Origin of the sequence: Allobosea sp. CRIB-10, assembly GCF_900112185.1 — a bacterium.
GTDB lineage: Bacteria > Pseudomonadota > Alphaproteobacteria > Rhizobiales > Beijerinckiaceae > Allobosea.
In genome coordinates, this window is sequence record NZ_FOKP01000003.1 from 221595 (window position 1) to 405005 (window position 183411).

The window sequence follows — 183411 nt, forward strand, 5'->3', positions numbered from 1 at the left end:
CGCTCATCCCGGCCTTCTTCAGCACGAGCTCGGTGACGTCGACCGGGCCGGTCAGCATCAGGGCGAGGTCGGAGCCGGTCGTGGCGAAAGCCTTGATGCGGGCGCGGGGCTTGAGGCCGGCCGCCTTGCCGGCCTTTTTCGAGCCGACCAGCACGGCGGCAGCACCGTCGACGATGCCCGAGGAGTTGCCGGCATGGTGGACGTGGTTGACGAACTCGACATCCGGATGCGCCGCGGTCGCGACCGCATCGAAGCCGCCCATCTCCCCCATCTGGACGAAGGAGGCCTTGAGCGCGGCCAGTGCCTGCATGTCGGTCGCCGGGCGGATGGTCTCGTCGCGGTCGAGGATGATCAAGCCGTTGACGTCGGTGACCGGGATCACCGAGTTCTTGAAGCGGCCCTCTTCCCAGGCCTTGGCGGCGCGCTTGTGCGAGCGCACGGCATAGGCGTCGACATCATCGCGCGAGAAACCATATTTCGTCGCGATCAGGTCGGCCGAGACGCCCTGCGGCATGAAATAGGTGTCGATCGCGACGCTAGGGTCGACCGCGATGCCGAAGCCCGAGGCGCCCATGCCGATGCGGGACATGCTCTCGACGCCGCCGCCGATCGTCATCTCCTTCTGGCCGGACATCACCTGCGCCGCGGCGAGGTTCACCGCGTCCAAGCCCGAGGCGCAGAAGCGGTTGATCTGCACGCCCGGCACTTCCTTGCCGTAGCCGGCTTTCAGAGCGACGGTGCGGGCGATGTCGGCGCCGGCCTCGCCGACCGGATCGACGCAGCCATAGACCACGTCCTCGACCAGCTTGGGATCGAGATTGTTCCGCTCCTTGATGGCGCGCAGGGTCTGCGTACCCAGTTCGATCGCGGTGACTTCGTGGAGCGAACCGTCCGCCTTGCCCTTGCCGCGCGGCGTCCGGACGTGATCGTAGATGAAGGCGTCTGCCATGGGTGAAGGCCTCCGGGCTGGCCGCGAATGCGGCTCGTTTTCCTGCCGGACGTCATGGTCGGGCTTCACCCGACCATCTCGTTATCCAGCGAACTCATCAAGAGATGCTCGGGTCAAGCCCGAGCATGACGTGTGTGCTATGCGCGTTCAGAACTGCTCGGCGCTCAGCGCCATGGTGGCATCCGAGCCGGAGGTGATCCGCGCCAGATGCGCAGCGGTCTCGGGCAGCGAGCGCTCCATGAAGAAGCGTGCGGTGACGAGCTTGGCGTTCATGCGCTCGGCCTGGCCATTGGCGCCGGCCTTGAGCTTCTCCTGCGCGACCTTGGCCATCTTCGCCCACATATAGCCGAGCGAGACCAAGCCGAGCAGGTGCATGTAGTCATGCGCGCCGGCGCCGGCATTATCCGGCTTGGCGAGCGCGTTCTGCATGAACCACATCGTCGCCTGCTGGAGATGGCCGAGCGAGGCGGCGAGCGAGACCAGGAGCGGCTTCAGCGCCTCGTCGCCCTCGTTCTCCTTCACGAAGGCGCCGATCTCGTTGAAGAAGGCCATGATGGCGCGGCCCCCATCGCGTCCGAGCTTGCGGCCGACAAGGTCCATCGCCTGCACGCCGTTGGCGCCCTCGTAGATCATGGCGATGCGGGCATCGCGGACGAACTGCTCCATGCCCCATTCGGCAATGTAACCATGGCCGCCATACATCTGCTGGGCCTTCACCGCATTGTCGAAGCCGACATCGGTGAGCACGCCCTTCAGGACCGGCGTCATCAGGCCGAGCTGGTCATCGGCGGCCTGGCGCTCGGCATCATCGCCCGAGCGATGGGCAACGTCAGACTTGATCGCGTTCCAGATCACGAAGGCGCGCGCCGCCTCGTTGAAGGCCTTGATCGACATCAGCGTGCGGCGCACGTCCGGGTGGACGATGATCGGGTCGGCGGCCTTGTCCGGGTTCTTGGCGCCGGTCAGCGCCCGGCCCTGCAGGCGGTCCTTGGCGTATGCCACGGCGTTCTGATAGGCGACCTCGGACTGGGCAAGACCCTGGATCGCGACGCCGAGGCGGGCCTCGTTCATCATCACGAACATGGCGTTGAGGCCCTTGTTCTCGGCCCCGACCAGCCAGCCCTTCGCCCCGTCATAGTTCATGACGCAGGTCGAGTTGCCGTGGATGCCCATCTTGTGCTCGATCGAGCCGCAGGACACCTTGTTGTTGGCGCCGACCGAGCCGTCAGCGCCAACCTCGTTGCGCGGCACGACGAAGAGCGAGATGCCCTTGACACCCTGCGGCGCGCCCTCGATGCGGGCGAGCACGAGGTGGACGATGTTCTCTGTGATGTCCTGCTCGCCGGCCGAGATGAAGATCTTGGTTCCGGTGATCGCGTAGGAGCCGTCGCCGTTCGGCACGGCCTTGGTCTTGATCAGGCCGAGATCGGTGCCGCAATGCGGCTCGGTCAGGTTCATCGTGCCCGACCAGGTGCCCTCGGCCATCTTCGGCAGATAGGTGCGCTTTTGTTCATCCGTACCATGGACATAGAGCGCCGCCATCGCGCCCATGGTCAGGCCGGGATACATCGAGAAGGCCATGTTCGCCGAGGAGGAGAACTCGTTCATGATGGCGCCGAGCGTATAGGGCAGGCCCTGGCCCCCATATTCGGGATCCATGGCGAGACCGATCCAGCCGCCCGCGGCATAAGCCTCATAGGCCTGCTTGAAACCCTTCGGCGTCGTCACCGAGCCATCGGCATTGCGCTTGCAGCCTTCCTGGTCACCGGAATGGTTGATCGGCTGGAGAACTTCCTCGCAGAGCTTGGCGCCCTCGCCGAGCACGGCCTCGACCAGATCCGGCGTCGCCTCGGCGAAGCCCGGGAGGTTGTTGTAGCGCTCGAACTGGAAGACGTCGTTGAGCAGGAACAGCGTGTCCTCGACAGGCGCCTTGTAGACCGGCATCGCATCCTCCCTGGCGTTTCGTGCAGCCTTGATGACGAAGCTTGCCGGCTCGATATGACAGCGGCGCTTCGAGATAGTTCACATATAAACTATCTAGTCGCGCCTTGCCAAGGGGCCGCATCAACTTTTTCGTTCGGACAGCACTTTCCGCAAGATTGGCGCGAGCGGCGCTGCGCTTGCAAACGAAAAATGCCCCGAACCGGTTCCGGCTCGGGGCATCGCGATCGTATCGGGCGGCGGCCTATGCGGCCGGGTGTCAAGCGTCGAGACGCGCGAGGGTCGCCTCGAGCTCGGCGATGGCGGCCTCGATCTCGGCGCGCTGGCTGCGCAGCAGTTCGAGCTGCTCGGCGATCTGGCCGCGGCTGAGCTGCAGGCCGCCGACCGAGGCGGACGGCTCCTTGCCCTTGAGCTCCTTGCCTTCCTCATTGGCGAGCATGGCGCGGATCTCGACCAGGGTGAAGCCGAGCTGCTTGCCCTTGAGGATCAGAGCGAGGCGGGCGCGGTCGCGGCCGGAATAGATCCGGGTCAGGCCGGAGCGGGCGGGAGCGAGCAGGCCGCGCGATTCGTAGAAGCGGAGCGTGCGCAGGGTCACCCCGAATTCGCGGGCGAGATCGCTGATGGTGAAGCCACCGGCTTCGGTTTCATTCGTCGTCTGCGGAGAGGCGGAGCGGCCGTCGTGACTCGGTGTGGCCGCCAGAGCTGAGCCTTGGCGCGGCATATCTGATCCTTGCGGTTGCGGAGCGGGGCGCCAATCCATCGGCAGGCGCCCCTGCGTTGCCGGCAATGTACGCACGACGTCGCCCTTACGTCACGTCATTCAGCGCCGGACAGGGGTAAGTTACCGTTATACCCGGCTCGGGCAAGCCTCGATGCTCAGGTTTCCAGAAAATTAACGTCCGGCCGCAGGATCTTAACGCTCTGTTTACCGTGACGGCGAAAAGTCGGTTCCGCGATCTCCGGCATCGTTCGCATCAACCCGATGTTCATGAATGCCGAGATTGCAAGGGCGCCGCCGCGTAAGGGGGCAGCGAGCGCTCCTTGATCGAGATTGCCCCTCGAGGCGAGCGTGACATGGCGACCAGCCTGCCCTGGAGCGTCAAGGGCGTCGATCCGCGCACGCGCGATGCGGCAAAGGCCGCCGCGCGTCGCGCCGGGATGACGCTCGGCGAATGGCTCGACAGCAAGATTCGCGAAGAGGCTGGGGAACCCGAAGCCGTCGCGCGCGACGCCGAGCAGGACATCGTCGCGCTCTCGGATCGCCTCGCCCGCCTGTCCCAGGGCGGAATGCAGACCTCCCCACCGCCGCAGGCTGCGCCGGCCAAACCCGAGCTCACGCGCGAACGCATGGACGCGTTCATCACCCAGGCCGCCATGGCCGAGCGCCTAACGCGCGACAGCAATGCGCGGACCGCAAGCGCGCTCGATTCGATCGCGCAATGGATGGAGCGCACCGAGAGCCGCCTGTCGCAGGGCGAGCGCAGCACGGTCGAGCGCCAGGAGCGCGCCACCGCCGTGATCGCCGACGCGATCAAGGCGATGGGCACGCGACTCAGCGACATCGAGCGCCGCTCCGAGGAAGCGAGCCGCCGGCCGGCTGCGCCGCCGCCGCCCCCGCCGCAGACCACGCGCCCTGTCGTGCTCAGCCGCGACGGCCTTGCTGCCGCGGTGTCCGACATCCGCTCGCGCCAGCGCACCCTCGATGGCGATACGCGCGCCCCGGCTTTCGAGCGCCCCGTTGCCGCACCGACGCTCGCCGCCTTGCGCGACGATCTGCGTCAGCTGAGCGACCGTATCGCCCCGGTCCAGCCGGCGCTGCGCGCCGAGGAGCAGCGCTCCGCCTTCAAGCCGCTCGAGCGCGCGATCGGCGAGCTCGGGGCCAGGCTCGACCGCCTCGACGGGCGCGAACGGCTCGATCCCGTCCTGAAGCCGCTGGCGCGGATCGAAGCCGAGATCGGCCGTCTGTCGGAGGCGCGCTCGCAGGAAAGCTACAACCGCTTCGAGCTGGAGGTCGCCCATCTCGCCGCCAAGATCGATGCGCTCGTCGCGCGCGGCGGCGACCGTCAGGCCATCGCCCCGATCCTGAACGAGCTGGCCGAGCTGCGCGAGATCGTCTCGGCCACGGACGGCCGGCGATTCGACGACCTCTCGCTGCAGCTCAGCGCCCTGACCTCCGATGTCGGACGCCTGCACGACGACAGGCGCGACCTGCGCAGCCTGGCGCTGGCGCTCGAGGACGTGCGCGAGAGCCTGCTCGCCGACCGCTCGCGCGAGCGCCACGACGAGAGCGGCCCACTGCAGGCCCTGTCGCGCCAGGTCGAATCGCTGGCTCACAAGATCGACTCGCTGCCGGCGATGAATGCGTCCGTCATCAACGGGCAGGTCGACCAGTTGGTCGCCCGCCTCGGCGAGCTCGACGCCAGCGGCCGCCCGGCCTCCAACGAGCTCGCCGGGCGCATCGAAGCGCTGGTGAACAAGCTCGAACACCTGGCCGACCGGCCGCCGAGCCGGCTCGAAGACCGGATCGAGGCGCTGACCGATCGCGTCGAGCAGCTCGCTGCCTCCAGCACGCTCGCCCAGATGGTCGACGAAGGCGGAGCGCCGCTCGCCCGGGTCGACATGCGCCCGGTCGAGGACATGCTGCGCGGCCTCGCCGCCAAGATCGACGAGGCCGGACGGCCCGGAGCTGGCTCCGAATCCTTCGACGCGCTCGAACGCCAGATCGCCGGCCTGACGCAACGGCTCGACCAACAGGCGGCGACGCGCTCGGCCGAGAACGGCCTCGAGCGGACGCTGGAGGATCTCGTCGTCCACCTCCAGGGCATGCGCGAGGACACCACCGCCGCAGCAGAACGCGCGGCGCGCGCCGCCATGGCCGAAATGCCCGCGTCGCGCGGTGCGAGCCTGTCCGAGCTCAGCGACCTGATGAGCGGCCTGCGCGAGAGCCATGTCTCGACCGGGCGCGAGACCCAGGATGCGATCGGCGCCGTCCATCGGACGCTGGAGACCATCATCGGCCGCCTCGGCGATCTCGAAGCCGAGATCGGGGGCGAGCGGCGCAGCAATGCGCCAACCCCACGCGTCCGCGCGCCGGTCGACGAGATCAAGGCGAGCGCTTCCGCCGTCCCGATGGCCGAGCGCTTCGCCGCCGACCAGCGCCTGCCGCGCGCCGGCGGGCTCGACCTGCCGCTGGAGCCGGGCTCCGGCCGGCCGCGCCCCGATGCGCCAGCCCCGCAGGGCAACGACCCCCAGGCTGTCCGTCAGAGCCTGATCGCAGCGGCGCGCCGCTCGGCCAAGGCCGCCAGCGAGGCCGCCGCCGCCAATCCGGCCGCTGCGGACGCGGCGAAAGCGGGCAAGGCCGCCAAGCCCGCCTCAGGCGGACGCCTCAAGGAAATCCTGGAGAAGCGTCGCCGGCCATTGCTGCTCGGCCTCGCGGCGCTGGTGCTGGCGATCGGCGCGGCGCAGGTCTTCTCCGGCGGCCAGCAGGGCGCCAAGAAGCCGGCGGTGAACGAGAGCAGCAGCCGGACCGAGCCCGCCAATCCCGCTGCCACGGCCGCTCCCGAAGCCAAGCCGTCGCCGCAGGCCAGCCCCGCCGAGCCGGCGTCGCCGCCGGCGAAGGACCAGAGCTCGGCACTCCAGCCGCTGCCGCTCGGCACGACACCGGCGCAGGCGGCCGTGCCCGCGCCGGCCCAGGCCGCGAACGCCGAGCCGATGCCGGCGCCTGCCGCGGTACCCTCCATGGTCGCAGCGCTGCCGCTGCAGAGCCCGGCCGAAGCGACCGAGACCGTCACCGGGATCGGCGACCTGCCGGGCACCGTTGGCACCGCCGGCCTGCGCAAGGCGGCGCTCGCGGGCGATGCCCGCGCTGTCTACCAGCTCGCCGCCCAGGCGGCCGACGGACCGGGCAACCGCGATCCGAAGCTGGCGCTGCGCCTGTTCGAGCGCGCCGCCGTCGCGGGTCTCGGGCCGGCGCAGTTCCGGCTCGGCAACATGTTCGAGAAGGGCATCGGCACCAATCGCGACCCGGCGCTGGCCAAGGTCTGGTACGGGCGCGCCGCCGAGCGCGGCAACGCCAAGGCGATGCACAATCTCGCAGTGCTCTACGCCGAAGGTGCCGGCGGCAAGCCGGACTATGCGACCGCGACGGACTGGTTCCGCCGCGCCGCCGAGCACGGCGTGCGCGACAGCCAGTACAACCTCGCCATCCTGCTCGGCCGCGGCCTCGGCGCGCCGGCCGATCTCGGCCAGTCCTATCGCTGGTTCGCGATCGCCGCCGCACAGGGCGACGAGGATGCCGGCCGCAAGCGCGACGAGGTCGCGAGCCGGCTGTCGGGGAGCGATCTCGCCGCGGCCAAGGCCGCCGCCGAGACATGGAAGCCAAAGCCCCTCGAAGCCAGCGCCAACGAAGTCACGCCGCCGGCCAAGGGTTGGGACGAGGCGCCGGTCGCCGCCAAGAAGCCGGCCAAGCCTGGCCGCGGCTGAGGCCGACGCGGGCGCAGGCGACAGCCTGCACCCGAGACCCGTTCAAAGCTGCACAAATTGAAAAGGTTTCCGCTGTAGCCTTTCCGCTACGGCGCGCTTTCCGTTCGGCCGGCTCCGGCGGAACAGAGAGAATTCGTGCCAGCTCAGCAGGTTGGGCATGTTCTCGTCGCAAAAGTGATATCCACTTTGGCGGATCATGCCCGACATGGGAAGGCATCGACGGCCGGCGAGGTTTTGGAAGCGTGCAGATCTATCTCCCGATCGCGGAACTGCCGATCAGCATTTTCCTGGTGCTCGGGCTGAGCGGCGCGGTCGGCTTCATCTCCGGCCTGTTCGGGGTCGGCGGCGGCTTCCTGCTGACGCCGTTGCTGATCTTTCTCGACATTCCCCCCGCCGTCGCGGTCGCGACTGTCGCCGCGCAGGTCGCCGGCTCGTCGATGACCGGCGTGCTCACCTATTGGCGACGCAACGCGCTCGACTTCAAGCTCGGCGGCATCCTGGTCACCGGCGGCATCGTCGGGACCATCCTGGGTGTGCTGTTCTTCAACTCGATGCGCCGCCTCGGCCAGCTCGAGCTGGTCATCACCATCGCCTATGTCACGCTCTTCACCTGCATCGGCGGATTGATGCTGTTCGACGCGGTGCGGGCCGCACTACGTGACCGCAGGGGCAAGCCGGCTCGCCGCCTGCGCGAAGCCGGCTCGCATCCGCCCTGGATGGGCCTGCCGCTGCGCATGCGCTTCCCGCGCTCGCAGCTCTATGCCAGCGTGATCCCGATCGCGACGCTCGCCGTGATCATCGGCTTCATCGGCGCCGTGCTCGGCGTCGGCGGCGGCTTCATGCTCGTGCCGGCGCTGATCTACTTCTTCCGGATCCCGCCGGCGGTGGTGGTCGGCACCTCGCTGTTCCAGATCCTCGTCACCATGTCCGGCGCGACCGTGCTGCACGCCGTCACCAACCAGTCGGTCGACATCATCCTCGCCATGCTGCTGCTGGTCGGCGGCGTCATCGGCGCACAATTCGGCGGGCGGGCGGCCCGCAACCTCAACGTCTCGTCGTTCCGGTTGCTACTGGCGCTGCTGATCCTCTCCGTCGGCCTGCGCTTCGCGGTCGAGCTCTTCCTGCCGCCGAGCGAGCCCTATTCGGTGGTCGTGCCGGAAGGAGCGCAGCGATGAGACGCGCGGCATTCATCCTCGCTGCGGGCTGCCTGGCGGCTCTCGCCGGCGTTCCGGCCAGGGCCGAGACGCTGATCGCGGCGCTATCGACCCATCGGATCGCGATCGCCTCCAATTTCACTGGCGACCAGCTCGCGGTGTTCGGCCTGGTCGAGCGCGACGGCCGCTCCGTCGCCCGCGCCGACCCCTACGACATCGTCGTCACCGTGCGCGGACCGCAGCGCATGCTGATCGTGCGCGAGAAGGAGCGCGTCGGCCCGCTCTGGATCAACCGCAACCAGCGCCGCTTCCCGGACCGCTCGATCTATCTGTCGGTCGCGACCAATCGCCCGATCAAGGAAATCCTGTCGGAGGAGGCGGCGCGGCGCGACCGCATCGGCCTCGCCAATGCGCAGCGTACGCAGGCAGGTTTCGACTTCGAGCTGGACATCGGCCGGTTCCGCGATGCGCTGATCCGCACGCTCGAAGGCAAGCAGCTCTACACGCTCGACGAGCGCGGCGTCACCTTCCTGTCGCCGGCCCTGTTCAGCTCCCAGATCAAGATTCCGGCGATAGCCCCGACCGGCCCATACGAGGTCGAGGTGCTGCTCTATGCCGGCGGCTCGGTGCTGGCGCGCCAGACCACCAATTTCGAGGTGGTCAAGACCGGCGCCGAGCAAAGCATGGCCTCGGCCGCGCACGACCGGCCGTTCCTCTACGGCCTGGCGACGGCGGCCGTGGCGCTGCTGTTCGGCTGGCTGGCGACGGTGATCTTCCGGCGCGACTGAGAATCAGCCCGTCAGCATCTCATAGGCGAAGAAGGGCGCGATCGTGCCCTCGGCGATGCTGGTCAGCTCATCGGCGAGCTCGACCAGCCCGTCGGTCTCGGCCAGCGAGATCAGCGCGCCTGCGCCCTCGCGCGGGTGCTTTCGCGCCGTAGCGATGCCGTCCGGGCCGGGCTCGAGCGAGACACGGACGTATTCGCGCCGCCCGGCCCGCTTCTTGTAGGAAAAGCCGAGCCGGACCGGCAGCCCGTATGGCCGCGCCGGCCTGGCGCCCGACAGCAGCGCGATCACGGTGCGGGCGACGAAGGCGAAGGTGACGAAGACCGCGACGGGATTGCCGGGCAGGCCGATGAACGGCGTGCCGGCGACGCGTCCCATCGCCACCGGGCGGCCGGGCTTGATCGCCACGCGCCAGAAGGCGAGCTCGCCGACCTGCTCGACCGCCGCCTTGACGTGATCCTCCTCGCCCCCCGAGACGCCGCCCGAGGTCAGGATCAGGTCGCAATCCGCCGCCTCGCGCAGCCGCGTGGCCAGACTCTCCGGCTCGTCAGCGAGAATGCCGAGGTCGACGACCTCCGCCCCCGCCCGACTCGCCAGCGCCCGCAACAGGTTGCGATTGGCGTCATAGATGCCGGCCGGCGGCAGGGCGGTGCCGGGCTCGTTGAGCTCATCGCCGGTCGAGAAGATCGCGACGCGGACGCGGCGGCGCACCGTCACCTCGCTCAGGCCGAGCGCGGCCAGCAACGCCAGGTGCTGCGGCTGCAGGCGCTGGCCGGCGGTGAGCGCCAGGCCGCCGCGCGGCAGATCCTCGCCGGCCAGCCGCACATTGGCGCCGCGCGTCAAGCCGGCGGGCAGGATGACGGCGTCGCCCTGAAGCGCGACATCCTCCTGCATGAAGACGGTGTCGGCGCCGGCCGGCATCGGCGCGCCGGTGAAGACGCGCACAGCCCTCCCCGCAGCCGCGACGCCGGCCGCATCGGCACCGGCCGCGACCCGGCCCGAGAGCGGCAACCGGCTCTGCCCGGTAGCCGCCAGATCGGCGAAACGGACCGCATAGCCATCGACAGCGGCGTTGGCGAAAGGCGGCAGGGCGACCGGCGCGACGACATCCTGCGCCAGCACGCGCCCGTCCGCGGCGGCGAGCGGGATGGTCTGCGTGCCGGCGACCGCCGTGACCTGCTCCGCGGCGTGCACGGCCGCCTGCTCGATCGTCAGGACGGTTCCATCGGCATCCGCGCTGAGCTGCGCCATCGTCAGAGCCTCCCTTTCGCCTGCGACAGCACGGCATCGAGAGGCTGCGCGTTGGCGAAGAGACAATCGGCGATGGTGGGGATGTCCTCGAGCCCGATCACCGGCCGGCCAGCCTGCAAGAAAGCGGTGTCGCTGGCGATCGCGACGATGCTGGGGTCATCCGGGTGCAGCGGCGGCTTGGCGTTGGCGGCGCGGTAGACCTCGAGCTTGGCATGCGGATCGCGCTTGAAACCCTCGACGATGACAAGATCGACCGGCGACAGCCGCGCCAGCAGCTCCGGCAGTGTCGCCTCGGCCTCGCCGCGCAGCTCGTGCAGCAGCGCCCAGCGCTGGGCGGAGGAGATCAGCACCTCGGAGGCGCCGGCCTGCCGATGCGCCCAGGAATCCTTGCCGGGCGTGTCGAGATCGAAGGCGTGATGGGCGTGCTTGATCGTCGAGACCCTGACACCGCGGCGGCTGAACTCCGGGATCAGCTTGGTCAGGAGAGACGTCTTGCCGGCCCCGCTCCAGCCCGCCAGTCCGATCACGCGCATCGACAATGACATCCTGCGAAAGACAAACCGGGCGCGACATGCGCCCGGTTGTCATCCTGCAAATCGGCTCGGGCGGTCAAGCCGGCCGGGCACGCCGCGTCATGCGCGGCGGGGATCGCGCTCTGCGGGGGAGCGGGCTGTTGCCGGGCGGCGAAATGCCATCATATGACACGCGACATGACTTCGATCCCGCTCGACCTGCGCGGCCTCAAATGCCCGCATCCGGCCCTGCGCGTGCGCAAGGCGCTGCTCGGCGCGGCGCCGGGCACGCTCCTCGTCGTCGCGTGCACCGATCCGATGGCCGCCATCGACATTCCCAATCTCGTCCGGGAAAGCAGCGCTTCGCTCGAGCACAGCGGCACCGAGGGCCGGCTTCTGACATTCCATATCCGCAAGTCCGCGGCCTAACGCCGCGCGCTCATACAGGAACCCGCGATCGTGCCCCTCTCGCAAAACGACATCCTGCGCGCCCTTGAATTGGTGAAGCTGCCGGCGAGCGGGCAATCGCTGGCGGCGTCGGGCCGCATCGGCGATATCCTGATCGACGGCGGCAAGGTGATCTTCGCGATCGGCATCGACGCGACCGAAGCCAGTGCGATGGAGCCGGTGCGCAAGGCGGCGGAAAGCGCGGTCAGCGGCATTCCCGGCGTGACGCAGGTGCTGGTCGGCCTCACCGCCGACAAGGCGCCCGGGCGCGCGCCCTCGCAAGCGGCCGAGGCGCGCCGGCAGGCGCATGGCCAGCCCGGCCCCGGCGGGCCGGTGCCGAAGGCGGCCGGCATTCCCGGTGTCAAGCAGATCATCGCGGTCGCGAGCGGCAAGGGCGGCGTCGGCAAGTCGACCACCACCGCCAATCTTGCCGTCGGCCTCGCCACCCTCGGCCTCAAGGTCGGTGTGCTCGATGCCGACATCTACGGCCCGTCCGTGCCGAAAATCTTCGGCATCACCGGCAAACCGCGGCTGATCTCGGGCCGGACGCTCGCGCCGATGGAGGCCTACGGCCTCAAGATCATGTCGATCGGCTTCCTGATCGACGAGGAGACGCCGATGATCTGGCGTGGACCCATGGTGATCTCGGCGATCACCCAGATGCTGCGCGAGGTCGCCTGGGGCGAGCTCGACGTGCTCGTCGTCGACATGCCGCCCGGCACCGGCGACGCCCAGCTCACCATGGCGCAGCAGACCCCGCTCGCCGGAGCGGTGATCGTCTCGACGCCACAGGACCTTGCTCTGCTCGATGCCCGCCGCGGCGTCGCCATGTTCAAGAAGGTCGAGGTGCCGATCCTCGGCATCGTCGAGAACATGAGCTATTTCATCTGCCCTGAATGCGGTCACCGCTCGGACATCTTCGCCCATGGCGGCGCAAGGCACGAGGCAGAGCGTCTCCATGTGCCATTCCTTGGCGAGATCCCGCTCGCCATGCCGATCCGCGAGACCTCCGATGGCGGACGCCCGATCGTCGCGAGCGACCCCGATAGCGCCCATGCCAAGGCCTATGTTGCCCTGGCGCGGCAAGTGAAGGCCGGCCTTGCCGGACCCGCCCGCGCAGCGCCGCGGATCGTGATCGAATAAGGCCAGTCGGCTAGGCCCGGAGCGCCGGAGCACTGGGCCTGTGCGCAGCCAGCTGGTCGGGCGGCACTTTGTCCGTGTCCACCTCCCGCTCGGTCAGCATCCAGATGTGGCCGAACGGATCGAACAGCGAGGCGACCCGCCGCCCTTCGGTATCGGTCTTGACGCGGTCGCGCAGCGCGGCGCCCGCCACGATCGCCTGCGCGAAACAGACCTCGATATCGGGGACTGTCAGCAGGATCGTCATGCTCACCGCTCCGGCCGCCTTGGGGAAGAACGGGCCGCCATAGGGCGGCTCTTCCTCCCGGAGCGGATTTGCACCGGCGACGGAAACACGGGTTCCGCCGATGAGCATCTCGACCCCGGCGAGTTCACCGTCGATCCTATGTGTATTGAGCTGCCGTGCCTCGAAGGCCTCGCTGTAGAAATCCGCGGCCTCCTGCTCACGCCCTTGCTGCACGAAAATCGCCAGGCCCAGGCCGATGCTCTGCTCCATCTCAAATCTCCTGATCCGTCGCCGCTGGAATAGAGGGCTGGCGAAGCCGACGGATTCTTGATCGATCCGCGGCGAGCTCGCACACGGCCCATCACCGATGCGCGATGACAGATGAATTTGTTCATGTTATGTTCTTGTTCCCACAATCAAGGAGAGGCGATCATGCCCGTCCTGCCGACGCGCCATATCAGCATCGCGATCGACCGGCCGATCGAGGATGTCTACGGCTTCCTCGCCGACCCCATGAACTTCCCGAAATGGGCGGAGGGCCTCGGCGACGAGTTCGGCCATGTCGAGGGTATGACCTATCGCGCCAGGACGCCGATGGGGCCAATGCGGGTGCTGTTCAGCGAGCCCAATCGCTACGGCGTGCTCGATCACGCCGTGATCCCCGACAGCGGCGCGCCGATGCACAATCCGATGCGCGCCCTCCCCAATGGCAGCGGTAGCGAGGTGGTGTTCACACTGTTCCGGCGGCCGGAGATGAGCGATGACGACTTCGCCCGCGATGCCGAATGGGTGGCGGCCGATCTCGCCCGCCTGAAAGCCCTGCTGGAGGCTTGAGGCGCAGGATCACCGGCCCGCCCGGCCTCCATCAGGACCGAGCAGGGCGTGGAGCCGCTCCGCCTCGGCGAGATCGCCCAGCTGGTTGGCATTGAAGAAGGGATCGACCGGCGCCGCCGGCCATTCGACCGCGACGACGCCATGGCGAGCGGCCCAGCGGCCGACCTTGCGCTCATCCTCGACCGTGAGCGCATGGCGCAGATCATCGCGCAGCGAGGTCGGCCAGAGCCCGATCACGGGATGGGTCCGGCCATCCGAGGCGGCGCAGGCAAGCGCGACATTCGCCGCCGCGCGCTCCGCATGCAGCCGGACCACCAGATCGCGCGGGATGAAGGGCGTGTCGGCCGCGACGCTGACCAGCCAGTCCGCGCCCGGGCGGTTCGCGGCGAGCCAGTCGAGTCCGGCGAGGATGCCGGCGAGCGGCCCGGCGAAATCCGGAACGCTGTCGGCGACAACCGGCAGGCCGTACCCGGCAAAGCGTGAGGGATCGCCATTGGCGTTGAGCAGCAGCCCGTCGCATTGCGGCGCCAGCCGTTCGATCACATGGGCGAGGATGCTGCGTCCGGCGATGGTGCGCAGCGGCTTGTCGCCGCCGCCCATGCGGCGCGCCTGCCCGCCGGCGAGCAGGAGGCCGAAGGTTTCGGGCGCGGCCGGCATCACCGCCGCGCAGGCGCGCGAGCATGCCGGCCACCGAGGAGCGGCATCTCGAGCATCAGGCCGGCAGGCGCAACGCCGCCATCGCCCAATCGGTGACGGCGACGGCTTCGGGTGGCAGGCGCTGCCAGTCTTCGCCGGCGAAGTCCGACCAGGCGACGAGCATGTCGTCGCGCACGGCGGTCAGCAGCGGCAGGCCGGCGACGACACCTGCGGCGATCTCGGCGCGCAGGCCCTGGCCGAGCACTTCCTGCTTGCCGAACTTGTTGACGATCACGAGATCGATGGACCCGGTCAGCGCCTGTGCGACGGCGGCGCCGGCTGCGGCAAGTCCGGCCGGATCGAGCCGGCAGCCGGCCGAGCCCGCGCCACGATCCTCGCTGATCGGGAAGAGGCGGCCGGAGGCGAGGTCCTCGAGCGCCATGCTGGCGCAACCGTCCGGACAGTCGCCCCTGTTGTGCTGGACGACGCCGCCGAGCCGGACGGCCTCACGCTTCAGGGAGTCGGCAACCTCCGCCATCAGCGCATCGATGGGGAAGCCCGAGGAATAGACGATCGCGGCGAGCGGAGCAGTCATCGTCCCCCTCATCCCACGGAACGCCTGGCGCAGCCAGTGAACTTTCGGTGTTCAGCCTAGGCGATAATGCCGGCACAGTGTTGCAGCGCACCTACAGTCGAACGCCGCAGCCGGCGCTACTGTGAAATGGGCTGTTCCCGGCACCCCGGCCGGGCGCTGCCTGCCGAGTGCCCGCTTGCCCATGATCCGCCCGAACGCCCAGACGCCCCTCGATCCCGCGACCGACGCCGCGCTGCTCCTGCGCCGCCTCGGCTTCGCGACGCTGGCGCTCGCCTTACCTCTGGCCTCGCTGGTCTCGCGCCGCGCCGCCGTCGTGCTGGTGCCGATCGGGGTGATCCTTTTGTCGATCGCTGCGCTGATCGAGGCGCCACGCTGGTTCGCCGGCAATATCCGGGCTTCAATCTTCAGCCGTGCCGGCTTGACGCTGTGGGCGCTGGTCGGCTGGGCCGTGCTCTCGCTGATCTGGAGCCCCTATACCGGCTCGGCCACCGAGAAGGCGGCCAATCTCTTCCTCGCCGTAGCGCTCGGCTTTGCCGGCGCGGCGGCGCTGCCGGAGCGCATGCGCGCCTCGAACCTCAACCTCGCCGCGTTGGGTGCCGGCACCGCGGCGATCTTCGCACTCGGCCTGCTCCTGACCGAGGCGCTCGGCCCGGTCGACTCGCGCACGGCCGACGCTGCCGGCAGCGTCGAGCGCGGGATCAGCGTCGTGCTGATCATGTCATGGCCGGCGCTCGCCTGGCTCCTGTCGCGCGAACGCGGACTGACGGCGCTGGGGCTGGCGCTCGTCGTCGGCCTGCTCGCATTGTCGCGCATCGAGGACGGCGAGGCGATGGCGATGCTATGCGGCGCGATCGCCTTCGGCGCGGTCAGCGCCAACCGCATCGTCGGCGCCCGGCTGATGGGCGGGATCATGGCCGGGCTGATGCTGCTGGCCCCGCTCCTGCCCTTCCTGCTGCTGCCGTTCTTCCGGCTCTCGCCGGCGGTGTTCAGCACGGTCGGCACCGGGCTCGACATCTGGGCCGACATCATCTCGATCCGCCCGTTGCAACTCGTCACCGGCCACGGGCTCGACACGGTGCTGCGCGGGCGCACCACCGGGGCGCTACCGCTGGAGGTGCCCACCACCATCCTGTTCGAGACATGGTACGAGCTCGGCCTGGTCGGCGCGACGACGGCGGCGCTCTGCCTCTATTTCGCGGTCAGCGCCGCCGGCCGCATGCCGGGTGCCCTCGCGGCCGGGGGCGTCGCAGCCTATGTCACCGCCTTCGCGCTGGCGGCGCTCGGCTTCGCCTCGTTCCAGACCTGGTGGCTGATGACACTGACGGCCGTTGCCCTGCTCTTCACCGCCATCGCCCGCGGGCAGTACCGCACCGAGCGGCCGGTGGCGCCGCTGGGCCGGCGGCCGAAGGCGCCGAGCTTGCCGACAGGAGAGTGATCAGACACCGGTTTTCCCGCCGGCTGCGGAGCGCTATCATCGCGTCCCGTCCCGATCGGAAGGCTGGGCCACGATGCTTGCCGCAGACGATCCCCTCATCCTCGATCTCGTCGAATGGACCGCGCGCGAGGAGCGCAGCCATGCCGAGCTGATGGAGAGCTGGCGCACCTCCTGCCCGCGCCTGACGGTCTGGGAGGATGCCGTCGAGCACGGCTATCTCGCGCGCCAGGGCGGGCTGGTCACGGTGACGCGCAAGGGCTGGGACTTGCTCAGGGCGAGCGGCCGACGCGCCGCCTGAGCAACAAGGCCTACGCCGCTTCTCTCCCCGCATTCACCGCATGGCAGGCGACACCGTCGATCGCCGGCGGGTTCTCGACCCGGCAGCGGTCGAAGACCAGCGGGCAGCGCGGATGGAAGGTGCAGCCCGAGGGCGGGTTGATCGGGTTCGGAATCTCGCCCTTCACGCCCTCGCGCGGCTTGCCGATCATGGCGAGGTCCGGCACCGCGTCGAGCAGCATCCGCGTATAGGGATGGCGCGGGGCGGCGAAGAGCTGCTTGCCGTCGGAAACCTCGACCAGGCGGCCGAGATACATCACGCCGATGCGGGTCGCCATATGCCGGACGACCGCGAGGTTGTGGCTGATGAAGAGATAGGTCAGCCCGAACTTCTCCTGCAGATCGCGCATCAGGTTGAGGATCTGGGCCTGGACGGAGACGTCGAGCGCCGAGGTCGGCTCGTCGCAGACGATGAATTCGGCATTGGAGGCGAGCGCGCGAGCAATCGCGATGCGCTGGCGCTGGCCGCCGGAGAATTCGTGCGGGAACTTCTTGCCGTCGTCGGGATGCAGGCCGACCAGCGAGAGCAGTTCGCCGACGCGCTCAGTGACCGCAGCTTCGCCCCGGATGATGCCGAAGGCATGGATCGGTTCCGCGATGATCCGCCCGACGCGCCAGCGCGGATTGAGCGAGGCGTAGGGGTCCTGGAAGATCATCTGCATGCGCTTGCGCAGGCGCTGACGCTCCTGCGCCGCCTTGGCGTCGAACATCGAGACGCCGTCGATCGAGACCGTGCCGCCGGACGGGTTCAGCAGGCCGACGACCATGCGCGCCACGGTCGATTTGCCCGAGCCGGACTCGCCGACGAGCGCAAAGGTCTCGCCCTTGCGGATGTCGAAGGAGACGCCGTCGACGGCCTTGAGATACTGCTTGTCCTGGCGCTCCAGAACCCGGTTGAGCCAGGGCTTGGAGACGTCGAAGACGCGCTTGAGGTCACGGACCTGGACGAAGGCTTTGTCGCTCACGCGGCGATCTCCGTCTTGCCGGCCGGCGCCTTGGCCTTGTCGTAGAGGTGGCAGGCGACCTGGTGGCCGCCGACATCGATGAGCTCCGGCCGATCGACGCGGCAACGATCGAACACTTTCGAGCAGCGCGGATTGAAGGCGCAGCCCTGGGGGATGCTGGAAAGCCTGGGCATCGAGCCCGGGATCTGCACGAGCCGCTCGGCATCGCCAGTGATCGAGGGGATCGCGCCCATCAACCCTTGCGTATAGGGGTGGAGCGGCTGCTTGATCACCTCCCGCACCGGGCCGATCTCGGCGACGCGGCCGGCATACATCACCGCGACGCGGTCGGCCGTCTCTGCGATGACGCCCATGTCGTGGGTGACCAGCATCACCGAGGTCCCGCGTTCCTGGCAGAGCCGCTTGATCAGGGCGATGATCTGCGCCTGCACGGAGACGTCGAGCGCCGTCGTCGGCTCGTCGGCGATGATGAATTCCGGCTCGGCGCAGAGCGCGAGCGCGATGACGACGCGCTGGCGCATGCCGCCGGAGAATTCGTGCGGATAGCCGTCGATGCGCCGCTCCGGCGCGGGGATGCCGACCTCGTCGAGCAGAGCGATGGCGCGCTTGCGGGCATCGGCCACGTTGAGATCGGTATGGGTCTGGATCGTTTCGATCAATTGCTCGCCGACCCGGTAGAGCGGGTTCAGGCTGGTCAGCGGGTCCTGGAAGATCATGCCGATGCGCTTGCCGCGGACGCGGCGCATCTGCTCGGGCGGGAGATGGTCGACGCGCTCGCCGGAGAGCACGACCTTGCCGTCGGCGATGCGGCCGGGCGGGTCGATCAGGCCGATGATGGCCGAGCCGGTGACCGATTTGCCAGCACCGGATTCGCCGACGACGCCGAGCACCTCGCCCCGGGCGATGTCGAAGGAGATCTTGTCGAGGGCGCGCAGCGTGCCGCGGCGGGTGACGAACTCGACGGTGAGATCCTGGACGGAGAGGACGGTCTCGCTCATCGGCTCACCTCAACCGCGGGTTCAGGGCGTCGCGCAGCCAGTCGCCGAGCAGGTTCACCGCCAGCACGAGGATCGCCAGCGTCACGCCCGGGAAGGTGACGATCCACCAATCGCCGGAGAACAGATAGCGGTTGCCGATCGAGATCAGCGTCCCGAGCGAAGGCTGCGTCGGCGGCAGGCCGACGCCGAGGAAGGAGAGCGTCGCCTCGGTGATGACGGCGAGCGCGAGATTGATGGTCAGGATGACCAGCACCGGGCCAATCACGTTCGGCAGGACATGGCGCAGCATGATGAGGGGCGCTGGCAGGCCGACGAGGCGCGCCGCCTGGACATAGTCCTTGTTGCGCTCGACCAGGGTCGAGCCGCGGATGGTGCGGGCGTACTGCACCCAGAAGGAGAGCCCGATCGAGATCACCAGTACATAGAGCGCGGTGTCCTCGCGGTTGGCGTGCTTGAAGATGCCGCGCACGACGCCGTCGATCAGCAGGGCGATCAGGATCGCCGGGAAGGTCAGCTGCACGTCGGCGATGCGCATGATCAGCGAATCGACGCGGCCGCCGAGATAGCCGGCGAGCAGGCCGAGCGTGATGCCGATCGTCGCCGCCAGCGCGACGCCGAGCAGGCCGACGATCAGCGAGACGCGCAGGCCATAGAGGATCGCCGAATAGAGATCCCGGCCCTGGTCGTCCGTGCCGAGGATGAACTTCGGGTCGCCGCCATCCTGCCAGGCCGGCGGGATGTTGGCGTCGGCGAGGAAGACCGTCGCCGGGTCGAAGGGGTTGGTCGGCGCGATCCAGGGCGAGAAAAAGGCGCCGACGAACAGCACCAGCACGATCACGGCGGCGACCATCGTCACCTTGGAGCGCAGGAAGCTCGCGAGAATGTCGCTGTCGAGGATGCGGAACCAGAGCGAGGGCGGATGCTTCGCAGGGGATGTGGGTTGCGCGCTCATGACCGGCCTCAATGCGCCCCGACCGTCGCGCGCAGGCGCGGATCGACCAGCGCGTAGAGCAGGTCGACGATCAGGTTGATGCTGACGAACAGGAAGGAGATCAACATGAGATAGGCGGCCATGATCGGGATATCGACCTGCTGCACCGCCTTGAGGAAGAGCAGGCCCATGCCCGGCCACTGGAACACAGTCTCGGTGATGATGGCGAAGGCGATGATCGAGCCGAGCTGCAGGCCGGCAATGGTGATGACCGGCACCAGCGTGTTCTTCAGCGCATGGCCGAAATGGATGGCGCGCGTCTTGAGGCCGCGGGCGCGGGCGAACTTGATGTAGTCGGTCCGCAGCACCTCCAGCATCTCGGCCCGGACGAGGCGCATGATCAGCGTCATCTGGAACAGGCCGAGCGTGATCGAAGGCAGGATCAGTGCCTTCCAGCCGGAGGCGGTCAAAAGCCCGGTCGTCCACCAGTTGCCGAGCTTGACCACCTCGCCGCGCCCGAAGGAGGGCAGCCAGCCGAGCGTGACCGAGAACAGGTAGATCAGCAGGATGCCGATCAGGAAGGTCGGCAGGCTGATGCCGACCAGCGAGACCGTCTGGAAGATCTTCGCCAGCCAGCTGTCGCGGCGCAGCGCCGTGTACACGCCCATGGGGATGCCGACCAGAAGCGAGAACAGCGCCGACATGAAGGCGAGCTCCAGCGTCGCCGGGGCGCGCTCGCCGAGCAGCGAGATCACCGGCAGGCGGAACTGGTAGGAGACGCCAAACTCGAGCCGCGCGGCATTGTAGATGTAGCGCGCGAACTGGACGATGACCGGCTCGTCGAGACCGAGCGTCTGGCGCAATTGCGCGACCTGCTCCTGCGGCGTGTCGACGCCGACCATCTGGTTCACGGGGTCGCCGACGAAGCGGAACATGGCGAAGGCGATGAGCGCGACCGCGAGCATCACGATCAGCGACTGGAACAGCCGGCGCAGGACAAATGCGAGCATGGTCGCCCTTACAAGGAATCGGAAGCCGGCCCGTACGGGACGGCGTCAAAGCTGCAGATGGAGAAAGGGCGCGTCGGCTCCTCGCCTCCGCGCCCTTCAAACCCTCACTGCTCCTTGGTGGCGTAGTAGAGCAGCACCGAATTGTCGGCGCGCTGGGCGAGCTTCACCTTCTTCGACACACCCCAGGCCAGGGCCTGCTGGTGCAGCGGGATGTAGGAGAACTCGTCGACGGTCATCTTGTAGGCTTCGCCGATCATGGCGTTGCGCTTGGCGGTGTCGGACTCGACCAGGATCTTGTCGGTCAGTTCGTCGACCTTCTTGTTGCAGTAATTGCCGAGGTTCGACTCGCCGCGCGAGGAACCGGCGACATCGCGGCAGCCGAGGATGTCGTAGAGGACATTGTGGCTGTCGAAGGTGCCGGGGGTCCAGCCGAGCAGGTAGAACGAGGTCTTGTAGCCGCCGGGCTTCAGCACCTTGGCGAAATACTGCGCCTTGGGCTGGGCGTTGAGGTTCACCTTGATGCCGATGCGGGCGAGCATGCCGACGACGGCTTGGCAGATCTGGCCGTCGTTGACGTAGCGGTCGTTCGGGCAATCCATGCCGAGCTCGAAGCCCTGCGGGTAGCCGGCCTCGGCGAGCAGCTTCTTGGCGGCTTCGGTGTCGAACTTGGCGCGGGTGAAGCCGGCATGCGGATAGAGCTCCGGCGCGATCATCAGCGGCGACGGGGTCGAGAGCCCGCGCATGACGCGGCTCTTGATCGTCTCGATGTCAATCGCCTGGTAGAAGGCCTGACGGACCTTCGGGTCCTTGAACGGGTTCTTGCCCTTGACGCTCGATTCGAGCAGCTCGTCGCGGGTCTGGTCGAAGCCGAGGAAGATGGTGCGCAGCTCGGGGCCGGTCAGGACCTGGGCGTTGCCCGAAGCGTTGACGCGCTGGATGTCCTGGATCGGAACCGGCTCGATCACGTCGACCTCGCCGGAGAGAAGCGCGGCGACGCGCGTGGCGTCCGAGGAGATCGGCGTGAAGATGATCTCCTTGATGTTGCCTTCGATCTTCTTCCAATAGTTCTCGTTGAGCTTGAAGACGGTCTTCACGCCCGGCTGGTGGCTCTCGATCCTGTAGGGGCCCGTGCCGTTGGCGTTGAGCGAGGCGTGGCTCGGGGTGGTGGCGGCCGCCGGGGTCGGGGCGACGGCGTTGTTCGCCTCCGCCCACTTCTTCGACATGATGTACCAGGTGTCCCACTGCGCGTTCAGGATCGGGTTCGGCGCGGTCAGGATCACATCGACCGTGTGGTCGTCGACCTTGACGAACTTGGCGCTGGTCGGGATGCGGGTGGTGAAGTTCGAGCCCTGGGCGCGGACGCGGTCGGCCGAGAAGATCACGTCATCGGCGGTGAAATCCGAGCCGTCATGGAACTTGACGCCCTTGCGCAGGAAGAAGCGCCATTTCAGGCCGTCCGCCGAAATCTCCCACTTCTCGGCGAGGGCCGGCTCGATCTTGAGGTCCTTGCCGCGCGCGGTCAGGCCCTCATAGGGATGGCCGAGATGGGCGTTGGTGGTGGTTTCGTTGACGGTATAGGGGTCGAGCGACTTGAGCTCGCCCTGGTTGGCGTATCGCAAGGTCTGGGCTTGCGCAGCCCCGCACATCAAGGCCAGGGCGGCTACGGCTGCCAGGCAATGGGTCTTGAACGACATGTGAGACTGCTCCCGTTTGGTTAGAAACCACTCCTCCCCAGGAGCGGTGCCGGCCACCTGCTTATTTTGGCGGCAGGCCGACGAAGGCGGCAGATTAATGACGGTTCGAAGCCCGCGTCCAGTGCGGCCGATCGACTTCGTTCCAGATCGAACTTTGTTGCGAATACAACTAATGTGACGCACGAAGCTGCGAAGGACGGGGTGAACACCCGCAAGGAAGCACCCCGCCCCTTTCGCCTCAGCGGGCCAGCTCCGCGATCAGCGCGCGGACGAAGGCTGTGCCGGCGTCGAGCTGGGCCACGGTGAGGAACTCGTCCGGCTGATGCGCCTGGGCGATGTCGCCGGGGCCGCAGACCACGGTCGACCAGCCTGCCGCCTGGAACAGGCCGCCCTCGGTGCCGTAGGCAACGACATGGCTGGCATTGTCGCCAGTGATGCGGCGCGACAGCGTCTCGGCGGCGCCTTCCTTCTCCGGCGCCAGCGGCGGGGTCTGGGAGGTGATCTCCATGGTGATGCCGGTTTCGGGCGCGATCGCCTTCATCGGCCCCTCCAGCTCGGCGATCTTCGCCCGGTAGCGCGCGACATAGTCCGTATCGTCGCCGGGCATGACCCGGACCTCGTGGCTGAAGCTGGCATGCTCGGCGGTGATGTTGACCGCGGTGCCGCCGGCGACGACGCCGACATGCAGCGTCGAATAGGGCGGCTCGAACGGGATGCCAGGCTGCGCATTCGCCTTGTTCTGCGCCATCACCTCGTCGTGCCAGGCGATCAGCTTGCCGGCGACCATCACCGCGGGCACGCCGATGTCGACGCGGCTCGAATGCACGGCATGTCCGCGCACCGTCGTCTTCATGCGGGTACCGCCCTTGTGGCCGGTGACGACCTGCATCATCGAGGGCTCGCCGACGATCACCGCCGAGGGCTTCAGGCCCGCCTCCACCATGGCCTCGATCATGATCGCGGCGCCGATGCAGCCGACCTCCTCGTCATAGGAGAGAGCGATGTGGAAGGGCCGCTTCAAGCCCGCTTCGAGCATCTCCGGTACCAGCGCCAGCGCGATCGCGTCGAAGCCCTTCATGTCGCAGGAGCCGCGGCCATAGAGCTTGCCGTCGCGCTCGGTCAGCGTCCACGGATCGGAGCTCCAGTCCTGGCCCTCGACCGGGACGACGTCGGTATGACCGGAGAGGACGATGCCGCCTTCGATCTTGGGGCCGACGGTCGCATAGAGATTGGCCTTCTGCCCGTCCGGGCTCGGCACGATCGTGCTCTCGACGCCGTGCGCGGCGAGATAGTCGCGGCAGAAATGGATCAGATCGAGATTGCTGCGCCAGGACTCGGTGTTGAACGACACCAGCTTGGCCAGCATCTCCTTGGGGGAATAACGCACGGGTGAAAATCTCCAGAAAACGGCCTAGAGGCAGGAACCGTGCCGGCAGGCTACGCTGGCATTGCCTGTCGTCAATCGCTTCTGCGCGCTTGACCGGGCTGCGCCGGGCGCGCTGATGTGCCGGCCAAGCAAAGCTACCGCGTGAGTCCGCCATGTCCTTCGACGTCTCCCTCGCCGACATCCAGGCCGCCGCCAACCGCATCGCCGGCAAGGTCCGGCGCACGCCGACCTTCATGAGCGCCGGCCTCTCGGCAAGGCTCGGCGTCGAGACCGTGGTCAAGGTCGAGAGCCTGCAGCTCGCCGGCTCGTTCAAGGTGCGCGGCTGCTACAACAAGCTGCTGGGCCTGTCCGAGGCCGAGCGGGCGCGCGGCGTCGTCACCGTCTCCGGCGGCAACCACGCCATCGCCGTCTCGCTGGTCGCCAGCATGCTCGGCATCAGGGCGCTGGTGCTGATGCCGAAGAACGTCGCTCCGCTCAACATCCGCCTGACGCAGGAGGCCGGCGGCGAAGTCGAGCTCTGCGAGGACGCGCTCGCTGCCTTCTCCAAGGCGGAGGAGTATGAAGGCAAGGGCATGACCCATGTCCACTCCTATGACGACCCGGCGATCATCGCCGGCCATGGCACGGTCGGCCTCGAGCTTGCGGCCGATGCCGGCGGGCGGATCGACCATGTCTTCATCTCGATCGGCGGCGGCGGCTTCTCGGCCGGCGTCGGCGCGGCGCTGAAGGGGCTCGACCCGGCCGTCCGCATCCATGGCGTCGAGACCGAGGGCGCCACCACGATGACCCAGGCGCTCGAAGCCGGAAAGCCGGTGCCGATCCGCCCGACCTCGATCGCGCGCACGCTCGGCGCACCCTTCGCGACCGAGCGGACGATGGCGGCGGCGCGCCAGTTCCTCGAGGAGATCGTCGTCGTGCCCGATGCCGAGGCGGTGCGCGAGCTGGTCTGGGTGCTGCAGAACGGCCGGGTCCTGCTCGAACCGGCAGCGTCCTGCACGGTCGCCGCGGCGATGGCGCGCAAGGACCAGTTCGAGCCGGGCGAGCGGGTCGCACTGGTGCTGTGCGGCTCGAACGTCTCGCTCGACGACATCGAGCGCTGGCGCCAGGAATTCGGGGTCTGAGATGGCCTGACGGCGCGCCACAGACGCGCCTTCAAGCGATCTGGCGTCCCTAGGGAACGACGCTGCCGCGAGCCCGCCCGCCGGCGACGCGGCAGGAGCAGCCGGCCCCGAGATCGGATGGATTGATCAACTGGCAGGTCCGCACGGGCGTCTGGCAGTAATTGCCGATGCCCGATGACACAGGAGCGGCGTAGTAAGGTCCGGCGTAGTACGGCCGGCGATAATAATAGGACGAGTCGTAATAGCCGGAGTCGCCATAGTAATAGGGGTAAGCAGCAGCGGCGCCCAGAACGGTACCCGCCGCCAAGGCTCCAGCACCCCAGCCCCAGCCGCCGCCGTAATAGCCACGCCGCCAATAGCCCGGGCGACCGTAATAGCCGCCACCGCCATACCAGCGACCCGGCCGGTAGCCCCAGCCGGCGCCGCGGTAGAAGCCGCCGCGATAGCCATAGCCGCCCGCGCGAAAGCCGCCGAAGTTCCGTCCCGCCAGGCCGAAACGCTGTCCACCACCGAACGCACCGCCGCCGAAGCCACCGGCGCGGATACCCCCGCCGTGGAAGCCTCTGCCACCCCACCCTTGCGCCGAAGCGTCATGGGCGGTGAAGACGAAGATGGGAACGAGCGAAGCGGCGAGAACGATCAGGCGGCGCATGGCAGCCTCCGTTGGCGGCAAGGGCAGTCGACTACCATTAACGCGCGAGCACTGCGGCGGTTCCGTGGCGACGGCTCCGGCAGTCGGAACCCGCCTCAGACATAGCGCGCCAGATTCCGCCTGATCCGCTCCAGCGGCGGCACATCGGGTGCCGGCGGCTCGAACGCCTTGCCGGTGATCGTCTCGAAGGCCTTGATATAGACCTGCGAGGTCTGCTCGATCAATTCGTCCGGGATCGCGGGGATCGGCTCGTTATAGGGGTCGCAGCGCGCCGCCACCCAGTTGCGTACGAAATCCTTGTCGAAGCTTTCGGGCTTCTCTCCTCTGGCGAAGCGCTCGGGATAGCTGCCGGCGAACCAATAGCGGCTCGAATCAGGCGTGTGGATCTCATCGGCCAGGATGATCCGGCCCTCGGCGTCGGTGCCGAATTCGTATTTGGTGTCGGCGAGGATGAGGCCGCGCTCGGCGGCGAGCGTCTGGCCGCGGGCGAAGAGCTTCAGCGCATAGTCGGAGAGCGTCTCCCATTGCGCCTGGGTCAGCAGCCCTTGCTCCAGTATCTGCGCCGGCGAGAGCGGCTCGTCATGGCCACCATCGAAGGCCTTGCTGGTCGGGGTGATGATCGCCTGCGGCAGCGCCTCGTTGTCCCTGAGACCGTCGGGGAAGCGGGCGCCGTACATCTCGCGCTGCCCTTGCTTGTACATGGTCAGGATCGAGGTGCCGGTGGTGCCGGCGAGATAGCCGCGCACCACGATCTCCACCGGGAGAATGTCGAGCCTCTTGCCGACCACGACGTTCGGGTCGGGATAGTCGAGGACGTGGTTGGGGCAGATATCGACGGTCTGCTCGAACCAGAAGCGCGCGGTCTGCGTCAGCACCTGCCCCTTGAACGGGATGCAGGCGATGGCGCGATCGAAAGCGCTGAGCCGGTCGGTGGCGATGATGATGCGGCGCCCGTCCGGCAGGTCGTAATTCTCGCGGACCTTGCCGCGATAATGGTTCGGCAGCTCCGGGATGGTGACATCGCGAATGGTGTTCGCCTCGGACATGGGGATGCTCGTGAGCTCGGGATCGCCCGGAGCGACACTCTCCGGCTGCGTGGCTCTTAACGGTTTCGTGGCGATGTGGACAGCGCGCACCACGCATTCGCCAGTCTCCCACCCCTCATGCCGCAATCGGCTTGGACAGGACGCATGGCTCCGGGCTAGCGTGCGCGCCTGGCAACCCGTTTTCTGCCAAGCTGCAGACCAGCCGAGGACATCATGCCCAAATCCGATCTCATCGCCGCGATCGAACCCGAGATCAGCGCGATCCGCCGCGACTTCCATCGCCATCCCGAGCTGCTCTTCGACGTGCAGCGCACCGCCGGCATCGTCGCCGACAAGCTGAAGGAATGGGGCGTCGACGAGATCGTCACCGGGATCGGGCGCACCGGCGTCGTTGGCGTGATCAAGGGCAAGGGCCAGGAGTCCGGCAAGGTCATCGGCCTGCGCGCCGACATGGACGCTCTGCCGATCCATGAGGAGACCAATCTCGAGCACCGCTCGACCGTGCCCGGCAAGATGCACGCCTGCGGCCATGACGGCCACACCGCCATGCTGCTGGGCGCCGCCAAGTATCTGGCGCAGACCCGCGATTTCGACGGCACCGCGATCGTGATCTTTCAGCCGGCCGAGGAAGGCGGTGGTGGCGGCCGCGAGATGTGCAAGGACGGGCTGATGGAGCGCTTCGGCGTGCAGGAGGTCTATGGCCTGCACAACATGCCCGGCCTGCCGATCGGCCAGTTCGCCATCCGCAAGGGCCCGATGATGGCGGCGGCCGACCGCTTCCTGATCAAGCTGGAAGGCCGCGGCGGCCACGCCGCCAAGCCGAACGAGACGATCGACCCGCTGGTTTCCGCCTGCCAGATCGTCACCTCGCTGCAGACGATCGCCTCACGCAATGCCGACCCGCTCGATTCCGTCGTGGTCTCGGTCACCGCGCTGCAGGCTGGCGAAGCCTTCAACGTCATCCCGCAGCATGCGGTGATCAAGGGCACGGTCCGCTCGCTCTCGCCGGAGATGCGCGACCTCGCCGAGAAGCGCTTCCGCGAGATCGTCACCGGCACCTGCCAGGCCTTCGGCCTGACCTTCGAGATCGAATACGAGCGCGGCTATCCCGTCACCTTCAACCATGCCGGCCAGACCGACTTCGTCACCAGCGCGACGAAGAGCGCCTTCGGCAAGGAGGCGATCGACACCACGGTGCCGCCGACCATGGGCTCGGAGGATTTCTCCTTCATGCTGGAGGAGCGGCCGGGCGCCTACATCTTCATGGGCAATGGCGAGTCCGCCGGGCTGCACCACCCGGCCTATGAGTTCAACGACAAGGCGATTCCGGTGGGCATGACCTACTGGGCGAGCCTCGTCGAGATGGCGATGCCGCAGCGCGCGGCATGAGCGACATCGATTGCCTGGTGATCGGGGCCGGCGTCGTCGGCCTCGCGACGGCGCGCGCGCTTGCGCTCGCCGGCCGCGAGGTCGTGATCGCCGAGGCCGCGGACGGCATCGGCACGCAGACCTCGGCGCGCAACAGCGAGGTCATCCATGCCGGCATCTACTACCCGCCGGGCTCGCTGAAGGCGCGGGTCTGCGTCGAGGGGCGCAAGCTCCTCTACGCCTATCTCAGCGAGCGCGGCCTGCCGCACAAAGCCTGCGGCAAGCTGATCGTCGGCACTCATGCCGGCCAACGCCCGGCGCTGGAGACGATCGCAGCGCGCGCCGAAGCCTCCGGCGTCACCTCGCTGCGCTGGCTCGATGGCACGCAGGCGAAGGCGCTGGAGCCGGAGGTAACCTGCGAGGTCGCCCTGCTCTCGCCCGAGACCGGCGTTATCGACAGCCATGCCCTGATGCTGTCGCTGCTCGGTGAATGCGAGGCGGCCGGCGGCTCGCTCGCCCTGAACACGCCGATCCTGGCCTGGCGGCGCGAGGCCTATGGCTTCAGCGTCGATTTCGGCGGCGCGGACCCGGCGACCTATACCGTAAACACTGTGGTGAACGCGGCCGGCCATGGCGCGCCACGCCTGCTCGGCAAGCTCGACGGCGTCCCGGCCGCGCATGTGCCGAAGCAATCCTTCGCCAAGGGGAACTACTTCTCGCTGCTCGGCAAGCAGCCCTTCAGCCACCTCGTCTATCCCGTACCGGAAGCGGCGGGCCTCGGCATCCACGCCACCATCGACATGGCCGGGCGCGTCAAGTTCGGGCCTGACGTCGAATGGGTCGAGGACGACCAGGACCTCGTCGTCGATCCCGCCCGCGCCGAGAAGTTCTACGCGGCGATCCGGACCTATTGGCCTGGCCTGCCGGACAATGCGCTCGTCGCCGACTATGCCGGCATCCGGCCGAAGCTGCACGGACCGACGGAGCCGATGCCGGACTTCCGCATCGACGGTCCGGCGGTCCATAGCGTGCCCGGGCTGGTCAACCTGCTCGGCATCGAGAGCCCCGGGTTGACGAGCTCGCTCGCGATCGCGGATCTGGTGGTCGAGCGGCTGGCGGGCTGATGCCCTCTTCCGTCATGGTCGGGCTTGTCCCGACCATCCACGTCTTCCTTCACCAAGTCCGGTGTTCAAGACGTGGATGCTCGCCACAAGGGCGAGCATGACGGTGCGGTTCGGCTTACACCGCTTCCGCCCCCAGCTCCACGCACCAATGCGCCAGCCGCGCCTTCATGACGCGCTCGCGGCCGGCCTCCAGCGCCTTCTCATCGAGCCGCTCGACCTCCTCGAAGGCGAAGGCGTCCTCGCCATGAGCGTTCCAGGCGACCTGCAAGCTCTGTCCGCGGTGGCCGCCATGGCGCAGCGTGAACCAGACGCGATTCTGAATCGTCGAAAGGTCCGGCGCCTGCCCTACCCAGCACTCGCCGCTCACAAGGCAACGCAGCAGATAGATGCCGGCCACGATCTTGCGTTCCTTGTAGGCCGCTACGGCGAGCTTCCTGTCTTCGTGACGCATCGCGCCCTCCTTTCGATGAGGTCGCGGCCAATATCACCCGGGCAATATTGACTCAAGTATTTTTATCCGGGTATTTAATGGCATCACTCAGGAACCGATCATGTCCGACGCCGACCGCCTTTCGACAGCCTTCGACGGCAATAGCATCTTGGCCCGCGGCCGCCTGGCCGAGGTCGCTCTTGCCGTCCAGCAACGCCTGCACGCGCGCCCGGAAGCGGCGCTGCTGACTTTCGACGATACGACCGGGCGGGTGATCGATCTTGATCTGCGCGGTACGCCGGCCGAGATCGTGGCGAGGCTAGGTGACGAGCCGCGCGGACGCGGCCGGCCGAAGCTCGGCGTGGTCGCGCGCGAGGTGACCTTGCTGCCGCGGCATTGGGAATGGCTCTCGGCGCAGCCCGGCGGGGCCTCGCAGGCGCTGCGTCGCCTGATCGACGAAGCCAGGCGCGGCGATCGGGGCGAGACGCATGGGCGCATCGCCCGCGAAGCGGCTTACCGTTTCATGAACGCGCTCGCTGGCAATCTGCCAGGCTTCGAGGAGGCGACGCGCGCTCTCTTCGCCAATGACGAGATCGGCTTCTTCCGGCAGGCGGCGGGCTGGCCGGCCGACATCCGCACCTATGCGCAGGAGCTCGCCTGGAGCGCGGTGCGGAGCGAAGACTAGCCGCGCAGCTCGGCGACCTTCTCGCGCGCCTCCCGCGACAGCTTCGTGACCTGTGCCCAGTCGCGATTCTTCACCGCATCGGCCGGGACGAGCCAGGAGCCGCCGACGCAGATCACCTGCGGCAACGCGAGGTAATTGCCGAGATTGGCGAGCGAGACGCCGCCGGTCGGGCAGAACTGCATCTGCGGGAACGGGCCGGAGAGCGCCTTGAGGCCGGCGACGCCGCCGGCCTGCTCGGCCGGGAAGAACTTGCAGGTGAGGCGGCCGGCCGAGACGGCGCGCATGCAGTCTGACGCCGTCGCGACGCCCGGCAGCCAGGGCAGCCCGGTCTTGCGCATGGCCTCATCGACGCTCTCGGTGAAGCCGGGGCTGACCACGGCGAGCGCACCGGCATTCTGGACCTCGGCGGCCTGGGCCGGCGTCACCACCGTGCCGGCGACGGGCAGGATGCCCGGCACCTTCTTGGCCACGACCTCGAGCGCCGCCATCGCGGCCGGACGGCGCAAGGTGATCTCGATCACGTCGATGCCGCCGGCGAGCAGGGCCTCCGCCAGCGGCACGGCGATCTCGGCCTCGTCGATGACGACGACGGGGACGACCGCGCAGGCCTTGAGGCGGGCGATTTCGGGAGCGATCGACATCGGCAGAATTCCTTTCGCGCCTCGCTTACGCCTTGGCCCAGTAGACGTCGAGCCCTTGCGGGCGCGAGAGCAGTAGGCCGACCGGGAAAGCGCCGGGCAATTCGACCGCCGAGGCCAGCACCCGGTCCTTCTCCTGTCCGGAGATCAGCAGGGCGACATGGCCGGCGCCCTGCAGCCGGGCCGGCGACAGCGAGAGCCGGGGCGGCAGGTCGGGCGGCGTGGCGGCAACGGCATGGACCGAGGCTGGCGCGGAGAGCGCCGCCGTCTGCCCGGGAAAAAGCGAGGCGATGTGTCCATCCGCCCCCATGCCGCTGACGACGATGTCGAGCGGCGGCAAGGTCTTCAGCACCCGGTCAAGGCTGGCTGCGGCCGCGGCGAGATCGTCGCCGGCATTGTGAAAGGAGACGAAGGGGGTTCGTCCATTGCGCAGCGGCGGGAAAGCGGCCCGGATCATGCGCTCGTTCGAAGCCTGATCGTCGGGAGCGACGAAGCGCTCGTCGGTCGGCATCAGCGTGATGCTCTCCCAGGGCAGCTCATGCGCGCCGAGCGCGGCGAGGAAGCGCGCCGGCGTGGTGCCGCCCGGCACGGCGATCAGCGCCCTGCCCTGCGCCACGACGAGCGCCCGCAGCCGAATCGCGACCGCCTCGGCCAGCGCCTCGGAGGCGTCGGCCAGCGTCTCGAAGCGATGGCGGATCAGCGGGCCGGCCGCGCTCACTCGCCGAACTCCGGATCGGCCCAGGAGCGGCCCTCGCGCTCGATCAGCCCGATCGCCTGCGACGGCCCCCAGGAGCCGGCCGCATAGCGATGCGGCTGGGGATAGTACTCCTGCCAGCCGGCGAGGATCGGGTCGATCCAGGTCCAGGCCTGCTCGACCTCATCGCGGCGCATGAACAGGGTCTGGTCACCGCGGATCACGTCGGTGAGCAGGCGCTCATAGGCGTCGGGCGTGCGTACGTCGAAGGCGGTCTCGTAGCGCAGATCGAGCTGGCGCGGCACGACCTTGAGCTTGCCGGAGCCCGGCACCTTCATCATCAGCTGGAGCTGGACGCCGTCATTGGGCTGAAGCCGGATGATCAGGCGATTGGCGTAGAGCTCCTCGCAGCCCGGCGCGCGACCGAAGATCGAATGCGGCACCGGCTTGAAGGTGACGGCGATCTCGGAATAGCGCTGCGCCATGCGCTTGCCGGTGCGCAGATAGATCGGGACGCCGGCCCAGCGCCAAGTGTCGAGCTCACAGCGGATCGCGACGAAGGTCTCGGTGCCGCTGACATGGCCGAGCTCCTCGGCATAGCCCTTGACCCGCTGGCCGTCGATCGCGCCCGGCCCGTACTGGCCGCGCACGGTATGGCGTTGCACATCCGGCCCGACGATCGGGCGCAGCGCCTTCAGCACCCTGACCTTCTCGTCGCGGACCGCATCGGCCTCGAGCTGGTTCGGCGGCTCGATCGCGAACAGGCAGAGCAATTGCAGCACATGGTTCTGCACCATGTCGCGCAGATGCCCGGCCTTGTCGTAATAGCCGGCGCGGGATTCCAAGCCCACCGTCTCGGCCACGGTGATCTGGACATTGTCGATGTCGCGGCTCGACCAGGAGCGCTCGAACAGCGTGTTGGCGAAGCGCAGGACGAGCAGGTTCTGCACCGTCTCCTTGCCGAGATAATGGTCGATCCGGTAGGTCCGGCTTTCCGGCAGGATGCGGGCGACGGCGTCGTTGATCTCGCGGGCCGAGGCAAGATCGCGGCCGAGCGGCTTTTCGAGGATGACGCGCGATGTCGGCGTCAGGATGCCGGAGCTCGCCAGGTTCTCGCAGATCGGGATGAACAGGTCCGGCGGCGTCGAGAGATAGAAGGAGCGCACGCGCTGGGAATCGCCGAGCGCTTCCTTCAGCGCGCCATAGGTCTCGGGCTTCACCGCATCGAGCAGCACCATGGTCAGGCGGCGGCGGAAGGCGGCGATGCGATCCTGCGACAGGCCGGCGGCGGCGAGCTTGTCGGCGATCTGGTTGGGGATGCCTTCGACATCCTCCTGCTTGCGGACGATGCCGATGATCCGGCTCTCCTCCGGCAGCACGCCCTCCTCGTTGCGCTGAGCCAGCGCCGGGAAGAGCTTGCGCAAGGCGAGGTCGCCACCGGCGCCGAAGATCACCAGGTCGAAAGGCGGGACCGGCGTGCGCTCCGGCGCAGCCTCCGGCTTCAGCAGGCGTTCGGCGATGGCGTCCATGGCGGCATACTCCTGATCGGTCCAGTCGAACCGAATCCTGCGACGACAATGCGACCAAGCAGGCAGCTTGCCAAACGGTTTGGGCGCAGGGATGGCGCGCGGTGCGCCCCTACCCTGCCCGCCGGAAGCCCTCGCTCGCCGTCAGCAATTGCTGGGCATAGGCCGTCTGCGGGGCGCGGGCCGCGAGCGTCGTCGCCGTCATCTCCTCGACACCGCGGCCGAACTGCATGACGAGCAGCCGCTCGCACATGTGGCCGACCACGGCGAGGTCGTGACTGACCAAGATATAGGTGAGCTTGCGCTCATGGCGCAGCGCCTGCAGCAGGTTCAGCACCTCCGCCTGGATCGAGACGTCGAGGGCCGAGGTCGGCTCGTCGAGCAAGAGGATCGTCGGCTCAAGCACGAGGGCGCGAGCGATGGCGACGCGCTGGCGCTGGCCGCCGGAAAGCTGGTGCGGATAGCGGAAGCGGAAGGAGGTCGGCAGGCCGACATCCTGCATGGCGCGGCTGATCTTGGCCTCGGCATCGCGGATGCCGTGGATGGCGAGCGGCTCGGCCAGGGTGTCGTCGACGGTCTTCTTCGGGTGCAGCGAGCCGTAAGGGTCCTGGAAGACCATCTGGACGGCGCGATAGAAGGCCTTGTCGCGGATCTTGGGCTGACGCTTGCCGAGAATGTCGACCTCGCCGCTCCAGTCGCGATTGAGGCCTGCTAGGACGCGCAGCACGGTCGACTTGCCCGAGCCGGATTCGCCGACGACGCCATAGCTCTCGCCCGGCTCGACCGCGAAGGAGAGGTCCTTCACGACATGCGAGTCGCCGAAGGAGACGTTGAGCTTGTCGACGTTGATCGCGGAGTTCGTGCTCATGCCAGCCATGCCGGGTCGCGGTTGAGGGTAGCGAGCTTCTCGCGCGGATGGTCGAGATCGGGCAGGCAGCCGAGCAGGCCACGCGTGTAGGGATGCTGTGCTTTGTCGAGCTCGCTCGCCGGCAGCGTCTCCATCGCCTTGCCGCCATACATGACGATGACGCGGTCGCAGAACGACTTAACCAGATGCAGATCGTGGCTGATGAAGATCAGCCCCATGCCGCGGCTGGTGACGAGATCGTCGAGGATCTTCAGCACCTGCAATTGCACGGTGACGTCGAGCGCCGAGGTCGGCTCGTCGGCGATCAGGATCTCCGGCTCGGCGATCAGCATCATCGCGATCATCACGCGCTGGCCCATACCGCCGGAGACCTCGTGCGGGTAGAGGTCGTAGACACGGGCCGGCTCGCGGATCTGCACGGCCTCCAGCATTGAGAGGCTGCGTTCCTTGGCCTCGCGGGCGCTCGCCCTGTGGTGGACGCGATAGGCCTCGGCGATCTGGTCGCCGACAGTCTGGACCGGGTTCAGCGAGAATTTCGGATCCTGCATCACCATCGAGATGTGGCGGCCGCGCAGTTTGCGGCGGGCGCGCTTGTCCATCGTCGTCAGGTTCTGGCCACGGAATCCCATGCGCTTGGCCGTTACTACACCGGGATGCGGGATCAGGTCGAGGATGGCGCGACCGGTCATCGACTTGCCGGAACCGGATTCGCCGACGATGCCGAGCCGTTCACGGCCAAGCGTGAAGGAGAGCCCGCGCACCGCATTGACGATGCCGGTCGGGGTGTGGAAGTCGACGCGCAGGTCGTCGAGCGTCAGCAGAGCTTGATCAGACATGCTGCTCACCTCGCATCCAGCACGTCGCGCAAGCCGTCGCCGAGCAGGTTGAAGCCGAGCGCGACGACGCAGATGGCGATGCCTGGGAAGGTCGCGACCCACCACTGGTCGAAGATCTGCTCGCGGCCGGTCGAAATCATAGCGCCCCATTCCGGGATCGGCGGCTGGGCGCCGAGGCCAAGGAAGCCGAGGCCGGCGGCCGTGATGATGATGCCGGCCATGTCGAAGGTGGTGCGCACGATCAGCGAGGGCATGCACATCGGCACGACATGCTTCAGCACGATCCGCATCTGGCTCGCGCCCTGCAGGCGCATCGCCGAGATGTAATCGGCATTGCGGATGATCATCGTCTCGGCGCGGGCGACGCGGGCATAAGGCGGCCAGGCCGTGACGGCGATGGCGATGACCGCGTTCTCCAGGCCCGGCCCCAGCGCCGCGACGAAGGCGAGCGCCAGCACGAGGCGCGGGAAGGCGAGGAAGACGTCGGTGATGCGCATCAGCACGGTGTCGACCCAGCCGCCGAAATAGCCGGCGGCGCAGCCGATCAGCAGTCCGACCGGCCCGACCGTGATGACGACGAGCATGACGATCACCAGCGTGACGCGGGCGCCGTAGACGACGCGGCTGAAGATGTCGCGGCCGAGCGCGTCGGTGCCGAACCAGTGCTTGGCCGAGGGCGCCAGAAGGCGCTGGTCGAGCGCCTGCGCGAGCGGGTCATGCTGCGCGATCAGCGGCGCGAAGGCCGCGATCAGCAGCAGCGACACGACGATCGCGAGCCCGACCACGGCAGCCGGATTCTTCCTGAAGGCGAGCCATTGCCGGTAGAGCTGGCCGAGCTTGGCCTGCCGGCGCGATTCCGGCGAAGTCGTGGTCAGCCAGGCGTGCCAGGTGGCGGAGGTGGCGGTTTGATCGGTCATGGCCAGCCTCCTCAGCGCGCCCGCGGGTCGGCCAGCCGGCCGAGGATGTCGGAGAACAGGTTGACCGCGATGAAGACGGCGCCGACCACCAGCGTGCCGCCGAGCACCGCGTTCATGTCGGCGTTGAGCAGCGCATTGGTGATGTAGCGGCCGAGGCCCGGCCAGGCGAAGATCGTCTCGGTCAGCACCGAGCCTTCGAGCAGATGCATGTAGGAGAGCGCGATCACGGTGACCAAGGGCACGAAGGCGTTGCCGAGCGCATGGCCGCAGACGACACGCCATTCCGAGAGGCCCTTCACCCTGGCGGCAACGACATATTGCTGCTGCAGCTCGGTGATCATGAAGCTGCGGGTCATCCGGCTGATATAGGCGACCGAGAGCAGGCCGAGCACGGAGGCCGGCAGGATCAGGTGCGAGAAGGCATCCACAACCGCCTCCCATTCGCCCTGCATGGCGGCATCGAGCATGACGAGGCCGGTCACCGGCGTGACGAAATCCTGATAGGCGACCGAGAGGCGACCGGGCCCTGCGACCCAGCCGAGCTTGGCGTAGAACAGCAGGAGCCCCATCAGGCCGAGCCAGAACACCGGGATGGAATAGCCGATCAGGCCGATCACGCGGGCGATCTGGTCGATCCAGCGACCCTGGTTGACGGCGGCGAGGATGCCGAGCGGGACGCCAAGCGCCACGCCGATCAGCGTACCGAGCGTCGCCAGCTCCAGCGTTGCCGGGAAGACCGTCTTGATGTCGTCGGTGACCTTCTGGGCGGTCAGCACGGAAGTGCCGAGATCGCCGGTGAAGACCTTGCCGATATAGGTGGCGAATTGCTGCCAGTACGGCTTGTCGAGGCCAAGCGCGAGGCGCGCCTTGTCGTAGACATCGGCCGGAGCGCGGTCGCCGACCACGGCGAGCACCGGGTCGATCGGCATGACCCGAGCGATCAGGAAGGTGACCAGCAGCAGGCCGAAAATAGTGATCGCGACCGTGGTCAGCTCGCGGCCGAGGATCTTGGCCCAGCGGGCGGCGCGGCCCTTGGCGGGCGGCGGGGCGGGAGGGGTCGGTGCGCTGATGGCGACCATCGCAGGCTCCGTCCTTTCTTGTTCTTGGAGGCCTCGCCCGCCCGCAGGGGGCGGCAAAGCAAGAACCCGCCGCAGCCTTGCGAGCGGCTACGGCGGGTCCGGCCGGCGGGTGCCTCAGTTCTTGGTGATCGGAGCGTAGAAATTGGTGTCGGAACTCGGTCCGATCACCCAATTGTCGACGTTCTTGCGCTGCGCCGAGACTTCGATCTGCTGGAACATGATGACGAAGGGCGAGACCTTCTGGTGGTCGCGCTGCAAGGTGCCGTAGACGGCGGCGCGCTTGCTCGCGTCGCTCTCCAGCACGTTGGCCTGAGTGATCTTGGTCATCTCCGGGATGTCCCAGGCATTGCGCCAGGCCAGCGTCTTCGACTTGGCGTCCTCGCCATTGTCCTCGTTGATGGCGAAGGTCTCGGCATTGGTGTGCGGGTCGAGATAGTCCGGACCCCACTGGCCGATATAGATGTCGTGGGTGCGGGCGCGGTACTTGGTCAGGGTCTGCTTGCCGTCGCCCGGCAGGATCTCGAGCTTGATCCCAGCCTGGGCCCAGGTCGACTGGATCGCCTGGGCGATGTCGGTGATCGGGTTGACCGAGCGGGTGTCCATGGTGACGGTGAAGCCGTTCGGCAGGCCGGCCTTGGCGAGGAGCTCCTTGGCCTTGGCGACGTCGAGCTTGTAGGGCCTGTCGTCGATGGCGCCGAGGAAGCCCTTGGGCAGGAAGGACTCGTGGCCCTTATAGGTGCCCTCGACGATGTTCTTCTCGATCGCGTCGTAGTCGACCAGCCATTTCAGGGCCTCGCGGACCTCGGGCTTGGCGAGGTTCGGGTTCTTCTGGTTCAGGCCGAGATAGAGGATATAGCCCTTGTCGCCCTGGACGATCTCGACATTGGCGTTGCTCTTGACCGCGGCGAGCTGGTCCTTGGAGAGGTTGCGGGCGATGTCGATGTCGCCCTTCTCCAGCAACAGGCGCTGCGAGGCCGGCTCGGCGACATGGCGCACGATGATGCGCTTGGTCTTCGGCGCGCCCTTGTACCACCCCTCATTGGCGTCGAGCGCATATTGCTCGTTCGGGCGATAGGCGCGGACCTTGTAGGCGCCGGAGCCGGCCGAAGCGAGCTTGAGCCAGCCATTGCCCCAGTCGCCATCCTTCTCATTGGCCTTGACCAGCTTGGAGTCGACGATCGAGGCGACGCCCGAGGTCAGGCAGTTCAGGAAGAAGCTTGGCGCGAACGGCTTGGAGACGGTGATGACCACGGTGTTGTCGTCGGCCGCCTTGACCTTCTCCAGCACGGTATCCTTGTTCAGGCCGAACTGGGTTAGGATGAAGCCCGGCGACTTGTTCAGCGTGACCGCGCGCTGGAAGGAATAGACCACGTCGGCGGCGGTGAGCGGGTTGCCGGAGTGGAACTTGACGCCAGGGCGAAGCTTGAAGGTGTAGGTCAGCTGATCGGGGCTGACGGTCCAGCTCTGGGCGAGCTCGCCGACCAGAGCGTTGTTGTTCTTGAGATCGACGCCGATCAGCTTGTCATAGAGATTGGTGACCGCCTCGACGCCGGAGAACTCGAAGGCCTCGGCCGGATCGAGCGTGATGATGTCGTCGATCTGCTTGGCCATGACGATGGTGTCTTTGGGCGTCTGGGCCAAAGCGGCGCTCGCCAGCAGGGCGGCGAAGGTGGAAGCCGCCATCAGTTTCGCAACATGACGCATGGAAAATCCCCATTGTGCTGTCTGCGAGCGCTCCGGGGCGCCCGTTGGCGCGCACTCTGTGGCCAGATCGTGGCCGATGTCCAGCCGGGGCGAAGCAGAGTGCGAGGGATTGCGCCCAGCATGCACGCTTGTTGCGCAACAGCCTGAATTGCCGGCGCATTCCTGCGCAGGAACGGGCTTGCCCCGCTTCTCCTTGCCGCTATCGTGATGCAAGCGGCCAGTCCGGCCGATCCATGGCACAGCAGGGTCTCCGCTCTTGGCCATCATCGCCGCACTGCATCATCTGACCCATTATCGCTATGACCGCCCGGTCACGCTCGGCCCGCAGATCATCCGCCTGAGGCCTGCGCCCCATTGTCGCTCGGCGGTGAAGAGCTATTCGCTCAAGGTCACGCCGGCAGAGCATTTCGTGAACTGGCAGCAGGACCCGAACGGCAACTGGCTGGCGCGCTATGTCTTCCCCGAGCCGGTGACCGAATTCCGCATCGAGGTCGACCTCGTCACCGAGCTTTCGATCATCAACCCGTTCGACTTCTTCGTCGCCAGCGAGGCCGAGGAGTTCCCCTTCGCCTATCCGGAGGAGCTGAGCGACGAACTCGCGCCCTATCTGGTCAAGGAGGAAGCCGGCCCGCTGCTCGCCGCATTCCTGGCGACGATCCCGCGCGACAAGACGAACACCGTCAACTTCATCGTCGACCTCAACGCGCGGCTCCAGCAGATGATCGCCTATGGCATCCGGATGGAGCCCGGCGTGCAGGAGCCCGAGCAGACGCTGCAGCTCAAATCCGGTTCCTGCCGCGACACCTCCTGGCTGCTCGTCCAGATCCTCAGGCATCTCGGCCTCGCCGCCCGGTTCGTCTCCGGCTACCTGATCCAGATGAAGGCGGACATCGATCCGCTGGAAGGGCCGCGCGGCACCGACAAGGACTTCACCGACCTGCACGCCTGGGCCGAGGTCTATCTTCCCGGCGCCGGCTGGATCGGGATGGACCCGACCTCCGGCCTGCTCACCGGCGAGGGCCATCTGCCGCTGGCAGCGACGCCGCATTACCGCTCGGCCGCCCCCGTCAGCGGCGTCGCGAGCTATGCAGAGACGCAGTTCGCATTCGACATGAACGTCACGCGCGTGCATGAGGTGCCGCGCATCACCCTGCCGTTCTCGGACGCATCCTGGACCGAGCTCGACGCGCTCGGCGAGCAGGTCGAGATGGACCTCCAGACGCAGGATGTCCGCCTCACCATGGGCGGTGAGCCGACCTTCGTCTCGATCGACGACCAGACCGGCGAGGAATGGAACACCGCCGCGGTCGGGCCGACCAAGCGCGAGCGCGCCGACGTCCTGATCCGGCGCCTGCGCGAGCGCTTCGCGCCGGGCGGCATGCTGCATTACGGCCAGGGCAAATGGTATCCGGGCGAGAGCCTGCCGCGCTGGGCCTTCGCGCTCTACTGGCGCGAGGATGGCGAGCCGATCTGGCGCAATGCGGCACTGATCGCGCGCGAGCCCGGCGCCAGGACCGGCGGCGACCGCGAGCATGAGGCGGTGCCGACCTCGGCCGCGGTCGAGACGCTCGCTGCCGGCCTGTCCGAGCGGCTCGGCCTCGGCGCCGACTATGTGCTGCCGGCCTATGAGGACACCGGGCATTGGCTGGTGAAGGAAGGCCAGTTGCCGGAGAATGTCGACCCGCTCGATCCGAAGCTGTCGGATCCGGAAGAGCGTGCCCGTATGGTCCGCGTCTTCGAGCGCGGGCTCGGCAAGCCGAGCGGCTATGTCATCCCGGTGCAGCGCTGGCAGGCGGCGGCGGAGGACCGGCGCTGGCGCTCGGAGAAATGGAAGCTCCGGCGCGGCAAGCTCTTCCTGGTGCCGGGCGATTCACCCGTCGGTTTCCGGCTGCCGCTCGGCTCGCTGCCGCATGTCCCGGCGAAGGCCTATCCGCATGTCCATCCGCAGGACCCGCTGGAGCCGCGCGGGCCGCTGCCGCCCACCACGGCCGGCTCGCCGGGCGCGCCGCGCGCCGCCGATCCGCCGCCCGTCTTCGAGGGTCCCGTCCAGCCGACGCGCCCGGCCGGCAGCAGCGAGCCGCAGACCCCGCGCCAGGACATCGTCGAGCAGGAGCTCGGCGCCGAATCGGTGCGCACCGCGCTCAGCATCGAGGTCCGCGACGGCGTGCTCTGCGTCTTCCTGCCGCCCGTCGAGCGGCTGGAGGACTATCTCGACCTGATCGCCAGCATCGAGGCGACAGCGGAAGAGAAGGGCCAGCCGGTCCATATCGAAGGCTATGCCCCGCCGCACGACCCGCGCCTCAACGTCATCAAGGTCACGCCCGATCCCGGCGTGATCGAGGTCAACATCCATCCGGCGAAGACCTGGGCCGAAGCCGTCGCGATCACCCGCGGCGTCTACGAGGAAGCCCGCCAGTCGCGGCTCTGCGCCGAAAAATTCATGGTCGACGGCCGTCACACCGGCACCGGTGGCGGCAACCATGTCGTGCTCGGCGGCGTGACGCCGGCCGACAGCCCGTTCCTGCGCCGGCCGGACCTGCTCAAGAGCATCGTGCTCTACTGGCAGCGCCATCCGTCGCTGTCCTATCTGTTCTCGGGCCTGTTCATCGGCCCGACCAGCCAGGCACCGCGCGTCGACGAGGCCCGGCACGACCAGCTTTACGAGCTCGAGATCGCGCTGGCGCAGACGCCCGGCCCACAGGATCCGGCGATCCCGCTCTGGCTGGTCGATCGGCTCTACCGCAACCTCCTGATCGACGTCTCCGGCAACACCCACCGCACCGAGATCTGCATCGACAAGCTCTATTCGCCTGATGGCCCGACCGGCCGGCTCGGGCTGATCGAGTTCCGCTCCTTCGAGATGCCGCCGGATGCGCGGATGTCGCTGGCGCAGCAGCTGCTGATCCGGGCGCTGATCGCCTGGTTCTGGCGCGAGCCGCAGGCCGGCAAGCTCGTGCGCTGGGGCACCAGCCTGCACGACCGTTTCATGCTGCCGGAGATCGTCTGGCAGGATTTCCGCGATGTTCTCGCCGATCTGGAGCGGGCCGGCTACCACTTCGATCCGGCTTGGTTCGCGGCGCAGCATGAGTTCCGTTTCCCCTTCTTCGGGAAGGTCAACCAGGGCGGCGTCGAGCTGGAATTGCGCCAGGCGCTCGAGCCCTGGCACGTCATGGGCGAGGAAGGCGCGATCGGTGGCACCGTGCGCTATGTCGATAGCTCGGTCGAGCGCCTCCAGGTCAAGGCGAGCGGACTGACGCCCGGCCGGCATGTCATCACCTGCAATGGCCGGGCGCTGCCGCTGACCGAGATCGCGGCGGGCATCAGCGTCGCGGGCCTGCGCTTCAAGGCCTGGCAGCCGGCCTCCGGCCTGCATCCGACGATTCCGGTGCATGCGCCGCTGACCTTCGACATCGTCGACACATGGGCCGGGCGCTCGCTCGGCGGTTGCGTCTACCATGTCGCCCATCCCGGCGGTCGCAATTACGAAACACCGCCTGTGAATTCCTACGAAGCGGAGGCGAGGAGACTCGCCCGCTTCGAGGCGATCGGCCATAGTCCGGGGCCGCTGGCGATTCCCGTGGAAGAGCGCAATCCGGAGTTCCCGATGACCCTCGACCTGCGTCGCCCCCCCGGGGTTTGAGGTCAAGCATGGCTCTGCAGCGCCGATCGAGTTCGACGCGGGCGCGCAACGAGCGCCGCAACGCCCTGCTCGCAGGCTATCGGCCGCTGCCCGGCGCCTATGACGAGCTGATGGCACCGGACGGCTCGATCCGGCTGCATTGGGAGCCGTTCCTGGCAGAATGGTCGGCGCTTTCGAGCGATGAATTGCAGCGCCGCTTCGGTCTCGCCGACCGGCATGTGCGCGACACCGGCGTCTCCTATCGCGTCCATGGCGATCTCGACGAGAGCGACCCGCTCGCCGGCGAGCGCTCCTGGCCGCTCAATCACGCACCGCTCGTCCTCACCGGGCAGGAGTGGAAGACGATCGCTGCCGGCGTCGCCCAGCGCGCACAGCTGCTCGATACCTTGCTCGGCGACATCTACGGGCCCGGCCAGTTGATCGCCAAGGGAGCGCTGCCGGCCGCCGCCATCACCGGCAGCCCCGACTATCTCAGGCCGGTGCAGGGCACGGCGGGCGCGGGACAACTGCAGATCTACGCCGCCGATCTTGGCCGCGGGCCGGACGGACGCTGGTGGGTACTGAACGACCGCACCCAGGCGCCCTCAGGCGCAGGCTATGCGCTGGAGAACCGGCTCGCCCTCGGCCGTGCCTTCCCGGACCTGTTCCGGACCATGAATGTCGAGCGGCTTGCCGGCTTCTTCCAGGGCTTCCGTGCCGGACTGGTCTCCCGCGCCCGGCGGGTCGAGCCGCGCATCTGCCTGCTGACGCCCGGCCAGATGCACGAGAGCTATTTCGAGCAGGCCTACCTCGCCCGCTATCTCGGCTTCCTGCTGGTTGAAGGCGGCGACCTCGTCATGCGGGACGGGCTGGTACATGTGCGCACCATCGCCGGCTTCAAGCGCGCGGACATCATCTGGCGGCGCATCGACGGCGATTTCGCCGACCCGCTGGAGCTGAACGCCGCCTCGGCGCTGGGCGTGCCCGGGCTGGTCGAGGCGGTACGGGCTGAGAACGTCGTCGTCGCCAACGGGCTCGGCTCCGGCGTGGTCGAGGCGCGGGCGCTGATGGGCTTCATGCCCCGGCTGGCACGGGAGGTCTTGCGCGAGGAGCTGATCCTGCCGAACATCGCGACCTGGTGGTGCGGCCAGCCACGCGAGCGCGGGATCGTGCTCGACAGGCTGGACCAGATGAGCGTCGCACCCGCCTTCCGCGCGCCCGGCGACGGGCTCGACGGCGGCACCATGCTGGTCGCCGATCTCGACAGGAGCGAGCGCGAGGCGTTGCGCGCCCGGATCGCCGAGCGCGGGCTCGACTATGTCGGGCAGGAGGTGGTCAGCCTCTCGACCATGCCGGTGATGCAAGGCAGCCGGCTGGAACCCCGGCCGATGACGCTGCGCGTCTTCGCCGCCGCGACGCCCGATGGCTGGCAGGTGATGCCAGGCGGCTTTTGCCGCGTCTCCGAGGAGTGCGATGCACGCGCGGTGACGATGCGCTCGGGCGTGCGCTCCAGCGATGTCTGGGTGACGTCCGATCAGCCGGTCGAGCAGGTGACATTGCTGCCCAGCCCGGACCGGATTCCGATCCGCCGCATCGTCGGCATCCTGCCGAGCCGCGCTGCCGACAACCTGTTCTGGCTCGGGCGCTATCTCGAACGCAGCGAGGCGACGCTGCGGCTGGTGCGTGCTTTGCTCGGGCGCCTGATCAATGCCGACGACCAGGCGCCGGGCCATGCCGAGACGATCAAGCGGCTCGCCAACCTGCTCGTCGCCTGGGGCGCGGCGCCGACGGCGGCCAAGATCCGCTCCGTCGCGGCCCAGGCGCGCTCGGCCCTGCACGATCTCGACCAGTATGGCTCGGCCGCCGCCTCGGTCCGGGAAGCACGGCGCACCGCCTCCGTGATCCGCGAACGGCTTTCGGTCGACGCCTGGCGATTGTTCGGCGACCTGCAGCGCCAGCTCGCCGAACCGGGCAAGCTGGAGAGCGAGGGCGAGGCTTTCGAGATCGCCGACAGCGCGCTGAAATCGCTCGCCGCCTTCTCGGGCCTGTCGCAGGAGAACATGGTGCGTGGCGCCGGCTGGCGCTTCCTCGACATTGGCCGGCGGATCGAGCGCGGCGTCACCACCTGCCGCTTCGCCCGCCATTTCGTCGAGAACGACGCGCCGGGCAACAGCCTCGATGCGCTGCTCGACCTGACGGACTCGCAGATCACCTATCGCTCGCGCTACATGCTCGGCGCCTCGCTGCAGCCCGTTCTCGATCTCGTCATGCTCGACCCCTATAACCCACGCTCCGTGGCTTTCCAGATCGAGCGGCTCGATGCCGAAATCGCAGCCCTGCCCAGCCTCAACGACGACGGCATGCTGGAGGAGCCGCGTCGGCTCGCGCTCAAGCTCGCCGCCGAATGCCGCACCGCGGAAGCCAGCCGGCTCGACCGCACCGGCATCCTCTATTTCGAGCAATTGCTGATGGGTCTCTCCAACGCGGTGGCCGAACGCTATTTCCTGCAGAATTCAAGGCCGGAGCGGTCGCGGATGACGCGATTGGCGTGATGGGCGCAGCGTGATCTACGACATTCGTCATCTCACGGCTTACAGCTACAGCCGGCCCGTCCCGTTCGCCCGCTGCATCCTGCGCGTGCTGCCGCGCGACGGCGTCGGCCAGCGCGTGCTGACCAGCCAGCTTGCGGTGACGCCGCGCGGCGCCGAGCGGCGAGACGGGGTCTGCTTCTTCGGCAACCGCACGACGACGCTGACCATCGCCAAGCCGCACCGCGAACTCAAGATCGAGATGACCTCGCGGGTCGAGGTGACGCGGGCGGCAGCGCCCTTCCCGGCCCTGACGCGGAACTGGGAGGAGGTCGCCGAGCTCGCGCTGCAGGCGCAGAGCCTGGCGGCGGATTCCCCGGCCCAGTATCTCTACCCCAGCCGCCTCGCACCGACCGTGTCTGCGATCACTGGCTACGCCCGCAGGAGCTTTGCGGCGAAGCGGCCGGTCTTCGAGGCGGCGAGCGAGCTGATGGCCCGCATCCGCAAGGAGTTCGTCTACGACCCCGAGGCGACCGAGGTCTCGACACCGATCCGCGAGGCCTTCGCCAACCGCCACGGTGTCTGCCAGGACTTCGCCCACATCATGATTGCGGGCTTGAGGGGCCTCGGCCTGCCGGCCGCCTATGTCAGCGGCTATCTGCGCACCATCCCGCCGGAGGGCCAGCCGCGGCTCGAAGGGGCCGACGCCACCCATGCCTGGGTGATGCTCTGGTGCGGGCCGGAGACCGGCTGGATCGGCCTCGACCCGACCAACGACCTCGTCGTCGCCGACGACCACATCGTCACCGCGACGGGACGCGACTACGCCGACGTCTCGCCGCTCGACGGCGTGCTGGTCGGCCCCGGCAGCCAGAAGCTCGACGTCAAGGTCGACGTCATTCCGGTCACGTCATGACAAGGCCGGTCATAAGCGGCATCCTGTTCGACAAGGACGGCACGCTGATCGACTATCACGCGAGCTGGGCACCGACCAATCTCGGCGCAGGCCGGCTCGCCGCCCAGGGCGATGCCCAATTGGCAGCGCGGCTGCTGACGATCGCCGGCGTCGACCCCGCGACCGGCTACGCCACCTCCGACGGGCTGCTCGCCTCCGGCAATACCGAGGACGTGGCGCAGGCCTGGGCGGAAGCGGGTGCGCCGTTCGGCGTGGAAGATCTGACCGAGCAGCTCGATACGCTGTTCCGGTCCGCTGTCGTCGCCGCCGTGCCCGTCTGCGATCTTGCTGCCCTGTTCGCGGCTCTCACCGGCCGCGGGCTCGTCCTCGGCATCGCCTCCAGCGACAGCGAAGCGGCGGTGCTGGCGACGGCCGAGCGCTTCGGCCTCGAACCGCATCTGGCTTTCCAATGCGGCTATGATTCCGGCCATGGTGCGAAGCCCGGACGCGGCATGGTCGATGGCTTCTGCAGCGCGACGGGTCTGCCGGCGGAGGCCGTCGCCGTCGTCGGCGATTCCAGCCATGACATGCACATGGCGGCTGCGGCAGGAGCAGGCTATCGCATCGCCGTGCTGACCGGAGCCGGCAGCGCCGAGATCTTACGCCCGCTCAGCCATCTGCTGCTGCCGAGCATCGCCGGGTTGGAGCAGGTGCTGTTCGATTGAGCGCGTGGTTCGAGGCTCGTGGAAACTCACAGCCCTCATCCTGAGGAGCGAGCACAGCTCGCGTCTCGAAGGATGTTCCAGTGGTCTCGCGAGCATCCTGGAGCATCCTTCGAGACGCCGCTTCGCGGCTCCTCAGGATGAGGGCTGAGAAGAACAAACCGAAGAGCAATACGAAAAGGGCCGCGCTTGCGGCGCGGCCCCGATAGTCCTGGATGACGCCCGGCTCAGGCGAGCGTGTAGGAGGTCTTCACCGTGGTGTAGAACTCGCGGGCATAGGCGCCCTGCTCGCGCGGGCCGTAGCTTGAGCCCTTCCGGCCGCCGAACGGCACATGGTAGTCGACGCCGGCGGTGGCGAGGTTGACCATCACCATGCCGGCCTCGGCATTGCGCTTGAAATGCGTCGCATGCTTCAGCGAGGTCGTGCAGATACCCGAGGACAGGCCGAACTCGGTGTCGTTGGCGATCGCGAGCGCCTCCTCGTAATCCTTGACCCGGATGACGTTGGCGACCGGGCCGAAGACCTCCTCGCGCGAGATGCGCATGGCGTTGGTCGTCTCGGTGAACAGCGCCGGCTGCAGGTAGAAGCCGGGGGTCTCGCGGTTGAGCAGTTCGCCGCCCCAGGCGAGCTTGCCGCCCTCGTCGCGGGCGATCTGGATATATTTCAGGTCCTGATCGAGCTGGCTCTGGTCGACGACCGGGCCGATCGTGGTGCCGGCCTTAAGCGCGTCGTCGACGGTGACGCCCTTGAGGCGCTCGATCGCCGCCTCGACGAAGCGGTCATGGATGCCGGCCTGGACGATCAGGCGCGAGGAGGCCGTGCAGCGCTGGCCGGTCGAGAAGAAGGCGCCCTGGACGGCGCATTCGACGGCGACCTTGAGGTCGGCGTCGTCGAGCACGACGAGCGGGTTCTTGCCGCCCATTTCGAGCTGGACCTTCTTCATCGGGTTGCCGGCGATGCAGGCGGCGGCGACCTTGCGGCCGGTCGAGACCGAGCCGGTGAAGCTGATCGCGTGCACGTCCTTGTGCTCGAGCAGCGCCTGGCCGACCACCGAGCCGCGGCCCATCACCAGGTTGAGCACGCCCTTGGGCAGGCCGGCGCGCTGGATGATGTCGACCAGCGCCCAGGCCGAGCCGGGGACGAGGTCGGCAGGCTTGATCACGACGCAGTTGCCGTAGGCCAGCGCCGGGGCGATCTTCCAGGCCGGGATGGCGATCGGGAAATTCCAGGGCGTGATCATGCCGACGATGCCGACCGGCTCGCGGGTGACCTCGACGCCGACGCCCGGGCGCACGGAGGGGATGCTCTCGCCGTTCAGGCGCAGGCACTCACCGGCGAAGAAAGCGAAGATCTGGCCGGCGCGGGTGGCCTCGCCGATGCCTTCCGGCAGGGTCTTGCCCTCTTCACGCGACAGCAGGCGGCCGAGCTCGTCCTTGCGGGCGAGGATCTCGTCCGAGGCCTTCTTCAGGACCTCGTAGCGCTCCTGCGGCGTGGTGCGGCTCCAGGCCGGGAAGGCGGCCTTGGCGGCGGCGACGGCATTGTTCAGGTCCTCGACCGAGCCCTGCGCATACTCACCGACGACGTCGTTGGTGTTGGAGGGGTTGATGTTGCGCGAAGCGTTCTGCGAGCCGGCCCATTCGCCGGCGATCAGGTTCTTGAAGGGAGCATTCATCGCAAAACCTCTTGCTTGACCGAACTTGCCTAACCGAAGGAGGAGCCGGTCTTAACCGGTTTAGGTCGGCAAGGCCATGCGGGTTGGCCGATGAATGGCGATGAACGCCCCGCCGTGAGCGCATGCGATGCGCTGGACGGCGAGTGGGTTTTGAACCGAGCGCTTTGCCGAATTGTAAGCTTTGCGGTGTGAGATGCCCGCGTGCAGACACCGCCGCCTTATCGCTCTCCGGGCTTCGATACGATTCGCGAGCAGGCGCGTCTCGATGCGCTCGCACGCTATGACGTGCTCGACACGCCGCCCGAGCAAACCTTCGACCGCCTGACCCGGCTGGCCAGGCGGATCTTCGGCGTGTCGATGTCGACCATCAGCTTCATCGACGGTCACCGCCAATGGTTCAAATCACAGCAGGGCATGGCGACCTGCGAAACCGACCGGGGACCGGCCTTCTGCAATATCGCAATCCAGCAGCCGACCTCGCTGATCGTGACCGATGCCGTCGCCGACGAGCGCTTCCGAGACAACCCGTTCGTGACCGGCGAGCCGCATGTCCGCTTCTACGCCGGCATCCCGCTCCGCTGCCCCGAAGGACATGCGATCGGGACCTTGTGCGCCATCGATCCGCGGCCTCGGAGCTTCAGCCCGCGAGACCAGGAGATCCTGGCCGATCTCGGCGCTCTGGCGATGGAGGTCCTGGAACTCAGGCGCCTGTCGCTGGCCACGAAGATAGGATCCGCAGCGGGCGAAGCCGGCCGACCGGCATTGGCCAAGGAGTTCGCCCAAGGCCGGAGCGTCCTCAAGGCCGGGCGTATCGTCTTCAACAACAGCCGTATAGCCGTCAGATGCACAGTGCGGCAACTCTCGGCGGACACGGCGGTGGTCCATGTCATCAGCACCGCGAAGATCCCGGACAGGATCGCGCTGATGATCGATGCGGACGCGACCTCCAGGCTCTGCTCGGTGAGCTCCCGGGCAGAGCAGCATCTCGCGCTCGCCTTCGAGAGCTGACGCTCAGCCTACGGCCAGGCACACCGCGCGGCAGCAAGCCGGTGGCGGGCCCGGGAGAGGTGGTTCGGCGCAGTTTTGCGCCGGCCATTTCAGCTTGCTTTCACCTTTGTCTGGTTTGCTCCACGGCAATGAAGCTTGCCCGCATCGTCTTCTCCGAACAGGACCGCAACCAGGAGCAGGCTTCATCGCCGATGCCGCCCTGGCGTGCAGCGGCGCTGGTCGCGGGCATCGTCTTCACTGCAGCGCTGTTCGGCCATCTCACCCGACCGCTCGGCTTCCTCTCCACCTTCTGGCCGGCCAACGCCCTGCTGATGGGCGTGATGGTGCGCAATCCCGGCTGGGCCGGGCCGCTCGGCTGGATTGGCGCCACGGTGGGCTATCTCGCCGCCGATTTCGCCATGGGCGGCGGCATCGGCGTCACCCTCTGGCTGACCGCCGGCAACCTGACCGATGCCTTTGTCGGATATCGGCTGTTCCAGCGGATCAGTGAGTGCGACCGCAGGCTCGAGCAGCCGCCATCGCTGCTGTTCCTGCTGCTGATCTCCTTCGCCACGGCCGTTGTGGCCGCCTGCGTCAGCTGCGGCAGCCTCGTCCTCTATTTCGGCTATGCCCCGCTGCAGGCTTTCGAATTCGTCCTAACCAGCGAGTTCGCCAGCAATCTCGTCGTCCTGCCCGTGGTCTTGACCGCGCCACCGTTCGCGCCGATTGCCAAGCGCCTGGCGGCGAGCCCGGTATTGCGCTCCGGCTGGAGCCGTAGACTCCAGCCGGTCGCGGCGCTGCTGGCCTCGATTCTCGCCGGCACCATGATCGGCGGATCGGCCGCGATCGCGATTCCGGTTCCGGCGATCCTCTGGTGCGCGCTGAGCTATGGCGTGTTCCCGACGGCCCTGCTCACCTTCGGGCTCGGCCTGTGGCAATGCACGGTGCTGCTCGCACAGCTCACGCCGGGCACTGCCGACTATGCAGCCGCCTTGACCTCGCACCGCTTCGGCGTCGCCCTGTTCTCGCTCGGGCCGATCATGGTGGCAGTGATCAACGCCGCCCGCGCCGGCCTGCTGGCCGAGCTCGACCAGGCCGCCAACCAAGATTCACTCACCAAGGCCCTGTCGCGCCGTGCCTTCCTGGCGCGCAGCGAAGCCGCTCTGGGACAGAACCTCACGGCCCGCCGCCCCATTGCGCTGCTGATGCTGGATGTCGACCGGTTCAAGCTGATCAACGACGAGTACGGCCACGCGGTCGGGGACGAGGTGCTGGTCAGTCTGGCGGAGCATATCTCGGCCCGGTTGCGGCCGGACGATCTGTTCGGGCGGATCGGCGGCGAGGAGTTCGCGATCATGGCCCCGGGCCTGACGCAGGCGGCTGGACTGGCGCTGGCCGAGCGGCTGCGCGACGGCTGCGCCCGCCTCCGAGTTCCCGTCAAAGGCCGCGAGCCGCTGAGGACAACCGTCAGCATCGGCCTGGTCTGGGGATCGGCGGGCCCCGACTGCTCCCTGCGGCATTTGCTGAAGCGGGCTGACGACGCGCTCTACCGGGCCAAGCGTGCCGGCCGAGACCGCGTCGTCGATGACACCCTTCAAGCAGCCTGAACCGAACATCCGCTCCGGAGCGGCGCCGGCCGGCCCGCTCATTTCTCCTTGATCGACAGGCCGTTCTTGCCGACCGAGATCTCGACGCCCTCCGGCTGCTTCTTCTCCTGATAGAGCGCGTAGCTGACGGCCCCGAGGCCGAGAACGAGCAGAGCGACCAGAAGAACAAGCGTATTGCGGGACAGCGTCATCAGGAACTCCGTTGCAGGCGCGCCGGCACGGCGCTCCCATCAACGCCGACGCCAGCGCCCGGTTCCGGCTCCCTCAGGCAACAGGCTCGCTCCGTGCGGCGACAGCCTGCGCGAGATTGGCCTCCGTCCGGGCTGCAACACGGCCGATCAGGTAAGTGGCGAGGCTCGACCAGGCGACACCCAGGCACCAGCCGCCGAGTACGTCACTCGGCCAGTGCACGCCGAGATAGACCCGGCTTAGGCCGATCGCGATCATCAGGGTCCAGGCGACCCACAGGCAAAGCCGGGCGATATCGGCGCGACGCGAGGCGATGCCGACGAAACCGGCGATGCTGAGCAGCACCACCGCCGCCAGGAAGGCATGGCCGCTCGGGAAGCTCGCGGTGAAGGTCAGCGCGGCATGCTCGACGATATCAGGGCGCTCGCGCCCAAAGGCGAGCTTCAGCACGGTGCTCGCCGCCGTCGCCAGCACGACGCTGGCCAGAAGGCCGATAGCCAGTGGGCGGTGACCGCAGAGCCGCAAGGTCAAGACCGCGATCACGGTGGCGATGCCGAGCCCGATGAAGCTGCCGAGCGCGGTCAGGTCGCGCATCATCTCCCGGAACCAGGCAGGGCCGATCGGTATGGAGGGGTTGGCCGGGTCGCGGAACAGCATCACCAGCGCGCTGTCGAGCGCGGAACTGCCGTCGGAGACGACATAAAAGGCCAGGCCGATGAAACCGAAAATCGCCGCGACGGGCAGAAGGAAGCGCGGCTGGAGGAGGAACATCGAAGGCCTCATGAGGGGAACTGGTACTCGGCTGGATAGGGCAGAGGCTCGGGCTCGGTCGGCCGGGCGGCGATCACCTGCAACGCGCCCGGCAGCAGGCGATAGGCGAACGGACTGGCGCCGCGCTCGACCTCGCCGTCGAAGGTGACATGGCCCCGGCGCTTGTCACGGCGGATGATCGTCACCGCCGTGCCGGTCAGCGAGACGAGGTTGTGGGAGCTTCGCCAGCTGCCGGTCAGCATCGAGAACGCCGCCTTGGCCCGCGAGAGCAGCCCCCCGGTGTCGAGGATGTGCACCTCGAACTCGCCGCCATCGAGACGGCTACGGCGCCATTCGGCACCGTCGAACTGGTTGACGGTGACGAGGACCGCATCGGCCTGGACCTGGCGGCGCTCGCCGGCGATCTCCATCTCGATCCGGATCGCATGGGTGAACAGGATCGAGCGCGTCGCGGCGAAGAGGAAGGCGACGAGGCGGCTGAACGGGAAGCGGCGGCGGGCATATTCTCGCTGGCGCGCCATCAGGCTGAAGAAGCCCATGCCGGAAATCGAATGGAACAGCCGGCCGTTGACACTGCCAAGATCCATCGCGACCGGCTCGCCCTGGCAGACCGCGGTGATCTGCTCCTCCAGCGTACCGACGAGGCCGAGGTCGCGGCCGAGCACGTTGACCGTGCCGAGCGGCAGCACGCCAACGGGCCTGTTGCAGCCGATCAGCACCGGCAGGGCGCCGTTGATGGTGCCGTCGCCGCCGGCGATGACGGTGGTCACGGCTTCGTCGGCGACCGCGGCCCGCAAGCGCTCCTGCAACTGGCGTGGCGACACCACTTCGACCGCAGCCCGGCAACCGGCGACCTCGAACGCCGCAGCGATGCGCTGCGCAAAGACGTCGGCGCCCGCCTCCAGCACCGCGCCGGCGCGCGCATTGGCGATGACACGGAAGCAGCGCTGCTGCGCCTGCGTTTCGAGCACGGGCAACGGGTCCGATACATTCGCCATCAGGCGGCGATATGGGCGTCCCTCTTGGCGGGAACAAGGCGGGACATCGCCGACACGGCCTGCACCGGCTCGTCCTCGACCTCTTCGGTGACAACCTCGAAGCGCTGCAGCCAGTGCGGGCCGAACGAGGTCAGCATCGGAACGTCGGTGGCGTCGCGGCCGCGCGCGATGACGATGCGGCCGATGCGGCGGCGGTTGTGCCGGGCGTCGAAGGTGTGCCAGCGCCCGCCGAGCCAGACCTCGAACCAGGCGTTGAAGTCCATCGGCGCCGGGTCGGGCGGCACGCCGATATCGCCGAGATAGCCGTTGCAATACCGCGCCGGAATGTTGAGGCAGCGGCACAGGGTGATCGCGAGATGGGCGAAGTCCCGGCAGACGCCGATACGCTCGTTGAAGGTCTCGGCGGCGGTGCGGGTGTTGCGCGCGAAGGCATAGCCGAAGCTGACATGGTTGTGGACGAACTGGGTCACGGCCTGCACGCGGGCCCAGCCCGGCTCGACCTGGCCGAACAGACTCCAGGCCGTATCCGCCAACCGGTCGGTCTCACAATAGCGGCTGCCGAGCAGATAGGGCAGGACCGCGTCGGGCAGCTCCGCTGGAGCGACTTCACTGGCTGAAAGATCGACATTGTCCGGTGCACCATGGTCATGGACGAGGCCCTCGCAGGCGATCCTCACGCCCCCCGCCGGCGCGACGAGGCGGCGGCAGATGTTGCCGAACGGGTCGAGATGCTGGCTGAGCGCGATCGGCCGGCCCGGGCCGCGCAGCGGGGTCACACGCATCTCGTCGGGCCGGATCAGATCATGGCGGCGCGAGGGGTGGACGTCGAGCAATGTGAGCAAGGCGGTTGGCTGCTCGCAAACGAGCTCGATGCGATAGCCGTAACGGATGTGCATGATGACCTCGACGCTGCGCGATGGGAGCCGCCCCGCCGCGGCGGGGAACTCCCCGGCCGGCACTCAATGACGCGCGGCGTCACCCGAGGTTCCCCGCCCATGGGGAGCAGGCGCGCATAAAAAAGGTGCGGACCTTTCGGCCCGCACCACGCAATCACGACGATCCGGCTGGGGGGATAGCGACCGCCGCGAGTTGCGCCTTTGTGTGGAACGCCGGCCCTGAGGCGCGCTCTCACATCATCCAGTAGGGCATCGTGCCGTAGTAATCGTGCACGCGCTTGCCGTACTCCTTGTCGTGCCAGTCCGGCTCGCCATCGGCCCCGTACATCGGAGCTGCCTCGAGCTTCTCGCGGGTCAGCGGCACGACATAGCCGCCCTTCTCGACATCGTAATCGAGCATGCTCCACGGGATCGGGTGATACTTCTCGCCGAGGCCGAGGAAGCCGCCGAAGGACATGATCGCATAGGCGACCTTACCCGTCGCCTTGTCGAGCATGACATCATAGATCGAGCCGAGATGCTCGCCGGCGGTATTGTAGACCTCGGTACCGGCGACGCGCGCTCCAGCGATCAGCGGGTTTGCGGCGTGAGAGGCTGCGGTCATCGTAGCACTCATCGGTCCCTCCATGAATAGCCTGCGAGGCCAACCTTCGAGCGGCCTCGTCCCATCAACCCGACGGACGCGACCGGGTTCCCTCCGCCACCGACAAAAATCGCATGGTCTCGAGAGGGTTTTCCGCGGCTGCCCCGCGCCGTTGAGGCAGCCTTTGCAGCGGGGCCGATGGCGGGCCCGTGGAACAAAAGCCGGCTCGTCCGGTTGGAGGATCGATCGAGCGTGCGGCGCCGGCCGGCACGATTCAGGCGGCGAACGAGCGCCAACTGGCGCTGCCGAGCAATCTATCCGCGGCACACCACGACAGCGATCTTGATGTCTCGTAGCGAAGCCGTCGGCTTTCAAGGGAAGGAAACAGCGATGATCAGGAAACTTCTTCTGGTGACCGCCGCGGTAGCTGCGCTCGGCGCCTGTACCCCGCGCGAAGAGCGAACCGCGACAGGCGCCCTGATCGGCGCCGGCGCTGGCGCGCTGATCGGCGGCGCCGCGACCGGCCGGGCCGGCGGGGCGTTGGCGGGTGCGGCGATCGGCGGCGTCGGCGGCGCCATCATTGGCGACGCGACCTCGCCCAGGCGTGTCTGCGTCGGCCGCGACGAATGGGGCCGACGCGTCCGCTACGAATGTTGATCGCAACACTATCGCGAGCGGCGGGCCATCCCCGCCGCTCGCCTCAAACGCTGCCGTAAGGTCCGAAGCGGCCGACGAAGCGGTGGCGGCCGCCGGGATAGAGCAGTCGCACCGCCGTGATCGGTTCGGCCTGGTTCCAGGTCCGGCGCTCGACCAGCAGACAAGGCTCGCCGGCATCGATCTTCAAAAGCTCCGCCTCCTGCGGGTCGGCCGCGATGGCGCTGATCGCGTGCTCGGCCTGCGTCCACAGGCTGTTTTGCAGCAGCCAGTCGCCAGGCGGAGTTTCGGCGAAGCTCTCGTCGGTGACCTGCGGGATGGTCTCGCTATGTATCACCCGGTCTTCCAGCACATGCGGCGCGCCACCGGCGAAATGCAGCAAGGTCAGATGCGCGACATTGGCGGAGCGCCCGAGCTCGAAGCGGGTGGCGAGATCGCGCGACGCCTTACCGTTGCTCCTCTGCAGGATTCGGTAGCTATAGATTTGGCCGAGCTCGCGAACCTCCTGCGGGATCGAGAGGATGTCGAGCATGGCGTGGCTCGCCGGCGGGCTCGCGACGATCGTGCCCGAGCGGCGACGGCGGGTAATCAAGCCCTCGCGAGCGAGCTGCGCCAGCGCACGGTGCACGGTCATGCGCGAGGCGCCGAGCTTCTCCATCAGCGCATGCTCGGCCGGCACCGCTGTTCCCGGCGGCCAGGTGCCGGCCAGGATCAGATCGCGGATGGCGCGGCGAATCTGGTCGTAGAGCGGCCCGGCTCCGTCCAGCGTCACGGCGTCGATCTGAGGTGCGCTCATGGCTCCCTGTCGTTCAGGCGAGGAGGTTGCGGATCACCTGGCCATAGCGGGCAGCGATGCGGGCGCGGTCAATGTGCCGGCCGCCGCTGACCACAGGCTTTCCACCAACGATCACCTCCGCGACCGGCAAGGCAGGCGCGGCGAAGATCGCGCTGTCGAGCGCGAGATCGCCGGCCTTGCCGACGATCGCGGGATGCTCGCCATCGAGGGTGACGAGATCGGCGCGACGGCCGACGGCGATCGCGCCGATCCTGCGCCCGCAAGCCTGGGCGCCGCCGGCGCAGGCATCCGTCCAGAGCCGCAGGCCGGCCGAGACGCCAGCTTCAGCCCAGAGCGCGCGACGCCGGTCGCGCAGGCGCTGCGAATATTCGAGCACGCGCAATTCCCCGCCGGCGCCGATCTCGACATTGGAATCGCTGCCGACGCCGATGCGCCCGCCCTTCGCCCGGTAGCGCACACCGTCGAAGATGCCGTCGCCGAGATTGGCCTCAGTGATCGGGCATAGGCCCGCGACCGCGCCGGAGAGGGCCATGGCGTCGCGCTCGGCATCGCTGAGATGCGTCGCATGGATCAGGCACCAGCGCTCGTTCACTGCGGTATTCTGCATGAGCAGTTCGACCGGCCGCCGGCCGGTGATGGCGAGACTGTCCTCGACCTCCCGGGTCTGCTCGGCGACATGGATGTGCAGCGGCACGTGCTGACGGAGCTCAGCGATCCAGTTGAGGTCCTCGAGCGCCACCGCGCGCAGCGAATGCGGCGCCATGCCGACGCGGGCATCGGGAAGAGCGGCGACCGCCTTCTCGCTGCCCTCGATCAGCCGGGCATAGGCGTCGCGGTCGTTGAGGAAGCGGCGCTGTCCCGCCGCGGCCGGCGCCTTGCCGAAATTGCCGTAGCGATAGAGCACCGGCAGCAAGGTCAGGCCGATGCCGGCTTCTTCGGCCGCCGCAGCGATCGCCCCGCCCATGGTGGCGATGTCGGCATAGGCGGCGCCGTCCTTGTCGTGATGGAGGTAGTGGAACTCGGCGAGCGCAGTGAAGCCACCCTCCAGCATCTCCACCATGGCCTGCGCCGCGATCGCCTGGACATCGTCGGGGCTCAGCCGGTCGAGGAAGCGGTACATCACCTCGCGCCAGGTCCAGAACGAATCCTCTGAGGCGCCGCGGCGCTCGGCCAGGCCCGCCATGCCGCGCTGGAAGGTGTGACTGTGCAGATTGGGCAGGCCGGGCAAGGCCAGGCCTGACAGCTTCGTTGCGCCCGCAGGAGCCGCCTGCCCTGCCGCGACCGACATGATCACTCCTTGATCGAGCGTCAGCGAGACGTTCTCGGCGAAGCCCTCCGGCAGCAGCGCCTGGGCGAGGTGCAGGGTCGTGTGTCCGGTCACGCGGCTTTCCTTTTTATTTGCATATGCAAATCGAGCTTGCTATTTGCATATGCAATTGTCTAGCATAATCTCAAAGCAGACGAAGTCGAGAGGAGGCGACGTGGCGGCGACCCCTTCCCCCAGCCACCGAGTGTGGACGAATGCGCGGCTCGCGACCATGGTAGCCGATACCGGCACGCCCTATGGCGCGATAGAGAATGGCGTCGTCGTCGCTCAGGAAGGCTGCATCGTCTTCGTCGGCCCGCGCAGCAACGCGCCCGGCTTCGGCAACGCCGAGGTGACCGACTGCGAAGGCCGCTGGATCACGCCCGGCCTGATCGACTGCCACACCCATCTCGTCTATGGCGGCGACCGCGCCCACGAGTTCGAATTGCGTCTGAAGGGCGCGAGCTATGAGGAGATCGCGCGCGCCGGTGGCGGCATCGTCTCATCAGTCAAGGCGACCCGCGCGGCGAGCGAGGACGAGCTCTTCGCCAGCGCCGACAAGCGCCTCTCGGCGCTGATCGCCGAGGGCGTCACCACGGTCGAGATCAAGTCGGGCTACGGGCTCGACATCGACAGCGAGGTCAAGGTCCTCGCCGTCGCCCGCCGGCTCGGCCGCGAGCGCCCGGTCGGCGTCCAGACCAGCTTCCTCGGCGCCCATGCCGTGCCGGCCGAGTTCAAGGGCCGGCAGGGCGACTATGTCGATCTCGTCTGCGGCCCGATGCTCGACGCCATAGCCGAGCAGAAGCTCGCCGACGCCGTTGATGTCTTCTGCGAGGGCATCGCCTTCTCGCCGGAGGAGACGGCCCTCGTCTTCACCGCGGCCAAGGCCAAGGGGCTGCCGGTCAAGATCCATGCCGAGCAGCTCTCCAATCTCGGCGGCGCGGCACTGGCCGCCGGCTTCGGCGCGCTCTCGGCCGACCATCTCGAACATCTCGACGAAGCTGGCGTCATCGCCATGGCCAGGGCCGGCACCGTCGCCGTCGTCCTGCCCGGCGCGTTCTATTTCCTGCGCGAGACGGTGAAGCCGCCGATCGAGCTGCTGCGCCAGCATGGTGTGCCGATCGCGCTCGCCACCGACGCCAATCCCGGCACCTCGCCGCTGACCTCGCCGCTCATGACCATTAACATGGGCTGCACCCTGTTCCGCCTGACGCCTGAGGAGGCGCTGGCGGGCATGACCCGCAATGCGGCGCTCGCCCTCGGCCTTCAGGACCAGATCGGCACGCTGGAAGCCGGCAAGGCCTGCGATCTTGCCATCTGGGAGATCGAGCGCCCGGCCGAGCTCGCCTACCGCATCGGCTTCAACCCGCTTCACACCCGCATCCGGAACGGACAATGACCACGCTCTCGCTCACCCCCGGCAAGGCCCGCCTCGCCGACTGGCGCCATGTCATCGACGGCGCCACCGTCGCTCTTTCCGACACCGGCGCGATCGCCGCCGCGCAGGCGATCGTCGACGACATCGTCGCCGCCGGCACCGTGACCTATGGCGTCAATACCGGCTTCGGCAAGCTCGCCAGCGTCCGCATCGCCGACAACGATCTCGCCACCCTGCAGCGCAATCTCATCCTGTCGCATGCGGTCGGCACCGGCCCTGCCTTGCCGGACGAGGTCGTCGCGCTGATCCTCGCGATGAAGGCGGCCAGCCTGGCGCGCGGCGCCTCGGGCGTCCGCCCCGTCGTGGTCGAGGCGCTGGTCGGCGCGCTCAAGGCCGGCGCCCTGCCGGTGGTGCCGGCCAAGGGCTCGGTCGGCGCTTCCGGCGATCTCGCCCCGCTCGCCCATCTCACCGCGGCGTTGATGGGCGTTGGCGAAATCCGCCTCAAGGGCGAAGTCCTGCCGGCCGCCGAGGCGCTGAAGCGTATCGGCCAGGCGCCGCTCGCGCTCGGCGCCAAGGAAGGTCTCGCGCTGATCAACGGTACGCAGGTCTCGGCCTCGCTGGCGCTGGCCGGCCTCGCCAGCGTCGCCCGCGTCTTCGATGCGGCGCTGATCGCCGGCGCGCTCTCGGTCGATGCACTGAAGGGCTCCGACACGCCATTCGACCCGCGCATCCAGCAGCTGCGCGGCCAGCCCGGCCAGATCAAGGTCGCGGCCTTGCTGCTGGAGCTGATCGCCGAGAGTGAGATCCGTGAGAGCCACCGCTTCGGCGACAGCAAGGTGCAGGACCCCTATTCGCTGCGCTGCCAGCCGCAGGTGATGGGCGCGGTACGCGACCTCCTCGGCAATGCCGCTGCGACACTCGCGATCGAGGCCAATGCCGTCACCGACAATCCGCTGGTGCTCGGCCCCGGCGAGATCGTCTCGGGTGGCAATTTCCACGCCGAGCCGGTCGCCTTCGCTGCCGACATGCTGGCGATGGCAACTTGCGAGATCGGCAATCTCGCCGAGCGCCGGATCGCGCTCCTGGTCGATCCCGTCATGAGCGGCCTGCCGCCCTTCCTCGCCCGCGATGCCGGCCTCAACTCCGGCTTCATGATCGCGCAGGTGACCGCGGCTGCTCTCGCCTCGGAGAACAAGCAGCGGGCCTATCCGGCTTCGGTCGACACCATCCCGACCTCGGCCAATCAGGAAGACCATGTCTCGATGGCGACGCATGGTGCCTTCCGCCTGATCGAGATGGCGAAGAATGCTGCCAGCATCATCGCGGTCGAACTGATGGCCGCCGCCGAGGCGATCGAGCACCACCGCCCGATGAAGACCTCGCCGCGTCTGGAGCCGGTACTGGCGCTGATCCGCGAAAAAATCGCGCCGCTGACCGAAGACCGGTATCTCGCGCCCGACCTCGCAGCGGCGACGGAGCTCGTGCTCTCGGGCGCACTCGGCAAGGCCGCCGGCGTCGACAGCTATGGGGAATTCGGAGCGTGAGGAACTCACCTTTCCCGTCATGGTCGGGCTTGTCCCGACCATCCACGCCTTCATCGATCGGGGGTGGTGATCAAGACGTGGATGCTCGGCACAAGGCCGAGCATGACGTTGGAGGCCGGGCATGACTGATATCGTCTCCGTCACGCGCGGCTCTTCGCCGCTGGTCCTGTCGATGCCGCATCCGGGCACCGGCCTGCCGGCCGAGGTCGCGGCGCAGCTCAATGCGCGCGGAAAACTGGTCGAGGACACCGACTGGCATATGCGCCAGCTCTATGGCTTCGCCGAGCGCTTCCAGCCGACCATCGTCGAGGCGCAGCTCTCGCGCTTCGTCATCGACCTCAACCGCGACCCGGCCGGCGTCTCGCTGTATCCCGGCCAGGCGACGACCGAGCTGGTGCCGACCACGACCTTCGACGGCGCGCCGATCTGGCAGGCCGCGCCCGACGAAGCCGAGATCGCCCGCCGGCGCGAGGCCTATTTCCGGCCCTATCACGACGCCCTCGCCGCCGAGATTGCGCACGCCAAGGCGCAGCACGGCTTCTGCCTGCTCTGGGACTGCCACTCGATCAAGTCGATGATCCCGCGCCTGTTTCCGGGCACGCTGCCGACGCTGAATCTCGGCACGAATTCCGGCGCCAGCGCCGCGCCCGCCGTCGAAGCTGCAGCCACCGCTGCGATGGCCGGCGGCCCGTTCACCCAGGTCGTCAACGGCCGCTTCAAGGGCGGCTGGATCACCCGGCATTACGGCCAGCCGGCCGAGCACGTGCACGCGCTCCAGATGGAGATCGCGCTCTCCGCCTATCTCGACGACGAGGCCGCGCCCTGGGCCTTCGACCCGGGCAAGGCCGCCAGCCTGCAAGCCACCCTCTCCGCCATGATCGAGGCCGCGCTCGCGGCCGCCACCCAGCTCGAACGGACGAAGCCATGACCCGCCTGGACAATACCCGCGTCATCCGCCCCGCCACCGGCACCGAGCTCAGCGCCAAGAGCTGGCTGACCGAGGCGCCGCTGCGGATGCTGATGAACAACCTGCATCCTGATGTCGCCGAGAACCCGCAGGAGCTCGTGGTCTATGGCGGCATCGGCCGCGCCGCCCGCTCCTGGGAGGATTTCGACCGCATCGTCGCGGCGCTCCGGCAGCTCGAGGCCGACGAGACCTTGCTCGTCCAGTCCGGCAAGCCGGTCGGCGTGTTCCGCACGCACAAGGATGCGCCGCGCGTCCTGATCGCCAATTCGAACCTCGTGCCGCATTGGGCGAACTGGGACCATTTCAACGAGCTCGATAAGAAGGGGCTCGCGATGTACGGCCAGATGACGGCCGGCTCCTGGATCTATATCGGCACCCAGGGCATCGTGCAGGGCACCTACGAGACCTTCGTCGAGGCCGGGCGCCAGCACTATGGCGGCAATCTCAAGGGCAAATGGGTCCTGACCGGCGGCCTTGGCGGCATGGGCGGCGCCCAGCCGCTCGCCGCGGTGATGGCCGGCGCCTCCTGCCTTGCCGTCGAGTGCAACCCCGACTCGATCGATTTCCGCCTGCGCACCCGCTATCTCGACGAGAAGGCCTCGAGCCTCGACGAGGCGCTGGCGATGATCGAGCACTGGACCAAGAACGGCGAGGCGAAGTCGGTCGGCCTGCTCGGCAACTGCGCCGAGATCCTGCCCGAGATGGTCCGCCGCGGCATCCGGCCGGACATGGTCACCGACCAGACCTCGGCGCATGACCCGGTCAACGGCTACCTGCCGAAGGGCTGGACCATGGGCCAGTGGCGGCAGGCGCGCGAGGGCAATCCAAAGTCCGTCGAGAAGGCGGCACGCGCCTCGATGCGCGAGCATGTCGAGGCAATGATCGCCTTCCAGGACATGGGCATCCCGACCTTCGACTATGGCAACAATATCCGCCAGGTCGCCAAGGACGAGGGGCTGGAGAACGCCTTCGCCTTCCCGGGCTTCGTGCCGGCCTATATCCGCCCGCTGTTCTGCCGCGGCATCGGACCGTTCCGCTGGGCCGCGCTCTCCGGCGACCCGGAAGACATCTACAAGACCGACGCCAAGGTGAAGGAGCTGCTGCCCGACAACAAGCACCTGCACAACTGGCTCGACATGGCGCGCGAGCGCATCTCGTTCCAGGGCGTGCCGGCGCGCATCTGCTGGGTCGGCCTCGGCGACCGCCATCGGCTCGGCCTCGCCTTCAACGAGATGGTCCGGACCGGCGAGCTCAAGGCGCCGGTGGTAATCGGCCGCGACCATCTCGATTCCGGCTCTGTCGCCTCGCCGAACCGCGAGACGGAAGCGATGAAGGACGGCTCGGACGCGGTCTCCGACTGGCCGCTGCTCAACGCCCTGCTCAACACGGCGTCAGGCGCGACCTGGGTCTCGCTGCATCATGGCGGCGGCGTCGGCATGGGCTTCTCGCAGCATTCGGGCGTGGTGATCTGCGCCGACGGCACGGATGACGCAGCCGCCCGCCTGTCGCGCGTGCTCTGGAACGACCCGGCCACCGGCGTGATGCGCCATGCCGATGCCGGCTACGACATCGCGCTCGACTGCGCCCGGGAGAAGGGGCTGAACCTGCCCGGCATCCTGGGCTGAGGAACCCCATTGTCATTTCGGGGCGCCCGAAGGGCGAACCCGGAAGCCACGACTGGGTGTGACGCCTTGACCGGGCCGGCCTCGCCCGGTCGTGGGTTCCGGGTTCTCCGCTACGCGGAGCCCCGGAAAGACAAGGGTGGCTGCTTGAATTCGAAGGATCGTTCCATGCGCATCATCCGCGCCGCCGACTGCCTGGTCATGCCGTGGAAGAACGGCGGCGGGACGACCACCGAGATCGCGGTGGCGCCGGAGGGCGCCTCGCTCGACGATTTCGACTGGCGGATCAGCATGGCCCATGTCGGGCAGGACGGACCGTTTTCGTCCTTCCCGGGGATCGACCGGACATTGTCGGTGCTTACCGGGGCCGGCATCACGCTGGCCTTCGGCGATGGCGAGCAGGTCAGGCTCGATCGTAGCAGCGCGCCCTACCCTTTCGCCGCCGACCGGGCGGTCGATGGGCAATTGGTCGATGGGCCGATCGACGATCTCAATGTGATGAGCCGGCGTGGCCGCTGGCGGCACCGGGTCGAGCGCTTGTCTGGCGCCGGTTCGCTCACCGCGAACGAAGGCCTGCTGGTGCTGGTCGCCCGCAAGGGCGATTGGCAGGTGAACGGCGCGGTGCTCACCGCCGGCGACAGCGCGGTACTGGATGCGCCGGGGCGCGTTGAGCTTTCCGTGAGCAGCGATGTTGCGGAACTCTACGCGGTTTGGCTGACGATGGAGCCGCGGGGAACCCTCTCCTGAAAGGAGAGGGCAGGGTGAGGTGTTCGGAAGGGATATCGCGAGCCTCAACCCATCCGCGCAGTCAGCATTCGCGGCGCTGGTCCCAGGGCCTACACCTCACCCCTACCCCTCTCCTTACAGGAGAGGGGATCCCGCGCGTGTCCTTCAGGCCGCCTGCCGCGGCTGCGGGCCGACATAGACCGATTGCGGCCGGATCAGGCGGCCTGTCTCGATCTGCTCGCGGGCATGGGCGAGCCAGCCGGTGGTGCGGCCGAGCGCGAAGACGCAGGTGAAGGCCTCAGGCGGGAAGCCGAGCGCCTCCAGCAGGAATGCCGTGTAGAACTCGACATTGGTTTCGAGTGAGCGGCCGGGCTTGCGCTCGCGCAGGATGGCGAGCGCCGCCTGCTCGACCGCCTCGGCATGGCGCAGACGTCCCGCATCGGCGCCGAGCTTGGCGATCGCCTGCTTCAGCGCATCGGCGCGCGGATCGCGGACGCGATAGATGCGGTGGCCGAAGCCCATCAGGCGCTCGCCTCTGTCGAGCGCATCTTCCAGCCAGGCGCGGGCATTGGCCGGCTCGCCGATCGCATCGAGCATCTCGATCACCGGTCCCGGCGCGCCACCATGCAGCGGGCCCTTCAACGCACTGATGCCGGCGAGCACGGCCGAGACCAGCCCGGCCCGGGTCGAGGCGACGACGCGCGCGGCGAAGGTCGAGGCGTTGAGGCCGTGATCGGCGACGGTGACGAGATAGGTGTCGAGCGCCGCGGCCTGCGCCGGCGTCGGCACCTCGCCACGCAGCATGCGCAGCGTGTCGGCCGCCTGCGAGAGCGCGGGATCGGGAGCGATCGGGGCAAGACCGCGCTGCTTGCGGACCGCGGCAGCGGTGAAGACAGCCGGCGCGGCGAGCAGCTTCAACGCGGTGTCGGCGCCCTCGCCATCGGCGATCTGCGCGGTCCAACCGCGAACCGCCTCGACCGGCCCGAGATCGGCCGAGAGCGCGGTGCGTTCGACGATGCCGAAGAGATCGGCGCGGGCCTTACCCAGCGCGGCCGGCAACTCGTTGTCGCGCGGCAGGCCTGGCAGCAAGCCGTCGAACATCAGCGCCGCCATCTCCTCGAAGCTGGTGCGGCCGGCAAGCTCGGCAAGGCTGTGGCCGCGGATGACCAGGCGAGCGGCAGCCCCGTCGACCTCCGAGAGCACGGTATGGGCGGCGACGACGTCATCGAGACCATCGGACATGTCAGGAACTCCTCAAAAGCGTTCGTCTCGAAAATCGGCTTCCGCATTGCAACAATCAATCTTGAACAATATAATCAATATATCTGGTGGAGGGGCTATGCAGGACTGGTTGACCGCACAGGAGGCGATGGCGCGGCTCGGCCTGAAGCCGCAGACGCTCTACGCCTATGTCAGCCGCGGGCTGATCGAAGCGCGCGGCGACGGCGAGGATTCGCGCCGCAGCCTCTACCGGGCCGAGGACGTCGCCCGGCTGGAGCATCGCAAGGCGCGCGGCCGGCGCCCGGCCGCGATCGCCGAGGATGCGATCGCCTATGGCGAGCCGGTGCTCTCCTCCAGCATCACCACGATCGAGCGCGGCGGTCTCTGGTATCGCGGCCAGGATGCGGCGCGCCTCGCCGAGAGCGCCAAGCTGGAGGACATTGCGCGCCTGCTCTGGGATTGCGGCACGCAACGCTTCCCACCTCTGGCAACGATCGTGCCGCCGGGCGAGCCGCTGGCGCGTGTCTTCGCGGTGATCGCAGCCCGCACCGCGACCGACCGGCCGATGGTCGGGCGCACCAAGAAGGCGCTCTATCTCGAAGCCGCCGCCGTGCTCGACACGCTGGTCGACGCCATCGCCGGCGGGCCGGGCGAAGGGCCGATCCATGCCCGGCTGGCGCGTGCCTGGGGCTGCGAGGCTGATGGCTCCGAGCCCGTTCGGCGGGCGCTCGTCCTGCTCGCCGACCATGAGCTCAACGCCTCGACCTTCGCGGCGCGCGTCACCGCCTCGACCGGCGCCTCGCTGGCCGCCTGCGCGCTGGCGGGGCTCGCGGCGTTGTCAGGCCCCTCGCATGGTGGTGTCGCGCCGCGCGTGCTGGCGCTGATGCGGGAGATCGAGCGCGACGGGCTGGAGACCGCGATCACCGCGAGATTGGAGGCCGGCGCCAAGCTGCCCGGCTTTGGCCATCCGCTCTATCCCGATGGCGATCCCCGGGCGCGCGCGCTGTTCGCGGCGTTCGAGCCGCCGATGGCTTATGCTCAAGCGCAGACCGCCATCGCGACACTGACCGGCGAAGAGCCGAACATCGATTTCGCCCTGTCGGCGCTGGCTGCCAAGCTCTCCCTGCCGGAGACGGCGCCGTTCCAGATCTTCGCCGCGGCACGCTGCACCGGCTGGCTCGCCCATGCGCTGGAGCAGAACGAGACCGGCCGGTTGATCCGCCCGCGCGCCCGCTATATTGGGCCGGCGCCGGGCTAGAGACGATCGGCAAGGTCCAAAAAGGACAAGGGGCAGATGGTTGACGATAGACCGGAGCAGGGCCATCTTTCTGACTAGTCAGACTGGTCAGGAGATATTCATGGCCTGGGCCCTGCAGGATGCGAAAGCGAAGTTCAGCGAAGTGATCAGGCGGGCGCAGACCGAAGGGCCGCAACGCGTGACGGTGCGCGGCGAACCGTCGGTCGTTGTGATCGCCGAGGCCGAATTCGAACGACTTCGGAACGCGCAACCGACCCGACCGAAGAAGAACTTTATCGAACACCTGCTCGAGGAACCACCGTGGCCTGACGACTTCGTCGAAGACATTCTCAACCGTCCGAAGGACTTTGGGCGCGACATCGAGCTTTGATGTACTTGCTCGATACTAACACCGTGTCGGAGCTGCGTCGGATGCGTCCGCCGGTGCGCCAGTGGCTCGAAGCCCAGGCATCGGAAGAGCTTTTCATCAGTGTGATCTCGTTGGGTGAGATCGAAAAGGGCATCAGACGGGCGGCATCGAGAGACGACATCTTCTCGGCTCGGCTGCAGCACTGGCTCGGCGAGACCCGCGACCTCTTCGCTGCGAACACGCTACCCATCACCACAGAAATCGCCCTCGCCTGGGGCCGGATCGCCGCCGGGCGGACACGCGACACCGCCGATGCGCTGATCGCGGCGACGGCCCTGGTTCACGGCCTCACATTGGTGACCCGAAACACCCGCGACTTCGCCGATCTGCCGCTCAGGCTGCTCGACCCCTGGGCCTCCTGAGCGGCTTTGCTCAGCGAAGGAGCGCTGCCTTCGGCCGCTCCATGGGCAGCGAGACCGGCTCCTCGGCCGCCCTGCCGTTCTCGCTCATATAATCGCGCGTCATCGGCAGCGTGCCGAGGCGCTTGGCGAGCTGGAGCTGGAAGACGACGAGGCCGTCATGGCGGAAGCTCGCCTCGGATGCGGCGAGATAGAACTCCCACATCCGTGCAAAGCGCTCGTCATACATCGCCACCGCCTCCTGGCGATGGGCGAGGAAGCGCTCGCGCCAGGCCTTCAGCGTCTCGGCATAATGCAGGCGCAGCACCTCGACATCGGTGACGATCAGCCCCTCCTTCTCCACCGCCGCCGTGACTTCCGACAAAGCGGGGATATAGCCGCCGGGGAAGATGTATTTGGCGATGAAGGGATTGGTCGCTCCCGGCGGGGTGCTGCGGCCGATCGTGTGGATCAGCGCGACGCCGTCATCCTCGAGCAGGTCGCGGACCTTGCGGAAGTAGTCGCGGTAGTAGCCGACGCCGACATGCTCGAACATGCCGACCGAGACGATGCGGTCGAAACGCTCGGTCACGGCGCGATAATCCTGCAGGCGGAACTCGACCGGCAGCCCCGATTCCTCCGCCCGCTTGCTGGAAGCCGTCAGCTGCTCCTCCGAGAGGGTGATGCCGGTAACCTTCGCCCCGGTCTCCTTCGCGATCGAGAGACCAAGCCCGCCCCAGCCGGAGCCGATGTCGAGCACGCGCTGGCCCGGCTTCAGCGCCAGTTTCGCCGCGATGCGGCGCTTCTTAGCGGCCTGGGCTTCTTCGAGCGTCGCACCCGGATGCTCGAAGAAGGCGCAGGAATATTGCTGGTCGGCATCGAGGAAGAGCCGGAAGAACTCGCTCTTCAGGTCATAGTGATGACTGACGTTGCGCTTGGCCCAGCCCGGAGTGTTGTGCTGCTTCAGCCGCCTGATCGCGGTGCGCAGCCGGCTCAGCCCACTCGCCCAGGCCGAAGGCGGCTGTCGCGACAGGCCCCGGACCAGGGTTTCCAACAATTGGTAGATGGTGCCGCGCTCGACGATGACGCGGCCATCCATCACCGCCTCGCCCAGAGCGAGCTCCGGATCGAGCGCCAATCTGAACTCGGTTTCACGGTCGGCGATACGCAAGGTGATCGCGGGCGCCGACCCTCGCCCGGCCGAATGGAGCGTTCCATCGGCGAACACGACATCAACCCGCGGCTCGCAAATGAGCCGGGACAACATATTCATCAGCAAACTGCGCATGGCGCCACCTCACGGCAGTGCCCCTTCGCCATCAAAGATGGCGATCGCCCGCGGCAGCGTAACAGTGGGTTCGGTGCAAGGCCGATCCCCATCAGCCGCATGCAGCTGTCAGCCTCCTGACAGAAAAATGGGGACGGTGGGCCGTTCTCGCCAGTCCACCGTCGTTTCCCTTACCGGATCATGCCCATGGTGCGCGGCAGCCAGAGCGTCAGCTCGGGAATGAAGGTGATCGCCAGCAACGCGGCGAAGAGCGGTGCCAGCCAGGGCAGGATCGCCATGGTGGTGCGCTCGACCGAGAGCTTGGCGACGCGCGACAGCACGAACAGCACCATGCCGAGCGGCGGATGCAGCAATCCGATCATCAGGTTGAGCGTCAGGATCAGGCCGAAGTGGATCGGGTCGACGCCGAGCTTGAGGGCGATCGGCAGAAGGATCGGCACGACGATGGTGATCGCCGCGATGGTGTCGAGGAAGCAGCCGATGAACAGCAGCAGCAGGTTGACCAGGATCAGGAACACCCATTTGTTCTGGGTGAAGCCGAGGATCAGGTCGGACAGAAGTTGCGCCGTCTGGGAGACCGTCAGCAGCCAGGCGAAGATCGAGGCGGCGGTGACGATGAACAGCACCGAGGCGGTGGTCTCGATCGTGTCGAAGGTCGCCTTGGTCAGGCTGCGCATGGTCATCGAGCGGTAGCGCACCAGCCCAAGGAACAGCGACCAGATCACGGCTGCGGCGGCCGCCTCGGTCGGGGTGAACCAGCCCATGGTCATGCCGCCGATCAGGATGACCGGCGTCATCAACGCCATCACCGCCGAGAAATTGAAGCAGTAGTCCAGGGCCAGCAGCAGGGCGAGCGCGATGCCGATGGCGAGGTTGGGGTCGAGCCCGGCGAAGACGAGGCCATAGGCCACCACCGGGAAGCCCATCACGACCAGCACCTCGATTCCGGCCGAGCCGAGCTGGCGCAGCGAGAACGGCGTGTCCGAGCCCCATTTGTAGATGCGGGCGAAGATCGCGACCGTCACCATCATGAACAGGGTCATCATAACCCCGGGGATGACACCGCCGAGGAAAAGCGCGCCGATCGAGGTGTTCGCCATCATGCCGTAGATGACGAAGGGCAAGGACGGCGGGATGATCGGCCCGAGCGTCGCCGAGGCGGCGGTGACGCCGACCGCGACCTCGGTCGAATAGCCATGGTCCTTCATCGCCTTGATCTCGATCGTGCCGATGCCGGCGGCGTCGGCGATCGCGGTGCCGGACATGCCGGAGAAGATCACCGAGCCGATGATGTTGACCTGGGCGAGGCCGCCGCGCATCCAGCCGACGAGGGCGACGGCGAAGGAATAGATGCGGCCGGTGACGCCGGCGATGTTCATCAGGTTGCCGGCGAGGATGAAGAAGGGCACCGCCAGCAGCGGGAAGCTCTCGACACCGGCGATCATGCGCTGGGCCAGGATCACGTCCGGCACGGTACCGGAGACGAGGATGAAGGCGAGCGAGGCGACGGCCATCGAGATGGCGACGGGCACGCCGAGCACCATCAGGCCGAGGAAGGTTCCGAGCAGGATCAGCATGGATCAGGCCTCCGAGCCGTCGAAGGCCGAGGGACGCTCCAACACGGAGTAGCCGCGGCGCCAGTTCTGCCAGGCGACCTGGATCGCGCGCAGCGTCATCAGCGCGAAGGCGACGACGACGGCATAGAACACCGGGGATTTCGGGAACTGGATCGTCGTCATCATCTCGTCGGGAATGAGCTGAGCATAGCGATGGGTCAGCACCGTGCCATAGGCGAAGAAGCCGATGCGGATGATATCGACGGCGGTGGAGAGCGCCCGGCCGGCGCCATGCGAGAGGTAGCGGTAGAGGAAGTCGACCTGGATGTGGCGCGAAGCGCGCACGCAAAGCGAGGAGCCGAGGAAGACGACGACGATCAGCGCGTAGATCGCGATCTCCTCGGTCCAGGCGAAGCTGTCGTTGAGGACGTAGCGGGTGAAGAACTGCGCCACGACGCAGGCGACCATCAGCCAGAAGGCGGCGAGCGTCACCCAGTCCTCGAGGCCATAGCCGGAGAGATCGGCCGGCGGCGGCGCCTCGTCGAAGACGTGGGCGATCTCCTCGCTGGTGACTTGGGTATGGATTTCCGGCGTCGTCGTCATCGCTCACTCTTCGCTTCGACAGTCCTCAGCCGTCATGCTCGCCCTTGTGGCGAGCATCCACGTCTTGAACACCGCATGCGATCAGCGATGCGAGGACGTGGATGGTCGGGACAAGTCCGACCATGACGGAGAGGGCGACGTTCATCAGTTCTGAAACCGACCTGCCGCCGGTTTCAGAATGACGGGATCAGCTCACTTGATCGCCTGGATCCGCTCCCAGTCGGCCTTGCGATAGCCGTACTGCTCGAAGGTCACGTTCTTCTGCACGGCAGCGAGGAAGTCGGCCTTGTCGATCTCGGTGACGGAGAGGCCCTTGTCCTTGAAGACCTGGACCAGCTTGGTTTCGTCGGCCTGGATCTTCTTGGTCGCGCGCTCGGCCGCCTCCTGGGCGACGTCGGTGAAGATCTTCCTGTCCTCGGGCGAGAGCTTGGCCCAGAGCTGCTTCGAGACCACGGTGTTGAGGTGGTCGACGATGTGGCCGGTCAGGATGATGTGCTTCTGGACCTCGTAGAACTTCTTGGCGTCGATGGTGTTGAGCGGGTTCTCCTGCGCCTCGACCGTGCCGTTCTGGAGCGCCAGATAGACCTCGGCGAAGGCGATCGGCGTGGTGTTGGCGCCGCAGGCGCGCGGCATGGCGAGATAGGCCGGCACGTCGGGCACGCGGATCTTCAGGCCCTTCATGTCGGCGCAGGTCTTGATCGGCTTGTTCGAGGTGGTGTGGCGGGTGCCGTAATAGGTCACGGCCAGGATCTGGTGGCCGCTCTTCTCCTCATAGCCCTTGGCCATCTCCTTGAAGACGTCGCTCTTCACATAGGCGAGGAGATGGTCCGGGCCGCGGAAGATGAAGGGGTAGTAGGTCACGCCGATCGGCGGATAGGCGCGGGCGGCGAAGCTCGAGCCCGAGATGATCATGTCGACCGTGCCGAGCGTCAGGCCCTGGTTGATGTCGGTCTCCTTGCCGAGCTGCGAAGCCGGATAGACCGTGATCTCGTATTTGCCGTTGCTGCGCTTCTTGATCTCCTCGGCGGCCCAGACCGACTCGGTGTGGAACGGCTCGGAGGTCTCGTAGACATGGGCCCATTTCAGCTTGGTCTGGGCCTGCGCCGGCGCGCCGGCGAAGAGGGCGCCGGCGGCGAGCGCGGCAAGGGCGTAATGGAACTTCATGGTCAGTCCTCCCTGGAACTTTCGGATGCGATCGAAGCCTGCGTCATTTGATCGGGCCGGGCCGGCGCTGACGCTCGCCTGCCCGCTTGAGGTCGGTGTCGCCGAAGCTCTGCGAAAAGCGCTCCTGCGAAGCCTGGAGATGGGCGCACATCGCCGCACGCGCCGCCTCGCGATCACCGCGCGCGAGTGCGGCGTGAATGGCGCGATGCTCGCGCGCCGCCGAGCGCCACGAGTCCTCGTTCTCGAAATACTGCGCAAGCTGGCGGAAATACGGACTCATGCGCTGGTCGAAGAGCTCGCCGACGCAGCGCACCAGCACGGTGTTCCCCAGCATCGCCGCGATCTCGACATGGAAGGCACGGTCGAGCGCGATCAATTGCTCCGCCGGTAATCCGGGCTGTTCCATCTGGTCGAGAATGCCGGCGAGCCCGGCCAGCTGCGCCGGAGTCGCCTGCCCTGCGGCATCGGCCGCGACCGCGCCCTCGACCAGCCGGCGCGCCGCGAGCACCTCGAACGGCCCCTCGACAGGAAAGCCTGTACCGGCAAGCTGCGCGGCGGCCTGGGCCGGGTCGACGACATAGACGCCCGAGCCCATGCGGATGCGCACGCGTCCCTCGACCTCGAGCGCGATCAGGGCCTCGCGCACCGAGGGACGGGAGACGCCGAGCTTTTCCGCGAGCTCGCGCTCGGGCGGCAGACGGCTGCCGACCGGAAATTCATGCTGGTCGATGAGATGGCGCAACTGATCGGCGATCTGCCGATACAGGCGCGGCGACTCGACGACTGCGAGCGGCATCAGCTCCCCGGACCCTTCCCTGCGCCGCCCGTCCTGAGCGGCATCGATTTGGCCATGTGGTCAGGCCAATTTCGGCAGGGAAGGAACCACCATACCGGTGTGGTGTCAATGCTCATTGAGGCGAGTCAGCGAACTGAAGCGCAGCGCAGGAGTGGCGCGAGCGTGCGGCATTGCCACCCGCCATGCGCGCAAGCTACAATTTTGCCGAGGCTCGACGAAAACCGACCGGGACCGCATGAGCATCGAACCGGACAGCCTGATCCTACAGATGCTGCGCGAAATGCGCGCCGACATGGCCACGAAGGACGATGTCGCGGCCGTGAAAGGCGACATCGCGACCATGCGATCCGAATTCAGCGACCTTAAGGCCGATTTCACCTCGCTCAGGGCCGATGTCGCGTCGGACATGATGGCCCTGCGCAAGGATGTGGGTGACCGGATCGTCGGCCTGCGCCGCGCCGTGGTCGAGTACCACACCTCGGTCATCGGCCATGGCGTGCTGATCAGCGAGCTCGAAGCGCGCTTGCGCCGGGTCGAGCAGCATCTCGACTTGCCGGAAGCGCAGTGAGCTTCGCGGTTCAGTGCCCCTCGGCCGCCAGCACGGCCTCGACCCGGATCTCCTCGACCAGCCGCTCCTTCAGCGCGACGAACTCCGGCGTGGTCTTGATCGTGTAGGGCCTGGGATGCGGCAGCTCGACCGGGATGTCGGCCTTGATCCGGCCGGGCCGCGCGCTCATCACCACCACGCGCGAGCCGACGAAGATCGCCTCTTCGATGTCGTGGGTGACGAAGAGCACGGTCTTCTGCTCACGCTCCCAGATGCCGAGCAGCATTTCCTGCATCAGCGCCCGGGTCTGGTTGTCGAGCGCGCCGAAGGGCTCGTCGAGCAACAGGATTTTTGGATCATTGGCCAGCGCGCGGGCGATCGCGGTCCGCTGCTGCATGCCGCCGGAGAGCTGCTTGGGGAAATGGTCGACGAAGCCGGAAAGCCCGACACGCTCGGCCCATTTGCGGGCGATATCGAGCCGCTCACGCTCGGGCACGCCCTTCTCGCGCAGGCCGAAGGCGATGTTCTGCACCACGCTGAGCCAGGGGAAGAGCGTGTAGCTCTGGAAGACGAAGCCGCGATCGGCGCCCGGCCCGGTGACGGGAGCGCCGTCGAGCAGGATCTTGCCCTCGCTCGCGGTCTCCAGCCCGCCGATGATGCGCAGCAGCGTCGACTTCCCGCAGCCGGAGGGGCCGAGGATGGTGATGAAGTCGTTGTCGGCGACATCAAGCGAGGTCGGCATCAGCGCGCGCGTCGCCTGGCCCTTGCCGCGGGCCGGGAAGACCTTGCCGACCTGGTCGATCAGAAGCTTGCTCATGCCTGCGCCCACGGAAACAGGCGCTGGTTGACCGCCTTGAAGAGGAAATCGGAGATCAGCCCGATCAGGCCGATGACGATGATGCCGAAGATGATCTGCCCGGTGTTGAGCAGCGCTTGGCTGTCGGTGATCATGTGGCCGATGCCGGAGGAGGATCCGATCAGCTCGGCGACGATGACATAGGTCCAGGCCCAGCCGAGCACGAGGCGGAAGATCTCGGCGATCTCCGGCGCGGCGTTGGGCAGGAGCACCCGGCGCACCACGGAGGAATCGCTGGCGCCGAGCGTGTAGGCGGCGTCGACCAGGTCGCGCCTTATGCCGCCGACCGCGACCGCGATCATCAGCACGAGCTGGAAAAACGAGCCGATGAAGATGACGAGCAGCTTCTGCGTCTCGCCGATGCCGGCCCAGAGGATCAAGAGCGGGATGAAGGCCGAGGCCGGCAGGTAGCGCGCGAAGGAGACGAACGGCTCGAGGAAGGCCTCGACCGGCTTGTAGGCGCCCATCAGGATGCCGAGCGGCAGCGCGAAGACGACGGCGAGGATGAAGCCGCCGACGACGCGCCAGATCGTCATGCCGATATCGACGATGAAGCCGTGGTTGACGAGGAGGTTCCAGCCTTCGCCGACCATGGTCAGCGGATCGGCGAGGAACAGCTTTTGGACATAGCCGCCGAAGGTCGCGACCGACCAGACGACGACGAAGAGCGCGAAGAAGGCGATGCCGTAGCCGACACGGGCGGCAGCGGAGACCGGCTGAAGTGGTTTCATCGTCTAGAACTTGTTTCCTTCACGAGGGCGGCGAGTTCACGCCAGGGCTCGATGGACCAGTAGCCGGATGCCGTCCCGGAGGTGGAGGGCAGGATGAAGACGCGGCTTCCTACGAGCGGGGACGGCTGGAGACCATAGGCGAGCTTGAGTCCCTTCTCCTCACCCAGCGCCGCCTGGGCGGCACGCTTGCCGTTGAAAGCGACGATCGCGGGAGCATGCTCACGAAGCTTGGCCAGGAAGCCGGCGCTATCGACATGGTGCCGCATCAGCGCCGTGTCGGGGCCGGAGGTTCCCTTGGCGACATCGGTGAAGCCGATGCCGTATCGCGGCAGCTCCCGGAAATCCGAGGGGCCGAGCGGCTCAGGGATAAGCCCGGTCTCGAACAGGGTCTTCCAGAACTTGTTGCCGGGGCCGGCATAATAGGCGCCCCGCCGGGCAGAGGCCGCTCCGGCCTGCGTGCCGCAGAAGACGACACGCAGGCCGGAGGTCAGAACGTCCGGCAGGACGTCGCCGCTCACTTGCCGGCGACGTACTTCGTGTCGACCAGCGTGTTGATGTCCGGCTTGGCCTTGATCAGGCCGATCTCGAGCAGCAGCTCGGCCGCCTTGGTGGTGAAGGCCTGCCATTCGCCCTCGAAGAACTTCTTGTTCCCCTCGGCATCCGACCAGCGCAGATAACCGGCCGACTTGCCGAACTGCTCGCCGGTCTGCTTCACATCGGCGCCCATGATGCCATAGGCCTTGGTCTGATCGGCCTTGATCATCGCCAGCGCGTCGAAATAGCTCTTGGTCAGAGCCTTGGCGGCCGCATCGTTCTCGGCGAGGAATTTCGGCGTGCAGCCGAAGGTGTCCATCACCATCGGATAGTCCAGCGTGGTCGCGATGATCTTGCCAGCCTCCGGCTTCTCGCGCACGGCCGAGAGATAAGGCTCATAGGTCATCGCCGCGTCGTTCTGGCCGGCGATGAAGGCCTGCGCGGCCGGGCCGGGCTCCATGTTGACGACGTTGACGTCCTTCACCGACATGCCGTTCTCCTTGAGGATCCAGGCGAGGGCGAAATAGGGCGAGGTGCCGGGTGCGGAGGCCGCGACCGTCTTGCCCTTGAGGTCCTTGATCGAGGCGGTCGAGCCGCGCACGGCCATGCCGTCGGCGCCATAGCTCTTGTCGAGCTGGAAGATCTGCTTGGTCTTGATGCCGGCTGCGTCCCAGACGATCCAGGTCTCGACCGTGGTCGCGGCGCACTGGATGTCGCCCGAGGCGATGGCGAGGTGGCGATCCTTCTGCGGGATCTTCTTGATCGAGACGTCGAGGCCGTTCTTGGCGAAGATGCCGGCCTCCTTGGCAAGGGTCAGGGGCGCGAAGCCGGTCCAGCCGGAGATGCCGATGTTGACCTTGGTCTGCGCCTGCGCGCCGTCCGCGGCGATGAGAGCTCCAAGACCGATCCCGGCCAGCGCCCCGATACGCTTCACACCTGTCATGACGAACCTCTTCCCCTCTTGTTCCCGCTTGCTGCGGACACCCCGGCCAACGCAGCCCGATCGTGTTCGACAAAGCAAGCTTCGTTCCAATTCACGTTAAATGCATATGCAATTCCGTCAAGGCGGCATCACCCGGACTTGGGGAAGCAATGACATTCTCTTGTTTGACACTCTCGTAGTGATCCCTTCCCCTCGCAGCATTCGGCGCGACGCGCCTTTGGCTATTAAAGAGGTTCTTCCGGATGAATGGCGCCGACCGCCTGTGCGACACGCTGCTGGTCAACGATGTCGATGTCTGCTTCGCCAATCCCGGCACCTCCGAAATGCATTTCGTCGCGGCGCTCGACCGCAAGCCGCAGATGCGCTGCGTGCTCGGCCTGTTCGAGGGCGTGGTCACCGGCGCGGCCGACGGCTATGCCCGCATGGCCGACAAGCCGGCGGCGACCCTGCTCCATTGCGGGCCCGGCATGGCAAACGCACTCGCCAACATGCACAATGCGAAGCGCGCCAATACGCCGATGATCAACGTGGTCGGCGACCACGCGACCTACCATCTCCAGCACGACGCGCCGCTGACCAGCGACATCGAGAGCCTGGCCTGGCCAATGTCGCAATTCGTCCGCCGCATCGCGAGCCCTGAAGATGTCGGCCCGGCGATCGGCGAAGCCTATGCCGCATCGCTGTCGCTGCCCGGCGTCACCACCGTGATCCTGCCGGCCGATTGCGCCTGGGGCAGCGTCGAGCCGGCGGAACTTAAGCGCACGGCGGTGCCGGCGCCGAAGCAGGTCGATGGGGCACCAATCCGCGAGGTCGCCAATTTACTGCGCAAGCACGGTTCGCGCGCCGCGATCATGCTGACCGGCTCGGCGCTGCGCGAGGGTCCGATGGCGATGGCCGCGCGGGTCTGCGCTGCGACCGGTGCGCAGATCTTCGCGCAGATGTCGAACGGGAGGATCGAGCGCGGCGCCGGCCGCGTCGCCATCCCGAAGGTGTTCTATCCGATCGACATGGCGCTGCAGCAGCTCAAGGACATCGACCTGCTCGTGCTGATCGGAGCCCAGGTGCCGGTCGGCTTCTTCGCCTATCCGGGCAAGCCCGGCCGGCTGGTCCACGAGACCTGCCAGGTCGAGCAGCTCGCCGTGCAAGGCGACGACCTGCCCGGCGCGATCGAGGCGCTGGCCGACGAGCTCTCGGCCCGGGCGACGCCGCCCGCCTTCATCGCCGCGCCGCAGAAGGCGGACAACGCGCTGCCGACAGGCGCTCTCGACGCCGACAAGGTCTGCACCATCGTCGCGCGGCTGCTGCCGGAGAACGCGATCATCTGCGACGAGTCGGTCTCGTCGGGCCGCAGCTTCTATTTCGACTGCCATGGCGCGCCGCAGCACGACTACATCCAGCTCACCGGCGGCGCGATCGGCGAAGGCATTCCGCTCTGCGTCGGCGCGGCGGTCGCCTGCCCCGACCGCAAGGTCATCGGCATGCAGGCCGACGGCTCCGGCATGTACACGGTCCAGGGGCTGTGGACGCAGGCGCGCGAGAATCTCGACGTTGTGACCGTGGTCTTCGCCAACCGGACCTATGCGATCCTGCACGGCGAGATGCGCAATGTCGGCGTCAATGATTTCGGCCGCAACGCCAAGCTGATGCTCAACCTCGACGAGCCGGCGCTGGACTGGGTGTCGATGGCGAACGGCATGGGCGTCGAGGCCGCGCGCGCCACGACGGCCGAGGAATTCACCAGGCTGTTCCGGGGGGCGCTCGGCCGCAAGGGGCCGTTCCTGATCGAGGCGGTGATCTGAGGATCTGTAACCGGATGCCCCGACATGGCGAATTCAGCTGCCGATGCTTATGTGGGCAGCAGCAAGGAGGTTTGACATGACGGAACGTGCTGTACTCGCAGGCGGTTGCTTCTGGGGCATGCAGGACCTGATCCGCAAGCTCCCCGGCGTCGAGACGACCCGGGTCGGCTACACCGGCGGCGACGTGAAAAACGCGACCTATCGCAATCACGGGACCCATGCCGAGGGCATCGAGATCATCTTCGACCCCGCCAGGATCGGCTACCGGCAGCTGGTGGAATTCTTCTTCCAGATCCACGACCCGACCACGCTGAACCGCCAGGGCAACGATCTCGGCACCAGCTACCGCTCCGGCATCTACTATGTCGACGACACCCAGAAGAAGATTGCCGATGAGGTGATCGCCGAGGTGAACGCCTCGGGCCGCTGGCCGGGCAAGGTGGTCACCGAGGTGAAGCCCGCGGGCGATTTCTGGGAGGCCGAGCCGGAGCACCAGGATTATCTCGAGCGCTACCCGGCCGGCTACACCTGCCACTGGGTCCGCCCGGACTGGGTGCTGCCGCGTCGCGAGGCGGCGGAGTAGCGGAGCCTTCTCCCCTCGGGGGCGAAGGTGGCAGCGCGAAGCGCTGACGCATGATGGAAGGGTCGCGCAAGCGGCCCTTTTTTCGTCTCACCCGGTCAAAGCGCCCGCATCCCCCTGCCGGGACCTTCTCCCCCGAGGGGAGAAGGAAGGCCTACTTGAACCCGCCCAGGAACGCGTCGAGGCAATCGCCGATCGCCTCGATCGCGTAGCCACCTTCCTGCACCACCAGTGTCGGCAGGCCGAGCGCCCTCACCCGCTCGCCGATCGTGCCGAAATCGGCGGCCTCCAGCTTGAGCACGCCGATCGGATCGTCCTTATGGGCGTCGTAGCCGAGCGCGATCACCAGCGCCTCGGCGCCGAACTCGCGGATGGCGCGGCCGGCGCGGTCGACCGCCGCTTCCATCTCGGCGCCGCCGGCGCCAGGGGCGAGCGGCAAATTGAAGTTGAGACCTTCCCCTGGCCCGTAGCCGCGCTCATCCTCATAACCGGTGAAGAAGGGGTAGTAGTTCACCGGATCGGCATGGACCGAGATGGTGAGCACGTCGTTCCGGCGATAGAAGATCTGCTGGGTGCCGTCGCCGTGATGGGCATCGACGTCGAGGATCGCGACCTTGCCGAATTTGCTGCGCAGTCGCTGGGCCGCGATCGCAGTGTTGTTGAGATAGCAGAAGCCGGAAGCGCGGTCGGCGCGGGCATGGTGGCCCGAGGGTCGGCAGAGCGAATAGACTGCGCGCTCGCCGGCAAGGATCGCCTCGGCGCCGGAGACCGCCGTCTCGGCCGAACGCAGGGTGGAGAGCCAGCAATGCTCGCCGACCGGCACCGACATGTCGCCGAGATACCAGCCCATCTGGCCGACAATGCCGGTCGGGCGGCAGGGCGGACGGACATCTTCGTCGGTGCGGCCGCTCCAATAGGGGAAGGTGTTGGGCCAGGCCTCGGGTCCGCGCTCGGGCAGAGCGAGCCAGCGCTGCCACAACCCTTCGAGGAAGCGGACGAAGCCTTCATCGTGGACGGCGAGGATCGGGCCGGTGCCATGCTCGGCCGGGCGCTCCGGCGCGATGCCGTGCTTGGCCAGCGCGCCGAGCAACCTCTCCGTCCGTTCCGGCAGGTCCTTCGGCGCGACGATCTGGCCGAAGCGCATATATTGCTGCGGATCGTGCTTGGACTGGTCGGGGTGATAGAAGGCGCGCATGCGAGGCTCTCGACATCAAAACAGAGAGCAGCATAGCGCCACGAAAACCACACCGCGACCAGTGCGCCTGATCAGGCGGCGGCACTATCTCCGTGCATGGCGTCGCCCTTGGGCAGCAGGTTGGGCAGCTGCAGCAGCCAGGGCACGCGGCCGGCCGGGGCAGGCTTGGCGTAGCGATAGCCCTGGGCGAAGCGGCAGCCCTGCTCCTTCAGGAAAGCTTCCTGCTCGGCGGTCTCCACGCCCTCGGCGATGACGTCGAGCCGCAGATCGGCCGCGAGCCGGATCAGCGCCCGCACGATCGCCGCATCGCCGCCATTCTCGGTGACATGGCTGACGAAGCCACGGTCGATCTTGAGCGCGTCGACCGGAAAGCGCTTGAGATGGGTGAGCGAGGCGTAGCCGGTGCCGAAATCATCGAGCGCGACGCGCAGACCCGCACCACGCAGCGTCTTCAGCGTTCGCTCGGCCTCGTCGGCATTGCGGGTCAGCAGTACCGTCTCGGTGACCTCGACACCGAAATGACTGGCCGGCACGCCGGCAGCCGCGAGCTGACCGAGCAGACGCTCCGGCAACGCCGGATCACGGAAGACGCTGGCAGCGAGGTTGACGCAGACATGGCCGACATCGAGCCCGGCATCGAGCCAGCTGCGCAGGTCGCCGATGGCGGCCGCGATGATCGCGTCGCTGATCCCGTTGGCGATCTCGGCGTCCTGGAAACCTTCCTGGAAGGCGGCGGCCGGAATGATGCCGCGCTCGGAATGGCGCCAGCGCGCCAGCGCCTCGAAGCCGACGATCCGGCCGGTGTCGACCGCGACCTGCGGTTGATAATAGGGGAGGATGCGTTCCTGCTTCAGCGCACCGGCGAGCCCTTGACACACCGCGACGCGGCGCGCCATCGCGGCGCGCATCGCCGGCTCGTAGACGATCGCCATGTTGCGGCCGTTCGCCTTGGCCCGGTAGAGCGCGAGATCGGCGTCCTTCATCAGTTCGACGCCGTCGCGATCATGCTCGGGCGCCAGCGCGATGCCGAGGCTCGCCCGCGTCGCGATCATCTGCCCGGCATGCTCGCAGGGCCGGCGCAGCACCTCGATCAGGGCCTCGCCTTTCACTAGCGCCTCGAACCCCGTCAACCGCTGCGTCGAGAGCACGACGAATTCGTCGCCGCCGAGCCGAGCGACCAGCTCGTCAGGGCCGATCGCGGCGGCGAGCCGCCTCGCCGCCTCGATCAGCAATGCGTCTCCAGCGTCATGGCCGAGCGTGTCGTTGATCGACTTGAAGTCGTCGAGATCGATCAGGAAGAGGCAGACCGCCCCACCCTTGCTTGCCATTTTCGCCAGCGCCTGCTGCATCCGTTCGCCGAACAGCAGACGATTGGGCAGGCCGGTCAGCGCGTCATGCGTCGCCTGGCGGCGGGTGCGGGCCTCGGCCGCCTTGCGGTCGGTGATGTCGACGATGCCGGCGACGACCGCCGGCATTTCGCCGTCCGGCAGCGTGGTCGCGGTGATCAGCACGTCGCGGACGGCGCCGCTGCCGTCGCGGACCTGGGCCTCATGGCCCTCGATCTGGTCATGAGCGTTGAGCAAGCGAGCGATGACGCGGCGATTGCCGCCATCGAGCAGGATGTCCTGGACCTGCGCCTGCGTGACCTCGTCGCCGAAATAGCGCTTGGCCGCGTCGTTGCCGCGCAGAAAACGGCCGTCGCCGCGCGAGGTCACGACGAGCGGGATCGGCACCGCCATGAAGATGCGCTCGATCATCGCCTGGCTGGCGCCGAGCTCGTTCTTGGCCTGGCGCTCGGCCTGGGTCGCCGCCCATTCGAGCCGGCGCAGGCGGTTGCCGTGGACGACGACCAGCCCGAGCGCGAAGTTGAGCATGACGAGGACGAGGATCAGGCCGGGCAGGGTCGACGGCATCGGCCCGTTGCCGAGATAGCCGGCGAGCATCAATGCGCTGCAGCCCAGTCCCAAGACAAGCGTCCAGCGGAAAGCGGTCGGCGCCACCAGATAGAAGATCGAAGGCAACATCAGCACGACGAAGAGGGCTAGATCGCTGCGCGACGAGACCAGCAGCGCGACCATCAGGCCGGTCGAGACCTCCCAGAGGATCAGCACGGCCTGCGCCTGCGAGAACCGCGTCGCCTTGCGCACCAATGCAAAGCAAAGGAGCGAGACGAAGACGACCATCAGCCGCGCCGGGACGGCGACGAAGAAATGCGGGGTGCCGTGGAAACGCCAGTCGCTGGCGAGGAAGAGCGTGTTGAGAACCGCCGAGATCAGGAAGATCAACCGGCACTGACGCAGTGTCTCGCCAAAGCGCGCATCGCGGAACGCGCTCTCACGGGCGAAATCCCGGAATTCCCCACCAAATCGAAACAGGCCATTGCGCGTCATGCCGCAACTTCGTCCGGCAGCGGTCAAGGGCAGGTTAAGGCACAGCGGTCAGCTGGTCCGGATCATGTCCTTCGTCGCGACCAGGGTCGCGAGTTCGCCGGCAAGTTGCGCGATGTCGAAGCGCCCCTCGCGGTACCAGTCGACCGAGCCGTTCATGGCGCCGAGCAGGAAGAGCCGCAGATGCTCGGGCGCGATGCCGGGGGTGAGCACGCCCGCGCTGGCAAGCTCGTCGATCAGCGCCCGCCAGAGATCGTCATAGGCGCGGCGGATACTGCGCACGCTCTCCGGCGTCGGGTTCTCGCCGAAACTGAAGACCTTGATGCTGGCGCAGGTGTAGTCGGAATGGCCGTGCAGGGCGGCGAGGTGCGCCGCGATCGCCGCCTTGAGCCGCTCGCGCGCCGTCGCCTTGCCCGCGGCGCCCAGCGCGGCCAGGACAGCGTCATGCACGAGACGGACGCCGTCATTGACGACCGCCTCGACGATCTCCTCCTTCGAGCGGAAGTGATAATAGAGGCTGGCCTTGCGGATGCCGACCGCCTCGGCGATCTCGCGCAGGCTGGTCTGATGATAGCCGTTGCTGCGCAACAGGCGCGCTGCATGGTCGAGGATCAGGCGGCGGGCGCCGCCTTCGAGCTCCGCCCGCTCGGCGCGTCCGGTCACGACCGTCACAGCCGCTTCGCCACCTCTTCGAGCATGACCTCGGTCGCGCCGCCGCCGATCGCCTGGACGCGGGCGTCACGCGCCATGCGCTCGATCGCGCTCTCGCGCATGAAGCCCATGCCGCCATGGAACTGGACGCAGGCGTACATGACTTCGTTGACCAGCTCGCCGCAATAGGCCTTGACCATCGAGACCTCGCGCGTCGCATCGAAACCCCTGGTATCGAGCCAGGCGGCATGGTGGACGAGCTGGCGCCCGGCCTCGACCTTGCCCGCGAGCATGGCGAGCTTCTGGCGGATCGCCTGCTTGTCCCAGAGCGGGGCGCCGAAGGCGGTGCGGGTGCGGACATAGTCGACCGTCAACTCGATCGCTGCCTGCGCCTCGCCCATCGCCATGGCGCCGATCACGGTGCGCTCGTTCTGGAAGTTGCTCATGATCGCGTAGAAGCCGCGGCCCTCGCCGCCGAGCAGGTTCTCGGCCGGGATCCGGCAGTCCTCGAAGACCAGCTCGGCCGTGTCGGAGGAGCGCCAGCCATGCTTGTCGAGGGCGCGGCTGACACGGAAGCCCGGCGTGCCTCTCTCGACCAGGAACATCGAGACCGATTGCGAGGGCTTGCCGGACGGATCGGTCTTGGCGGCGACACAGTAGAGATCGGCATGGACGCCATTGGTGATGAACATCTTGGCGCCGTTCAGCACGTAGCTGTCGCCCTCGCGCCGGGCGGTGGTACGGATGCCTTTCACGTCGGAGCCGGCGTCGGGCTCGGTGACGGCGATGGCGCAGATCACCTTGCCGGCGACGATATCGGGCATCCAGCGGTCGCGCTGCGCCTTGCTGCCGGCATTGAAGACATGGACCGAGGCCATGTCGGTGTGGACCAAGGCCGTGATGGCGAAACCCGAGAAGGTCGAGCGGCCGAGCTCCTCGGCCAGCACCACCGTCGCGAGCGTGTCGAGCTCCGAGCCGCCATACTCGGCGGGGTAGCGGATGCCGAGGAAGCCGAGCTCGCCCATGCGGGCCAGCACCTGGCGAGGCACCATGCCCGCCTCTTCCCAGGCGAGACCGTGCGGCTTGACTTCGTTCGCGACGAAACGGCGCAGCTGGTCGCGGAGCGCCTCGTGCTCCTCGCCGAAATAGGGCGAGCGCAACGTCCCGCCGCCGACCGCATCGAAACTGTCCATCGCCGCCATCATGCTCCGCTGTCTCCGCATGAAGCTAGCCTACCGATCGGCAGGTAGGCAACATCTGAACTTCGTCCATGAGAAGAGGGGCGACCAGCGCCCCTCCTCTCACCTCCATCTGCGCCGCATGGTTCGCCGGCTCTCGTCACGGGTCAGTTGCAACCGCAGCCATGCCCGCCATTGCCGATGCCGATACCGCCGCGGCCGACGCTGACCTTGTTGCCGTTGAGGATGCCGTTGCCGCTCAGCACTGCGACGTTGTTGAGCACCTTGACGTTCGAGACCGCAGCCGTGACCGAGGCCACCGACGTTACGACACCGCCGATGAGACCGCCGCCGAGAAGACCACCGCCGCGGCCGCCCTTGCCGCCGGCGAAGGCGGGGGTGACGGCAAAGGCGGCGACGGTGGCAAGAACAAACGCGTATTTCATCTTTCTCTCCCTGCTTCCGCTCCGGGGATCGAAGCGATACACACGTTTTGGTTGTATTTTATTTTTGACGCAACCTATACACCTTGTTAACCATACTTGCTAGCCTTAACCGCAGGCAGACCGAATACAATCAGCCAATTCATACAGGTAAAAATCTATTCACTGAAATCTATACTTTAAGCCACAGATGAATTCTTGGCTGTATTAACGGCGCATTAGGCATGATCATCTATTCTCGACTGAGAGGGGTGATGTCCATGCGTCGATACCGGTCAGTCTTTGCGCTGCTTTGCGTGATGTTCGGTGCCTTGCCAGTTGCCGCCGGCGAGGATGCGGCCGAGACCCTGGTCTCGACGGCGGTGGTGGGATTGCGCGGCGGCTTCGATTCCAGCCCAACCAACAGCAAGGGCGAGAAAGGCAGCCCGACGCTGACCGGCTTCGTGAGCTGGAACTATCTGCGCGGCACGGTGCAGGATGGCTACGGGCTCGACCTCCTGCTGGTCGACACCCAATATGATCCACGCCAGCTTGCGGCCAGCCGCCAGAACATGCTGACGCTGAAGCACGCGATGGGGATAGGCGATAAGCTGACCCTGCAATCCTCGCTCGCGGCCGAGAACGAGCAGACCTGGTCGCGCCGCCGCCGCAGCCTGGCCTGGCGCGAACGGCTCAATCTCAGCCTCGGTGCCTTCAGGCTCTTCGCCAATGCCGAGGCGCGGCTTTCCGCGCTGAACGAGCGCAACGTCTTCGCCTATGGCGATTTCCTGCCGCAGGACGAGAACCTCGCGACGCTCGGCATCACGCCCGGCATCGCCTGGCGCCAGGGCGACACCGAGATCGGCGTCTCCTTCATGGCGTCGCGCACGCGTTTCACCAACGGCACCGACTATCTCGGCCTGCGTCGCGACAATTACCGGCTGCAGCCGAACCTGTTCGTCTCGACCGCGCTGAAGGGAGCGACCTTCGAGGCCTCGCTCTCGCCGTTGCAGATCATCTTCCCCGACAAGGAATTCGAGAACGAGAAGACGCTGCTCTACACGGCCAAGATCCGCGTTCCCTATGAATGGCTGACGCTCGATCTGTCTTCGGGCCGCACGGTCGAGGACACCACCCTGCCCTTCGCGGTGATCAACCTGGTGACGCAGCACGAGGGCAAGCTCACCGCCCGCTTCAACGAGACGAATGCGCTCTCGCTCAGCGTCCGGCAGAAGCTCGAGGATTATCTCGGCCTCGACGCGACGACGCGGACCTCCAGCATCGGCCTCGACTATGCCCGCGGGCTCGGCGGCGGCATGACCGCGACCGCCTCGGCCGCCTGGCGCAGGACCAAGGATACCGGGCTGGAGGCGGTGCCGGCCTTCATGGTCCAGCTCGGCCTGCAGAAGCAGCTCGACTTCAGCGAGCCGGGCAAGGGTGCGAAGAAGGGCGGGTGAGGCCCAGTCGTCATTGCGAGGAGCGAAAGCGACGAAGCAATCCAGAAAGGACAGCGCAAGCCATCCTGGATTGCTTCGCTTCGCTCGCAATGACGCGAAGGCGAGGACCGCGCTCCGTCATGCTCGGCCTTGTGCCGAGCATCCACGTCTTTACCACCGCCCTCGATCAAGACGTGGATGGTCGGGACAAGCCCGACCATGACGGCAGTGGTTCGGTCGTCCGAAGACCTCAGGCCAGCTTGCCGCCGACCGCCTTTTCCAGGATCGCCCAGGCCTCGTCGCCGTATTTGCCCTTCCACTCGCCGTAGAAGCCGGCCTTCTGCAGCGTGGCCCGGAATTCGTCGGCCTTGGTCTGGTTGATGACCATGCCCTTCGAGGTCAGTTCGGCCTGCAGGCCGGCATTGAGCTTGGCGACGTCGGCGCGCTCCAGCAGAGCGGCGGCGTCGATGTTCTTGGCGACGATGGTCCGTAGATCCTGCGGCAGCCGCTCCCAGGCGCGGCGATTGGCGAGGAACCAGAAGCCGTCCCACATATGGTTGGTCAGCGAGAGATACTTCTGCACCTCGAACAGCTTGGCGGTGGCGATGATCGCGAGCGGGTTCTCCTGGCCGTCGACGATCTTGGTCTGCAGGGCGGTGTAGACCTCGGCGAAGTTGATGCTGGCCGGGGCCGAGTCGAAGGCCTTGAACATCGAGGTCCAGAGCGGCGAGACCGGCACGCGGATCTTGAAGCCCTTGAGGTCGGCCGGGGAATTGATCGGCCCCTTGGACGAGGTCATCTGGCGGAAACCGTTGTCCCAGATCTTGTCCATGACGTGCAGGTTCGCCTTGGCGATCTGGCCACGGACGTAAGCGCCGAGCTCGCCATCCATCGCCTTCCAGACGGAGTCATAGTCCGGGAAGGCGAAGCCGATGCCGCTGACCGAGGCGTTCGGCACCAGCGTCGACAGGATCAGTGGCGACAGCGTGAAGAACTCGACGCCGCCCGAGCGGACCTGGTTCAGCATGTCGGTGTCGGAGCCGAGCTGGTTGTTCGGGAAGATCTGGATGACGACCTTGCCGTTGGTCTCGGACTTGATCTTCTCCATCGCCTCGGTGGCGCGCAGGTTCATCGGGTGCGAGACCGGCAGGTTGTTGGCGTATTTGTAGGTGAATTCCGGCGTTTGGGCGCGGGCGATCGAGAAGGTACCGACCGTGGCGGCGGCGGTGGCGCCCTGCAGGATCGTGCGGCGTGAGATCGACATGGTGTTTCCTCCCTGAAGGTTCTTCATTGGTCAGCGCGTCCTAAGCTGGGCGCGTGAAGGCGTTTTACTCATGCTGGCGCGGGATATGCCGGGCGGGCAATCGATCGCAATGGTGGGTCGCCATGCCAAAACGGCATGTCCCATCCCAGCCCTCATCCTGAGGAGCCGCGCAGCGGCGTCTCGAAGGATGTTCCAGATAGTTCCGGAGCCTCCTGGAGCATCCTTCGAGACGCGATCTTGCGATCGCTCCTCAGGATGAGGGCTCGCGAGAGAGGCTAGCAAACTGACCCAACCCATCACAGGAACATCGTCGAGAAGGACGGGACATAGGCGATGATGGCGAGGCCGGCGAGCAGCGCCAGCAGATAGGGCCAGATCGCGCCCATCGCCTCGTCCGGTTCGACGTTGCCGATCTTGCAGGCGATGTAGAAGCCGATGCCGATCGGCGGGGTCATCAGGCCGATGTTCATCGCGGTGACCACCACCATCGAATAATGGACGTCGTTGATGCCGAGGCTCTTGGCGATCGGGAACATCAAGGGCGCCATCAGCACGATCGCCGGCAGGCCCTCGAGCACGCAGCCGAGGATCATGAAGACGACGACCGTCACCGCCATGAAGCTGATCCAGCCGCCGGGCAGATGCGACATTGCGGTCGCAAGATCTCGGGCGAAGCCGGTCTGTGTCAGGGCCCAGGCCATCGCCGAGGCGGTGCCCAAAATCATCAGGATCGCGCCCGAGAGCGCCGCGGTCTCGACCAGCATGCCGTAGAAGGTGCGCCAGCTGATGCCGCCATAGAGGACGATGCCGACGATCAGCGCGTAGAGCACGGCGATCGTCGAGACCTCGGTCGCGGTGGCGACGCCGCCGCCGACGGCGCTGCGGATCAGGAAGGGCAGGACGAGGGCGGGCGCCGCGACCAGCGCCGTCTTCCAGATCACGGTGAACGGCGCGCGGCGCACGCCCTTCAGCATCTCGCCCCGCGCCTTCCAGCGCGCCAGGATGGCGAGCACGAGCAGCAGCACGGTGGCGACGACGAGGCCGTTGGTGAAGAGCCCGGCGATCGAGACGCCGGCAACCGAGCCGAGCACGATCAGCACGATCGAGGGCGGCACGGTCTCGGCCATGGCGGCGCCAGTCGAGAGCAGCGCGATCAGTTCCTTGGGCTGATAGCCGCGGCGCTTCATCTCCGGGAACAGCGCCGGCGCCACCGTCGCCATGTCGGAGACCTTGGAGCCGGAAATGCCGGAGACCAGGAAGAGCGAGCCGAGCAGCACATAGGACATGCCGGCGCGGACATGGCCGAGCAGCGAAGCCAGGAAGTCGACGATCGCCTTGCCCATGCCGGTCGAGTCGAGCACGCAGCCGAGCAGCACGAAGATCGGCACCGAAAGCAGGATCAGGCTCGACATGCCCTCGTCCATGCGCCCGATCATCACGAAGATCGGCACGCTGGTGCTGAACGACAGGAAGCAGAGCGCGCCCAGCCCGAAGCAGAAGGCGATCGGCACGCCGGCGACGAGGCAGAGGCCGACGACGCCGAGCAGGAAGATGGCGATATTGACGTAGCCCAGCGTCTTGAACACCGGCGTCAGCAGATAGAAGGCGGCTGCGACGAGACCGATCACCGCAGCCGAGATCAGGAGATCGCGCAGCGTGCAGGTTCGGACGGCATAGGTCAGCACCAGCGCCAGCATGGCGATGATGCCGAAGGCGATGGCCGAGACGCGATAGCTCGAGGGAATGTTGAGCGCCGCCGAGGTGACGTAGGATTCCTCGATGACATAGTCGATCGCCGGCCAGGTCATCACCGCGAGGAAGGTCGCGACCGCGAGCAGACCGAAAGCGTGGGCGAGACCGCGCAGGCGCTCGGGCAGCATGCCGACGAACAGCGTCAGGCGCAGATGCTCATTGCGGTCGATCGCGATGGCGGCGCCGAGCATGGCGAGCCAGAGGAAGCAGATCGAGGCGGCCTCGTCGATCCAAACCACCGGGATCGACAGGACATAGCGCGAGGTCACGCCGGCCAGCAGAAGCGTGACGATGGCGACGAGCAGGCACGCGGCGATGATTTCGAGCGGACGCACCAGCGCCGAGCCGACGCGCTTCGGGGTATGGTCGAGACTCTCCAGGACCGCGGCGACGCCGTCGCTAGAGTTTGCGCTGGCATGCGCGCCAGCGGCCGCGCCCGTGCTTGTCTCGGCCATAAGGGCCGCTCCTCCCATCCGCCCGCCAGCCTGACGGGTCCATATTATGGCGAATTGCCTCGCTCGTTCCGGCTGGAACATACACGGATCGACCGCTGTTGCAATCGCAGACGCTGCCATCTACACCTTTAATGCAGATGAGAGGTCCGCATCATGGACCCAAATGCGATCGAGGAAATGCAGCCCGAGGCCCTATCGACGCCCGATCTGTCAGGCTCGCAGAGTGTCGACCGCGCTTTGCGATTGCTGGCGCTCGTCGGCCGCGAGAGCGCATCGGGCCTGCCGCTCAGCGAGATCGTCGAGGAGAGCGGCCTGAACAAGCCGACCGTCCGGCGCCTGCTGCTGGCGCTGATGCGGGCGGGCCTCGTCGAGCAGGAGGCGCGCACGCGGCGCTACCATCTCGGCGAGGAGGCCTTCGTGCTCGGCCTGCTCTGCGGCCAGCGCCACGGCCTGCTCGACCTCGCCATGCCCAGCCTGCGGGCGCTCTCGGACACGACGCAGGACACCAGCTTCTTCTCGATCCGGCGCGACCGCTTCGTCATCTGCCTGCATCGCGAGGAAGGCACCTGGCCGGTGCGCACCCACGCCCTCCAGGCCGGCGACCAGCACCCGCTCGGGGTCGGCGCCGGCTCGCTCGCCATGCTGGCGCTGATGCCAGATGCCGAAGCCACGGCGATGATCGAGGCCAATGGTGCCATCCTCGCCGCCCGCTATCCGGCCTATTCGCCGGCGCAGCTCATCGCCGACATCGCACTGGCTCGGGCGCAAGGCTATGCCCTCAATCCCGGCCGGATCGTCACCAATTCCTGGGGCATCGGCGTCGGCGTGCGCTATCCCGACGGGCGCATCGCCGGGGCACTCAGCATCGCCGCGATCGAGTCGCGCATGCAGAAGCAGCGCCAGGAAGAGCTCGCCGCCCTGCTGCGTCACGAGGCGCGGCAGGTCGAGGCGAGGATCGCCGCCATGCTCGACCGGCGGCAAGCGAGGCCGGCGCAAGACGAGATCAGGACAGCGGAGACGACGCCATGACGAGCGCTGCGAATACCGGCCCGGCCGGCGGACTGAAGCCCGTGACGACGCGGGTGATGAACCTCGCGCATGTCCTGACGCGCAATGCCCGCTGCTTCGCAGATCGCCCCGGGCTGATCTGGGGAGAGCGGCAATGGAGCTGGGCCGAGCTCGACGCGGCGGCACACGCGCTCTGCGCGGCGCTGGCGGCGCGCGGCATCGGCAAGGGCGACCGCATCCTAGTCCACTCGAAGAATTGCGACGAGATGTTCGTCTCGATGTTCGCCGCCTTCCGGTTGGGCGCCGTCTGGGTGCCGACCAATTTCCGGCTGATGCCGGACGAGGTCGCCTGGCTCGCGACCTCCTCGGGCGCCAGGGGCTTCCTCTGCCATGGCGATTTCCCCGATCATGCCGCGGCGGTCGCCAGGGAGAGCAAGGCGCTGCAGTTCACCTGGCGGATCGGTGCGGGCGCCTTCGGCGAGACGACGCTGACGGAGGCGATCGCCGCGCATCAGGGCAGCCGCGTGCCGGACGCCGTCGTCGACCGCGACGATCCCTGCTGGTTCTTCTTTACCTCGGGGACCACCGGACGCTCCAAGGCGGCGGTGCTCACCCATGGCCAGATGGGCTTCGTCATCACCAACCATCTCGCCGACCTCGTGCCGGGCTCGACGGAAGCCGACGCATCGCTCGTGGTCGCGCCGCTCTCGCATGGCGCCGGCGTGCACCAGCTCGTGCTCTCGGCCCGTGGCGCGCCCTCGATCCTGCTGCCGACCGAGCGCTTCGACATCGACGAAGCCTTCCGGCTGATCGAAAAGCACCGGGTCACCAATATCTTCACGGTGCCGACGATCCTGAAGATGCTGGTCGAGCATCCGGCCGTCGACCAGCACGATCATTCCAGCCTGCGCCATGTCATCTATGCCGGCGCGCCGATGTATCGCGAGGACCAGAAGACCGCGCTGAAGAAGCTCGGCAAGGTGCTGGTGCAGTATTTCGGCCTCGGCGAGGTCACCGGCAACATCACGGTGCTGCCGACCCATCTGCACGAGGAAGAGGACGGGCCGGCGGCGCGCATCGGCAGCTGCGGCGTCGAGCGCACCGGCATCCAGGTCTCGATCCAGAACGACGAGGGCGAAGAGCTCAAGCCCTTCGAGACCGGCGAGATCTGCGTGATCGGCCCGGCCGTCTTCGCCGGCTATTACGAGAACCCGGAAGCCAATGCGAAGTCCTTCCGCAATGGCTGGTTCCGCACCGGCGACCTCGGCCATATGGACGAGGAGGGCTTCGTCTACATCACCGGCCGCGCCTCCGACATGTACATCTCCGGCGGCTCGAACATCTATCCGCGCGAGATCGAGGAGAAGCTCCTGACCCATCCGGCGATCGCCGAGGCCGCCGTGCTCGGCGTGCCAGATGCGGTCTGGGGCGAGATCGGCGTCGCCGTCTGCGTCGCGCGCGGCCCTGTCGACGAGAACGAGCTGGCGAGCTACCTCGCCGAGAAGATCCCGCGCTACAAGATGCCGAAGCGCTTCTTCTTCTTCGAAGAGCTGCCGAAATCCGGCTATGGCAAGGTGCCCAAGCGGCTGGTGCGCGACGAGTTGGAGAAGCGCGGCCTGCTCGACTTCGTGCGCGTGCCGGGAGCTTCCGCGTGAGGACGATCCAGCAGCCGGGGCCGGCCGAGCCCGAGCGCATCCAATGGCTGGAGGCGCGAGGCCGCAAGCTCACGCTGGACTTGAGGCCCGGTCTGCTGCTCGACGCGATCGCAGAGGCCTTCGCGGCGCAGGGCTTTTCCAGCGGTGTGTTGCGCCTGCCGGCGGCACTGCCGCTGGCGCCCTTCGCCTATGTCATGCCGGCGCTGTCGGCCACGCCGGAGCATGCCGCCTTCTACAGCGAGACCTTCCGGCCGGATGGCGTGACCCGGATCGAGACGGGAGCGCTGACCTTCGGCGAGCGCGACGGCGCGCCGTTCTTCCACGGACACGCGCTTTGGCGAGAGGCTGACGGCCGGCACAATGGCGGCCATATCCTGCCGGACCAGAGCTTCCTGGCCGAACCTATCAGCGTCGATGCAGTCGGGCTGGATGGCGCCGGCTTCGTCGCCGGCCATGATCCGGAGACCAATTTCAAGCTGTTCATGCCGGCGGAGCGGCTAAGCACTGGCGCAGAAGCCGCCGGCCGGTTCTTCGTGCTGCGGCTACGGCCGAACCGCGACGTCTTCACCGCACTGGAAGACTTCTGCGCCGAGCGGGATATCGCTCACGCGGTCATCCATGGCGGCGTCGGCTCGACCATCGGGGCGCGCTTCGCCGATGGCCGCTCGATCGAACCCTTCGCCACCGAGATCGCGATCACAGCCGGCCATGTCGCGCCCGGCGCCGATGGCGCTCCGGAAGCTGCGCTCGCCATCGCGCTGGTCGACTATACCGGCGGCATGGCGCAAGGCGCGCTCGCGCGCGGCGACAATCCGGTGCTGATGACGCTGGAGCTGGTGCTGGAGGCGCAGTAGGCGCTGCCGAACAGACCATCATGGCGGCGGAAAAGCGCCGATACAGCGCGCAACCCGTCTCAGGCCGCGCGAATCCGTCCCAGGAACTGCGCCACTTCGGTATCGAGATCGGCCGACTGGCGCGACAGCACATCGGCGGAATCGGCGACATGGTGCGCCGCTTCGCCGGTTTCTCCGGCGACGCGATTGACGATGTCGATATGCCCGCCGGCCTTCACCGTTTCGCTCGCGGCACAGCGGACATGCTCGGCGATCTCGACCGTCGCGATGTTCTGCTTTTCCACCACTGTCGCGACCGCCCGCGAAATCTGGTTGAGCGTCTCGATCGTCGCCGTCATCGCATCGATCGCCTGGACCGCATCGGCACCCGACACGCCGATCGCGTCGATCTGACTCTGGATCTGCTCGGTCGCACGCCAGGTCTCGTCGGCGAGCCCCTTGATCTCGTGCGCGACCACGGCGAAGCCTCCGCCCATGCTGCCGATCCGGGCAGCCTCGATCGAGGCGTTCAGCGCCAGCAAGTTAGTATGTCGGGCAATCGTGGAGATCAGATGGGTGACGTTGCCGATCTCCTGCACCTTGCGCGAAAGGTCGCCGACGCGGTCGAGCACGGTGAGCGCCTGCTTCGTGGTGTCGCCGACGAGGCGGGAGGCCTCGTTCACCTGCCGGTCGACCTCGGTGAAGGAATCGGCCAGCTCCGACGTCGCCGCGGTGATGGCAATCACGTTCGAGGACGATTGCCGCGACGCTTCCGATGCGGCCGTCGAGCGCTCCGACACTTCCGCGGCGCCATCACGCATCTGCTGCGAGGCGGCGCGCAGCGAGGAGATCGAGGCGATCACCGCCCGCGCGATCACGGCGATCTTGCGCTCGAACTCGCTGGCAAGGTCGTGCAGGATCCGGCGCCGCTCATGTGCCGCATGCGCCGTCGTTTCAGCGACATCCCGGCGCGCCTCGTCGGCGACCGCCCGGGCCGTCTGGGCCTCGCTGCGCTCGCGTTCGGACGTCTCCACCGCCTGCCGCAGCGACCAGACGATCCAGCTCAGAGCCGCCGCCTGCACGGCGACGATGGCGCCATGCAAAAACGCCCGTCGCAAATCACCGCCACCGGGGAAGACCCCCGCGGAATAGACGAAGCTGAGAGCGAGATGGTGAACGGTGATCGCCAGCGTCGCCGGCAGGAAGATGCGCCAGTCGAGCCAGCCGGCCAGCACCGCCAGCATGGCGAAGAAATACATGTGCAGGTCAGCCTGATAAGCGTGACCGGCGAAGGCATAGACCAGCAACATGACCTGGCCGACCAGCGCGACGCTGGAAACCTGACGCGTGACCCAACCGATCCGGTCGATTCGCCAGGCCAGGGTGCCCAGGATCGCCAGCGCGACGCCCGCCGCAGTGAGGTTCGGCTGGGCCGGCCCGCTGGCCGGCGTTCCGACCAGCAGCAGCCCGGCATTCGTCCACAGGATCCCGACCAGCAGCCTCGCAAAGCGCGTCCGGAGCCGCTCGACCTCACCCATTTGTAAGGTTCCTCGCCTGACGGATGCATGATTGAGCCAATGAACCATCGATGACGAGCCAGGCGCCCGCCCGATAGAGAGATGTCGCGTAATCGCGGCCGTCGCCGACGCTGATCGCGACCGCTGCGTCAGCGTCCAGCTGGAGAATGCTGCCCCCGGCCCCGGCGACAGCGCGCGCCATCTCCGGCTGGGACATACCCGATGGAAAGAAAGCCGCGATCGGCTGCCCAGGCACCGGCCAGGCGGCGACGAAAAAGGCGGCCAAAGCCATGGCCAGGCTGAACATCAGGCCAAAGCCGATTTCACGCATCGCGTGCCCCCCGGCATTCGATCCGCAGTCGAGAAACTGTCCAAAAGAGTGCAACTGCTGAGCTTTACAACCGGTAAACGGCCGCAATTACTGTGAACCAGCGTTCACTTTCTCACCAGATCTGAGTGTGTACGAACAATTGCATTGATCGCAGCGTCTCGCCCGCAAGCCACGGTAGAATCCGAGAGATCTCCGCGCGACCACCTTGTCGCCCGCACAGGACACCCGGCCCCAATCCAGGATCCGGAGCCGCGCAGTGGCGCGCTGCGGGCCGCTTCGCTATGCTCGCGCCGCAATCTGGAGCCGCGCTCGCATGACATCCGCCTTCCGCCTCATCGCCGTCTTCGGCATCACCATGCTGCTCGCCGGCTGCGACCGCTGCGGCAACATGATGGAGCTCGACATGTTCCTGCAGCCGGTGAAGAAGGTCTGTACCGGCCAGAAGCCGGCGGGCTGACGCTCCACCGCATTCGCACGCAACAAAAAAAGCCGGGGCGAGCCCCGGCTTTCTGATTCCATGGAGGTCGGTCGGCTCAGCCGCGACGCTTCAGTACCGACCAGCCGGCGCCGACCAGGCTCGCAGCCAGCGCGGCCTTGATCAGGTCGCCGAGCAGGAAGGGCTGCACGCCGGCGGCCCAGGCCTTGGCGAAGCCGATGCCGGTCGCCCCGCTCGCCATCTGCGCGCCGAGCGCCAGCCAGGCGAAGCCGAGCGCCATCAGCACGATCTCGGCCAGCACGACGCCGCCGGCGAGACGCAGGAGCGAGGCGCCGCGCGAGCCGGCCCAGCCGGCGATCGCCGCCGCGGCGACGAAGCCGATCAGGAAGCCGCCCGTCGGGCCGAGCAGATAGAGCGGGCCAGCGGCGACCGGCGGCGTGTTGGTGAAGACCGGCAGGCCGAACAGGCCATAGGCGATGTAGAGCGCGACGGTCGCAGCGCCGAGGCGCGCGCCATAGGCCGCGCCGAGGCCGAGCACGGCCAGCGTCTGCAGCGTCATCGGCACCGGCCAGAACGGCACCTTGACCTTGGCGGCGGCGATGATCAGCAGGCTGCCGACGACGGCGAGCGCGACATTGCGCAGGACCTGGCTGCGCGGGGCCGGCAGGGCCGCGTTGACCATGGAGGTAGCGGGCAGTGGCAGCGTCTCGGCCATCGGATCTCGTCCTTCTTCTTCGGGCCGTCGACGCCCGGCTCGTTCGTCTATAGGAAATGGCCCGCCGGCCGACAAGCCGGCGATCATGCCTGCTTCCGGATGTGCAGATGACCAGCGCCGACAAGGACACCACCGACGAGCCGCTCGATTTCGACCGCGACCCCGGCGCGGCCTCCGGCGAGCTGGTGCAGCTCTCGCCGCTGGTGCGTCGCCTGATCGCCGGCAATGGCGGGCCGATGACCTTCACCGGCACCTGCAGCTATATCGTCGGCCGCGGCAGGATCGCGATCATCGATCCCGGCCCGGACGATCCCAGACATGTCGAGCGTCTGCTGGCGGCGATCGCCGGCGAGACCGTCACCGACATCGTCATCACCCACACCCACCGCGACCATTCCCCGGCAGCGCGGGAGCTGAAGGCGGCGACCGGGGCGCGCATCGTCGGCTGCGGCCTGCATCGGCCGGCGCGCGAACTGGTGCTGGGCGAGATCAACCCGCTCGACGCCTCAGCCGACCGGGACTATGCGCCCGATCTGATCATGGCCGAGGGCGACGCCGTTTCCGGCCCGGGCTGGACGCTTGAGGCACTGGCAACGCCCGGCCACACCGCCAACCACCTCGCCTTCGCCCTGCCGGAGGAGAGCACGCTGTTCTCGGGCGACCATGTCATGGCCTGGTCGACCACGATCGTCGCCCCGCCCGACGGCTCGATGGTCGCCTACATGGCCTCGATCGAGAAGCTGCGCGGCCGCGAGGACCGGCTCTACTGGCCAGGCCACGGCGGCCCGGTGCGCGAGCCTCAGCGCTTCCTGCGCGGGCTGGTTCAGCACCGGCGCCTGCGCGAGGCCGCGATCCTCAGTCGTCTGCAGGCCGGCGACGAAACGATCGCCGAGATGGTGCCGCCGATCTATCAGGAACTGCCGCCTCGCCTCTTAGGCGCCGCCTCGCTCTCGGTGCTGGCGCAGCTTGAGGATCTGGTCGAGCGCGGCGTGGTGCTCTGTAACGATGCATCGCCGTTGCTGGCGAGCCGCTACCGGCTGGCCTGAGGCTCAACGGTCATTGCGAGGAGAATAGCGACGAAGCAATCCAGAGGTGGCAGTGCTCTACGTCTCATGGATTGCTTCGCTGTGCTCGCAATGACGGCGATGCCGCTCAGCGCAATTCCACCAGCAGCTTCACCTCTTCCTCGAACGCCGCAATGCGCTTGGCGTTGGCACCGAAATCGAAGCCACCCAGCCGCGAGGCCGAGCGGATGTCGATGCGGCTGCCGTCGGCGCGCGGCCGGATGCGGATGGTGATGTCGTCGACGAGGCGCAGCACGCGCGAGCGCGCCACGGCGTCGAGCCGCCCTGCCCCGCTGCGCCCGCCCGGCGCCGCGCCCTCCAGCACCTGCCAGCCGAGGTTGACGCAGGCCTTGCGGGCGATGTCGTAGGCGATCTCGGCCGGCAGTTCGAGCACGATCGGCACGGCCTTAGGATAGCCCTGGCGCTGCGCCTTGCGCCGCTCGGCCGGAACATCGGGCGGCACGATCCCGTCTCTGGCGCCAAGCGCCACGCGCGAGCGGCTGAAGGCCGGCGGCTCGTCGATATCGGTCGAGACATCGGCAATGAGCGGCAGGGTCGCGAGCTGGAAACCGCCATAGGCGACCGGAGCCAGCAGCAGCAGGCAAAGCAGGAAGGCCTGCACGGCGATGGCGACGCCGCGATGCCCCTCCTGCCAGATCCGGACGAAGGCGGCGAGCGCCAGCAGGAAGGCCAGCAGCACGAAGACATAGGCGCCGGCGATTGGCGCCAGCCGCTCGACCGAGGGCAGGCCGAAGCGGAAGATCAGCACGGCGAGGACGACGACCGTCAACCCGAACAGGGCCAGCCGCCGGCTCCAGATCGCCGCGCGCGAAATCGGCTCCTCGAAGACGAGACGACGATGCATCTCTCTTAGGTGCAGGAGGCTTCGAGGGAAAACAAGGGAGGTCGGAAATCCGAGCTTGTCGCGGCCAAGTAAACCGCCGTCATTCCGGACAAGCGGCGAAGCCGCGCAGCTCCGGAATGACGGATACAGGCCCACAATCTCAACGCACGATGATCGGCGCCGTCGCCTCGACCATGCCCGGCACGGCGCGCAGCCTCTCGATCAGGTCGAGCACCTCGTCCGGTTGCAAGATCGCCGCATCGTCGTTCGCGCTCGGCGCTGCCTTCAGCCAGCGCTGGCGCAGCGCCGCCGGCAAGTCCGCCTCCGTGCCGAAGCAGGCGAACAGGTTCTCGAAGGCCGCGTCGAGCACGATGTCGGTCAATCCGAAATCATAAGGGTAGGACTGGCTGCCGGCGCGCAGCACGCTCTTGCCCTCTTCGCCACGCACCGGCAGCACGACCGAGGCGGTGCCATCCGAATCCAACACCCAGCAATAGAGCCTCATCCCCGCCTTGCCCTCGATGCGCACATCGAGCCGCCGCCCTTTCGCGAAGGGCGAAGCCGCCGGCAGCAGCGCGAGCCGCGCCCGGTCCGAGCCGGCTGTAGCGGCGACATGCTCGAGGAAAGGCCTGACCGCCGGGTCGCAGCCTAGTCCCTCGACCGGAATGCGATTGCGCCCGGTCGGGGCCAGCACGGCATCGCCGCGGCGGAATTCGAGCTCCATCCAGCTTTGGCCGTTGCGGTCCTGCTCAAAGCGGCCGCGCGTCGTGACGGCGTCGCTGGACGCCGCACATTGCCCGGGCGTGGCCTTGCGGAGGTCCAATGGCCGGGCGCGCAGGATGCGATCGTCCGAGCGTGACTCGGCGTCGAGCGCCAGCAGCAGTCGCTCGCCGAGCGCGGCGCTGCAGGCGCTGTAGCCGCTCGCCGCCGAGAACGGACAGATGTCGACCCGTTTCAGATCAGGCGCGGCCCGCACGAGGTTCTCGACCGCCTTACTCATCACCTGATCGACATCGACCACGCCCGGCTTGGTCCGGATCGCGATCTCGACCGGCTCGCTCGTCGCCTTGCAGTCGCCCGTCCTGGCGATCGCCTGCAGGCGGAAGCTTGCCTTGTCCTCCTGCCGCGCCGGCTCGGTGAAGAAGACGCTGGCATCGCCGTCGAAGGCTTTGCGGATCTGCGCCTCGGCCTCGCCCGGCTTGTGCAAATTGAGGCTGTCGCGCAGCGTCTTGATGCGGACGACATCGGCGCTCGCTGCCAGCCTGACCCGCCCCTCGCTCTGCAAACGGCTCTCGATCGCCAGCCTGACCTCGTCGGCCTGCTTGCCCGACAAGATCTGCTGGCCGGCATCGAAGCCAACCACGGCAAGCGAGAGGTCGCGCTTGCCGGCGCAGGCGGCGACATTGTCGAGCCAGGCCGACAGCGCATCGGCGCGCGCGGCGCAGCCCCCGGCGACGAACAGTCCGGCGACGAGAAGACTTCGCAGCAAACCGCTCACGGCCGGCTTCTAATGCTCCTGCTCCAGCGAACGCGCATAGCCATCCAGCGCCCGGACGAACACCGGGTTGAAGCGGCCATCGATCGCGCCGCTGTAATGATCGGCCTTCTGCGCTGCCCGTTGCAAGGCCCGCACCGTGTCCGGCTTCAGCTTCTGCTCGGAAACGTCGCTGGCGGAGATCGCCGCGGCGCCCGCTTCGCCCTTCGCCAGCGCCTTCATCAGCATCTGCAGCGAATTCGTGCCGGGAAAGAAGGAGCCGAAGCCGTTGTCGATCAGCGTCGCCATCGAAACCATGGCGATCGGATCGCCCTTGTCGGCGGCCTGCCGGAACAGGTCAAAGCCCTTCTGCGGGTTCTTCGGGAAGCCCGGCCGCCCTTCGAGATAGGCCGGCACCAGCTTGGCGATCGAGAAGGCGTCGCCCGCCTCCGCCGCCTTCTGGTACCAGCGCAGCGACGCCGCCTCGTCGCGCGGCCGGCCGCGGCCATATTGCAGCATCCGCCCGACATTGCTCATCGCGATGGCGTTACCGGTACCGGCGGCCTGCTCGTAGAGCGAAAAAGCCTTCTGCAGGTCGACCCTGCTGCCCTGGCCGTTCTCGTAGAGCGCGCCGAGATTGTTCATAGCCGCGGCGCTGCCGGCATCGGCCGCCTTGTCATAGGCCGCGAGCGCATCCTTGTAGCGCTCGGCTTTGTCATGGGCGCGGCCAAGCTGGTAGGAGAGCCGCCTGATCTGCGGCTGCGACTCCACCGCCTGCTTGCAGGCCACGATCGCGGCGCGCGCATCGATCCGCGCGAACTTCACGCCCTTGATGCCCTCGCGCCGGTCGGGATCGGCAGGATCGCCGGCGAGTTCGTCGCAGTCCTGCACACGCGGATCGCGCGAGGCGTCGGTGCGGCCGAGATAGCCCTCGGCCAGCGAGCGATAGGCGCAGACCGTGCCGCAGCCCTTGAGATAGTCCTCATAGCGCCCAGAGCCGCCGAGCCTGATCCAGTTCTGCTCGTCGGTGGCGGCCTCGCCGCTGCGGCGCTTGTCAAGCAGCAGCGCCATCGCCGCCTCGCGATAGCCGCAGGTCTCACCGCAGCGTGCGACATACCCCTCGAGCGCGCTGCGCTCGCCTGCCGCCTTGGCCCGCTGCCAATTGGCCTCGTCCCGCGCCGATGCGACCGCCCGCGCCACCGCTGGCACCGGCTGCGCCACCGGCAGGGCGATCGAGGCAAGGTCGATCTCCGGTGCCTGCTCGCGGCCGCTGTCTCGCCGTGCCGCGGCTTCGACGCTGTCCTTGAGATAGCGCTGCAGGTCGGACCAGGCGAGCGGCCCGCTCTCGGGCGCGCCGGCCGGCCGCGCCAATCCGGCGGCGCCCATCAGGAAGCGGCTGGTGAACAGGCCGAGCTTCTGGCTCTCGTCCCAGTTGGCCGGCGTCGTGCCGGAGGTCGCGACCAGCTTGACGATGCCACCGCCCGTGCGCGGCTTGGCTGGGGTGAAGCCCGGCGCCGAGACGGCGAGCAGGCTCTCGCCCTTGCGGCCGGTCTCGCCGGTGAAGCAGGCATCGATCATCACGATCAATTGGCGCTGCGCTCCGATCTTCTGCCGGACCAGTTCGAGGTTCCGGTAGAGCGTCTGCAGCGCATAGCCGCTCTCGGCGGCATTGGGATTGCCGTCCTGCGGCAAGAGGAAAGGCTGGCGCGTCGCAAGGTCGGGCACGCCATGGCCGGAATAATAGACGAAGACGTTGGAGCGGCCCTCGACCGCGCTGCGCCAGAGCTTGCCGCCCTGCGGATTGGCCTCGCTGCCGAACATCTGGGTGAGTTCGCCGAGCGTCGCATCCTTCAGCAGGAAGACGTTCTGCTCGCGGAAACCAAGCGTTCCGGTGAGATAGGCCTTGATCGCCTCGGCATCGTTATGGGCGAAGTCGACGGTGCTGGTCTGCTTGTAGGCCCTGTTGCCGATCACCACCGCGATCGACTCGGCATTGTCGGAGAGGGTGGCCGGCGGCGCCTGCGCGATCGAAGGCGAGAGGAGCCCGAGCCAGAGCAGGGCTGCGATCAGGAACGCCGGCAAGGCCACCTCCAGAATCCGCGCGCCAGCGCAGTGCCGCGCTGGCGCGTCGATTTGTCGATGCGGCTTTTGTCCGGACGATCCGTGGCGAAGATGTGACGCTACGTGCGCTCAATCGATCGCCCGCACCGCCCCCTTGGCCGCGCTGGTCGCCAGCGCCGCATAGGCTTTCAGCGCGGTCGAGACCTTGCGCTTGCGCGGCGCCGCCGGCTTCCAGGCCTCCTTGCCCCTGGCCTCCATCGCCGCGCGCCGGCGCGCCAGCTCCTCGTCGGAGACCTTGAGGACGATGCTGCGCCTGGGGATGTCGATCTCGATCACGTCGCCGTTCTCGACCAGGCCGATCGCGCCGCCCTCGGCCGCTTCCGGCGAGACATGGCCGATCGAGAGACCGGACGAACCGCCGGAGAAGCGCCCGTCGGTGACCAGGGCGCAGGCCTTTCCGAGCCCTTTCGACTTCAGATAGCTCGTCGGATAGAGCATTTCCTGCATGCCCGGTCCGCCGCGCGGCCCCTCATAGCGGATGAGGACGATGTCGCCTTCCTTGACCTTGCGGTTCAGGATGCCCTCGACCGCCGCGTCCTGGCTCTCGAAGATCACCGCCGTGCCGGAGAAGGTCAGGATCGAGGCGTCGACGCCGGCCGTCTTCACGATGCAGCCGTCGAGCGCGATATTGCCGTAGAGCACGGCGAGGCCGCCATCCTGCGAATGCGCATGCGCCTTCTCGCGGATGACGCCCTTTTCGCGGTCGAGGTCGAGCTCCTCATAGCGCCGGTCCTGGCTGAAGGCGGTCTGCGTCGGCACGCCGCCGGGCGCGGCGCTGTAGAAGCTCCGCACCGCCTCGCTCGTGGTCTGCCTGATGTCCCAGCGCTCCAGCGCCTCGCCCAGCGTCGCGCTGTGGACGGTCGGCAGCGAGGTGTCGAGCAGCCCGGCCCGGTCGAGCTCGCCGAGGATCGCCATGATGCCGCCGGCGCGGTGGACGTCCTCCATGTGGACGTTGGCCACGGCCGGCGCGACCTTGCACAGCACCGGCACATTGCGCGACAGCCGGTCGATATCGGCCATGGTGAAGTCGATCTCGGCTTCGTGCGCCGCGGCGAGCAGATGCAGCACCGTATTGGTCGAGCCGCCCATCGAGATGTCGAGCGTCATCGCGTTCTCGAACGCCTTGAAGCTCGCGACATTGCGCGGCAGCACGCTTTGATCTTCTTGTTCATACCAGCGCTTGGCGATGTCGACGATGAGATGGCCGGCCTCGACGAAGAGGCGCTTGCGGTCGGCATGGGTCGCCAGCGTCGAGCCGTTGCCGGGCAGCGCGAGGCCGAGCGCCTCGGTCAGGCAGTTCATCGAATTGGCGGTGAACATGCCCGAGCAGGAGCCGCAGGTCGGGCAGGCCGAGCGCTCGATCACCTCGACTTCGCTATCGCTGTACTTGCTGTCGGCGGCGGCGACCATGGCATCGACCAGGTCGACCTTCTTCAAGACGCCCTCGGCGATGTATTTGCCGGCCTCCATCGGCCCGCCCGAGACGAACACGGTGGGGATGTTGAGGCGCATCGACGCCATCAGCATGCCGGGCGTGATCTTGTCGCAATTGGAGATGCAGACCATCGCGTCGGCGCAATGGGCGTTGACCATGTATTCGACGCTATCGGCGATCAGTTCGCGCGAGGGCAGCGAATAGAGCATGCCGTCATGGCCCATGGCGATGCCGTCATCGACCGCGATGGTGTTGAATTCCTTGGCGACGCCGCCGGCCTTCTCGATCTCGCGCGCGACCAGCTGGCCGAGGTCCTTGAGGTGGACATGGCCCGGCACGAACTGGGTGAAGGAGTTCACCACCGCGATGATCGGCTTGCCGAAATCGCTGTCCTTCATGCCGGTGGCGCGCCAGAGGCCGCGGGCGCCGGCCATGTTGCGGCCATGGGTGGTGGTGGCGGATCTCAGCCTCGGCATGCTTGACCTCGTTGACGCTACATCCGAACAGAAGGGCTCGCCCTATAGCTAGCGGCGGCGCCCGGCCAGCCAAAATTGAATTATTCGATTTTGATCATCGGCGCCGTCCATGCTGCGGGCGCGAAAGGCCTTGCGATGCTGCGCAATATCGACATCGACCTGCTGCGTTCCTTCGTCACCATCGCGGAGCTACGCTCCTTCACGCGCGCCGCCACAGCGCTCGCACGCACGCAGTCGACGATCTCGACGCAGGTGCGAAAGCTCGAGGAGATCGCCGGCCAGACCCTGCTGCAGCGCTCGCCGCAGGAGGTGCTGCTGACCCGCGCCGGCGAGGATTTTCTCGGTTACGCCCGCCGGATCGTCGCGCTGCATGACGAGGCCCTAGACGTCGTCCGGGCGCAAAGCGTGTCCGGCCGGGTCCGGCTCGCGGTGATGGACGACTACGCCACCATCGTTCTGCCCGAGACGCTGGCGCGCTTCGCCCGCTCGCATCCGGAGGTCGAGCTCGAGGTCACCACCGGCTTCACCCGCGACCTGATCGGCAGCCTCGGAGAGGCCTTCGACCTCGTATTGGCGACGCAGAAGGCCGGCGACGGCGGCGGCGAGGTGCTGCGGGCCGAGCGCACCGCCTGGGCCTGGTCGGATCGGCACGATTTTCCACCCGCCGGCCCCTTGCCGCTCGCGCTACTCAAGGCGCCGAACATGTATCGCGAGTGGGCCCTCGCCGCGCTGAACGAGGCCGGAAGACCCTGGCGCATCCTGTTCTCCTCCTCCAGCATCGGTGCGGTCGAGGCCGTGGCGGCAGCGGGGGGTGCGCTGACAGTGGTCAAGGCCGGCACGGCGCACGAAGGCCTGCGTCTGCTCGGCGAGGCGGAGGGGCTGCCCCAGCTGCCGGCCTCCGAGATCGCGCTGCACCTGGCGCCGGGCCGGCCGACGCCAGCAGTACGGGCACTTGCCGGCTTCCTCACGGATACGTTGAAGATGACGACTGACTGAAAGGCTCCATTGCGCTGGCTGGAATCTTTCGATGAGGAAATGGTCGCAAGACCGAGAGTATAAAGAAGGTTGCAAAAACTACTAGAAACCCGCGGAAGCTGCAAAAACACCCTTCTAAAACGCTCTCAAGCTGCTTCAATGCGACAGCTTGGCAACAAACGTCGCTGATCTGGAGCAAATTGCAACCACTCCACCGGCTTATTTAGTCAAAATTTACTATCACGACGCACCGTCTGCTTAGAAAAAGAGCACCCGGATTTCTCCTGTGTCTATCGCAGATAGTACAGCGTGCGCCCCTGGCCGCGCACCCTTTCGTATTGACCAATACACCAGCCGGACGAATGTCCAGCGCTCAGATCTCCGGTCAGTTGATCGCGCCGATCAGGCCGATTTCGCCCTCGCCTTCGCTCATGCGAGTTCCTGCCCACATCATGTCATTTAGGACCACGCTATGCGTTTGGCAGCCAATCTCACGATCAAGCAGACATTCCTATGCATTGCCGGGCTCTTCACCGCCCTGATCGCAGCCATCATCGGCGCGTGGTATTTTCAGCAGCGGGCGGTCGATGCCCGGGCCGGCGCTTATCGCCAGGCGCATGCGTCCTATCTGCTCGCCGACGAATTCCGGCAGAGCTCGGATGATCTGACGCGCCTGGCACGGACCTTCGCGGTGACCGGCAACGCGCGCTACGAGCAGCAATATCTCGAAGTCATCGCCATGCGCAGCGGCGAGAAGCCGCGCCCGGTCGAGCCGCACCGAATCTACTGGGACCTCGTCCTCGACAATGCCGTGCGCCCGCGCGGCCCCGGCGAGACCAAGGCCCTGCTGACCGCGATGAAGGAGGCGGGCTTCACGGACGCCGAGTTCGCAAAGCTCGGCCAGGCCGCCGCCAAGTCGGACGGTCTCGTCGCTCTCGAAACCCGCGCCATGAACGCCGCCAAGGGCCTGTTCGAGGATGGCGGCGGCAAATACACCGTCAAGAAAGAGCGCGACCTCAACCTCGCCCGCGAGCTGCTGTTCTCGGCCGATTACGACCGCATGAAGGCCGAGATCATGAAGCCGGTCGACGAGTTCTTCGGGCTGGTCCAGGCGCGCACCAATGCCCTCCTCGCCGCGACCGGGGCCACGGTCAACCAGATCCAGTGGGTGTTCAACCTGCTGCTCGGCACGCTGGTCGCGCTGATGCTCGCAACCGGCGCCCTGATCGTCTCGCGCGTCATCAGGCCGCTCGCCGCGATCAAGACCAGCATCGACGGCCTCTCCAATGGCGAGCTCGAAACGCCGATCCCGCAGACTGGGCGCAATGACGAAGTCGGCGCCGTCGCCGGCGCGCTGCTGCTCTTCCGCGACAAGCTGGTGCAGATCCGCGCGCTGGAGGCGCAGGAGCGGGCCGAGGCCGCAGCCCGCGCGGCCCGAGCCGATGCGATGTCGCGCGTCGTCTCCGATGTCGGCGAGGTCGTCGCCGCCGCCGCCGATGGCGACTTCTCGGCCCGGCTGCAGATCGACGATGCCGACGAGCAGATGCAGAAGCTGGTCGCCGGCATCAACGAGATCAACGCCGTCGTCGACAGCGCCACGACCGAGTTCGTCGCCGTGCTGCAGCGCGTCGCCGAGGGCGACCTGACCCAGGACATCGCCACCCAATATCGCGGCCGCTTCGGCGAGCTGAAGGCGGCGGTGAACGAGACCGTCGAGCGCCTGTCCTCGACGGTGAAGACGATCCAGCTCACCTCCGCCGATGTCGGGCTCTCGGCCCGCGAGATCGCGACCGGCGCGGACGATCTGTCGAAGCGCACCGAGGAGCAGGCTTCTTCGCTGGAGGAGAGCGCCGCGACCACCGAGGAGCTGGCCGCCTCGGTCAAGGCCTCGGCCCAGGCCTCGCGCCAGGCGGCGACGACCGCCGAGGAAGCGATGCGCGCGGCCGAGGGCGGCGGCGAGATCGCCGGCAAGGCAGTCAGCGCCATGGCCCGGATCGAGGACGCCTCAAAGAAGATCTCCGACATCACCCGCGTGATCGACGATATCGCCTTCCAGACCAATCTCCTCGCCCTGAACGCAGCGGTGGAAGCGGCCCGCGCCGGCGATGCCGGCAAGGGCTTCGCTGTGGTCGCCTCGGAGGTGCGCACCCTGGCGCAGCGCTCGGGCGAGGCGGCCAAGGACATCTCGACGCTGATCTCCTCCTCGAACGCCGAGGTCGGCGAGGGCGTCAAGCTGGTCCGGCAGGCCGGCGATGCGCTGACCCAGATCCTCGCGGCCTCGCAGAAGGTCGCCGCGACCATCGCCGACATCTCCTCGGCCGCGGCCGAGCAGGCCAACGGCATCGAGGAGATGAGCCAGACCGTCGCCCATATGGACGAGATGACCCAGCAGAACGCTGCCCTCTCCGAACAGAGCGCCGCCAGCGCCAATGCGCTCAACCAGCGCATCACGCAGCTCAACGACCTCGTCGCCGCGTTCAAGACGGGTGGCGACGCCGTCGCCACCCGCGCGGCCACGCCTCATGCCGCCCCGGCCCGCTCGGCGGTCAGGCCTGCTGCCGCACGCAAGCCCGCGGCGGCCGAGCCGCAGCGCCTGCAGCAGCTCGCCGCCACCGCCTTCAGCCCGGCGCCGCGCAAGGTCGCCAATGCCGGCAAGCACGGCGACAGCGGTTGGGCCGAGTTCTGAGCACATAGCCGGTCGCCTTTCGGAGGCGGCCGGCATCCTTGCGAAAGGGGCCGCCACAGGCAGAATGGCCGTCCCTGACACTTGCCGGCAAAGCGTGCCCGCGTGACGACGATCGACCAACGGGATGCCCTGCTTCGGCTCGGCGAGCACGAGCTCTTCACGCGCAGCTGGACGCCCTCGGATCCTGAGCATGATCGGCGCGCGCCGGTCCTGCTCCTTCACGACTCGCTCGGCTGCGTCGAACTTTGGCGCAGCTTCCCCCAGAAGCTCGCCGCGGCGACCGGCCGGCGCGTCGTCGCCTATGACCGCCTCGGCTTCGGCCGCTCCGACCCGCATCCGGGCAAGCTAGGCCTCGATTTCGTCGCGGACGAAGGTCACAGCGTCATCCCGCAGCTTTGCGATCGGCTCGGCATCGGCGATTTCGTCGCCTGCGGCCACAGCGTCGGCGGCGGCATGGCGATCGAGACGGCGGCGCGCTGGCCGCAGCGCTGCCGGGCGCTCGTCACCATCGCCGCCCAGACCTTCATCGAGGAGATGACCCTCGCCGGAATCAGGGTGGCCGAGCGCGATTTCCAGGATCCGGACAACCTCGCCCGGCTGGCGCGCTATCACGGCGACAAGACGCCCTGGGTGCTCGACGCCTGGATCGGGACCTGGCTCTCGCCCGCCTTCGCCGACTGGGCGCTGGATCGCCCCCTGGCCGGCATGCGCTGCCCCGTCCTCGCCGTCCACGGCGAGGACGACGAATACGGCTCGACCCGCCACCCCCGGCGCATCGCCGAAGGGCGAGGCGAGGCGCTGATCCTTCCTGGGGTCGGCCATGTCCCGCATCGCGAGGCGGAAAGCGCGCTGGTTAAGGCGATCGCGGGTTTTCTGGCGGCGATCTGAAACCCGAAGGCGATTCCACCCGCCATTCCGTCATGGTCGGGCTTGTCCCGACCATCCACGTCTTCCTTCACCAGATGCGGTGTTCAGCTCGCCACAAGGGCGAGGATGACGGTTGAAGCGACCCGCCTCCGCGGGGATAATTCCCCAATCAATCCCCGCCTTCGAAACCTGTCGTATTCTCCCCCCGTCCCGTCCGACCAAGGGGCTGTCGCGAGGCATCGTGCGGCCGGGCGGGAGAGCGGTGTCCGCCTTGAACAGCCGTCGCGGGCTGGAATGGCGGAGGGGCCTCGCCGGGCGAAGCCGGGTCTGCCCGACCCGATGGCACGACGAGGCACCGGAAGAGAACCGCGCGCGGGGTTCGGCAGCGGCAAGCATCGGCCGCTTCGACATCTCGACATCGACATTCGACATGGCGGCGGAAGGCCGCCGCGACTGGACCCCGCGCACCCCTTTGGGATCGCGCTCGCCTTTCAGAGCCTCACGGCGCAAGCCGGCGAGGTTGCAGTCGCGCGCGAAGTACCGGCCTTGCGCCCTACCGCACCATGTCGGCGAGCGCATCGCGCATCGCCGCGCTGGAGACGTGAAACACGCCCTCATAGGGCAGGCTGAGATCGACGATCACGAACATGATGCTGGAGACCGAGAGCACCCCGATCGCCAGTACGGCGGCGCTGAGCGCGCGGCGCGGGATCTGCAGGCCGAAGCTCAGGAACACCAGGCTGAGCCAGAAGCTGACGATGCCGACGAAGAATCCGCCCGAGGCCGTGTTCGCATCCTCGATGACGTTCCATCTCGCTGCCGAGACGGCCGCATAGGCGGCGCGGCAACGGGCCGCCGAATGTTCGAGCCCGGCGGTCTCGAGCCCGTCGACCTCGGCGCCGATCGCGTTCATCAAGCGGGTGAGGCCGCTGTCCTCGCCGCGCACCGCCATGCCGCGCGGATCGGGCATGCCCGCGACCTCGGGCGCTGTCTCGCGCGGCCAGGTGCTCGCGATCACCGCGGCGGTGTACTGCCGAAGCTTCAGCCGGGTCGGCTCGGCCGCCGCCCTGAACACGCGCAGGCATTGGTCGAGATTGGCGAGGCGCGCGGCATAGGCCGAGCGATGGGCGCTGGTGAGGTCGTAGTGCGTCCGCGCCGTCGACAATTGCAAGCTGAGGATCAGCGCGGCGAAGGTGACCATCAGCCCGGTCACCAGCCTGATCGACTCCATGTTCTCGCTGGTCAGATGGCGCTCGTGCAGGCGCTTGCGCAGCGCCAGCCCCGCCAGCGCGCTCAGGCTGAACAGAGCGAGGAACGCCAGGACCAGGAGGAATTCCATGCGCGCTCCTCGGCTCGGCCTATTGGGGACGCTCGGTCGGTGTGGGCCTCGGCTTTCGCATCGTCAATCGCTGTGGGCGCTTTGATGAACCGGAATCAGGGTCCTACCAACTGCCCACCATCGACCACGATGGTCTGGGCGGTGACCCAGCTCGCCTTGTCGGACGCAAGGAAGAGCACGACCTGCGCAACCTCCTCCGGCTTGCCCATCCGGCCGAAGGCAATGCTGGCCAGGGTCGAGCGATAGAGTTCGGGATTCGAGGTCTTCCGATCCTCCCATGTCCCGCCGGGGAACTCGATCGAACCGGGGGCGACACCGTTCACCCTTATGCCCTGCTTCGCCAGCATCTTCGCCTGGCTGGCGGTGTAGTGCATCACGGCCGCCTTGATGGCGCCGTAGGGCGCCGAACGCGATGACGCTCGCAAGGCTGAGATCGAGGAGATGTTCACGATCGACGAGCCCGGCTTCAGATGCGGGATCGCCGCATGGCTGCCGCGGACGATCGCCATCATGTCGACATTGAGCGAGGCGGCCCAGCCTTCCTCGTCATCCGAATGGCCGAAGCCGGAAGCGTTGTTGACGAGGATATCCAGGCCTCCAAGCGCCTTGACCGCCTCGGGCACATAGGCCTCGATCGCCTTGGCATCGGCGAGGTCGACGCTGGCTGCGTGAGCGGTTACGCCGAGAGCCTCGATCTCCTGCCGCGTCGCATCGAGCGGCCCTGGCCCCCGTGCACAGATCGAAACCGACGCCCCTTGCGCTGAGAAGCCCAGCGCAATCGAGCGCCCGATGCCGCGGCTGCCCCCCATCACGATCACGCGTTTGCCGGCGAAGTCCTTGGCCATGTGGGCTCCTTGCTGATTTGCCGGAACCTAGATAACCGCGGCGGACGGCTTGGCTTCAATACCCATCGCCCGCGGCCCACGCATGGGTGCCTTTCGAGTCGCTACGGACATTTGGGGACCGGCGATCACCGGCGCCGGCAATAGCCCTCGAATCCAGGAACAACTGCGACGCTTTCTTTAGGCAACGCCTGTAACGTCGAATGATGCGTCGCGTATTTCCATTCTCGCTGGTCTTCTTTGTGGCGACCGGAATCGCCTTTGCCCTCCAGGCGATGCCGATCCCCGGCATCTATCTGATGGTTTTTATGGCGCCGTTCTGGTCGGTGTTCTTGGTGAACGCTGGATCGATAGGCATCGCAGCCGAAGCCGCAACTGGGCGAGTTTCCCGCTGGTGGCTCATCGTCCCCGCCTTGTTCTACGGCGGCTATTGGATCGTCGCGGCTCAAGAACACCTCATGCTTCGCAAGCTTTCGGCCTCGTACGTTTCCGCCAATGCACAGGTGGCCGTGGACTTCGATTCAGAGCGCCAGGCTCTCGTTCTTGAAGGCAACGATGGATCGGGAGATGGGCCTTGGCTGACGCAGAACTACGCGCTGCCGATCGTCTATTCGGTGAACGCCAATGTGCCTGAAGGCTATTTATCCAACCGAATGCTGGATCAGGCAGTCCGCGCGAAGTTGGGGCCGGCCACGATGGCCGCCTCTGTATTCTGCTTCGGCTTCTCCGACGAACGCCCAAACGGCTATCCGAAGTCGGAAGCGCGCTTCTGCACGTTGTCGATGCCTGAGAGACCGACCCTTCCTCAGATCCGCGTCTCGCGCCGGCAGGAAACACTGCAGGATGGCAGCCTTCCCGTCACGCGCGTCACGGCGAACATCGCCACTCCGGACGGACGCAACTTCCAGATTTTGACCGGCCACGCGGCTCCATTGAACTGGTTTCCGATGCCCGTGATCGGATGCGCGCTCATTTCGAGTGCCCCGAGCTGGAGCTGCTCTGCAAGCTTCTCGCGCAACAGGTTCACGCCGATCATCTCGGGCAGCTCCCGACATCGTCACGACACTGAAACACTGGCAAGGGCGCTTGGCTTGAAGCCCGTCGCCATTCCGGAGCGACGCAGCGCCGATCCGGAGCCGGTTCTGGCGAAGATCAGGGCGGTCGAGGAAGCCACGTTGAGTCGCCAACTCGCCAATATCGACTCGATGATACGTAATCCTGCCGCCGGGGTCTCCGACTGGCAGATCGAGCTCGTTCTGCGCCGCCCGGACGCGCTGGAATCGCGCGCAGACGCGATCATGGCGGGCATCGAGCATGCCGCAACGTTCACCGGTAACGACCGGTACAGGGCAAGAGAGAGCGGCCGCATCTTGGCGAGATTGCTGGCCACCCTGCCTCACGACCGGTTTGTCGGCTTTGGCTCCCGAATACTTGCCATATACGCGAAGGCCGACCGCGAGCACTGGCTTTGGGATGCCGAGCCGCTTTTGCGCCGGTTGGGCGACCTCGGCACCGACGCACTGCCCTACTTGATCAATCCATCCGCCCTGCGCCCAGCCATCAACAGAGCCGGAGTAGAAGGTCTTTGCCGTGTCGGAAGCGCTGGGCGAGAGAATGCCGAGCCGATCCTGCTAGCTTTATGGACGTCGCACTCTCGATATGATCGAGATTTGCACGGACCGATGTTCGTTGCATTGCGTCGTATCGGAATAACGCCGCCGCCGCTCGCCGACGAACGATTTGCCCGGCTTGAAGCGGAATGGGCTGATATTTCGAGCGCATCGCCAAACCGGGTCTGCGCCGTAGACGCAGAGAGAAACGCCCGGCGGGATGAGAAAGAGAACGGAAAGCGTCGGTGGAACATGGAGTGAGCGGCCGCCCCCGCTCTTCCCCTCACCCCGGCAGCCGATACTCCTTGAACATCTCCCGCAGCGCCGTCTTCTGGATTTTCCCCGTCGCGGTGTGCGGGATCGCCTCGACCAGCACGACATCATCGGGCAGCCACCATTTCGCGACCTTGCCGGTCATGAAGGCGAGCATCTCCTCGCGGCCGGGCGTCCTGCCGGGCTTGGGCACGATCACCAAAAGCGGCCGCTCGTCCCATTTCGGATGGGCGACGCCGATCACTGCCGCCTCCGCCACATCGGGATGGCCGATGGCGAGGTTTTCGAGCTCGATCGATGAGATCCATTCGCCGCCCGACTTGATCACGTCCTTGGAGCGATCGGTGACCTGCATGTAGCCATGCGGATCGATGGTCGCGACGTCGCCGGTGTCGAAGAAGCCGTGCTCGTCGAGGATCGGCTGATCGTGCTTGTAGTAGGCGCCGGCGACCGCCGGCCCGCGCACCTTCAGGCGCCCGAAGGTCTTGCCGTCCCAGGGCAGGTCCGTGCCGTCATCGTCGGTCAGGCGGAACTCGACGCCGAACTGCGGATGGCCCTGCTTGACCTTGAGGTCGTAGAGCGCATCGCCTTCGAGCCCGTCATAGACAGGCTTGATCGAGCAGAACGAGCCGATCGGGCTCATCTCGGTCATGCCCCAGGCATGGTCGACGGTGACGCCGTATTTCTTTTCAAAGGCCTCGGTCATCGTCCGCGGGCAGGCCGAGCCGCCGATCACCACCCGCTTCAGCGTAGCGAGCCTGCCGCCGGTCGCCTCCAGATGCTGCAGCAGGCCGAGCCAGACGGTGGGCACCGCCGCGGTCAGCGTCACGCCCTCGCCGTTGAGCAAGTCGAGCAGCGAGGCGCCGTCGAGCTTCATGCCGGGCATGACCAGCTTGGCCCCGGTCATCGGCGCCGAGAAGGCGAGCGACCAGCTATTGGCGTGGAAGAGCGGCACCACCGGCATCACCACGGTCCGCGCCGACAGGCCCATATAGTCCGGCTGGGCGCAGGCCATGGCGTGCAGCACATTGGAGCGGTGCGAATAGAGCACGCCCTTGGGCCCGCCAGTCGTGCCGGAGGTGTAGCAGAGTCCCGCGGCGGTGTTCTCGTCGAACTCTCCCCAGGCGAAATCGGCATCGGCCTGCGCGAGCCAGTCCTCGTAAGCGACGGCGTTCCGGAGCGAGGTCTCAGGCATATGCGCGGCGTCGGTCAGGACGATGTAGCGCTCGACCGATGGCAACTTGTCCTGCAGGCCCTCGACCAGCCCAACGAAGGTCAGGTCGAGGAAGAGCAGACGATCCTCGGCATGGTTGATCAGCTGGGCGATCTGCTCGGGAAAGAGCCGCGGATTGACGGTGTGGGTGATCGCGCCGATGCCGCTGATGCCGTACCAGAGCGCAAGATGCCTGTCGGTGTTCCAGGCCAGCGTCGCGACCCGGTCGCCGAGACGGATGCCCTCGCGCGTCAGGCGCTTGCCGATCCTGAGGGCGCTCTGGCGGATCTCGGCATAGGTCGTGCGGCGGAACGGCCCTTCGACACTGCGGGAGACGACCTCACGCGTGCCATGCTGGATCGCCGCGTGGTCAATGATCCGGTGGATCAGCAGCGGCCAATTCTGCATCAGCCCGAGCATGCGTTTCTCCCTGTCGTCCTGCCTCGCTTTTTGGCAGCATAGCCAGCGGACGGCTCGTGGCGAAAGCCCTCGCCTCCGACTTGGAGATGAGTTAGTTTACAAGTAAACGATCTAGGGATGAACGCCTTGTCAGTGCCGCGCCCAATCCCCGCCCCGGAACCCGTCGAGCCCGACCGCGTCTGGTTCCGCTTCATGCGCCTGCACCAGCGCATGCTCGGCCAGATGACCGCGCGTATCCGCGAGCTCGGCCTTTCCATCCCGCAATTCGACCTGCTGTCGACCCTGACCGAGCGCGAGGGCATCAGCCAGAGCGAGCTCGCCGAACGACTCTATGTCACCAAGGGCAATGTCTCCGGCCTGGTCGACCGGCTGGTCCAGGCGGGCCTGGTCGAGCGCCGCGCCATCGTCGGCGACCGACGCTCTTATGCCATGCACCTGACACCGGAGGGCCGCCGACTCGCCGAGGCCGGCATGGCGACGCAGCGCGACTATGTCGCCCAGACGCTCGGCAAGCTGCCGACGGAGGACCTCGCCGAGCTCGACCGGCTGGTCCTGGCCTGGCGCGAGCGCGCCCGCGCTCTCGACACGCCCTGATGTTCGCCGGTCTGGCTTATGCCGGCGGCGGCAATCGCTGCTACTGGCAAGGCGGCTTCTACGAGACCGTCGCGCCTGAGATCGGCCTGAAGCCACGCCGCATCGTCGGCGCCAGCGCTGGGGCCGGGGCGATGCTCTACAATGCGCTTGGGCTCGGCCCAGCCGTGCGCGAAATGCTGCGCGAAGCCTGCACCGGCAGGACGTCCGAGGTCGACTGGGCCGCCTTTCGCCGCGGCGGCCGGCTCTTTCCGGTGGCAGAGATGTATCGCGGCATGCTCGCGACCCTGTTCACGCCGGAGCGGCTGGCGGCGCTGAAAGCCCAGGCCGATTTCCTGATCGCGATCTCGCGGCCGCCGCGCTTCTGGCCGCTGCCCGTCATCACCACGATCGGCATCGGCGCCTACCAGTTGGAGAAGCGCTTCCGCCGACCGGTGCATCCGACCGTCGGCCGGAAACTCGGCTTCCGGCCCGATCTCATCCGCATCGCCGACTGCGCCGATCCCGAGCAATTGGTCGACGCGCTGATGGCGAGCGCCGCCGTGCCGCCCTTCATGCCGGCGGGGAATATCGGCGCCCGTGCCGCGCTCGATGGTGGCCTGGTCGACAGCGCCCCGGCCTGGGCGCTCGCCGAGATGGAGGCGGCCGGCGAGCAGACGCTGGTGCTGCTGACCCGCCCCTTCGCCGAGGTGCCGCAGGTTCAGAACCGCACCTATGTCCGCCCCTCGCAGGTGATCCCGGTCAGCCAGTTCACCATCCGCAACTGGGAGGGCATCCGCTTCGCCTATGAGCTTGGGGTGAAGGACGGCGAGGCGTTCCTGCGGACAGTGGAACGGCGGAAGGCGGGGTAGCGCAGCTAAGGCGATATCATCCACACCGTCATGCTCGCCCTTGTGGCGAGCATCCACGTCTTGAACACCGCATTGCGTCCGGAAAGACGTGGATAGTCGGGACAAGCCCGACCATGACGGGTGCGGTTCCGCCGCCTGCCGCAATGCTCTACGACTTGAGTCCCCTCCGCCGGACCTCCCGATGGGCTCGATCGACCTCACCGCCTCCGCCATCAGCCTGCGCTCCGATCTGCTCGCCAGACGCTTCAGCGCCACGGAACTGCTCGAAGCGACCTTCGCCCGCATCGACGCGCTGAATCCGTCGCTCAACGCCATCGTCGCGCAGGATCGCGAGGCCGCGCGGGCGATGGCAGCTGAGTCGGATCGGCACATCGCCACTGGGCAAGCCCGCCCGCTCGAAGGCCTGCCGATCACGATCAAGGACGCCTTCGACGTCGCCGGCCTGCCCTCCTCCGGCGGCCTGCCGGCCTATAAGGAACGCATCCCGCAGGAGGACGCCGCCGCCGTCGCCCGCCTGCGCGCCGCCGGCGCGGTCATCCTCGGCAAGACCATGGTTCCGGTCTTCTCCGGCGATTTCCAGAGCTACAACCCGGCGCATGGCGTGACCAACAACCCGTGGAATCCCGACTACTCGCCCGGCGGCTCCTCGGGCGGGGCGGCGGTCGCCGTCGCCACCGGCATGAGCGCCTTCGAACTCGGCTCCGATCTCGGCTCCTCGATCCGCTGGCCGGCGCAGGCCTGCGGCGTCTTCGGCCTCAAGACCAGCTGGGGCCTGGTCTCGACCTGGGGCCTGATCCCGCCGCCGCCGGAGCGGCGCACCTTGCGCAATGCCGACCTCGTCGTCGCCGGCCCGATAACGCGTGCGACCGAGGACCTCGACCTGATCCTGCCGGTGCTCATGGGCCCGCGCGATCCGAATGTCGTGGGCGCCGCCCTGCCCGCTCCGCGCAAGACCGAGGCGAAGGGCCTGCGCGTCGCGATCTGGGCGCAGGAGCCGTTCGCACTGGTGACGAAGGAGGTCTCGGATACCGTACGCGAAGCCGGCCGGCGTCTCGCCGAAGCCGGCGCGATCGTCGACGAGACGGCGCGCCCCGGCTTCCGCTTCAGCGAAGCCTATGAGGTCTATGCGCTCTTGAACCACGCCGTCGTCGCCTATGGCTTGCCGCCGAAAGTGCGCGCCCGCATCCAGGCGCAGGCGGCGAAATTCGCGCCCGGCGACCTCTCGCATCAGGCGCTGCAGGCCCGCGGCGCGAGGATGACGCCCGGCCTCTATCAGCAGCTCCATCAGCGCCGCCTCGCCCTGAAGCGACAATGGGCTCGCTTCTTCCAGAACTGGGACGTGCTGCTCTGCCCGCCCGCCCCGGTTGCGGCGCAGAAGCACGACCATCTGCCCGATTTCCACGCCCGCCGGCTCGACATCGACGGCGTCGAGCGACCCTATCTCGACTTCCTGTGCTGGGCGAGCCTTGCCACCGGCTCCGACCTGCCTTCGCTGAGCGCGCCGGTCGGGCTGTCGCGGGCCGGACTGCCGACCGGCGTCCAGATCATCGCCCCCCTCGGCGAGGACCGGACGGCGATCGCGGTCGGGGCGATGCTGGAGAGATTGGGCGGCGGCTATCGCGTGCCACCGGTCGCTGCGTCCTAGCCGTTCAGCCAGTCTGCCAGCGACGGCCGGCGGTTGCCGTCGCGCCCGATCATCTCCGGCGCGGCCAGCATCGCGTTCAGCACCGCCTCCTGCGTCGCTTCGGCGGCGGCACGGAAGGGCAGATCGATCCGGTTCTCGTTGAGCACGGCGAGCGGGACGAGATCGGCCTGCTCGTGATGCGCGATCCGGCCCGCGGTCGAGAACGCGATGGCGATGTCGCCGCTGCCATTGCCCCAGAAGGCGCCGAGCCGCGCCAGACCGGCGCCGCAGCGCCGGGCTATGCGGGTAAGCTGCCGGCTCTCCAATGGCAGGTCGGTCGCCAGGATGATGATCACCGAGCCGCGCTCCGGCGGCTGGACCGGGTTCGCAGCCGGCGGCAGCGGACGGCGCCCGTCTGGCAGGACGAGATCGCCGGCATTGCCGAAATTCGCCTGCACCAGCACGCCGACAGTGAAGCTGCGGCCATCGAGCTCGATCAGGCGTGAGGCCGTGCCGATGCCGCCCTTGAAGCCGAAGGCGCTCATGCCGGTGCCGGCGCCGACCGCACCCTCCTCGACCGGCCCGCCGCTGGCAGCATCGAGCGCCGCTTCCGCATCGGAAACGGTCAGGCGGCGCGCCCTGATATCGGAGAGGAAGCCGTCATTGCATTCGAGCACGAGCGAATTAACGGTCCCGGTGCTGCGGCCGATCTCCGGATTGCCGGCGAGCGCCCGGCCGACCAAGGCCTCGACCCCCGTCGCGACCGAGAAGGTGTTGCCGAGCAGGAGCGGCGTCTCGATCTGGCCGAGTTCGGCGAGCTGCATCAGCCCGGCGCTCTTGCCAAAGCCGTTGATGACATCGACGCCGGCCCTGACCTTCTCGCGGAAGAGATCGCCGCCATGGGGCAGCACCGCGGTGAAGCCGGTGCGGATATCGCCCTCGCGGATCGTGCGGTGGCCGACGGCGACGCCCGATACGTCGGTGATCGCATTGAGCGGCCCCGCCGGCAGCGTGCCGCAGACCAGGCCGTAATCGCGCGCCCGCTTGCTCAAGGGAAGCTCCTGCTCAGGGCTGATCATGTCGCCGCGTTGAACACGGCCTCGATATTGTGACCGTCGGGATCGATGACGAAGGCGGCATAGTAATGCGGGCCATAGTGCGCCCGCACGCCCGGAGCGCCATTGTCGCGGCCGCCCTGCCGGAGCGCGGCGCGATGGAATGCGTCGACGGCCTGCCGATCGGGCGCGGCGAAAGCCACATGGAAGCCCGGCCCCGGCGGCCGCTGCCCGTCCGGGCGATGCTTCAGAGCCAGCGCGTCACCGCCACCCGCAACGCCGTAGCCGACCGCCTGATTGCTCTCGCCGGGCCGAAGGTCGCTCCAGACCCGGACATAGCCGAGCGGCGCCAGCACCGCATCGTAGAATGCGATCGCGCGCTCGATATCGGCCACCCCCAGCGACAGGTGATGCAGCATCGGCCGGTCCGGCGCGCTCACGCCGCGGCCTTGACCTTCGCCACGGTCACCCGCGGCCGGCCACCGGCCAGTTCCTCGCGCAGCACCAGCCGCTCGTCGGCGGCGATCAAGCCGAGCGGCACGTCGTGATCGGGCATGACCGCCGTCGCTGACTTGTTGAGGAAGACGATGACCGGGCGGCTGCCGGCGGCGGCCCAGCGGCGCAGCTGGGTGAGATAGGGTTCCTTGCGCCAGGCCTGCGGCACGCCGGGGTCGAGCTGGACGAAGAGCCAGTTGGTCGCCGGATCCATGGTCAGAACGAAGCGCGCCTTGTCCGGCTTCCATTCCGGGCCGAGGAAGCCCTGCGTCATCCACAGGCAGAAGAAGGCGCGGCAATGGTCCGGTCGGGTCGCGTGGATGCCGCAGCCCCGCCCCGGCAGGCAGTGCTTGCACCAGCTGCCGGCGACGCTCTCCACCGCCGGCACGTCGTAGACCTTGCAGCACAGCGTACAGCTGCCGCAGTCGCGGCCGGGCGCCGGCTGGTTCACCATGCGGGCGGGATCGATCATGAAGGCCTCTTCAAAAACGCGCGGCACCATGCGCATCGCCGTTGTAGCTGGCAAGCCATGATTGGAATCGTTCCAGGTGCGATGTTGCCTTTTTCAGCCCTCATCCCGAGGGCAGCCTTCAGGTTGCGTCGCGAAGGATGCTCCATGGGGCTCCGGGACCATCTTGAGCATCCTTCGAGACGCGATCTGCGATCGTCCCTCAGGATGAGGGCTGCGGGTTGGAGGTCGTCTCAAGATTCCGACGCACAAGCCCCGCCCCGCGCCAGACTCTGCCCCGTCCTGCAGGAAAATCGCTCAGCGCTTGCGCAGGGCGCGGTCTATGCTCGCATAAACGACGCATAAGCATCGGGAGCCGGAAATGCTGACCAACCTCGCCGTCCGCGACATCGAGACCCTCGTCCACCCCTATACCAATCTGGCGGTGCATCGCGAGGTCGGCCCGCTGGTGCTGGAGCGCGGCAAGGGCGTCTATGTCTACGACGTCTCCGGCAAGGACTATATCGAGGGCATGGCCGGGCTCTGGTGCACCTCGCTCGGCTATTCCAACGAGGAGCTCTGCGACGTCGCCTATGAGCAGCTGAAGAAGCTGCCCTTCACCCACATCTTCTCCGGCCGCAGCCACGACCCGGCGATCGAGCTGGCCGAGAAGCTGAAGGAGATCGCGCCGGTGCCGATCTCAAAAGTGTTTTATGGCGCCTCCGGCTCGGATGCGAACGACACCCAGGTCAAGCTGGTCTGGTACATGAACAATGCGCTCGGCCGCCCGAAGAAGAAGAAGATCATCTCACGGCTGAAGGGCTATCACGGCGTCACCGTCGCCTCGGCCTCGCTGACCGGCCTGCCGGCCAACCACACCGATTTCGACCTGCCGCTCCCCGGAATCCTGCACACCTCCAGCCCGCACCATTATCGCTTCGCGCAGCCCGGCGAGAGCGAGCTCGATTTCTCGGCGCGCCTAGCCGCCGAGCTCGACGAGATGATCCAGCGCGAGGGGCCGGACACGGTCGCCGCCTTCATCGCCGAGCCCGTGATGGGCGCCGGCGGTGCGGTCACGCCGCCGGAGGGCTATTTCGAGGCGATCAACGCCGTTCTAGCGAAATACGACATCCTGTTCATCGCCGACGAGGTCATCACCGGCTTCGGCCGCACCGGCGAGATGTTCGGCACGACCACCTACAAGATGAAGGCCGACACGCTGTCCTGCGCCAAGGCGCTGACCTCGGCCTATTTCCCGCTCAGCGCCGTGCTGATCAACGAGCCGGTCTATGAGGTGCTCGTCGACCAGAGCCGGAAGATCGGCACCTTCGGCCACGGCAACACCTATGCCGGCCACCCGGTCGGCTGCGCGGTCGCGGTCAAGACGCTGGAAATCTACCAGCGCGACAAGATCATCGAGCATGTCCGCAAGGTCGCGCCGACCTTCCTGCAGCGTCTCGGCAAGCTCGCCGAGCACCCGCTCGTCGGCGAAGCCCGTGGCGTCGGCCTGATCGGCGGCGTAGAGCTCGTCAAGGACAAGGCGAGCAAGGCGCAGTTCGAGGCCAAGAAGGCCGTCGCCGCCAAGTCGGTCTCCTTCGCCCAGGATGAAGGCGTGATCCTGCGCGCCATGGGCGGCGACCGCGTCGCCTTCTGCCCGCCGCTGGTGATCACCGAGGCCGAGATCGGCGAGATGTTCGACCGCTACGAGCGGGCACTCGCCAAGACGCTAGACTGGGTCAAGGCCGAAGGCCTGCTCGCGGGCTGAAGGCGCACTCTGGAACCACGACGTCATGCTCGCCCTTGTGGCGAGCATCCACGTCTTGGGCACCGCATGCAATTAAGGAAGACGTGGATGGTCGGGACAAGCCCGACCATGACGGAAGAAAGTGGCCAACGCTGATTTCAGCCACCCCTGCGAAACTGTGCCAAAGCTGACCAAGGCCTCGGTGTGACGATGAAAACGTCACAACAAATTCAAAATGCCGCCGCCGGCCCGACCCGATCGGCAGCGACATTGATGGTGCTGACGGCCCAGGAACCGTCGGCGCCCACAACCGGAAACCGAGGATCATGTCTACGCATAAGCCGCGCCACCCCGCGCACCGTTCCGCCAGCTTCCATGATGCCAGCGCCCGGGAGGCCTATGCATCGCGCTTCCGTCCGATCGCGATTCCTGCCATTGTCGCGGGAACCCGCTGGACCCCGGCCGCGTTGACCTCGCAGCACAGGGACGTTCCGGCGCTCCTGCGCAACGGTTTCGAAGATTGATACGACGACCTCCGACTGAGACCCAAAATGCTTGACCGGCGCAGAGTCCTGCAGACTCTCGCCGGTCTTTTTCTGTCCAGCGTCGGGCTCGGCGGTTATGCCTATGCTTGGGAGCCGACCCATCAGGGCGTGACCCGCTACAGGCTGAAGCCCACCCGCTGGCCGGAGGGGCGGAAGCTGCGCCTCGCCGTGCTCACGGACCTGCATGTCGGCGGCCCGCATATGCCGGTCGCGCGCGTCCGCGAGATCGTCGACCAGACCAACGCGCTGCAACCGGACCTTACCCTGCTGGTCGGCGATTTCGTCGCCAGCCGCACTCGCCGTTCCGGTGACCCGGCACCAGCGGAATGGGCGGCCGAGCTCGCCCGGCTGCGGGCACCGGCCGGGCGCTTCGCCGTCCTCGGCAATCATGACTGGTGGCAGGACGAGCGCGCGCAGCGGGAGCTCAAGGGGCCGACCCAGTCCACCATTGCGCTCGAGGCCGTCGGTATTCCCGTGCTGGAGAACCGGGCGGTCAGGCTCGAGACCAGAGCCGGACCGCTCTGGATCGCCGGGCTGGGGGATCAGGAAGCATTCGTGCTGCGCCGCCGCCCACGCGGGTTCCGCTATGGCGTCGATGACCTCCCCACCACGCTCGCCATGGTCGAGGACGACGCGCCGCTGATTCTGATGGCGCACGAGCCCGACATCTTCGCCGAAGTCCCTGACAGGGTCGACCTCACCCTGTCAGGCCACACCCATGGCGGGCAGGTCAGGCTGTTCGGCTGGTCGCCGATCGTGCCGTCGCACTACGGCAACCGCTATGCCTATGGCCATGTCCAGGAGAACGGCCGCGACCTCGTCGTCTCGGCCGGGCTCGGCACCAGCAAGCTGCCGATCCGGCTGGGCGCGCCGCCGGAGATCGTGCTGATCGAATTGGGGTGAACGCCCCCGTCATTGCGAGGAGCAAAGCGACGAAGCAATCCAGAAGGGCTCGCTCTGCCGCACTGGATTGCTTCGCGGAGCCTGTCCTCGGACCTGCCGAAGGCAGGACCCGGGGGCTCGCAATGACGGTGAAGCGACGACGCCCTTAGCGAACGATGACCTTCCCGCCGACCTGGGCGCGGTTGTAGAGGTCGATCGCATCGATATTGCGCATCCGGATGCAGCCGGACGAGGCCGAGCGGCCAATCGTCTCCGGCTCATTGGTGCCGTGGATGCGATAAAGCGTGTCCTTGCCGTTCTGGTAGAGATAGAGCGCGCGGGCGCCGAGCGGGTTCTCCGGCCCGCCCTCCATGCCGCCGGCGCGCGGCGCCAGATGCGGCCAGCGCGCGATCATCTCGGCCGGCGGCGTCCAGCGCGGCCACTCGGCCTTGCGCTGCATCACCGCGGTGCCGGTCCAGCCGAAGGCCTCGTCGCCGGTGGCGACGCCGTAGCGGATCGCCTTCTTGTTCGGCAGCACGAAGTAAAGGTACTTCTCGGTCGTATCGACCACGATCGTGCCGGGCTCTTCGCCGGTCGGATCGTTGATCTCGTAAGGCAGATGCGTGATCTGCGTCTCGAAATTCGGGACGAGCGCCATGTATTCGGCATCGCGTGCCGAGAGCGATGGGGCATGAACCGTCTTGTACTGGCAGGCGCCAAGAAGCACCGACAAGCCGAGCACCACAACGAAAGTCTGCTTCATGGGTTCCACCGCCGGCATCGAGACGATGCTCGTTATGATGAATGCTTCGTTAAAAAACGGTGACCCGACAAGGCACGGCCCGGGTCGAACACGACCCGGTCTTACGGCGCAAACGTATTTCAGGCAATGAAGTTCCAGCGCTGCTCTGGCGTCTTGCTGCGGTGCAGTGACAATATGGTCACGCTTGCGGCCTACCCGGTTCGGCCTGTTCCTTGACTTCGGAGACCTTCCTGTGACGACGCTCCTGATCAGCCACCCGTCCAGCCTGCGCCATGCCACGCCGCAGGGTCATCCCGAGCGCGCCGACCGGATTCGAGCTGTCGAGCAGGCCCTGGAAGACGAGCGTTTCGCGCTCCTGCAGCGCGTCGAGGCTCCGGAAGGCACGCTTGCCCAGGTCGAGCTCTGCCACCCGGCCGCCTATGCGCAGGCGATTTCCGAAGCGGCGCCGCAGCAAGGCCTCGTCCAGATCGACGCAGACACCATCATGTCGCCAGGCACGCTCTCCGCGGTGCTGCACGGCGTCGGCGGCGCCGTCCATGCCGTCGACGAGGTGATGTCCGGGCGCGTCGACAACGCCTTCAGCGCCATGCGCCCTCCCGGCCACCATGCCGAGAGCGAAAAGGCAATGGGCTTCTGTTTCTTCAACAACGCCGCCATCGCCGCCCGCCATGCGCAGCGGGTTCATGGCGCCGAGCGCGTCGCCATCGTCGACTGGGACGTCCATCACGGCAACGGCACACAGGAGATCTTCTGGGGCGATGCCAGCGTGCTCTATGCCTCGACCCATGAGATGCCGCTCTATCCGGGCACCGGCGCCCCGTCCGAGCGCGGCGAGCATGGCACCATCGTCAACGCGGCACTCAGGGCCGGCGACGGCAGCGACGCTTTCCGCGACGCTTTCGAGAGCGCGATCCTGCCCCGGCTCGCGGATTTCCGGCCCGATCTCGTGATCATCTCGGCCGGCTTCGACGCGCATTGGCGCGACCCGCTCGCCAACATCAACCTGAAGGAGCCTGATTTCGCCTGGGCGACACAGAAATTGATGGAGATCGCCGACCGCCATGCCGCCGGTCGCATCGTCTCGATCCTGGAAGGCGGCTACGACCTCGAAGGCCTGTCGAAATCGACCGCCGCCCATGTCATGGCGCTGATGCGGGGGTGAATCCCGCAGCCCTCATCCTGAGGAGCAGGCGGGAGCCTGCGTCTCGAAGGATGCTCCAGCTCGCGAAGATGGCGCCCTCTGGATCATCCTTCGAGGCGTGCCTGCGGCGCTCCTCAGGATGAGGGCTGAGTTATGGCCGCTCACTCCAACGGCGCGGTCTCGGCGATCTCGATGCCGAAGCCGGAGAGACCGACGAAGGCGCGAGTCGAGGAGGCCAGGTTGACGATCGAGGCGACGCCGAGATCGCGCAGGATCTGGGCGCCGAGGCCGACCTCGCGCCATTGCTGCGAGCGCAGCGCATCCGAGCCTTCCTCGCCCTCGACGCTCTTGATCGGCACGCCGGCCGAGCCGTCGCGCAGATAGACCAGCACGCCCTTGCCCTCCTGCTGGAAGCGGCGCAGCACGCACTGGATCGAGGACGCCCCGCCGAGCACGTCGGCGACGACACTGGCGCGGTGCAGCCGAGCCGGGACCTTCTCGCCGTCGCCGAGCTTGCCCATGACGAAGGCGAAATGCTGGGTGTCGTCGAACGGCGTCACATAGACATGGCCGGTCATCTCGCCGAACTCGGTCTTGACCGGGAAGGAGTGCACCCGCTCGACCAGCTTCTCGCGCGCCTGGCGATAGGCGATGAGGTCGGCGACGGTGATCTGCTTGAGATTGTGCTTCTGGGCGAAGGCGGTGATCTGCGGGCCCTTCATCACCGTGCCGTCATCATTGGCAAGCTCGCAGATCACGCCGACAGGCGGCAGCTCGGCGAGCTTGCAGAGATCGACGGCGGCCTCGGTATGGCCCGAGCGCATCAGCACGCCGCCATCCTTGGCGATCAGCGGAAAGACATGGCCGGGCCGGACGAAATCGGCGGCGCCCATATTGCCATTGGCGAGCGCACGCACCGTATTGGTGCGCTGCTCGGCCGAGATGCCGGTGGTCAGCCCATGCTTGACGTCGACGGTGATGGTGAAGGCGGTGCCGAGCGGAGCATCATTGGAGGAGACCATCGGGTCGAGCCGCAAACGGCGCGCCTCGCCCGCCGTCAGCGGCGCGCAGACGATGCCGCAGGTGTTGCGGATGATGAAGGCCATCTTCTCCGGCGTGCAGAGCGAGGCGGCGACGATCAGATCGCCCTCGTTCTCGCGGTCGTCGTCATCGGTAACGATGACGATCTCGCCGCGCGCGAAGGCTTCGACGGTCTCGGCGACATTGCTTGCGGTCATGGCAGCCTCGCGCGGGCCCTGCAGGCCCAGGAAGTCGTTGGGGGTGACGGCGCCGCCGGTCGCGGCGGTGATGCGCTCGGCACTCTCGCGCGAAATCCAGGCAGTGGGATCGTTGCAGAGCGCCGTGACGCTGGCAGGCGACAGGCCGACCTGCCGCGCGAAGGCGCTGCGGGCGGTCTTGGTTTGCTGGAGCCAGACGTCGAGCTTCATGACGCCAAGTTAGTACGGCTCCACTTCATTCGCAATGAAGAGCGTAAGATTTTTTAGTGATACTGAAATGACTATTCCAAGCCGTCATGGTCAGGCTTGATCCGACCATCTCGGAAACCAGAGGCATCTCGTCACGAGATTCTCGGGTCAAGCCCATGGCTGTCCGGTTCACTGAACGCAGGCGTTGGAGCCTCTATCCTTGGAGGGTTGGAGAGCCGCGACAGGCTCTCTCTCCCGGAACGGGGGAGAGATGGAGAGGGGGCCGGCGCAACATCCGGCCAGTCCGGCTCTGCTCCCTCCCAAACCCTCCCCCGTTCCGGGAGAGGGCTTCCGCGCATGTCCGTCCGGTGTCGCTGACTGAAAGAGTCGAGATCCCTTGAGTTTTCCGGCACACAGTCGGGTTGAGCCGGACAGCCGCGGGGCAAGCCCGAGAATGACGCCTGTGGTCACCCCTCGAACGGCCAGCGCGGCTCGATCACGCCGACCTGCGCGCGATGGCGCAAGAACTGGTCGGCAAGAACGCAAGCGACCATCGCCTCGCCGACCGGCACGGCGCGGATGCCGACGCAGGGGTCGTGCCGGCCCTTGGTGAACATCTCGGTCTCGCCGCCGGTGCGGTTCACCGTGGCGCGGGGCGAGAGGATCGACGAGGTCGGCTTGACCGCGAAGCGCGCCACGATCGGCTGGCCGGTCGAGATGCCGCCCAGGATGCCGCCGGCATGGTTCGACAGGAACAGCGGCTTGCCGTCATTGCCGGCGCGCATCTCGTCGGCATTCTCCTCGCCGGAGAGCTCGGCCGCGCCGAAACCGTCGCCGATCTCGACACCCTTGACCGCGTTGATGCTCATCAGCGCCGCGGCGATCTCGGCGTCGAGCTTGCCGTAGATCGGCGCGCCCAGCCCCGCCGGCACGCCCTCGGCGACGACCTCGAGCACCGCCCCGATCGAGGAGCCGGACTTGCGGATGCCGTCGAGATAGTCGGCGAAGCGCTCGGCCGCCTTGGCGTCCGGGCAGAAGAACGGGTTGTTGCCGACCTCGTCCCAGTCCCAGTTGCCGCGGTCGATCTTGTGCGGGCCCATCTGCACGAGCGCGCCGCGCACCACCATGCCCGGCACGACCTTGCGGGCGATCGCCCCGGCCGCGACCCGCATCGCCGTCTCGCGCGCCGAGGAGCGGCCGCCGCCGCGATAGTCGCGGATGCCGTATTTCACGTCATAGGTGAAATCGGCATGGCCGGGCCGGTACTTGTCCTTGATCTCGGAATAGTCCTTCGAGCGCTGGTCGACATTGTCGATCATCAGCCCGATCGAGGTTCCCGTCGTGACCTGCTCGCCATCGCTCTCGCGCGCGAAGACGCCGGAGACGATACGGACCTGGTCCGGCTCCTGACGCTGCGTCGTATAGCGCGACTGGCCGGGCCGGCGCTTGTCGAGGTCGCGCTGGATCTCGGCCTCGCTCAACGGGATCAGCGGCGGGCAGCCATCGACGACGCAGCCGATCGCAGGCCCATGGCTCTCGCCGAAGGTGGTGACGCGGAAGAGATGGCCGAAAGTGTTGTGCGACATGAGGACCCGACGAACTGAAGCGCTGGCTTCTTATCTCGTTTCCGGCAGCGGCGGCAGCCCCTGAAACGGGTCGAGCACGGAAACGCCCAAGGGCGCGAAATGCCGGAGGTTTCGGGTCAGCACGGTCAGGCCGTGCGCCTGCGCCGTCGCGGCGATGGCGATGTCCTCGAAACCAGGACGATGCGCCCGCGCCCGATCCAGCAAGTCTCCAGCGAGATGCGCGCAGCGCAGATCGAACGGCAGGACTTTCTCCCCATAGAAGTGTTCGACCGCCTGCCACCATTCGCGGAGCGAACGTGCCTTGGCGCTGGCGCCTTCCCGCTCGGCTTTTGCGACACCCGCCGCCACCTCGGCGGCGGTGATGACCGACAGAAAGAGATGTGGGCTCGCCTGATCGAGCCAGATGGCCAGGTCTTTCGCGTCCGCTCGCTTCGAGGGGGCGAGCGCCGAGATCACATTGGTGTCGACCAGGAACATCAGAGATCGACGGGCGAGCGCAGCTCTCCGCTTCGAGCGGGAATGTCCTCCGCATCGCCCGGAAAGGCCGCGAGCAGGCGCCCGAAGCTCGGTGCGCGTGCGAGCCGCTCATAGTCCTCGAACGACAGGATGACCGCATCCTTGCGGCCATGGCGCGTAATGATCGACGGGGTTCCCCGGACCGCCTGATCGACCACCGCCGACAGCGTCGCCTTCGCATCCTTGAGCTGGATTTCCCGCATCGCGACCTCCGATATGACCACTGTAGTCATATATTGTCGAAATGGCTGCGGGCAAGACTATCAGCTAGGTCGAGCGATGAGCGGCAGGCCGCTCGCCTAGTACCCCGCTCGCCGGCACGGCCGGCGCGCCTTCCCAGCGGGTGTTCGCCGGCAGGTTCTCGCCCTTCATGATCACGGTGAGCAGGCCGATCTGGGCGTAGTCGCCGACATGGGTGTCGTAGAGCACGGTCGCGCCGGCGCCGACGCAGACGCCTTTGCCGAGCGTGACCTTGCCGACCTTCATCACCCGGTCCTCGTAGAGATGGGTCTGCAGCGCGGAATGGGCGTTGACGGTGCAGAAGTCGCCGACCTTGATGCAGTCGAACTCGGTGATGTCAGTCGAGTCCAGCCAGACGCCCTGGCCGTATTGCGCGCCGAACAGGCGCAGGAACCAGGGCAGGAACGGCGTGCCGCGCAGATAGTCGAACAGCACCTTGCCGCCCAGGCCCCAATAGAGCACGGCGATCGCCTCGGTGCGCATCGCCCAGAACGACCACATCGGCTTCATCACCGGCTTGTAGACGCCCATCAGCAGCCATTTCATCAGCGCGCAGATCAGCGCCTGGGTGATAGCGATGACCACGGCACAGCCCATGAAGGCGAGAACGAGGCCGGCCCAGTCGCGATCGAATATCTTCTGCTGCAGCACGAGGTCGACCGCGATGGTGCCGAAGGTGATGAACAGCATCGCCGGGAAGGAGGTGTGCAGCGCCTCGAAGCCGGCGCGCGCCAGCTTCTTGCCGAGCGAGGGCTTGTAGGTCCAGTCGGCTCCGAGATCGACCTTCTGCCGCGTCGGCAGCTTGATCGGCGGCGAGCCGAACCAGGTGTCGCCGGCGCTCATCAGCTCGTTCGCCGGCGGCTTCGACTTGATGCCGATCAGCACCTTGTCGGGAATCACCGCACCCGGCGGCACGACCGCATCGTTGCCGACGAAGACCTGCTCGCCGGTGCGGGTCATGTCGAGGCGCATATAGCCGCGCCGCATGTCCTCGTCGCCGAAGATCACCTCGTCGGCGATGAAGTTGCCGGCGCCGATCCCGGTGATGTCGTAGCGCCCCGAGAGATTGGTCGAGATCTCGGCGCCCTGCCCGATCCGTGCGCCCATCATCCGGTACCAGAAGCGCATATAGATCGTCGCGAACAGCGAGGACAGCGTCTCCAGCGTCACCTCGGTCGCCAGCGCCACCGTCCATTTGCGGGCGTAGAAGCCCGAATGGATCGAATAGGTGCCGGAGGAGACGCGCGGCAGGATCGCCCAGCGCAGCGCGCAAATCAGGAAGACCGTGACGGTGATGAGCCCGATCGCCGTCGGCCAGGTCAGGATCGGCAGATACCAGAGATAGCTGACGTCGGACCAGGTCGCGACCCAGTTGTCGATCTTGTCGAACAGCCAGAAGGCCGGGAAGATCGGCAGCAGGCTGATCGGCGGCAGCACGATCAGCATGACCACGTAGAACAGCGTCATCGCCGCCCGGCGCCCAGCGCTCGCTTCGGCCTGAGGCGGCAGGGACTCGAGATCGACCGTGCCGGTCTTGCGGGCGGGTGAACCGTCCCAGATCTCGGCCGTGCCGACGGTCGCGCCGGGCGCGATCGCGGTGAGGTCCCCGATTTCGGCATGGTCACCGATGGTGCAGCCATGGCCGAACACAACCGAGGAGCCGGCATAGACGTCCTTGCCGATCGTGATCCTGCCGATGATGAAATCGGCGCCGATCGCCTCGGCATTGGCGAAGGTGGTCTTCGATCCCAGCGTCGTGCCGTCGCCCAGCTCGACCAGGTCGACCGCGCCGGCCTCGTAATCGGAGATGATGACGTCGCGCCCGACCTTGGCGCCGAGCAGGCGCCAGTAGAAGCGCATCACCGGCGTGCCCTGCAGCCATTTGATGTGCACCAACCCGGCGACGCGCGAGGCGAACCACCAGCGGAAGTAATAGACGCCCCAGAGCGGATAGGTCCCAGGCTTGGTCCGGCCGAGCACCAGCCATTTCAGGCCGATCGCGATGAAACCGGTGACGATGGTGATCGCGACATAGATGCCGAGCAACGCAAAGACCTGCGCCATCGCCGACAGCTCTTCGCCCGAGAGTAGCATGTAGCTGACGAAGATGCCGAGCCATTGCGCCGTCGACAGGCTGATGATGATCGGCAGCGCGATTGCCTGGGCCAACCCGCAGAGGAAGCGGCGGCGCAGCGGCGGCGGCGTGAAGGAGAGGTCCTCCTCGGCCCGCACGCCACGCGCATCGAGCAGTTCCGCCATCGCCCGCAAGGTGCGCGCGCCATAGACGTCCTGCAGGGTGATGCCGGCATAGGCCGGCGTCTCGCGCACGATCGAGATGAAGCGCGCCGCCAGCAGCGAATGGCCGCCCAGATCGACGAAGAAGTCGGCCTCGAGCGGCAGCGCCTGCGCGCCGAGCACGCGCTTGGCCGCGTCGAGCAGCGCAGCCTCGGTCTCGTTGCGCGGCGGCTCCTGCTCGCCGCTCGCGGCCGGCGCCGTCAACGGCGCAGCCTTCAGCATCTTGCGGTCGACCTTGCCCGAGACCATGCGCGGCAGCGAGCCAACCGGCTCGAAATGCGCCGGGATCATGTAGGGCGGCAGCTTCTCGCGCAGCGATGCCCGCAGCACCGAGCCCTCGATCTGTACGCCGGGCTCGCCGACCAGGAAGGCGACGAGCCGCTCGATGCCGTCATCACTGCGCAGCACCACGGCGGCCTGGCTGATGCCGGCCTCGTCGGACAAGGCCGTCTCGATCTCGCCGAGCTCGACGCGGAAGCCGCGGATCTTGACCTGGTCGTCGATTCGGCCGTGGAAGACGATGTTGCCGTTCTCGTCGAGGCTGACGGCATCGCCGGAGCGGTAGAGGATCGGATCGCCGCCGCTGCCGCCGAACGGGTTGGCGATGAACTTCTCGGCCGTGAGCTCGGGCCGCAGATGATAGCCCTTGGCGACGCCCGGCCCGCCGATCAGCAGCTCGCCCTGCTGGCCGACGCCGGTCAGCTTCATCTCCTCGTCGACGATATAGGCGGTGTAGTTCGGGATCGGCTTGCCGATGGTGACGGTCTCGCCCGGCTCGACCGGGGCGGCCGTCGCCACCACCGTCGCCTCCGTCGGCCCGTAGGTGTTGAAGATGCGCCGGTCGGGTTTCGACCATTTCTGCACGATCGAGGGCGGCAACGCCTCGCCGCCGAGCAGGATCAGTTTCAGCGATGGCACGTCGGCCGGCAGGATGCCGAGCAAAGTCGGCACCGTGTCGATCACGGTGACGCCGGCCTCGGTCAGGATCGCCGGCAGCTTCTCGGCGTCGCCCATCATCTGCGGCGTCGCGACGAACAGGGTCGCGCCGACGAGATAAGGCGTCCAGATTTCCTCCATCGACAGATCGAAGGCAACGGAGGCGCCCTGGAAGACGACATCGTCCGGCCCCATGCCGTAGAGCGCGTTCCCCGAGCGCAAGAAATGGCAGATGTTGCGCTGGCTGATGACGATCGCCTTGGGCGTACCGGTCGAGCCCGAGGTGTAGATCAGATAGGCGGGATGGTCGGGGGTCAGCCCCACTGCCCGCGCTGGCATCGCCTGACCGTCGCTGGCCTGTGCGAGTTGCTGCGGGCACCAGACCTTGCGTTCGGTGGCTGCAGCACGCGCTTTCCAGTCGGTCTGCGTCACCAGCCCCTTGGCGCTGGCATCGTTGAGGCAGATGGCGATGCGCTCGACCGGCGCCTCGGCGTCGAAGGGCAGCCAGGCGGCGCCCGACAGCGTGATCGCGATCTGCGCCACCAAGAGCTCGATGCCGCGCGGCATCCAAAGGCCGACCATGTCGCCCGGCCCGACGCCGGACAGCGCGAGCCCGCGCGCCTGCGCCTGCGCCTCCGCCCAGACCTGCGCATAGCTCAGCCGCCGCTCGCCGCAGATCAGCGCCGGGTGGTCTGGGCGCGCGGACACACTCGCTGCAAAGATCTCGGCGAGCACCTCGTCGCGCAGCAGCTCTGGCCGCTTTTCGCCCGCCAGCATGGCGAGCGCGGTCGCGCTCGAATCGGCGATGCCGGCCGAAACTGTGGTGATGTCGTTCATCTTGCCCCGTCGAGATCCGGACCGGCGCCCGGACCACTCTCACGCCGGCCGTCTCCCCGTGACGACGCGTCCGCCAGTCCCCCGGCCGGCCCCGCAGCCGCGCGGGTCCTCACCAGCCGATCATACCTGCGAAGGTGTGGCTGAACCGAGGCTGAACGGCAAGCGGGAAGACGGGACGCGGTTAAGCAGTGGCGCGCATTTGCGCCCGACTGTCACATCCAGGCCCCTTACATCCAAGTCGCCTTGCCGCCCTCGACCACCAGGATCTTGCCCTGCCAGATCTCGACGCGCGCCGCATCGGCCGTGCCGACCGCACCGATCAACGCCAGCACCGCCCGCGCCACGCCGCCATGGCTGACCATCACCGTGTCCGGCGCCAGCCCTTCCAGCACCGGCCGGATGCGCTCGGCCAGCATGCGGTAGCTCTCGCCGCCGGGGGGCACGAAGCCCCATTTGTCGCGCTCGCGGGCTTGGGCGCGCTCACGCTCGCTCGCATTCGCACTCTTGCGGATTTCGCGCCAGGTGAAGCCTTCCCAGTCGCCGAAGGTCAGTTCGCGCAGGCGCTCGTCGATACGGAACGCTTCGGGCGGCAGGTCGAGCTCGCGGCGCAGGATCGTCATAGTCTCCCGCGCCCGCTCCATCGGCGAGCAGATATAGTCGACGCTGGCGTAATCGGGCGTCAGCGCCTTGAGCCGGCGCGCCGCCTCCTCCGCCTGCATGCGGCCGAGGGCGTTGAGCGGAATGTCCTTGCCGCCCTGCAGCCGCCCCTCCCGATTCCAGTCGGTTTCGCCGTGGCGGACAAGGAAGAGGCGACCGGGAATCGTCAGCGGAATCATGCTTCGCCTCATGCACGCTGCCGACAGCAAGGTCAAAGCGGCGAAAGCGCCGCAGGTCCCATCCTCACCGTCTCGTGAGCTTTGTGGTGGCCGCGTCCCGAAGGCCTGTGTAAGAGGCAGGCAATCGCACCGACATGATCGCCGCATGACCGCCACGCTGACATTGCCGGATGGCCGCAGGCTCGACCTCGGCGGAAGGCCCCTGCTGATGGGCGTGGTCAACGTCACCCCGGATTCCTTTTCCGATGGCGGCCTCTTCGCCGACCCCGCGGTCGCCGTGGCGCATGGGCTGAGGCTGGCGCGGCAGGGCGCCGATATCGTCGATGTCGGCGGCGAATCGACACGGCCGGACCATACCCGCCTCGATGCGGCAAGCGAGCTCGCCCGGGTCATGCCGGTCATCACCGGCATCGCCGCGCAGAGCGACATCCCGATCTCGATCGACACCTACAAGGCCGAGGTCGCCGAGGCCGCGCTCAAGGCCGGCGCCTCGATCGTCAACGATGTCTGGGGCGCGCAGCGCGAGCCCGCGATCGCCGGCGTCGCGGCGCGCCATGGCGCTCCCATCGTCCTTATGCACAACCGCGAGGAGGTCGATCCCGAGATCGACATCCTCAACGAGGTCCTGCGCTTCCTCGAGCGCTCGATCGCGATCGCCATCGAAGCTGGCGTGCCGCGCAGCCAGATCGTCGTCGATCCCGGCATCGGCCGCTTCGGCAAGACCGCCGAGCAGTCGCTACTGCTGATGAAGCAGCTTCGCCGCATCAGTGAGCTCGGCTGCCCGGTCCTACTCGGCGCCTCGCGCAAATCGGTGCTCGGCCACGTCATCGGCAAGACGGTCCCGGCTCAGCGCGTCGCCGCCAGCATCGCCGCGCATCTCTACGGCGTCACCCAAGGCGCCGCCATTATCCGCGCCCATGACGTCGACGAGCATGTCGACGCCCTGAAAATCTGGGCGGCGATCGGAGCAGCACAATGAGCGCGACCGGACAGATCTTCATCGAGGCGCTCGACCTCTACGCCTATCATGGCCATTTCGCCGAGGAGGGCCGGCTCGGCCAGCGCTTCTCGATGGACCTGGTGCTCGACTGCGACCTGCGGGCCTCCTCGCTCAGCGACGACATCGCCGACACCGTCGACTATGGCGAGGTCGTCGGCCTGGTGACGCGCACCTTCTCGGCCAAGCGCTTCAAGCTGCTTGAGGCGGCGGCGCGGGCGCTGGCAACCGCGATCCTGGCGGAATACCCGACGGTGACCCGTGTCGCCGTCACCTTGCGCAAGCCGGCCCCGCCGATTCCGGGCCGGATGGAATCGGTCGGCATCAAGCTGGATTTCACGCGTGACGGTTGAAGCGACGCTCGGGCTGGGCGGCAATCTCGGCGATCCCGTGGCGGCCTTCGCCGCGGCGCTGGCACGGCTGCGCGCCCATGCCGCCGTCGAGCTGAAGGCCGCTTCTTCAGTCTGGCGCACCGCGCCCTGGGGCAAGCTCGACCAGCCGGAATTCCGCAACATGGCGGTGCTGATCGAGACGTCCCTCTCGGCCGAGGACCTGCTATCGCTCTGCCTCGACATCGAGCGTCAGAGCGGCCGCGAGCGGCGCGAGCGCTGGGGGCCGCGCACGCTCGACATCGACATTCTGACCTATGGCAACGTGGTCATCGACCGGCCCGGCCTGCAGATCCCGCATCCGCGCATCGCCGAGCGCGCCTTCGTGCTGGCGCCGCTGGCGGAGATCGCGCCGGGGATCGTGATAGGGGAACGCAGCGTCGCTGAACTCTTCGCGGCGATCGCCAGCGATGATGTCAGCCGCGATGCCGAGGGCATGACGCGGCTGAAAGCGATGCTGACATCTCAGCCGGGCTGAACGCTCACTCGCCCTTGTCGAGCGAGATGTCCGGCGCGGTCGGCACCTTCATGCCGACGACATGGTAGCCGGCGTCGACATGCATGATCTCGCCGGTGATGCCGCGCGACATGTCGGAGACCAGGAACACCGCGGTCTCGCCGACCTCCTCGATGGTGACTGTGCGGCGCAGCGGCGAGTTGTACTCGTTCCACTTCAGGATGTAGCGAAAATCACCGATGCCGGAGGCCGCCAGCGTCTTGATCGGCCCGGCCGAGATGGCGTTGACGCGGATTTTCTGCGGGCCGAGATCGGCGGCGAGATACTGCACGCTCGATTCCAGCGCAGCCTTGGCCACGCCCATGACGTTGTAGTGCGGCATCCACTTTTCGGCGCCGTAATAGGTCAGCGTCAGCAGCGAGCCGCCATCCGGCATCAGCTTCTCGGCGCGCTGAGTGATCGCCGTGAAGGAATAGCAGGAGATCAGCAGCGACTTCGAGAAATTGGCCTCGGTCGTGTCGACATAGCGGCCGGTGAGCTCGTCCTTGTCGGAGAAGGCGATGCAGTGGACGACGAAGTCGAGCTTGCCCCAGAGCTTCTCGATCTCAGCGAAGACCGCATCGATCGATGCCCCGTCGGTGACGTCGCAATGGCCGACGACATGGCCGCCAAGCTGCTGCGCCAGCGGCTCGACCCGCTTCTTCAAGGCGTCGCCCTGATAGGTGAAGGCGAGCTCGGCGCCGGCATCCGCGGCCGCCTTGGCGATGCCCCAGGCGATCGAGCGGTTGTTGGCGACGCCCATGACGAGACCGCGCTTGCCCCGCAGGAGGTTGGCGGTCGGGGCGGCGCTGCTGGATTCAGGCATCTGAGACCTTCGAACTGGACGAACCGGCAAAAGAGAACCGGACGGTCTCTTAACCGAGGCGGTCGAAGGGTGGAAGCGCCCTGTGCCGAAATCCTGTTCAGCCCGCGCGCGCCTTCATCAGCGCGGTCAGCTCGGCATCCTCAGCCGGCATCTCGATGTCGATCGAGACGAAGAGGTCGCCATGCTCGCCCTTCTTCGCGCCCGGCAGCCCCTTGCCACGCAGGCGGAACTGGCGCGTCGTGCCGGTCAGCGGCGGTACCTTCATCTCGACGGCGCCTGACAGCGTCGGCACATGAATCGGCCCGCCCAGCACGGCGGTCGCGAGCGGCACCGCGACGCGCGCGCGCAGGTTGATGCCGTCTATCGTGAAGCGGGAATCGGGCCTCACCTTGATCGTCATCAGCACGTCGCCGGCCTCGCCGGTGAGCGGATGAGTCTGGCCGAGGCCGCGCAGGCGCATGACCTTGCCGTCGGCGACACCCTCGGGGATCGTCACCTCGACCTCGCGCCCGCCGGGCAGCTTCACCCGGCGCGTGCCGCCATTGACCGCTTCGGCCAGGCCGACTTCCAGCGTGAAGCTCTGCTCCGGCGGCTTCTGCGGCGCGCTCTGCCGGCCCCGGGCACCGCCGCGCCTGGCGGCCTCGCCGAAGAGCGAGCCGAAGATGTCGGCGGGGTCGAAGCCGGGATCGCCGCCACGGCCGAAAGGCGCGCCGCCGCCGTCGAAATTGAACTCGAAGCCGCCATGCTGCGCCCCGCGGCGTCCCGCGCCCATGCCCTCGAAACCGGAGAAGCGCGGCTTGCCCTCGGCATCGATCTCGCCGCGGTCGAATTGCTTGCGCTTGTCGGCGTCGCCGAGGACCTCATAGGCGGTGTTGAGCTCGGAGAATTTTTCCTGCGCCTTCGGGTCGCCCTGGTTGCGGTCGGGGTGCAGGTCCTTGGCGCGGCGGCGATAAGCCTTCTTGATCTCGGCCTCATCAGCCGATTTCGCCACGCCCAGAACCTGATACGGATCACGCATTCAAACACACCCCCGGAGGCTTCGTATTCCGGCGTACCGGAACCGCCCCCTAGATGGGAAGACTGTGGCGTAGTTGCAACAGGCCTAGGCCGCGCCTTTCCACGGCTTGGCATCTTTTACAGCCCATTCGCCGCCGGACGGACGACAGGCCGTGCCCTGCAGCTTTACCGGGCCGGTCTGCAAGATCATCGAGGCCAGGAACGCCCGGCAGATCTCGTCCGATTTCAGGAACGGCCCGCCGACCGGGGTGAAGACGCCCTTCATGCCGCTCTGGGCATTGTCCCAGGAAACCGGCGCACCGTTGCCCTGCGGGTCGAGCGCCAGCGCCATCGCACCTTCCGCCCGGCGCCAGTCCTCGGGGCCGAGATCGGGCGCGAGCGTGGTGAGCGGGCTCCTGCCCTCCACGGCCCGCGCCGGCAGCACCGAGGCGGTGGTCATCGCGACCTCGTCCTCGGCCTTGCTCGACAGGCCCATGATCGGGAAGGAGATCGAGCAGCCGGCTGAAACCAGCGCAAGCAGGACCGCGCCGGCGAGCGATGCCCCGCATGCAAGGGGACTGCGCTCACGCGGCCTCTGGCTCCGCTGCGCGCGGGGCTTATATATGTCTGCCAAATCAAACCGCATTACGGATCGCGCTCGCCCAACGCTTCCCAAAAACCTTCGAGGATTAAGCACGTGAATGCGTTAATGAGCGGTGACTTCACCGAAGCGAGCGAGCCTTTCGCCCTGTTCGAAAGCTGGCTGGATGAGGCCAAGGCCTCCGAGCCCAACGACCCCAACGGCATGGCGCTCTCGACGGTCGACGCCGACGGCATGCCCAATTCGCGCATGGTCCTGCTCAACGGCCGCAGCCCCGAAGGCTTCGTCTTCTACACCAATACCCAGAGCCAGAAGGGCGAGGAACTCGCCGGCCAGCCCAAGGCGGCGGCGCTGTTCCACTGGAAGAGCCTGCGCCGCCAGGTCCGCATCCGCGGCCCGGTCAGCCGCGTCAGCGACGCCGAGGCCGACGCCTATTTCCAGTCGCGCCCGCGCGACAGCCGCATCGGCGCCTGGGCCTCCCAGCAGTCGCGGCCGCTCGAGAGCCGGTTCGCCCTTGAGAAGGCGGTAGCGAGCTATGCGCTGAAATTCGGCGTCGGCGAGGTGCCGCGCCCGCCGCACTGGACCGGCTTCCGCATCGCCCCGGTCTATATGGAATTCTGGCGCGACGGCGCCTTCCGCCTGCATGACCGCATCGTCTTCCGCCGGGGCAACCCCGGCGACGCCTGGACCAAGACCCGGCTCTACCCCTGATGCCCGACAAGGATTTCAGTGATTACATCGTCTATGTCGACGAGAGCGGCGATCACAGCCTGACTGCGATCAACCCGCAGAATCCTGTCTTCGTGCTGGCGTTCTGTATCGTTGAAAAGGCGGCCTACTACGAGACTATCGTCCCGCGCATGCAGAAGCTGAAATTTGACTTCTGGGGCCACGATTGCGTCATCATGCACAGCCATGACATCCGCAAAGCGAAGGGTGATTTCAAGATCTTGTTGAATGCGCAGACGCGCGCAGAATTCGTCGAGCGGATGAACGCAACGATGGAGGATTTGCCGTTCACGGTGATTGCAGCAGTTATCGATAAGCCGCGGCACCGAGCACGCTATGCGAACCCCAGAAATCCCTATGAGATCGCTCTAGCCTTTTGTGTCGAGCGCCTTCAACATTGGCTACGCGAACGCAATCAATCCGAACCGTTGACCTATGTCGTGGTAGAGCGGCGCGGAGCTGCTGAGGATGCTAAGCTCGAATTAGAGTTTAGAAGGATCGCCGACGGCCAGAATGCCTTAGGTCAAATCGATAATCTCGCCATTCGATTCATGGACAAGCGCAACAATTCAACCGGCTTGCAACTCGCCGATCTCGTCGCGCACCCGATAGGTCGGCACGTCATTGATCCAGCCCAGGCGAACCGTGCTTTCGAGCTGATCGAACCCAAGCTACGTCGTGGCCCAAATGGTCGCGTACCCGGCTATGGTCTCAAAATATTCCCTTGAAAGCGAAGGGCCCCGAGGAGTTCCCCGAGGCCCAGCGCCGAACGAGCATTCCCGTTCCATTTGTATGATAGCTAGTGAATTGAGCATAAAAAGTCAAGTAAAAATTCCTATAGCAGCCAACGCAGACCCGGTGAATCGGAGCAGATTGCCCAAATGGCCATGCCCAAATTCGACTTTCCGAAGACCGAGCCGGGCAAGCGCCCGGTCATGCTGCTCACCGGCGCCAGCCGCGGCATCGGCCACGCCACGGTGATGCAGTTCGCCATGGCCGGCTGGCGTATCCTCTCCTGCTCGCGCCAGGCCTTCTCCGAAAAATGCCCCTGGCCGTCGGGCGCCGACGACCATGTCCAGATCGATCTCGGCGACCCCGAGGACACGATGCGCGGCATCGCCGAGATCAAGAAGCGCCTCGCCGCGGAGGGCGGCAAGCTCAACGCGCTGGTCAACAATGCCGGCATCTCGCCGAAAGGGCCGAAAGGCGGACGCCTCGGCGCCGCGACGACCTCCTTCAACGACTGGCACCAAGTCTTCCAAGTCAATTTCTTCGCGCCGATCATGCTGGCGCGCGGCCTGCTGGACGAGTTGACCGCAGCGCAGGGTGCGATCGTCAACGTCACCTCGATCGCCGGCTCGCGCGTCCACCCCTTCGCAGGCGCCGCCTATGCGACCTCGAAGGCGGCGCTCGCCAGCCTGACCCGCGAGATGGCCGCCGATTTCGGGCCGCTCGGCATCCGCGTCAATGCGATCTCGCCGGGCGAGATCGACACCGCCATCCTCTCCCCCGGCACCGAGAAGATCGTCGAGAAGCTGCCGATGCAGCGCCTGGGCAAGACCGAGGAGGTCGCCAAAGCGATCTATTTCCTCTGCACCGACGCCTCGAGCTACGTCACCGGCGCCGAGCTCCACATCAATGGCGGGCAGCACGTGTGAGCGAACAGGACAACGGCCAGATCATCCGTTTCCCGAACCCCGCCCGCGCCCTGGCGCGCCCGGTGCTGGCCGCCTCGGTCGCCGTCTTCCGTGACGGCGAGGTGCTCTTGGCGACGCGGACGAAGCCGCCGGCCGACCAACTCTGGTCGCTGCCCGGTGGCAAGGTCGAGGCCGGAGAGAGCCTGGAGGAAGCGGCGCTGCGCGAACTCCAGGAAGAGGTCGGCGTCAGCGCCCGGATCATCGGCTTCAATCGCCATGTCGAGATCGTCGGCCGCGATCCCAAGGGGGCGGTGACCCATCATTTCGTCATCGCCTCCTTCGTCGGGGAGTGGCTGTCCGGCGAGCCGCAGCCCGGCCCCGAGGCCGGCGCGGTGATGTGGGCCGATCCGCTCAAGCTTGGTGGCCTGCCGACGACGCGCGAACTCGGCGACGTGCTGCGTCGCGCCGCGACCATCTTCGCGGGTGATGCTCGCTGATGAGGGGACACGCGCTCGCAGCCCTCATCCTCGCGGCACTGATTGCGAGCCCCGAGGCGCTACAAGCGCAGACGCGACGACCGGCCCAGCCGCAACAACAGCAGCAACGTCCGGCGGAACCCGCGCCGCCGGAACCCGAATCATCCGCCCCGCCCTACGAGCCGCAATTGCTGCAGCTCGCCGAGATCATCGGCTCGCTCGCCTATCTGCGCACGCTCTGCGAGACTCGCGAAGCCCAGGACTGGCGCGAGCGCATGGCGGCGCTGCTCGACTCGGAGGGCCGCTCGCCGCAGCGACGCGAGCGACTGGCGAGCGCCTATAATCGTGGCTTCCGCGCCTATTCGGCGACGCACCGCACCTGCAGCGACGGTACGCAGGAGGCTTCGGCCCGGCTGGCCCAGGAGGGCGAGAAGCTGGCGAAGGCGCTCGCAAGTCGCTTCGGCGGCTAGGAGATCGCAGCGCAAGGCGATGTCAGTTTTCGGGACAATCCGATGCATGAGCGGCGGGAAGCACCGCCGTTCTGCGCGGAATGGCGGGTGCCGCGCTCCGATTTCGGCACGGACCTGCGCCATCCTTAGGCAGAATTGTCCCCTACGAATTAACCTTTCTTAAAGACCATGATGGCGCCCGCCGGCTGCGGGCCGTATCCTTGGCGGGCAAATCACTGGAATGGTCGCGGGTTCTCGCCCGCCCCGTTCCTTCCGACAGGTTCCTTTCCACGCCGGATACCGCTGCCTTCATGTCCGCTCTCTCCGACGACCTGCCGCTCGACCCGACCCTCGCCGAGGACGTCAAAGACGCCCGGCACGTCGCCTACAGCTATGTCGAGGACGCCTTCGCCGAGGCGCGCCAGGACGGACTCGATTCCGACGCGCTCGCCCACGCCGCCCTGTTCGCGGCGATGCGCACGCTGGTCGAGACCTATGGCGAGGAGGCGACGGCCGTCTTCGCCGAGGCCCTGCCCGAGAAGATCCGTTGCGGCAGCTTCACCACCGGCACCCGGCACTGATCATTCGGCCGCAACGGGGAGTCCGCTGCGCCCGGAATGGGCGAGCCCCCATAGCGCCAGAGTATGCGCGGCGTCGTTGAGCGCGGTCCCGGCCGGCGTCAGCGAATACTCGACCCGCAGCACCGCCTCGTCGAAGGCCTCGCGCCTGACGACGCCGTCGCGTTCCATCTCGCGCAATTGCTCAAAGAGCACCTTCTCGCTGATGCCCGGCAGACGCCGGCGCAATTCGCCGAAGCGCAGCGCCCGCTCATGCAGTTCCCACAGGATCGCCGACTTCCAGCGCCCGCCGATCACCGACAGTGCCTGGCCGAGACCACATTCGTCCGGCAGATTGACCCTGATTGGCATGGCCTTCTCCAATCGACCACTTACATTCATGTAAGTAATTGAAATAAAAAACTAAATCACAAATTCTCCTGCGGAAGCCGCCGGCATGAGCCGGGATCGGCCGACACAGAAACCTGCGCGACGCCGCGCGATCGAAGGCCTGCCTTCTATCGCAGCCGTGCTCCCGCCCTGTCAGGAGAATGAACTGTGAAACCCACGATCGCTGTCATTGGCCTCGGCCGCATGGGCTCGGCCCTCGCCCGGGCCTTCCTCGCCGCCGGCTACACCACCCATGTCTGGAACCGCTCGCCCGACAAGGCGACCGCGTTCGCTGACCAGGGCGCGAGCATCGCGCCGTCGGTCTCCGTCGCCGCCGCTGCAGCCGACATCATCGTCGTCTGCGTCAGCACCTATGCCGATTCGGACAGGCTGCTTCGCTCTCCCGAAGCTGCGGCCACCCTGCGCGGCAAGTTGATCGTCCAGGTCTCGTCCGGCTCGCCGAACCAGGCGCGCGAACAGGCCCGGTGGGCGGCCGGCAACGGCACCGCCTATCTCGACGGGGCGATCATGGCGACGCCGGACTTCATCGGCGAGCCGGGCGGCACCGTCCTCTATTCCGGGCCGCGGGCCCTGTTCGAGGCGAACCGGGAAGTCTTTGCCGCGCTCGGCGGCAATCCGCAATTCGTCGGCGAGGATGTCGGCCACGCCTCGGCGCTCGACCTTTCCCTGCTCGGGCAGATGTGGGGTGCGCTCTTCGGCCAGTTCCAGGCAGCCGCGATCTGTCAGGCCGAGGGCATCGCGCTCGACCTGTTCGAGGAACACCGGCAGGCCTTCCACCCCGTCGTCGAGGGTGCAGTGGTCGACCTGGTCACCCGCATCCGTGACCGCCGCTTTGCCGCCGACGCGGAGACCCTGGCCTCGCTCGACGTCCACTACGGCGCCTTCGGCCTGCTCCTGCAGCTCTGCAGCGAGCGTGGCCTGCACGATCTCGTCCCCAAAGCGCAGGACAGCCTGTTCCGCAAGGCGATCGAGGCCGGCCACCGCCAGGACGATTTCGCCGCCATCGCGCAATTCATGCGCTGACGAACAGCCTGCTCGGCGGCTGCGCTCGGTTTCAGCCGGCCGCCTTGCGGGCCGTCTCCGCCCGGCCGAGCAAGAGATCGCGCTCGCGCCGGTTCCGGGTCATGCCGGCGGCACGGGTGAACTCGATCTCCGCCTCGCTATGCCGGCCGAGCTTGACCAGGAAATCGGCGCGCACGCTCGGCAGGAGATGGTAGTTCTTCAGCGCCGGCGCCGAGGCGAGCGCGTCGACCAGCACCAGCCCTGCCGCCGGCCCCTCCGCCATCGAGACCGCGACGGCGCGGTTGAGCTCAATCACGGGTGACGGCGTCAATGCGCCGAGCGCGCCATAGAGCGCAGCGATCCTGCGCCAGTCCGTCTCCTCGGCGGTATTGGCGCGGGCATGGCAGGCGGCGAGCTCGGCCTGCAGGACATAAGGGCTGGGCGCGGTGGCAAGCCGACGCGCCCTCTCCAGCGCCTTGAGGCCGTGATTGATCAGCAGCCGGTCCCAGCGCGCCCGGTTCTGGTCGAGCAGCAGCACCGGCTCGCCATCAGGGCCGATCCGGGCGCGCAGGCGCGAGGCCTGCAACTCCATCAGCGCGACGAGGCCGTGCACTTCCGGCTCCTGCGGCGCGAGCCCGGCGAGGATGCGCCCGAGCCGCATCGCCTCCTGGCACAGGGCGGGACGCACCCAGTCCTCGCCGGCAGTCGCGGCATAACCTTCGTTGAAGATCAGGTAGACCACCTCCAGCACCGAGGCGAGGCGGTTAGCCAGCTCGGGGCCATGCGGCACGTCGTAAGGCACCTTCGCCTCGGCCAGCGCCTTCTTCGCCCGGACCAGGCGCTGCGCCATGGTCGGCTCCGGCACCAGGAAGGCGCGGGCGATCTCCTCGGTGGTGAGGCCGCCGATCAGGCGCAGCGTCAGCGCCAGGCGCGCCTCGACCGCGAGCACCGGATGGCAGGCGGTGAAGATCAGGCGCAGCAGGTCGTCGCCGAGTTCGTCGTCGAGCGCCTCCTCGATCTCGGCGATCGGATCGGTCTCCTCGTCGACGTCGCGGCCGATTTCCTCGTGCTTGCGCTTCAGCATCTTGGCGCGGCGGAGGCCGTCGAGAGCGCGATGCTTGGCGGCCTGCATCAGCCAGGCGCCGGGATTGCGCGGCACGCCCTCGCCCGGCCATTGCTGGAGCGCGGCGACGAGTGCGTCCTGCGCCAGCTCCTCGGCCCGGCCGACATCGCGGGTGACGCGGGCGAGGCCCGCGATCAGCCTGGGAGCCTCGATCCGGAAGACCACCTCGATGGCGCGGTGTGCATCGCTTACCGTCATGGCCTGCGATACACACCATCAGCAGCTGGGCTGGCAAGCGGCTCAGCCGTTGTCGCCGACTTCGCTCTTGAGGCGCTTCCAGGCCGCATCGGCTTCCGGTGAGACGGCGTCGCCGAAATCGGCGAGGTCGACGACCGGGCGGATCTCGATCTCGGACGGGCCCGGCATCGGGTTGGGGCAGCGCTTGACCCATTCGATCGCCTCGTCGAGCGATTTGCACTCCCAGATCCAGTAGCCGGCGACGAGTTCCTTGGTCTCGGCAAAGGGCCCGTCGACCACAGCGCGCTTCTCGCCATCGAACTGGACGCGTGCGCCCTTCGCGCTCGGCTGCAGGCCGTCGCCGCCCTTCATGATCCCGGCTTTCACAAGCTCCTCGTTATAGGCCATCATCGCATCGACCAGTTCGCGGGTCGGCGGGGCGCCGGCTTCGCTGTCCTTGGTCGCCTTGACCAGCACCATGAAACGCATCGGTCTTCTCCATTTTTGCTGGAACGGTGCAGGCCTCGCCTCGCACCCTCCGGGTTGAATGACGCTCCGACAATGTCAGCCGCCGAGCTTGGCCGTCTCGGCGCGCAGGCGCTCCTCCTGCTCGCGCAGTTCGGGCGTCATCGCCTCGCCGAAATCCTCCATCTCGAAGATCGGGCGCAGCTCGATCTCGGTGCCGCCGTCGAAGGGCGCGCGCTTCAGCCACTCGACCGCCTCGTCGAAGGAGCGCACCTGCCAGATCCAGAAGCCGGCCAGCAGCTCCTTGGTCTCGGCGAAGGGGCCGTCGATGATCGTCCGCTGCGAGCCCGAAAAACGCATACGCAAGCCCTTCGAGCTCGGATGGAGCCCATCGCCCGCCAGCATCACGCCGGCCTTCACCAGCTCTTCGTTATAGGCACCCATCCTGGTGAGGATGTCCCCGCTCGGCATCACGCCGGCTTCGCTGTCCTTGTCGGCCTTGACCAGAACCATCACGCGCATCGGTCTTCTCCTGTCTCTTCGAGTTGGTTTCGCTTCGGTATGGGGCGGGAGAATTCCCGCCCTCTGTTGCCACGTCGAACGAGGCGCGCCCCGATCGACAGGCTTCCCAAAAAATCAGCCCTTGATCGAATATTTTTCGCGGCGGGCGATTTCGGCGGGGCTCGGCTGCTCGAATGCGAACGAGCCAGTGGTGACCTCACCCTCGCGGCGATAGGTCGCCATGAGCACGCCGGTGCTGGAGGCGCTGGTCTCGACCAGCTTGAACGCGGCCGGCATGGCGCCGCCACCGAACAGCCGCTTGCCCTTGCCGAGCACGACCGGGAAGGTCAGCAGCGTGATCTCGTCGATCAGGTCCTTGGCCAGCAGGGCCTGGATCAGCTCGCTCGAACCCTGTAGCAGAAGCTTGGGGCCATCCTGACGCTTCAGCGCCGCGACTTCGGCAGCGGGATCGCCGCGCAGCGCGACGCTGTTCTGCCAGGTCAGGGTCTGCGGCTCGGAGGTCGCGACATATTTGGTGATGGCGTTGAACTTGACCGCGATCGGATCGTCGCCGGCATAGGGCCAGTGCGCCGCGAAGATGTCGTAGGTCCGGCGGCCGAGCAGCAGGTCGAACTCCTCGGTGAAGGCCTTGTCCATCACCCTGCCCATCGCCTCGTCCCAGTAGTGGAAGGTCCAGCCGCCATGGCTGAAGCCGCCCTGCGGATCCTCCTCCGGACCGCCCGGCGCCTGCATGACGCCATCGAGGGACACGAAGGTGGCAGCAACGACTTGTCTCATGATCAGTCTCCCGAACTCGCGGGAGCTCGTCCCGCCTTGCTTCTCCGAAGCTCGGGCGGAGCTGGCAATTACCTGCCGCCTCCGCTGCTTCTTGCTGACACGTCGAACGGCAAATCGCCGGATCGACAGCTCTCTGAAAAAATCTTCAGCGGGACGGCCGCGCGGCGTACGGCACCCGTTTCCTGTCTCCCGGGTCGCATCGGTTGAGCCTTTGGCCGAAGCACCCTAACTATCGGGACGAACGGCGCCCCATGCCGAAACAGCGATCGCTCAGAGAGCCCCAGCCATGCCGGCAACCAGACTGGTCGACCGCGGCGTCATCCGCGTCAGCGGCGACGACGCCCGCGATTTCCTCGAGAACATCGTCACCAACGCGATGGATGCCGTCACGGCCGAACGCGCCGGATACGGCGGGCTGCTGACACCGCAAGGCAAGATCATCGGCGATTTTCTCATCGTCGCGGTCCCGGACGCGGAAGGCGGCGGCTTCCTGCTCGACACGCCCCTGCTCCAGATCCCCGACCTGATGAAGAAGCTGAAGCTCTACAAGCTGCGCGCCAAGGTCACGCTCGACGATCTCAGCGAGAGCGCCGCGGTGATCGCCGCGACCGATGGCGGCAGGCTGCCGGCCGATGCCGGGCTGGTCCATGCCGATCCGCGCCTCCCCGAGCTCGGCGAGCGCGCCATCGTCGACCGCGAGGGCGCCGACGAGCTCGTCGATGCGTCGATGGACGACTACCACGCTCGCCGCATCGGCCTCGGCATTCCCGATGGCGGGCGTGACTTCCTCTATGGCGACGCCTTCCCGCACGAGGCGCTGTTCGATCAGCTCGGCGGGGTCTCCTTCAGGAAGGGCTGCTATATCGGCCAGGAGGTCGTCTCGCGCATGCAGCACCGCGGCACCGCGCGCTCGCGCATCGCGCCGATCGTCTTCGACGAAGGCGTCATCCCGGAGCATGGCGTCGAGGCCAGCGCCGGCGGCAAGACGCTCGGCCGGGTCGGCTCCTGTGCCAATGGGCGCGGGCTTGCGCTGCTCAGGCTCGACCGGGTGGCGGATGCGCTCGCCGCCGGCCACAAGCTCGACGCAGGCGGCCTTGCCTTCACGCTTGGCCAAAAACCATCCTTCATCCGCTTCCCTTATCCGGGTGAGCCTGAATTCGGAGCTGCGGCATGACCGACGTCACCGGCGGGCGGGCGGCGGTCGAGGGACCCGACGGCAGATATCGCTGCATCTGGCCGGGGAGCGACCCGCTCTATCTGGCCTATCACGACACCGAGTGGGGCGTGCCGGAATATGATTCCCGCGCGCTTTGGGAAAAGCTGATGCTCGACGGCTTCCAGGCCGGCCTGTCCTGGATCACCATCCTGCGCAAGCGCGACGCCTTCCGCGCCGGCTTTGCCGGCTTCGAGCCTGAAGTCGTCGCCCGTTTTAGCGAAGCCGATGTCCAGCGCCTGCTGGCCGATGCCGGGATCGTGCGCCACCGCGGCAAGATCGAGGGCACAATCCGCAATGCGCAGGCCTATCTCAGGCTGAGCGAAAAGGGCCCCTTCGCCGACTTCCTCTGGAAGCATCTCGACGGACGCGTAATCCAGAACGCCTTCCGCACCCATGAGCAGGTTCCGGCCGAGACCGCCGTCTCCAAGGCGATTTCCAAGGAACTCAAGGCCGCCGGCTTCACCTTCTGCGGCCCGACCATCGTCTACGCGGTGATGCAGGCTTGCGGCATGGTCAACGACCACCTCACCGGCTGCTTCCGCTGGCAGGAATGCGCGGCGCTCGCCCGCGACACGCGCCCCGCCGCCTGATGGTGAAGCCGCCTGTCCCGCCGCGCGCCTGGCAGCGCATGCTGTCGGGCCGGCGGCTCGACCTGCTCGATCCCTCGCCGCTCGATGTCGAGATCGAGGACATCGCCCATGGCCTCGCCCGCGTCGCCCGCTGGAACGGCCAGACCCGCGGCGCGCATTCCTTCTCGGTCGCGCAGCACAGCCTCCTGGTCGAGGCGATCGCCGGGCATCTCAACCCGGAGTGGCCGCGCGACTGGCGGCTGATGGCGCTCCTGCACGATGCACCGGAATACGTCATCGGCGACATGATCTCGCCGTTCAAGGCGGTGATGGGCGATGCCTATAAGGGCGTCGAGCTGCGCCTGCTGGCGGCGATCCATCTGCGCTTTTCTCTGCCGGCGACGACCCCGGCCATCGTCAAGCGCAAGACCAAGGACGCCGACAAGATCTCGGCCTTCCTCGAAGCGACCGAGCTCGCCGGCTTCGAGCGCGAGGAAGCCCTGCGCTTCTTCGGCCGCCCGCAGGCCTTGCCGCGCGAGGTGCTGGCGCTGATCGAGCCGCAGGCGACGGAGGAGGCGCAGGGCGCGTTCCTGAAGCGGTTTACGGAGTTAGCAGGATAGGCGCGGGATCCCCTCTCCTGGAAGGAGAGGGGTAGGGGTGAGGTGTTCGGAGCGGAAACGTTAGCCTGAACCCGACCGCGCGGTCAGGCCCCGCGGAACTGGTCACAGGGCGTACACCTCACCCTGCCCTCTCCTTCCAGGAGAGGGTTCCCCGCGCTTGCATCGTCGGCCGGTACGCTAGGCCTCAATAACAAGAAACAAATTCCCGATAGACCCAGCCCACCACATGGTTGCGCCCGCGCGGGCTGATCAGCGCCCAGGCCCGGCCGCGCTCGTCGGACGAGGTGTTGATCACGCGGATGCCGGCGCCGTTGCTGACGCGGCCGATGATCTCGCCGTTCGGCGTCTCGCGGATGTTGAGCGGCGTGCCCGTGGGATCGGTGACGGCGCAGCGGTTCTGGGCGAAGGCCGGCGCGGCCATGAAGCCGCTGGCGAGCGCGGCGGTGAGCAAGCCGAGGCGGATGGCGGTCATGAACTGGTCCCCTGATCGTCAACCGGCACGCCCCGCGCCGTGACACGCACTGCAATGGCGCGCTCAGGACCGCTTTCGCCGACGAGATCAGATTATTTCTATTTTGGATCAGATCATCTGACATTCTCTGCCATTCACGACATAATCAGATCCCTGCATACTGCGTTCACCTGATGTAGGTGAGAGACAAGAACCATGACCGTTCCGACCAGCCTGAACCTTCCTGCCGGCGTCGTCGTCAAGGGCGCGCTCGCCGAGCGCTATGACGAGATCCTGAGCCATGACGCGCTCGCCTTCGTCGCAGGACTGCAGCGCCGCTTCAACGAGACCCGCAAGCGCCTGCTCGCCGTCCGCAAGGAGCGTCAAAAGCGCTTCGACGCCGGCGAGACCCCGGATTTCCTCGCTGAAACCAAGCATATCCGCGAAGGCGACTGGAAGGTGGCGCCGATCCCGGCCGACCTGCTCGACCGCCGCGTCGAGATCACCGGCCCGGTCGACCGCAAGATGATCGTCAACGCGCTGAACTCCGGCGCCAAGGTCTTCATGGCCGACTTCGAGGACGCCTCCTCGCCGGTCTGGGCCAATATGGTCGAAGGCCAGATCAATCTGAAAGACCGCTGGGCCGGCAAGATCGACTTCACCGATGCGACCTCGGGCAAGGCGTACGCGCTCAAGGACAAGCCGGCGGTGCTGATCATCCGCCCGCGCGGCTGGCACCTGCCGGAGCGGCATATCGAGATCGACGGCGAGGTCGCCTCGGGCTCGCTGGTCGATTTCGGCCTCTATCTCTTCCACAACGCCAAGGCGGCGCTGGCGCAGGGTTCGGGCCCGTATTTCTATTTGCCCAAGCTCGAGAGCCACCTGGAAGCGCGCCTCTGGAACGACGTCTTCGTCGCCGCCCAGAACGCGCTCGGCCTCAAGACCGGCACGATCAAGGCGACCGTGCTGATCGAGACCCTGCCGGCCGCCTTCGAGATGGACGAAATCCTCTACGAATTGCGCGACCACATGGCCGGCCTCAATTGCGGCCGCTGGGACTACATCTTCTCCTTCATCAAGAAGCTCGCCCGCAACAAGGCCTTCGTCCTGCCCGACCGCTCGCAGGTGGTGATGACCAAGGCTTTCCTGCGCGCCTATTCGCTGCTGTTGATCAAGACCTGCCATCGCCGCGGCGCCTTCGCCATGGGCGGCATGGCGGCGCAGATCCCGGTCAAGAACAATCCCGAGGCCAATGCCGCCGCCTTCGCCAAGGTCAAGGCCGACAAGGAGCGCGAGGCCGGCGACGGCCATGACGGCACCTGGGTCGCCCATCCCGACCTCGTTCCTGTCGCGATGGAGGTGTTCGACCGGCTGATGCCGCAGGCGAACCAGCTCGACAAGGCGCGCGAGGACGTCTCGGTGAGCCGCGAGAACCTGCTCGAAGTGCACGAAGGCACCCGCTCGGAAGCCGGCTTCCGCGAGAACATCCGCGTCGGCGTGCAGTATCTCGAAGCCTGGCTGCGCGGCCGCGGCGCGGTGCCGATCTACAACATGATGGAGGATGCCGCGACCGCCGAGATCAGCCGCGCCCAGATCTGGCAGTTCGTGCAATACGGCGTCGAGGTCGATGGCGGCACCAAGGTCGATGCCGACCTCTTCAAGCGCTGCCTCGCCGAAGAGATGCTCGTCGTGAAGGGCGAGCTCGGCGCCGAAGCCTATGACAAGGGCCGCTTCCCCGAGGCGATCGACCTGTTCTCGAAGCTCTCGCTCGCGCCGGAGTTCGAGGAGTTCCTGACCGTGCCGGCTTACGGGAAGCTGGGCTGAGAGGCGCGAGCAGGCGCGGCTCAAGCCGCGCCTGCTCATTCTAATACGACCGCTGGGTTTAAGTTCGCTTGATCCAGCCCAGAACAGAACTCAGGCGAAGTTAATCATTGCCGCGAGGTAGACTGTCGAAAAGGTCGCGTACATCGGTCTCTTCAACGCGCTGTTCGTATCTCTGCTCTCTATAGTAATCCATTTGCTCATCAGCACGCGCCTCCTCATGCTCTTCGAACTCGTCCCACTCCGTTTGGATGGCATCGAGGCGACCTTCGAGATTGACCGGCAGAGCCTGTTGTAGCTGCTCCAGTTGGTCCTTGAATTGGTGATATTCAGATGACGAGCGAAGCTCGCCTAGGCGATCCGAAAAGCCGAATGTCAACCAATATTCTAGACCCTCGCAAATCGCTGCCTTCTCATTTTGCGTACCGTTCTCAAATAGCGTCAGCATGGCCAGTGCTTCTTCGGGCGCAATGCGGGTTCGCGCGATTCTCAGTAGTTCAATCCGCAACGGCTCCGTGAATTGGTCGATTCCGATATAGACGGGCCAAGGCATGTCACGGACTGCTTCGATAACGCGCACGCCATCCTCGAACTCGGCCTCGTCAAAAGCTCGCCATTCGTCAAGCAACGCCTCCAGCGCAGATCCCACGATAGCAAAAATCTCCTCAGCTTGAACGCTTTGTGCGATCTGAATGAGAAAGAGGACGCGCCGCTCAAGGCTTGGCGCGAGATGGACAACAGCGCCCTTAACCACAAGACGGCGAGGTGTAGCCATTAGCCGCTGAAAGCTATCCCGCAGCACAGCGGGCGCCGCTGCAATGGCCGCACGCAGTTTAGTCCCGTCGGCAGCCGTGGCCAAAGCCCAGCAGTGCTCAATCTGCGCGACACTCACTGCGCCTCGGATAACGTCAACCCCGTTTTCGGGCTCAGAGCGAAGCACTGCGTTCATCAAGTCAATGACTGACGGGTCCAAAAACTCCACCACATCACGACGCAGATTGATAAAAGTGCCAGTGAGGCTACGGAGTCCTGCCTCAAAATCGCCAGGAGCGAGGGGAAAGCGATAGGTTTCGCCTCTGGCAGAGTGCAGCTTCTTGAAAGCTTCATGCAAGCGGGAAAGAGTAGCTTGCCCGCTTAACGAATGAAGGGAAAGCAGCAAGCTCCGCTCGCTATCCCCGATCTGCCTATCATAGGCATGGCGCCAGATATCAGAAGGGTCAGAAAGCAAACTCCGAACAAAAGATCGGAAATCCTGCACGCTCACTCGTTTGATTCGCTTGAAATCAGAAAGCCACTCTACCAGCCTAGGTGAAAATTTCTGATGCCTGACGATCTCAAGATAAAACTCCTCTCGCAACAGCTCCTTTTGATATGGCTTAGGTAAATCACCAAAGAATAAGTGGTTGTAGAGAATTCGGGCCCGTTTGCGCTCGTCGAGAGCCGTTAACGAAATAGTCAACTTGTGGCTATCGACCATGGCGTGCCGCAGCCGCTCCGAGCCAGACAGCGCTTGCGCAAATAGATGCTCGCGCGTGGTGAGAACCAATCTAGTCTGAGGATTGCCGCGTACAAACTCTATGAAATCGACAATAGCGCGATCCTCATTGCGCGCCAGCGGCATCCCACCTTCCCTTAAAAAAGTTGCTCCAAGGAAATCATCATAGTAGAAAATCGCCTTCTCATCTCCGAAATATAACTTACGTGCCTCATCAAAGCCATTACGAGCAATTATTGCTTTATAATCGTGGCGTAAATGTTCAAAGAGTAAGATATCTGCCAAAGTACTCTTACCTACACCGGGCGGACCGGAGATAATTACAATTCGCTCGGAAGCAAGATTTTGATGAGCTATAGGATATACATTGCTACGAACAAAACGCTGTATTTTTCTTCGGATACGATTTACTTCTAATTCACTCTGCGTCACTTCTGCATTGTAAAGTACTTTTTGTAGAACAGCAACACTGGAAAGCCATAACTTAAAATGCTGCCGTTCTACCTTGGGGTATTGACCTAAAAGATTATTTAAATCATCACGCCCAAGCAGGTTGGCAGTTGTCAAAATCGGCCCGAATAAGTTGACGATCTTCTCCTTCTGCGTGAGCGAGAGATCGACCGAGGTTGAGAGTATATAGCGACTAACTGGAAGGGTTAGGTTCGGAAGCTTAAGCGCCTCCTCTTTCAGGTCACGGAAGAGCGCATCATACCCGGATCGCGCATAGTGCTTGCACTGCACCACACTTTGGTCGCGACCATGCGCGCGCCGGAAATCGACACCGCCATCTCGCCCGGTTTTGAAACTCTCAAAATCGACGCCATCGCGGGCTTGAAGGACGTCTCTGGTGAGGTCCTCGAAATCGGCAGGCGACAATGTATGGAAATCATAATCTGGCAAGTTGTATCCCACTGAAACCGAACAACACTGCATTTGCAGAATAATTAATATCGAGGCCGACGAAAGGACAAGGCCGCTAAATCTGAAAGCAAATATCCTGATGTAAAAGTGATCCCGCCCTCCCGACCTCCCGTATGATGCCGCGCATCCCATCCCCAAGGGGCGGCCGACCGGAGGCATGTCGTTTGGCGTGACATTCCGCTTGACGATGAATGCCGGCGCCGACAGTGTCCCGGGGCATGCTCAGGAACCCGACCCTTTGCGACCGACGCCGACGCCGCTTCACCCGAGCGGCGGCTTCTTGGCTGCGCGTCGATCACCGTCCTTCCGTGTGAAGGCCTCACCATAGGCCCCACCCGCCGGAGCGACCCCGGCCCGCATTCCTGAACCTCCGCAGCCCTCGGCTCCGGGGGTTTTTCTTTGCCCGAACCCCAAGAGGACACCACCATGAGCATTCGCGTCGGCATTGTCGGCATCAGCGGTTTTGGCGGCGGCGAGGCGCTGCGCCTGATTGCGAGCCACCCGTCATTCGAGCTGGTCTACGCCGCCGGCGAGAGCAGCGCCGGCGGCCGCCTGGTCGACCGTTTCCCCGGTGTGCCGGCCAGGCTGGCCGGGCTGGTGATCGAGAAATGGGACCCGGCAACCCTGCCGAAGCTCGACCTGCTGTTCGCCTCGCTGCCCACGGGCGCCTCGGCCGAGGCGCTGGCGCGCGTCCCCAAAGACGTGAAGATCGTCGATATCGGCGGCGACCACCGCTATGTCGACGGCTGGGCCTATGGCCTAGCCGATATCTGGCCTGCCGAGATCGAAGGGCAGACCCGCGTCGCCAACCCCGGCTGCTTTCCCGCTGCGACACTGACCGCGCTGGCGCCGCTGCTGGCGGACAAGCTGATTGAGCCCGGGAATATCGTCATCGACGTCAAGACCGGCATCTCCGGCGCCGGCCGGGGCGGCGACAGCAAGTTCGGCTACGCCGAGAGCAATGAGAACCTGGTGCCCTACGGCCTGCTCAGGCACACCCACATGCCCGAGATCGCCAGCACGATCGAGCGGCTGAGCGGCGGCAGTGCGGCCGGGCTGGTGTTCACGCCGCATCTGGTACCGATGACCCGCGGCATCCTCGCCACGATCTACTGCCGCGGCCACGCCACCACGGACCAATGCCTGGACGCAGCGCGGCGCTTCTATGCCGGGCGCTCCTTCGTGCGCGTGACCGACAAGCCGCCGCAGACCAAATGGGCGACTGGCTCGAACCTCGCCTTCGTCAGCTATGCGGCCGATCCGGAGCGCAATCTGGTGATCGCGCTGGGCGTCGTCGACAATCTCGGCAAGGGAGCGGCGGGCCAGGCGATGCAGAACGCGAACCTGATCTGCGGCCTGCCGGAAACCGCGGGATTGGACGGCGCACCTGTCTGGCCGTGATCAAGGCGGACCTCCCGGCAGCTCATCAATCTGCTTCGGAGGTCCGCTCATGCGCGCAAGCGGCGCCGGTGTCGCGGCTCAAAAGCCGTACATCGCGATCATGATCCCGAAGGCGAGGGCGAACAGGACGCCGGCCGTGGTCGGCGCCGTCACGATGAGGGCGGCGAGGGCCGGATGACGGTTCCGCCACGCCAGCACCGCGGCCGAGAGTGCGATAACGGGCAATGCGACGAAAGAGGCCGATGTGAGCCGCGCTTCGGCGTTGAGGTCGAGCCCGCTGCGAACGACGGATGGCAGCGTCTCGAGCCATCCCAGCATCCAGCACGCGGCCACGGCGAGCGTCGCGCCGCGCAGGTCGCGCCGGGCGGCAAGTACGAGGGCCACCGCGGCGGCAATGAGCTGGAACGCGCCCGACGCAGCAACGATCCAGCGCTCGATCCCGGGATAGAGGTTCGGTGCCCCGAAGAACGGCAGCAGCAGCGAAGACAGACCGAAATAGGCGGCAAGCACGGCCGACAGGATGAGAAGCGGCCGAGCCGCCTTGCCGAAGAACGAGCTGCCGCCGGATTCGACGTTCGCCATCGCTGCCTCGCTCGGTCTCAAGCGCGCGGCACCTCCGCAAGCGCGCGGCTGGCGTGCCTTCGCCTGACCGCTTCCGTACGGTCCGTCTTCAGGTAACGGCCAACGTCTGCGCCTGCCAAGCTGCGCGAAGGGATGTGCGACGTTCCTGGTCGAGGTTCTCTCGCGTTCACCCCGAATGGGCTGAGCTACTCCTGCAACGATACGTCCTTGCCCGGCGCAAGAATCCGCGCCCCGATCTTTGCAACCGCCATTGCGACGCCTATCTCGCTGCTTTCCATCGGAGCAAGACCATGCGGCTCGCGATCCTCTCCGCCCTCGCGCTCGCCCTCCTTGCAACCCATGCCGCCCGCGCCGAGCCGCTGAAGCCGGACCGCAAGATCGAAGCCACCTCCGACTTCGCCGGCAAGAAGCCGCGCAAGGCCGCCAAGGACATCAGCGGCATCGCCTGCCGCCCGCCAGCTGGCGGCGACTATCGCTGCCTCCTGATCAATGACGAGAACAAGGCCGCCCAGTTCGCGACGCTGAAGCAGGGGACGATCATACCCGGCCCCAGCCTGCCGCTGGTCAAGGACAGCGCCCCCGCAGGCGCCAGCGGGCGCCAGCCGGTGGTCGGCTGCCCGCAAAAGGGCGGCTTCGAGGATTTCGACGGCGAGGGCGTCGCCTTTGCCGATCGCCATTTCTACGTCGTCGGCTCGCATGGCTGCTCGCGGCGCAGCGGCGAATACCGCCCCTCCTCCTTCCTGCTGGCCCGGATCGCCGCCGGCAATGGCGAGGCCGGCGCCCCCGAACTGAGCTGGCGCGTCGCCGATCTGCTCGCCGCCGCCGATGAGGTCGCCCCGTTCGTCGGCAAGGCGCTCGACGAGAAAGCCAACGGGCTCAACATCGAAGGCCTCGCCGTGGTCGGCGACAAGCTCTGGCTCGGCCTGCGCGCGCCATCGCTCGGCGGCCGCGCCTTCCTCGTCGGCGGCAGCGTCGCCGAATTGTTCAAGCCGGGGAGCGAGCCGGCGACGGGAAAGCCGCAGCTCCTCTCCTTCCAGGCCGGAGCGCAGCGCGGCGTGCGCGATCTCGCCCCGCTCGCCGATGGCCGCCTGCTCGTCCTCGTCGGCCCGGCGCAGGAGCAGGAGGTTCCCTATGCGATGCTGCTGCTAGACCCGGCCGATCCCACGGCTGCCCGCGAGCTCGGCGAGCTGCGCCCGCGCAAGGACGCCAAGGCGGAGGCGCTCACCGTGCTGGCGCAGGAGCGCGGCGAGCTGCGCGTCCTCGTCGGTTATGACAGCGTGAAGAATGGCGGCTTCGAGGAATACCGGCTGAAGCTGCCCTGATGGGCGCGGCGACGCGCTTTCCAGCCGCCATCGGGCGTGCGATGCGCCGGGTCATGAGCTTCCTGACGCACCTCGATTCGACCGTCTCCCGCTATCTCGCCGAGGTCGCCGGGCCGCGCGAGCACCTCGCATTGCTGCGCTGGCAGATCGGCGAGCGCCATGCGCTGGACCGGCGCGAGACCATGCCTGGCCACGCAACCACCAGCGCCTTCGTGCTCTCGCCCGACCATGCGCAGATCCTGCTGATCGACCATGTCGTGATCGGCCGCTGGCTCCAGCCCGGCGGCCATTACGAGCCGGCCGCGAGCTTCTGGCAATCGGCGCTGCGCGAGGCCGTGGAGGAGACCGGCGTCGCCAGCCCCGTGCTGCACCCCTGGCATCGCGGCGGCGACCTGTCCTTCGCGATCGACAGCCACGAGGTGCCCGGCAATCCGCGCCGGAACGAGCCGCCGCATATCCATCACGATCTGCAATATCTCTTCATCGCCGATCCGGCCCTGCCATTGATCGCCCAGGAAGAGGAGGTCCATGCCGCCGCCTGGAAGCCTATCGCGGCGCTGGCGGAGATCGCGCCCGTCGCATTCGCACGCTTGCGCGGGTTGCACGCCACCGGCTGAGCCAGGTGCGGCGCCTGTTGCCCGCCCGCAACAATACGCAGGTACAACATCATTGTCGCCCGGTACATATTGCGACTGATTTGCATTTGCGTAAGCTGGGTCCGTCAACAGGATCGCCAGCCATGCTCAAGCCCGCCGCCTTCGCTCTCGCCGCCGCGAGCCTGCTCTCGCCCGCCTTCGCGGCCGACCTGCCCTCGCGCAAGGGCGCCCCGGCCGCGCCGCCGGTGCTCTCGGCCTGCACCGAAAGCGAGGGCATTCCGACCGACGCCTTCGGCTTCACCACCGGCTCAGACGTCGCCGAGGTCGGCTCCTTCGGTGCCAGCCTGACCTATAATGGCGGCTTCGGCGTTCGCGACGGCCGCCAGGCGGCGCATGGCCTGCAGCTCCAGGGCTCCTACGGGCTCTTCCCCTGCTTCGAGATCGGCCCCTATCTCCTCGGCGGCTACACCGACGCCACCATCGCCGGCGCCAAGGCCGACAGCCGCAGCGCCGGTGCCGGCGTCGAGATGAAGTACCGCCTGCTCGGCCGCGACCTGCACGGCATCGGCCTCACCGTCATCGTCGATCCCAGCTTCAACCGCACCGACCCGACCGGCGCCGGCAACTTCACCACCTACAACACCGGCCTACGCATCTTCGCCGACAAGACGCTCGTCCCCGGCAAGCTCTACGCCGCGCTCAACCTCTCGCATGACCTGACCTGGACGGGGCCTAGCTCCTATATGCGCTCCTCGACCTTCACGATCGGCGGCTCGCTCGCCTGGCAGGTGCTCGACGGGCTCTATCTCAGCGGCGAGGTCCGCCATCTGCGCCGCCACAACGAACTCGGTTTCGGCAAGCAAGCGGGCTACGCCACCTTCGCCGGCCCCGGCGTCTTCTGGCAGGCGACCAAGCAGTTCGCGATCTCGGCGGCCTACAACGTCCAGATCGCCGGCAAGGCCAAGGGCCAGCCGGGCGATCTCGACGTCACCAATTTCAGCCAGCACCTGGTAAAAGTGAAGGCGGCCTACAGCTTCTGAGCGAAGTCAGGCCTCTTCGAGCGGGCACTCCAGCCGCTCGCCAGCCAGGACGGCCTCGATCCGGCGCTCATAGGGGGCTGGGTCGAGCCCGCGCTCGGCCAACCAGCCGGCATCGTAATAGGTCTTGAGATAGCGCTCGCCGGAATCGCAGATCAGCGTGACCAGCGAGCCGCCCTCGCCCTTCGCCCGCATCGCGTCGGCGAGCCAGCACAAGGCGAAGAAATTGGTCCCGGTCGAGCCGCCGACGCGGCGCCCGAGCCGGCGCGAGAGCACGTTCATCGCCGCGATCGAGGCGGCGTCCGGCACCCGCACCATGCCGTCGATCACGCCGCGGACGAAGGAGGGCTCGACCCGCGGCCGCCCGATGCCCTCGATCAGCGAGGGCCGCTCGCAGCGACAATCGGCATCGGCGGTGCGGTAGCCGTCGAAGAAAGCGGAGTGCTCGACATCGGCGACGCAGAGCCGGGTGGCATGGCGCTTGTAGCGCAGATAGCGTCCGAGCGTCGCCGAGGTGCCGCCGGTGCCGGCGCTCATCACCATCCAGGCCGGCACCGGATGCGGCTCCTTGCCCATCTGCTGGAAGATCGATTCGGCGATGTTGTTGTTGCCGCGCCAGTCCGTCGCCCGCTCGGCGAAGGTGAACTGGTCCATGTAGTGGCCGCCGACTTTACGGGCGAGCGCCTCGGCCTGCGCATAGAGCGTGCGGCCATCGTCGATGAAATGACAGGTGCCGCCATGATGCTCGATGGCGGCGACCTTCTCGGCCGAGGTCGAACGCGGCATCACCGCATAGAACGGCACGCCGACCATGCGGGCGAAATAGGCCTCCGACACCGCCGTCGAGCCGGAGGACGCCTCGACCACCGGCGTGTCCTGCCGGATATGGCCGTTGCACAGCGCATACAGGAAGAGCGAGCGCGCCAGCCGGTGCTTCAGGCTCCCGGTCGGGTGGGTCGACTCATCCTTGAGATAGATGTCGATGCCGGCGAGCGCCGGGCAGCCGAGCTTGAAGAGGTGGGTGTCGGCCGAGCGGTGCTGGTCGGCTTCGAGCGCGGCGATGGCTCGGTCGGTCCAGTCACGGGAGCCGGATTTCCGGGCTGACGGGGAAAGCTCGACATCCATCGGAAAGGCCTGTGCACGAGGGCGGATGCGCCATTTACGCGCAGGCCGGCTTCCGGGGCCAGCGTCGGCTTGACCCTCGCGCTGGACGAGTCGTCACGCGCTACTCCGGAACCGGCTGGCCGACAGTGGCGCTCGCTTCGGATTCCGCCTCGGCCGGCCGCGGTTGCGCGCTGTCGGCGCCGGCCCGGCTGAGCGTCCCGACGACGTCGGCCGCGAGCTTCTCCAGCAGTTCACGTTCGCGCTGGTCGAGGCTGCGCGCCTCCGCATCGAGGATGCAGAGCGCACCCAGCACGAAGCCGTCGGACGAGCGCAACGGCGCACCGGCATAGAAGCGCAAGCCCCAGGTCTTGGCGACGGGGTTGTCGGTGAAGCGCGCATCGCGCTCGGTGTCGGCGACGACCAGTGTCTCGCCGCCGGATACGACATAATCGCAGATCGCGGCCCGGCGCGGCAGGATCGGCCGGCCGGCCTCGTCCCGGCCGAAGCCGGACAGCTCCTTGCTGCGGCCGATGACGATCTCCCTGTCGGAGTCGATCGCCGAGATCATCGCAACGTCGACGTCGAAGGCATCGGCCGCACGCTTGGCGATCGCGTCGAGATCGTCGCGCAACGCCTCGTTCAGGAAGTCCGTGCCTCGCAGTGCCGCCACGCGCTCATCGTCATTGGCCGGCGCCTCTGCCTTGATCGACTCGCCGCGAGCCTCGGGCAGCATCCGGCGGACCCGGCCGATGGTTTCCGCGATCGAGGTCGCGATCTCGTCGGCGCCGATGCCCTTGCCCGCCTCGTTCGCGAGCCTCTCGGGTGAAACCGTCCAGAGGACGACGACGATCTTCAGCTCCGGCCAGCGCTGCCGCAAGCGCCGGCAGAACTGCCGGGCGGCGCTGTCCGGCTCGCCGCTGAAATAATTGATGCAAACGATCGGCACGCCATCAAGATCGAGCCTGGCGACCGCGCTCGTCGTGACATGGGCGACCCTGCGCGCCTGCGCCGGAATGCCTTCGAGGCCGAAGGCATGGGCGAGCATTCCGGCTGCGATCGCATCGATCTCCCATTTGCCGCCGATGCAGACCACTGTCGGGGCGGACGCCGCCGCCTCGGGAGCGTGCTCCTCGCGTAGCTCCTCCAGCAATGCCTCCATTCCCTCGGCGATGCGCAGCCGATGCGCCGCAGTCGCCTGGCGCCCGTAGTCGTCACGGGCAAGGCGCAGCACCGCGATCCCAACCGAGTCGTAGAAGGGAACCACACCAAGCGCCTCGATCTCGCCTTCGGCGATCTCGGTCGCCTCGTCGACGTCTCCGGCGAGGAGACGCTGATAGATACGCTCCGCCGAACTGAGCACCGGCACCGAGCCGAGCAGGGTGTCGAGGAACTGCAGTTGAGGCAGGGTCTTGCCGAGAACCAGCAGGCAGACCGTCAGCGGCGTCGACAGGATCAGGCCGACAGGGCCCCAGAGCGCGGTCCAGAACGTCGCGGCGGCGATCAGCGAGATCGCCGAGAGGCCGGTGCTGGTACCGTAGAGCATCGGCTCGACGATGTTGTTGCTGACGATTTCGAGCCCCGCGATCAGGGCGAGCGTCCACAGCAGCATGTCCCAACCGGGATCGACCGCGAAGGCGAGCACCAGGGGGAAGATGGCGGAGATGAGCGCGCCGACGTACGGCACGAAGCGCAGCACTGCCGCGACGACGCCCCAGAGCGGTGCGCCGGGCACGCCGATCAGCCAGAGTCCCAGCGTCAGTGGTATGGCAAAGGAGACGTTCACCACGAGCTGCATCAAGAGGTATCGGCTGATCCGCCGGCCGGCATCCTCGATCGCATCGGTCGAGCGGTGCAGATTGCCGCCGAGGATGCGCAGTAGTCGGTCGCGCAGATCGGCACGATCGAGCAGGGCCAGAACAACGAAGACGAGGACGATGCCGGCCGTCGCCAGCGGCTCCAGCGCAGCCCCCAGCCAGCCCAGCGCGACCTGCAGCTGGGTGCCGGGCGCCGGCACGATCTCGACGCGCTGCGCCGCCGCGCCCTGGGCCGCCTCCACCTCCTTCTGGAGCGAGGCGATCGCATTCAGCGCGCCGTCGAGGATGCCGGGCGCCTTGAACTGCGCCTTGAGGTCGTTGAACTTGCCGTGGATGGTCGACTGATAGGTCGGCAACTGCTCACCGAGCGAGCGCAATTGTGTGCCCAGCACCAGGAAGAGCCCGGCCAGCAGCACCAGCACGACGCTCATCACCACCGCGATGGCGATGACCTTGGGAAGGCCGCGCCGGCGCAGCCACATGACTGGCGGGTTGAGCGCAAAGCCGATCAGGAAGGCGAAGGCGAGCGGGATCAGGATGTCCTGACCGTAATAGAGCGCCGCGATGATCACGGCAGCAGAAACGAGCGTCGCCGCTACGGTGACAATGTCGCTGCCGCCTGGATCGCCCGCGTCGATGCCGCCCGTCTCTCGCGGAATCATCTTTTGTCGGTCCGGCGGTGCCGTCGTCATGATCGAAGCCCCCGGCCTGCTATGGCTGGTCTTGAGAACGTGGGACGGACCACCCGGTTCCGCCTGGGCCCGCGCCGCATTGCGAACTGCAAGCCGCAGGCGTTAAGACGAGACGATCTTCAACCAATGGTGTCGGCGATGACGCGCGAAGAGGCCGGGAACGGCGCATCGGACAAGGCCGGGACGATCAGCCGGGCGCTGCGCCGCGCGATCATCGAGCGCGCGCTCGAACCCGGCGCGACCTTGCCGGAAGACGCGCTCGGCGAGCGCTTCGGCGTCAGCCGCACGCTCGCGCGCCATGCGCTCGGCCAGCTCGCGGCCGAAGGGCTGGTCGAACTGCGCCGCAACCGCACCGCCGTGGTGGCGACGCCGAGCTGGCAGGAGGCGCGCGACACCTTCGACATCCGCATCGAGCTCGAGCGCCTCGTGGTGCGCCAGCTCGCCGGCCGGCTGAGCAAGGCGCAGCTTGCGACCCTGCGCGCCCATGTCGACGCCGAGGATGCGGCACGTGGCGGCACCGATGCGGTCTCGATCCGGCTCGCCACCGAGTTCCACATCCTGCTCGCGCAGATGACGGAGAGCCCGATCCTCATCCGCTATGTCAGCGAGCTTTCCTATCGCTGCTGCCTGATCCTGTCGCTCTACAGCCGGCCGCATTCCTCGGAATGCGGCGTCAACGAGCATCGCCTGCTGATCGAGGCGCTCGAAAGCGGCGATGCCGACAAGGGCATGAGCCTGATGCACCACCATCTCGATTCGGTGGCGGAACGGGCACTGGTCGCGGAGGCCAAGCCACGCGGCCGGGACATCATGGCGATCCTGGCACCCTATGCGGAAGCGCCGCCGCCGACTGCGAAGGCTGCGCGGAAGCGCCCGCTCAAGGCGGCCGAATAACCGACCTCGTCGCGAAGGCGGCAAGCGAATTGACGTTGCGGCTCGTCCGCCCTACTCGTGAACGCGACGGTTCCCTCACGGGATCAAAAGGGAACGCAGTGCGGGTGGTCCGTCCACCTCATGCTGCGGCTGCCCCCGCAACTGTAAGCGGCGAGCCTTTCGCCATACGCCACTGGGACCTCGGCCCTGGGAAGGCGGCGAAGGGCAGCGACCCGCGAGCCAGGAGACCTGCCGTCAGCCGTGGTCACACGCGAACACATCGGCCGGGGTGCGCTGATGGGTGGTAGAACTGCGCGCGCCCGGTTTCGGGCGCGGGTGGGGAGATCTCGTTCGCGGTGACGTGCCACTGACGTTACCGCCGAGGTTTCCCGTGTTCCGTTTGCCAAAGCCCGCCAGGAGCGGGCGTTTCTCACTTGCCTTCCCCCTGCTCGCCGCTTCGACCATGCTGATATCACCCTCTGCGCTGGCGCAGTCGGGCGAGAAGCCGATCGCGCTCGACGAGCTAGTCGTCAGCCCGACCGGCGTTCCGACCCCGGCAAGGGAGATCGCGAACGCCGTCACCGTCGTCACCGCGAAGGAGATCGAGCGCGAGCAGCGCCGCACCTTGCCGCAGGCGCTCGCCGCCGTCCCCGGCCTCAATATCGTCCAGACCGGTGGTCCGGGCGGCCTGACCTCGGTCTTCATGCGCGGCACCAACTCCAACCACGTCAAGGTGCTGATCGACGGCATTGAGGTGAACGATCCCTCGACCCCGAACCGCTCCTTCGACTTCGGCCAGATGCTGACCACCGACATCGAGCGGATCGAGGTGCTGCGCGGCCCGCAGAGCGGTCTCTATGGCGCCAATGCGCTAGGCGGCGTGATCTCGATCACCAGCAAGCGCGGCGAGGGGCCGCCCAAGGTAACGGCTTCGGTCGAAGCCGGCTCCTATGGCACCTTCAACCAGAGCCTCGGGGTTAGTGGCGGCAATGACCGCTTCGACTATGCCTTCGGCATCAGCCATTTCCGGGCGGATTCGACACCGGTGACACCACCGGACCTGGTTCCCGCCGGCCGGCGGCGCAATCCCAACTCCTATGACAACTGGAGCTATTCCGCTCGCCTCGGCGCACGCCTGACCGACACGCTGAGCGTCAACTGGGTCGGCCGCTATATCGACGGGCAATTGCTATTCACCGGCGATTCCGGCTTCCCGAGCCTGCCCAACGGCTTCCGCTCCGGCCAGAACTATCGCCAGGCCTTCACCCGCGGCGAGGTCGTCTGGGACCCGCTGGGCGGGCAGTTCGTCAACCGCTTCGGCGTCTCCTACAGCAACCAGGATCGCTCCAATCGCCGGCCTAACGCCTTCGGCATCCTCGACGTGCCGACCGAGAACCTCGGCGAGCGCATCAAATACGACTGGCGTGGCGACCTGAAGCTCACCCGGAGCCAGACGCTGGTGATGGGGCTGCAATACGAGAACGAGCGCTTCGACACGCCCAACAAGACCGTCTCGAACGGCAACCGGGGCGCCTTCGTCGAATTGCAGTCGAACTGGACCGACCACTTCTTCACCACCGCCAATATCCGCTACGATGACGACGACAAGTTCGGCGGCCACACCACCTATCGCATCGCACCGGTCTTCATCGTGCCAGGCACCGACACCAAGCTGAAGGCGAGCTACGGCACCGGCTTCAAGGCGCCGACGCTGAGCGAGCGCTTCAGCGATTCCCGCCCGGCCTTCAATTTCTACGGCAATCCCAACCTCAAGCCGGAGGAAAGCCGCGGCTGGGATGTCGGCTTCGAGCAGCCGCTGCTGAACGGGCAGGTCAATGTCGGCGCGACGTATTTCCATAACGACATCGACAACCTGATCGTCACCAACACGGCGCGCACCTCCTACGCCAATATCGGCCGGGCCACGACCAAGGGCGTCGAGGCCTTCGCGGCGCTGGAGCTGACGCCGCAGTTCAAGGTCCGCGCCGACTACACCTTCACCCTCGCCAAGGACGAGATCGCGCACCAGGAGCTGCTGCGCCGGCCGCGCCACAAGGCCAGCATCACCGCGAGCTGGAACCCGATCGACAAGCTGACGCTGTCGGCCACGCTGATCTATGTCGGCGAGCGCGTGGACGGGAACCGCGATTTCTCGATCTCGCGGATGCGCGCGCCCGGCGCCGCCATCGTCAATATCGCCGCCGACTACAAGGTCGACGAGAGGTTCACCGTGTTCGGCCGCGTCGATAACCTGTTCGACAAGCGCTACGAGAACCCGGTCGGCTTCCTGGTGCCGGGCCTCAGCGCCTTCGGCGGGATCAGGGTGAGCCTGTGAAAGGGCTGCGAGCCTCCTCCGTCATGCTCGCCCTTGTGGCGAGCATCCACGTCTTGAACACCGCGTGTGGTGGAGGAAGACATGGATGGTCGGGACAAGCCCGACCATGACGATAAGGATGGGCTTCGCACTTGCACTCGGCCTCTGGCTGGCGACATCGGGCGGCCTTGCCCGCGCCGACGAGGCGCCGGCCAAGCCGCAGCGCATCGTCTCGCTCAACATGTGCACCGACGAGCTGGTGCTGCGGCTGGCATCGCCGAAGCACATCGCCTCGGTGACCTGGCTGTCGCAGGATCCGCGCAACGCCAACATGGCCGGGCTCGCCCGCAGCATTCCGGCCAATCACGGCCTGGTCGAGCAGGTGCTGGCGCTGAAGCCCGATCTCGTCATCGCCGGCGCCTATACGACGCGCTCGACCGTTGCGCTGCTGAAGCGTGTCGGCATGACCGTCCGCGAGTTCGGCGTGCCGAGCAATCTCGCCGAGATGCGCCGGCAGATCCACGACATGGCGAACCTCCTCGGCGAGCCGCAGAACGGCGAAGCCCTGATCGCCGAGATCGAGGCCCGCCTCGCCGCGCTGGCCGGCCGCCCGCGCCCGGCGCATCCGCGCGCGATCGTGCTGCGCCCGAACGGCTTCACCACCGGGCGCGGCTCGCTCGTCGACGAGATCCTGACGGCCGCGGGGCTGACCAACCTCGCCGCCGAGCTCGGCATCGACAATTATGGCCAGATCGCGCTCGAGACCGTCGCGCTCGGACAGGCCGACATCCTGATCCTCAACACCACGCCGGACGGCCCGCCCTCTTTGGCGCATGAGATCCTGCATCACCCGGTCCTCGCCCGGCTCGGCGACCGGCTGAAGCTCGTCGCCCTGCCCGCGAAGCTTTGGACCTGCGCCGGTCCCGCGGTGATCGACGCGATCGAATTGCTGCTCGACGCCGCCGCGCCGCCCCCTGCCGGAAAGACGCCATGAGCGCCGTGGCCGTGCCCACTTCCGCCTCCGAGCGAATGTCCTATTGGCGGCTCGTCGTCCTTCTGGCTGCGGCGACGCTCGTCATGGCGGCGCTCTCGCTCGCCGTCGGCTATGCCCGGCTCGACCTCTTCGCCGCGCTCGGCGACTGGCTTGCCGGCCGGCGGAGCCTGCCGGCGCTGGTCCTGGTCGAATTGCGCCTGCCGCGCGCCATCCTCGGCGCGCTCGTCGGCTTCAGCCTCGGCCTCGCCGGCGCGGCGATGCAGGGCCTCTTGCGCAATCCGCTGGCCGAGCCCGGCATCGTCGGCATCTCCAGCGCCGCCGCCTTCGGGGCGGTCACCGTGTTCTATTCGGGCTTCGCCGGCGCCTTCGCGCTCGCTTTGCCGCTCGGCGGCATCGCCGGGGCTCTGCTGGCCGTGCTGCTGCTCTTTGCCCTCAATGGCCGCGGCGCCGGCACGATGACGCTGATCCTCGCCGGCGTCGCGATCAACAGCTTCGCCGGGGCAATGACCTCGCTCGCCCTCAACCTCGCGCCCAACCCCTATGCCGCGCTGGAGATCGTGTTCTGGCTGATGGGCTCGCTGGCCGACCGCAGCCTGATCCATGTCTGGCTGGTGCTGCCACTGATGCTCGTCGGCTGGGCCCTGCTGCTCTCCTGCACGCCGGCGCTCGACGGCCTCACCCTCGGCGAGGACACGGCGCGCAGCCTCGGCTTCGATCTGACCTGGCTGCGGGTGCGGTTGATCGGCGGCGCGGCGCTCGCCGTCGGCAGCGCCGTCGCCGTCACCGGCGCGATCGGCTTCGTCGGCCTCGTCGTGCCACATCTCCTGCGCCCGCTGGTCGGCCACAGGCCTGGCCGGCTGTTGCTGGTCAGCGGCTTCGGCGGGGCGATCCTGTTGCTCGCCGCCGACACGATGCTGCGGCTGATGCCGATCCGGCCCGAGCTCAAGCTCGGCGTCGTCACCGCCCTGATCGGCGCGCCCTTCCTGTTCAGCCTGATCCAGCGCCTGCGGCGGGAGACGTGATGCGCATCGAAGCCAAAGGCATCGCGATCGCCTTCGACGGCAAGCCGATCCTCGCCGGGATCGATCTTGCCCTGCGCCCCGGCGAGCTCGTCGGCCTGATTGGCGCCAACGGGGCCGGCAAGACCACTCTGCTGCGCATCCTTGCCGACCTGCTGCCGCCCGCGGCAGGCACGGTCCTCTATGACGGCAAGCCGGCAAGGACGCTGGGGCGCCGCACGCTCGCTCGGCGGCTCGCCTTCCTTGCCCAGGGCGGCAGCGTGCAATGGCAGATGCGGGCCGAGGCTGTCGTCGCGCTCGGGCGCCTGCCGCATCGGCGCCCTTTCGCCGATCTGACCGAGGCCGACCGCACCGCGATCAGCGACGCTTTTGCCGCTGCCGACGCCAGCGCCTTTCGCGAGCGCAGCCTAGACACCCTCTCCGGCGGCGAACGCATGCGCGTGCTGCTGGCGCGCGCGCTGGCGGTCGAAGCGGAGATGCTGTTGGCCGACGAGCCGCTGGTCGGGCTCGATCCGCGCCATCAGCTCGAGGCGATGGCGCTGTTCAAGCGGATCGCCGCCAACGGCACAGGCGGCGTCGTCGTGCTGCACGATCTCTCGCTCGCCGGGCGCTTCTGCGACCGGCTCGTCTTACTGGACGATGGCCGCATCCTCGCCGACGGGCCGCCCGCCGCCGTGCTCGACGACGGCAACCTCGCCCGCGCCTTCGGCATCGCGGTCGCGCGCGGGGATCGCAACGGTGAGCAATTCGTCCTGCCCTGGCAGGCCCTGACCAACGAGGAAGCCAGCCGATGACGGCAGACGACGTGACCAGACTGATCCGCGATGAGCTGGCCTCGGTGACGACGCAATGGAATCTCGGCACCTTCGGCGCCATCGCCGAATTCCTGCGCGATCCCGGCGAGCCGGTCGAACTCGGTGATCGACCGGGCCGGCTCTTCGCCGTCACCGATCGCGGCGGCATCGGCTTCGACGATCTCTCCGAGGTCAGGCTCTTCGCCTCTGAAACCGCTGTCGGCTCGGGCTGGAGCCATCGCATCGCGCTCTGCCTGCCGGAAACGGCCTGCGCGATGAACAGGCGCAGCGTCCTGACCGAACTCGGCCCGGACGAGGCGGCGCTGCGGTTACAAGACCGCGCCGGCATCCTCTTCGACATGGGCCTCGGCACGCTGCAGGTCGACATTTGCATCCGCACCGGCGATCCGCAATTGATCGCGACCTTGCGCTCCGCCGCCGGCAGGAGCCTGTTCGAGCCGGGCAATCCGGCGATGGGGGCGATCGTCGCGAAGGGCCCGCATCGCGTCTTCGTTAGCCGCGCCGGCCGCTGCGAGGTCTATCAGCCGATCCCGCCGGCCGACGGCAAGAGCCCGGAAGGGCCGCACACCCATGTCCTGCCGCAATTGCTGCGCAGCGGCCGCACCCATGCGGCGACCGAGCCGGTGCCGGAGGGCTTGGTCCCCTTTGCCCATCTCGTCCCGGCCCATCCGCTCAAGGACGCGATGGCCCGGCCGCGGCCATGGGACGGCGCGGCCCATGAGCGCTTCCAAGCGCTGCTCGCCGCCACTGGCGACCCGGAACTCACGGTGCTGAAGCAGCGACTTCTGGAGGCGATCCACAGCGGCTTGGACCCCGCCGGCTTCCGTGAGCCGGCGAACAAGTTTGCTCGCCACACCCTGCGGGTCACGCTCCGGCAATTGCGGGCCGGCCCGAAACCGCCGGGCCTGTCGCGCTGGCTGGAGGCCTTCGACAAGCAGGAGCAGGCGAGCGAGGATGCCGACGCCTACGGCCACGGCTAGTAGAGCGCCGGCCCCCGGTTCGCCTCGACGCGGAGTTCCGGCCGGCAGCCGCGGCGCGTCGCCCGCCAGATCGGATCAGGCTCGATGAGGTTGCCCTGCTGGGCATCGCCGCCGGCGTCAGCGCCGAGAGTGGCAGCGCCGGCGCCGACTCGACTAGACCCCAAGAGAGGTAGCCGCCGTCGCAGGCGTCTTTACACTGGTTCAAAGCTACAGGGAGGATGGCTTCCCCGTCAGGACAGGCCTTGGATATGACAGTGCGACTGAGCCGCTTCACCACCCTCGTCTTCTGCATTCTGGTTGCGCTCGTCGCAGTCCCGCTCGCTTTCAGCCATCCCTGGCTCTGGCTGCCCGGCCTGCTCGCCGCGGCGCTGGCGCTGATCGGCTTCTGGGACCTCTCCCAGACCGAGCACGCGATCCGGCGCAACTATCCGGTGATAGGCCATATCCGCTGGTTCGCCGAGCTGGTCCGCCCCGAATTGCGGCAATACCTGTTCGAGGCCGACGAGGAAGCCGCGCCATTCTCGCGCTCGCAGCGCTCGCTGGTCTATCGCCGCGCCAAGAACCTCGCCGGCGACCATCCCTTCGGCACGCTGCTCGACGTCTATCGCGACGGCTACGAGTTCATCGGCCACTCGACGCGGCCGGCGCCGGTCTCGGATCCCGAGAGCTTCCGCATCACCATCGGCAACGGCCAGTGCCGGCAGCCCTATTCGGCTTCCGTCTTCAACATCTCGGCGATGAGCTTCGGCTCGCTCTCGGCCAATGCGATCCGGGCGCTCAACACCGGCGCGCGCCTCGGCCGCTTCAGCCACGACACCGGCGAGGGCAGCATCAGCCCCTATCATCGCGAGGGCGGCGGCGACATCGTCTGGGAGGTCGCCAGCGGCTATTTCGGCTGCCGCGACGAGCACGGCCGCTTCGACCCCGAGCGCTTCGCCAGGCAGGCGGTCGATCCCCAGGTCAAGATGATCGAGATCAAGCTGAGCCAGGGCGCCAAGCCCGGCCATGGCGGCATCCTGCCGGCGCCGAAGGTGACGCCCGAGATCGCCGCGACGCGCGGCGTGCCGGTCGGGCAGGACTGCATCTCGCCGCCGAGCCACAGCGCCTTCTCGACGCCGCTTGAGATGATGGCCTTCATCGCCCAGTTGCGCGAGCTTTCCGGCGGCAAGCCGGTCGGCTTCAAGCTCTGCCTCGGCCATCCCTGGGAGTTCATGGGCATGGTCAAGGCGATGCTGGAGAGCGGCGTCGTGCCCGATTTCATCGTCGTCGACGGCGCCGAGGGCGGCACCGGCGCCGCCCCGGTGGAGTTCAGCGACCATATCGGCCTGCCGATGCGCGAGGGCCTGCTCTTCGTCCACAACGTGCTGGTCGGCGCCGGCCTGCGCGACAAGGTCAAGATCGGCGCCGCCGGGCGCATCGTCAGCGCCTTCGATATCGCCAGCGTCCTCGCCATCGGCGCCGACTGGGCCAATGCGGCGCGTGGCTTCATGTTCGCGCTCGGCTGCGTCCAGTCGCTGTCCTGCAACACCAATCGCTGCCCGACCGGCGTCGCCACGCAGGACGCCGTGCGCCAGCGGGCGCTCGTGGTGCCGGACAAGGCGCAGCGCGTGCACCGCTTCCACGCCAACACCCTGCACGCGCTCGCCGACATGCTGGCGGCCGCCGGCCTGACCCATCCCGAGCAGCTCGGCCCGCACCATCTCGTGCGCCGCGTCAGCGCCACCGAGATCCGGCTGTTCTCCGACCTGCACGTCTTCCTGCAGCAAGGCGAACTGCTGACCGGACTCTGCGAGCATGCGTTCTATCGCCGCAACTGGGACCTCGCCCGCACCGACAGCTTCGACAGAGTGTCGTGAGGCATTCAACAGCGACGAGGAGAAACATCTGACGCACAAGGCGGGCGCGTAACAAGACCGTAGCCTTCCCGACAGAAAATGCTCAGTATCGACTCGGGATAGGATACACGCTCCGTGCCTGTCGATTGGCGGGGCGAAACGGCGAAGGAATATGTGATGTCTGAGCGTTCACGGATGGCACGCGCGAAGCGGATATCTTCGACCTTGCCTCTCTCCGTCATGGCGCTTGCAGCCGCTTTCGCCTTCGGACCGGGAACCGGCGCCCTCGCCCAGCAGCCGGCGCCCGCCGCCGTCCCGGTCGGCACCGTCATGGCCGAGAAGCGTGCGATCACGCAGACCGCCGACTTCGTCGGGCGCATCGAGGCGGTCAATCGCGTCGACATCCGCGCCCGCGTCACCGGCTTTCTCGACGACGTGCTGTTCAAGGACGGCTCGACCGTCGCCGAGGGCGCGCCGCTCTTCCGCATCGAGCGCGCGCCGTTCGAAGCGGCGGTCGAGCAGGCGCAGGGCTCGCTGGAGCGGGCCCAGGGCACCCTCCAGAACGCCGTTGTGCAGCGCCAGCGCGCCGAGGATCTCCTGCGCACCAATGCCGGCTCGGTCGCCATCCGCGACCAGCGCGTCGCCGAAGAAAAGGGCGCCCAGGGCGACCAGACCACCGCCGAGGCCAATCTGAAGACAGCCCAAATCAATCTCGGCTACACCGAGATCAAGGCGCCGATCGCCGGCCGGATCGGCCGCACCAAGGTGACAAAGGGCAATGTCGTCGGGCCCGACAGCGGCGTGCTGGCGCAGATCGTCAGCGACAATCCGATGTATGTCACCTTCCCGGTCAGCCAGCGCGAGTTCCTGGCCCTGAAGACGAACCGGCTCCCGGCCGACGGCCAAGCTCCGCTCGTCAGCCTGAAATTCTCGGACGGCTCAGCTTACGATCAGAAGGGACGAGTCGACTTCATCGATGTCTCGGTCGAGCGCGGCACCGACACCGTGCTGGTCCGCGCCACCCTGCCAAATCCGGACGGCAAGCTCCTCGATGGCACGCTTGTGCGTGTCGGCGTCCAGGCGCCTCAGAGCGAAGAGAAGGTGCTGGTGCCGCAATCGGCGCTGATCGCCGACCAGCAGGGCTCCTATGTCTTCGCCGTCGAGGACGGCAAAGCCGTCGCCAAACGCGTCAAGGTCGGCGCCGAGGCCGGTGCCTATGTCGCCATCGACCAGGGCCTTTCCGGCAACGAGCAGATCGTCATCCAGGGTCTGCAGAACCTCCGGCCCGGCGTGCCGGTGCTGGCTTCGCCCGTGACCCCGCCGGTCGGCCGGAGCTGAACCGATGCTGAGCTCCGTCTTCGTCGACCGGCCCCGGCTGGCGATCGTCATCGCGCTCGTCACCACGATCGCGGGTCTGATCTCGCTGTTCGCGATTCCCGTCGCGCAATATCCCGACATCGTGCCGCCGCAGATCTCGGTTAGGGCCGTCTATCCCGGCGCCTCGGCCGCCGTGGTCGAGCAGACCGTGGCCCAGCCGATCGAGGCGCAGATCGTCGGCACCGACAAGATGCTCTACATGAAGAGCGTCAGCGGCAATGACGGCAGCTATTCGCTGCAGGTCTCGTTCGAACTCGGCACCAATGCCGACATCAACAACGTCAACGTCAACAACCGCGTGCAGCTCGCTTTGTCGAAGCTGCCGCAGGAGGTCCAGCGCAGCGGCGTCACGGTCAAGAAGCAGTCCTCGGCGCTGCTCGGCGTCATCGCCGTCTATGCGCCGAAGGGCAATTACGACACGCTGTTCGTCTCGAACTACGTCACCATCAACCTGCTCGACGCGATCAAGTCGACGGCCGGCGTCGGCGATGCCATGCTGTTCGGCGCGCAGGACTACGCGATCCGCGCCTGGGTCCGCACCGACAGCCTGACCGGCCTCAACCTGACAACCGGCGACATCATCGCCGCGATCCAGGGCCAGAATGCGCAGGCGGCGGTCGGGCGCATCGGCGCGCGGCCGATCTCCGACGACCAGCAGCTCCAGCTCAACATCCAGACCAAGGGCCGCCTGACCTCGCCGGAGGAGTTCGGCAAGATCGTGCTGCGCACCAATGCCGACGGCTCCGTGCTGCGGCTCTCGGACGTGGCTCGCCTCGAGCTCGGCGCCGCCAATCTCGACCGCGACACCCGCCTCAACGGCGGCCCGGCCGTGCTGATCGGCGTCTACCAGGCGCCGGGCGCCAACGCTCTCACCGCCCTCGATTCGGTCAAGAAGACCATCGGCGACCTCGAAAAATCCTTCCCCGACGGCCTGGCCTGGAAGGTCACCTATGACCCGACCGCCTTCGTCACGGCGACGATCCACGAGGTGCAGAAGACGCTGATCGAGGCCTTCGTCCTCGTCGTCCTCGTCGTCTACATCTTCCTCGGCAATCTCAGGGCGACGCTGATCCCGACCATCGCCGTGCCGGTGAGCCTGGTCGGCGCCTTCATCGTCCTCAACGCCATCGGCTATTCCGCCAACACCGTCTCGCTGCTCGCGGTCGTCCTCGCCATCGGCATCGTCGTCGACGACGCGATCGTCGTGATCGAGAATGTCGAGCGCGTGATGGAGGAGCATCCCGAACTCTCTCCAGCGGAGGCGACCAAGCGGGCGATGGGCGAGATCGTCGCTCCGATCATCGCGATCACGCTGGTGCTGCTCTCGGTCTTCGTGCCGGTCGCCTTCATCCCCGGGATTTCCGGCGAGCTCTTCCGGCAGTTCGCCGTCACCGTCGCGGTCGCGATGGTGCTCTCGGCGATCAACGCCCTGACGCTGTCGCCGGCGCTCTGCGCCATCCTCCTGAGGCCGCATCACGGACCGCGGCGCGGGCCGATCGGCCACATCATGCGCGGCATCGACTGGACGCGCGACCGCTATGGCGACGGCGTGGCGCGCCTTGTGCGCATCTCGGCCATCAGCCTTGCCCTGACCGCGGCGTTCGGCGCCGGCATCTACGCCATGGGGCGGATCACGCCGACCGGCTTCCTGCCCGAGGACGATCAGGGCGCCTTCTTCGTCGTCGCGCAATTGCCCGACGGCGCCTCGATCGGGCGCACATCGACGCTCGCCGCCGAGGTCGAGGGCATCCTCAAGACGGAAAAGGCGATCGCGGACTATTCCACGGTCATCGGCCTCAACTTCATCGACAATTATTCCCAGCCCAATGCCGGCTTCTTCGTGGTGACGCTGAAGCCGTTCGACCAGCGCACCAGCCCGGAGGACACGGCCCCGGCGGTCATCGCCCGCCTCGCCCAGAAATTCCGCAGCGTGCGCGACGGCAATGTCGTCCCGGTCGCGCCCCCGCCGATCATCGGCCTCGGTACCGGCGGCGGCTTCAGCTATGTGCTGATGGACATGGGCTCCTCGGATCCCAAGGCGCTGGGCCGAGCCCTGCGCGGGCTCACCGTCGCCGCCAACCAGGACCCGCAACTACGGCGGGTGTTCTCGACCTTCTCGGATTCGGCACCGTCGATCTATCTCGACATCGACCGCGACAAGGTCCAGATCCTCGGTGTCGCGCTGAGCGACGTGTTCCAGGCCCTGCAGGCCTCGCTCGGCGGCTACTACGTCAACGACATGAACCTGTTCGGCCGCACCTGGCAGGTCCAGGTCCAGGCCGAAGGCACTGATCGCGCCTCGGTCAACGACATCTATCGCATCAACGTCCGCAACAAGTCCGGCGAGATGGTGCCGCTGCGCTCATTCGTGGAAGCGCGGGTCGAGGTCGGCCCACAGGCGCTCATCCGCTACAACAATCGTCTGGCGGTGACGCTCCAGGGCTCGCCCGCCCCGGGCGTCTCCTCGGGCCAGGCGCTGAAGGCGATGGAAGCGGTGGCGGCCAAGACGCTGTCGATGGGGTATCGCGGCGAATGGACCGACGTCTCCTTCCAGGAGAAGCGGGCCGAGGGGCAGACGGCGATCATCCTCGCCTTCGCGCTGCTCTTCGCCTATCTCTTCCTGGTCGCGCTCTATGAGAGCTGGACCATCCCTGTGCCGGTGCTGCTCTCGGTGGCGGTCGGCGTGCTCGGCGCCTTCGTCGCGATCGTCATCGCCAAGCTGACGCTCGATCTCTACGCCCAGATCGGCATCGTCGTGCTGATCGGCCTTGCCGCCAAGAACGGCATCCTGATCGTCGAGTTCGCCAAGGAGCTGCGCGAGAAGGGCCATCCGCTGCTCCATGCCGCGACCGAGGGCGCCCGTTTGCGCTTCCGTCCGGTGATGATGACGTCCTTCGCCTTCATCCTCGGCCTGCTGCCGCTGGTGATCGCGGAAGGTCCCTCGAAGCTCGCCAGGCGCGACGTCGGCACGCCGGTCTTCGGCGGCATGCTGTTCGCGTCCCTCCTCGGCATCTTCGTGATCCCGGCGCTCTATGTCGTCTTCCAGGGCCTGCGCGAGCGGCTGCGGCCCTCGACGCGGCCGAAAGCGGAGCAGGCCTAGCGCGCGCTCCGCGGGCGATCAGCGAGGGCGCCCTGCCGAGCGCCTGACGATCAGCTCGACCGGCAGGACGGTGTCCCGGTCGATCGGCTCGCGGCGGACCAGCGCCATCAGCTTGGTCGCCGCGAACTGGCCGATCCGGCTGGTCGGCACATGCACCGTCGTCAGCGACGGCGAGATATGCGCCGACATGTCGAGCCCGTCGATGCCGACGACCGAAAGGTCGGCCGGCACGGTCATGCCGCGCGCATGGGCCTCCTCGATGCAGCCGATCGCCATGAGGTCGACGCCGCCGATCAGCGCGGTCGGCCTGTCCTCCAGCTCCAGCAGGGTGGCGCAGCCGGCCCGGCCGCCGGCGAGCGTCAGGGCCTGCTCCGTGACCAGCTGGTCCGGCAAGGAGAGCCCCGCCTCGGCCAAAGCCGCCCTCGCCCCGACGAGCCGCGCCGTCTGCCGGTCGTTGAACTGGAGCGGGCCGGTGATCATGCCGATGCGCCGGTGCCCGAGGCCGATCAGGTGTTCGGCGGCGAGCCGCCCGGCCAGCGTGTTGTCGATCGCGACCGAGGCGAAGTAGCCGTCGTCACACCAGGTCAGGACGACGGGAACGCCGGATGACCTGAGCAGCGCCGTCGTTTCCGGCGCACGCTCGGCCCCGACCAGCATCAGCCCGTCGACGCCGCGCGCGAGAAGCGCCCTGACGGCTTGGGTCTCCGCCGCTGCGATCGATTCATGCGAGGCGACGAGCAGGAGATAGCCGGCCTGAGCCAGCGTCGCCTGCATCGACTGCAGCGCCCGCGCGAAGATCGCGCTGTCGAGCGTGGGCACGATCGCGCCGATCGTCATCGAGCGGCCCGAGGCGAGCGCGCGGGCAGCGCCGTCGGGCAGATAGCCGAGGCGCTGGGCGCTGTCCCGGACCTTCGCCAGTGTCTCGGCCGACAGCAGCTCCGGCTGGGCGATCGCACGCGACACGGTCGCAGGCGACACGCCGGCATCCCGCGCCACGTCGCTCAGCTTGATGCGGCGCCCCTCCATCAACTCTCCCTCATGAAAGGATTTTCATAAGCCCTACGCTTGAGCCAAAGCAATAACAAGCGTTTCAGTCGCCAAAACCAATCACTTCACGTGTTGACATCGGCCATCCCATCTGAAAGCTTAATTGAAAGCGCTTTCATAAAAAGGCGCACGAGGAACGCGATGATCGGACGGCGTGGATGGGTCAGCCTGGCTTCGGTGGCAGCAATGCTGCTGCTGTGGTTCGTCGTGACGACGGCGACGGGCCTGGTCTCGCCCGGCCGCTTTCCCTCGCCGGCCGATTTCTGGCAGTCGCTGAGTCAGATCGCTACGCGCGGCTATGCCGGCGGCGCGCTCGCGAACCACGCCTTCCATAGCCTCAGACTGGTGGTGCTGGGCTTCCTCGTCGCGATCGCGACCGGCGTGCCGCTCGGATTGTGGATGGGCTGGAGCCGCCGGGCCGAAGCGGCGATCAACCCGATCTTCCTGATCATCCGCCCGATCCCGCCGCTGGCCTGGATCCCGCTGGCGATCCTCTGGCTCGGCCTGGGCGACGCCGCCAAGATCATGGTGATCTGGTTCGCCGCCTTCGTGCCGTCGGTCATCAATTCCTTCGCCGGGGTGCGTAGCATCGATCGGCCGATCATCGAAGCGGCGCGCATGCTCGGCACGCCGCGCTGGCGGCTCATCAGCGAGGTCATAGCCCCGGCGGCGTCGCCGATGATCTTCACCGGCCTGCGCCTCTCGCTGCAGGCGGCCTGGACGACGCTGGTCGCCGCCGAACTGGTCGGAGCGCTCGTCGGCATCGGCTTCGTCCTGAACATGGCCCAGCAGGACATCTATCCCGGCATGATCCTCGTCGGAATGGTCACTGTCGGAGTTCTCGGCTGGGCGACGACCATGCTTCTGGGCCGCGTCGAGCGCCGCGCGCTCGCCTGGAACGTGGCGGGGAGAGACTGACGCCATGAACAGCCCCCCGCTGCGAATAGGCGAGAAGCTGATCTGGGGCATGCTGGGCCTGGCCGGCTTCATCGGCCTGTGGACCGTACTGTCGGCCTGCGGGATCGTGCCGCGCCAGTTCCTGCCCTCGCCGCTCGACGTGCTCTCACGCATCGTTCAGCTGACGACCTCGCCCTTCGCGGGCGCGACCCTGCCGCAGCACCTCGCCTCCAGCCTGCAACGCTATGCCTATGGCGTGCTGCTGGCTGCCGGTATCGGCGTGCCGCTCGGGCTGCTGATGGGCTGGTTCCGCCTGCTCGACGACATCGTCACCCCGCTCTTCGACGGCTTGCGCTTCATCGCCCCGATCGCCTGGGTGCCCTTCGCCGCGCTCTGGTTCGGCACCGGCATCGGCGGCCCGGTCCTGATCATCTTCGCCGGCGCCTTCCCGCCCTGCCTGATCAACGCCTATCGCGGCGCACGCTTCGTCGAGCCGCGATTGATCGAGGCAGCGAGCATGCTCGGCACCGGCGATCTGCGGATGATCCTGGAGATCCTGCTGCCGGCGGCCACGCCCTCGATCGTGGCGGGCCTGCGCGTCGCCGCCGGCCTCGGCTGGCAGTCATTGGTCGGCGCCGAGCTGATCGTCGCGGCGGCCGGGGTCGGCTTCATGATGGTGCAGGCGCAGGCCAATGTCGCGACGCCCACCGTGATGGCAGGCATGGCCGCGATCGGCATCGTCGGCATGTTGATCGACATCCTGCTGCGGCAGGGCGAGGCGTGGATGCGCCGCCGCCGCGGCCTCGAAGCTTGAAGGGCTAACGATGGGATCGATCCGTTTCGACAAGGTCGACAAGGTGTTCGGGCCGCGCGGCTCCGGCGTGAAAGCGCTCGACGACATCAATCTCGAGATCGGCGAGAAAGAGTTCGTGGCGATCGTCGGCCCGTCGGGCTGCGGCAAGACGACCTGCCTGCGCATGGTCGCCGGCTTCGAGCCACCGAGCGCCGGGACGGTCAGCGTCAACGGCAAGGCCGTGACCAGGCCCGGGCCGGACCGTGCGGTGGTGTTCCAACAGTTCGCGCTCTTCCCCTGGAAGACGGTGCGCGAGAACATCGAGCTCGGCCTGCGCAACAAGAACCTGCCGAAATCGGAGCGCGACGGGCTCGTCGCCGGCGCGCTCAAGCTGATGAACCTGGAGAGCCATGCCGGTGCCTTCCCGCATCAGCTCTCCGGCGGCATGCAGCAGCGCGTCGCCATCGCCCGCGCCTATGTGCTCGACCCCGAAGTGCTGCTGATGGACGAGCCGTTCGGCGCGCTCGACGCCCAGACCCGCGTCGTCATGCAGGAAGAACTGGTGCGGCTGGCGCGGGTCAATCCGCGCACCGTGCTGTTCATCACCCATGCGGTCGAGGAAGCGGTCTATCTCGCCGACCGCGTCGCGATCATGACGCGGCGCCCGGGCCGCATCAAGGAGGTGCTCGACATCCGCTCGGTCCGCGAGGCCGAGAACTGGGACCGGCTGCAGAAGATCGAGGACGTCATGGATCTCGAATCCTTCGTCCACCTGCGCACGCAGATCTGGAAATCGCTGCGCGAGGAGAAGGGCGCTCATGGGGTCTGACCTCGCCGCCCTGCCGCGCCTGCAGCGCGACCTGACCGAGCCGGAGCCGATTCCGCCGGCGGGCATCGCGCGCGCCTGCGAACTGATGCGCTCGGGCCGGTTGTTCCGCTATGGCGAGATGGGCGCCGACCAGAACGACGTCGCCCTGCTGGAGCAGGAGTTCGCCGCCTTTGTCGGCCGGCGCTACTGCGTGGCGGTCAATTCCGGCGGAGCTGCGCTGTGCCTCGCGCTGAAGGTGCTGGACGTGCAGCCCGGCGAGCCGGTCCTGGTCAACGGCTTCACGCTGGCGCCCGTCCCCGGCGCCATCCTGCATGCCGGCGCCCGGCCCGTCCTGGTCGAGATCGGTCCCGACTATGTCATCGATTGCGAGGATCTGCGGGCCAAGACCCGCGCATCCGGCGCCCGCATCCTGCTGCTGTCGCATATGCGCGGGCACATCGCCGACATGGATGCGGTCACGGCGGCCTGTGACGAGCTCGACCTGCTCCTGGTCGAGGACTGCGCCCATGCGCTCTGCGCGGCCTGGGGCGGCCGCGCGATCGGCACCTTCGGCGCGGCCGCGGCCTTCAGCGCCCAGACCTACAAGCATCTCAATGCCGGCGAAGGCGGCTTCCTGGTGCTGGACGATGACGACCGTACCGCCCGGGCCATCCTGCATTCTGGCAGCTATATGCTGCACGCCCAGCATCGCAGCGCCCCCCCGGCCGAAATCATCACCGCCTGGGAGGAACTGACGCCCAATTTCAGCATGCGCATGACGGCGCTCGCCGCCGCGCTGCTGCGACCGCAGCTCGACGATCTGCCGCGCCGCGCCGCGCGCTGGAACGCCATTCACGACCGGCTGAGCCATGGGCTCGCTCGCTCGCAGCATGTCCGGCTGCCGATGCGTCCGACCAGACAGCAATATTCGGCCACCTCCGTGCAGTTCTCGCTGGTCGGCCTCGGCGAGCTCGACATCCTCGCCGTTCTCGACCGCTGCGCCGGCCGCGGCCTGCCGATCAAATGGTTCGGGGCCGGGCGCCAGCAGGGCTTCACCAGCGCGCCGCGCAACTGGCGCTATGCCGGCGACCAGGGCGCGCTCGCACGGACCCACGCCATTCTCGCCGGACTCTGCGACATCCGCACGCCCCTGTCGCTGACCGACGAGGACTGCGACCTCGTGGCCGACATCGTCTGCGAGGCAACCGAGACCGTCGCCTGCGCATGCGCGGTGGCAGGGGAAACCGGGAGAGCCGCGACAGGCTGAGACCGGGCTAACGACAACAGGGAGGACGATATGAGACGGATCATTGCAGGATTGGGTATCGCCGCAGCGCTTGCCTGCGCCATGCCGGGCACGGCACAGGCCCAGACGGCGATCGGCGTCAGCTACCAGCCCTCGCTCTATTGGGCCCTGCCCTTCCACTACGCCACGGTGAAGGGCTGGTGGAAGGAGGTCGGCCTCGCCCCGAACTTCTCGACCTTCCCGGCCGGGGCGCCGCAGATCGCCGCCGCTGCGGCCAAGTCCTGGGATGTCGGCGGCACCGGCTCGGTGCCGGCCGTGCTCGGCGCGGTGCGCTTCAACATCCTGACGATCGGCCTCACCAACGACGAGTCGAAGACCAACGCCATGATGGTGCGCGGCGACAAGTTCGACGCGATCAAGGCCAACCCGAAGTCGTTGAAGGGGCAGAAGCTGCTGCTGACGACGAACTCGACGGTCGATTATTCCGCCCGCAAATGCCTGACCAAATTCGGCCTGGCACCGAACGACATGCAGTTCGTCAATCTCGGCCAGGCCCAGATCATCACGGCGCTCACCTCCAATAATGGGGACGTCGCCGGCGTCTGGGCGCCCAACACCTACACGCTGGAAGACCGCGCAAACGCGAAGTATCTCTGCTCCGGCGCCGATGCCGACGCGATCGTGCCCGGCGCGCTGATCGTGCGCGCCGAGTTCGCCAAGGAGCGGCCGGACGATGTCACGAAGTTCCTCGCCGTGTTCCTGCGCGGCTGGTCCTGGGCCAAGGCCAACCCGGCCGAGGCGCGCACGCTCGCGCTGGACTTCTACAAGCAGGGCGGCCTCGAGGTCACCGCCCGCGCCATGGACCAGGAATTCGCGCTGCGCCCGACCTTCGGGCTCGACGAGCAGCTGAAGCTGATGGCGCGCGGCAGCGCCGGCTCGACCGTCGATGGCTGGTTCGGCGAGATCGGCAAGTTCATCACCGAGGTCGGCACCATCCCGGCGAATCCGGACCCCAAGAACTATCTCACCGACGACTTCCTGAAGCGCGTCGCGGCGGACCCGAAGCTGCGGGCCTTCGCCACCGAGTTCGACAAGAAGTGACCTGAGATCAGGCCAGACATGACGATGGCGGCCTCCTCCGGGCCGCCATCGCCTCCCCCCTTTTGACCGAAGCGGACAGCGCCATGGCCATCACGCATTTGAAGACCGCCACCAAGACGCCCGAAACCGAGACCGACGCCGCCCGCGCGGTCGTCACCGAGATGCTGGCTGCGATCGAGACCGGCGGCGAAGAGGCCGTGCGCGACTATGCGTCGAGGCTCGACAAATGGGATGGGCCGATCGTGCTCGACAAAGCCGCGATCGCCGAGCGCATCCAGGACGTTCCGCAGGGCGTGAAGGACGACATCGCCTTCGCCGCCGGCCAGGTCAGGCGCTTCGCCGACGCGCAGCGCGCCTCCTGCCAGGATTTCTCGCTGGAGATGTCGCCCGGCCTGCATCTCGGGCAGAAGCTCGTCCCGGTGAACACCGCCGGCTGCTATGTCCCGGCCGGGCGCTATGCCCATATCGCCTCGGCCTATATGTCGATCGCGACCGCCAAGGCGGCCGGCGTCAAGACCGTCGTCGCCTGCTCGGCGCCCTATCGCGGCCAGGGCATCCACCCCCATGTCCTCTATGCGATGACGGTGGCCGGCGCCGACATCATCATGTGCCTGGGCGGCGTGCAGGCGATCGCCGCCATGACCTTCGGCCTGTTTACCGGCCGGCCGGCCGACATCATCGTCGGCCCCGGCAACAAGTTCGTCGCCGAGGCCAAGCGCATGCTGTTCGGCAAGGTCGGCATCGACGTCTTCGCCGGCCCTTCCGAGGTCGCCGTCCTCGCCGATGACAACGCCGATCCGCTGCTCGTCGCGACCGATCTCGTCGGGCAGGCCGAGCACGGCCATGAGAGTCCGGCCTGGCTGATCACCAGCTCGCGGAGGATCGCGGATGAGGTGTCGCGGCTGGTGCCGGAGCTGATCGCGGCGCTGCCGCCGACCGCCCGCGACGCGGCCGGCGCCGCCTGGCGCGACTATGGCGAGATCGTGCTCTGCGACAGCCGCGAAGAGATGGTCGAGGTCTCCGACCGCTATGCCAGCGAGCATCTCGAAGTGCATTGCGCCGATCTCGACTGGTGGCATCAGCACCTCAGCAATTACGGCTCGCTCTTCCTCGGCGAAGAGACCAATGTCGCCTTCGGCGACAAGGTCTCCGGCCCCAACCACATCCTCCCGACCAAGTTCGCAGCACGCTACTCGGCCGGGCTCTCGGTGCATAAATTCCTGAAGCCATTGACCTGGCAGCGCATGGACCGCGAAGCCTGCACGCGCATCGCCCCGGTCTCGGCCCGGATCTCGCGGCTGGAAGGCATGGAAGCCCATGCCCGCACCAGCGATGCACGTATGGCGAAATACGCGCCGGGCTCCAATCTCGATCTCGGCCAGCCGGTGGAGGCCTGAGCATGTTCCGCCTCTCGGCGCTGTTCGACCTGAGCGGGCGCACCGCCCTGGTCACCGGCGGCAATAGCGGCATCGGGCTCGCCATGGCTCGCGCGCTCGGCCTCGCCGGCGCGCGGCTCGTCCTGGTCGCGCGCCGCGAGGAGGAATTGCGCAAGGCGGCGGGAGGGCTCGTCGCGGACGGGATCGCCGCCGAGACCATCCCGGCCGACCTCGCCGCACCGGATGCGGGTGCGACACTCGCGGCGGCCTGCACCAGTCTCGGCCAGGAGATCGACATCCTCGTCAACGGCGCCGGACTCAATCTGCGCCAGCCCTTCGCCGAGGTGACGGCCGCGGCCTTCGACCTGCACATGGCACTGCATCTGCGCGCGCCCTTCCTGCTGACGCAGGCCTTTGCCCCGGCGATGGCGCGACGCGGCCATGGCCGGATCATCAACATCGCCTCGCTGCAGAGCTGGCGGGCCTTTCCCGACAGCGCGCCCTATGGCGCCGCCAAGGGAGGCGTCGTGCAGTTGACGCGGGCGATCGCGCAGGAATGGTCGAAGCATGGCGTGACCTGCAACGCGATCGCGCCGGGATTCTTCCCGACACCGCTGACGCAGGCGGTCTTCGCTGACGCCAAACGCTCAGCCCGCAACGCGGCGCAGACGGCGATCGGCCGCAATGGCGAACTCGACGACCTCGCAGGCGCGACGGTCTTCCTCGCCGCGCCGGCCTCGGCCTACGTCACCGGCCAGACGCTCGCCGTTGACGGCGGCTTCACCGCGAAATAAGGAGGGCGGCCTGATGAAGGCTCTCGTCTATACCGGCGCCAACAGCCTCGTCTTCCGGGAGGAGCCTGACCCGGTCCCGCAGGCCGACGAGGTCCTGATCCGGGTCGAGGCGGTCGGGATCTGCGGCTCGGACATGCACGCCTATCACGGCTTCGATTCCCGCCGCCCGCCGCCGCTGATCCTCGGCCACGAGGCGGCGGGGCATATCGCCAGCGGTCCCCGGACAGGCGAGCCGGTGACGATCAATCCGCTCGTCGTCGACCCCGCCTGCCCCTATGCGATCGAGGGACGCTGGCATCTGTCGCCGACGCGGCAGATCATCTCGATGCCGCCGCGCCCTGGCGCCTTCGCCGAGCTCGTCCGTATCCCCGTGCGCAACCTTTTGCCGATCCCCAAGACGATGCCGATCGCACATGCGGCGCTCGCCGAGCCCATTGCCGTCTCCTGGCACGCGGTACGGATCGGGATGGAGCGGCTGCACCAGCCGCTCGCCGCCTGCAAGGTAGCCGTCCTCGGCGGCGGCGCGATCGGCCTCGCCGCGGCGCTCGTCGCCCGGCTCTTTGGCGCGAGGAACCTCGTGGTGGGAGAGACCAACCCGCTGCGGCGCAAGACCCTGAAACTAACAGAAGATCTCGTCGCCTATGACCCGGGGGAGACCGCGCCTTACGACAGCAGCATCGATCTGGTGATCGATGCCGTCGGGGCCGGTGCGACGCGGGCCGCGGCCTGCCGCATGGTGCGTCCGGGCGGGGTCATCGTCCATGTCGGCCTCCTGCCTGGGCAGGATGGCCTCGACATCCGCAAGATCACGCTGCAGGAGATCACGCTCGCCGGCGTCTATTGCTACACGCCCCAGGATTTCACAGCCACGGTCGAGGCGCTGTGTTCGCAAAGGCTCGGCTCGCTCGGCTGGTTCGAGGAGCGCCCGCTCGCAGAGGGCGCCTCGGCCTTTGCGGACATCGACGGCGGCAGAACGGCGGCCGCCAAGATCGTCCTGCGCTGCTGACTGGATCATTCACTGGCGTCAGTTCGGTTTGTTCGACCACGATCTCGCCGCGTTCGCGGATGAAAGGCCCGGACAAGCAAATCCCGCATTGCCGAGCGGGCGGCAATCAGCTATCCAGCCTCCACGGTTAGCGCCCGTAGCTCAGCTGGATAGAGCGTTGCCCTCCGAAGGCAAAGGTCACACGTTCGAATCGTGTCGGGCGCGCCATTCACGGTCAAAGCTGGGCACCATGGCGCCGGCTTTGATGTTTCCCTGAACGAGTCCTTCCGCAAGAGCCTTTTTCGGGCCGAGAATTCGGATTTCGTTCGGGCCGATCACCACGCGATCGACGAAGAGATGCAGCCAGGCACGGCGGAACGCCGGGTCCCCGGTGCGCAATCTTTCGCGCACCTGCTGCGAGAACGCGATGACCCGCTCGTCCGAAATGCGTGCACTGTGCAGCACGCGGCGATTCTTCAATTCGCGGATCCGCTCATCGCTCTCGCCGATGCGCAACTTCACATCCGCGATCCGTTGCGCGAAAGCCTTGTCCAGAATGTCGACGATTCCCTTCTCGATCGCGAGGTAAAGGCGTTCGAGCCCGGCCTTGTCGTTGTTGAGCGAGGCCTGCAGCCGCGCGATGTCCTTCTCCAGATCTTCGAGGCCGGCATTGGAAGCGTCGATCACCTGGCTCATCAGCAGCTTCAGCCGCGGCGGTGCGAGCACCTCCTTTTCCATCGCAGAGAGAACGGCCTCGTCGATGGCGTCCATGCGCACGGACTGGCCCTGGCAAGATAGCCCTCCCTTGTTCGCCTTGTTGGCGCAGGTCAGGTAGCGGTAGTTGCCACTTTTGCCCGTCCTGAGCTGCATTCCGCCCCTGCAATGCTCGCAGACAGCAATTCCGGAGAGCAGTGTGGGGCCGGTGGTCAGGCGTGGTGCCCGCACGTTCGGCCGATTGTCGCGCAACGCCCGCTGGGTCGCGAGCCAAGTCTCCTTCGGGATGATGACGGGAACCTTGACCTTGATGTGCTCGCTTTCTGGCCGCGGCTTGCGGGTGCGGCTATCGATGTAGTTGTAGCGGAAGGTACCGGTATAGACCTCGCCCTTCAGGATCTTCTCGACCGCGCTCGTATAAAACGGCTTGCCGCGATAGCTGTAGCCGTGGCCGTTCAGATAGGCGACGATCTTCTTGATCCCCATCGGCCCCGAGCCGTCGCCTTCGCGATAGAGCCTGAAGATCAAGCGAACTACCGCGGCTTCATCCTCGCTCTCGGCGAGGACCTTTTTCTCTTTGCTACGCAAGACGAGAGCGACAGCCGTCTTGTAACCAAAAGGAGGCTTGGCGCCGTTCCAGTAGCCAGCCTCGGCATTGGCCGTCATCACAGTTCGCACCTGCTCGGCATTCTGGTCCGAAGCGTGGGCGTCGAAGGCCGCGAGCATCGTCAGAAGCAGCTTGCCGTTATGCCCGTCAGGTAGCGCCTGGGTCGCCGAGATCAGGCGGATGCCTCGGCTTTCAAGTTCGGAATGGTATTTGAGCAGCAGCTGGGCATTCCGGAACAGGCGCGAAGAATGGTAGACGATCACCGCCCCGACACCGTTCACGGGATCACGAATATAGCG

General features: G+C 67.2%; 167 protein-coding genes, 1 tRNA gene and 1 riboswitch (1 of these 169 cut by a window edge). Of the genes, 82 read left to right on the forward strand and 86 right to left on the reverse strand.

What is annotated here, in order from left to right; genetic code table 11:
- The 3 genes from BMZ69_RS06150 to BMZ69_RS06160 all read right to left on the reverse strand — a co-directional run.
- Window positions 1-949 carry the 5' portion of an acetyl-CoA C-acetyltransferase gene (locus BMZ69_RS06150; protein ID WP_092155680.1) on the reverse strand. The gene continues 260 nt to the left of window position 1, outside the view, so 949 of the gene's 1209 nt are visible here — the first part of the coding sequence; it begins with the start codon at window positions 947-949; the stop codon falls past the left edge of the window.
- Window positions 950-1096: 147 nt separating this feature from the next.
- On the reverse strand, window positions 1097-2893 hold the full coding sequence (locus BMZ69_RS06155; RefSeq protein ID WP_092155681.1) for an acyl-CoA dehydrogenase C-terminal domain-containing protein: 1797 nt from the start codon (window positions 2891-2893) through the stop codon (window positions 1097-1099).
- 256 nt (window positions 2894-3149) lie between these two features.
- On the reverse strand, window positions 3150-3611 hold the full coding sequence (locus BMZ69_RS06160; RefSeq protein WP_092155682.1) for a MerR family transcriptional regulator: 462 nt from the start codon (window positions 3609-3611) through the stop codon (window positions 3150-3152).
- 353 nt (window positions 3612-3964) lie between these two features.
- Between BMZ69_RS06160 and BMZ69_RS06165 the strand changes: the two genes are divergently transcribed.
- The 3 genes from BMZ69_RS06165 to BMZ69_RS06175 all read left to right on the forward strand — a co-directional run bounded on the left by BMZ69_RS06165 (window position 3965) and on the right by BMZ69_RS06175 (window position 9314).
- Window positions 3965-7372 (forward strand): tetratricopeptide repeat protein, encoded by a 3408-nt coding sequence (locus BMZ69_RS06165; protein WP_092155683.1) that lies wholly within the window; start codon window positions 3965-3967, stop codon window positions 7370-7372.
- A gap of 242 nt (window positions 7373-7614) precedes the next feature.
- Window positions 7615-8547, forward strand: a complete 933-nt coding sequence (locus tag BMZ69_RS06170) for a sulfite exporter TauE/SafE family protein (protein ID WP_092155684.1) — start codon at window positions 7615-7617, stop codon at window positions 8545-8547.
- A complete protein-coding gene (locus BMZ69_RS06175) occupies window positions 8544-9314 on the forward strand; it encodes a TIGR02186 family protein (RefSeq protein WP_092155685.1) in 771 nt (256 codons plus the stop codon). Before BMZ69_RS06170 ends, BMZ69_RS06175 begins: the two co-directional genes overlap by 4 nt.
- A 3-nt stretch (window positions 9315-9317) precedes the next feature.
- Here the strand turns inward: BMZ69_RS06175 and glp are convergent, their stop codons facing one another.
- Together glp and mobB are read right to left on the reverse strand one after the other, a co-directional pair.
- Window positions 9318-10562: a molybdopterin molybdotransferase MoeA gene (gene glp, locus BMZ69_RS06180; RefSeq protein WP_092155686.1), complete on the reverse strand. Its 1245-nt coding sequence runs from the start codon at window positions 10560-10562 to the stop codon at window positions 9318-9320.
- A 2-nt stretch (window positions 10563-10564) separates the two neighbouring features.
- Complete coding sequence (mobB, locus tag BMZ69_RS06185; RefSeq protein WP_092155687.1) at window positions 10565-11095, reverse strand: molybdopterin-guanine dinucleotide biosynthesis protein B; 531 nt, start codon at window positions 11093-11095, stop codon at window positions 10565-10567.
- Window positions 11096-11272: 177 nt separating this feature from the next.
- On the opposite strand from mobB, the gene BMZ69_RS06190 reads away from it, so the two are divergent.
- Together BMZ69_RS06190 and BMZ69_RS06195 are read left to right on the forward strand one after the other, a co-directional pair.
- A complete protein-coding gene (locus tag BMZ69_RS06190) occupies window positions 11273-11503 on the forward strand; it encodes a sulfurtransferase TusA family protein (protein WP_092155843.1) in 231 nt (76 codons plus the stop codon).
- Between the two features lie 30 nt (window positions 11504-11533).
- Window positions 11534-12664: an Mrp/NBP35 family ATP-binding protein gene (locus BMZ69_RS06195; protein WP_092155688.1), complete on the forward strand. Its 1131-nt coding sequence runs from the start codon at window positions 11534-11536 to the stop codon at window positions 12662-12664.
- A gap of 10 nt (window positions 12665-12674) precedes the next feature.
- Here BMZ69_RS06195 and BMZ69_RS06200 read toward each other — a convergent pair whose 3' ends face one another.
- Window positions 12675-13157, reverse strand: coding sequence for a VOC family protein (locus BMZ69_RS06200; protein WP_175506677.1), 483 nt, complete (start codon window positions 13155-13157; stop codon window positions 12675-12677).
- Between the two features lie 162 nt (window positions 13158-13319).
- Here BMZ69_RS06200 and BMZ69_RS06205 point away from each other — a divergent pair, with 162 nt between their 5' ends.
- Window positions 13320-13721: an SRPBCC family protein gene (locus tag BMZ69_RS06205; protein WP_092155689.1), complete on the forward strand. Its 402-nt coding sequence runs from the start codon at window positions 13320-13322 to the stop codon at window positions 13719-13721.
- A 9-nt stretch (window positions 13722-13730) separates the two neighbouring features.
- On the opposite strand, the gene mobA is transcribed toward BMZ69_RS06205, so the two are convergent.
- Both mobA and BMZ69_RS06215 read right to left on the reverse strand, forming a co-directional pair.
- Window positions 13731-14378, reverse strand: coding sequence for a molybdenum cofactor guanylyltransferase MobA (gene mobA / locus BMZ69_RS06210; RefSeq protein ID WP_092155690.1), 648 nt, complete (start codon window positions 14376-14378; stop codon window positions 13731-13733).
- Window positions 14379-14433: 55 nt separating this feature from the next.
- Window positions 14434-14952 carry a DUF2478 domain-containing protein gene (locus BMZ69_RS06215; RefSeq protein WP_175506678.1) on the reverse strand — a complete coding sequence of 173 codons (519 nt, stop codon included), beginning with the start codon at window positions 14950-14952 and terminating at the stop codon, window positions 14434-14436.
- A gap of 175 nt (window positions 14953-15127) precedes the next feature.
- Here BMZ69_RS06215 and BMZ69_RS06220 point away from each other — a divergent pair, with 175 nt between their 5' ends.
- Window positions 15128-16387: a peptide ABC transporter permease gene (locus BMZ69_RS06220; RefSeq protein ID WP_139218985.1), complete on the forward strand. Its 1260-nt coding sequence runs from the start codon at window positions 15128-15130 to the stop codon at window positions 16385-16387.
- A 73-nt stretch (window positions 16388-16460) separates the two neighbouring features.
- Complete coding sequence (locus BMZ69_RS06225; RefSeq protein WP_092155693.1) at window positions 16461-16685, forward strand: hypothetical protein; 225 nt, start codon at window positions 16461-16463, stop codon at window positions 16683-16685.
- Between the two features lie 10 nt (window positions 16686-16695).
- On the opposite strand, the gene BMZ69_RS06230 is transcribed toward BMZ69_RS06225, so the two are convergent.
- The 6 genes from BMZ69_RS06230 to argE form a co-directional block, all read right to left on the reverse strand.
- The gene (locus BMZ69_RS06230) at window positions 16696-17688 is read right to left on the reverse strand and encodes an ABC transporter ATP-binding protein (protein WP_092155694.1); all 993 of its coding nucleotides are present in this window, start codon (window positions 17686-17688) and stop codon (window positions 16696-16698) included.
- On the reverse strand, window positions 17685-18686 hold the full coding sequence (locus BMZ69_RS06235) for an ABC transporter ATP-binding protein (protein ID WP_092155695.1): 1002 nt from the start codon (window positions 18684-18686) through the stop codon (window positions 17685-17687). The genes BMZ69_RS06230 and BMZ69_RS06235 overlap by 4 nt, the downstream gene beginning before the upstream one ends.
- 4 nt (window positions 18687-18690) lie before the next feature.
- Window positions 18691-19638, reverse strand: a complete 948-nt coding sequence (locus tag BMZ69_RS06240; RefSeq protein WP_092155696.1) for an ABC transporter permease — start codon at window positions 19636-19638, stop codon at window positions 18691-18693.
- Window positions 19639-19646: 8 nt separating this feature from the next.
- On the reverse strand, window positions 19647-20627 hold the full coding sequence (locus BMZ69_RS06245; protein WP_092155697.1) for an ABC transporter permease: 981 nt from the start codon (window positions 20625-20627) through the stop codon (window positions 19647-19649).
- Between the two features lie 104 nt (window positions 20628-20731).
- Window positions 20732-22273: an ABC transporter substrate-binding protein gene (locus tag BMZ69_RS06250; protein WP_244543251.1), complete on the reverse strand. Its 1542-nt coding sequence runs from the start codon at window positions 22271-22273 to the stop codon at window positions 20732-20734.
- 286 nt (window positions 22274-22559) lie between these two features.
- Window positions 22560-23708 carry an acetylornithine deacetylase gene (gene argE, locus BMZ69_RS06255; RefSeq protein WP_244543230.1) on the reverse strand — a complete coding sequence of 383 codons (1149 nt, stop codon included), beginning with the start codon at window positions 23706-23708 and terminating at the stop codon, window positions 22560-22562.
- A gap of 152 nt (window positions 23709-23860) precedes the next feature.
- Between argE and BMZ69_RS06260 the strand changes: the two genes are divergently transcribed.
- Entirely contained in the window at window positions 23861-24829 is a 969-nt protein-coding gene (locus BMZ69_RS06260; protein WP_092155700.1) for a threonine ammonia-lyase, read from the forward strand.
- Between the two features lie 49 nt (window positions 24830-24878).
- Here BMZ69_RS06260 and BMZ69_RS06265 read toward each other — a convergent pair whose 3' ends face one another.
- The gene (locus BMZ69_RS06265; RefSeq protein ID WP_092155701.1) at window positions 24879-25481 is read right to left on the reverse strand and encodes a hypothetical protein; all 603 of its coding nucleotides are present in this window, start codon (window positions 25479-25481) and stop codon (window positions 24879-24881) included.
- Between the two features lie 95 nt (window positions 25482-25576).
- Window positions 25577-26527: a phosphoribosylaminoimidazolesuccinocarboxamide synthase gene (locus BMZ69_RS06270; RefSeq protein ID WP_092155702.1), complete on the reverse strand. Its 951-nt coding sequence runs from the start codon at window positions 26525-26527 to the stop codon at window positions 25577-25579.
- A gap of 213 nt (window positions 26528-26740) precedes the next feature.
- Here BMZ69_RS06270 and BMZ69_RS06275 point away from each other — a divergent pair, with 213 nt between their 5' ends.
- Together BMZ69_RS06275 and BMZ69_RS06280 are read left to right on the forward strand one after the other, a co-directional pair.
- Complete coding sequence (locus BMZ69_RS06275) at window positions 26741-27916, forward strand: M20 aminoacylase family protein (RefSeq protein WP_092155703.1); 1176 nt, start codon at window positions 26741-26743, stop codon at window positions 27914-27916.
- Window positions 27913-29019 (forward strand): NAD(P)/FAD-dependent oxidoreductase, encoded by a 1107-nt coding sequence (locus tag BMZ69_RS06280; RefSeq protein ID WP_092155704.1) that lies wholly within the window; start codon window positions 27913-27915, stop codon window positions 29017-29019. The genes BMZ69_RS06275 and BMZ69_RS06280 overlap by 4 nt, the downstream gene beginning before the upstream one ends.
- A gap of 115 nt (window positions 29020-29134) precedes the next feature.
- Here the strand turns inward: BMZ69_RS06280 and BMZ69_RS06285 are convergent, their stop codons facing one another.
- Window positions 29135-29470, reverse strand: coding sequence for a GIY-YIG nuclease family protein (locus tag BMZ69_RS06285; protein WP_092155705.1), 336 nt, complete (start codon window positions 29468-29470; stop codon window positions 29135-29137).
- 100 nt (window positions 29471-29570) lie between these two features.
- Between BMZ69_RS06285 and BMZ69_RS06290 the strand changes: the two genes are divergently transcribed.
- On the forward strand, window positions 29571-30134 hold the full coding sequence (locus BMZ69_RS06290; protein WP_092155706.1) for a DUF2239 family protein: 564 nt from the start codon (window positions 29571-29573) through the stop codon (window positions 30132-30134).
- Here BMZ69_RS06290 and eda read toward each other — a convergent pair.
- From eda to BMZ69_RS06330, 8 genes are all read right to left on the reverse strand, one after another.
- On the reverse strand, window positions 30131-30775 hold the full coding sequence (gene eda / locus BMZ69_RS06295; RefSeq protein ID WP_092155707.1) for a bifunctional 4-hydroxy-2-oxoglutarate aldolase/2-dehydro-3-deoxy-phosphogluconate aldolase: 645 nt from the start codon (window positions 30773-30775) through the stop codon (window positions 30131-30133). The two genes, BMZ69_RS06290 and eda, sit on opposite strands and share 4 nt — an antisense overlap.
- Window positions 30776-30800: 25 nt before the next feature.
- Entirely contained in the window at window positions 30801-31490 is a 690-nt protein-coding gene (gene pgl / locus BMZ69_RS06300) for a 6-phosphogluconolactonase (RefSeq protein ID WP_175506679.1), read from the reverse strand.
- Window positions 31487-32995, reverse strand: a complete 1509-nt coding sequence (gene zwf, locus BMZ69_RS06305; protein ID WP_092155709.1) for a glucose-6-phosphate dehydrogenase — start codon at window positions 32993-32995, stop codon at window positions 31487-31489. The genes pgl and zwf overlap by 4 nt, the downstream gene beginning before the upstream one ends.
- Before the next feature lie 109 nt (window positions 32996-33104).
- Window positions 33105-33860, reverse strand: coding sequence for an ABC transporter ATP-binding protein (locus BMZ69_RS06310; protein WP_092155844.1), 756 nt, complete (start codon window positions 33858-33860; stop codon window positions 33105-33107).
- The gene (locus tag BMZ69_RS06315; RefSeq protein WP_092155710.1) at window positions 33857-34696 is read right to left on the reverse strand and encodes an ABC transporter ATP-binding protein; all 840 of its coding nucleotides are present in this window, start codon (window positions 34694-34696) and stop codon (window positions 33857-33859) included. The genes BMZ69_RS06310 and BMZ69_RS06315 overlap by 4 nt, the downstream gene beginning before the upstream one ends.
- Before the next feature lie 5 nt (window positions 34697-34701).
- Window positions 34702-35613 (reverse strand): nickel transporter permease, encoded by a 912-nt coding sequence (nikC, locus tag BMZ69_RS06320; protein ID WP_092155711.1) that lies wholly within the window; start codon window positions 35611-35613, stop codon window positions 34702-34704.
- Between the two features lie 11 nt (window positions 35614-35624).
- On the reverse strand, window positions 35625-36692 hold the full coding sequence (locus BMZ69_RS06325; protein ID WP_092155712.1) for an ABC transporter permease: 1068 nt from the start codon (window positions 36690-36692) through the stop codon (window positions 35625-35627).
- Between the two features lie 114 nt (window positions 36693-36806).
- A complete protein-coding gene (locus tag BMZ69_RS06330) occupies window positions 36807-38396 on the reverse strand; it encodes an ABC transporter substrate-binding protein (RefSeq protein ID WP_092155713.1) in 1590 nt (529 codons plus the stop codon).
- Window positions 38397-38652: 256 nt separating this feature from the next.
- On the opposite strand from BMZ69_RS06330, the gene BMZ69_RS06335 reads away from it, so the two are divergent.
- From BMZ69_RS06335 to BMZ69_RS06350, 4 genes are read left to right on the forward strand one after another with little or no spacing between them, the layout of a single operon-like run.
- On the forward strand, window positions 38653-42036 hold the full coding sequence (locus BMZ69_RS06335; protein WP_092155714.1) for a transglutaminase family protein: 3384 nt from the start codon (window positions 38653-38655) through the stop codon (window positions 42034-42036).
- 8 nt (window positions 42037-42044) lie between these two features.
- Complete coding sequence (locus BMZ69_RS06340) at window positions 42045-44567, forward strand: circularly permuted type 2 ATP-grasp protein (protein ID WP_092155715.1); 2523 nt, start codon at window positions 42045-42047, stop codon at window positions 44565-44567.
- Between the two features lie 10 nt (window positions 44568-44577).
- Window positions 44578-45459, forward strand: a complete 882-nt coding sequence (locus tag BMZ69_RS06345; protein ID WP_092155716.1) for a transglutaminase family protein — start codon at window positions 44578-44580, stop codon at window positions 45457-45459.
- Window positions 45456-46163: an HAD family hydrolase gene (locus BMZ69_RS06350; RefSeq protein WP_092155717.1), complete on the forward strand. Its 708-nt coding sequence runs from the start codon at window positions 45456-45458 to the stop codon at window positions 46161-46163. Before BMZ69_RS06345 ends, BMZ69_RS06350 begins: the two co-directional genes overlap by 4 nt.
- Before the next feature lie 224 nt (window positions 46164-46387).
- On the opposite strand, the gene BMZ69_RS06355 is transcribed toward BMZ69_RS06350, so the two are convergent.
- The gene (locus BMZ69_RS06355; RefSeq protein ID WP_092155718.1) at window positions 46388-47833 is read right to left on the reverse strand and encodes an aldehyde dehydrogenase family protein; all 1446 of its coding nucleotides are present in this window, start codon (window positions 47831-47833) and stop codon (window positions 46388-46390) included.
- A 201-nt stretch (window positions 47834-48034) separates the two neighbouring features.
- Between BMZ69_RS06355 and BMZ69_RS06360 the strand changes: the two genes are divergently transcribed.
- Both BMZ69_RS06360 and BMZ69_RS06365 read left to right on the forward strand, forming a co-directional pair.
- A complete protein-coding gene (locus BMZ69_RS06360; protein WP_092155719.1) occupies window positions 48035-48841 on the forward strand; it encodes a GAF domain-containing protein in 807 nt (268 codons plus the stop codon).
- A gap of 128 nt (window positions 48842-48969) precedes the next feature.
- Window positions 48970-50427: a sensor domain-containing diguanylate cyclase gene (locus BMZ69_RS06365; RefSeq protein ID WP_092155720.1), complete on the forward strand. Its 1458-nt coding sequence runs from the start codon at window positions 48970-48972 to the stop codon at window positions 50425-50427.
- 38 nt (window positions 50428-50465) lie between these two features.
- Here BMZ69_RS06365 and BMZ69_RS31510 read toward each other — a convergent pair whose 3' ends face one another.
- The 5 genes from BMZ69_RS31510 to BMZ69_RS06385 all read right to left on the reverse strand — a co-directional run bounded on the left by BMZ69_RS31510 (window position 50466) and on the right by BMZ69_RS06385 (window position 53885).
- Window positions 50466-50618 carry a hypothetical protein gene (locus BMZ69_RS31510; RefSeq protein WP_175506680.1) on the reverse strand — a complete coding sequence of 51 codons (153 nt, stop codon included), beginning with the start codon at window positions 50616-50618 and terminating at the stop codon, window positions 50466-50468.
- A gap of 73 nt (window positions 50619-50691) precedes the next feature.
- A complete protein-coding gene (locus BMZ69_RS06370) occupies window positions 50692-51387 on the reverse strand; it encodes a phosphatase PAP2 family protein (protein ID WP_175506681.1) in 696 nt (231 codons plus the stop codon).
- A gap of 8 nt (window positions 51388-51395) precedes the next feature.
- Window positions 51396-52385: a diacylglycerol/lipid kinase family protein gene (locus BMZ69_RS06375; protein ID WP_092155722.1), complete on the reverse strand. Its 990-nt coding sequence runs from the start codon at window positions 52383-52385 to the stop codon at window positions 51396-51398.
- A complete protein-coding gene (locus BMZ69_RS06380) occupies window positions 52385-53281 on the reverse strand; it encodes a transglutaminase-like domain-containing protein (protein ID WP_092155723.1) in 897 nt (298 codons plus the stop codon). Before BMZ69_RS06380 ends, BMZ69_RS06375 begins: the two co-directional genes overlap by 1 nt.
- A 232-nt stretch (window positions 53282-53513) precedes the next feature.
- Window positions 53514-53885: a PRC-barrel domain-containing protein gene (locus BMZ69_RS06385; RefSeq protein WP_210187997.1), complete on the reverse strand. Its 372-nt coding sequence runs from the start codon at window positions 53883-53885 to the stop codon at window positions 53514-53516.
- 369 nt (window positions 53886-54254) lie between these two features.
- Here BMZ69_RS06385 and BMZ69_RS06390 point away from each other — a divergent pair, with 369 nt between their 5' ends.
- Entirely contained in the window at window positions 54255-54521 is a 267-nt protein-coding gene (locus BMZ69_RS06390; protein WP_092155725.1) for a glycine zipper domain-containing protein, read from the forward strand.
- Window positions 54522-54564: 43 nt separating this feature from the next.
- Here the strand turns inward: BMZ69_RS06390 and hutC are convergent, their stop codons facing one another.
- Both hutC and BMZ69_RS06400 read right to left on the reverse strand, forming a co-directional pair.
- Window positions 54565-55314, reverse strand: coding sequence for a histidine utilization repressor (gene hutC / locus BMZ69_RS06395; RefSeq protein WP_092155726.1), 750 nt, complete (start codon window positions 55312-55314; stop codon window positions 54565-54567).
- A gap of 13 nt (window positions 55315-55327) precedes the next feature.
- Window positions 55328-56695, reverse strand: coding sequence for a formimidoylglutamate deiminase (locus tag BMZ69_RS06400; RefSeq protein WP_092155727.1), 1368 nt, complete (start codon window positions 56693-56695; stop codon window positions 55328-55330).
- A gap of 157 nt (window positions 56696-56852) precedes the next feature.
- Here BMZ69_RS06400 and hutI point away from each other — a divergent pair, with 157 nt between their 5' ends.
- The 5 genes from hutI to BMZ69_RS06425 all read left to right on the forward strand — a co-directional run bounded on the left by hutI (window position 56853) and on the right by BMZ69_RS06425 (window position 62878).
- On the forward strand, window positions 56853-58019 hold the full coding sequence (gene hutI / locus BMZ69_RS06405; protein WP_244543231.1) for an imidazolonepropionase: 1167 nt from the start codon (window positions 56853-56855) through the stop codon (window positions 58017-58019).
- Window positions 58016-59542: a histidine ammonia-lyase gene (gene hutH, locus BMZ69_RS06410; RefSeq protein ID WP_092155729.1), complete on the forward strand. Its 1527-nt coding sequence runs from the start codon at window positions 58016-58018 to the stop codon at window positions 59540-59542. Before hutI ends, hutH begins: the two co-directional genes overlap by 4 nt.
- 121 nt (window positions 59543-59663) lie before the next feature.
- Window positions 59664-60470 carry an N-formylglutamate deformylase gene (gene hutG / locus BMZ69_RS06415; protein ID WP_092155730.1) on the forward strand — a complete coding sequence of 269 codons (807 nt, stop codon included), beginning with the start codon at window positions 59664-59666 and terminating at the stop codon, window positions 60468-60470.
- Window positions 60467-62134 (forward strand): urocanate hydratase, encoded by a 1668-nt coding sequence (gene hutU, locus BMZ69_RS06420; RefSeq protein WP_092155731.1) that lies wholly within the window; start codon window positions 60467-60469, stop codon window positions 62132-62134. Before hutG ends, hutU begins: the two co-directional genes overlap by 4 nt.
- A 165-nt stretch (window positions 62135-62299) precedes the next feature.
- Window positions 62300-62878: a HutD/Ves family protein gene (locus BMZ69_RS06425; protein ID WP_092155732.1), complete on the forward strand. Its 579-nt coding sequence runs from the start codon at window positions 62300-62302 to the stop codon at window positions 62876-62878.
- Window positions 62879-63022: 144 nt separating this feature from the next.
- Here BMZ69_RS06425 and BMZ69_RS06430 read toward each other — a convergent pair whose 3' ends face one another.
- Complete coding sequence (locus tag BMZ69_RS06430; RefSeq protein WP_092155733.1) at window positions 63023-64099, reverse strand: citrate synthase/methylcitrate synthase; 1077 nt, start codon at window positions 64097-64099, stop codon at window positions 63023-63025.
- A gap of 97 nt (window positions 64100-64196) precedes the next feature.
- Between BMZ69_RS06430 and BMZ69_RS06435 the strand changes: the two genes are divergently transcribed.
- The 3 genes from BMZ69_RS06435 (at window position 64197) to BMZ69_RS06445 (ending at window position 66107) form a co-directional block, all read left to right on the forward strand.
- Complete coding sequence (locus BMZ69_RS06435) at window positions 64197-65336, forward strand: citrate synthase family protein (protein WP_092155734.1); 1140 nt, start codon at window positions 64197-64199, stop codon at window positions 65334-65336.
- A 100-nt stretch (window positions 65337-65436) separates the two neighbouring features.
- On the forward strand, window positions 65437-65706 hold the full coding sequence (locus BMZ69_RS06440) for a type II toxin-antitoxin system Phd/YefM family antitoxin (protein ID WP_092155735.1): 270 nt from the start codon (window positions 65437-65439) through the stop codon (window positions 65704-65706).
- Window positions 65706-66107, forward strand: coding sequence for a type II toxin-antitoxin system VapC family toxin (locus BMZ69_RS06445; protein WP_092155736.1), 402 nt, complete (start codon window positions 65706-65708; stop codon window positions 66105-66107). Before BMZ69_RS06440 ends, BMZ69_RS06445 begins: the two co-directional genes overlap by 1 nt.
- Window positions 66108-66117: 10 nt before the next feature.
- On the opposite strand, the gene BMZ69_RS06450 is transcribed toward BMZ69_RS06445, so the two are convergent.
- From BMZ69_RS06450 to BMZ69_RS06470, 5 genes are all read right to left on the reverse strand, one after another.
- A complete protein-coding gene (locus tag BMZ69_RS06450; protein WP_244543233.1) occupies window positions 66118-67311 on the reverse strand; it encodes an SAM-dependent methyltransferase in 1194 nt (397 codons plus the stop codon).
- A gap of 230 nt (window positions 67312-67541) precedes the next feature.
- Complete coding sequence (locus BMZ69_RS06455) at window positions 67542-68948, reverse strand: TRAP transporter large permease (RefSeq protein ID WP_092155738.1); 1407 nt, start codon at window positions 68946-68948, stop codon at window positions 67542-67544.
- 3 nt (window positions 68949-68951) lie between these two features.
- Window positions 68952-69530: a TRAP transporter small permease gene (locus BMZ69_RS06460; protein ID WP_092155739.1), complete on the reverse strand. Its 579-nt coding sequence runs from the start codon at window positions 69528-69530 to the stop codon at window positions 68952-68954.
- 192 nt (window positions 69531-69722) lie between these two features.
- Entirely contained in the window at window positions 69723-70694 is a 972-nt protein-coding gene (locus BMZ69_RS06465; protein ID WP_092155740.1) for a sialic acid TRAP transporter substrate-binding protein SiaP, read from the reverse strand.
- A gap of 43 nt (window positions 70695-70737) precedes the next feature.
- Entirely contained in the window at window positions 70738-71490 is a 753-nt protein-coding gene (locus BMZ69_RS06470; protein WP_092155741.1) for a FadR/GntR family transcriptional regulator, read from the reverse strand.
- Between the two features lie 235 nt (window positions 71491-71725).
- Here BMZ69_RS06470 and BMZ69_RS06475 point away from each other — a divergent pair, with 235 nt between their 5' ends.
- Window positions 71726-72058: a hypothetical protein gene (locus BMZ69_RS06475; RefSeq protein ID WP_092155742.1), complete on the forward strand. Its 333-nt coding sequence runs from the start codon at window positions 71726-71728 to the stop codon at window positions 72056-72058.
- Between the two features lie 10 nt (window positions 72059-72068).
- Here BMZ69_RS06475 and BMZ69_RS06480 read toward each other — a convergent pair whose 3' ends face one another.
- From BMZ69_RS06480 to BMZ69_RS06495, 4 genes are read right to left on the reverse strand one after another with little or no spacing between them, the layout of a single operon-like run.
- A complete protein-coding gene (locus tag BMZ69_RS06480) occupies window positions 72069-72854 on the reverse strand; it encodes an ABC transporter ATP-binding protein (protein ID WP_175506683.1) in 786 nt (261 codons plus the stop codon).
- Window positions 72851-73624, reverse strand: coding sequence for an ABC transporter permease (locus BMZ69_RS06485; RefSeq protein ID WP_092155744.1), 774 nt, complete (start codon window positions 73622-73624; stop codon window positions 72851-72853). The genes BMZ69_RS06480 and BMZ69_RS06485 overlap by 4 nt, the downstream gene beginning before the upstream one ends.
- Window positions 73621-74142: a mismatch-specific DNA-glycosylase gene (locus BMZ69_RS06490; protein WP_244543234.1), complete on the reverse strand. Its 522-nt coding sequence runs from the start codon at window positions 74140-74142 to the stop codon at window positions 73621-73623. The genes BMZ69_RS06485 and BMZ69_RS06490 overlap by 4 nt, the downstream gene beginning before the upstream one ends.
- Window positions 74139-75101: an ABC transporter substrate-binding protein gene (locus tag BMZ69_RS06495; protein WP_092155746.1), complete on the reverse strand. Its 963-nt coding sequence runs from the start codon at window positions 75099-75101 to the stop codon at window positions 74139-74141. The genes BMZ69_RS06490 and BMZ69_RS06495 overlap by 4 nt, the downstream gene beginning before the upstream one ends.
- Before the next feature lie 242 nt (window positions 75102-75343).
- Here BMZ69_RS06495 and BMZ69_RS06500 point away from each other — a divergent pair, with 242 nt between their 5' ends.
- Window positions 75344-76900 (forward strand): acetolactate synthase large subunit, encoded by a 1557-nt coding sequence (locus BMZ69_RS06500; RefSeq protein WP_092155747.1) that lies wholly within the window; start codon window positions 75344-75346, stop codon window positions 76898-76900.
- Window positions 76901-76976: 76 nt separating this feature from the next.
- The gene (gene msrA / locus BMZ69_RS06505; protein WP_092155748.1) at window positions 76977-77483 is read left to right on the forward strand and encodes a peptide-methionine (S)-S-oxide reductase MsrA; all 507 of its coding nucleotides are present in this window, start codon (window positions 76977-76979) and stop codon (window positions 77481-77483) included.
- Between the two features lie 151 nt (window positions 77484-77634).
- Here msrA and BMZ69_RS06510 read toward each other — a convergent pair whose 3' ends face one another.
- The 5 genes from BMZ69_RS06510 to BMZ69_RS06530 all read right to left on the reverse strand — a co-directional run bounded on the left by BMZ69_RS06510 (window position 77635) and on the right by BMZ69_RS06530 (window position 83337).
- Window positions 77635-78675 carry a histone deacetylase family protein gene (locus tag BMZ69_RS06510; RefSeq protein ID WP_092155749.1) on the reverse strand — a complete coding sequence of 347 codons (1041 nt, stop codon included), beginning with the start codon at window positions 78673-78675 and terminating at the stop codon, window positions 77635-77637.
- Window positions 78676-78746: 71 nt separating this feature from the next.
- Window positions 78747-81065, reverse strand: coding sequence for a putative bifunctional diguanylate cyclase/phosphodiesterase (locus BMZ69_RS06515; RefSeq protein ID WP_092155750.1), 2319 nt, complete (start codon window positions 81063-81065; stop codon window positions 78747-78749).
- Between the two features lie 48 nt (window positions 81066-81113).
- Complete coding sequence (locus BMZ69_RS32350; RefSeq protein ID WP_092155751.1) at window positions 81114-81734, reverse strand: TetR/AcrR family transcriptional regulator; 621 nt, start codon at window positions 81732-81734, stop codon at window positions 81114-81116.
- Window positions 81731-82906, reverse strand: a complete 1176-nt coding sequence (locus BMZ69_RS06525) for an acyl-CoA dehydrogenase family protein (protein WP_092155845.1) — start codon at window positions 82904-82906, stop codon at window positions 81731-81733. Before BMZ69_RS06525 ends, BMZ69_RS32350 begins: the two co-directional genes overlap by 4 nt.
- Before the next feature lie 152 nt (window positions 82907-83058).
- Window positions 83059-83337, reverse strand: a complete 279-nt coding sequence (locus tag BMZ69_RS06530; protein ID WP_092155752.1) for a hypothetical protein — start codon at window positions 83335-83337, stop codon at window positions 83059-83061.
- 251 nt (window positions 83338-83588) lie between these two features.
- Between BMZ69_RS06530 and BMZ69_RS06535 the strand changes: the two genes are divergently transcribed.
- On the forward strand, window positions 83589-84770 hold the full coding sequence (locus BMZ69_RS06535; protein ID WP_139218986.1) for a hypothetical protein: 1182 nt from the start codon (window positions 83589-83591) through the stop codon (window positions 84768-84770).
- Between the two features lie 229 nt (window positions 84771-84999).
- Here BMZ69_RS06535 and BMZ69_RS06540 read toward each other — a convergent pair whose 3' ends face one another.
- Together BMZ69_RS06540 and BMZ69_RS06545 are read right to left on the reverse strand one after the other, a co-directional pair.
- Window positions 85000-86013, reverse strand: coding sequence for a TRAP transporter substrate-binding protein (locus tag BMZ69_RS06540; RefSeq protein ID WP_092155754.1), 1014 nt, complete (start codon window positions 86011-86013; stop codon window positions 85000-85002).
- A gap of 296 nt (window positions 86014-86309) precedes the next feature.
- Window positions 86310-88220, reverse strand: coding sequence for a TRAP transporter large permease (locus BMZ69_RS06545; RefSeq protein ID WP_092155755.1), 1911 nt, complete (start codon window positions 88218-88220; stop codon window positions 86310-86312).
- A 153-nt stretch (window positions 88221-88373) separates the two neighbouring features.
- On the opposite strand from BMZ69_RS06545, the gene BMZ69_RS06550 reads away from it, so the two are divergent.
- The 3 genes from BMZ69_RS06550 to BMZ69_RS06560 are packed head-to-tail and all read left to right on the forward strand — an operon-like array spanning window position 88374 to window position 91737.
- Complete coding sequence (locus tag BMZ69_RS06550; RefSeq protein ID WP_244543235.1) at window positions 88374-89249, forward strand: IclR family transcriptional regulator; 876 nt, start codon at window positions 88374-88376, stop codon at window positions 89247-89249.
- Window positions 89246-90883 carry an acyl-CoA synthetase gene (locus BMZ69_RS06555; protein WP_092155756.1) on the forward strand — a complete coding sequence of 546 codons (1638 nt, stop codon included), beginning with the start codon at window positions 89246-89248 and terminating at the stop codon, window positions 90881-90883. Before BMZ69_RS06550 ends, BMZ69_RS06555 begins: the two co-directional genes overlap by 4 nt.
- Window positions 90880-91737, forward strand: coding sequence for a PCC domain-containing protein (locus tag BMZ69_RS06560; RefSeq protein ID WP_092155757.1), 858 nt, complete (start codon window positions 90880-90882; stop codon window positions 91735-91737). The genes BMZ69_RS06555 and BMZ69_RS06560 overlap by 4 nt, the downstream gene beginning before the upstream one ends.
- A 59-nt stretch (window positions 91738-91796) precedes the next feature.
- Here the strand turns inward: BMZ69_RS06560 and BMZ69_RS06565 are convergent, their stop codons facing one another.
- Window positions 91797-93254, reverse strand: a complete 1458-nt coding sequence (locus BMZ69_RS06565) for a methyl-accepting chemotaxis protein (RefSeq protein WP_175506684.1) — start codon at window positions 93252-93254, stop codon at window positions 91797-91799.
- A complete protein-coding gene (locus tag BMZ69_RS31025; RefSeq protein ID WP_139218988.1) occupies window positions 93247-93564 on the reverse strand; it encodes a hypothetical protein in 318 nt (105 codons plus the stop codon). The genes BMZ69_RS06565 and BMZ69_RS31025 overlap by 8 nt, the downstream gene beginning before the upstream one ends.
- Before the next feature lie 313 nt (window positions 93565-93877).
- Between BMZ69_RS31025 and BMZ69_RS31515 the strand changes: the two genes are divergently transcribed.
- Complete coding sequence (locus BMZ69_RS31515) at window positions 93878-94021, forward strand: hypothetical protein (protein WP_175506685.1); 144 nt, start codon at window positions 93878-93880, stop codon at window positions 94019-94021.
- Window positions 94022-94097: 76 nt separating this feature from the next.
- Here the strand turns inward: BMZ69_RS31515 and BMZ69_RS06570 are convergent, their stop codons facing one another.
- A complete protein-coding gene (locus tag BMZ69_RS06570) occupies window positions 94098-94715 on the reverse strand; it encodes a biotin transporter BioY (protein WP_175506686.1) in 618 nt (205 codons plus the stop codon).
- A 107-nt stretch (window positions 94716-94822) separates the two neighbouring features.
- Here BMZ69_RS06570 and BMZ69_RS06575 point away from each other — a divergent pair, with 107 nt between their 5' ends.
- Window positions 94823-95761, forward strand: a complete 939-nt coding sequence (locus BMZ69_RS06575) for an MBL fold metallo-hydrolase (RefSeq protein ID WP_092155759.1) — start codon at window positions 94823-94825, stop codon at window positions 95759-95761.
- A gap of 106 nt (window positions 95762-95867) precedes the next feature.
- Here BMZ69_RS06575 and BMZ69_RS06580 read toward each other — a convergent pair whose 3' ends face one another.
- From BMZ69_RS06580 to ilvD, 4 genes are all read right to left on the reverse strand, one after another.
- Window positions 95868-96644: a DUF1499 domain-containing protein gene (locus tag BMZ69_RS06580; RefSeq protein WP_092155760.1), complete on the reverse strand. Its 777-nt coding sequence runs from the start codon at window positions 96642-96644 to the stop codon at window positions 95868-95870.
- Window positions 96645-96783: 139 nt separating this feature from the next.
- On the reverse strand, window positions 96784-98121 hold the full coding sequence (locus BMZ69_RS06585) for a hypothetical protein (RefSeq protein WP_244543236.1): 1338 nt from the start codon (window positions 98119-98121) through the stop codon (window positions 96784-96786).
- A 9-nt stretch (window positions 98122-98130) separates the two neighbouring features.
- Complete coding sequence (locus BMZ69_RS06590) at window positions 98131-100185, reverse strand: caspase family protein (RefSeq protein WP_244543237.1); 2055 nt, start codon at window positions 100183-100185, stop codon at window positions 98131-98133.
- A gap of 102 nt (window positions 100186-100287) precedes the next feature.
- Window positions 100288-102129 carry a dihydroxy-acid dehydratase gene (gene ilvD, locus BMZ69_RS06595; RefSeq protein WP_092155762.1) on the reverse strand — a complete coding sequence of 614 codons (1842 nt, stop codon included), beginning with the start codon at window positions 102127-102129 and terminating at the stop codon, window positions 100288-100290.
- 75 nt (window positions 102130-102204) lie between these two features.
- Between ilvD and BMZ69_RS06600 the strand changes: the two genes are divergently transcribed.
- From BMZ69_RS06600 to BMZ69_RS06610, 3 genes are all read left to right on the forward strand, one after another.
- A complete protein-coding gene (locus BMZ69_RS06600; protein WP_092155763.1) occupies window positions 102205-103125 on the forward strand; it encodes a LysR substrate-binding domain-containing protein in 921 nt (306 codons plus the stop codon).
- Window positions 103126-103576: 451 nt separating this feature from the next.
- Window positions 103577-105790, forward strand: a complete 2214-nt coding sequence (locus BMZ69_RS06605) for a methyl-accepting chemotaxis protein (protein WP_092155764.1) — start codon at window positions 103577-103579, stop codon at window positions 105788-105790.
- Window positions 105791-105892: 102 nt separating this feature from the next.
- Window positions 105893-106678 carry an alpha/beta fold hydrolase gene (locus BMZ69_RS06610; protein WP_092155765.1) on the forward strand — a complete coding sequence of 262 codons (786 nt, stop codon included), beginning with the start codon at window positions 105893-105895 and terminating at the stop codon, window positions 106676-106678.
- Between the two features lie 532 nt (window positions 106679-107210).
- On the opposite strand, the gene BMZ69_RS06615 is transcribed toward BMZ69_RS06610, so the two are convergent.
- Entirely contained in the window at window positions 107211-107996 is a 786-nt protein-coding gene (locus tag BMZ69_RS06615; RefSeq protein ID WP_092155766.1) for a bestrophin-like domain, read from the reverse strand.
- Window positions 107997-108091: 95 nt separating this feature from the next.
- Window positions 108092-108841: an SDR family NAD(P)-dependent oxidoreductase gene (locus BMZ69_RS06620; RefSeq protein ID WP_092155767.1), complete on the reverse strand. Its 750-nt coding sequence runs from the start codon at window positions 108839-108841 to the stop codon at window positions 108092-108094.
- A gap of 203 nt (window positions 108842-109044) precedes the next feature.
- Between BMZ69_RS06620 and BMZ69_RS06625 the strand changes: the two genes are divergently transcribed.
- The gene (locus BMZ69_RS06625) at window positions 109045-110709 is read left to right on the forward strand and encodes a hypothetical protein (RefSeq protein WP_092155849.1); all 1665 of its coding nucleotides are present in this window, start codon (window positions 109045-109047) and stop codon (window positions 110707-110709) included.
- Between the two features lie 22 nt (window positions 110710-110731).
- On the opposite strand, the gene BMZ69_RS06630 is transcribed toward BMZ69_RS06625, so the two are convergent.
- On the reverse strand, window positions 110732-112354 hold the full coding sequence (locus BMZ69_RS06630; RefSeq protein ID WP_092155768.1) for a long-chain-fatty-acid--CoA ligase: 1623 nt from the start codon (window positions 112352-112354) through the stop codon (window positions 110732-110734).
- Window positions 112355-112471: 117 nt separating this feature from the next.
- Between BMZ69_RS06630 and BMZ69_RS06635 the strand changes: the two genes are divergently transcribed.
- The 3 genes from BMZ69_RS06635 to BMZ69_RS06645 all read left to right on the forward strand — a co-directional run bounded on the left by BMZ69_RS06635 (window position 112472) and on the right by BMZ69_RS06645 (window position 115441).
- Window positions 112472-112948, forward strand: coding sequence for a MarR family winged helix-turn-helix transcriptional regulator (locus BMZ69_RS06635; RefSeq protein WP_092155769.1), 477 nt, complete (start codon window positions 112472-112474; stop codon window positions 112946-112948).
- The gene (locus BMZ69_RS06640; protein WP_092155770.1) at window positions 112948-113796 is read left to right on the forward strand and encodes a patatin-like phospholipase family protein; all 849 of its coding nucleotides are present in this window, start codon (window positions 112948-112950) and stop codon (window positions 113794-113796) included. Before BMZ69_RS06635 ends, BMZ69_RS06640 begins: the two co-directional genes overlap by 1 nt.
- Before the next feature lie 181 nt (window positions 113797-113977).
- Window positions 113978-115441, forward strand: a complete 1464-nt coding sequence (locus tag BMZ69_RS06645) for an amidase family protein (RefSeq protein ID WP_092155771.1) — start codon at window positions 113978-113980, stop codon at window positions 115439-115441.
- Here BMZ69_RS06645 and BMZ69_RS06650 read toward each other — a convergent pair.
- The 3 genes from BMZ69_RS06650 to BMZ69_RS06660 are packed head-to-tail and all read right to left on the reverse strand — an operon-like array spanning window position 115438 to window position 117442.
- A complete protein-coding gene (locus tag BMZ69_RS06650) occupies window positions 115438-116472 on the reverse strand; it encodes a DmpA family aminopeptidase (protein ID WP_092155850.1) in 1035 nt (344 codons plus the stop codon). The two genes, BMZ69_RS06645 and BMZ69_RS06650, sit on opposite strands and share 4 nt — an antisense overlap.
- 23 nt (window positions 116473-116495) lie before the next feature.
- The gene (locus BMZ69_RS06655; protein ID WP_092155851.1) at window positions 116496-116894 is read right to left on the reverse strand and encodes a VOC family protein; all 399 of its coding nucleotides are present in this window, start codon (window positions 116892-116894) and stop codon (window positions 116496-116498) included.
- A gap of 17 nt (window positions 116895-116911) precedes the next feature.
- Window positions 116912-117442 (reverse strand): hypothetical protein, encoded by a 531-nt coding sequence (locus tag BMZ69_RS06660; RefSeq protein ID WP_092155852.1) that lies wholly within the window; start codon window positions 117440-117442, stop codon window positions 116912-116914.
- A 358-nt stretch (window positions 117443-117800) separates the two neighbouring features.
- On the opposite strand from BMZ69_RS06660, the gene BMZ69_RS06665 reads away from it, so the two are divergent.
- A complete protein-coding gene (locus tag BMZ69_RS06665; RefSeq protein WP_092155772.1) occupies window positions 117801-119183 on the forward strand; it encodes an aminotransferase in 1383 nt (460 codons plus the stop codon).
- A 530-nt stretch (window positions 119184-119713) separates the two neighbouring features.
- Window positions 119714-120610 (forward strand): metallophosphoesterase, encoded by an 897-nt coding sequence (locus BMZ69_RS06670; RefSeq protein ID WP_092155773.1) that lies wholly within the window; start codon window positions 119714-119716, stop codon window positions 120608-120610.
- 145 nt (window positions 120611-120755) lie between these two features.
- Here BMZ69_RS06670 and BMZ69_RS06675 read toward each other — a convergent pair whose 3' ends face one another.
- A complete protein-coding gene (locus BMZ69_RS06675) occupies window positions 120756-121352 on the reverse strand; it encodes a L,D-transpeptidase (RefSeq protein WP_092155853.1) in 597 nt (198 codons plus the stop codon).
- A gap of 232 nt (window positions 121353-121584) precedes the next feature.
- On the opposite strand from BMZ69_RS06675, the gene BMZ69_RS06680 reads away from it, so the two are divergent.
- Complete coding sequence (locus tag BMZ69_RS06680; protein ID WP_092155774.1) at window positions 121585-122514, forward strand: histone deacetylase family protein; 930 nt, start codon at window positions 121585-121587, stop codon at window positions 122512-122514.
- Between the two features lie 140 nt (window positions 122515-122654).
- On the opposite strand, the gene ribB is transcribed toward BMZ69_RS06680, so the two are convergent.
- From ribB to BMZ69_RS06710, 6 genes are all read right to left on the reverse strand, one after another.
- Complete coding sequence (gene ribB / locus BMZ69_RS06685; protein ID WP_092155775.1) at window positions 122655-123941, reverse strand: 3,4-dihydroxy-2-butanone-4-phosphate synthase; 1287 nt, start codon at window positions 123939-123941, stop codon at window positions 122655-122657.
- 446 nt (window positions 123942-124387) lie between these two features.
- Window positions 124388-125506: a chorismate synthase gene (gene aroC / locus BMZ69_RS06690; protein WP_092155776.1), complete on the reverse strand. Its 1119-nt coding sequence runs from the start codon at window positions 125504-125506 to the stop codon at window positions 124388-124390.
- A 30-nt stretch (window positions 125507-125536) separates the two neighbouring features.
- Entirely contained in the window at window positions 125537-125983 is a 447-nt protein-coding gene (locus tag BMZ69_RS06695; protein ID WP_092155777.1) for a type II toxin-antitoxin system VapC family toxin, read from the reverse strand.
- Complete coding sequence (locus BMZ69_RS06700; protein ID WP_092155778.1) at window positions 125983-126225, reverse strand: type II toxin-antitoxin system Phd/YefM family antitoxin; 243 nt, start codon at window positions 126223-126225, stop codon at window positions 125983-125985. The genes BMZ69_RS06695 and BMZ69_RS06700 overlap by 1 nt, the downstream gene beginning before the upstream one ends.
- Window positions 126226-126289: 64 nt before the next feature.
- Entirely contained in the window at window positions 126290-130330 is a 4041-nt protein-coding gene (locus tag BMZ69_RS06705) for a Pls/PosA family non-ribosomal peptide synthetase (protein ID WP_092155779.1), read from the reverse strand.
- A 227-nt stretch (window positions 130331-130557) separates the two neighbouring features.
- Window positions 130558-131166: a histidine phosphatase family protein gene (locus tag BMZ69_RS06710; RefSeq protein WP_175506687.1), complete on the reverse strand. Its 609-nt coding sequence runs from the start codon at window positions 131164-131166 to the stop codon at window positions 130558-130560.
- A 145-nt stretch (window positions 131167-131311) separates the two neighbouring features.
- Here BMZ69_RS06710 and folP point away from each other — a divergent pair, with 145 nt between their 5' ends.
- From folP to folK, 3 genes are read left to right on the forward strand one after another with little or no spacing between them, the layout of a single operon-like run.
- On the forward strand, window positions 131312-132145 hold the full coding sequence (folP, locus tag BMZ69_RS06715; RefSeq protein ID WP_092155780.1) for a dihydropteroate synthase: 834 nt from the start codon (window positions 131312-131314) through the stop codon (window positions 132143-132145).
- The gene (gene folB / locus BMZ69_RS06720; RefSeq protein WP_092155781.1) at window positions 132142-132516 is read left to right on the forward strand and encodes a dihydroneopterin aldolase; all 375 of its coding nucleotides are present in this window, start codon (window positions 132142-132144) and stop codon (window positions 132514-132516) included. The genes folP and folB overlap by 4 nt, the downstream gene beginning before the upstream one ends.
- Complete coding sequence (gene folK / locus BMZ69_RS06725; protein ID WP_244543238.1) at window positions 132506-133030, forward strand: 2-amino-4-hydroxy-6-hydroxymethyldihydropteridine diphosphokinase; 525 nt, start codon at window positions 132506-132508, stop codon at window positions 133028-133030. Before folB ends, folK begins: the two co-directional genes overlap by 11 nt.
- Window positions 133031-133034: 4 nt before the next feature.
- Here folK and fabI read toward each other — a convergent pair whose 3' ends face one another.
- The 3 genes from fabI to BMZ69_RS06740 all read right to left on the reverse strand — a co-directional run bounded on the left by fabI (window position 133035) and on the right by BMZ69_RS06740 (window position 135366).
- Window positions 133035-133874, reverse strand: coding sequence for an enoyl-ACP reductase FabI (gene fabI, locus BMZ69_RS06730; protein WP_092155782.1), 840 nt, complete (start codon window positions 133872-133874; stop codon window positions 133035-133037).
- A 97-nt stretch (window positions 133875-133971) separates the two neighbouring features.
- Entirely contained in the window at window positions 133972-134892 is a 921-nt protein-coding gene (locus tag BMZ69_RS06735; RefSeq protein ID WP_092155783.1) for a DnaJ C-terminal domain-containing protein, read from the reverse strand.
- An 84-nt stretch (window positions 134893-134976) separates the two neighbouring features.
- Window positions 134977-135366 (reverse strand): RT0821/Lpp0805 family surface protein, encoded by a 390-nt coding sequence (locus BMZ69_RS06740; protein WP_244543239.1) that lies wholly within the window; start codon window positions 135364-135366, stop codon window positions 134977-134979.
- Window positions 135367-135579: 213 nt separating this feature from the next.
- Here BMZ69_RS06740 and pdxH point away from each other — a divergent pair, with 213 nt between their 5' ends.
- The 6 genes from pdxH (at window position 135580) to BMZ69_RS06770 (ending at window position 139343) form a co-directional block, all read left to right on the forward strand.
- A complete protein-coding gene (gene pdxH / locus BMZ69_RS06745; RefSeq protein ID WP_092155785.1) occupies window positions 135580-136182 on the forward strand; it encodes a pyridoxamine 5'-phosphate oxidase in 603 nt (200 codons plus the stop codon).
- Window positions 136182-136928: a DUF3800 domain-containing protein gene (locus tag BMZ69_RS06750; RefSeq protein ID WP_092155786.1), complete on the forward strand. Its 747-nt coding sequence runs from the start codon at window positions 136182-136184 to the stop codon at window positions 136926-136928. The genes pdxH and BMZ69_RS06750 overlap by 1 nt, the downstream gene beginning before the upstream one ends.
- A 153-nt stretch (window positions 136929-137081) precedes the next feature.
- On the forward strand, window positions 137082-137858 hold the full coding sequence (locus tag BMZ69_RS06755; RefSeq protein WP_244543240.1) for an SDR family NAD(P)-dependent oxidoreductase: 777 nt from the start codon (window positions 137082-137084) through the stop codon (window positions 137856-137858).
- Window positions 137855-138334 (forward strand): NUDIX hydrolase, encoded by a 480-nt coding sequence (locus BMZ69_RS32355; protein WP_280142070.1) that lies wholly within the window; start codon window positions 137855-137857, stop codon window positions 138332-138334. The genes BMZ69_RS06755 and BMZ69_RS32355 overlap by 4 nt, the downstream gene beginning before the upstream one ends.
- The gene (locus BMZ69_RS06765; protein ID WP_092155787.1) at window positions 138334-138783 is read left to right on the forward strand and encodes a TIGR02301 family protein; all 450 of its coding nucleotides are present in this window, start codon (window positions 138334-138336) and stop codon (window positions 138781-138783) included. The genes BMZ69_RS32355 and BMZ69_RS06765 overlap by 1 nt, the downstream gene beginning before the upstream one ends.
- 290 nt (window positions 138784-139073) lie before the next feature.
- Window positions 139074-139343, forward strand: a complete 270-nt coding sequence (locus BMZ69_RS06770; RefSeq protein WP_175506688.1) for a hypothetical protein — start codon at window positions 139074-139076, stop codon at window positions 139341-139343.
- On the opposite strand, the gene BMZ69_RS06775 is transcribed toward BMZ69_RS06770, so the two are convergent.
- The gene (locus tag BMZ69_RS06775) at window positions 139344-139691 is read right to left on the reverse strand and encodes a winged helix-turn-helix transcriptional regulator (protein WP_092155788.1); all 348 of its coding nucleotides are present in this window, start codon (window positions 139689-139691) and stop codon (window positions 139344-139346) included.
- A gap of 186 nt (window positions 139692-139877) precedes the next feature.
- Here BMZ69_RS06775 and BMZ69_RS06780 point away from each other — a divergent pair, with 186 nt between their 5' ends.
- A complete protein-coding gene (locus BMZ69_RS06780; protein ID WP_092155789.1) occupies window positions 139878-140753 on the forward strand; it encodes an NAD(P)-dependent oxidoreductase in 876 nt (291 codons plus the stop codon).
- A gap of 31 nt (window positions 140754-140784) precedes the next feature.
- Here BMZ69_RS06780 and BMZ69_RS06785 read toward each other — a convergent pair whose 3' ends face one another.
- The 4 genes from BMZ69_RS06785 to BMZ69_RS06800 all read right to left on the reverse strand — a co-directional run bounded on the left by BMZ69_RS06785 (window position 140785) and on the right by BMZ69_RS06800 (window position 143796).
- Window positions 140785-142053 carry an RNA polymerase sigma factor gene (locus tag BMZ69_RS06785; protein ID WP_092155790.1) on the reverse strand — a complete coding sequence of 423 codons (1269 nt, stop codon included), beginning with the start codon at window positions 142051-142053 and terminating at the stop codon, window positions 140785-140787.
- A 42-nt stretch (window positions 142054-142095) separates the two neighbouring features.
- Window positions 142096-142521 carry a YciI family protein gene (locus BMZ69_RS06790; protein WP_092155791.1) on the reverse strand — a complete coding sequence of 142 codons (426 nt, stop codon included), beginning with the start codon at window positions 142519-142521 and terminating at the stop codon, window positions 142096-142098.
- Between the two features lie 75 nt (window positions 142522-142596).
- Window positions 142597-143019 carry a YciI family protein gene (locus BMZ69_RS06795; protein WP_092155792.1) on the reverse strand — a complete coding sequence of 141 codons (423 nt, stop codon included), beginning with the start codon at window positions 143017-143019 and terminating at the stop codon, window positions 142597-142599.
- Between the two features lie 114 nt (window positions 143020-143133).
- Window positions 143134-143796, reverse strand: a complete 663-nt coding sequence (locus BMZ69_RS06800) for a dihydrofolate reductase family protein (RefSeq protein ID WP_092155793.1) — start codon at window positions 143794-143796, stop codon at window positions 143134-143136.
- Between the two features lie 286 nt (window positions 143797-144082).
- Here BMZ69_RS06800 and BMZ69_RS06805 point away from each other — a divergent pair, with 286 nt between their 5' ends.
- Genes BMZ69_RS06805 through BMZ69_RS06815 form a run of 3 tightly spaced genes read left to right on the forward strand, consistent with a single transcriptional unit; the run spans window position 144083 to window position 146201 of the window.
- On the forward strand, window positions 144083-144970 hold the full coding sequence (locus BMZ69_RS06805) for a CAF17-like 4Fe-4S cluster assembly/insertion protein YgfZ (protein ID WP_092155794.1): 888 nt from the start codon (window positions 144083-144085) through the stop codon (window positions 144968-144970).
- Window positions 144967-145602, forward strand: a complete 636-nt coding sequence (locus BMZ69_RS06810) for a DNA-3-methyladenine glycosylase I (RefSeq protein ID WP_092155795.1) — start codon at window positions 144967-144969, stop codon at window positions 145600-145602. The genes BMZ69_RS06805 and BMZ69_RS06810 overlap by 4 nt, the downstream gene beginning before the upstream one ends.
- Window positions 145602-146201 (forward strand): YfbR-like 5'-deoxynucleotidase, encoded by a 600-nt coding sequence (locus BMZ69_RS06815; RefSeq protein WP_092155859.1) that lies wholly within the window; start codon window positions 145602-145604, stop codon window positions 146199-146201. Before BMZ69_RS06810 ends, BMZ69_RS06815 begins: the two co-directional genes overlap by 1 nt.
- Window positions 146202-146385: 184 nt before the next feature.
- Here BMZ69_RS06815 and BMZ69_RS06820 read toward each other — a convergent pair whose 3' ends face one another.
- On the reverse strand, window positions 146386-146673 hold the full coding sequence (locus tag BMZ69_RS06820) for an SH3 domain-containing protein (protein ID WP_092155796.1): 288 nt from the start codon (window positions 146671-146673) through the stop codon (window positions 146386-146388).
- A 195-nt stretch (window positions 146674-146868) separates the two neighbouring features.
- On the opposite strand from BMZ69_RS06820, the gene aceB reads away from it, so the two are divergent.
- Window positions 146869-148476 carry a malate synthase A gene (gene aceB, locus BMZ69_RS06825; RefSeq protein ID WP_092155797.1) on the forward strand — a complete coding sequence of 536 codons (1608 nt, stop codon included), beginning with the start codon at window positions 146869-146871 and terminating at the stop codon, window positions 148474-148476.
- A 100-nt stretch (window positions 148477-148576) separates the two neighbouring features.
- Here the strand turns inward: aceB and BMZ69_RS06830 are convergent, their stop codons facing one another.
- Window positions 148577-150868 carry an nSTAND3 domain-containing NTPase gene (locus BMZ69_RS06830; protein WP_175506689.1) on the reverse strand — a complete coding sequence of 764 codons (2292 nt, stop codon included), beginning with the start codon at window positions 150866-150868 and terminating at the stop codon, window positions 148577-148579.
- Window positions 150869-151315: 447 nt separating this feature from the next.
- Between BMZ69_RS06830 and argC the strand changes: the two genes are divergently transcribed.
- Window positions 151316-152290, forward strand: a complete 975-nt coding sequence (gene argC / locus BMZ69_RS06835; RefSeq protein ID WP_092155799.1) for an N-acetyl-gamma-glutamyl-phosphate reductase — start codon at window positions 151316-151318, stop codon at window positions 152288-152290.
- A 78-nt stretch (window positions 152291-152368) separates the two neighbouring features.
- Here argC and BMZ69_RS06840 read toward each other — a convergent pair whose 3' ends face one another.
- The gene (locus BMZ69_RS06840) at window positions 152369-152872 is read right to left on the reverse strand and encodes a hypothetical protein (RefSeq protein WP_092155800.1); all 504 of its coding nucleotides are present in this window, start codon (window positions 152870-152872) and stop codon (window positions 152369-152371) included.
- 290 nt (window positions 152873-153162) lie between these two features.
- Here BMZ69_RS06840 and BMZ69_RS06845 point away from each other — a divergent pair, with 290 nt between their 5' ends.
- From BMZ69_RS06845 to BMZ69_RS06855, 3 genes are all read left to right on the forward strand, one after another.
- Complete coding sequence (locus BMZ69_RS06845) at window positions 153163-154194, forward strand: DUF3616 domain-containing protein (RefSeq protein ID WP_092155801.1); 1032 nt, start codon at window positions 153163-153165, stop codon at window positions 154192-154194.
- Window positions 154194-154811 carry an NUDIX hydrolase gene (locus BMZ69_RS06850; protein ID WP_092155802.1) on the forward strand — a complete coding sequence of 206 codons (618 nt, stop codon included), beginning with the start codon at window positions 154194-154196 and terminating at the stop codon, window positions 154809-154811. The genes BMZ69_RS06845 and BMZ69_RS06850 overlap by 1 nt, the downstream gene beginning before the upstream one ends.
- A 122-nt stretch (window positions 154812-154933) precedes the next feature.
- Window positions 154934-155830, forward strand: coding sequence for a hypothetical protein (locus BMZ69_RS06855; protein WP_092155803.1), 897 nt, complete (start codon window positions 154934-154936; stop codon window positions 155828-155830).
- Window positions 155831-155836: 6 nt separating this feature from the next.
- Here BMZ69_RS06855 and BMZ69_RS06860 read toward each other — a convergent pair whose 3' ends face one another.
- Both BMZ69_RS06860 and BMZ69_RS06865 read right to left on the reverse strand, forming a co-directional pair.
- On the reverse strand, window positions 155837-156952 hold the full coding sequence (locus tag BMZ69_RS06860) for a PLP-dependent cysteine synthase family protein (RefSeq protein ID WP_092155804.1): 1116 nt from the start codon (window positions 156950-156952) through the stop codon (window positions 155837-155839).
- A gap of 100 nt (window positions 156953-157052) precedes the next feature.
- Window positions 157053-159407 carry an AI-2E family transporter gene (locus tag BMZ69_RS06865; protein WP_244543241.1) on the reverse strand — a complete coding sequence of 785 codons (2355 nt, stop codon included), beginning with the start codon at window positions 159405-159407 and terminating at the stop codon, window positions 157053-157055.
- A 168-nt stretch (window positions 159408-159575) separates the two neighbouring features.
- On the opposite strand from BMZ69_RS06865, the gene BMZ69_RS06870 reads away from it, so the two are divergent.
- The 6 genes from BMZ69_RS06870 to BMZ69_RS06895 all read left to right on the forward strand — a co-directional run bounded on the left by BMZ69_RS06870 (window position 159576) and on the right by BMZ69_RS06895 (window position 166432).
- The gene (locus BMZ69_RS06870; RefSeq protein ID WP_092155860.1) at window positions 159576-160331 is read left to right on the forward strand and encodes a GntR family transcriptional regulator; all 756 of its coding nucleotides are present in this window, start codon (window positions 159576-159578) and stop codon (window positions 160329-160331) included.
- A gap of 50 nt (window positions 160332-160381) precedes the next feature.
- Window positions 160382-160582, forward strand: a riboswitch (cobalamin riboswitch).
- 119 nt (window positions 160583-160701) lie between these two features.
- A complete protein-coding gene (locus BMZ69_RS06875) occupies window positions 160702-162645 on the forward strand; it encodes a TonB-dependent receptor plug domain-containing protein (protein WP_244543242.1) in 1944 nt (647 codons plus the stop codon).
- A 106-nt stretch (window positions 162646-162751) separates the two neighbouring features.
- On the forward strand, window positions 162752-163618 hold the full coding sequence (locus BMZ69_RS06880; RefSeq protein ID WP_175506690.1) for an ABC transporter substrate-binding protein: 867 nt from the start codon (window positions 162752-162754) through the stop codon (window positions 163616-163618).
- Window positions 163615-164640: a FecCD family ABC transporter permease gene (locus BMZ69_RS06885; protein ID WP_092155807.1), complete on the forward strand. Its 1026-nt coding sequence runs from the start codon at window positions 163615-163617 to the stop codon at window positions 164638-164640. Before BMZ69_RS06880 ends, BMZ69_RS06885 begins: the two co-directional genes overlap by 4 nt.
- Entirely contained in the window at window positions 164640-165431 is a 792-nt protein-coding gene (locus BMZ69_RS06890; protein ID WP_092155808.1) for an ABC transporter ATP-binding protein, read from the forward strand. Before BMZ69_RS06885 ends, BMZ69_RS06890 begins: the two co-directional genes overlap by 1 nt.
- A complete protein-coding gene (locus tag BMZ69_RS06895; RefSeq protein WP_092155809.1) occupies window positions 165428-166432 on the forward strand; it encodes a DUF6925 family protein in 1005 nt (334 codons plus the stop codon). Before BMZ69_RS06890 ends, BMZ69_RS06895 begins: the two co-directional genes overlap by 4 nt.
- Here BMZ69_RS06895 and BMZ69_RS31520 read toward each other — a convergent pair.
- Window positions 166429-166596, reverse strand: coding sequence for a hypothetical protein (locus BMZ69_RS31520; protein WP_175506691.1), 168 nt, complete (start codon window positions 166594-166596; stop codon window positions 166429-166431). The two genes, BMZ69_RS06895 and BMZ69_RS31520, sit on opposite strands and share 4 nt — an antisense overlap.
- Window positions 166597-166680: 84 nt before the next feature.
- On the opposite strand from BMZ69_RS31520, the gene BMZ69_RS06900 reads away from it, so the two are divergent.
- The 3 genes from BMZ69_RS06900 (at window position 166681) to BMZ69_RS06910 (ending at window position 172744) form a co-directional block, all read left to right on the forward strand.
- Window positions 166681-168288, forward strand: a complete 1608-nt coding sequence (locus BMZ69_RS06900; protein WP_092155810.1) for an FMN-binding glutamate synthase family protein — start codon at window positions 166681-166683, stop codon at window positions 168286-168288.
- A 204-nt stretch (window positions 168289-168492) separates the two neighbouring features.
- Complete coding sequence (locus BMZ69_RS06905) at window positions 168493-169605, forward strand: efflux RND transporter periplasmic adaptor subunit (RefSeq protein WP_244543243.1); 1113 nt, start codon at window positions 168493-168495, stop codon at window positions 169603-169605.
- 4 nt (window positions 169606-169609) lie between these two features.
- Complete coding sequence (locus BMZ69_RS06910; RefSeq protein ID WP_092155812.1) at window positions 169610-172744, forward strand: efflux RND transporter permease subunit; 3135 nt, start codon at window positions 169610-169612, stop codon at window positions 172742-172744.
- Between the two features lie 18 nt (window positions 172745-172762).
- Here BMZ69_RS06910 and BMZ69_RS06915 read toward each other — a convergent pair whose 3' ends face one another.
- On the reverse strand, window positions 172763-173770 hold the full coding sequence (locus BMZ69_RS06915; RefSeq protein WP_092155813.1) for a LacI family DNA-binding transcriptional regulator: 1008 nt from the start codon (window positions 173768-173770) through the stop codon (window positions 172763-172765).
- 162 nt (window positions 173771-173932) lie between these two features.
- Between BMZ69_RS06915 and BMZ69_RS06920 the strand changes: the two genes are divergently transcribed.
- The 9 genes from BMZ69_RS06920 (at window position 173933) to BMZ69_RS06960 (ending at window position 182019) form a co-directional block, all read left to right on the forward strand.
- Window positions 173933-174709: an ABC transporter permease gene (locus BMZ69_RS06920; protein WP_092155814.1), complete on the forward strand. Its 777-nt coding sequence runs from the start codon at window positions 173933-173935 to the stop codon at window positions 174707-174709.
- Window positions 174710-174713: 4 nt separating this feature from the next.
- Window positions 174714-175502 (forward strand): ABC transporter permease, encoded by a 789-nt coding sequence (locus BMZ69_RS06925; protein ID WP_092155815.1) that lies wholly within the window; start codon window positions 174714-174716, stop codon window positions 175500-175502.
- A gap of 10 nt (window positions 175503-175512) precedes the next feature.
- Complete coding sequence (locus BMZ69_RS06930) at window positions 175513-176310, forward strand: ABC transporter ATP-binding protein (RefSeq protein ID WP_092155816.1); 798 nt, start codon at window positions 175513-175515, stop codon at window positions 176308-176310.
- Window positions 176300-177556, forward strand: coding sequence for a DegT/DnrJ/EryC1/StrS family aminotransferase (locus BMZ69_RS06935; RefSeq protein WP_092155817.1), 1257 nt, complete (start codon window positions 176300-176302; stop codon window positions 177554-177556). Before BMZ69_RS06930 ends, BMZ69_RS06935 begins: the two co-directional genes overlap by 11 nt.
- Before the next feature lie 30 nt (window positions 177557-177586).
- Window positions 177587-178636, forward strand: coding sequence for an ABC transporter substrate-binding protein (locus tag BMZ69_RS06940; protein WP_092155818.1), 1050 nt, complete (start codon window positions 177587-177589; stop codon window positions 178634-178636).
- Window positions 178637-178719: 83 nt separating this feature from the next.
- Window positions 178720-180033, forward strand: a complete 1314-nt coding sequence (gene hisD / locus BMZ69_RS06945) for a sulfopropanediol 3-dehydrogenase (RefSeq protein WP_092155819.1) — start codon at window positions 178720-178722, stop codon at window positions 180031-180033.
- Between the two features lie 2 nt (window positions 180034-180035).
- A complete protein-coding gene (locus BMZ69_RS06950; protein WP_092155820.1) occupies window positions 180036-180806 on the forward strand; it encodes an SDR family NAD(P)-dependent oxidoreductase in 771 nt (256 codons plus the stop codon).
- A 13-nt stretch (window positions 180807-180819) separates the two neighbouring features.
- Window positions 180820-181812, forward strand: coding sequence for an alcohol dehydrogenase catalytic domain-containing protein (locus tag BMZ69_RS06955; RefSeq protein WP_092155821.1), 993 nt, complete (start codon window positions 180820-180822; stop codon window positions 181810-181812).
- 130 nt (window positions 181813-181942) lie between these two features.
- Window positions 181943-182019 (forward strand) — tRNA-Arg (locus BMZ69_RS06960).
- On the opposite strand, the gene BMZ69_RS06965 is transcribed toward BMZ69_RS06960, so the two are convergent.
- Window positions 181990-183411, reverse strand: a 1422-nt coding sequence (locus tag BMZ69_RS06965; RefSeq protein WP_139218989.1) for a recombinase family protein, incomplete at its 5' end; no start/stop codon positions are given. The two genes, BMZ69_RS06960 and BMZ69_RS06965, sit on opposite strands and share 30 nt — an antisense overlap.

Bases quoted from the DNA above. Each gene is read 5' to 3' on its own strand.
- BMZ69_RS06525 (WP_092155845.1), bottom strand. From the start codon at position 82,906: ATGGACAGTTTCGATGCGGTCGGCGGCGGGACGTTGCGCTCGCCCTAT.
- BMZ69_RS06925 (WP_092155815.1), top strand. From the start codon at position 174,714: ATGAACAGCCCCCCGCTGCGAATAGGCGAGAAGCTGATCTGGGGCATG.
- BMZ69_RS06290 (WP_092155706.1), top strand. From the start codon at position 29,571: ATGTCCGACGCCGACCGCCTTTCGACAGCCTTCGACGGCAATAGCATC.
- BMZ69_RS06845 (WP_092155801.1), top strand. From the start codon at position 153,163: ATGCGGCTCGCGATCCTCTCCGCCCTCGCGCTCGCCCTCCTTGCAACC.
- BMZ69_RS06460 (WP_092155739.1), bottom strand. From the start codon at position 69,530: ATGACGACGACGCCGGAAATCCATACCCAAGTCACCAGCGAGGAGATC.
- BMZ69_RS31025 (WP_139218988.1), bottom strand. From the start codon at position 93,564: ATGCGTGAAATCGGCTTTGGCCTGATGTTCAGCCTGGCCATGGCTTTG.
- BMZ69_RS06785 (WP_092155790.1), bottom strand. From the start codon at position 142,053: ATGACGGTAAGCGATGCACACCGCGCCATCGAGGTGGTCTTCCGGATC.
- eda (WP_092155707.1), bottom strand. From the start codon at position 30,775: ATGTCGATCGCTCCCGAAATCGCCCGCCTCAAGGCCTGCGCGGTCGTC.
- zwf (WP_092155709.1), bottom strand. From the start codon at position 32,995: ATGGACGCCATCGCCGAACGCCTGCTGAAGCCGGAGGCTGCGCCGGAG.
- BMZ69_RS06625 (WP_092155849.1), top strand. From the start codon at position 109,045: ATGCGTCGCGTATTTCCATTCTCGCTGGTCTTCTTTGTGGCGACCGGA.
- BMZ69_RS06485 (WP_092155744.1), bottom strand. From the start codon at position 73,624: ATGAAACCACTTCAGCCGGTCTCCGCTGCCGCCCGTGTCGGCTACGGC.
- BMZ69_RS06155 (WP_092155681.1), bottom strand. From the start codon at position 2,893: ATGCCGGTCTACAAGGCGCCTGTCGAGGACACGCTGTTCCTGCTCAAC.
- BMZ69_RS06655 (WP_092155851.1), bottom strand. From the start codon at position 116,894: ATGCTGCATCACCTGTCGCTGGGGGTGGCCGATATCGAGCGCGCGATC.
- BMZ69_RS06540 (WP_092155754.1), bottom strand. From the start codon at position 86,013: ATGTCGATCTCACGCCGCACGATCCTGCAGGGCGCCACCGCCGCCGCC.
- BMZ69_RS06425 (WP_092155732.1), top strand. From the start codon at position 62,300: ATGCGCATCATCCGCGCCGCCGACTGCCTGGTCATGCCGTGGAAGAAC.
- ribB (WP_092155775.1), bottom strand. From the start codon at position 123,941: ATGAAGCTCGACGTCTGGCTCCAGCAAACCAAGACCGCCCGCAGCGCC.
- BMZ69_RS06860 (WP_092155804.1), bottom strand. From the start codon at position 156,952: ATGGATGTCGAGCTTTCCCCGTCAGCCCGGAAATCCGGCTCCCGTGAC.
- BMZ69_RS06740 (WP_244543239.1), bottom strand. From the start codon at position 135,366: ATGGGCCTGTCGAGCAAGGCCGAGGACGAGGTCGCGATGACCACCGCC.
- BMZ69_RS06570 (WP_175506686.1), bottom strand. From the start codon at position 94,715: ATGGCCGAGACGCTGCCACTGCCCGCTACCTCCATGGTCAACGCGGCC.
- BMZ69_RS06865 (WP_244543241.1), bottom strand. From the start codon at position 159,407: ATGATTCCGCGAGAGACGGGCGGCATCGACGCGGGCGATCCAGGCGGC.
- BMZ69_RS06240 (WP_092155696.1), bottom strand. From the start codon at position 19,638: ATGAGCGCGCAACCCACATCCCCTGCGAAGCATCCGCCCTCGCTCTGG.
- glp (WP_092155686.1), bottom strand. From the start codon at position 10,562: ATGGCGCAGCTCAGCGCGGATGCCGATGGAACCGTCCTGACGATCGAG.
- BMZ69_RS06750 (WP_092155786.1), top strand. From the start codon at position 136,182: ATGCCCGACAAGGATTTCAGTGATTACATCGTCTATGTCGACGAGAGC.
- BMZ69_RS06795 (WP_092155792.1), bottom strand. From the start codon at position 143,019: ATGCGCGTGATGGTTCTGGTCAAGGCCGACAAGGACAGCGAAGCCGGC.
- BMZ69_RS06235 (WP_092155695.1), bottom strand. From the start codon at position 18,686: ATGAGCGAGACCGTCCTCTCCGTCCAGGATCTCACCGTCGAGTTCGTC.
- BMZ69_RS06260 (WP_092155700.1), top strand. From the start codon at position 23,861: ATGTCCTTCGACGTCTCCCTCGCCGACATCCAGGCCGCCGCCAACCGC.
- BMZ69_RS06700 (WP_092155778.1), bottom strand. From the start codon at position 126,225: ATGCGGGAAATCCAGCTCAAGGATGCGAAGGCGACGCTGTCGGCGGTG.
- hutU (WP_092155731.1), top strand. From the start codon at position 60,467: ATGACCCGCCTGGACAATACCCGCGTCATCCGCCCCGCCACCGGCACC.
- BMZ69_RS06705 (WP_092155779.1), bottom strand. From the start codon at position 130,330: ATGAACGACATCACCACAGTTTCGGCCGGCATCGCCGATTCGAGCGCG.
- BMZ69_RS06430 (WP_092155733.1), bottom strand. From the start codon at position 64,099: ATGTCCGATGGTCTCGATGACGTCGTCGCCGCCCATACCGTGCTCTCG.
- BMZ69_RS06810 (WP_092155795.1), top strand. From the start codon at position 144,967: ATGACCGACGTCACCGGCGGGCGGGCGGCGGTCGAGGGACCCGACGGC.
- BMZ69_RS06330 (WP_092155713.1), bottom strand. From the start codon at position 38,396: ATGCGTCATGTTGCGAAACTGATGGCGGCTTCCACCTTCGCCGCCCTG.
- BMZ69_RS06475 (WP_092155742.1), top strand. From the start codon at position 71,726: ATGAGCATCGAACCGGACAGCCTGATCCTACAGATGCTGCGCGAAATG.
- BMZ69_RS06340 (WP_092155715.1), top strand. From the start codon at position 42,045: ATGGCTCTGCAGCGCCGATCGAGTTCGACGCGGGCGCGCAACGAGCGC.
- BMZ69_RS06575 (WP_092155759.1), top strand. From the start codon at position 94,823: ATGACCAGCGCCGACAAGGACACCACCGACGAGCCGCTCGATTTCGAC.
- ilvD (WP_092155762.1), bottom strand. From the start codon at position 102,129: ATGCCGAGGCTGAGATCCGCCACCACCACCCATGGCCGCAACATGGCC.
- BMZ69_RS06940 (WP_092155818.1), top strand. From the start codon at position 177,587: ATGAGACGGATCATTGCAGGATTGGGTATCGCCGCAGCGCTTGCCTGC.
- BMZ69_RS06580 (WP_092155760.1), bottom strand. From the start codon at position 96,644: ATGCATCGTCGTCTCGTCTTCGAGGAGCCGATTTCGCGCGCGGCGATC.
- BMZ69_RS06565 (WP_175506684.1), bottom strand. From the start codon at position 93,254: ATGGGTGAGGTCGAGCGGCTCCGGACGCGCTTTGCGAGGCTGCTGGTC.
- BMZ69_RS06445 (WP_092155736.1), top strand. From the start codon at position 65,706: ATGTACTTGCTCGATACTAACACCGTGTCGGAGCTGCGTCGGATGCGT.
- BMZ69_RS06555 (WP_092155756.1), top strand. From the start codon at position 89,246: ATGACGAGCGCTGCGAATACCGGCCCGGCCGGCGGACTGAAGCCCGTG.
- BMZ69_RS31510 (WP_175506680.1), bottom strand. From the start codon at position 50,618: ATGACGCTGTCCCGCAATACGCTTGTTCTTCTGGTCGCTCTGCTCGTT.
- BMZ69_RS06765 (WP_092155787.1), top strand. From the start codon at position 138,334: ATGAGGGGACACGCGCTCGCAGCCCTCATCCTCGCGGCACTGATTGCG.
- BMZ69_RS06800 (WP_092155793.1), bottom strand. From the start codon at position 143,796: ATGAGACAAGTCGTTGCTGCCACCTTCGTGTCCCTCGATGGCGTCATG.
- BMZ69_RS06380 (WP_092155723.1), bottom strand. From the start codon at position 53,281: ATGCACATCCGTTACGGCTATCGCATCGAGCTCGTTTGCGAGCAGCCA.
- BMZ69_RS06310 (WP_092155844.1), bottom strand. From the start codon at position 33,860: ATGAGCACGAACTCCGCGATCAACGTCGACAAGCTCAACGTCTCCTTC.
- BMZ69_RS06615 (WP_092155766.1), bottom strand. From the start codon at position 107,996: ATGGAATTCCTCCTGGTCCTGGCGTTCCTCGCTCTGTTCAGCCTGAGC.
- folP (WP_092155780.1), top strand. From the start codon at position 131,312: ATGACCGCCACGCTGACATTGCCGGATGGCCGCAGGCTCGACCTCGGC.
- BMZ69_RS06930 (WP_092155816.1), top strand. From the start codon at position 175,513: ATGGGATCGATCCGTTTCGACAAGGTCGACAAGGTGTTCGGGCCGCGC.
- msrA (WP_092155748.1), top strand. From the start codon at position 76,977: ATGACGGAACGTGCTGTACTCGCAGGCGGTTGCTTCTGGGGCATGCAG.
- BMZ69_RS06950 (WP_092155820.1), top strand. From the start codon at position 180,036: ATGTTCCGCCTCTCGGCGCTGTTCGACCTGAGCGGGCGCACCGCCCTG.
- BMZ69_RS06495 (WP_092155746.1), bottom strand. From the start codon at position 75,101: ATGACAGGTGTGAAGCGTATCGGGGCGCTGGCCGGGATCGGTCTTGGA.
- BMZ69_RS06855 (WP_092155803.1), top strand. From the start codon at position 154,934: ATGCTCAAGCCCGCCGCCTTCGCTCTCGCCGCCGCGAGCCTGCTCTCG.
- fabI (WP_092155782.1), bottom strand. From the start codon at position 133,874: ATGCCTGAATCCAGCAGCGCCGCCCCGACCGCCAACCTCCTGCGGGGC.
- BMZ69_RS06500 (WP_092155747.1), top strand. From the start codon at position 75,344: ATGAATGGCGCCGACCGCCTGTGCGACACGCTGCTGGTCAACGATGTC.
- aceB (WP_092155797.1), top strand. From the start codon at position 146,869: ATGACCGTTCCGACCAGCCTGAACCTTCCTGCCGGCGTCGTCGTCAAG.
- BMZ69_RS06165 (WP_092155683.1), top strand. From the start codon at position 3,965: ATGGCGACCAGCCTGCCCTGGAGCGTCAAGGGCGTCGATCCGCGCACG.
- BMZ69_RS06470 (WP_092155741.1), bottom strand. From the start codon at position 71,490: ATGCCGCTCGCAGTCGTCGAGTCGCCGCGCCTGTATCGGCAGATCGCC.
- BMZ69_RS06915 (WP_092155813.1), bottom strand. From the start codon at position 173,770: ATGGAGGGGCGCCGCATCAAGCTGAGCGACGTGGCGCGGGATGCCGGC.
- BMZ69_RS06275 (WP_092155703.1), top strand. From the start codon at position 26,741: ATGCCCAAATCCGATCTCATCGCCGCGATCGAACCCGAGATCAGCGCG.
- BMZ69_RS31515 (WP_175506685.1), top strand. From the start codon at position 93,878: ATGACATCCGCCTTCCGCCTCATCGCCGTCTTCGGCATCACCATGCTG.
- BMZ69_RS06370 (WP_175506681.1), bottom strand. From the start codon at position 51,387: ATGTTCCTCCTCCAGCCGCGCTTCCTTCTGCCCGTCGCGGCGATTTTC.
- BMZ69_RS06635 (WP_092155769.1), top strand. From the start codon at position 112,472: ATGAACGCCTTGTCAGTGCCGCGCCCAATCCCCGCCCCGGAACCCGTC.
- aroC (WP_092155776.1), bottom strand. From the start codon at position 125,506: ATGTCGCACAACACTTTCGGCCATCTCTTCCGCGTCACCACCTTCGGC.
- BMZ69_RS06465 (WP_092155740.1), bottom strand. From the start codon at position 70,694: ATGAAGTTCCATTACGCCCTTGCCGCGCTCGCCGCCGGCGCCCTCTTC.
- BMZ69_RS06890 (WP_092155808.1), top strand. From the start codon at position 164,640: ATGCGCATCGAAGCCAAAGGCATCGCGATCGCCTTCGACGGCAAGCCG.
- BMZ69_RS06850 (WP_092155802.1), top strand. From the start codon at position 154,194: ATGGGCGCGGCGACGCGCTTTCCAGCCGCCATCGGGCGTGCGATGCGC.
- BMZ69_RS06190 (WP_092155843.1), top strand. From the start codon at position 11,273: ATGACTTCGATCCCGCTCGACCTGCGCGGCCTCAAATGCCCGCATCCG.
- BMZ69_RS06550 (WP_244543235.1), top strand. From the start codon at position 88,374: ATGGACCCAAATGCGATCGAGGAAATGCAGCCCGAGGCCCTATCGACG.
- BMZ69_RS06315 (WP_092155710.1), bottom strand. From the start codon at position 34,696: ATGTCTGATCAAGCTCTGCTGACGCTCGACGACCTGCGCGTCGACTTC.
- BMZ69_RS06955 (WP_092155821.1), top strand. From the start codon at position 180,820: ATGAAGGCTCTCGTCTATACCGGCGCCAACAGCCTCGTCTTCCGGGAG.
- BMZ69_RS06880 (WP_175506690.1), top strand. From the start codon at position 162,752: ATGACGATAAGGATGGGCTTCGCACTTGCACTCGGCCTCTGGCTGGCG.
- BMZ69_RS06245 (WP_092155697.1), bottom strand. From the start codon at position 20,627: ATGCTCGCATTTGTCCTGCGCCGGCTGTTCCAGTCGCTGATCGTGATG.
- BMZ69_RS06735 (WP_092155783.1), bottom strand. From the start codon at position 134,892: ATGCGTGATCCGTATCAGGTTCTGGGCGTGGCGAAATCGGCTGATGAG.
- BMZ69_RS06935 (WP_092155817.1), top strand. From the start codon at position 176,300: ATGGGGTCTGACCTCGCCGCCCTGCCGCGCCTGCAGCGCGACCTGACC.
- BMZ69_RS06675 (WP_092155853.1), bottom strand. From the start codon at position 121,352: ATGAAGCAGACTTTCGTTGTGGTGCTCGGCTTGTCGGTGCTTCTTGGC.
- BMZ69_RS06200 (WP_175506677.1), bottom strand. From the start codon at position 13,157: ATGGAGCAGAGCATCGGCCTGGGCCTGGCGATTTTCGTGCAGCAAGGG.
- BMZ69_RS06250 (WP_244543251.1), bottom strand. From the start codon at position 22,273: ATGTGCGGGGCTGCGCAAGCCCAGACCTTGCGATACGCCAACCAGGGC.
- argC (WP_092155799.1), top strand. From the start codon at position 151,316: ATGAGCATTCGCGTCGGCATTGTCGGCATCAGCGGTTTTGGCGGCGGC.
- BMZ69_RS06770 (WP_175506688.1), top strand. From the start codon at position 139,074: ATGTCCGCTCTCTCCGACGACCTGCCGCTCGACCCGACCCTCGCCGAG.
- nikC (WP_092155711.1), bottom strand. From the start codon at position 35,613: ATGACCGATCAAACCGCCACCTCCGCCACCTGGCACGCCTGGCTGACC.
- BMZ69_RS06695 (WP_092155777.1), bottom strand. From the start codon at position 125,983: ATGTTCCTGGTCGACACCAATGTGATCTCGGCGCTCGCCCCCTCGAAG.
- BMZ69_RS06545 (WP_092155755.1), bottom strand. From the start codon at position 88,220: ATGGCCGAGACAAGCACGGGCGCGGCCGCTGGCGCGCATGCCAGCGCA.
- mobA (WP_092155690.1), bottom strand. From the start codon at position 14,378: ATGCCGGCCGCGCCCGAAACCTTCGGCCTCCTGCTCGCCGGCGGGCAG.
- BMZ69_RS06820 (WP_092155796.1), bottom strand. From the start codon at position 146,673: ATGACCGCCATCCGCCTCGGCTTGCTCACCGCCGCGCTCGCCAGCGGC.
- hutH (WP_092155729.1), top strand. From the start codon at position 58,016: ATGACCACGCTCTCGCTCACCCCCGGCAAGGCCCGCCTCGCCGACTGG.
- BMZ69_RS06870 (WP_092155860.1), top strand. From the start codon at position 159,576: ATGACGCGCGAAGAGGCCGGGAACGGCGCATCGGACAAGGCCGGGACG.
- pdxH (WP_092155785.1), top strand. From the start codon at position 135,580: ATGAGCGGTGACTTCACCGAAGCGAGCGAGCCTTTCGCCCTGTTCGAA.
- folB (WP_092155781.1), top strand. From the start codon at position 132,142: ATGAGCGCGACCGGACAGATCTTCATCGAGGCGCTCGACCTCTACGCC.
- BMZ69_RS06670 (WP_092155773.1), top strand. From the start codon at position 119,714: ATGCTTGACCGGCGCAGAGTCCTGCAGACTCTCGCCGGTCTTTTTCTG.
- BMZ69_RS06790 (WP_092155791.1), bottom strand. From the start codon at position 142,521: ATGCGTTTCATGGTGCTGGTCAAGGCGACCAAGGACAGCGAAGCCGGC.
- BMZ69_RS06665 (WP_092155772.1), top strand. From the start codon at position 117,801: ATGCTGACCAACCTCGCCGTCCGCGACATCGAGACCCTCGTCCACCCC.
- hutC (WP_092155726.1), bottom strand. From the start codon at position 55,314: ATGAGCGCACCTCAGATCGACGCCGTGACGCTGGACGGAGCCGGGCCG.
- BMZ69_RS06215 (WP_175506678.1), bottom strand. From the start codon at position 14,952: ATGACTGCTCCGCTCGCCGCGATCGTCTATTCCTCGGGCTTCCCCATC.
- BMZ69_RS06910 (WP_092155812.1), top strand. From the start codon at position 169,610: ATGCTGAGCTCCGTCTTCGTCGACCGGCCCCGGCTGGCGATCGTCATC.
- hutI (WP_244543231.1), top strand. From the start codon at position 56,853: ATGGTAGCCGATACCGGCACGCCCTATGGCGCGATAGAGAATGGCGTC.
- BMZ69_RS06755 (WP_244543240.1), top strand. From the start codon at position 137,082: ATGGCCATGCCCAAATTCGACTTTCCGAAGACCGAGCCGGGCAAGCGC.
- BMZ69_RS06175 (WP_092155685.1), top strand. From the start codon at position 8,544: ATGAGACGCGCGGCATTCATCCTCGCTGCGGGCTGCCTGGCGGCTCTC.
- BMZ69_RS06160 (WP_092155682.1), bottom strand. From the start codon at position 3,611: ATGCCGCGCCAAGGCTCAGCTCTGGCGGCCACACCGAGTCACGACGGC.
- BMZ69_RS06645 (WP_092155771.1), top strand. From the start codon at position 113,978: ATGGGCTCGATCGACCTCACCGCCTCCGCCATCAGCCTGCGCTCCGAT.
- BMZ69_RS06350 (WP_092155717.1), top strand. From the start codon at position 45,456: ATGACAAGGCCGGTCATAAGCGGCATCCTGTTCGACAAGGACGGCACG.
- BMZ69_RS06620 (WP_092155767.1), bottom strand. From the start codon at position 108,841: ATGGCCAAGGACTTCGCCGGCAAACGCGTGATCGTGATGGGGGGCAGC.
- BMZ69_RS06815 (WP_092155859.1), top strand. From the start codon at position 145,602: ATGGTGAAGCCGCCTGTCCCGCCGCGCGCCTGGCAGCGCATGCTGTCG.
- BMZ69_RS06325 (WP_092155712.1), bottom strand. From the start codon at position 36,692: ATGGTCGCCATCAGCGCACCGACCCCTCCCGCCCCGCCGCCCGCCAAG.
- BMZ69_RS06435 (WP_092155734.1), top strand. From the start codon at position 64,197: ATGCAGGACTGGTTGACCGCACAGGAGGCGATGGCGCGGCTCGGCCTG.
- BMZ69_RS06515 (WP_092155750.1), bottom strand. From the start codon at position 81,065: ATGACGCGCAATGGCCTGTTTCGATTTGGTGGGGAATTCCGGGATTTC.
- BMZ69_RS06510 (WP_092155749.1), bottom strand. From the start codon at position 78,675: ATGCGCGCCTTCTATCACCCCGACCAGTCCAAGCACGATCCGCAGCAA.
- BMZ69_RS06365 (WP_092155720.1), top strand. From the start codon at position 48,970: ATGAAGCTTGCCCGCATCGTCTTCTCCGAACAGGACCGCAACCAGGAG.
- BMZ69_RS06455 (WP_092155738.1), bottom strand. From the start codon at position 68,948: ATGCTGATCCTGCTCGGAACCTTCCTCGGCCTGATGGTGCTCGGCGTG.
- BMZ69_RS06895 (WP_092155809.1), top strand. From the start codon at position 165,428: ATGACGGCAGACGACGTGACCAGACTGATCCGCGATGAGCTGGCCTCG.
- BMZ69_RS06225 (WP_092155693.1), top strand. From the start codon at position 16,461: ATGCTTGCCGCAGACGATCCCCTCATCCTCGATCTCGTCGAATGGACC.
- BMZ69_RS06885 (WP_092155807.1), top strand. From the start codon at position 163,615: ATGAGCGCCGTGGCCGTGCCCACTTCCGCCTCCGAGCGAATGTCCTAT.
- BMZ69_RS06390 (WP_092155725.1), top strand. From the start codon at position 54,255: ATGATCAGGAAACTTCTTCTGGTGACCGCCGCGGTAGCTGCGCTCGGC.
- BMZ69_RS06355 (WP_092155718.1), bottom strand. From the start codon at position 47,833: ATGAATGCTCCCTTCAAGAACCTGATCGCCGGCGAATGGGCCGGCTCG.
- BMZ69_RS06805 (WP_092155794.1), top strand. From the start codon at position 144,083: ATGCCGGCAACCAGACTGGTCGACCGCGGCGTCATCCGCGTCAGCGGC.
- BMZ69_RS06375 (WP_092155722.1), bottom strand. From the start codon at position 52,385: ATGGCGAATGTATCGGACCCGTTGCCCGTGCTCGAAACGCAGGCGCAG.
- BMZ69_RS06205 (WP_092155689.1), top strand. From the start codon at position 13,320: ATGCCCGTCCTGCCGACGCGCCATATCAGCATCGCGATCGACCGGCCG.
- mobB (WP_092155687.1), bottom strand. From the start codon at position 11,095: ATGCGCGTGATCGGACTGGCGGGCTGGAGCGGGGCCGGCAAGACGTCT.
- BMZ69_RS06285 (WP_092155705.1), bottom strand. From the start codon at position 29,470: ATGCGTCACGAAGACAGGAAGCTCGCCGTAGCGGCCTACAAGGAACGC.
- BMZ69_RS06920 (WP_092155814.1), top strand. From the start codon at position 173,933: ATGATCGGACGGCGTGGATGGGTCAGCCTGGCTTCGGTGGCAGCAATG.
- hisD (WP_092155819.1), top strand. From the start codon at position 178,720: ATGGCCATCACGCATTTGAAGACCGCCACCAAGACGCCCGAAACCGAG.
- BMZ69_RS06775 (WP_092155788.1), bottom strand. From the start codon at position 139,691: ATGCCAATCAGGGTCAATCTGCCGGACGAATGTGGTCTCGGCCAGGCA.
- BMZ69_RS06385 (WP_210187997.1), bottom strand. From the start codon at position 53,885: ATGACCGCAGCCTCTCACGCCGCAAACCCGCTGATCGCTGGAGCGCGC.
- BMZ69_RS06660 (WP_092155852.1), bottom strand. From the start codon at position 117,442: ATGATCGATCCCGCCCGCATGGTGAACCAGCCGGCGCCCGGCCGCGAC.
- BMZ69_RS06710 (WP_175506687.1), bottom strand. From the start codon at position 131,166: ATGATTCCGCTGACGATTCCCGGTCGCCTCTTCCTTGTCCGCCACGGC.
- BMZ69_RS06605 (WP_092155764.1), top strand. From the start codon at position 103,577: ATGCGTTTGGCAGCCAATCTCACGATCAAGCAGACATTCCTATGCATT.
- BMZ69_RS06440 (WP_092155735.1), top strand. From the start codon at position 65,437: ATGGCCTGGGCCCTGCAGGATGCGAAAGCGAAGTTCAGCGAAGTGATC.
- BMZ69_RS06535 (WP_139218986.1), top strand. From the start codon at position 83,589: ATGTCCATGCGTCGATACCGGTCAGTCTTTGCGCTGCTTTGCGTGATG.
- BMZ69_RS06480 (WP_175506683.1), bottom strand. From the start codon at position 72,854: ATGAGCAAGCTTCTGATCGACCAGGTCGGCAAGGTCTTCCCGGCCCGC.
- BMZ69_RS06530 (WP_092155752.1), bottom strand. From the start codon at position 83,337: ATGAAATACGCGTTTGTTCTTGCCACCGTCGCCGCCTTTGCCGTCACC.
- BMZ69_RS06640 (WP_092155770.1), top strand. From the start codon at position 112,948: ATGTTCGCCGGTCTGGCTTATGCCGGCGGCGGCAATCGCTGCTACTGG.
- hutG (WP_092155730.1), top strand. From the start codon at position 59,664: ATGACTGATATCGTCTCCGTCACGCGCGGCTCTTCGCCGCTGGTCCTG.
- BMZ69_RS06265 (WP_092155701.1), bottom strand. From the start codon at position 25,481: ATGCGCCGCCTGATCGTTCTCGCCGCTTCGCTCGTTCCCATCTTCGTC.
- BMZ69_RS06900 (WP_092155810.1), top strand. From the start codon at position 166,681: ATGACAGTGCGACTGAGCCGCTTCACCACCCTCGTCTTCTGCATTCTG.
- BMZ69_RS06270 (WP_092155702.1), bottom strand. From the start codon at position 26,527: ATGTCCGAGGCGAACACCATTCGCGATGTCACCATCCCGGAGCTGCCG.
- BMZ69_RS06280 (WP_092155704.1), top strand. From the start codon at position 27,913: ATGAGCGACATCGATTGCCTGGTGATCGGGGCCGGCGTCGTCGGCCTC.
- BMZ69_RS06840 (WP_092155800.1), bottom strand. From the start codon at position 152,872: ATGGCGAACGTCGAATCCGGCGGCAGCTCGTTCTTCGGCAAGGCGGCT.
- BMZ69_RS06630 (WP_092155768.1), bottom strand. From the start codon at position 112,354: ATGCTCGGGCTGATGCAGAATTGGCCGCTGCTGATCCACCGGATCATT.